At 68.1% G+C, this 230,686-nt stretch carries 187 protein-coding genes, 1 tRNA gene, 3 pseudogenes and 1 riboswitch (2 of these 192 only partly in view); of the genes and pseudogenes, 101 read left to right on the top strand and 90 right to left on the bottom strand.

Translation table 11 applies throughout. From position 1 onward, the window contains the following. Both QQZ11_RS05065 and QQZ11_RS05060 read left to right on the top strand, forming a co-directional pair. A protein-coding gene (locus tag QQZ11_RS05065) for an MFS transporter (protein ID WP_284549060.1) crosses the window boundary here: on the top strand, positions 1-225 show its 3' portion. The gene continues 1,017 nt to the left of window position 1, outside the view; only the last 225 of its 1,242 coding nucleotides appear in the window; its start codon lies off the left edge, out of view; the stop codon is at positions 223-225. A 52-nt stretch (positions 226-277) separates the two neighbouring features. Further along, a complete protein-coding gene (locus tag QQZ11_RS05060) occupies positions 278-1,099 on the top strand; it encodes an aldo/keto reductase (RefSeq protein WP_284549059.1) in 822 nt (273 codons plus the stop codon). Positions 1,100-1,206: 107 nt separating this feature from the next. On the opposite strand, the gene QQZ11_RS05055 is transcribed toward QQZ11_RS05060, so the two are convergent. Further along, positions 1,207-2,082, bottom strand: a complete 876-nt coding sequence (locus QQZ11_RS05055; protein WP_284549058.1) for an aldo/keto reductase — start codon at positions 2,080-2,082, stop codon at positions 1,207-1,209. Positions 2,083-2,329: 247 nt separating this feature from the next. Here QQZ11_RS05055 and QQZ11_RS05050 point away from each other — a divergent pair, with 247 nt between their 5' ends. Beyond that, positions 2,330-2,788, top strand: a complete 459-nt coding sequence (locus QQZ11_RS05050; protein WP_284549057.1) for an SRPBCC family protein — start codon at positions 2,330-2,332, stop codon at positions 2,786-2,788. 48 nt (positions 2,789-2,836) lie between these two features. On the opposite strand, the gene QQZ11_RS05045 is transcribed toward QQZ11_RS05050, so the two are convergent. Beyond that, a complete protein-coding gene (locus QQZ11_RS05045; RefSeq protein WP_284549055.1) occupies positions 2,837-3,802 on the bottom strand; it encodes a diacylglycerol/lipid kinase family protein in 966 nt (321 codons plus the stop codon). A gap of 104 nt (positions 3,803-3,906) precedes the next feature. Between QQZ11_RS05045 and QQZ11_RS05040 the strand changes: the two genes are divergently transcribed. Further along, on the top strand, positions 3,907-5,232 hold the full coding sequence (locus QQZ11_RS05040; protein ID WP_284549054.1) for an MATE family efflux transporter: 1,326 nt from the start codon (positions 3,907-3,909) through the stop codon (positions 5,230-5,232). A gap of 8 nt (positions 5,233-5,240) precedes the next feature. On the opposite strand, the gene QQZ11_RS05035 is transcribed toward QQZ11_RS05040, so the two are convergent. Both QQZ11_RS05035 and QQZ11_RS05030 read right to left on the bottom strand, forming a co-directional pair. Then, positions 5,241-5,747 (bottom strand): glycine cleavage system protein R, encoded by a 507-nt coding sequence (locus QQZ11_RS05035; RefSeq protein ID WP_284549053.1) that lies wholly within the window; start codon positions 5,745-5,747, stop codon positions 5,241-5,243. A 47-nt stretch (positions 5,748-5,794) separates the two neighbouring features. Further along, entirely contained in the window at positions 5,795-6,457 is a 663-nt protein-coding gene (locus tag QQZ11_RS05030) for a DedA family protein (protein WP_284549052.1), read from the bottom strand. Positions 6,458-6,619: 162 nt separating this feature from the next. Between QQZ11_RS05030 and QQZ11_RS05025 the strand changes: the two genes are divergently transcribed. Together QQZ11_RS05025 and maeA are read left to right on the top strand one after the other, a co-directional pair. Next, the gene (locus QQZ11_RS05025; protein WP_022908961.1) at positions 6,620-7,480 is read left to right on the top strand and encodes an inositol oxygenase family protein; all 861 of its coding nucleotides are present in this window, start codon (positions 6,620-6,622) and stop codon (positions 7,478-7,480) included. 147 nt (positions 7,481-7,627) lie between these two features. Next, entirely contained in the window at positions 7,628-9,442 is a 1,815-nt protein-coding gene (maeA, locus tag QQZ11_RS05020; RefSeq protein WP_284549050.1) for an NAD-dependent malic enzyme, read from the top strand. Positions 9,443-9,497: 55 nt separating this feature from the next. Here maeA and QQZ11_RS05015 read toward each other — a convergent pair whose 3' ends face one another. Together QQZ11_RS05015 and QQZ11_RS05010 are read right to left on the bottom strand one after the other, a co-directional pair. Continuing rightward, the gene (locus tag QQZ11_RS05015) at positions 9,498-11,870 is read right to left on the bottom strand and encodes a sodium-translocating pyrophosphatase (protein ID WP_284549049.1); all 2,373 of its coding nucleotides are present in this window, start codon (positions 11,868-11,870) and stop codon (positions 9,498-9,500) included. Between the two features lie 124 nt (positions 11,871-11,994). Further along, positions 11,995-13,050, bottom strand: coding sequence for a DUF2332 domain-containing protein (locus QQZ11_RS05010; RefSeq protein ID WP_284549048.1), 1,056 nt, complete (start codon positions 13,048-13,050; stop codon positions 11,995-11,997). A gap of 100 nt (positions 13,051-13,150) precedes the next feature. On the opposite strand from QQZ11_RS05010, the gene QQZ11_RS05005 reads away from it, so the two are divergent. Together QQZ11_RS05005 and QQZ11_RS05000 are read left to right on the top strand one after the other, a co-directional pair. Continuing rightward, the gene (locus QQZ11_RS05005; protein ID WP_284549047.1) at positions 13,151-14,449 is read left to right on the top strand and encodes an alpha-L-fucosidase; all 1,299 of its coding nucleotides are present in this window, start codon (positions 13,151-13,153) and stop codon (positions 14,447-14,449) included. A 41-nt stretch (positions 14,450-14,490) separates the two neighbouring features. Then, on the top strand, positions 14,491-15,264 hold the full coding sequence (locus QQZ11_RS05000) for a sugar phosphate isomerase/epimerase family protein (RefSeq protein WP_284549045.1): 774 nt from the start codon (positions 14,491-14,493) through the stop codon (positions 15,262-15,264). Between the two features lie 46 nt (positions 15,265-15,310). Here QQZ11_RS05000 and QQZ11_RS04995 read toward each other — a convergent pair whose 3' ends face one another. Further along, positions 15,311-16,354: a LacI family DNA-binding transcriptional regulator gene (locus QQZ11_RS04995; RefSeq protein ID WP_022908967.1), complete on the bottom strand. Its 1,044-nt coding sequence runs from the start codon at positions 16,352-16,354 to the stop codon at positions 15,311-15,313. 235 nt (positions 16,355-16,589) lie between these two features. Here QQZ11_RS04995 and QQZ11_RS04990 point away from each other — a divergent pair, with 235 nt between their 5' ends. After that, positions 16,590-17,657, top strand: coding sequence for a glycoside hydrolase family 43 protein (locus tag QQZ11_RS04990; RefSeq protein WP_284549043.1), 1,068 nt, complete (start codon positions 16,590-16,592; stop codon positions 17,655-17,657). Between the two features lie 80 nt (positions 17,658-17,737). Here the strand turns inward: QQZ11_RS04990 and QQZ11_RS04985 are convergent, their stop codons facing one another. Next, positions 17,738-18,634, bottom strand: coding sequence for an aminoglycoside phosphotransferase family protein (locus QQZ11_RS04985; RefSeq protein ID WP_284549042.1), 897 nt, complete (start codon positions 18,632-18,634; stop codon positions 17,738-17,740). 153 nt (positions 18,635-18,787) lie between these two features. Here QQZ11_RS04985 and QQZ11_RS04980 point away from each other — a divergent pair, with 153 nt between their 5' ends. Beyond that, positions 18,788-22,315, top strand: a complete 3,528-nt coding sequence (locus QQZ11_RS04980) for a hypothetical protein (RefSeq protein WP_284549040.1) — start codon at positions 18,788-18,790, stop codon at positions 22,313-22,315. A gap of 63 nt (positions 22,316-22,378) precedes the next feature. On the opposite strand, the gene QQZ11_RS04975 is transcribed toward QQZ11_RS04980, so the two are convergent. The 5 genes from QQZ11_RS04975 to QQZ11_RS04955 all read right to left on the bottom strand — a co-directional run bounded on the left by QQZ11_RS04975 (position 22,379) and on the right by QQZ11_RS04955 (position 26,859). Next, complete coding sequence (locus QQZ11_RS04975; protein WP_284549039.1) at positions 22,379-23,581, bottom strand: TIGR04053 family radical SAM/SPASM domain-containing protein; 1,203 nt, start codon at positions 23,579-23,581, stop codon at positions 22,379-22,381. A 190-nt stretch (positions 23,582-23,771) separates the two neighbouring features. Next, positions 23,772-24,539: an anti-sigma factor gene (locus QQZ11_RS04970; protein ID WP_284549037.1), complete on the bottom strand. Its 768-nt coding sequence runs from the start codon at positions 24,537-24,539 to the stop codon at positions 23,772-23,774. Further along, a complete protein-coding gene (gene sigK, locus QQZ11_RS04965; protein ID WP_284549036.1) occupies positions 24,536-25,126 on the bottom strand; it encodes an ECF RNA polymerase sigma factor SigK in 591 nt (196 codons plus the stop codon). Before sigK ends, QQZ11_RS04970 begins: the two co-directional genes overlap by 4 nt. 75 nt (positions 25,127-25,201) lie before the next feature. After that, positions 25,202-25,951 carry a class F sortase gene (locus tag QQZ11_RS04960; RefSeq protein ID WP_284549034.1) on the bottom strand — a complete coding sequence of 250 codons (750 nt, stop codon included), beginning with the start codon at positions 25,949-25,951 and terminating at the stop codon, positions 25,202-25,204. An 83-nt stretch (positions 25,952-26,034) separates the two neighbouring features. After that, on the bottom strand, positions 26,035-26,859 hold the full coding sequence (locus QQZ11_RS04955; RefSeq protein ID WP_284549032.1) for a hypothetical protein: 825 nt from the start codon (positions 26,857-26,859) through the stop codon (positions 26,035-26,037). A gap of 305 nt (positions 26,860-27,164) precedes the next feature. Between QQZ11_RS04955 and QQZ11_RS04950 the strand changes: the two genes are divergently transcribed. The 9 genes and pseudogenes from QQZ11_RS04950 to QQZ11_RS04910 all read left to right on the top strand — a co-directional run bounded on the left by QQZ11_RS04950 (position 27,165) and on the right by QQZ11_RS04910 (position 35,800). After that, the gene (locus tag QQZ11_RS04950; protein ID WP_284549030.1) at positions 27,165-27,764 is read left to right on the top strand and encodes an SAF domain-containing protein; all 600 of its coding nucleotides are present in this window, start codon (positions 27,165-27,167) and stop codon (positions 27,762-27,764) included. After that, positions 27,764-28,618: a hypothetical protein gene (locus tag QQZ11_RS04945; protein ID WP_284549029.1), complete on the top strand. Its 855-nt coding sequence runs from the start codon at positions 27,764-27,766 to the stop codon at positions 28,616-28,618. Before QQZ11_RS04950 ends, QQZ11_RS04945 begins: the two co-directional genes overlap by 1 nt. Before the next feature lie 278 nt (positions 28,619-28,896). Then, positions 28,897-30,126 (top strand): annotated as a pseudogene (locus QQZ11_RS04940) (CpaF family protein). Continuing rightward, the gene (locus QQZ11_RS04935) at positions 30,123-30,989 is read left to right on the top strand and encodes a type II secretion system F family protein (RefSeq protein WP_284549028.1); all 867 of its coding nucleotides are present in this window, start codon (positions 30,123-30,125) and stop codon (positions 30,987-30,989) included. Before QQZ11_RS04940 ends, QQZ11_RS04935 begins: the two are co-directional and overlap by 4 nt. Continuing rightward, complete coding sequence (locus QQZ11_RS04930; protein WP_022908980.1) at positions 30,986-31,894, top strand: type II secretion system F family protein; 909 nt, start codon at positions 30,986-30,988, stop codon at positions 31,892-31,894. Before QQZ11_RS04935 ends, QQZ11_RS04930 begins: the two co-directional genes overlap by 4 nt. 103 nt (positions 31,895-31,997) lie before the next feature. Continuing rightward, a complete protein-coding gene (locus tag QQZ11_RS04925) occupies positions 31,998-32,246 on the top strand; it encodes a hypothetical protein (protein WP_157438845.1) in 249 nt (82 codons plus the stop codon). Between the two features lie 28 nt (positions 32,247-32,274). Then, a complete protein-coding gene (locus QQZ11_RS04920; protein ID WP_284549026.1) occupies positions 32,275-32,649 on the top strand; it encodes a TadE/TadG family type IV pilus assembly protein in 375 nt (124 codons plus the stop codon). Next, positions 32,646-33,080, top strand: coding sequence for a TadE/TadG family type IV pilus assembly protein (locus tag QQZ11_RS04915; RefSeq protein ID WP_284549024.1), 435 nt, complete (start codon positions 32,646-32,648; stop codon positions 33,078-33,080). The genes QQZ11_RS04920 and QQZ11_RS04915 overlap by 4 nt, the downstream gene beginning before the upstream one ends. After that, positions 33,077-35,800, top strand: a complete 2,724-nt coding sequence (locus tag QQZ11_RS04910) for a LysM peptidoglycan-binding domain-containing protein (RefSeq protein WP_284549022.1) — start codon at positions 33,077-33,079, stop codon at positions 35,798-35,800. Before QQZ11_RS04915 ends, QQZ11_RS04910 begins: the two co-directional genes overlap by 4 nt. A 114-nt stretch (positions 35,801-35,914) precedes the next feature. On the opposite strand, the gene QQZ11_RS04905 is transcribed toward QQZ11_RS04910, so the two are convergent. Continuing rightward, complete coding sequence (locus QQZ11_RS04905) at positions 35,915-37,300, bottom strand: MFS transporter (RefSeq protein ID WP_284549019.1); 1,386 nt, start codon at positions 37,298-37,300, stop codon at positions 35,915-35,917. Between the two features lie 175 nt (positions 37,301-37,475). On the opposite strand from QQZ11_RS04905, the gene QQZ11_RS04900 reads away from it, so the two are divergent. Continuing rightward, positions 37,476-37,865: a hypothetical protein gene (locus QQZ11_RS04900; protein ID WP_284549018.1), complete on the top strand. Its 390-nt coding sequence runs from the start codon at positions 37,476-37,478 to the stop codon at positions 37,863-37,865. Positions 37,866-38,179: 314 nt separating this feature from the next. On the opposite strand, the gene QQZ11_RS04895 is transcribed toward QQZ11_RS04900, so the two are convergent. Further along, positions 38,180-38,992 (bottom strand): DUF4397 domain-containing protein, encoded by an 813-nt coding sequence (locus tag QQZ11_RS04895; protein ID WP_284549017.1) that lies wholly within the window; start codon positions 38,990-38,992, stop codon positions 38,180-38,182. A gap of 208 nt (positions 38,993-39,200) precedes the next feature. Here QQZ11_RS04895 and QQZ11_RS04890 point away from each other — a divergent pair, with 208 nt between their 5' ends. Continuing rightward, positions 39,201-40,043, top strand: coding sequence for a MerR family transcriptional regulator (locus QQZ11_RS04890; protein WP_284549016.1), 843 nt, complete (start codon positions 39,201-39,203; stop codon positions 40,041-40,043). 47 nt (positions 40,044-40,090) lie between these two features. Here QQZ11_RS04890 and QQZ11_RS04885 read toward each other — a convergent pair whose 3' ends face one another. The 5 genes and pseudogenes from QQZ11_RS04885 to QQZ11_RS04865 form a co-directional block, all read right to left on the bottom strand. After that, positions 40,091-42,589 (bottom strand): FtsX-like permease family protein, encoded by a 2,499-nt coding sequence (locus QQZ11_RS04885; protein ID WP_284549015.1) that lies wholly within the window; start codon positions 42,587-42,589, stop codon positions 40,091-40,093. Then, a pseudogene (locus QQZ11_RS04880) lies at positions 42,589-43,474 on the bottom strand (ABC transporter ATP-binding protein). The gene QQZ11_RS04885 and the pseudogene QQZ11_RS04880 overlap by 1 nt, the downstream one beginning before the upstream one ends. Before the next feature lie 164 nt (positions 43,475-43,638). Further along, complete coding sequence (locus tag QQZ11_RS04875; RefSeq protein WP_284549012.1) at positions 43,639-44,790, bottom strand: Gfo/Idh/MocA family protein; 1,152 nt, start codon at positions 44,788-44,790, stop codon at positions 43,639-43,641. A 143-nt stretch (positions 44,791-44,933) separates the two neighbouring features. Further along, positions 44,934-45,596: a response regulator transcription factor gene (locus QQZ11_RS04870; protein ID WP_022908992.1), complete on the bottom strand. Its 663-nt coding sequence runs from the start codon at positions 45,594-45,596 to the stop codon at positions 44,934-44,936. Then, positions 45,593-46,936, bottom strand: a complete 1,344-nt coding sequence (locus QQZ11_RS04865; RefSeq protein ID WP_284549009.1) for a sensor histidine kinase — start codon at positions 46,934-46,936, stop codon at positions 45,593-45,595. Before QQZ11_RS04865 ends, QQZ11_RS04870 begins: the two co-directional genes overlap by 4 nt. Positions 46,937-47,157: 221 nt before the next feature. On the opposite strand from QQZ11_RS04865, the gene QQZ11_RS04860 reads away from it, so the two are divergent. Continuing rightward, on the top strand, positions 47,158-49,032 hold the full coding sequence (locus QQZ11_RS04860) for a hypothetical protein (protein WP_284549007.1): 1,875 nt from the start codon (positions 47,158-47,160) through the stop codon (positions 49,030-49,032). Positions 49,033-49,161: 129 nt separating this feature from the next. Here the strand turns inward: QQZ11_RS04860 and QQZ11_RS04855 are convergent, their stop codons facing one another. Together QQZ11_RS04855 and galE are read right to left on the bottom strand one after the other, a co-directional pair. Beyond that, on the bottom strand, positions 49,162-49,290 hold the full coding sequence (locus QQZ11_RS04855; RefSeq protein WP_022908994.1) for a DLW-39 family protein: 129 nt from the start codon (positions 49,288-49,290) through the stop codon (positions 49,162-49,164). A 58-nt stretch (positions 49,291-49,348) separates the two neighbouring features. Next, positions 49,349-50,338, bottom strand: coding sequence for a UDP-glucose 4-epimerase GalE (galE, locus tag QQZ11_RS04850; protein WP_342395059.1), 990 nt, complete (start codon positions 50,336-50,338; stop codon positions 49,349-49,351). A 164-nt stretch (positions 50,339-50,502) separates the two neighbouring features. Between galE and QQZ11_RS04845 the strand changes: the two genes are divergently transcribed. The 3 genes from QQZ11_RS04845 to QQZ11_RS04835 all read left to right on the top strand — a co-directional run bounded on the left by QQZ11_RS04845 (position 50,503) and on the right by QQZ11_RS04835 (position 53,710). Continuing rightward, positions 50,503-51,513, top strand: a complete 1,011-nt coding sequence (locus QQZ11_RS04845) for a Gfo/Idh/MocA family protein (RefSeq protein WP_040437351.1) — start codon at positions 50,503-50,505, stop codon at positions 51,511-51,513. 111 nt (positions 51,514-51,624) lie between these two features. Next, entirely contained in the window at positions 51,625-52,809 is a 1,185-nt protein-coding gene (locus QQZ11_RS04840) for a Gfo/Idh/MocA family protein (protein WP_284549005.1), read from the top strand. Positions 52,810-52,855: 46 nt separating this feature from the next. Then, positions 52,856-53,710 (top strand): sugar phosphate isomerase/epimerase family protein, encoded by an 855-nt coding sequence (locus QQZ11_RS04835; protein WP_284549003.1) that lies wholly within the window; start codon positions 52,856-52,858, stop codon positions 53,708-53,710. A gap of 82 nt (positions 53,711-53,792) precedes the next feature. Here QQZ11_RS04835 and QQZ11_RS04830 read toward each other — a convergent pair whose 3' ends face one another. Further along, positions 53,793-54,407, bottom strand: a complete 615-nt coding sequence (locus QQZ11_RS04830; RefSeq protein ID WP_022908999.1) for a TetR/AcrR family transcriptional regulator — start codon at positions 54,405-54,407, stop codon at positions 53,793-53,795. Positions 54,408-54,525: 118 nt separating this feature from the next. Between QQZ11_RS04830 and QQZ11_RS04825 the strand changes: the two genes are divergently transcribed. Next, the gene (locus tag QQZ11_RS04825) at positions 54,526-57,435 is read left to right on the top strand and encodes an MMPL family transporter (protein WP_284550163.1); all 2,910 of its coding nucleotides are present in this window, start codon (positions 54,526-54,528) and stop codon (positions 57,433-57,435) included. Next, positions 57,432-59,810, top strand: a complete 2,379-nt coding sequence (locus QQZ11_RS04820; RefSeq protein ID WP_284549001.1) for a YhgE/Pip domain-containing protein — start codon at positions 57,432-57,434, stop codon at positions 59,808-59,810. Before QQZ11_RS04825 ends, QQZ11_RS04820 begins: the two co-directional genes overlap by 4 nt. A 39-nt stretch (positions 59,811-59,849) precedes the next feature. Here the strand turns inward: QQZ11_RS04820 and QQZ11_RS04815 are convergent, their stop codons facing one another. Further along, the gene (locus tag QQZ11_RS04815) at positions 59,850-62,573 is read right to left on the bottom strand and encodes a multicopper oxidase domain-containing protein (protein ID WP_446698815.1); all 2,724 of its coding nucleotides are present in this window, start codon (positions 62,571-62,573) and stop codon (positions 59,850-59,852) included. 135 nt (positions 62,574-62,708) lie between these two features. Next, positions 62,709-63,083, bottom strand: a complete 375-nt coding sequence (locus QQZ11_RS04810; RefSeq protein WP_284548999.1) for a hypothetical protein — start codon at positions 63,081-63,083, stop codon at positions 62,709-62,711. A gap of 148 nt (positions 63,084-63,231) precedes the next feature. Between QQZ11_RS04810 and QQZ11_RS04805 the strand changes: the two genes are divergently transcribed. The 5 genes from QQZ11_RS04805 to QQZ11_RS04785 all read left to right on the top strand — a co-directional run bounded on the left by QQZ11_RS04805 (position 63,232) and on the right by QQZ11_RS04785 (position 68,202). Beyond that, the gene (locus tag QQZ11_RS04805) at positions 63,232-63,738 is read left to right on the top strand and encodes a GNAT family N-acetyltransferase (RefSeq protein ID WP_284548998.1); all 507 of its coding nucleotides are present in this window, start codon (positions 63,232-63,234) and stop codon (positions 63,736-63,738) included. 104 nt (positions 63,739-63,842) lie between these two features. Then, positions 63,843-65,222 (top strand): alpha-L-fucosidase, encoded by a 1,380-nt coding sequence (locus QQZ11_RS04800; RefSeq protein ID WP_284548997.1) that lies wholly within the window; start codon positions 63,843-63,845, stop codon positions 65,220-65,222. Positions 65,223-65,488: 266 nt separating this feature from the next. Then, entirely contained in the window at positions 65,489-65,713 is a 225-nt protein-coding gene (locus QQZ11_RS04795) for a hypothetical protein (RefSeq protein ID WP_022909006.1), read from the top strand. Between the two features lie 70 nt (positions 65,714-65,783). Beyond that, entirely contained in the window at positions 65,784-66,002 is a 219-nt protein-coding gene (locus QQZ11_RS04790; RefSeq protein WP_284548995.1) for a hypothetical protein, read from the top strand. Between the two features lie 289 nt (positions 66,003-66,291). Next, the gene (locus QQZ11_RS04785; RefSeq protein WP_284548993.1) at positions 66,292-68,202 is read left to right on the top strand and encodes a glycoside hydrolase family 127 protein; all 1,911 of its coding nucleotides are present in this window, start codon (positions 66,292-66,294) and stop codon (positions 68,200-68,202) included. A 31-nt stretch (positions 68,203-68,233) separates the two neighbouring features. Here the strand turns inward: QQZ11_RS04785 and QQZ11_RS04780 are convergent, their stop codons facing one another. Then, positions 68,234-69,193 carry an aldo/keto reductase gene (locus QQZ11_RS04780; protein WP_284548992.1) on the bottom strand — a complete coding sequence of 320 codons (960 nt, stop codon included), beginning with the start codon at positions 69,191-69,193 and terminating at the stop codon, positions 68,234-68,236. A gap of 169 nt (positions 69,194-69,362) precedes the next feature. On the opposite strand from QQZ11_RS04780, the gene QQZ11_RS04775 reads away from it, so the two are divergent. Further along, positions 69,363-70,352 carry a hypothetical protein gene (locus tag QQZ11_RS04775; protein ID WP_284548991.1) on the top strand — a complete coding sequence of 330 codons (990 nt, stop codon included), beginning with the start codon at positions 69,363-69,365 and terminating at the stop codon, positions 70,350-70,352. 212 nt (positions 70,353-70,564) lie between these two features. Here the strand turns inward: QQZ11_RS04775 and QQZ11_RS04770 are convergent, their stop codons facing one another. The 4 genes and pseudogenes from QQZ11_RS04770 to QQZ11_RS04750 all read right to left on the bottom strand — a co-directional run bounded on the left by QQZ11_RS04770 (position 70,565) and on the right by QQZ11_RS04750 (position 75,208). Further along, positions 70,565-71,785, bottom strand: a complete 1,221-nt coding sequence (locus tag QQZ11_RS04770; protein ID WP_284548989.1) for a PQQ-dependent sugar dehydrogenase — start codon at positions 71,783-71,785, stop codon at positions 70,565-70,567. Positions 71,786-71,848: 63 nt separating this feature from the next. After that, positions 71,849-72,871, bottom strand: a complete 1,023-nt coding sequence (locus QQZ11_RS04765; protein WP_284548987.1) for an L-idonate 5-dehydrogenase — start codon at positions 72,869-72,871, stop codon at positions 71,849-71,851. After that, a pseudogene (locus QQZ11_RS04760) lies at positions 72,868-74,337 on the bottom strand (mannitol dehydrogenase family protein). The gene QQZ11_RS04765 and the pseudogene QQZ11_RS04760 overlap by 4 nt, the downstream one beginning before the upstream one ends. A gap of 43 nt (positions 74,338-74,380) precedes the next feature. After that, positions 74,381-75,208 carry an SDR family oxidoreductase gene (locus QQZ11_RS04750; RefSeq protein WP_284548981.1) on the bottom strand — a complete coding sequence of 276 codons (828 nt, stop codon included), beginning with the start codon at positions 75,206-75,208 and terminating at the stop codon, positions 74,381-74,383. Between the two features lie 82 nt (positions 75,209-75,290). On the opposite strand from QQZ11_RS04750, the gene QQZ11_RS04745 reads away from it, so the two are divergent. After that, positions 75,291-75,839 carry a TetR/AcrR family transcriptional regulator gene (locus QQZ11_RS04745; RefSeq protein ID WP_284548979.1) on the top strand — a complete coding sequence of 183 codons (549 nt, stop codon included), beginning with the start codon at positions 75,291-75,293 and terminating at the stop codon, positions 75,837-75,839. 240 nt (positions 75,840-76,079) lie between these two features. Continuing rightward, positions 76,080-76,514: an OsmC family peroxiredoxin gene (locus tag QQZ11_RS04740; protein ID WP_022909016.1), complete on the top strand. Its 435-nt coding sequence runs from the start codon at positions 76,080-76,082 to the stop codon at positions 76,512-76,514. 56 nt (positions 76,515-76,570) lie between these two features. On the opposite strand, the gene QQZ11_RS04735 is transcribed toward QQZ11_RS04740, so the two are convergent. Then, positions 76,571-78,058, bottom strand: coding sequence for a mannitol dehydrogenase family protein (locus tag QQZ11_RS04735; RefSeq protein WP_284548977.1), 1,488 nt, complete (start codon positions 78,056-78,058; stop codon positions 76,571-76,573). A gap of 126 nt (positions 78,059-78,184) precedes the next feature. Next, positions 78,185-78,664 (bottom strand): MarR family winged helix-turn-helix transcriptional regulator, encoded by a 480-nt coding sequence (locus QQZ11_RS04730; RefSeq protein WP_022909018.1) that lies wholly within the window; start codon positions 78,662-78,664, stop codon positions 78,185-78,187. Between the two features lie 88 nt (positions 78,665-78,752). On the opposite strand from QQZ11_RS04730, the gene QQZ11_RS04725 reads away from it, so the two are divergent. Next, positions 78,753-79,376 (top strand): NADPH-dependent F420 reductase, encoded by a 624-nt coding sequence (locus QQZ11_RS04725; RefSeq protein WP_022909019.1) that lies wholly within the window; start codon positions 78,753-78,755, stop codon positions 79,374-79,376. A gap of 87 nt (positions 79,377-79,463) precedes the next feature. Beyond that, positions 79,464-79,760 carry a hypothetical protein gene (locus QQZ11_RS04720; RefSeq protein ID WP_284548975.1) on the top strand — a complete coding sequence of 99 codons (297 nt, stop codon included), beginning with the start codon at positions 79,464-79,466 and terminating at the stop codon, positions 79,758-79,760. A 10-nt stretch (positions 79,761-79,770) separates the two neighbouring features. On the opposite strand, the gene QQZ11_RS04715 is transcribed toward QQZ11_RS04720, so the two are convergent. Both QQZ11_RS04715 and QQZ11_RS04710 read right to left on the bottom strand, forming a co-directional pair. Next, a complete protein-coding gene (locus QQZ11_RS04715) occupies positions 79,771-80,952 on the bottom strand; it encodes a cation diffusion facilitator family transporter (RefSeq protein WP_284548973.1) in 1,182 nt (393 codons plus the stop codon). Then, on the bottom strand, positions 80,949-81,326 hold the full coding sequence (locus QQZ11_RS04710; RefSeq protein ID WP_284548971.1) for an ArsR/SmtB family transcription factor: 378 nt from the start codon (positions 81,324-81,326) through the stop codon (positions 80,949-80,951). The genes QQZ11_RS04715 and QQZ11_RS04710 overlap by 4 nt, the downstream gene beginning before the upstream one ends. Before the next feature lie 122 nt (positions 81,327-81,448). Here QQZ11_RS04710 and bioB point away from each other — a divergent pair, with 122 nt between their 5' ends. Continuing rightward, on the top strand, positions 81,449-82,540 hold the full coding sequence (gene bioB / locus QQZ11_RS04705; RefSeq protein WP_284548969.1) for a biotin synthase BioB: 1,092 nt from the start codon (positions 81,449-81,451) through the stop codon (positions 82,538-82,540). 112 nt (positions 82,541-82,652) lie between these two features. Here bioB and ribH read toward each other — a convergent pair whose 3' ends face one another. Genes ribH through ribD form a run of 4 tightly spaced genes read right to left on the bottom strand, consistent with a single transcriptional unit; the run spans position 82,653 to position 86,056 of the window. Continuing rightward, the gene (gene ribH / locus QQZ11_RS04700) at positions 82,653-83,120 is read right to left on the bottom strand and encodes a 6,7-dimethyl-8-ribityllumazine synthase (protein WP_284548967.1); all 468 of its coding nucleotides are present in this window, start codon (positions 83,118-83,120) and stop codon (positions 82,653-82,655) included. Beyond that, positions 83,117-84,394, bottom strand: a complete 1,278-nt coding sequence (gene ribA, locus QQZ11_RS04695) for a GTP cyclohydrolase II (protein WP_284548966.1) — start codon at positions 84,392-84,394, stop codon at positions 83,117-83,119. The genes ribH and ribA overlap by 4 nt, the downstream gene beginning before the upstream one ends. After that, the gene (locus tag QQZ11_RS04690; RefSeq protein WP_284548965.1) at positions 84,391-84,999 is read right to left on the bottom strand and encodes a riboflavin synthase; all 609 of its coding nucleotides are present in this window, start codon (positions 84,997-84,999) and stop codon (positions 84,391-84,393) included. The genes ribA and QQZ11_RS04690 overlap by 4 nt, the downstream gene beginning before the upstream one ends. 52 nt (positions 85,000-85,051) lie before the next feature. Continuing rightward, entirely contained in the window at positions 85,052-86,056 is a 1,005-nt protein-coding gene (gene ribD / locus QQZ11_RS04685) for a bifunctional diaminohydroxyphosphoribosylaminopyrimidine deaminase/5-amino-6-(5-phosphoribosylamino)uracil reductase RibD (protein WP_446698832.1), read from the bottom strand. 173 nt (positions 86,057-86,229) lie between these two features. Further along, positions 86,230-86,357, bottom strand: a riboswitch (FMN riboswitch). 116 nt (positions 86,358-86,473) lie between these two features. Here ribD and QQZ11_RS04680 point away from each other — a divergent pair. Beyond that, positions 86,474-87,655 carry an MFS transporter gene (locus QQZ11_RS04680; protein ID WP_284548963.1) on the top strand — a complete coding sequence of 394 codons (1,182 nt, stop codon included), beginning with the start codon at positions 86,474-86,476 and terminating at the stop codon, positions 87,653-87,655. Positions 87,656-87,780: 125 nt separating this feature from the next. Here QQZ11_RS04680 and QQZ11_RS04675 read toward each other — a convergent pair whose 3' ends face one another. Continuing rightward, the gene (locus QQZ11_RS04675) at positions 87,781-88,290 is read right to left on the bottom strand and encodes a YciE/YciF ferroxidase family protein (protein ID WP_022909031.1); all 510 of its coding nucleotides are present in this window, start codon (positions 88,288-88,290) and stop codon (positions 87,781-87,783) included. A gap of 244 nt (positions 88,291-88,534) precedes the next feature. Beyond that, positions 88,535-88,610 (bottom strand) — tRNA-Ala (locus QQZ11_RS04670). Positions 88,611-88,869: 259 nt separating this feature from the next. Here QQZ11_RS04670 and QQZ11_RS04665 point away from each other — a divergent pair. After that, entirely contained in the window at positions 88,870-89,484 is a 615-nt protein-coding gene (locus QQZ11_RS04665; RefSeq protein WP_284548961.1) for an NAD(P)-dependent oxidoreductase, read from the top strand. Between the two features lie 76 nt (positions 89,485-89,560). On the opposite strand, the gene QQZ11_RS04660 is transcribed toward QQZ11_RS04665, so the two are convergent. Further along, positions 89,561-90,175, bottom strand: coding sequence for a LysE/ArgO family amino acid transporter (locus QQZ11_RS04660; RefSeq protein WP_284548959.1), 615 nt, complete (start codon positions 90,173-90,175; stop codon positions 89,561-89,563). A 365-nt stretch (positions 90,176-90,540) separates the two neighbouring features. Between QQZ11_RS04660 and QQZ11_RS04655 the strand changes: the two genes are divergently transcribed. The 6 genes from QQZ11_RS04655 to QQZ11_RS04630 all read left to right on the top strand — a co-directional run bounded on the left by QQZ11_RS04655 (position 90,541) and on the right by QQZ11_RS04630 (position 98,245). Further along, complete coding sequence (locus tag QQZ11_RS04655) at positions 90,541-90,960, top strand: DUF5318 family protein (protein ID WP_026377633.1); 420 nt, start codon at positions 90,541-90,543, stop codon at positions 90,958-90,960. Continuing rightward, positions 90,953-93,196, top strand: a complete 2,244-nt coding sequence (locus QQZ11_RS04650; protein WP_284548957.1) for a transglycosylase domain-containing protein — start codon at positions 90,953-90,955, stop codon at positions 93,194-93,196. The genes QQZ11_RS04655 and QQZ11_RS04650 overlap by 8 nt, the downstream gene beginning before the upstream one ends. 87 nt (positions 93,197-93,283) lie before the next feature. After that, complete coding sequence (locus QQZ11_RS04645; protein WP_284548955.1) at positions 93,284-94,552, top strand: hypothetical protein; 1,269 nt, start codon at positions 93,284-93,286, stop codon at positions 94,550-94,552. Then, positions 94,549-95,679 carry a mannosyltransferase family protein gene (locus tag QQZ11_RS04640; protein WP_284548953.1) on the top strand — a complete coding sequence of 377 codons (1,131 nt, stop codon included), beginning with the start codon at positions 94,549-94,551 and terminating at the stop codon, positions 95,677-95,679. The genes QQZ11_RS04645 and QQZ11_RS04640 overlap by 4 nt, the downstream gene beginning before the upstream one ends. Before the next feature lie 49 nt (positions 95,680-95,728). After that, entirely contained in the window at positions 95,729-96,826 is a 1,098-nt protein-coding gene (locus QQZ11_RS04635; RefSeq protein WP_284548951.1) for an SLC13 family permease, read from the top strand. 78 nt (positions 96,827-96,904) lie between these two features. Further along, positions 96,905-98,245, top strand: a complete 1,341-nt coding sequence (locus QQZ11_RS04630; protein ID WP_284548949.1) for an O-antigen ligase family protein — start codon at positions 96,905-96,907, stop codon at positions 98,243-98,245. Here the strand turns inward: QQZ11_RS04630 and QQZ11_RS04625 are convergent. Further along, positions 98,226-99,320, bottom strand: coding sequence for a glycosyltransferase (locus QQZ11_RS04625; protein ID WP_284548947.1), 1,095 nt, complete (start codon positions 99,318-99,320; stop codon positions 98,226-98,228). The genes QQZ11_RS04630 and QQZ11_RS04625 overlap by 20 nt on opposite strands. A gap of 54 nt (positions 99,321-99,374) precedes the next feature. On the opposite strand from QQZ11_RS04625, the gene QQZ11_RS04620 reads away from it, so the two are divergent. Then, positions 99,375-100,667 (top strand): glycosyltransferase, encoded by a 1,293-nt coding sequence (locus QQZ11_RS04620; RefSeq protein WP_284548946.1) that lies wholly within the window; start codon positions 99,375-99,377, stop codon positions 100,665-100,667. Next, complete coding sequence (locus QQZ11_RS04615) at positions 100,664-102,001, top strand: glycosyltransferase (RefSeq protein ID WP_284548944.1); 1,338 nt, start codon at positions 100,664-100,666, stop codon at positions 101,999-102,001. Before QQZ11_RS04620 ends, QQZ11_RS04615 begins: the two co-directional genes overlap by 4 nt. Before the next feature lies 1 nt (position 102,002). Here QQZ11_RS04615 and QQZ11_RS04610 read toward each other — a convergent pair whose 3' ends face one another. Continuing rightward, on the bottom strand, positions 102,003-103,463 hold the full coding sequence (locus tag QQZ11_RS04610) for a lipopolysaccharide biosynthesis protein (RefSeq protein ID WP_157438849.1): 1,461 nt from the start codon (positions 103,461-103,463) through the stop codon (positions 102,003-102,005). Between the two features lie 154 nt (positions 103,464-103,617). Here QQZ11_RS04610 and QQZ11_RS04605 point away from each other — a divergent pair, with 154 nt between their 5' ends. Then, positions 103,618-104,934, top strand: coding sequence for an O-antigen ligase family protein (locus tag QQZ11_RS04605; protein WP_022909044.1), 1,317 nt, complete (start codon positions 103,618-103,620; stop codon positions 104,932-104,934). A gap of 28 nt (positions 104,935-104,962) precedes the next feature. On the opposite strand, the gene QQZ11_RS04600 is transcribed toward QQZ11_RS04605, so the two are convergent. Next, positions 104,963-105,784, bottom strand: a complete 822-nt coding sequence (locus QQZ11_RS04600) for a YveK family protein (protein WP_284548943.1) — start codon at positions 105,782-105,784, stop codon at positions 104,963-104,965. An 8-nt stretch (positions 105,785-105,792) separates the two neighbouring features. Here QQZ11_RS04600 and QQZ11_RS04595 point away from each other — a divergent pair, with 8 nt between their 5' ends. From QQZ11_RS04595 to QQZ11_RS04580, 4 genes are all read left to right on the top strand, one after another. Then, complete coding sequence (locus QQZ11_RS04595; RefSeq protein WP_284548942.1) at positions 105,793-107,256, top strand: O-antigen ligase family protein; 1,464 nt, start codon at positions 105,793-105,795, stop codon at positions 107,254-107,256. A 61-nt stretch (positions 107,257-107,317) separates the two neighbouring features. Further along, on the top strand, positions 107,318-107,923 hold the full coding sequence (locus QQZ11_RS04590) for an acyltransferase (protein WP_022909047.1): 606 nt from the start codon (positions 107,318-107,320) through the stop codon (positions 107,921-107,923). After that, entirely contained in the window at positions 107,923-109,014 is a 1,092-nt protein-coding gene (locus QQZ11_RS04585) for a DegT/DnrJ/EryC1/StrS family aminotransferase (protein WP_284548940.1), read from the top strand. Before QQZ11_RS04590 ends, QQZ11_RS04585 begins: the two co-directional genes overlap by 1 nt. A 1-nt stretch (position 109,015) precedes the next feature. Continuing rightward, positions 109,016-110,017, top strand: coding sequence for a Gfo/Idh/MocA family protein (locus QQZ11_RS04580; protein ID WP_026377637.1), 1,002 nt, complete (start codon positions 109,016-109,018; stop codon positions 110,015-110,017). A 48-nt stretch (positions 110,018-110,065) separates the two neighbouring features. Here QQZ11_RS04580 and QQZ11_RS04575 read toward each other — a convergent pair whose 3' ends face one another. Further along, positions 110,066-111,490, bottom strand: coding sequence for a ricin-type beta-trefoil lectin domain protein (locus tag QQZ11_RS04575; RefSeq protein WP_284548939.1), 1,425 nt, complete (start codon positions 111,488-111,490; stop codon positions 110,066-110,068). 249 nt (positions 111,491-111,739) lie between these two features. On the opposite strand from QQZ11_RS04575, the gene QQZ11_RS04570 reads away from it, so the two are divergent. Continuing rightward, positions 111,740-113,530 carry a glycoside hydrolase family 2 protein gene (locus tag QQZ11_RS04570; RefSeq protein WP_284548938.1) on the top strand — a complete coding sequence of 597 codons (1,791 nt, stop codon included), beginning with the start codon at positions 111,740-111,742 and terminating at the stop codon, positions 113,528-113,530. Between the two features lie 48 nt (positions 113,531-113,578). On the opposite strand, the gene QQZ11_RS04565 is transcribed toward QQZ11_RS04570, so the two are convergent. Then, the gene (locus QQZ11_RS04565; RefSeq protein WP_284548937.1) at positions 113,579-114,748 is read right to left on the bottom strand and encodes a cation:proton antiporter; all 1,170 of its coding nucleotides are present in this window, start codon (positions 114,746-114,748) and stop codon (positions 113,579-113,581) included. An 86-nt stretch (positions 114,749-114,834) separates the two neighbouring features. On the opposite strand from QQZ11_RS04565, the gene QQZ11_RS04560 reads away from it, so the two are divergent. Then, complete coding sequence (locus QQZ11_RS04560; protein ID WP_284548936.1) at positions 114,835-116,142, top strand: nucleotide sugar dehydrogenase; 1,308 nt, start codon at positions 114,835-114,837, stop codon at positions 116,140-116,142. 207 nt (positions 116,143-116,349) lie between these two features. On the opposite strand, the gene QQZ11_RS04555 is transcribed toward QQZ11_RS04560, so the two are convergent. Together QQZ11_RS04555 and QQZ11_RS04550 are read right to left on the bottom strand one after the other, a co-directional pair. Continuing rightward, a complete protein-coding gene (locus tag QQZ11_RS04555) occupies positions 116,350-117,204 on the bottom strand; it encodes a fumarylacetoacetate hydrolase family protein (RefSeq protein ID WP_284548935.1) in 855 nt (284 codons plus the stop codon). Positions 117,205-117,330: 126 nt separating this feature from the next. Next, complete coding sequence (locus QQZ11_RS04550; protein ID WP_284548934.1) at positions 117,331-118,533, bottom strand: GNAT family N-acetyltransferase; 1,203 nt, start codon at positions 118,531-118,533, stop codon at positions 117,331-117,333. Between the two features lie 172 nt (positions 118,534-118,705). Here QQZ11_RS04550 and wecB point away from each other — a divergent pair, with 172 nt between their 5' ends. Continuing rightward, a complete protein-coding gene (gene wecB / locus QQZ11_RS04545) occupies positions 118,706-119,773 on the top strand; it encodes a non-hydrolyzing UDP-N-acetylglucosamine 2-epimerase (RefSeq protein ID WP_022909056.1) in 1,068 nt (355 codons plus the stop codon). 4 nt (positions 119,774-119,777) lie between these two features. Continuing rightward, a complete protein-coding gene (locus tag QQZ11_RS04540) occupies positions 119,778-120,863 on the top strand; it encodes a glycosyltransferase family 4 protein (protein WP_284548932.1) in 1,086 nt (361 codons plus the stop codon). Positions 120,864-120,898: 35 nt separating this feature from the next. Here the strand turns inward: QQZ11_RS04540 and QQZ11_RS04535 are convergent, their stop codons facing one another. From QQZ11_RS04535 to QQZ11_RS04520, 4 genes are all read right to left on the bottom strand, one after another. Next, positions 120,899-122,248 carry a sugar transferase gene (locus tag QQZ11_RS04535; RefSeq protein WP_342395076.1) on the bottom strand — a complete coding sequence of 450 codons (1,350 nt, stop codon included), beginning with the start codon at positions 122,246-122,248 and terminating at the stop codon, positions 120,899-120,901. Between the two features lie 85 nt (positions 122,249-122,333). Continuing rightward, the gene (locus tag QQZ11_RS04530) at positions 122,334-123,545 is read right to left on the bottom strand and encodes a glycosyltransferase family 4 protein (RefSeq protein WP_284548929.1); all 1,212 of its coding nucleotides are present in this window, start codon (positions 123,543-123,545) and stop codon (positions 122,334-122,336) included. Then, positions 123,542-124,645 (bottom strand): alanine racemase, encoded by a 1,104-nt coding sequence (locus QQZ11_RS04525; RefSeq protein ID WP_284548928.1) that lies wholly within the window; start codon positions 124,643-124,645, stop codon positions 123,542-123,544. The genes QQZ11_RS04530 and QQZ11_RS04525 overlap by 4 nt, the downstream gene beginning before the upstream one ends. Continuing rightward, positions 124,642-125,844 carry a lipid II:glycine glycyltransferase FemX gene (locus tag QQZ11_RS04520; protein ID WP_446698814.1) on the bottom strand — a complete coding sequence of 401 codons (1,203 nt, stop codon included), beginning with the start codon at positions 125,842-125,844 and terminating at the stop codon, positions 124,642-124,644. The genes QQZ11_RS04525 and QQZ11_RS04520 overlap by 4 nt, the downstream gene beginning before the upstream one ends. Positions 125,845-126,050: 206 nt before the next feature. Between QQZ11_RS04520 and QQZ11_RS04515 the strand changes: the two genes are divergently transcribed. Continuing rightward, positions 126,051-126,854, top strand: a complete 804-nt coding sequence (locus QQZ11_RS04515; protein ID WP_284548926.1) for an endonuclease/exonuclease/phosphatase family protein — start codon at positions 126,051-126,053, stop codon at positions 126,852-126,854. 36 nt (positions 126,855-126,890) lie between these two features. Here the strand turns inward: QQZ11_RS04515 and QQZ11_RS04510 are convergent, their stop codons facing one another. The 8 genes from QQZ11_RS04510 to QQZ11_RS04475 form a co-directional block, all read right to left on the bottom strand. Further along, on the bottom strand, positions 126,891-127,385 hold the full coding sequence (locus QQZ11_RS04510; RefSeq protein ID WP_284548925.1) for a GyrI-like domain-containing protein: 495 nt from the start codon (positions 127,383-127,385) through the stop codon (positions 126,891-126,893). 32 nt (positions 127,386-127,417) lie between these two features. Beyond that, a complete protein-coding gene (locus QQZ11_RS04505; RefSeq protein ID WP_284548924.1) occupies positions 127,418-129,175 on the bottom strand; it encodes an FAD-binding oxidoreductase in 1,758 nt (585 codons plus the stop codon). Positions 129,176-129,186: 11 nt separating this feature from the next. After that, complete coding sequence (locus QQZ11_RS04500; protein WP_284550157.1) at positions 129,187-129,960, bottom strand: lysophospholipid acyltransferase family protein; 774 nt, start codon at positions 129,958-129,960, stop codon at positions 129,187-129,189. A gap of 62 nt (positions 129,961-130,022) precedes the next feature. Then, positions 130,023-130,802 (bottom strand): SDR family NAD(P)-dependent oxidoreductase, encoded by a 780-nt coding sequence (locus QQZ11_RS04495; RefSeq protein ID WP_284548923.1) that lies wholly within the window; start codon positions 130,800-130,802, stop codon positions 130,023-130,025. Between the two features lie 123 nt (positions 130,803-130,925). After that, positions 130,926-132,209, bottom strand: a complete 1,284-nt coding sequence (locus QQZ11_RS04490; protein WP_284550155.1) for an RNA polymerase sigma factor — start codon at positions 132,207-132,209, stop codon at positions 130,926-130,928. Between the two features lie 230 nt (positions 132,210-132,439). Continuing rightward, entirely contained in the window at positions 132,440-133,627 is a 1,188-nt protein-coding gene (locus QQZ11_RS04485; protein WP_284548921.1) for an acetate/propionate family kinase, read from the bottom strand. A gap of 54 nt (positions 133,628-133,681) precedes the next feature. After that, positions 133,682-135,769 (bottom strand): phosphate acetyltransferase, encoded by a 2,088-nt coding sequence (gene pta, locus QQZ11_RS04480; RefSeq protein WP_284548919.1) that lies wholly within the window; start codon positions 135,767-135,769, stop codon positions 133,682-133,684. A 10-nt stretch (positions 135,770-135,779) separates the two neighbouring features. Continuing rightward, entirely contained in the window at positions 135,780-136,745 is a 966-nt protein-coding gene (locus QQZ11_RS04475) for a HoxN/HupN/NixA family nickel/cobalt transporter (protein WP_284548918.1), read from the bottom strand. A gap of 198 nt (positions 136,746-136,943) precedes the next feature. Here QQZ11_RS04475 and QQZ11_RS04470 point away from each other — a divergent pair, with 198 nt between their 5' ends. Then, positions 136,944-137,744 (top strand): deoxyribonuclease IV, encoded by an 801-nt coding sequence (locus tag QQZ11_RS04470; RefSeq protein ID WP_284548917.1) that lies wholly within the window; start codon positions 136,944-136,946, stop codon positions 137,742-137,744. A gap of 125 nt (positions 137,745-137,869) precedes the next feature. Beyond that, positions 137,870-139,708, top strand: coding sequence for an AMP-dependent synthetase/ligase (locus tag QQZ11_RS04465; RefSeq protein ID WP_284548916.1), 1,839 nt, complete (start codon positions 137,870-137,872; stop codon positions 139,706-139,708). Between the two features lie 54 nt (positions 139,709-139,762). Here QQZ11_RS04465 and QQZ11_RS04460 read toward each other — a convergent pair whose 3' ends face one another. The 3 genes from QQZ11_RS04460 to QQZ11_RS04450 form a co-directional block, all read right to left on the bottom strand. After that, the gene (locus tag QQZ11_RS04460; RefSeq protein ID WP_284548915.1) at positions 139,763-141,487 is read right to left on the bottom strand and encodes a glycoside hydrolase family 3 protein; all 1,725 of its coding nucleotides are present in this window, start codon (positions 141,485-141,487) and stop codon (positions 139,763-139,765) included. 2 nt (positions 141,488-141,489) lie between these two features. Next, entirely contained in the window at positions 141,490-142,428 is a 939-nt protein-coding gene (locus QQZ11_RS04455; protein WP_284548914.1) for an HAD family hydrolase, read from the bottom strand. Between the two features lie 213 nt (positions 142,429-142,641). Beyond that, the gene (locus tag QQZ11_RS04450) at positions 142,642-143,658 is read right to left on the bottom strand and encodes a TM2 domain-containing protein (RefSeq protein WP_284548913.1); all 1,017 of its coding nucleotides are present in this window, start codon (positions 143,656-143,658) and stop codon (positions 142,642-142,644) included. Positions 143,659-143,773: 115 nt separating this feature from the next. Here QQZ11_RS04450 and QQZ11_RS04445 point away from each other — a divergent pair, with 115 nt between their 5' ends. The 10 genes from QQZ11_RS04445 (at position 143,774) to QQZ11_RS04400 (ending at position 151,995) form a co-directional block, all read left to right on the top strand. Then, entirely contained in the window at positions 143,774-144,154 is a 381-nt protein-coding gene (locus tag QQZ11_RS04445; protein ID WP_284548911.1) for a rhodanese-like domain-containing protein, read from the top strand. 60 nt (positions 144,155-144,214) lie between these two features. Then, entirely contained in the window at positions 144,215-145,642 is a 1,428-nt protein-coding gene (gene thrC, locus QQZ11_RS04440) for a threonine synthase (RefSeq protein WP_284548909.1), read from the top strand. A 126-nt stretch (positions 145,643-145,768) separates the two neighbouring features. Further along, positions 145,769-146,056: a 30S ribosomal protein S6 gene (gene rpsF, locus QQZ11_RS04435; RefSeq protein ID WP_022909078.1), complete on the top strand. Its 288-nt coding sequence runs from the start codon at positions 145,769-145,771 to the stop codon at positions 146,054-146,056. Between the two features lie 99 nt (positions 146,057-146,155). Next, positions 146,156-146,698 (top strand): single-stranded DNA-binding protein, encoded by a 543-nt coding sequence (locus tag QQZ11_RS04430; protein WP_022909079.1) that lies wholly within the window; start codon positions 146,156-146,158, stop codon positions 146,696-146,698. Between the two features lie 132 nt (positions 146,699-146,830). Further along, on the top strand, positions 146,831-147,070 hold the full coding sequence (gene rpsR / locus QQZ11_RS04425; protein WP_022909080.1) for a 30S ribosomal protein S18: 240 nt from the start codon (positions 146,831-146,833) through the stop codon (positions 147,068-147,070). Positions 147,071-147,087: 17 nt separating this feature from the next. Then, entirely contained in the window at positions 147,088-147,537 is a 450-nt protein-coding gene (gene rplI, locus QQZ11_RS04420; RefSeq protein WP_284548907.1) for a 50S ribosomal protein L9, read from the top strand. Between the two features lie 479 nt (positions 147,538-148,016). Continuing rightward, a complete protein-coding gene (locus tag QQZ11_RS04415) occupies positions 148,017-149,324 on the top strand; it encodes an extracellular solute-binding protein (protein WP_284548905.1) in 1,308 nt (435 codons plus the stop codon). Continuing rightward, positions 149,321-150,247, top strand: a complete 927-nt coding sequence (locus QQZ11_RS04410) for a carbohydrate ABC transporter permease (protein ID WP_022909083.1) — start codon at positions 149,321-149,323, stop codon at positions 150,245-150,247. The genes QQZ11_RS04415 and QQZ11_RS04410 overlap by 4 nt, the downstream gene beginning before the upstream one ends. After that, the gene (locus QQZ11_RS04405) at positions 150,237-151,199 is read left to right on the top strand and encodes a carbohydrate ABC transporter permease (RefSeq protein WP_284548903.1); all 963 of its coding nucleotides are present in this window, start codon (positions 150,237-150,239) and stop codon (positions 151,197-151,199) included. Before QQZ11_RS04410 ends, QQZ11_RS04405 begins: the two co-directional genes overlap by 11 nt. Before the next feature lie 85 nt (positions 151,200-151,284). Then, the gene (locus tag QQZ11_RS04400) at positions 151,285-151,995 is read left to right on the top strand and encodes a hypothetical protein (protein WP_284548901.1); all 711 of its coding nucleotides are present in this window, start codon (positions 151,285-151,287) and stop codon (positions 151,993-151,995) included. A gap of 9 nt (positions 151,996-152,004) precedes the next feature. On the opposite strand, the gene QQZ11_RS04395 is transcribed toward QQZ11_RS04400, so the two are convergent. Together QQZ11_RS04395 and QQZ11_RS04390 are read right to left on the bottom strand one after the other, a co-directional pair. Continuing rightward, complete coding sequence (locus tag QQZ11_RS04395; RefSeq protein WP_022909086.1) at positions 152,005-152,553, bottom strand: NUDIX hydrolase; 549 nt, start codon at positions 152,551-152,553, stop codon at positions 152,005-152,007. 147 nt (positions 152,554-152,700) lie between these two features. Continuing rightward, positions 152,701-152,985, bottom strand: a complete 285-nt coding sequence (locus QQZ11_RS04390; protein ID WP_022909087.1) for a GNAT family N-acetyltransferase — start codon at positions 152,983-152,985, stop codon at positions 152,701-152,703. A gap of 62 nt (positions 152,986-153,047) precedes the next feature. Here QQZ11_RS04390 and QQZ11_RS04385 point away from each other — a divergent pair, with 62 nt between their 5' ends. Next, the gene (locus QQZ11_RS04385) at positions 153,048-153,923 is read left to right on the top strand and encodes a phosphotransferase enzyme family protein (protein ID WP_022909088.1); all 876 of its coding nucleotides are present in this window, start codon (positions 153,048-153,050) and stop codon (positions 153,921-153,923) included. 50 nt (positions 153,924-153,973) lie between these two features. Here the strand turns inward: QQZ11_RS04385 and QQZ11_RS04380 are convergent, their stop codons facing one another. Both QQZ11_RS04380 and QQZ11_RS04375 read right to left on the bottom strand, forming a co-directional pair. Next, complete coding sequence (locus tag QQZ11_RS04380; RefSeq protein ID WP_284548899.1) at positions 153,974-154,768, bottom strand: siderophore-interacting protein; 795 nt, start codon at positions 154,766-154,768, stop codon at positions 153,974-153,976. Between the two features lie 45 nt (positions 154,769-154,813). After that, positions 154,814-156,280 carry a YibE/F family protein gene (locus QQZ11_RS04375; protein WP_284548898.1) on the bottom strand — a complete coding sequence of 489 codons (1,467 nt, stop codon included), beginning with the start codon at positions 156,278-156,280 and terminating at the stop codon, positions 154,814-154,816. Between the two features lie 91 nt (positions 156,281-156,371). On the opposite strand from QQZ11_RS04375, the gene QQZ11_RS04370 reads away from it, so the two are divergent. Continuing rightward, the gene (locus tag QQZ11_RS04370; RefSeq protein WP_022909091.1) at positions 156,372-157,352 is read left to right on the top strand and encodes a DNA-3-methyladenine glycosylase family protein; all 981 of its coding nucleotides are present in this window, start codon (positions 156,372-156,374) and stop codon (positions 157,350-157,352) included. An 82-nt stretch (positions 157,353-157,434) separates the two neighbouring features. On the opposite strand, the gene QQZ11_RS04365 is transcribed toward QQZ11_RS04370, so the two are convergent. The 4 genes from QQZ11_RS04365 to QQZ11_RS04350 form a co-directional block, all read right to left on the bottom strand. After that, entirely contained in the window at positions 157,435-159,945 is a 2,511-nt protein-coding gene (locus QQZ11_RS04365) for a sodium-translocating pyrophosphatase (RefSeq protein ID WP_446698813.1), read from the bottom strand. A 117-nt stretch (positions 159,946-160,062) separates the two neighbouring features. Next, positions 160,063-161,406 (bottom strand): sensor histidine kinase, encoded by a 1,344-nt coding sequence (locus QQZ11_RS04360; RefSeq protein ID WP_284550152.1) that lies wholly within the window; start codon positions 161,404-161,406, stop codon positions 160,063-160,065. Between the two features lie 68 nt (positions 161,407-161,474). Beyond that, entirely contained in the window at positions 161,475-162,161 is a 687-nt protein-coding gene (locus QQZ11_RS04355) for a response regulator transcription factor (RefSeq protein ID WP_022909094.1), read from the bottom strand. 50 nt (positions 162,162-162,211) lie between these two features. Next, complete coding sequence (locus QQZ11_RS04350; protein ID WP_284548896.1) at positions 162,212-163,096, bottom strand: Type 1 glutamine amidotransferase-like domain-containing protein; 885 nt, start codon at positions 163,094-163,096, stop codon at positions 162,212-162,214. A gap of 758 nt (positions 163,097-163,854) precedes the next feature. Here QQZ11_RS04350 and QQZ11_RS04345 point away from each other — a divergent pair. The 7 genes from QQZ11_RS04345 to QQZ11_RS04315 all read left to right on the top strand — a co-directional run bounded on the left by QQZ11_RS04345 (position 163,855) and on the right by QQZ11_RS04315 (position 170,954). Beyond that, entirely contained in the window at positions 163,855-165,585 is a 1,731-nt protein-coding gene (locus QQZ11_RS04345; RefSeq protein ID WP_284548894.1) for a nitrite/sulfite reductase, read from the top strand. Continuing rightward, positions 165,582-166,457, top strand: coding sequence for a phosphoadenylyl-sulfate reductase (locus QQZ11_RS04340; RefSeq protein ID WP_022909098.1), 876 nt, complete (start codon positions 165,582-165,584; stop codon positions 166,455-166,457). The genes QQZ11_RS04345 and QQZ11_RS04340 overlap by 4 nt, the downstream gene beginning before the upstream one ends. 123 nt (positions 166,458-166,580) lie before the next feature. Further along, positions 166,581-167,435 (top strand): sulfate adenylyltransferase subunit CysD, encoded by an 855-nt coding sequence (gene cysD, locus QQZ11_RS04335; protein ID WP_446698831.1) that lies wholly within the window; start codon positions 166,581-166,583, stop codon positions 167,433-167,435. After that, a complete protein-coding gene (locus QQZ11_RS04330; RefSeq protein ID WP_022909100.1) occupies positions 167,435-168,781 on the top strand; it encodes a sulfate adenylyltransferase subunit 1 in 1,347 nt (448 codons plus the stop codon). Before cysD ends, QQZ11_RS04330 begins: the two co-directional genes overlap by 1 nt. Then, entirely contained in the window at positions 168,781-169,314 is a 534-nt protein-coding gene (locus QQZ11_RS04325) for a precorrin-2 dehydrogenase/sirohydrochlorin ferrochelatase family protein (protein WP_284548891.1), read from the top strand. The genes QQZ11_RS04330 and QQZ11_RS04325 overlap by 1 nt, the downstream gene beginning before the upstream one ends. A 39-nt stretch (positions 169,315-169,353) precedes the next feature. Continuing rightward, positions 169,354-170,298, top strand: coding sequence for a sulfite exporter TauE/SafE family protein (locus QQZ11_RS04320; protein ID WP_022909102.1), 945 nt, complete (start codon positions 169,354-169,356; stop codon positions 170,296-170,298). Continuing rightward, complete coding sequence (locus tag QQZ11_RS04315; RefSeq protein WP_284548890.1) at positions 170,298-170,954, top strand: sirohydrochlorin chelatase; 657 nt, start codon at positions 170,298-170,300, stop codon at positions 170,952-170,954. Before QQZ11_RS04320 ends, QQZ11_RS04315 begins: the two co-directional genes overlap by 1 nt. A 4-nt stretch (positions 170,955-170,958) precedes the next feature. Here the strand turns inward: QQZ11_RS04315 and QQZ11_RS04310 are convergent, their stop codons facing one another. The 3 genes from QQZ11_RS04310 to QQZ11_RS04300 all read right to left on the bottom strand — a co-directional run bounded on the left by QQZ11_RS04310 (position 170,959) and on the right by QQZ11_RS04300 (position 176,162). Further along, positions 170,959-171,888, bottom strand: a complete 930-nt coding sequence (locus tag QQZ11_RS04310) for a LysR family transcriptional regulator (RefSeq protein ID WP_022909104.1) — start codon at positions 171,886-171,888, stop codon at positions 170,959-170,961. Between the two features lie 85 nt (positions 171,889-171,973). Further along, on the bottom strand, positions 171,974-173,419 hold the full coding sequence (locus QQZ11_RS04305) for a sugar porter family MFS transporter (RefSeq protein ID WP_284548888.1): 1,446 nt from the start codon (positions 173,417-173,419) through the stop codon (positions 171,974-171,976). 76 nt (positions 173,420-173,495) lie between these two features. Then, complete coding sequence (locus QQZ11_RS04300) at positions 173,496-176,162, bottom strand: UvrD-helicase domain-containing protein (protein WP_284548887.1); 2,667 nt, start codon at positions 176,160-176,162, stop codon at positions 173,496-173,498. A gap of 390 nt (positions 176,163-176,552) precedes the next feature. On the opposite strand from QQZ11_RS04300, the gene QQZ11_RS04295 reads away from it, so the two are divergent. The 3 genes from QQZ11_RS04295 to QQZ11_RS04285 all read left to right on the top strand — a co-directional run bounded on the left by QQZ11_RS04295 (position 176,553) and on the right by QQZ11_RS04285 (position 184,660). Beyond that, positions 176,553-177,242: a nuclease-related domain-containing protein gene (locus QQZ11_RS04295; RefSeq protein ID WP_284548885.1), complete on the top strand. Its 690-nt coding sequence runs from the start codon at positions 176,553-176,555 to the stop codon at positions 177,240-177,242. Between the two features lie 207 nt (positions 177,243-177,449). Next, a complete protein-coding gene (gene drmD / locus QQZ11_RS04290) occupies positions 177,450-180,599 on the top strand; it encodes a DISARM system SNF2-like helicase DrmD (protein WP_284548883.1) in 3,150 nt (1,049 codons plus the stop codon). Further along, positions 180,599-184,660 (top strand): DNA methyltransferase, encoded by a 4,062-nt coding sequence (locus tag QQZ11_RS04285; protein ID WP_284548881.1) that lies wholly within the window; start codon positions 180,599-180,601, stop codon positions 184,658-184,660. The genes drmD and QQZ11_RS04285 overlap by 1 nt, the downstream gene beginning before the upstream one ends. Before the next feature lie 21 nt (positions 184,661-184,681). On the opposite strand, the gene QQZ11_RS04280 is transcribed toward QQZ11_RS04285, so the two are convergent. Continuing rightward, the gene (locus QQZ11_RS04280; protein WP_284548880.1) at positions 184,682-185,944 is read right to left on the bottom strand and encodes a type IIL restriction-modification enzyme MmeI; all 1,263 of its coding nucleotides are present in this window, start codon (positions 185,942-185,944) and stop codon (positions 184,682-184,684) included. Between the two features lie 57 nt (positions 185,945-186,001). Here QQZ11_RS04280 and QQZ11_RS04275 point away from each other — a divergent pair, with 57 nt between their 5' ends. From QQZ11_RS04275 to drmC, 4 genes are all read left to right on the top strand, one after another. After that, a complete protein-coding gene (locus QQZ11_RS04275) occupies positions 186,002-187,288 on the top strand; it encodes a recombinase family protein (RefSeq protein WP_284548878.1) in 1,287 nt (428 codons plus the stop codon). Positions 187,289-187,487: 199 nt separating this feature from the next. After that, positions 187,488-191,213 (top strand): DISARM system helicase DrmA, encoded by a 3,726-nt coding sequence (drmA, locus tag QQZ11_RS04270; RefSeq protein ID WP_284548877.1) that lies wholly within the window; start codon positions 187,488-187,490, stop codon positions 191,211-191,213. Further along, entirely contained in the window at positions 191,213-193,252 is a 2,040-nt protein-coding gene (gene drmB, locus QQZ11_RS04265) for a DUF1998 domain-containing protein (RefSeq protein ID WP_284548876.1), read from the top strand. The genes drmA and drmB overlap by 1 nt, the downstream gene beginning before the upstream one ends. After that, complete coding sequence (gene drmC, locus QQZ11_RS04260; protein ID WP_284548874.1) at positions 193,242-193,958, top strand: DISARM system phospholipase D-like protein DrmC; 717 nt, start codon at positions 193,242-193,244, stop codon at positions 193,956-193,958. Before drmB ends, drmC begins: the two co-directional genes overlap by 11 nt. Before the next feature lie 22 nt (positions 193,959-193,980). On the opposite strand, the gene QQZ11_RS04255 is transcribed toward drmC, so the two are convergent. Then, positions 193,981-194,448: a DUF4357 domain-containing protein gene (locus QQZ11_RS04255; protein ID WP_284548873.1), complete on the bottom strand. Its 468-nt coding sequence runs from the start codon at positions 194,446-194,448 to the stop codon at positions 193,981-193,983. 412 nt (positions 194,449-194,860) lie between these two features. On the opposite strand from QQZ11_RS04255, the gene QQZ11_RS04250 reads away from it, so the two are divergent. From QQZ11_RS04250 to QQZ11_RS04240, 3 genes are all read left to right on the top strand, one after another. Beyond that, positions 194,861-197,350, top strand: coding sequence for a sigma-70 family RNA polymerase sigma factor (locus QQZ11_RS04250; RefSeq protein ID WP_284548872.1), 2,490 nt, complete (start codon positions 194,861-194,863; stop codon positions 197,348-197,350). A 266-nt stretch (positions 197,351-197,616) separates the two neighbouring features. After that, positions 197,617-198,072, top strand: a complete 456-nt coding sequence (locus QQZ11_RS04245; protein ID WP_284548871.1) for a DUF262 domain-containing protein — start codon at positions 197,617-197,619, stop codon at positions 198,070-198,072. A gap of 180 nt (positions 198,073-198,252) precedes the next feature. Further along, entirely contained in the window at positions 198,253-199,500 is a 1,248-nt protein-coding gene (locus QQZ11_RS04240) for a hypothetical protein (protein ID WP_284548869.1), read from the top strand. Between the two features lie 10 nt (positions 199,501-199,510). Here the strand turns inward: QQZ11_RS04240 and QQZ11_RS04235 are convergent, their stop codons facing one another. Together QQZ11_RS04235 and QQZ11_RS04230 are read right to left on the bottom strand one after the other, a co-directional pair. Then, complete coding sequence (locus tag QQZ11_RS04235; RefSeq protein ID WP_284548867.1) at positions 199,511-201,301, bottom strand: GmrSD restriction endonuclease domain-containing protein; 1,791 nt, start codon at positions 201,299-201,301, stop codon at positions 199,511-199,513. 171 nt (positions 201,302-201,472) lie between these two features. Then, a complete protein-coding gene (locus QQZ11_RS04230) occupies positions 201,473-201,853 on the bottom strand; it encodes a phage holin family protein (RefSeq protein ID WP_284548866.1) in 381 nt (126 codons plus the stop codon). A gap of 164 nt (positions 201,854-202,017) precedes the next feature. On the opposite strand from QQZ11_RS04230, the gene QQZ11_RS04225 reads away from it, so the two are divergent. Together QQZ11_RS04225 and fumC are read left to right on the top strand one after the other, a co-directional pair. Beyond that, positions 202,018-202,332: a putative quinol monooxygenase gene (locus QQZ11_RS04225; RefSeq protein ID WP_284548864.1), complete on the top strand. Its 315-nt coding sequence runs from the start codon at positions 202,018-202,020 to the stop codon at positions 202,330-202,332. Between the two features lie 16 nt (positions 202,333-202,348). Continuing rightward, complete coding sequence (gene fumC, locus QQZ11_RS04220) at positions 202,349-203,755, top strand: class II fumarate hydratase (RefSeq protein WP_284548862.1); 1,407 nt, start codon at positions 202,349-202,351, stop codon at positions 203,753-203,755. Positions 203,756-203,818: 63 nt separating this feature from the next. Here the strand turns inward: fumC and QQZ11_RS04215 are convergent, their stop codons facing one another. Then, positions 203,819-205,675 (bottom strand): bifunctional metallophosphatase/5'-nucleotidase, encoded by a 1,857-nt coding sequence (locus QQZ11_RS04215; RefSeq protein WP_284548861.1) that lies wholly within the window; start codon positions 205,673-205,675, stop codon positions 203,819-203,821. Positions 205,676-205,914: 239 nt separating this feature from the next. Here QQZ11_RS04215 and argF point away from each other — a divergent pair, with 239 nt between their 5' ends. The 3 genes from argF (at position 205,915) to QQZ11_RS04200 (ending at position 211,058) form a co-directional block, all read left to right on the top strand. Next, on the top strand, positions 205,915-206,910 hold the full coding sequence (argF, locus tag QQZ11_RS04210; RefSeq protein WP_022909119.1) for an ornithine carbamoyltransferase: 996 nt from the start codon (positions 205,915-205,917) through the stop codon (positions 206,908-206,910). Positions 206,911-207,153: 243 nt separating this feature from the next. Continuing rightward, positions 207,154-209,118, top strand: a complete 1,965-nt coding sequence (locus QQZ11_RS04205) for an ABC transporter ATP-binding protein (RefSeq protein ID WP_284548859.1) — start codon at positions 207,154-207,156, stop codon at positions 209,116-209,118. Next, positions 209,115-211,058: an ABC transporter ATP-binding protein gene (locus QQZ11_RS04200; protein WP_284548857.1), complete on the top strand. Its 1,944-nt coding sequence runs from the start codon at positions 209,115-209,117 to the stop codon at positions 211,056-211,058. Before QQZ11_RS04205 ends, QQZ11_RS04200 begins: the two co-directional genes overlap by 4 nt. A gap of 69 nt (positions 211,059-211,127) precedes the next feature. Here QQZ11_RS04200 and QQZ11_RS13630 read toward each other — a convergent pair. From QQZ11_RS13630 to QQZ11_RS04180, 5 genes are all read right to left on the bottom strand, one after another. Then, the coding region (locus QQZ11_RS13630) for a MauE/DoxX family redox-associated membrane protein (RefSeq protein WP_446698812.1) at positions 211,128-212,166 on the bottom strand (1,039 nt) is incomplete at its 3' end. 99 nt (positions 212,167-212,265) lie between these two features. After that, positions 212,266-215,040 carry a 5'-nucleotidase C-terminal domain-containing protein gene (locus tag QQZ11_RS04195; RefSeq protein ID WP_284548854.1) on the bottom strand — a complete coding sequence of 925 codons (2,775 nt, stop codon included), beginning with the start codon at positions 215,038-215,040 and terminating at the stop codon, positions 212,266-212,268. Between the two features lie 302 nt (positions 215,041-215,342). After that, positions 215,343-215,939, bottom strand: coding sequence for an HAD family hydrolase (locus QQZ11_RS04190; protein ID WP_284548852.1), 597 nt, complete (start codon positions 215,937-215,939; stop codon positions 215,343-215,345). Next, positions 215,936-217,423, bottom strand: coding sequence for a protoporphyrinogen oxidase (hemG, locus tag QQZ11_RS04185; protein WP_284548850.1), 1,488 nt, complete (start codon positions 217,421-217,423; stop codon positions 215,936-215,938). Before hemG ends, QQZ11_RS04190 begins: the two co-directional genes overlap by 4 nt. A 66-nt stretch (positions 217,424-217,489) precedes the next feature. Continuing rightward, positions 217,490-218,185 (bottom strand): response regulator transcription factor, encoded by a 696-nt coding sequence (locus QQZ11_RS04180; protein WP_026377657.1) that lies wholly within the window; start codon positions 218,183-218,185, stop codon positions 217,490-217,492. A gap of 182 nt (positions 218,186-218,367) precedes the next feature. Here QQZ11_RS04180 and pdhA point away from each other — a divergent pair, with 182 nt between their 5' ends. From pdhA to QQZ11_RS04165, 3 genes are read left to right on the top strand one after another with little or no spacing between them, the layout of a single operon-like run. After that, positions 218,368-219,504, top strand: a complete 1,137-nt coding sequence (gene pdhA / locus QQZ11_RS04175) for a pyruvate dehydrogenase (acetyl-transferring) E1 component subunit alpha (RefSeq protein ID WP_022909127.1) — start codon at positions 218,368-218,370, stop codon at positions 219,502-219,504. Continuing rightward, a complete protein-coding gene (locus tag QQZ11_RS04170) occupies positions 219,474-220,481 on the top strand; it encodes an alpha-ketoacid dehydrogenase subunit beta (protein ID WP_446698811.1) in 1,008 nt (335 codons plus the stop codon). Before pdhA ends, QQZ11_RS04170 begins: the two co-directional genes overlap by 31 nt. Before the next feature lie 41 nt (positions 220,482-220,522). After that, positions 220,523-222,088 (top strand): dihydrolipoamide acetyltransferase family protein, encoded by a 1,566-nt coding sequence (locus QQZ11_RS04165; RefSeq protein ID WP_022909129.1) that lies wholly within the window; start codon positions 220,523-220,525, stop codon positions 222,086-222,088. Between the two features lie 12 nt (positions 222,089-222,100). Here the strand turns inward: QQZ11_RS04165 and QQZ11_RS04160 are convergent, their stop codons facing one another. The 3 genes from QQZ11_RS04160 to QQZ11_RS04150 are packed head-to-tail and all read right to left on the bottom strand — an operon-like array spanning position 222,101 to position 224,738. Next, positions 222,101-222,865, bottom strand: a complete 765-nt coding sequence (locus tag QQZ11_RS04160) for a DUF4282 domain-containing protein (protein ID WP_284548845.1) — start codon at positions 222,863-222,865, stop codon at positions 222,101-222,103. 4 nt (positions 222,866-222,869) lie between these two features. Continuing rightward, positions 222,870-224,006 (bottom strand): alanine racemase, encoded by a 1,137-nt coding sequence (gene alr / locus QQZ11_RS04155; RefSeq protein WP_284548843.1) that lies wholly within the window; start codon positions 224,004-224,006, stop codon positions 222,870-222,872. Between the two features lie 57 nt (positions 224,007-224,063). After that, positions 224,064-224,738: an EcsC family protein gene (locus QQZ11_RS04150; protein WP_284548841.1), complete on the bottom strand. Its 675-nt coding sequence runs from the start codon at positions 224,736-224,738 to the stop codon at positions 224,064-224,066. Positions 224,739-224,910: 172 nt separating this feature from the next. Between QQZ11_RS04150 and aat the strand changes: the two genes are divergently transcribed. Beyond that, positions 224,911-225,648, top strand: coding sequence for a leucyl/phenylalanyl-tRNA--protein transferase (gene aat, locus QQZ11_RS04145; protein ID WP_022909133.1), 738 nt, complete (start codon positions 224,911-224,913; stop codon positions 225,646-225,648). Continuing rightward, positions 225,641-226,504 carry an Fpg/Nei family DNA glycosylase gene (locus tag QQZ11_RS04140; RefSeq protein ID WP_284548839.1) on the top strand — a complete coding sequence of 288 codons (864 nt, stop codon included), beginning with the start codon at positions 225,641-225,643 and terminating at the stop codon, positions 226,502-226,504. The genes aat and QQZ11_RS04140 overlap by 8 nt, the downstream gene beginning before the upstream one ends. Positions 226,505-226,630: 126 nt before the next feature. On the opposite strand, the gene QQZ11_RS04135 is transcribed toward QQZ11_RS04140, so the two are convergent. From QQZ11_RS04135 to eccB, 3 genes are all read right to left on the bottom strand, one after another. Then, positions 226,631-226,921 carry a WXG100 family type VII secretion target gene (locus QQZ11_RS04135; RefSeq protein ID WP_284548837.1) on the bottom strand — a complete coding sequence of 97 codons (291 nt, stop codon included), beginning with the start codon at positions 226,919-226,921 and terminating at the stop codon, positions 226,631-226,633. Between the two features lie 39 nt (positions 226,922-226,960). Beyond that, positions 226,961-227,269, bottom strand: coding sequence for a WXG100 family type VII secretion target (locus QQZ11_RS04130; protein WP_022909136.1), 309 nt, complete (start codon positions 227,267-227,269; stop codon positions 226,961-226,963). Between the two features lie 219 nt (positions 227,270-227,488). Beyond that, positions 227,489-228,883 carry a type VII secretion protein EccB gene (gene eccB, locus QQZ11_RS04125; RefSeq protein ID WP_284548835.1) on the bottom strand — a complete coding sequence of 465 codons (1,395 nt, stop codon included), beginning with the start codon at positions 228,881-228,883 and terminating at the stop codon, positions 227,489-227,491. Between the two features lie 236 nt (positions 228,884-229,119). Here eccB and QQZ11_RS04120 point away from each other — a divergent pair, with 236 nt between their 5' ends. Both QQZ11_RS04120 and QQZ11_RS04115 read left to right on the top strand, forming a co-directional pair. Further along, positions 229,120-230,283 carry a type VII secretion protein EccE gene (locus QQZ11_RS04120; protein WP_284548834.1) on the top strand — a complete coding sequence of 388 codons (1,164 nt, stop codon included), beginning with the start codon at positions 229,120-229,122 and terminating at the stop codon, positions 230,281-230,283. Beyond that, positions 230,280-230,686, top strand: the 5' portion of a protein-coding gene (locus QQZ11_RS04115) for a hypothetical protein (protein WP_022909139.1). It continues 259 nt past the right edge of the window; the window shows 407 of its 666 coding nt (coding positions 1-407); the start codon lies at positions 230,280-230,282; the stop codon falls past the right edge of the window. The genes QQZ11_RS04120 and QQZ11_RS04115 overlap by 4 nt, the downstream gene beginning before the upstream one ends.

The raw sequence follows: 230,686 nt of genomic DNA, 5'->3' as shown, positions 1-230,686 counted from the left end.
CCGAACCCGGCCGCCCGGGTGAGCTTCGTCGCGGTCATCGGGTACGCCGCCAACCTGACCGGCCCTCCCGCCATCGGCAACCTGGCCGATCACGTGGGACTGCTGAAGGCGCTGTGGGTGATCGCGGCGCTGTTCGCGGTGGCCGTGCTGTGTGCGTCGGCGGTGCGCAAGGAGCCCGAGCCGGTGCATCCGGCGGACGACCAGTTCCGGCTCGCTGCCAGCTGAGCGTCCCAGCCGATACCTCCCACGGGAGGCCCGTCCGTGGTGCGATGGAGGCATGGAACTGACTTCATCGCTACCCCTGAACGACGGCACCAGCATTCCCACCATCGGCTTCGGCACCTGGCTGCTCGAGGAGGGGGACGAGTGCTACACCTCGGTCTCGGAGGCCCTGCGCCTCGGCTACCGCCACATCGACACCGCTCGGGCCTACGGCAACGAGGCGTCCGTGGGCCGCGCCATTCGTGACTCCGGGATCCCCCGGGACCAGATCTATGTGACCTCGAAGATTCCCGCGGAGGCCAAGAGCCACGAGGCGGCAGTGGCGGCGTTCGAGACCACCATGCGTGAACTCGACATCGACCAGCTCGACCTGCTGCTGATCCACGCTCCGTGGCCGTGGGACGAGATCGGCAAGGACTGCCGCGAGGAGAACAAGCAGGTCTGGAAGGCGATGGAGGACTTCGTCGCCGACGGACGGGTGCGCTCGATCGGGGTCTCGAACTTCGGGCCCGACGACCTCGAGAGCCTGCTGCCGGCGTGCACCATCACGCCCGCGGTCAACCAGATCCGCTGGTTCATCGGGCTCGACCCCTCCGACACCGTCGCCGCCTGCAAGCAGCACGACATCGTGGTCGAGGCCTACTCACCGTTCGCGCACGGGCTGATCGTCAACCATCCCGAGATCAGTGACATCGCCGCCCGCTACGGGGTGAGTGCGCCCCAGTTGTGCATCCGCTACCTGCTGCAGATGGGTGCTGTGGTGCTGCCGAAGGCCACCTCGTCCGACCACATCGCGCAGAATGCCGAACTCGACTTCGAGATCTCGGCCGACGACATGGCAACACTGACCGCCATGCGCGACACCGACAAGGGCTGAGCCGCACCAGGGCCCGAACAGGACTCAGGGTCGGCGGTGGTCACCTGACCGCCGCCGACCCCTTGGTCACCCAGCTCCTCGACCGAGCGCCGGCGGGGTGATCGGACTCAGCCGAGCGAGTCCCAGCCTTCGTCCGCGGCCTGCCAACGCTCGGCGACGTGGGCCAGCACGTCGTCGGGCAGCCGGCCCTTCTCGACGATGGCCAGGTTGTGGCTGAACCGCTCGGGCTTGATGGTGCCCACGATCGAGACCGAGACCGCCGGTGCGTATGCGGTGAACCGCAGGGCGAACTCGTCCATCGGCAGGTCGACCTCGTAGGCGAGCTTGGCCAGCCGGTCCCAGTAGTCCTCGTGGTACGAGCCCACCGGGCGCTCCGTGTCACGCCAGGCGGCGTTCGCGATCGGACGCTTGGCGATCACCCCGGGGGAGTTGGTGGCCGCAGGCAGGATCTCGCGCAGGTTGCGTTGGTCCGCGATGTTGACCGAGCACTCGACCACGTCGCAGCGTCCGCTGGCGAGCCCCCACGCCAGGCTGTCGCCGTCGTTCGAGATGCCGGTGAACCGCACCTTGCCCTCGGCCTTGAGGGCGTCGAGTTCGTCCAGCAGTGAGGCCTGCTGGTCGCCGAACGGGCGCGGCCCGTGCAGCAGCACCACGTCGAGGTGGTCGGTGCGGAGCCGCTGCAGCGACTCCTCGACACCTGCCCGGGTGGCGGCGGGGGTCCAGTCGTCCACGCCGGCGATCTTGTGGCCGGTCTTGGTGACGAGCACGTACTCGTCGCGGCGGTGGGAGAGGTGCGTGCCGATCTTGTTCTCGGAGTCGCCGTAGCAGTGGGCCGTGTCGATCAGGGTGATGCCGGAGTCGAGCAGGCCGTTGAGCAGGATCGACACCTCCTGGTCGGTGAGGGACTTGGCGCGCAGTTCGCTGCCGCCGAAGCCGAGGACGGAGGTGGTGAGGCCGGTGCCGCCGAGGGGTCGTTGTTCCATTTCCTCAACCTAGCCGCGTTGTCCTCGAGGGGAATGGATGCCCACAGCTCGCTCCGACCCGCTGGTCGAACCGGGCAATCGTGCCGATCGTGCGTTCTGGCGGCGAAAGTCACGGCCGGGGAGCAACAATCGCTGTCAGTCGACACGATCGGCACGATTGCCTCAGGAGCTTGCCTGGGAAGTTTGGGTGGCGGGAGCTTGGCCGGGGCTCTCCTCGGCGACCGGGCGCCGTGGAACAATCGGACCCATGGGAAAGCCTTGGGCGGTGGCGCGATCGATCATCATTGCGGCCGATGTGGCGCGGGTGCACGCACTGGTCAACGACTTCCAGCACTGGGCCACCTGGTCACCGTGGGAAGATCTCGACCCCTCCTTGGAACGCACCTACCGCGGGCCGGCGAGCGGAACCGGGGCCGAGTATGAGTGGTCAGGAAACACCCAGGCCGGCACGGGACGCATGAAGATCACCAATGTCACCGACGAGGCCATCGCCATCGATCTGGCCTTCCTCAAGCCGTTCCCGGCGACCTCGACGGTGCGCTTCAGCTTCGTCCCGGTGCAGGGTGGTACGAAGGTGACGTGGGCGATGCAGGGTGAACTGAGCACCGTGATGCGGGTGCTGTCGAAGATCCGCTCGATGGACGCCATCATCGGCCCCGACGTGGAGAAGGGTCTGGCCCAGCTCAAGGCTGAGGCGGAGGCCTGAGCGGGGTGCAGCCCGGGGTCTCGAAACCCTGGACCGCGGGCAACCCGATCAGTCCGCTTGGTTCTCGATGATCTCGTCGGTGGGGTAGTGCTCCTCCTCCGGTGCGGCCACCCGTACCACCAGCGAACCGGCGTTCATGCGTGCCTCGAACCGCGTCACCTCGTCGATGGAGTCACCGTCGACCTCGGCAGGGGTGGGTTCGGAGACCTCGACCACGACCTCGGTCCCGGCCCATTCCTGCACTCGTCCATGACCCTTGCGGTGACCGGTGATCATGTCGGCGACCACGGACGCCCACCCGAACACTCCCTTGGGCGAGACCATCACGGTGGCGAACTCGCCGTCGTCAATGGCCCCGTCGGCGGCGAGATCGATGCCGCCGCCGATGGAGGGTGAGTTGCACACCATCACCATCCGCGAGTGGGTCGCAGGACGCTTCGTGCCATCCACCGTCACGGTCGCCTCGAAACCACGCTTGGCCAGCGCCTTCACCCCGCTGGCGACATAGGCGGCGCGGCCGACCTTGGCCTTCAGACCTTCGTCCGTCTCGGCCATGATGTCGGCGTCGAGCCCGATGCCGGCGGCGATGACGAAGGGTTCCTTCTTGGACGAGTCGCCGAAGGTCGCCCAGCCGATGTCCATGGTGTGGTCGTCGCCGCTGAGGGCGATGGTGAGGCACTGGTCCAGGTCGTCCACCGGCAGGCCCAGGTTGCGGGCGAGCAGGTTGCCGGTGCCGGCGGGCAACAGCCCGAGCACGACGGCGGTGCCGCTGAGCACTCCGGCGACGTGGCGGACGGTGCCGTCCCCGCCCATCGCGCAGACGAGTTCCGCGCCCTTGTCGACCGCCTCCTGGGCCATGGACGCCCCCGGATCCTCCTCGGTGGTGGTGATCCAGAGCGGTTCGGGCCAGTTGAGGTCGGCGGCAACCTCAGTGAGGTGCTGCTGCACGGTCTCGAGGTCGTCGAACTTGGTCGGGTTGTACACGATGGCCCAAGTCCTGGTGGCGTCAGTCATGCGCCAACAGTAGGGGTGGCGAACCTGCCCCCGCGACGGTGACGCGCGCATCCACAGGTGGCGGTCGTCCCCAGGCGACGCCGGGGGACTGCTTGAATGACGCCGTGAGTGAGACCACCGGCAGCCCACGCCAGATCCTGTCGCTGGCCGTTCCGGCGCTCGCCACCCTGGTCGCCGAACCGCTGTTCCTGCTCGCGGACACCGCCATGGTCGGGCACCTCGGCACACCCGCCCTCGCGGGGCTGGGAGTCGCGGGTGCCGCCCTGTCGACGGCGGTCAGCATCTTCGTCTTCCTGGCCTACGCCACCACCGCGGTCGTGGCCCGGCAGCGTGGCGCGGGACGACCCGACCGGGCGTTGGCCGCCGGCCTCGACGGTCTCTGGCTCGCCCTGGGTCTCGGACTGCTGGTCGCGGTACCCACCGCCGTGTTCGCCCCCACCGTCAGCGGATGGTTCGGGGCAGGACCCGACGCCGTGGCCGCCGCCACCACCTACCTGCGCATCTCGACCTTGGGCATCCCGGCGATGTTGGCGGTGCTCGCGTGTTCTGGCACCCTGCGCGGGTTCCTCGACATCCGCACCCCGCTGGTCACCGCCGTGTTCGGCTTCGGCGCCAACATCGTGCTCAACTACCTGCTCATCTTCGTCGCCGGTCTCGGCATCGCGGGCTCGGCGTGGGGCACCGTCATCGCCCAGAACGCCATGGCTGCGGCCCTGGTGACGGTGGTCGTCCGTCGGGCCATCGAGGCCAGGGCCACGCTTCGTCCCCATCTCGGACGAGTCTGGCGCGCGGCTCTCGGCGGGGTGCCATTGCTCGTCCGCACCATGGCGCTGCGGGTCGCGATGCTGGCCACGACCTGGGCGGCGGCAGGCTTCGGTGACCAGACGCTCGCGGCCCACCAGGTCGTCTTCACCATGTTCGGCATGTTGGCGCTGATGCTGGACGCGCTCGCGATCGCTGCCCAGGCCCTGACGGGGACGGCCCTGGGGGCGGGTGATTCCGAGGGTGCCGTGCGGTTGACCAGGCGACTGACCTGGTGGGGAGTGTGGGGCGGCCTCGGGCTCTCTGCCCTGCTGGCGGCGACCCACCGGCTGCTGCCGGGGCTGTTCACCAACGATGCGCAGGTGCGCGAGCGGATCGCGGCGGGGTTGCTGACACTGGCCATCTACCAAGCGGTCGCGGGGGTGGTTTTCGTGCTTGACGGGGTGCTGATCGGCGCCGGTGACGGACGAGCGCTCGCGTGGCTGCAGGTGATCGTGCTCGCCGTCTACCTGCCTGTGCTGGTGTGGTTGCACGCCGGGGCCGAGTCGATGACCGGGAGCCGAGGCATCGTCGCGCTGTGGCTGGCCTTCGGCTGGTTCCTGGTGGCGAGGATGGTCGGGTTGCTGCTGCGGGCCAGGTCGAGGGCGTGGGTGCGGCTGGGCGCGTGAGCGAGCGCTCAGCGCAGGTCGAGGTCGACCATCAGTTCGCCGGCGAGCTTCTGCAGGGCCGCCACCGCAGCCTCGGCGTGGGCGGCGTCGTCGACGTGGGCGGTGACGGTGGCGCGGAAGAGGCGTCCCCCCGCCATCGGGGCATCGACGATGGCGGACTCGAACCGGTCGATGGAGACCTGGTGGTCGCGCAGCACACCCGTCACTTCCTGCACCAGACCCGGACGATCGTTGCCGACCAGTTCGAAGCCGATGGCCTCGCGCGGCGCGGAGGGTGCGGGGCTTCCCGTGTGGACGGCCACGTCGAGCAGACCCTGCAGCGGGGCCAGTGCTTCGGCGAGTTCGGACGAGCGGGCGTCGTCCACCTCGATCTCGACGATGCCGGCGAACTTGCCCGACAGTTCGGCCAGTTGGCTGCGTGACCAGTTGCCGCCGTGGCTCGACACCACGTCGGCGAGGGCGTTGACCAGACCGGCCCGGTCGTCGCCGATGACGGTGAGCACGAGAGTTGCCATGTGAGCGATCCTAGGCTGCCGGCCGGCGCTTCCGCGGCCATGGCTGCTCAGTCGACAGCGGCGGACTCCTCGGCCCTCACGACCTCGTGGTCGGCGCGCCGGTCCCTGCGCCGACGGTGGCGCAGCCGGGTCACGACGAACCACCCGATCAGCAGCGCGATCACCACGTAGACCACGGTCGAGAAGACTCCCATGTAGTTCTCGACGATGTGCCAGCGTTGTCCCAGCAGGAATCCCGCGATGACGAGCAGGGCGTTCCAGACCGCGCTGCCGACCAGCGTGTAGAAGCAGAACTGCAGCAGCGGCATCCGCTGGATGCCGGCGGGGATCGAGATGAGGCTGCGCACCCCGGGTACCAGGCGTCCGACCAGTACCGCGCGGCGCCCGTTCCTGGCGAACCAGTCGACGGATCGGGTCACGTCCCTGCCCTCGACCAGCGGTAGTCGGTCGAAGGCACGGGTGAGGCGTTCCTCGCCCCAGGCCCGACCCAGGTAGTAGAGGGTGAGTGCCCCGACCATCGACCCTGCGGTGGCCCACAGGATGGCTTCGACCAGTCCGTACTTGCCCTGACTGGCTGCGAAACCGGCGAGCGGCAGCACCACCTCCGAGGGGATCGGGGGGAAGACCGTCTCGGCCGCCGTCGCGACCCCGACTCCCGGTGCACCGATGGCCGCCATCACGGCCAGAACTGCATCAACGATCCTCTGCATCGGGCGATTCTACCTGCAGGACGCGTTTGGGCTTGTCGAGCGCACATCGGTTCCTCTCGGCGTCCGGACTGGCGCCCTCATATGCGGCCCGCGCTCACCGGAAGTGGTCGCCATTGTGTGGGATTTCTTCCATCTGGTGGGCGGCCGACCTAGCGTTGGTGCATGACCACCACCAGCACGGGCCCACTCTCGGCCGACATGGAGGAATGGGACGACGACCTGCACGACCGGTACCCCACACAGGAGTCGGCCGGCGAGCACAAGTTCCGTGACTACGCAGCCGAGGTGCGCCCCTCGGTGAGGGAGTTCTACCGCCTCAACCACATCAACCAGACCTACGACTTCGCGCGTGGCAAGGTCGAGCAGTACGGCGGCCTCAACCACAAGCGGATGGGCGTCTGGGAGGCGATGGAGTACCTCAACGAGTTGGTGGACGACTCCGACCCCGACACGGATGCCACCCAGATCGAGCACCTGCTGCAGACCTCCGAGGCGATCCGCGCCGATGGTCACCCGCGCTGGTTCGTGGCCACCGGAGCGATCCATGACCTCGGCAAGATCCTGTGCCTGTGGGGCGAACCGCAGTGGGCTGTCGTGGGCGACACCTACGTGCTGGGCCACCCGTTCTCCGACAAGATCGTGTTCAGCGAGTTCTTCGCCGACAACCCCGACTCGAACAAGCCGGAGTTCCAGACTCCGACCGGTATCTACGAGCCGGGCTGCGGTCTCGAGAACGTGCAGATGACCTGGGGTCACGACGAGTACATCTACCGGGTCGCCCGCAAGTACCTGCCGGTCGAGGCGCAGTACATGCTGCGGTTCCACTCGTTCTACCCGTGGCACCGCGAGGGCGCCTATCAGCACCTCACCAACGAGCAGGACCGCGAGATGATGCGCTGGGTGCTGGAGTTCAACAAGTACGACCTCTACACGAAGACGGACGTCCGTCCTGATCCGAAGGCACTCAAGCCCTACTACGAGGACTTGTTCGCGGAGTTCTTCCCCGCCGTCATCGACTGGTGATCGAGCCCCATCGCCGCAGACTCTCATTCCGGGACACACTGCACGCGTCTGACGCGAGAGTCTGTGCCGACGGTGAGAGTTTGCGTGTCGGACGAGGCCTGCTCCCCCGGTGGTGCCGGAGCGTTCCGCTGGGACTAGGGTCGTGCCATGAACGAGGCACCGACGCCCAGCGGTTCACCCGACGCGCCTGATTCACCCGACGCGCCTGATTCACCCGACGCGCCCGATTCACCCGACACCCAGGAACCGGGCGACCTGCCCACTCCCCGCAACTTCCTGCTGGTGCGCACCCCCACCGGTGAGAAGGTGCGCATCGCGGCTCGAGGACGAGGCCTGCTGGGCATTCCCATGATCAACCGGGGCACCGCGTTCACCTACGAGGAGCGCTCCCAGTTGGGGCTGACCGGGCTGCTGCCCTCGCGGGTCAGTTCGATCGAGACCCAGGTGCGGCGGGTGTACAAGCAGTACCAGATGGCACCCGGCGACCTCGGCAAGTACCTGATGCTCGAGGCCTTGCAGGAACGCAACCTGGTGCTGTACTACCGGCTGCTGGCCGAGCACATCGAGGAGATGCTGCCGATCATCTACACCCCCACGGTGGGACGTGCCATCCAGGAGTTCAGCCGCTGGTACTCCAAGCCCAAGGGCATCTTCCTCAGCATCGACAAGCCCGACGACATCGAGGAGTCCCTGGGCGCCTGGAGCCACCGGGCCGACGACGTCGACCTGATCGTGGTCACCGACTCCGAGGGCATCCTGGGCATCGGCGACCAGGGTGTCGGCGGGGTGGCCATCACCGTCGGCAAACTGGCCGTCTACACCGCTGCCGCTGGCATCCACCCGCACCGTGTGCTGCCGGTGGTGCTCGACACGGGCACCGACAACCTCGACCTGCTGGCCGACGAGAACTACCTGGGCGAGCGGCACGGCCGCGTCCGGGGTGAACGTTACGACGAGTTCATCGAGAAGTTCGTGACGACGGCCACCCGCATGTACCCCAAGGCGCTGCTGCACTGGGAGGACTTCTCGGCCGACAACGCCCACCGCATCCTGACCCGCTACCGCGACCAGGTGTGCACGTTCAACGACGACATCCAGGGCACGGCCGCCGTGGTCGTCGCCGCGGCCCTCGCGGCCTGCCGTCGCTCCCGGACGAAGCTGTCGGACCACCGGATCGTCATCCACGGGGCCGGCACCGCCGGCATCGGGGTGGCTGACCTGATGGTCGACATCATGGTCTCGGAGGGGACCAGTCCCGACGAGGCCCGCGCCAAGTTCTGGGGGCTCGGGTCACGGGGACTGCTGCGCGAGGGCACCAAGTTGCGGGACTTCCAGGAACGGTTCGCTCGTCCGGCCTCGGAGGTCGCGGCGTGGACGGGAACCGGCGAGTTCGACCTCGCCGACGTCGTCACGACGGTGCGGCCCACCATGTTGATCGGCACGTCGGCGCAGGCGGGTGCGTTCACCCAGGAGGTCGTCACCACGATGGCCGCCCATTGCGACCAGCCCGTGATCATGCCCTTGTCGAACCCCACCTCGAAGGCCGAGGCGCAACCGGTCGACCTGTTGAGGTGGACGAACGGCCGCGCCCTGATCGCCACCGGATCACCGTTCGGCGACGTCGAGCACAACGGCGTGGTGCATGAGATCGCGCAGGCCAACAACGCCCTGGTGTTCCCGGGGCTCGGGCTGGGGGTGGTGGTGTCGCGGGCGACCAAGGTCACCGATCACATGATCGCCGCCGCGGCCCGGGCGGCGGCGTCCGCCGTGACCAGACGCACCCCGGGCTCACCGATCCTGCCCAGCGTGGCGAACCTCCGGGCCGTCTCGGCGAAGGTCGCCCTCGAGGTGGCCGCCGCGGCCGCCGAGGAGGGGATCGCCACCGTCGAGCTGACCGACCCGGTGCAGGACGTGCTGCAGCACATGTGGATGCCCGACTACCCGACCATCGAGGTCATCTGACCCGGGGGTCTGCCCGCACGCCCTCGCGCTCCGGACACGCAGACGCGGACGAGCCTCAGTCGGTCTTGGGAGCGACCGGGGAGACGTGGTGCGGCAACTGGTGCTCCGCCTCCCAGCCGTGGTTGCCGGGGAGCCCGTCCAGTCCCGGATGCGGTTCCTCGGTGCCCTTGAGCGCCGTGCCCCGCTTCGAGGCGATCACCACGGCACCGATGCCGATGACGGCCGCCAGCACGGCGATCACGTAACGCCAGGTGCTGGGGGTGCCGTTCAGGTCTGACATGGCGACCGTGGCCGGGGCGATCAGCACCGCGACCAGGTTCATCACCTTGATCAGCGGGTTGATGGCGGGTCCGGCGGTGTCCTTGAACGGGTCACCGACCGTGTCACCGATCACGGTGGCGGCGTGGGCATCGGACCCCTTGCCACCGTGGTGACCGTCCTCGACCAACTTCTTGGCGTTGTCCCAGGCGCCACCGGAGTTGGCCAGGAAGACGGCCATCAGCGTGCCGCAGGCGATGGCGCCGGCCAGGTACCCGGCCAGAGCCGGCGCTCCCAGCCCGAACCCGACGGCGACAGGGGCGGCGATGGCCAGAATCCCGGGGGTGGCCAGTTCACGCAGCGAGTCGCGGGTGCAGATGTCGACGACCTTGCCGTACTCGGGACGGCCCGAGCCGTCCATGATGCCGACGATCTCCTTGAACTGGCGCCGCACCTCGAACACCACTGCACCGGCGGCTCGTCCGACGGCCTGGATCAGCAGGCCGCTGAACAGGAAGACGACCGACGCGCCGATGATCAACCCGACCAGCACGGCGGGGGAGAACACCACGGACTGCAGCTCGAACTCCCGGTACCTGGCAGCGCCGTCCAGTGCCTTCGCGATGGCATCGGTGAACGATCCGAACAGGGCGGTCGCGGCCAGCACCGCGGTGGCGATGGCGATGCCCTTGGTGATGGCCTTGGTGGTGTTACCGACGGCGTCGAGCTCGGTGAGGATCTGCGCGCCCTCACCGTCGACGTCACCCGACATCTCGGCGATGCCCTGGGCGTTGTCGGAGACCGGGCCGAAGGTGTCCATGGCGACGATCACGCCGACGGTGGTGAGCAGGCCGCAACCGGCCAGCGCGATCGCGAAGAGTCCGACCACTCCGCCGCCGCCCAGCAGGTAGGCGGCGAAGACGGCGAACGCGATGATCACCGCGGTGAACACACTCGACTCGAGCCCGAGCGCGATGCCCGACAGGATGACGGTGGCCGCGCCGGTGACGGAGGTGTTCCCGACGTCCTGCACTGGCTTGTCCTCGGTGCCGGTGTAGAAGCCGGTGAGCGCCAGGATGATGGCGGCCAGCACGATCCCGACGGCGACCGAGCCGAGGGCGACCAGTCGGGGGTCGTCCAACCCACCGCTGTGGTCGACCCCCATGGCCTGGAAGGTCGAGGGCAGGTAGGCGTACGAGGCGATGGCAGAGAGCACCAGCGAGATCCCGGCCGACAGGTAGAACGCGCGGTTGATCGTCCGCAGACCGTTCTCACCGACCTTCGGACGGGTCAGGTAGACACCGACCACCGCGGTGATCACTCCGACGGCCGGGATGATCAGCGGGAAGACGAGGCCGTACTCGCCGAAGGCGGCCCGCCCCAGGATGAGGGAGGCGACCAGGGTGACCGCGTACGACTCGAACAGGTCTGCCGCCATGCCGGCGCAGTCGCCCACGTTGTCGCCGACGTTGTCGGCGATGGTGGCGGCGTTGCGGGGGTCGTCCTCGGGGATGTGCTGCTCGACCTTGCCGACCAGGTCGGCGCCGACGTCAGCGGCCTTGGTGAAGATGCCACCGCCGACGCGCATGAACATGGCGAGCATGGCGGCGCCGAAGCCGAATCCCTCGAGGATGGTCGGGGCGTCATTGCGGAAGATGAGCACCACCAGCGCCGCACCCAGCAGTCCGAACCCGATGGTGGCCATTCCGACGGCCGCGCCGGTGCGGAAGGCGATCTTCATGGCCGGGTTGCGGCCCTGGCTGCGCGCCGCGGCGGCCACTCGGACATTGGCGCGGACGGCCAGCCACATGCCGAGCCAGCCGATCAGGGCAGAGAACGAGGCACCGACGACGAAGGCGATCGAGCGGGCAATGCGCAGCAGCCACGGGTTCCCGTCACCGTGGGCCGGCAGCGCCAGCAGGGCCAGGAAGGCAAGGGCCGCGAACCACCCGAGCGTGCGGAACTGGCGACCGAGATAGGCGGCGGCACCCTCCTGCACGGCCTTGGCGATGGTCTGCATGCCCACGGTGCCCTCGTCGGCGCGCAGCACCTCGGCGCGGAACTTCAGCGACATGCCGATGGCCACGGCCGCCAGTGCAGCGATCACGACGACGATGGTCAGGTTTCCGGTGCTGAGTCCGAGTTCGAGCGGGACGAGACCAAGGCGCATGGGGTGAGACCTCCAAGGACGGGACAGCTGGTGCTGCGGCGCCCGACCACGTCGTGCGGGCGCTGTGAGCCTAACAGCCAACCCTCGTGGCGGACACAAGCGGCGATGACGTCATGTGACGCGGTCACAGTATCCAGCCAGCGTGTCCATCCCCTTGGTATTGGGGCACGCCGTCGAGGGCGATCACGAAAGCTCCCTTGCGCAGACCCTCGCGGAACTCGGTGGTGAAGGCGTCGGCGATCTGGGGTACCACCTGCTGTCCCTCGTTCGAGATCCAGTGGCAACGGTGCTCGGCGACGGCCGCCAGCATGCGGTCGGCGAACGCGGCACGCTCGTCCTCCTCGAGGTAGGCGAGCACGGCCGAGTGCACGATCACCGGTTCGACGTCGCGGGGGACGAGCCTGAGCACCTCGTCCAGCACGCCCGGGCGGGTGATGTCACGGGGCAGGACGCGCACCGGATTGCGTCGGAAGGCCTCGAGGGCGGCGTCCAGCCGGGCCAGCCGATCCACCTGGCCGGGCCAGATCAGGGTGCGCAGCCAGTGCACGTCGTCGGGATTGAACGGCTGCAACGGGTTGATGTCGACCCCCAGCCGCCATCCGATCTGTGGAAAACCCTGGGGACAAGCTGTGGACCCCAGGCAGCGGACGGTGACCTCACCGACCGGAGTGGGCACGCGGTCGTGGCTGAGCGTGGCCAACGGTTGCCCTGCGCGATTCACGTAGTGGATTCGGAACTGTTCAGGGTTGAGGACCAGCCCCGCCGAGGCGCCGAACTCGATCAGCGCGACGGGTTTTCCACAGTTCTGGACGACCTTGTCCACAGCCGGCAGCAGGACCGCAGCCCTGGCTGCCTCGTTGGTCTGGGTGTGGTGATTCGCCATCACCGCGACGACCTCCGCCCAGTGCGCGTGCAGGCTGTCACGGAATCGTCCGTACTCGTCGGGGCGTGGCTCGGTCTGGTCGGTGGGCACCAGTGCGGGGTCGACGAAACGCGCGGCTGCGAACACCAGGTTGGGCTGGCGCTCGCGCGGCGGCCGGGTCGAGATCAGGGCGCAGGTCTCGGGGTCGGAGCTCAGTCCCAGGGCCCAGGCGGTGTAGACGGCGGAGTGGCGTGTGGTCTCCTGCTCGGCGAAGCGGGCCGAACGGGCGGCGACGTCGAGGGTTGCGGCTGGCTCCATGGCAGCAGTCTGCCGCGAGCAGCGGTGGACCTGCGCAGGGGCCTCGTCCGTTTCCCTGACCGGTGGACCGGTCACGCGGGTGCTTCGTAGGATGGAACCCGTGCCTCCTGCGAACCTCCAGCCCCTGCCCCAGCGGCCCATCGAGCAACGGCCGACCCCCCAACAGCGGCCGACCCCCCAGCAACTCGCCTGGCAGCGCGACGGCATGGGCGTGTTCATCCACGTCGGACTCAACACCTTCCACGACCTCGAGTGGAGCGACGGCACCCTGCCGGCTGCCTCGTTCAACCCGACCGCGCTGGACGCCGACCAATGGGTGCGCACGGCCAAGCTCGCCGGTGCCCGGTACGTCGTGCTGACCGCCAAGCACCACGACGGCTTCTGCCTGTGGCCCACCCGCACCACCGAGTACTCGGTGAAGAACTCGCCGTGGCGCGGGGGCGAGGGCAACCTGGTGGCCGAGGTGCGCGCGGCCTGCGACCGGCACGGGCTGGCGTACGGGCTCTACCTGTCGCCGTGGGACCGCAACGCCGACTGCTACGGCGACGAGGCGGCCTACGACGAGTTCTACCTGGCCCAACTCACCGAACTGCTCTCGGGCTACGGAGACCTGCACGAGATCTGGTTCGACGGGGCCGGGTCCGACGGGCACACCTACGACTGGGCCCGGATCATGGCCGTGGTCGACGACCTGCAGCCGAACGCGATGGTGTTCAACATGGGCCGGCCCACCATCCGCTGGGTGGGCAACGAGGACGGGGTCGCCGCCGACCCGGTCGTCTACGTCGCCCGCGGAACGGCCCTGTCGAACTACACCGACGCCGCCCTCGACCTCAACGCCGACGTCTACCTGCCACCGGAGTGCGACGTGTCGATCCGTCCGGGCTGGTTCTGGCACGCCGACGAACGACCCAGGTCGCTGGCCGACCTGATGTACATCCACGATCGTTCGTTGGGGCTCGGGGCGGGTCTGCTGCTCAACCTTCCGCCGGACGACCGCGGGCTGATCCCCGACGAGGACGTCACCCGGGTGCAGGAGTGGACCGATGCACTCCAGCGGCGGTTCGCCGATCGCTTCGATGCGACCGTCACCCCGGTCGACGGAGGAACGATGCTGACCTTCGCGTCACCGGTCACCATCGACGCCCTCTGGTTGCACGAACAACTTGAGGATGGCCAGCAGATCTTCGAGCACCGCGTCTGGGCGGGGGACGGGGTCGCGGCCACTCAGGGGGTCACCCAGCGGGCCGTCCTCGCCGCGGAGGGGCGTGAACTCGCGCACGGCGGCACGGTCGGCGTCCGACGGTTGCACCAGTTCGACCCGGTGACGGTCAGCCAGGTGGTGGTGCGCCACGAGGCGGGAACGATCGAGTCGGCTTCGGGCCATCTTTCGCGCTGAACACCTCCCGGGTGAGCCGGGCCACCTGATTGAATCGTTTCATGGCTTCACTCGGTTGCGTGATCAACCCGTCCATGGTTCTGCCCGACACCCTCGACGCCGATTTCGTCGAGCCCTGCCTGATGGGTCGTTTCGTCGGATCCGAGAATGGACGGACCGTGGTGCTCCCGCGCGCCACCCACGGGCTGGGCGGGTTGCCGGTGAAGGGTGCGGCGGTGCTCTTTCCCGGCGACCTGGCCCTGGCCGATCCTGCGACCCCCCTGGAGCACATCACCCAGCACCTCGACCGCGTCGCTGAATCCTTGGCGGCGGTCAGCGACGGAGGCTGGGTCGTGCTGGGCAGTGGTGCCAGCCGGACGATCCCGGCCCACGTCGAGCGTGAGGTGGGGCTGGCCCGGCTGGCAGAGGTGGTGGGCGAGGCCACCCAGCGGTTCGCCGCCGTCGGGTTCGAGGTGCTCCTCGAGCCGCTGCGGAAGTCCGAGTCGAACGTCTTCAACAACCTCGGCGAGACCGCCGAGTACCTCGACGAGCACGGACTCGGCAACCGGATGGTGTGCGACACGTACCACCTGTTCAGCGAGGGTCTGACCTCCCCGCATGCCGTCGCCCAGGTCGGACGCATCGGACACGTGCACCTGTCGGGGCACGACCGGCTGCCGGTGCACCGCGACGCCGACGCGGTGTTCGAAGTGTCCGACGCCCTGGTCGCGGCCGGCTACCAGGGACGCTTCTCACTCGAGTGCGCGTGGCCCAATGGTGTGGACGACCTGATCGCCGACCTCGCCGTCTGCCGGGAGCGCCTCCCCGTCGGCTGAGCCGGCCTGGCAGCCGTCGGTTCACACGGCACGGAGATTGATCGGATCAGTCGCCGGACCCGGTCCGGGCCGCCGCACCGACGGTCGACTCGCGCTCCTCGAGGCTCCAGGGGACGTGCACCCGAGCGCCGTGGTCGCGCGCGACGGTGCCGTTGATGCGAGGGATGAGTTCGTCCAGCACCGCCGCCACCAGGGCGTCCATGTCGGGGGCGATCGTGGTCAGGGTGGGCACGGAGAATCGTCCCTCGGGGATGTTGTCGAACCCGGCGATGGCGATGTCCTCGGGGATGCGGCGGCCATGCTCATGGCAGGCTCGGATGGCGCCCATCGCCATCAGGTCGTTGAAGCAGAAGACGGCGTCGGGGGGTTCGTCCATGGCGAGCAGTTGCTGCATGGCCCGGTAGCCGTCGCGCCGGGAGTACTCGCTGACACCGACCACGAGGCTGTCGACGAGCGGCAGCCCCGCCTCGGTCAGCGCCTGCGAGTAGCCACGCAGGCGAACCGACGAGGTGGCCTGTCCCTGCGGGTCGAGCACCTCGCGCCCGATGGCGGCGATCCGGCGGCGTCCCAACCCGATCAAGTGGTCGGTCATGGCTCGGGACGCCCGCACCGAGTCGACGCTGACCAGCGGCACCCCCGCAGGCACGGCCCGCTCACCGAGCAGGGCCATCGGTGTCTGGGTGGCGCGCTCCTCGATGGTGGCCGCGTCGACCACCAGGGGTGAGAAGACGATGCCGTCGACGGCGAGCCGGGGGAGCCCGCGCAAAATGGTCTCCTCTGAGTTCAGCGACCCGTGGGTGGTCTCGAAGAGGGTGAAGAACCCGCGTTCACTGGCGGCAGCGCTGAACTTGGCGCCGAGGTCGGCGAAGTAGGGCGACTGGATCTCGGGCACCACGAGCGCGAGGAAACCGGATCGTCCGTTCTTCAACTGCCGGGCCGACAGGTTGGGACGATAGCCCAGTTCGGCGATGGCGGCCTCGACCCGCTCGCGGGTGGCCGCACGGATGTGGGGCTGGTTGTTGACGACGTTCGACACCGTCTTCACCGAGACGCCGGCCAGCTCGGCCACGTCCCTCAATCGAGCCGCCATGGTGCTGACTTTAGCCTTCTGACCGTGAACCTTCTGATCGAGTGCTTCACACCCGATGGGGGTGAAGAGGGAGCCGGTTCCGGGTCGCGGCGGTGGGCGCACGCGACCTTTCACCCGGTTCGGCAGTTCCGGTGGCCGGCGCCCGATCTCGGCCGATCCGCTGACAGGTGACCCCGGCGCATTGCACAGTGGCCCCAGCATTGCAGCGCTGCGCCTCAGCTCCCGAGGAGCACCCATGTTCCAGAACCTCATGCCGGTGTCGCGCGGGCTGGCCGCGCGAGCGATCGCACTGGCGGCCTGCCTCGTGCTGGCAGCATGCGGGTCGCCATCGGGGGGCGCCACCATCACCGAACCGCCACCACCGGCGACCACCGCACCGAGCCGGGAGGCCACCATGGGATTCACCAACCCCGTCCACGCGTTCAACTTCCCCGACCCGCAGGTGCTCCGCGACGGCGACCACTGGCTGGCCATCGCCACCAACGGGGCGGGCATGAACGTGCAGACCATCACCAGCCCCGACCTCGTCAGCTGGGAGCAGGGGGACGATGCCCTGCCGCGGGTGGCCGAGTGGTCGTCCTCGGGCAAGGTGTGGGCCCCCGAGATCATCGCCTGGCCCGGTGGTGGCTACCGGCTCTACTACACGACCAAGTCACCCGATCCCGCGCTGCAGTGCCTGTCGGTCGCCTCGTCGGCCACCCTTGCCGGCCCGTACACCGACGTGTCGACGGCGCCGATCATCTGCGAGACCACTGAGGGCGGATCGATAGACGCCTCGCCGTTCATCGACGACGACGGCAGCGCCTGGCTCTACTGGAAGAACGACGGCAACGCGATCAGCGCCGACACCTGGATGAAGGTGCAGGCGCTGTCGAAGGACGGGCTGCACGTGGTCGGCACACCCACGAGGCTGTTCAAGCAGGACCAGGTCTGGGAGGGTCCGCTGGTGGAGGGACCAGCGGTCGTGAAGGTCGACGGTGTCTACCACCTCTTCTATTCCGGCAACGGCTTCTGGAGCGACAAGTACGGGGTCGGGCACGCCGTCTCCGACAAGCCGACCGGGCCGTTCACCAAGGACCCCGAACCCCTGCTGACGTCCAACGACGTCGCCGCGGGCCCTGGTCACAACCAGTTGTTCAAGGTGGGCGACCAGTGGTGGACGGCCTATCACGCCTGGCCGCCGGGATCGGTGGGCGACGAGACCGTGGGGCGCCAGTTGTGGCTGGGGCGGGTGACCTTCGACGGACGAAAGGCGTCGATCGAACCTCCCACGGTCGACATGCCCGTCAGGCCCGGCTCCTGAGACGGTCTGGGTACTGTCCACAGACTGGGGGCATTCGTCCACAGGCGCTGTGGACAACTCCCGAAGACCGCTGCGAGTCCTCAGTTCCCACCCCGGGGGTTCGGCTCACCCCTGACCGCAGCTCGGAAGTCCGCGAGGAAACCGTGATCGGGGTCGCCTGCCGGTTCGCCCACCTCCTGTTGAACGGTCTCCTTCTCCGCGATCCCCTGTTCCGCCAACCACAGGGCAACGGAAAGCGAGATCCGCGCCGCGTACCAGTAGAGCTTCGTCCGGCACTGCTCATCGAACTCGATCCCCATCGCCGCCAGGACCTCCCCCCACTGCTGTTCGGGCAGGTACCACCACAGCAGCGGTCCGGCGTCGAGGCAGGCGTCCGCCAGCACGATGTCGTCCCAGTCGAGCAGCCACAGACGGTCGTCGCGCACGAGCATGTTCGAGGTGTTGGGTTCGTCATGGGTCGGCACCAGTGGACCGTCCACCAGCTGCGCCGCCCGGTCGAGGAAGAGGGCCGTGGACGACACCACCTCCTCGGTGTTGAGCCACGGTTCGCTGCGTCTCGCGAGGCGAGCCCGCAGTTGAGCGGCCTCCGAGGCTGCGGTCGCGCGTCGTCCGCCAAAGCCGTTGTCAGCAACGATTTCCCGCAACACGGCGTCACCATGGACGAGTCCGTACAGGGTTCCCAGCTGATCGACGTGGTGACCCAACCAGGCGCGGTCCGGGGAATGTCCGTCGATCCACTCCTGGGCCAGCCACGAGCGGCCTACGATCTGCCCATGCGCAGTGATGCGTGGTGTCACCCCCAGCTCCGCCAACCGTCTCAGGGGAGCGACGGGGACGTCGAACGCCACGAACAGGCTGCGCTCGGCGGAGCGCGCGACCCAGCACTCCTTGCGCCAACCCTGACCGGGTCGCTCGATCGAAAACCTCTCGCCTGACCAGCTCTGGGCCAGGGCAGCCCTCGCATCGTCCTCGGACATGGCTCACCTCACGTCGTGTGCCCACCTTGGGTCACCACCCAAGACTCGCCCACGTCCCCGCCACGAGCACGGCACACGCCCCTTCGGCGTGTATCACGGGCGACCCCCCGTGCTCCTCCCCTCCAAGCGCCACCAACGTGTCAGGAGAAGCTCATGCTCACCATCGTCGCGACCCTTCCCGGCATCAGTGCCACAGCGGTCGACAACCATCGCGGCCTGATCTGGGTCGCCCAAGCAGACAACACCCTCAGCACCGTCGACTTCGGCGGCAACCACGCCCCCGCGGTCGCCCTCTCCGGACCGGCCACCGGGCTCGCGCTCGGCGACCACCTGTACGGATCGAGGGCCGACGGTGTCGTGTTCAGGCTCGACCCCGATGACCCGGCGTCGGGTGACCAGACCGTGGTCGACACCCGTGACGGCTACGACCAGCTGGTGCTCAGCCCCCTGGGACGAGCCGCCCTGGTCGTCACCCCGACCACGGCGGTGCCGCTGCGACCACCCCTTCGTCCGCCGGTGCCCGGCCCGTGGGGCAGGCCGGGATGGGGACGACCGGGCTGGGGACACTTCGGCCCGCTCGACCCGGGCTGGCTCAACTTCCGGCTGCGCGGACGCGGCACCCTCACCCAGGTCGACCTCGACAACGCCACCACCAGCAATCTCGGGTTCGCCGGAGTGGTGGGAGTGGCCCAGTCGTCGGGTGTCACCTACGTCGCCACGAACCCGCTGGTGATCGGTGGCGGTCAGGTCAGCACCCTGGCGGGAGCCACACTGACCCCGATCGCCACCGGGCTGCCGCGCGTCGGACGGCTGGGCGTCTCGGAGGACGGCTCCGTGGTCGCGGTGACGCACCCGGCCTCGTCCGAGATCAGTACCGTCACCCCCGCGACCGGCACGGTGGAACGCTTCACCTCCGCCACGCTCCCGGGCACGCTGCTCGAGGTGCAGGGACGCAGTGGTGGCGGCTGGTGGGTGGTCACCACCGAGGTGATCGCCGCCGTCGACGCGCTCGCCGACCTGAAGGCCGACCCCACCATCGTGGCTCCGTCCGAACCCATCTTCGTGGGCTCGTGGGTGAAGCTCGACTTCGACCTGGGCACCAGTGGGTTGACCCCGCACGAGGTGCGCTTCGAGGTGCCGGACGGACCCGACGCGGGAATCGTCTCGCACACCCGACAGGACGGCGCCGCCGAGCCGACCCCGCTGCTGGTGGTCGGTGGCGCGCTGGGCGTGCACAAGGTGGTGATGATCGAGATCGCCACCGGCACCGAACTCGCCCACGCCGAGTTCGAGATCACCGATCTCTGGGAGCACGCCGACCACGGACCGGCCGGGTTCGTCAACATCGCCAGCAGTTTCGGCGGTGACTCCGGTTGGGGTGGTGGCCCGGGTACTCCCCAGAACATCAACACCCGTCCCCACACCGGCACGTGGCGCTCACTGGTGCTGATGGTCGACACCTCCAGCGGACGATGGCCGACCACCGACCCGGCGCTGGCCGACAACCGGACGAGCATCCTGCAGCACGTCAGCACCGGGTTCGCCACCGGCACCGCCACCCGCTCGGCGCGTGACTACTACGAGGAGAACTCCAACTTCGGCGGTGCCGTGGGCATGACGCTGGGAGTGCACAACTCGCAGACCTACGGCCCCATCAACCTGCCGAACGCCTGGGGCAGTTACTTCGTGCAGACCACGAACTCGGCCGGTGTGGTCACCGACAATCGGTTCACCTCGATCGGCACCACCCTGCAGTCGATCGTCACCCGCGGCATCACCGACGGCGTCATCACGCGGGCCCACCTGTTCGCCGTCGACGTGCTGATCGTGGTGGTCGCCTCGCCGGACGCCGCCGGAGGCCCGCCCGCGCGATTCGTGTGGCCGCACGCCAACGACCACGCCACCCTGCTGTGCGGCACCAATGTCACCACTGACATGCGCGACCTGGCGTTCGCCTACGTGCCGCTCGACTTCGCGGCCCATGACGGACGACACATGCACAGCACCCTATCGCACGAACTCGGGCACACCCTGGGGCTGCCCGACCTGTACTCCTTCCCGGAGTACTCCGCCGACATCGACGGTCGCCTCACCAGCGACTGGGACATGATGGCCGGCTCCCGCAACCACCTGCCGCACTACACCATCTCGAACAAGATGCGGATGGGCTGGGTCGACCCGGGGCACCTCAAGCTGTACAACTTCCAGGGCTCGAGCGCGGTCGCCGAGAACGTCACCCTGCACGCAGCCGAGTTGGGGGCACCTCCCGCGGGACGGGTGCGTGCCATCGAGATCAGGTTGGGCGACGGGTGGAACTACTACGTCGAGTACCGGGCCATCCAGGCCGGCGCCGATTCGGACGCCCTGCTCACCGACCGTCGGGTGGTGATCACCGACGTCACCTCCGACAGCTTCACGGCGCCGATGGCCCGTCCGCCGATCGTGTTCGTGCGCAAGGACCTCGACGGTGACGGACCGCTGCTGGGCAACGGTGCCGACCTCGAGGAGAAGGACCCCGGCACCCAGATGGACCTCAAGGTCGAGGTGGTCTCGACCGATGTGGACAATGCGGTGGTCAAGGTCTCCTACGGCTCCAACGGCAAACCTGAACCCGGGATTCGTCCGTGGACCGGTGACCCCGACTGGCAGAGCCCCGACATCGAGGTGCGCAACGCCAAGACCGCCGCCGACCCGGCCCAGTTCAACGTGCCGTGGCTGGGTCACGACAACACGGTGGTGGCGAAGGTGCGCAATTCCGGTGACCTGCTGGCACGCGGCGTCGTGGTCGACTTCTTCGTCACCGAGTACACGACCGGGGACGGCCCGTGGGTGCCGCTGGGATCCGACACCCGCGACATCGGACCCAACGCCGTCGTGGAGTTCACCGCACCGTGGGCACCGGCCGCGGCGGACGGACGCCACTACTGCGTGATCGTGCGCATCCGGCTCTACCAGGACCCGGGCAACCTGGCCATCGTCGACAACAACATCTTCAACAACGAGGCCAGGTCGAACTACACGCGGTTCGTCTCGTCGTCGGCCTCGCCGTCGTCGAGGGTGGGCGCGGAGGTGCTGCTGGCCAATCCGTTCTCGGACAGCACGAGGGTCTTCGCCCGGGTGCAGCAGACCCACCCGCAGCACCGCATCTTCATCGACCACACGTGGGTGCAGGTGCCGGCCAACGGCCAGGCTCCCATCAAGGTCTGGGACGAGGCGCTGTGGGGCCACCCGGACTGGTGGACCCAGGGCGGGAACGACCACCAGCAGGAGCGGACGCCGGGGCGGCTCTACAAGGAGCCCAACCGGGTCAGCATCTCGGGCTGGGCGGCGCGCCCGTTCGAGTCGGACTGCGGTGGGCTCACCCTGACCGGTGGGGTAGGCATGCGCGTCGACGCCGGCCGCGAGACGAGGGTGGTGCCGGGTCGGGTGGGGGTGCACTACACCACCGGGCAGGTGGTCCACGTCGACGACAAGTCCGGGGTGACCAGCGGTGGAGTGGTGCTGATCGAGGTGGTGTCGAACGGCGGCAAGTCGTTCACCGTGAAGACCGAGGTCGGTGACTCCGGGCAGTTCGGGGTCGACTACGCCAACGACTTCGACAACGACACCAGCCACGTCGTGGTGCACTACCTCGGCTCGTACGGGGCGGCGGCCTGCGAGTCGGAGAGACTTCCCGTCTGAGTTCCAGCGCGGGGGGCCAGGGCGGTGCGACGTCGGGGGATCGTCGCACCGCCCGCTCGCGCGTCAGCGGGTCGCTGGACCTGCGGCGGGGTGCCGGTTTGCCTGATGGACGCCCTCACGCAGCTGGGGTGGCACGTGGGCGCAGAAGGGTTCCTCGGCGAGGTGGTCCCCGGTCATCGCGTAGGCCCGGGCACGGGAGCCACCGCAGGCGTCGCGGAACCCGCAGACCCCGCACTTGCCCTTGAGCAGGGTGCGGTCACGCAGCTCACGGAAGATCGGTGACGTGCGGTAGATGTCGATGATGTCGTCCTCCCGGATGTTGCCTGCCTTCACGGGCAGGAAACCGGACGGGTACACGTCCCCGGTGTGGCTGATGAAGATGAACCCGTCGCCGTCGTTGACGTTGCGGGCGCGTCCGATGCCGTCGGACTGGGAGTAGTGCATGCCGCGGGTCATCACCTCACGCACGTCCTCGTCGGCACCGGCTCGCACCTCGGCGCGCTTGCGCTGCATCACCACCCGCGAGTACTGCGGGGCGGCGGTGGCCTTGATGTCGAAGGGGGCTGTCTTGCTGAGGTCGTAGAGCTGGTTGAAGACCTGCTCGAACTCCTCGGCCGAGGCGACGTCATCGGCCTTGGCTCGTCCCATCGGCACCAGGAAGAAGACCTCCCAGAAGACCACTCCCAAGGTGGTCATCAGCTCGGTCATGGCGTCCATGTCGGCGATGTTGGCCTTGCGGATGACCGTGTTCACCTGGGTGGTCAGACCGACCTCCTGTGCTTGTCGCAGCAACCTCAGGCCGTGATCGAACGACCCGTCGACGCGGCGGAACTCGTCGTGCAGACCGGCGTTCGACCCGTCGAGGGAGACCGCCAGTCGGGTGAGACCGACGTCCTTGAGTTCGCGGAGCAGCTCCGGGGTGGCGATGGCGGTGGTGGCCGGCGTGATGCCCATCCGCATGCCCAGCTCGGCCCCGTAGCCGACCAACTCGACGATGTCGGGACGCTTGAAGCAGTCGCCTCCCGAGAACACGAAGACGATCTGCCCGAACTCCCGCAGACGGCGCATCATGGCCTTGGCCTCGTCCGTCGTCAGTTCGAGGGGGTGGCGCAGCGGTTGGGCCATGGCGCGGCAGTGCTTGCAGGCCAGGTCGCAGGCCTGCGTCGTCTCCCAGATCGCGATGAACGGCGCCTGGTCGAAGTCGAGGTGGCGCCGCGGAGGGGCCGCCGGGTGCAGACGCTCGGGGGGTGCGGTGAGCTGGGCCATGGGGGTGAATCTACGACGTTGCGTCGTAGTGGACGAGGTCGGGCGCGGCTATGGGGTGGCAGCCCGTAAAGCCTTCAGGGACCGGTCCCGCAGGACCGGTCCCTCCCACAGCACAGCCCCCCAACCGCTCCCCCCCAGGAACGATCACCCCACAGCACAGGTCCCCCCGGACCGGTCCCCCCCAGGACCGTCAGAGTTTCGCCAGCGCCTGAGGCGTGGTGGTCGGTTGTTCCGAACCGCTGGCTGGCTCGTCCGTGACGGCGATCGCCTGTGCGCCGGGAATCCCCTCAATCCACACCTGCGTCCGGCCGCCGGAGCCAACCAGCCCGGCCGACTTCGGGGTGCCGTCGTGCATCGTCCAGATCTGCCAGGCGCGCCCCTGCTTGGGGGCCGGCAGACCGGACGCGACGAGCACGCCCTTGCCCAGTTCTCCCGAGACCACGTAGGTCAGCGGGGAACCGTCGCTGAGTTGGGTGCGGTGCACCCGTACATCGTCCGCGGCAAGCAGCAGCGTCAGATCGCGCTCGCTGGCCTGCGTCCGTTCCAGTTGTGACTGGTGTTGTTGCTGCTGGACGACCACTCCGGTGCCCAGCAGGATGCTTGCGACCATGGCCGCCGCGGCCACCAGCCAGGCCAGCCTCGCGGACGACCGGCGGCGTCCGATGGGCGTCACCGTCGCACCCGACTCACCGTGGCGCACCGCCGGCGATGACTGCTGGTCGATGCCGGGAGTCGCCGTGTTCGGCACGCCCGAGATGCCCGCCAGCACGGACGCCCGCAGGTCGGGCGGGGGAGCGGTCGCCACCGCGTCCGCCATCGTCGCCAGGCTCTCGCGGAACTCGCCCACCTCACGGCGGCACGACTCGCAGCCGAGCAAGTGGTCCTCGAACTGGGCGTGCTCCTCGGGTTCGAGGGCGTCGACGACATAGGCGCCGACCCAGGAATGGATGTCGGTCATGTCTGCACCCCCAAGGTGTCCCGTAGTCGGATCAGGCCGTCGCGGATTCTGCTCTTCGTCGTCCCCAAGGGTAGGTCGAGGGCGGTGGCGATCTGGGTCTGGCTGTACCCCCGGTAGTAGGCCAGGGTGAGGGCTTCGCGTTGGCCCTCGGGCAGTTGCTCCAAGCCCTTGCGCACCCGCTCGACGTCGAGATTGCGCTCGACGTCCGACCACACCTCGTCCACCTCGTCGGAATCGCTGAGGCGGTGCCAGCGCTGGTCGCGATCGGTCTGCTTCTGCACCGACCGCACCCGGTCGACGGCTCGCCGGTGGGCGATCGTGCACATCCAGGCCATCACAGATCCCGATTCGTCTCGATATTCGGCCGCCCGGCGCCAGATCTCCAGGTAGACCTCCTGCACCACCTCAGCCGCCAGGTCGGGGCCGCGCAGCACCCGCAGCACCAAGCCGTAGAGCCGCGAACTGGTGAGGTCGTACAACTCCGCGAAGGCCGCCTCGTTGCCACTGCTCGACCGCTGCACCAGGTCGCGAAGCACCGCCGAATCACCGCTCGGCGTGGACTCGTGGTGCGAATCGGCTCCCGGCACTGTCACCGCCTTGGTGTGTTCGCGTGGTCCGGATCCGATCGGATCCTTGGGTCGTGGCTTGGCCTTCTCCTCCCGTCATGTCGACGAGGTGAGGTCGGCCCACACGATCACATTGGAGTCGTACGTGTGCTGCGACCGATCGTACTGTCCACCACACGTGATCAGGATGAGCCGTGGCGTGGGGTCGGCCGAATACACCTCCTGGGCGGGGAAGCTGTTCTTGGGAAAGGTGCCGATCCTGCGCACGGTGAAGGTGGCGGTGGTGCCGTCGGCGCGGCTGACCGACACCTGCGTGCCGACCTTGACCTCGCCCAGCCGGTAGAAGACGGTCGGACGACGGTTCCAGGTCACGTGCCCCGCCACCACCGCCGTGCCCGGTCCCCCGGGGGTGTGTGCCCCGGTGAACCAGCCCGCCAGGTCGGGGTTGTCGGGGGTCTGCATGGCGCCCCCGTCGAGCCCCAGTGACACCAGCGACGACGAGACGCCGATGCTGCCGATGGTGAGGCGTTGGGGGATCGACTCCGTGAGCCGGGCAGTCTGGGGAGACGAGGACGGCCCCACCGTGGGCGCACTGCTCCCGGTGGTGGAGCCGGAACGCAAGGTGGTCGCCCCAGAACTTGGGCCTGAGCTGGTCGGACCCATCGACGTCGGGGGAGCCGACGCAGTGACGACCGGCCCCTCGGCGGCCACCGGAGCCGGGGGCCCCGGCTCCTGACCGGTCAGGGCGACCGCGACTGCGGTGACCCCGGCCAGAGCCATGACCGCCACCGCCGCCGCCCAGCGTGCGGGGGTTCCGACGAGGAGACGACGACGGGGTGGGGTCATGGCTCTGGACCTTTCAGGACGGACGTTCTGGGGTGCTGCTCGGGTGGTGTTCCAGCGCGGAGCGGGGGCCCGGAGGCACCGGCTCAGGACTGGCGGTTGGCGGAACGCGAGGCGCGGCGTCCGAGGGCGACGGTGGTGCCGGCGCCGGCCAGCAGCAGTCCACCGAAGGCCAGCAGGCCCTGGTGCTCGACGCCGACCCCAGCCTCACCGCCGGTGTTCACACCCGTGGGGACGGGCATCCCGCAGGTGGCACCGTCCGTGGCCTCCTCGGGGATCCCGGATACACCCAGCGACTTCGCGAAGGACGACTCGCCGAGCCCGTCCATGTCGTACTTGTCGTTGCCGTTGGCGTCGACTCCGTGCTGCACGATGTGCAGCATCGACAGGTGCTCGAGCGTGCCGGCGGGCAGTTCGGCTGCGGTCAGCGTGCGGGTGTAGCGCAGGTTGCCCTGGGCGTCGGCCACCGGCATGCGGTCGACCGCGAGGCCGCTCTTGGGCGAGGTGTCGCCCTTGGTGGTCAGCGAGATGTGGATGCCGCCGTACATGGGCAGACCCTCCTCGACGCTGATGTAGCCGTTGTTGTTGGTGTCGGCGTCCGGGCCGGGGCAGGTGAAGTGCTTGCCCGACAGGTCACCGTGGATGTGCTGGGCGTGAGGCATGCCCGGGGTCATGCCGTGGTCGTTGATCTGCACCTTGAGCCCGCCGTCGGCGGTGGGGGTGAGGACCGCGGTGCCGCTGGCGTTGCTGCCCTTCAGCGGGTCGAGGCGAATCGTGACGGCCTCGTGGGAGTGGCCGGGGTGGGCGTAGGCCGGGGTGGAGAGGCCGGCGGCCAGCGGGACGGCGAACGCCGCACCCACGGCGAGGCCGGCGGCGAGGGTGGTGGTCTTCTTTGACTTGAGAACTGACATGGTGTGTCCCTCCATCGGTGCCGCGGCTCTCCCGCGACGGTCTGATGGGGATTCGGAGCCCTCGGCGGATCGGATGGGACGGTTCGTGACTTTTCTCACCGAACTTCTCCGGACGACGGAATCTGTGGACAACTCGTGGAGGTCGCGGCAGTTGTCCACAGGTTCGCCTTCTCGCCGGATTCTTGACCCCATCGATTCGTAGCTTTCCGGTCATGGGGCAGAGCCGAGCCAGACCCACATCACCGTCACAGCGGACGGAAGACCCGTTCACGCCCTCCCCGGCGGCCGTCGGGCAGCCGGGTGCGGTGTTACGGCCGCGCCGGAGCCCCCGACTGATCGTGATCGGGGTGTTGGTGGCCTGTCTGGGCGCCCTGGGAGCAGCGGTGGCGTTCACCCAGACGACACATGCGCAGCCCGTGGTGGTGATGGTCGCCGACGTCGCCCGTGGTGAGGTCGTGGAGCGGGGAGACCTCGGGGTGGCCGAGGTCGGTGTCCCGCCGGGGGTCGAGTCGTTCTCCGCCGATCGCATCAGCGAACTCGTGGGTCGGCACGCGCTGGTCGACCTGCCAGCCGGGGTGCTGGTGGGGTCCACCTCGATCGGCACACCTGTCGCCGAGGAGGGGATGAGCCAGCTGGGCCTCAAGCTGGGCGCCGGACGACTGCCCGCCTCTCCGCTGCCAGCCGGAACCACGGTGCTGCTGGTACCGGTGCCCACCAAGGATGACGGTGGGTCGGCGGGGCCGATGCCGAATGAGGGCATCCCAGCGACGGTCGTCTCACAGCCGACAGTCCTTCCCGACGGTGCCACGTGGGTGGTCGACGTGGCGGTGGCGGACGAACAGGCGGTCAGGGTGGCCCAGCTCGCAGCCGGTGACGCCCTGGTCGTGGTGAGGCAGGAGCGCTGATGGCCCTCGTCTTGCTCGCCTCGGCAACGGGATCGCCGGGCGTGACCACGTCCAGCTTGTTGCTGGCGCTCACCTGGCCGCGCGACGTCGTGCTGGTCGACGCCGACCGAATCCCGAGTCAGGCCATCGAGTCCGGCTACCTCCGAGACCGCAGTTCGTCCTCGCCCGGGCTGATCGCGCTGGCCCAGGAGCGCCGCTCCCGCGTCAGCCTCACCCGTGCCGTCTGGGAGCAATCGGTGCGCCTCACCGACGGGGACCAACCGAGCCGCCGCTTCCTTCCCGGGTTCACCCACCCCGGGGCTTCCGACCTGTTCGCCCCAGCGTGGGAGGACTTCGCGGCGACCCTGGCCGACCTGGAGTCCGCCGGTGTCGACGTGGTCGTCGATGCGGGTCGGATTGGCTCCGGGCTGCCGACGGGCCTCGTGCGCCACGCGGATTTGGTGATGATTGCCACTCGGACGAGCCTGCGGGCGCTGGCCGCCACTCGGCTGAGCCTTCCTTCGGTCATGGAGCCGGTGGGCGAGACTGCTGCGCAGGCTGAATTCGGACTGCTGATCATCGGACCGGGCCAGCCCTACGGCGAATCCGAGGTGGCCCACCAGTTCGGGGTGCCCGTGCTCGGATCGCTGCCGCATGACGCGGCGGCTGCTGGCTTCCTCAGCGATGGCGACGGCACGGCCCGAAAGTTCGACAGATCGGCACTGCTGCGGGCTGGGATCGCGGTCTCCCAGCGGCTCGCGCAGCGGGTGGGACGTCGATCTCGGGTGCTGGGCGATGGTGAACCGCGCCCGGCGGGCACGGGTTGGGGTCTGCCCGCGGACCCCGCTGACCTCGGCGGTGGGGTGGCCCGGTGAGCCCCGACCTCAGCGAACCGACGCGTCTGGCCCTTGACCAGGCGTTGCGACGATTGCAGTCGCCATCGGCATCCCGTCCACCGACGACTGTGGTGACCGGACCAGGGGTCGGGGCGCCACCGGCAACCCACCTCGGTGTGTCAGGCGTCACGGCTGGTCGGGCGGCTCCGACGCCCGTCCGGGGAAAGGTGGCGTGGGCCGAGACCGTGGAACTGCGCCGCCGAGCCTCGGACGAGATCACGCGCCTGCTCGAGTCCGACCGCGAGTCGTCCCAGAGATTGTCCGAGGAGGATCGCAGGGCACGAGGACGATCGGTGATCCGGCAGGTCGTGCACCGCAGGGCCGAGGAGTTGGCGGCGCAGGGACGCGAACTGTGGGACGCCGACCGGGAGCAGGCCCACGTCCAGGCGGTGCACGATGCGATCTACGGGTACGGACGACTCCAGCCCGTCTTCGAGATCGCGGAGGCCGAGAACATCGAGATCCACGGGTACGACTCGGTGATGGCTCAGTTCGGTGACGGGCACCGGGAACAACTGGAGCCGGTGGCCGACTCCGACGAAGAACTGGTCGACGCCATCAGGTTCCTGGGCGAGCTGGCCTCACCCCCTCGTCCGTTCGACGACGCGCACCCCATGATGACGATCGCGGTGGGCGAGAGGTTTCGACTGCACGCCATCGGCTTCGGGCTGAGTCATCGTCCGTCGGTGATCATCCGGCAACACATCCTCACAGACGTGACCTTGGCCGAACTCGCAGACGGCGGCATGATGCCCGAGCACGTCGCTCGCCTGCTTCGTGCAGCCGTGCGCGGCCGGTTGTCGATGGTGGTCTCGGGCGATCAGGGGGCAGGCAAGACCACCTTGTTGCGCGCCCTCATCGACGCCATCCCGCAGACGGAACGTTTCGGGACGATCGAGACCGACTACGAACTGCTCACCCACCTGCAACCTCGTCGCCGCAACATGCTGGCGCTGCAGGCTCGGGTCGGCCTCGGCGAGACCCAGGACGGACGGGCAGTGGGTTCCTGGTCGGTCGCCGACCTGATCCCGGAGGCGCTCCGGCAGAAGTCCCGCCTCGTGGTCGGCGAGGTGCGTGGCAGCGAGGCCGGCGCCATGTTCGAGGCGATGATGTCCGGTGCCGGCACCTTGTCGACGACCCACGCGCACTCCGCGGCGTCCACCCTGGACAGGTTGGCGAGCAGGGTGGCCTAGGGCGGCACGGTGACGATCCCCGAGGCCTATCGCCAGATCGCGCACAACATCGGGCTGGTCATCCACGTCAGTCTGGTCGATGACACGTGGCGAGGGGGCGTGCGACGACGCCACATCAGCGAGATCCGGTCGCTGACCGGCGCCATCGAGGGCGATCGTCCGGTGACCCATCTCGTCTACCGGGCCGCAGAACCCGGTCAGCCCGAGATCTTCCACCCCGAACCGGAACTGGTCGAACGCCTGAGCCCGTTCGACACTGATTGGTCCCCACGCCGCGATGGGTCGGGCAGGTGAACGCCCTGGCAGTCGTGCTGTCGGGTGGCCTGTTCGCTGGGGGCCTGACCATGGTGGTGATGGGCCTGCTCAAGGTCCATCCGCCCTCGGTGCGGGCTGCTGCCGACGCTCCTCTGAGCCGAGCCCGACACTGGCTGAAGGGAGTGTCGCGACGAACCTGGATCGCCTCCGGTCTGGGGTTGTTGGCTGGACTCGTGGCGGCCATGGTCACCACGTGGCCGCTGATGATCGTGGTCGGACCCTTCGCTGCGGTTGGCATCCCGTGGCTCCTGACTGCACCACCCAACCGTGAACTCGAGCTGCTGGTCGCTCTTGACCGCTGGATCCGGGGGCTGGCCTCGTCCATGCCGACGGGGAAGTCGATCGCCGATGCTGTGCGTGCCACTCGTCGTCAGGTTCCCGCGACCATCGCTGAGCAGGTTGCTGTCGCAGTGCTGCGGATGGACGCTCGCTGGAGCGCGTCTGATGCCCTGAGGGCCATGGCCGACGACCTCGACTCGCCCCATGCCGATGCCTGCCTGGCTGCTCTCGCGCTGGCCTCGGAACGTGGTGGCACGGGCGCCACCGCGACCCTGAACTCGCTCGCCGACTCGATGCAGGCACGCCTTCGAGCGCTTCGTGAGATCGAGGCCGAGCGTGCCAAACCCAGGGTGGTGGTCAGGCAGGTGACCCTCATCACCATGGCCGTGATGGGAGCAGCCCTCGTCTTCGGTGGGAGCTTCTTCGAACCCTATTCGACCCCCCTCGGCCAAGCCGTCCTCGCCTTGTTGTTGCTCGCCTACGTCGGTTCGCTGGTCATGCTTCGACAGAGGACGATGCCTCCGCGCCGCGAGCGCATCCTCATGCGGGAGGGGCAGCGATGAGCGGCTGGGGGCAGTTGCCGTGGCTGGTCGTGGTGGCCTCGGGTGCTTTGGTCGCCCTCGGACTCTGCTTGGCGCTGATCGGGTTGCTGAGGAGGCCCGTTCGGCTGGGGGACGCCCTGGCCGTCTTGGACGGGGCCCCGACCTCGCGCCCCTGGGTTCCCCCGGTCAGCAGTGGTGTGGATCGCGGCGACCGGCTGGGCCACTGGGTCCTCACCCGACTGCGGGTACCGGTGTCCGAACCCACCCGGCGACTGCTCACCCTCAAGAACAGAAGTCTGAGTGACTATGCGGCCGAGAAGGCGGCACTCTCGGCGATCGGCTTCCTCGGCCCCGTGGTGTTCGGGACGGTGGCCCTGGGCCTGAGGCTCGGAGTGGGGTGGACGCCGTTCTGGGTCGCCCTCGCAGGCGCAGCGATCGGCTGGTTCGTCCCCGATGTTCGCCTCCGTTCCCAAGCAGCCCAGACCTCGTCGGACGCCTCGGAGGCCATCTGCACCTTCGTCGACCTCGTCACCTTGGAGCGGCTGGCCAACCAGTCGTCCAGCCAGGCGCTGCAGCGAGCGGCATCGGTTTCGCAGACACCCCTGTTCAGGGCCCTGCAGGCCGCCCTCGAGCGTGCCCGCCTCGAGCAGCGGCCAGCGTGGCAGGCACTCGCCCAGGTGGGGCGCGACCTGGACCTGCAACAACTCGCCGACCTCGCAGACGTGATCCGGCTCGACGAGCAGGGTGCAGCCCTCAGTGGAGTACTGCGCGCCAGGGCAGAGGAGCTTCGCGACGCCCAGTTGCTCAACGACAAGGTCCACGCCCAGGAAGTCTCGGAGTCGTTGACCATCTGGATGGTGATCCCGGCGATGGTGTTCGGGCTGATCTTCCTGGTCCCACCCCTGATGAGGTTGGTGGCGTCGTGACGTCGGACAACACCCGGACAACACCTTCGCCTGTGGATAACTGCCTGTCCGCCCCCGCCGCGTGTTCGACTGGATGCGCAGCACCACCCGAGAGGAATGCGCCATGACACTCACCACCGCCCTGTTCTGGACCATCGGACTGATGGGACAGGTCCTGACGACTGGCACCCAGGCGATGTCCACCCGCCACCCGGCGGTGCATGAGCGCCCGTCTGGCCCGGGCCGCCGGCCCGACGAACGTGGTCTCTCGCAGTCGACCGAGAACGCCATTCTGCTGGCCGGCGCCGTAGCAGTCGCGGGCATCGTGGTGGCGGTGATCACGGTCTACGTGCGCAACAAGTTGCCCCAGTGATCCCGTCCTGACCACCTCACCGCCGCTGATGCCTCACCTGTTTCCCGAGCGTGACCACCGCGGGCTGTCCGAGTCCGTGCAGTGGGCCCTGCTCGCGCCCCTGGTGCTTCTCGTCGTACTGGGACTGATCCAGACAGGGGTCCTCCTCAACGCGCGCAACACCGCGCATCACGCCGCGATGGCTGCCGCGGAGACGGAGTCGCTGCTGGGAGCACAAGCAGGGGACGGACGAGCCGTCGCCGACCGCATTCTGGCGCCAGTGGGTCTGCGCGACTCCTCGACGACCATCACCCGCTCGAATGAGAGCGTCACGGTGGTGATCAGCGGCAACGCGCCCCTGTTCTTCGACATCGGCCTGGGCAGGGTTGAGGCCCGCGCGGTGATGCCCTTGGAGCGTCCATGAACGGGCGCTCGCGACTGGCTCGCGATCGTGGGATGTCGCTGACCGTCGAGACGGTGTTGCTGGTGCCGGTGTTCGTGCTGGTCCTGATGGCGATGGTGGCCGGGTGGCGGATCTGGTCGGTTCGTGCCGAGGTGCGCCACGCCGCTGCCGCTTCTGCTCGGGCCGCAAGCCTGCAGCCTGCAGGTGCATCAGCGCGCTCGGCTTCCGAGCGGGTGGCGGAGTCGCAGCTGGCTTCGTCCTGCGACGACCCCGTCGTCCTCGTCGACACCAGCCAGTTCGGGCGTCGAGGGGGCACTCCCGCGGAGGTCACCGTCAGGATCAGCTGTCGAGTTCGGTTGGACGACCTCCTGGTTCCCGGGTTGCCGGGCTCCTTCGAAGCCACCGCCAGCGCCCACTCCAGCCTCGACCGGTTCCGGGAGCGACGACCATGAGGCTGCTGCGCGCCCTGGGCGCCTTGGTTGCCCTCACCGCCCTCCTCGTCGGAGTGCCCGCGGCCCTGTTCGCGTGGGGTGACCTCGGGGCACTGGCGCCCTCCCGCTGGGGCACGCTCTGGTCGGGTGCGGCCACCGCGGGAACGGTGATTGCCGTGGTCACGCTCGTGGGATGGGCGTGTTGGGTGTTGCTGATGGTCAGCACCGTGGCAGAGGTGGTCGCCACACTGTCCGGGGATCGAGTGCGCTGGCGAGTGCCCCTGACGGGCTGGGTGCAGCCGATCGTCGCTGGGCTGCTGGCGGCCGTCGTGGCAGGACTCCCAGGGGTGGCGTCGATGGAGCGCTTCGGCGAGCACGAGCCGATGACACCACCGTCGATCGCCGTCCCCAGCTCCGTGGCTGAATCGGACGTTGCGGCGGCCCCCGGTTCGATCCGGAGCAGTGACGCCGAACCTTCCTTGAGCAGTTCGCGAAGCGTTCACGTGGTCGCCGACGGCGAGGAGTTGTGGACGATCGCCGAGCATCGCTACGGGGACGGCCAACGCTGGCAGCAGATCGCCGAAGCGAACGGACTCACCCTCGATTCCCCGATCCTTCCCGGGATGCGACTGGTGCTCCCGGGCGATCCTCAGGCTCAGGCGGTGACTGGTCCGGGAGCCCCTCCCCAGTCGGCACCGGACCGGGTCGTCGTCCGGGCTGGTGACAGCCTCTGGACCATCGCCGAGGAGCACCTCGGTGATCCCGAACGCTGGCCCGAGATCGCAGACCTTAACCGCACCCTGATCATCGACCCGGATGAGATCGAGGTCGGCTGGACGATCGTCCTCCCACACACCGAAGAAAAGGACCCACCGAGCCCCGCCCCGATTCCGGAGGACTCCGAGCAGGACCCGCGGCAAGCTGAGCCGACAGGTACGCCTGCGCACCCATCCGCGACGTCGACCCCCACCACCATGGCTTCCCCTGACGCGACCGGCGCCGGTCAGCCACCATCGGGGAACACGGCGGCCCCAGCAACGTCGCCCGCGCCGCCGCCAACCCAGGTCGGGCCGCCCTCGGCTCGTCCGCAGTCCGAAACCGACGATGCCCCCTTGTTCACCCGCGAGCCTCTCCGCCTGCTCGCCGGTGGCCTCACTGCTGCCTTGGCGGCGGCGGTGAGCGCTGGACTCGCGGTGCGGCACCGCATCCAGAGTGACCAACGTGATCTGGGACGACGCCCGGTGCCCGCGGGGGAGTCAAGCCGTCGTCTCGAGGCAGTGTGGGCCGCCCAGGCCGACGAGGCCACAGAGCCCAGCGGCATCACGGGGACCACCGTCATCGTCGGCGAAACCCTCGACGAACAACAGCCCGTCACCCTCGACCTGACCGGCGTCGCGGTCGTCCGCGGACCGGAAGCACTCACTCGTGACCTGCTGGGCGCCGTGTGCACGTGTCTGGCGTCAGCCGAGTGGAGTGCCACCACCGAGGTGGTCGTGGTCGGACGAGGTCTGGCGTGGACCACCGCGCTCGACAGCCCCATGCTCCGGTACGCCCCCGAAGCTGCCGTGGAACTCCGTGCGGCGGCCGAACGCGCCCACCACCGACGCGTCGCGGCCGACGAACTGGATGCGGACCTGGCCGAGGTCGTCGTCTTCGCCGACCTGCTGGAGGCCGACGAACGCGACCTGCTCATCGAGGTGTTCGAGGACGCTCCCGGGATGGCCGCCGTCGTGATCGACAACCCCGGACGGACCCCGTGGACGCGACACGGATGCGTCATTCGGGTCGACGACGAAGCGACTGCGCGCGTGGGTGAGGGTGCACCGTTCGTCCCCTGTCTGGTCGGCGCCCCGGCGCGCCGGGCCCTGATCGACCTGCACGCCAGCGCCACGAGCACGGAGACGACGCGGGCGCCGTGGTGGGCCGATGATCCGCCGCCGGGCGTGAGCACCATTCACAACCCGCCCGACATCCTGGAGGAGGCCAGCATGACCGCCGTCGACGCACATCGCGACAGACCGACGTTGCTGCTGCTCGGCCCCATCCAGCTGGTCGGGACGCGTGGCACCCGACCGTCTCGCGCGGTGAAAGCCTGCGAGGAGTACTGCGGGTGGCTTCTCGAGAACCCGGGCCAGTCCAGCCAGAAGATGGCCCAGTCGCTGATGGTGGCCGAAGCAACCAGAAGGTCAAACATGAGCCGTCTCCGCGTCTGGCTGGGCGCCGATGAACGTGGTCAACAGTTTCTGCCCGAGGCCTACACGGGGCGCATCCAGCTCCATCCCGCCGTCTCGTCCGATTGGGACGAACTGCAACTCCTGATCCAGGCCGGGGTGAACCGCACCCCCAGCCAGGCGTTGGTTCAGGCACTGCAACTGGTGAGGGGTGAGCCCTTGGCCGACGCCGCTCCCGGGTTGTGGCACTGGGCCGAGCAGTGGCGACGCGACATGATCGCCACCCTGCGCGACATCGCGTTGGTGCTGGCGCAACGCAGCTTCGACAGTGACGACCTCGATGCGGCCCGGTGGGCGCTCAAGCGAGGGCTGGCGTGCGCACCGACCGATGAGTTGCTGTTGAGCATGATGATCCGCGTGGAACACCGGTTGGGGAACCGCGGTGAGGCGGAGCGGCTCGTGATGTTGGTGACCCGTCTGGCCCGGACCCGCGGTTACGACCTGCGAGTCGACACCGTGATGCTGATCCAGGAGGTCATGGAGGGGCGGATCCGGGCCCGGAAGGCCTGAGCCGTTCCCTCGCAGACTCTCCACTAACCCCCTGACTCCGCCACCGCTACAACCGGGCAGTCTGTCCCAAAGGTGAGAGTTTGTGGGTGGTGGGGGAGGGCGGCGGATCCGGCGTCAGGCCGGCTCGGCCCTGGGCTCCTCCGCCACGGTCACGACGGGCGCAACCTCGTCCTCGACCGGCTGCTGTTCCCCAACCAGGCTGCCCGATCCGTGCTGGCCGACGTCAAAGGCCTCGCGGCCACCGGTTCGTCCGGTCTGCCACCAGAACCACACCGCGAGCAGCAGGTACGCGACGCCGGTGCCGATGAACACCAGGTGGCTGAACCCGTCGGCGGGCAACACGAAGATCGCCAATGCTGCGGCCGCCACGATCGCGGCGTTGAAGAGCATGTCGTAGATGACGAAGACGCGGCCCTTGTAGTTGTCGTCCACATGGATCTGGCAGACGGTGTCGACCACGATCTTGATCGACTGCGCGAACAACCCGATGCCGAAGGCGGCGATCAGCAGTGTCGTCCGGTGGAAGATGGATCCCGGAATGGCCTGCATCACGGCGCTGCCGAGCAGCAGCATCATCAAGGTGGTGCGCAGCCCGAACCGGTGGGCCAGCGGGGGTACCAGGACGGCCGAGAGCACGAAGCCGACGCCGGTGAACGCACCCCACAGCCCGATGTCTGCCATGGCGGCGTTGACCTGCTTCACCGTGTGGAAGTAGTTGCGATACCCGAGGATCACGCCGACCGAGATCAGTCCGAAGCACATGCGGGCGACGAAGATCGTGGTCAGCCCGATGCCGATGGGGGCCTGGTGGCGGATCACCGAGAGGGCTTCGCGCAGGTCGGGCAGCACCCGTTTGACGCTCGGGCGGGACTGCCCCGGTTCGGGTCCGAGTTCGTGCTTGCCGAAGCCGAAGGCCAAGGCCACCGAGGTGCAGAACATCAGCGCGGCCACGACGAAGACGATGGCGTCAGCCTGGTGGGTCTGCATGTAGCGGGGGGCCAGGGCGACCCGAAGCCCGCCGGCGATGGCGCCACCGATCAGCACCCCAGTGGGGCCGATGGTGGGCATGATCGAACTGGCGGTCAGGTACTCCGACTTGTTCACCGTGTAGGGCAGGCCGGCGGTCAACCCGGCCAGCAGGAAGCGGTTGGCGCTCATCGCCACCAACAGCAGCCCGAACATCACCGCCTGAATGCGGAACGATCGATCTCCGGTGAACACCAGCGCGGCCAGGCTCAGGGCGATGGTGGCGCGCAGGGCGTCGGTCCAGACCACCACCCGCTGGCGCGACCAGCGGTCGAGCACCACCGAGGCGAAGGGACCCAGGAACGAGAAGGGCAGCAGGGTGATGGCCAACACCGCGGCGATCGCGACCGCGTTGGGTTGCGACTGGGGGCTGAAGAGCACGTAGCTGGCCATGCCCACCTGCAGGGTTCCGTCGGAGGCCTGGGTGGCGATGCGCACCGCCAGCAACCGCTTGAACTTGGGGTGCCGCGCCATGCGCTGGATGCTGCGCCAGAAGTGCACGGGCTTCCTCGGGTGTGAAGGGTGGGCAGGGGTCGATCTGGCGCCAGCCTAGCCGCGCTCCAGACCCCACCCGCCCCCGCGCGTGAGCTCAGCGGAAGGTGCAGGGGTTTCCCGGGGGAGGCTCGGCCCACGCCGGTAGGCTCGGGGCATGAACCAGCGCCGGGAGGATGCGAAGCTCCGCTTCGAACTCAGCCAGGGCCAGGCCCGCAGCGAGGCGGTGGCCGCCCAGAAGTTGATCGACGACTTCGTGGCCACCTGCGTCGAACGAGGCATCGCTCCCGAACCGTTGAAGGCCCGGCTGATGACCGGGCAGGTGGTGAAGACCGACCGCAAGGGTTGGTACATCCGCGCCAACAAGTCGCTGGCCATCGGCGACGGCGGGGAGTTCTACCAGCTCACCGTGCCCGGGTCGATGCTCGAGCGACTGCGTGGGGTGAACCTGGAGCCCACCCAGCCTGTGCTGGTGGTCAATCGAGGCGGACGAGACGGTGACGCCGGCGACCTCGCCGACTTCCTGGCCTGGCGGCTCGCCAACTGAGGCTCCCCACCTGGGCCTCTTCACTGGTGGACCAACTCGTCCCAGGACGTGCACCGGGGGACTGCTGGTCACCCCCAACAGCCCCCCGGGCGTCTGTGCAGCCTGTCAAGGAGCCACTGCACCGTGTCTCACTTCAAGCTTGTGACAATGATGCATGTGGTCTCAGCTTGCGTCAAGGATTGCGGCAGTGTTGCCCGCCACGACTTCACCGGTTCTGCGTCTGCGACAAGCCATTTCCCTCACGGTCAGGGCTTTCACGCGGCGAAGCCGTGACTGAGTTATTCTCAGCCACGGCCTCGCCGGGGGGCGACCTGTCAGTTGCGGACGGCCGAACGGGTGCGACGCAGGGCGAGTGCTCCGACGAACGCGACCATCACGGCCGAGGCGACGATCGGCAGCACGTTGCTGGTGGGCTCGTCCGCCACACCGGTGTGGGGAAGTCCGCCGCCCATCAACGTCACCTGCTGCACGGCCAGCGCCAGGTTCTTGCCTTCGGCCGAACCCCACGCGTACACGATGGTGTTGTGGCCCTGGCTCAGCTTCACGTCGGCCGGGCCGATGGCCACGGTGTCGGTTCCGGCGAGCACGACATCGGCCGAGACGGTGCCGGGAGCGAGGTCGAGGGCGGCCTGCTTCGGGTTGACCAGTCCGGGGACGACGACCTTGCCGCCTGCACGAACGTCGACGGCCGGGGCGGCTGCGACGTGACGCACCGTCAGCCGGGCACCCTTCGACGAGGCGCTGGTGTCGTTCGCGAAGGCGGTGAGCACCGGCTTGCCCATGGCGTCGAGGTGGGCGACGAGGGTGAGGTTGGCTCCGGCGGGAACCTGCAGGCCCTTGGCCTCGATCACCGCTGCGGCGGTGGCGGGATCGCCGGCCTTGACGATCTTGATGTCGTAGCTGCCGGCGGGCAGCGCCTGCGGCTCGGTCAGGGTGCCGGGCTTGAAGTTGGTGAGCAACGGCTTGCCGTTGGCCCACACGTCGACGGTGGCACCCGGCACGGCGTGCAGCACGCTGACCTGCGAGGTCTGGGGTGAGGAGTGGGCCGCCGGTGAGGTGAGTGCCATCCCCAGGATGGCGAGCAGGGTGGCGCTGAGGGCCGCCGCGACTCGTCGAATGGTGTGCATGGGAGTCTCCTTGGAAATCTTCTGGGTGGGTCGGTGTGGGTGGATCGATCTGGCGAGGGGTCTGGTCCTCCTCGACCGCTTCCCCGTGTCGTCCATGTTGCGCAGACCTCGACAACAAATCTAGACAAGCGGACGTTTTGTCTAGCTTTTGGTGCTGGTGACCCTAGGCTTCGGGGTGGGCCGGGGCTCAGCCGGCGGAAGGACCACCATGGACGCACCACACTCCATCGGCGACGTGGCTCGGGTGACCGGCCTGCCGATCGCCACCCTGCGGGCCTGGGAGACCCGCTACCGCGTGGTGGAACCGCACCGCCACGACAGCGGCATTCGTCGCTATGACGACGAACAGGTCGCGCGCCTGCGTCGCATGCGCGACCTGGTCGAGGCCGGTATCCCTCCCCGCAAGGCGGCCCAGTTGCTCGACACGACCAGCGGCACCATCCCGCCTTCTGGGCTGCTCGACCACGAGGCGCTGCTGCGCTCACCCCGCGACCCCCAGACCCTCGAGGCACTCATCGACCAGCAGTTCGCCCAGGGCAAGGTCGAGACGGTCATCGACCAGTGGCTGATGCCCTCACTGCGCCGGGTGGGGGAGGCCTGGTCTGCCGGTGACCTCGACGTGGCCACCGAGCACCTGATCAGCGCGGCCGTGATGCATCGGCTGGCCGCCTTCTACGCTGCCGCCCGCGCCTCGGGCCCCAGGGTGGCGGTGGGGCTCCCCGCGAAGGCGCGCCACGAACTGCCCGCCCTGGCGCTCGCCCTGTGCCTGCGCCGCCTCGACGTCAACGTCATCTACCTCGGGGCCGACGTGCCCGCGCAGAGTTGGCAGGTGGTGGCCCACCGCTATCGTCCTGCCGCCGCGGTGGTGGGCGTCGCGACCGTCGCCGACGTCGACTCGGGCCAGCAGGCGGTGCGCGCGTGTCACGCAGCCGGACTGCGGCACGTCTTCGTCGGTGGACGAGCCGCCGCCGGCGTGGACGAGGCCATCACCCTGCCCGGCACGCTCTCGGACGCGGCCGCCGCCATCGCGGCGACGGTGGCCAAGGCCTGAGCCCTGACCACCGCCTGCCTGCTGTTCCTGATGGGAGTCGACTCCGATCAGTCGGCCGCCAGCGCCTGCGTGGGAGCAGCGTTCGCGGCACGTCGTCCCGGAAGGATCGATGCCAACGAGGCAGCCACCACGGCGATGGCGATCAGGGCGAGCGTCTGCCACGGGTCGATCGCGAAGTCGAGCCGGCCGGCGTCGACACCCGCGGCGCGGAAGATCGAGCCCACCCCGAGCCACGCGAAGAAGCTGCCCGCCACGATGCCCACCACGACACCGACCAGCGCCAGCGCCACCGCCTCGAGCCACAGCATCAGTCGCAGCTTGGCCTTGTGCATGCCCAGCGCCCGCAGGAGGGCCGACTCGCGGGTGCGTTCGATCACCGAGAGTCCCAACGTGTTGGCCACGCCCACCAGGGCGATCAGCACCGCCACCCCCAACAGCGCGGTGGCGATCGTCAGCAGCACGTTCAGCACGCGGTTGATCACGTAGGCCTCCATGGCCCCACCGCTCAATGACAGGTACTGGCCCTCGGACTGCGGCAGCGTCTGCAGTTGCAGCATGGTGCGGGCGAAGTTGTCGCGGTCGACCAGCTTGATCCACGTGGTCATCGGCTTGGCGTTGGGCATCAGCTGGGTCAGCGTCGATTCGCTGACGACCAGCATCATCGGGCCCGCCGCGTTGTTCTTCTGCACCGTGAGCGTGACCGTCCGACCGCCGACGGTGAAGGTACCGGTGTCACCACCGAACTCGTCCTTCACCTGGGCGAGGGTGCTGTTGTCGACCAGCGCGGTGCCCGCCGGGATGCTCGCGGGCAGCGTGCTGGCCACCTGGCCGGCGTCGGAGTTGGCCCCCACCACCATGAACATGTTGCCGTTCTGGGTGGCGATGGGCCCCCCCTTCAGGACGGCGGCGTGGCTCACCCCCGGGAGGGCACCCAGCTTGTCCTGCACCTCGGTGCTCAGACCCTCGGGTGAGGTGGCGCTGACCTGCAGGTCGACCGGGTAGCGCTGGTCGATCTGGTTGATGGCGGTCGTCCGGACGCTGGCCGTGGCGACCTGCAGGGTGACGATCAGTCCCATCGCCAGCATCAGCGCGACGGCCGTGGCCGCGGCCCGGTTCGGGTTGCGGGAGGCGTTCATGGTGGCCATCCGCGCAGTCGGGCCGGTGAGGCCCGTCAGCTTGCCCAGCCCCCGGATCAGCCACGAGACGTACAGCGGGGCGGCCGCGAGCACCGCGACCGCGATGAAGGCGGCGGCAGCCACGGCATAGGCGACGGTCGTGATCGCCTGGGTCGTGTTGGTGTCGGTGTTGACGCCCTGGCTGAGGGAGAGCGCCATGAAGCCGATCCCGATCAGCAACAGCACGCCACAGATGACGGCCCGCACGATCGACACCTTCTTCACCGCGTCGGCGGTGAGCACCGGCTGCAGGGCCTCGAGGGGCTTGACCCGCGAGGTCTTCCAGACCGGCACCAGCGCGGCCAGCACGGTGATCAGCACCCCGACGCCCACCTCGATCAGCAGTTCGACGGGCGGGAATCGCAGCCCCCAGTAGAGGGAGCCCGTGAACGCCGCCCCGGCTGCCGCCAGCCCGGCGCCGGCGGCGACACCGACGACCGATCCCACCAGTCCGGTGACGAGTGCCTCCGCCAGCAACTGGCGTCGCACCTGGCCGGTGCTGGCGCCGACGGCCCGCAGTAGGCCGATCTGACGTCGTCGTTGGGTGATCAGGATGGTGAACGTGTTCGAGATGATGATCATGCCGACGACCAGCGCGATACCCGCGAACACCATCAGGAAGGTGCGAATCGCGTCGACGCCCTGGGTGAGCTGGGTCAACTGGTCATCCATGTAGGCCTGCTTGGTCACGACGTGGTCGCGTACCTCGCTCGGCACGGCGGCCTTGACACGTTCGGCGACCTGATCGGCCGAGGAGCCCGGGTCGGTCTTCACCAGGACCATCGACGGGTAGGCGTTCAGGGCGGTGGCCGCGGCCGGCGCGAGGTAGCCCAGCGGCATCAGCAGGCTCTTGGGGTCGTCGGTGATGCCCACCAGGGTCAGCTTCTGCTGGCCGTTGAAGGTCACCGTGCCACCGACGGAGAGCCCGAGCTTCCTGGCGATGTCGTGGGGCAGGGCCAGTTCGGTGGCCGACTGCGGCCATCGTCCCTCGTCGATCTTCGCCCAGCGGAAGTCGGGGCCGGTGAGCACCAGCAGTTGCAGGTAGGCCACCGTCTCGCCGTTGTCGAGGGTGCCTCCGGTGGAACTGACCGGCTCGGCCGCCTTCACGCCCTTGACACCCGCGACCGTGGTCGCCAGTGCCTTCGCAGGGGCAGCGGGGTCGGTTCCCTCCGCCTCGGGGGGCGGCACATAGCTGATGACCACGTCGGAGGCCGTCACCTGGCGGTTCAGTTGGCCGCCCAGACCGTTCTTCTCGGTGGCCAGGTAGATCGAGGTGCCAGCCATGAACGCCACCGAGATCGCGATCGCGATCAGGGTGGCCACCATGCGGCCGGGGTGCTGCCGGATCTCGGCCAGCGCGTTGCGGAACATCAGCGCTCCAGGGTGGCCAGCGCGTGGGTGACCTGGTCGACGTCGGGGTCGGTCAGGTCGTCGACGATGTGCCCGTCGAGCAGCACCAGCACCCGGTCGGCGTAGGCCGCCGCCTTCGGGTCGTGGGTGACCATGATGATTGACTGCCCCAGGTCGTCGACGGAGCGGCGCAGGTAGTTGAGCAGGGCCGTGCCCGTCTTCGAGTCGAGGGCACCGGTCGGTTCGTCGGCGAAGATCACGTCGGGACGAGTGACCATGGCCCGGGCGATCGCCACCCGCTGCTGCTGCCCGCCGGAGAGTTCGGACGGACGGTGGGTGAGGCGGTCGGTCAGGCCGAGCGACTCCGCGAGTTGGGTCACCCATGCCTCGTCCGGTTTGCGGCCGGCCAGGTCGAGGGGGAGCACGATGTTCTGCCGTGCCGTCAGCGTCGGCAGCAGGTTGAAGCTCTGGAAGACGAAGCCCAGCCGGTCGCGGCGAACATTGGTCAGCTTGGAGTCGGGCAGCCGGTTGAGTTCCTCACCGGCCAGGAAGACCTGCCCGGCGGTGATGCGGTCGAGCCCCGCCAAGCAGTGCATCAGGGTCGACTTGCCCGAACCGGAGGGACCCATGATCGCGGTGAACGACCCCCGCTGGAAGCTCACCGACACCCGGTCGAGGGCCACCACCTGGGTCTTGTCGGTGCCGTAGACCTTCACCAGGTCGCGGGCCTCGGCCACCACCGAAGGGGTGAGGGACGACCGGGCTCCCGGCTGGCCCGCCACGGGGCCGAGGCCCGGGGCGGGGCTGGGACCAGTCGTGGGGACGGGGCTGAGGGTGGGGGACATCGCCCGGCGGGCGGGGGACTGCTCCTGGGTCACGGGTGTGCCTCTCTCTGGCTGGTGGCACCCGTCAGCCTAGGTGGCGGCCGTGGCAGCTCGACAGCCACCGGGGGTGGTCTCGTGCCAAGTCAGGTCTACGACCGGGGTCCTACGACCCCCCGGGACCAACCCGGTCAGCCCCGATCCCGAGCCCCGACCCGAGCCACTCGGCGCACACCGATCTCGGGCGCGTCAGCCCTTCGCCGGCTGCACGTCGACCGGCACACCGTCGTGGCGCATCGACCAGGCAGCCGACACGCCGGTGGCGACGGCATTGCGGGCCGCGGCCGAAGGCACCCGGGTGTGGTCGATGCGTCCGTAGGCGTAGTCGAGGAACTCGGAGATGATCTTCTCGTCGGCGTCCAGGTGCCCCCCGAAGTCGCCCGTGATCGGGAACTCCTCATCGGCCTCGTAGGCCATGTTCACCCGACGGTTCCACAGCTTCACGACCCCGCCCTCGCCGTCACCGAAGTTCTCGATGCGTCCGAGGTCACCGATCACGGTGTAGTTGCGCCAGTAGTCGGGGGTGAAGTGGCACTGCTGGTAGCTGGCGAGGATCCCGTTGTCGAGCATCATGTTGACCTGCGCCAGGTCTTCCATGTCGAGGTCGGCGTTGAGTCCGGTCAGTTCACGCGGGGGCCAGTTCGTCATGGGACGACGGTCGACCCAGTCGAGCCCGTGCGAGGGTTCGCGGTCGACGGTGTCGCCGAAGACGGCCAGACGCCCGAAGGCCTGCACGCGGCGGGTGTAGCCGCCGGCCAGGTAGTGGATCACGTCGATGTCGTGGGCGCCCTTCTGCAGCAGCAGGGTGTTGCCGTACCGCTGCTCGGCGTGCCAGTCACGGAAGTAGGCGTCGCCGCCGAAACCGACGAAGTGACGGCACCAGATCGCCTGCACCGCACCGATCCGGCCCTCGTCGATCAGCTTCTTGAGGATGCCGATCACCCCCATGAAGCGCATGTTGTGACCCACGAACAGCCGGGTGCCGGTCTCGTCGGCCAGTCGCAGCAGGGCGTCGGCGTCCTCGGTCTGGATCGACATCGGCTTCTCGAGGTAGGTGGTGACCCCGGCCTTGAGCAGGGCGGACGCGTGCTCGAAGTGAACCGCGTCGGGGGAGGTGACCAGTGCTCCGTCGAGAGGGGTGCCCAGGTGCTGGCGGGTGGCCAGCAGGTCGGCGATGGTGTCGTGCACCCGCACCTGGTCGCCGAACATCTCGCGGGCGCGCCGCTTGCCCGACTCGAACGGGTCGACCACGTCGCTGACCACCGAACGTGGGTCGACCTTGGAGATCACCTGCCCCAGGTATGACCTGTCGCCGGCCCCGATGATCGCGAACTCACCCACGGTGTGACTCCTTCTCGCTGCGTTTCCCTCAGCCGATCACACCGCAGCGGCGCTGACAACCACTCGCTCAGGGCAATCGGTGTCGCGGGCCGGTCGCGGTTGCGGGTGGCGCATCGACATCGCCCTGGCTCCGACACTCCGGCTCAGTGGGCCAGCCCCACCTCGAAGGCGAACAGCACCAGGCCCACCCGGTCACGGCACTGCAGTTTGCTCAGCAGTCGTCCGATGTGGGTCTTGACGGTGCCCTCGGCCATGTAGAGGTGCTGCCCGATCTCGGTGTTGGTCGCGCCCTTGGCGATCTCGACGAGCACCTCCCGCTCCCGATCGGTGAGCAGTCCGAGGCGTTCGTCGGTCTGGCCTGGGGCGCTCGGCAGGCCGGGCACCACCTGTTCCAGCAGCCGCTTGGTGGCGCTGGGTGCGACCACGGCGTCGCCGGCAGCGACGTTGCGGATCGCGTTCAGCAGGTCGTGCGGGTGGGCGTCCTTGAGCAGGAAGCCCGACGCCCCGGCCTTGAGGGCCGAGAACACGTACTCGTCCAGGTCGAAGGTGGTCAGCACCAGCACCTTGGTCGGCAGGGGTGAGGCTGCAATCCGCTTGGTGGCCTCGACACCGTCGAGTTGGGGCATGCGGATGTCCATCAGCACCACGTCGACCGGGGTGGTGCGCAGCAGTTGCAGCGCCTCGAGGCCGTTGCTGGCCTCGCCGACCACCTCCATGTCGTCCTCTGACTCGATCAGCATGCGAAAGCCGCTGCGCACCAGCGCCTGGTCGTCGGCCAGCAGCACACGGATGGGGGCGGCGGTCATGGGTTGCTCCTGGGGTGGGGAGGGGTCGGGTTGTCGTGGATCGAATGAGCAGGGTGGTTGAAACGTGGCGGCGCGCTCTGGGGCGGGAAGGGGTGCTCGTCGGGCAGACGGTGCCCGGGCATCGGGAACAGGGCACGCACCATGAACCCGCCCTGCGAGCGTGGACGAGCCACCAGCCTTCCACCCATCGATGCCACCCGCTCGTGCATGCCGCGCAGGCCGTGACCCTTGCCGTCGGACGAGGTGTGCCCCGGCCCGTCGTCGACCACCTGAACCACGATCAGTTCGGGCAGGTAGGTCAACGAGACCTCGGCACTGGCCTCGGGCCCGGCGTGCTTGAGCACATTGGTGACCGCTTCCTGGGCCACCCGGTAGACGGTCAGCCCCAACGTCTCGGGAACCACCGGCTCGGGGCCGGACACGGCCAGACTGATCCGATCACCCGCCCGCTCGACCATCTCGGGGATGTCGCCCAGACCGGGGCTGGGGGCGTAGTCGGCGTTGTCGTCGTCGGTTCCGCGCAGCACCCCCACGATGCGGCGCATCTCGCCGAGGGCGTCCCGTCCGGTCGACGCGATGGTGTCGAGCACCTCCGCCGCCTTCTCGGGACGCTTGGCGGCCACGGCTCGTCCGCCCTCGGCCTGGACGATCATCACCGACAGCGAGTGGGCCACGATGTCGTGCAGTTCACGAGCGATCTGGGCCCTGGCGCGGGCCTCGGCCATGCGCCCGGCTGCCTCCCGCTGGTTGATGGCGGCCTGGTAGCGCTGCACCTCGGCCTGCCGCGCCTGCTCCTGGCTGACCACCGACTCACGGATGCGGCGTCCGATCGCGTAGGGGGTGATCACCAGACCGGCGCAGACCATGACCGTGATCGCGTAGAAGATGGCCAGGCTCACCAGACTGGTCGAGCCGGCATCCATCGGGTTCTCGTAGCCGACCAGACCCGGCATCCAGCTGATCGGGCCGAGCACCGAGGCGGCCGCCCCCAGCGGGAGGATGAGTCGGGAGCGCCGGCCGTCGGTCCAGCGGGCGAACGAGTAGGCGGCCAACGGGATCACCACCACCGAGGTGGTGGGGTAGCGCAGCAGCAACAACTGGACGACGCCCGCGAAGGTGACCACACCGAGCATGAGGGTGGGGTTGCTGCGCCGCCAGATCATCGCGACGGTCATCATGGCCGTGGTCAGCAGCGGCAGCATGACGTGCATCGAGCCCACCACGATCGTGCGCAACCCGAACATCAGGTAGGGGCCGCAAAGGGCGGCGGTGAGCACCGCCGCGAGCACGACGTCACCCGCGCGGGGTTGCTCCCGCTGCGCGTGGGGCGGGGATGACACGAAAGACATGGTCGCTCCAGCCTAGGCCGGTGCTCGAGGTCAGGCATCGGACGGGGGTGCCGAGTTGTCGGGCGCTGCCCGCGACCGTGGTCGTCCCGGGTGGCCGAGGGGGCCTGCTGAACACGGGCACCCGATGGCCGCCGGATGGGCCGTACGGGGCTAGCGTGGTGCAATCGGTTCCGCAGACCAGGCGGTGCCGGGCAACGACCTGAGGGGGTGACATGGTCGACGACCCTTATCGTGTCGCGGCGCAGGCGCTGGCCTCGGGTTCGTCCGATGCCTGGGTCCGACGCCTGCTGGGCCCGGTGAAGCGGCGCCTCGATCTCGCGGACCACCGCCTGCTGGTGGTGTTGCGGCTCCGGCTCGGGGCGGGCGACCTGCTCCCCGACGCGTTGCGTGGCGAGATCGATTCGACGCTGGCGGGATTCAAGTACTCGTTCACCGAGCCGGGCGACGACTCCATGTGCACGTGGAGCGAGAACCACCAGGCCCTGTCGTTCACCTGTGAGTACCTCGCCGGCCGACTGCTCGGCAACCGCGTCTTCACAAACGACGGACGCACCGGCAACGCCCATGCCGACAGTGCGCGGCTGCACCTGCTCGACTGGCTCGAGGACCGGTTCCGGTGGGGATTCTCGGAGTGGCTGTCGGGCACCTACTACGAACTCGACGCGGTGGCACTGACGATGCTGGTCGACCACGCGGACGAGGAACTGGCCCTGCGCGCTTCGATGGTGCTCGACCTGCTGCTGCTCGACCTCGCGCTGCACCACTTCGACGGACGACTGCACGGCTCCCAGGGACGCGCGTACCGACGGCAGAAGGTCGACCCGTCCCACCAGGAGGTGGCGGCGATCGTGGCCGACGCCTTCGGCAAGCCCCCCTCATTCCACGTCGACCAGCTCTCGGGCATCTTCGGGGCACGGCAGCGTTACCGGGTGCCCCAGGCGATCCTCGACATCGCCCACCAGGGGGGAGCACACCGCATCCACGTCAGCCACGGTCGCACCATCGAGGAGACCATCGCCCACGCGGAGGCACGGGAACTGAGTCGTAACCCCGACGCCACGCCGGGCCAGTTGTCGCTCGCCCGGGTGCGCGCCTGCTGGGCCATGCAGGCCATCACCGATCCCGAGGTGATCGGCGACACCATCAGCGTGCTCAACCGCCAACAGATGTGGACCAACTCGTTCTTTGCGGGGCTTCGTCCGTTCCGCAAGTTCAACCCCGGCCTCGGGCCGCTGCTGGTGCGCGGGATCAACCCCATCACCATCGGCATGCAACTGGGTCGCGCCGACGTGACCACGTTCCGCACTCCCAACCTGTTCCTGTCGAGTGCGCAGCACTACCGGTCGGGGCAGTTCGGCGACCAGCAGCATCTCTGGGAGGCGGTGTTGCCCGGTGGTCTGGTGGTGTTCTCGACCCATCCCGGGTCGGTGGGTGCCAAGGCGCAGTCGCGGCCGGCCACCCCGTCCGACTGGATCGGCAACGGGATCAATCCCGACATCGCCCAGGCCGACAATGTCGCCCTGGTGCTGCACGACACCCGCGGACGCCGCGGCTACCTGGAGGGTCGCCGACCCGAACTGTCACACCTGCACTTCCCGATCGCCAAGTTCGACGAGACCCGGCTCACCGAGCGACGACTCCTGGGCCGCAAGGGTGACTCCTACCTGGCGGTGCTGTCGTCCCACCCCTACGAGGTCGTCTCCGACCACGAGGTGTTGCAGCGTGGGCCCGTGACGGGTTGGGCGGTCGTCCTCAGCGACCGCAGCGAGTTCCCCAGTTTCCAGCAGTTCGTCGACGCGGCCTCGGCCTGGCGACTGGAGTTGGGACGAGAGGGGCTGCAGCTGACCGCCCGCCACGTCATCGGCTTCGGTCGGGCGGCCTCGGAGCATGTCTACGAGTTGGGCTGGGACTCCGAGTTCACCGTGAACCGGGTCGTCCAGCGCAGTGACCACCCGCGCTACGAGACCGAGTGGGTCGAGATGCCGCGTGGGGGCACCCACTGCCTGATCCGGGGCACGTCGTCGACGCTGCGACTGGACTGGTCGGCCGGTCTGCGTGAGGAGACCGGGCCGGGCCTCGGGTCCTGACCCCGGCTCGGCTCGTGTCGCGTGCTTGGGCGTGAGTCCGGGCTGCACGAGTGCCCGTGCTGGGCGAGCGCCCGCGCCGGACGAGGACCCGCGCCGGACGAGAACCCCGATGGACCGGGGCGCGCGCGGTCAGTCGAGGGGGTCGGTCGCCTCGGCCCACAGGGCCGCCTCGTTCTCGGCGTCGCGCACCCGGCGCTTGGCCGCGAGGAAGGCGATCACGGCGGCGAGCACACCGACCAGCAACAGGGGCTTGTTCATGCCGCCAGCGTACGCACCCGGCGCGGGCCCGATGCGTCCACGGCGCGCCGTCCGCCCGTCAGTACCCCAGCAGCTTCTTGCGCTGCGGCAGCCACGCGATGGCGTCGCGCACCCCGTCGGCCTCGGTGAACTGCGGCTTCCAGTCCAGCAGTTCGGTCGCACGGTTCGAGATCGTGTAGGCGCCGGCCACGTCACCGGGACGAGCGGGGCCGAACTCCACCTTGAGGGGCTCACCGGTGCCGGCCTCGAAGGCGCGCACCAGTTCCTTGACCGTGACACCGTTGCCGGTGCCGACGTTGATCACCTGGTAGTTGTCGTCCGAGGTGATGTCGTCGAGCCGTTCGACGGCGGCGACGTGGGCCTGGGCCAGGTCCCAGACGTGGATGTAGTCACGGATGCCCGAGCCGTCGCGGGTCGGCCAGTCGACCCCGGTGACGGTGAAGGTGTCGTGGTTGACCCAGGCCTCGATCATCTTGCCGAGCACGTGGCTGGGCTTCTCGATCTGCTGACCGGTGCGCAACTGCGGGTCGGTGCCGATCGGGTTGAAGTAGCGCAGGCTCAACACGTGCAGGTCACTGGCATGGGCCACGTCACGCAGGATCATCTCGACCATGAACTTCGTGGTCGCGTAGGGCGACTGCGGGTCGAGCGCCGACGACTCGGTGACCTGGAAGTTCTCGTCGGTGGCGTAGATCGAGGCCGACGAACTGAACAGGATGCGGTTGACCCCGTGGTCACGCATGGCGCTGAGCAGGTCGAGGGTCTTGCCGACGTTGTTCTCGTAGTAGGCCAACGGCTGGGCGACCGACTCCGGCACCAGGATCTTGGCCGCGCAGTGGATGACCGCATCGATCTGCTGCTCGGTGAAGACCCGGTCGAGCAGCTCGCGGTCGGCGAAGTCACCCTGGTACAGGGTGCGGTCGAGCAGGAACTCGGGTCGTCCGGTCGAGAAGTCATCGAGCACGACCACCTGGTGGCCGGCGTCCTCGCAGGCCGAACCAACCGTTGACCCGATGTAGCCGGCACCGCCGGTGATCAAGATGCGCATGGGGCCAGCCTAGTGAAACGGGCTCGCCCGGACGGCCCGAACCCCCCAGTGGGCAAGTGTTGGCAACCCATGCGGCGGCGCTCGGGCCGCTGCCTAGGGTGAGGAAATCCCCAGCTCGGGATCCCCACCCCCTCATGCAGCGCAGCGGACAGGCACCAGTTCACATGATCAAGGCAGCACTCGTCGGCGTCGGAGACGTCTCGGTCGTCCACCTCGATGCCATCGGCGCGATCGAGGACGCCGAACTGGTTGCCCTCGTCGAGACCGACCCCGAACGCGCCGTCCAGGCCCGCGACCTCGGTGTGCCCGTGTTCGACGACCACCTCGAGATGTACCGCAGCATCCGTCCCGACGTGGTGCACGTCACCACCCCGCACCACCAGCACGCGCCGGTCGCCGTCGACCTGCTCGAGGCGGGCGCGAACGTGCTGCTCGAGAAGCCGCTGGCCAACTCCCGCTCCGCCGCCGACGCCATCATCGCCGCCGCAGACAAGGCCACCGGCAAGCTCGGCGTCTGCTTCCAGAACCGCTACAACGCCTCGTCGGTGCAGTTGAAGAAGCTCATCGACAGCGGCGAACTCGGCGACATCAAGGGGGCCTGGGCCAACGTCGTCTGGACCCGCACCGCCGAGTACTACGCCCGTCGTCCCTGGCGGGGCAAGCTCGCCGAGGCTGGGTCGGGCGTCCTGATCAACCAGTCGATCCACACCCTCGACCTGCTGCAGTGGCTGCTCGGCGACGTCGTCTCGGTGGCCGGCGACGGCACCACCACCAAGTTCGCCGACGTGATCGAGGTGGAGGACACGGCCACCGCCTACATCCGCCACGCCGGTGGAGCGGAGTCGACCTTCTTCGCCACGCTCAACACCCCGGTGCATCGTCCGGTCGAGATCGAGATCTGGGGCTCCGATGCCCAGGCGCGCATCTCGGAGGGACTGACGGTCACCTTCTTCGACACCGGACGAACCGAGTTCACCCCCGACCAGACCTCACCCACCGCTGGGCGCTCGTACTGGGGCTACAGCCACGAGCTGCTGATCCGCGACTTCTACTCCCAGCTCGAGACCGACGAACCCTTCTGGATCTCGGCCAGGGAGGCCGACGCGACCATGCACATCATCGGCGAGGTGTTCCGCTCCGGCGGTCACCTCGACCACCCGCTGGTCGTCGGCTGACCCTCGTCCAGCCTGACCATCACCTGCACTGCCCATCACAAGCACTGCCCCGCTCGCCTTCTGAACAGCTTTGGGGGTCCGCGCCTGCCGGCCCTCCACGAAAGGACAACCATGACCGACAACTCCACCGAAACCCGCCAGGTGCGCCTGGGCATCATCGGCCTGGGTGCCGAGGGTGGCATGTACACCCGTCTGCTCGAGGAGGGGAAGATCGAGCGGATGGTGCTCGGCGCCATCTGCGACATCGACGAGTCGAAGCGGTCCCGGGCCGAGGAGCTGGGCGTGCCCTTCCACACCAGCTTCGAGGAGCTGATCAACTCCGGTGAGGTCGACGCCGTCGTCACCACCGTGCCGCACTACCTGCACCCCGAGATGGGCATCAAGGCCCTCGACGCCGGTCTGCACGCGCTGCTCGAGAAGCCCGTCGGGGTCTACACCAAGCAGGCCCGTGAGGTGATCGACCACGCTGCCACCAAGCCAGACCAGGTGTTCGGGGTGTTCTTCAACCAGCGCACCAACCCCCTCTACAAGGACCTGAAGGCGCTGCTCGACTCCGGCGAGCTCGGCGCGCTGCGCCACACCAGCTGGATCATCACCACCTGGTGGCGTCCCCAGGGTTACTACGACCAGTCCGCCTGGCGCGCCACCTGGGGTGGCGAGGGTGGCGGTGTGCTCGTCAACCAGGCGCCCCACCAGCTCGACCTGTGGCAGTGGCTGTGCGGTGTGCCCAAGAGCGTCTTCGCCAAGTGCGCGTTCGGGTACAAGCGCGACATCGCCGTCGAGGACGAGGTCAACGCCCTCGTCGACTTCGGGGGCGGGGCGACCGGGCACTTCATGACCGCCACCCACGACATCGCCGGCACCGACCGCCTCGAGATCCTCTGTGACAAGGGCAAGATCGTGGTCGAAAACTCCCGCACCGTGACCATCACCCGGCTCACCGAGCCGGAGCAGGAACTCAGCAAGTCGATGTCGATGGAGGACGTCTCGAAGCTCTTCCGCGGGCAGCTGGACAGCTCGAAGTGGCTGTCGACCGAGACCAAGGACTACTCCTCGGTGTGGGGCCAGCAGCACGCCACGGTGCTGCAGAACTTCACCGACGCGGTGCTCGACGGTGCCGAGCTGGTCGCCCCGGGTGCCGACGGCATCCATGGCGTCCGGCTGGCCAATGCCATCCATCTGTCCAGCTGGCAGGGTCGCGAGGTCTCGATCGAGAACTTCGACGAGTCGGCCTACTTGGACGAGCTGAACCAGCGCATCGTGGCCGAGGGCGGCGACTGGCCGACCCGCTCCTGAGCGCGCGCACCCACCCGAATCCCGCACGACAACGAAAGGAACGCGCATGGCAATCATCGGCGTACAGATGATGATGGTGAAGGAGCAGGTCGCCGAACAGGGCATGTTCGAGGTGCTCACTCGCATCAAGGACCTGGGCTACGAGGCCGTCGAGGTCTCCCAGATCCCGATGGACGAGAAGAACACCGCCGACCTCGAGCGTGGGGTCAAGGAGCTGGGACTGCTGGTGGGTGCCCTCTCGGTGGCCCTGAAGGGCGGGCCCACCGCCACCGGTGACAACCTCGAGGACGACTACGACAAGATCGTGGACGACTGCCACCGCCTGGGTGCCACCCACGTGCGCATCGGCATGATGCCGTTCACGGCGATGGCCTCGAAGCAGGCCTGCGAGGACTGGGCGGCCGAGTGTGAGCTCGCGGCCCAGCGGCTCAAGGCCGACGGTGTGCAGCTGTGCTACCACAACCACCACGTCGACCTCGCGAAGTTCGACGGCGAGACGCTGTTCGACATCGTCCGTCGGGTGGCCCCCACGCTGCACTTCGAGGTCGACCTGCACTGGGTGCAGCGCGGTGGCATGAACCCGGTCGACATGCTCGAGCGGTACACCGGCGTGTGCGACCTGATCCACCTCAAGGACTACCGGGTGCGCACCCTGCCGCCGGAGTCGCTCGAGCTGCTGGCCGATCCGGAGCGTCGCGGCGAGTTCTTCAACATCTTCCGCAACGACGTCGTGCAGTTCGCCGAGGTCGGTCAGGGGACGATGAACTGGCCTGCCATCATCCCGGCCGCGGAGAAGTCGGGTGCCGCCTACTTCTTCGTGGAGCAGGACGACACCTACGGCCGCGATCCCTTCGACTGCCTCAAGGACTCCAAGGAGTACCTGGCCGGCATCGGGTACTGACGGACGGGCGGGCGGGCGGGCCGTCCGTCCGTCCTGAGGGTTTGCTGCTTCGTGGGGACGAGGCCTGCTCGGCTCCCGAGCCCTACTGGGCGACCACCAGAGCCGTCAGCACGGTGTGGATCACGTCGACCAGACCCTCGAGGTCGGGCTCCCGTCCCTCGCTGAGCTGGTCGAGCAGGTACTTGTTCGAGGCGCCCTCGAGCACCTGCATCGCCGTCGCACCGTCGAGTGACAGACGCAGGTTGTGGCCAGCCAGTGCCGACGAGATCATGTCGGCCTTGGCCTGTTGGCTCGCCACCCTGGCGCGGGTGAAGGCCTCACGGATGCTGGGCTCCCTCACGGCGTGGGTCTGCAGTTCGCTCATCAGCACCACCACCCACGGCGCGATTACTCCCGAGTCCACGAACTCGTGGATGGCCCGCGAGATGACGGCGTTCAGGTCACAGTCCTCGTTGATCTGCGAACGCTCGATGACCTGGCGGGCCATGTCGTTGATGCGGCTGCCGTGGTGGTCGAGCAGGGCGACCAGCAGGTCGTCCTTCGACTCGAAGTTGGAGTAGAAGGCGCCGCGGGTGAACCCGGCCTCCTCGCAGATGTCCTCGACCGTGGCGGCCCCGACTCCCTTGCGGACGACGACCCGCGAGGCCCCGTCGAGCAACTTGCTCCGGGTGGCGGCGCGGCGTGCGGTCACGGTCATGGCTCGGAATCCTAACCCAGCGACTCGCGCTTTGGATACGCGGGTGTATTGAATACACTTCTGCATCGGGTGCGTTGGGTGCCCATTCCTCCGGCCAAGGAGTGCTCGCGTGTCGACCATGCTCTACGACCTGGGTCGCTGGTGCTTCCGGCACCGCCGCCGCGTGCTCCTGCTCTGGCTCGCTGCCCTGATCGTGGTCGGTGGGGTGGCCGCGCTGGTCGCCAAGCCCTACAACGACGACTTCAACATTCCCGGTGCCGCCTCGCAGGATGCCCTGGTGCAGCTGAAGGCCACCTTCCCCCAGGCCGCCTCGCTGACGGCCACCGCCATCGTCGTGGTGCCGCAGGCATCGTCGGTCAATGATCCCGCCGTGAAGGCCGCCGTCGAGAAGATCGCCAAGGGCTACGAGGCCAACCCGAAGGTCGAGTCGGTCACCACCCCCTACGGCAGCATCGTCACCGGCCTGGTCAGCAAGGACGGGCGGGCCGGGCTGCTGCAACTCAACCTCAAGGGCACCACCGCCGACATCACCGACGCCCAGCGCACCAGCCTGCAGGACCTCACCCACCGACTGCAGAACGAGTTGCCGCAGGGCTCGACCCTCAACCTCGGCGGTGAGGCCTTCTCGATCGAGGTGCCCGCCTTGAGCGTGGTCGAGGGCCTCGGCGTCGTGATCGCCCTGGTCGTGCTGCTGATCACCCTCGGCTCCCTGGTGGCGGCGGGACTGCCCCTGGCCACGGCCCTGCTCGGGGTCGGCTTCGGCATGCTGGCCATCACCCTCGCGACCGCGCTCGGCTCGATCAACTCCACCACCCCGATGCTCGCGGTGATGCTCGGGCTGGCCGTCGGCATCGACTACGCGCTGTTCGTGGTGAGCCGGCACCGTGACCAACTGGCCGCGGGCATGGCGGTCGAGGAGTCGGCCTCCCGCTCGATCGCCACCGCCGGCTCGGCCGTCGTCTTCGCTGGCCTGACCGTGGTGATCGCACTGGTCGGACTCGCGATCGCCAACATCCCCTTCCTGACGGTGATGGGCGCGTTCGCCGCCGTCACGGTGGCGTTCGCCGTGCTGATCGCGCTCACCCTGCTGCCCGCCCTTCTCGGTTTCGCCGGCGAGCGGCTTCGTCCCCGGGTTCGCCCCCCCAAGATCGGACGAACCCGTGCCCAGGCCCCGAACCGGGGCGGAATCTTCGGCTGGTGGGTGCGGGTGGCCACCAAGGTCCCGCTGCTGACCGTGATCTTGGTGGTGGTCGGCCTGGGAGCGTTGAGCTTCCCGGCCAAGGACCTCTGGTACGCCCTGCCCAACCCGGGCCAGCACGCAGCCGGCCAACCCGACCGGGTGACCTATGACCTGGTCAGTGACCACTTCGGGCCCGGCTTCAACGGTCCCCTCATCATCACGGTCGACCTGCTGCCGACCACCGACCCGCTGAAGGTGATGGCCGACCTCAAGGCCGGCGTCGAGGCGCTGCCGGGGGTGGCGTCGGTGCCGATCTCGACCCCGAACCAGAACGCCGACACCGGTTTCGTCCAAGTGGTGCCGACCACTGCTCCCGACGACCCCAGCACCGCAGACCTGGTGCGAAGCATCCGGGCCCACCACGACCAGTGGCTGGCGCAGGAGGGGGTGGAGACCAATGTCACCGGGTCCACCGCGATCCAGCTCGACATCTCCCAGCGTCTGGGACGAGCGCTGCTGCCGTTCGGCATCTTCGTCGTCGGCCTCTCGCTGGTGCTGCTGACGATGGTGTTCCGGTCGATCGCGGTGCCGTTGAAGGCCACCATCGGTTACGCGCTCTCGGTGGGTGCGGCGTTCGGCGCCACCACCCTCGTCTTCAACGAAGGCATCGGCCGACAGATCATCAACCTCGACAAGCCCGGACCCGTGATCAGCTTCCTGCCCATCATCGTGATGGGCATCCTGTTCGGGTTGGCCATGGACTACGAGGTCTTCCTGGTCAGCCGCATGCGCGAGGACCACGTGCACGGCACCCCGGCCAGGAGGGCGGTGCACACCGGCTTCATCGCCTCAGGCAAGGTGGTCTCGGCCGCCGCCGTGATCATGTTCTCGGTGTTCGCCTTCTTCGTGCCCGAGGGCATGGGACCCATCAAGCAGATCGGCTTCGCCCTGGCCGTCGGTGTCGCCGTCGACGCCTTCCTGATCCGCATGACCCTGGTTCCGGCGGTGCTGGCGCTGCTCGGTGAGAAGGCATGGTGGCTGCCCGGCTGGCTCGACCGCCTGCTGCCCAGCTTCGACGTCGAGGGTGAGTCGCTCACCCGTCAGTTGGCGTTGACCGACTGGCCCAGCACCCCCGACGCATCCGGCCGCCGTCCCGAGGTCGCGCACCTCGAGGGCTTCGCGGTCGACCACCTCTTCGAACCGGTCGACCTCACCCTGCTGCCCGCCGAGGTGGCCATCGTCGTCGGCCCGCCGCGCTCCCGGTCGGCCCTGCTCCTCGCCCTCTCCGGGCGACTGCCCGCCGACTCCGGCCGGGCCAGGGTCGTCGACGAGCTGCTGCCCGACCAGCCCGCCAAGGTGCGCCGCCGGGTGCGCTGGATCGACGCAGTCAACGCCGAGGTCAGGCCGGCGCTGGCCGCACTCGACCGGCCCACGGGCAAGCCCGGCCGACCCACGGAGCGGCTGGTGGTGCTCGACGGTGTCGACTCACTCACCAAGGACGAGGACGTCGCCGCCGTCGCCGCACTCGTCGACCGTGCCCGCACCACCGATGGGTTCGCCGTGGTGCTGGGGGTCTCGGACGCGGAGCAGGCCCGCCACTGGCCGGCCGACCGGCTCGTCGAGGTACGGGTCCCTCGTCCGTCACCCTCGGCGGTCGACCCTGCTGACGACGAAGGCCCTGACGACGAAGGCCCTGACAACGAAGGCCCTGACGACGAAGGCCCTGACAACGAAGGCCCTGGCAACGACACCAACGGCGACACCGACGGCGAGATCTGGGAACCCATGATCGACCCGGACGACTCCACCCTGATCCGCGATCGCGTGAGCGAAGGAGAACTGCGATGAAGAACCTCTCCGGATGGTGGAAACTCGCCGCCGCCGTGCTCGTGCCGCTGCTCGTGGCGGCAGCCTTCCTGGCCGGGTCGTGGAACGCCGAGCACCGCACCGCCAACGTGCAGGCCGCGATCGTCAACCACGACCAGGCCGTCACCCTCAAAGGTCAGACCGTGCCGCTGGGTCGCCAACTCGCCGTCGCCATGGCCGAACGAAAGGGCGAGAACGTCACCTGGACGCTCACCGACACCTCCGGGGCGCAGCAGGGACTGGCGTCCGGCGACTTCGCCGCAGTGGTGACCATCCCGAAGAACTTCTCGACCGCGGCCACGGGCTTCTCGAGGAACGGTGATTCCGGCCAACAGGCCACCATCGACGTGCGGACGAGCCCGGCCGCCGGGGTCAGTGACGCAGCCCTCGCCCAACAGATCGCCGCCATCGCAGCCGACACCCTCAACCGCCAGCTGACCAGCACCTACCTCACCAACATCTACGTCGGCTTCAACGAGATGGGCAGCCAGTTCGTCACCCTCGCCGACGGCGCCAAGCAGCTCGACACCGGCGCCACCGCCCTCTCCTCCGGAACCACGCAGGCCTCCGACGGGGTCAACCAGCTCAACACCGGTGTGCAGCAGCTCAACTCCGGTGCCAACCAGCTCGGTGCCGGCGTGCAACCACTCAAGGACGGTGGCGCCCAGCTCACCGCGGGTGGCGCGCAGCTGGTGCAGGGCGGCAGCCAGCTGACCAGCGGTTCGTCCCAGCTCAGCGGCGGCGCCCAACAGCTCGCCACCGGGGTCAGGCAGTACGCCGACGGCACCAGCCGCTACGTCGACGGGGTCAGCCAGCTCTCCGGTGGACTCACGCAGCTGCAGCAGGGTCTCGCGAAGAGCTCCTCGTCGGAACTGTCGACCCAGCTCGACCAATTGGCCGCGGGCGGCGACAGTCTGGCCACCGGAGCCCAGCAGCTCTCCGGCGGCATCCAGACCTACCAGGCCGCACTCGGGCAGCTCAAGCAACAGCCCGCGCCCGTGCCCACGACCATCCCGGGGTCCGACCAGGTGCTGGCGGGCTGTCTGGCCCAGGGTGGCACGGAGACCACCTGTGCCCCGGTCGTCGCCGCCTACGAACAGGGATTCACCGCTGGCATGACCGGAGGCTGGCAGGCCGGGCTGACCGCCGCCGAGCAGGGAGTGACGGGAGCGGGTGACCCCTCGGCCTCGTTGGTCGGCGGTGCTGCAGGTCTGGCCACCGGGGCCGGGAAACTCTCGACGGGGCTCGACCAGTTGGCCACCCAACTTCCCCGGCAACTGGCCGCCCAGCAGGGCCAGCTGACCACGGCGGTCGACCAGTTGGCCTCCGGTGCCCAGCAACTGTCGAGCTCGGGCCAAGGCCTCAAGAGCGGCGGGACGAAGCTCGCTGCCGGGGCCGACCAGCTCTCGTCCGGTGTGGGCAGCTACACCACGGGAGTGGCCCAGTACACGACCGGCGTCGGCACCTACGTCACCGGCGTGGGCACCTATGCCGACGGTGTCGACCAGTTCGCGGACGGCACCTCGAAGGTCGTCGCGGGCGTCAACCAGGTGGCCGCCAACACCCCTGCGCTGGCCTCGGGCATGAGCCAGCTCTCGTCTGGGGCTGACAAGCTCGCCGAAGGTGTGGGGGCGTTCTCCGACGGCATCAACGCCGGCAAGGCCAAGGTGCCCAGCTACTCGTCACAGCAGCGGGAGAACCTGTCGACCGTCGCCACGCGTCCCGTGCAGAACCCCACCGAGGGGCCGGTGGGAGCCTCGGTCGTGCCGCTGACCATCGCGGTGGTGGCGATCGGTCTGTGGTTGGGTGCACTGGTGCTGAGCTGGGTGCGGGCCACACCCCCGACCCTCGGTTCGGGCGGTGCGCTCGGCTCGACCCGTTCTAGCGCGACCCTGCTGGGCCGCGCCCTGCTCCCGGGCCTGCTCTTCGCCGCCGTCGAGGCGGTGGTGCTGGGCGCCCTCGGGGCGAGCGTGATGCACCTGTCGTGGTCGACCTCGCTGAGGTGGACCGCCCTGGTGGGTCTGGTGGCCGTGGCGTTCGTCCTCGTCAACCACGCACTGGGTGCCTGGCTCGGTGTGCTCGGCCGGGTGCTGGCCATCGTGGCGGTCACCGCCGCGGCGGCTGTGTCGGTGACGGCCGCCGTGCCCGGCGTGTTCAGCTGGGTGCACGGTGTCACCCCGCTCGCACCCGCGCTGACGGGACTGCGTGACGTGGTGGCCGGTGAGTCGCCGGTCGCCGCGGTGGGGGCTCTGCTGGCTTGGGGACTGGTGGCGTTCGTCGCCAGCTTCCTGTCGGTGGCCCGGCAGCGTTCGTTGACGGTCAAGCAGTACCTGGCCCTGCACCCGGCGGCCGCCTGACCGACGTCTGGCCCGTCTGACCGACCCCGACCGACGTCGTCAGGTCACGTCGATGAAGCCGCGGGCACCGCGCTCGGCGTCGACGAAGGCGTGGCTGACGAAGGTGTAGCGCCCCGGTTCGGGGAACACCAGTTCCACGAACCCACCCTGGGCGGCAGGCAGGTCGAGTGCCTGAGCTCCACCCCCGGCCGACGTCGAGGGACGCAGCAGGTAGGCGCCCTCCTTGTAGACGGTGTCGAACTGGCCGCCGACCACATGGAAGCTGATGCCCCGGCTGGGGCCCGCCGCCAGCAACCACAACCGGACGCGCTGCCCGGTCCTGGCGGTGAGGGGTGCATGCACGTACTGGTTCGCGTGCCCGTTCCACAGCACCAGGCTCGGCTGCTCGGAGGCGATGGCGTCGGTCGAGACGTCACGGATGCCCTCGGCATCGGGGCCGGTCAGATAGGTCTCGCTGGCCACCAACAGGTACTCCAGGTCGGCGGGGGCCAGATCGTCCGGGGGGACGATGACCGCGCCGAACATGCCCGAGGCCAGGTGCAGGCTCATCGGCATGGTCGAGCAGTGGTACAGCCAGATGCCGTGGCGTTGCAGCGTGAAGGGGTAGTCGAGGGACCCGCCCGGGGCGATGGTGCGCATCACCTGGTTGGGCGCGATCGTGCCCGCGTGGAAGTCGATGGAATGGCCCATCGAGCCGCGGTTCACCAGGTGCACGCGCATCTGGTCGCCACGGGACGCGTGGATCGTCGGCCCCATCATCCGACCCTTCTGCCCGGGCTCGGAGTAGGTCATGGCCCGCACCCTCACCTTCGGCGCCACCTCGATCACCGGTTCGGTCACCTCGAGGGTCAGCGGGTGCACGTGCCCGGCGGGGCGGGCGGCCAACCGCGGGTCCCGGGTGACGAACCCGGCTCCCGGGGCCAGGGTCAGGTCGAACCTCTCCGACGACGACGCGGTGCCTCCGGCAGGGGCGGCGGACGATGAACCGTTCACCACCAGGTGGAAGACCATCCCCATGGCCCGGTGGCCGGCGACGGTGCACCAGCCCTCCACCGTCTCGGCGCCCACGACCGTCTCGAGGGTGCCGCTCTGGTGGGGGCCCAGTCGTCCGGTCGACTCACCGGTGGCCAGCGCGAGGTCGTGCACCGTCGAGTCGTCGTGGTTGGTGAGCCGGACGACCACCCGGTCGCCCGCGTGTGCCGTCACGGTGTCGGGCACGAACCGCATCCCGACGGCCCGCACGGCGACGGTGACGGTGCGTCCCGTAGGCACGACGTTCGAGGTGTCGCGGGTGGTCAGGGCTGGGATCACCACGGTGGCGGCGATGGCGCCCAGACCGACGGTGGCCTCGAGCAGGTCGCGGCGTGCCAGATCGGACGAGGGGGTTCCGGTGGCGGGGTCCCGGTCGCTCTTGTCGGGGCCGGCTGCCTTCGGGCCGCCGGTGGGTTTCTGGGTGCCGGCCGCCGACTGCTTGCGGGCGGCGACGTGCGCGCGCACCATGCCGGTCAGGACCGGAAGGAACAGGGCCAGCCCGAGCACGGTCAGCGCCGCTGCCGCTCGGCGGGTGACGCTGGTGGCCGGCGCGACCAACCAGACGACCAATCCGGCGTTCACCAGCGCCCAGCGCAGACCCGACCACCGGTTCGCCGCCGACGTGCTGGCGCGCACCACCGCCGGCCCGCCTCCCATCACGGTGGGCATCAGGTAGGTCATGGCCCCGAGCAGCAGTTGGGCGCCGAAGCCGACCACGATCACCAGGGTGACCCGCTGCAGGTCATGGGTGCTGCCGGGGTTGACCGCGGCATTCACCGCCAGCGCCACGTCTGCGGCGATCAGCCACAGGAAGGCTGATCCCATCGCGTATCCCGGGTAGTCGCGGGGCGGCTTGCGGAGCGCGGCCGTGGCCAGGGGGAGCCCCACCAACAGCAGCGCCGCCAGGTGCACGGCGAGACCGAGCACCGCGACCGCGGGGTGAACGAACGACCCGCCTGCGGTCAGCAGCACGCCGGTGCACAGCATCGGCAGGGCGATCCGGGCGGCCCGTTCGGTGCCCTCGGCCATGGGGGTGCGCAGGACGGTGGGCCACAGGGTGATCAGGGTCGCGACCGCGGTGGTCGCGACGAAACCGAGCACGTTGAGGGCCAGGTGGGCGAGCAGGATCCGCCCTGCCCAGGGCTCCGCGAACCCGAACGCCAGCGTTGCCCCGGCCGCCGTGCCGAGCACCATCAGCACGCACGCGGTGGCGTACCAGCGCACGACCGTGGTGAAGCGAGCCGGCAGCGAGACCTTGATCTGGCGGACGAGGGAGATCCCGTGGTCGAGCACGGCACCGGCCACCGCCAGCGCCCCGACCAGGGTGACCAGCGGAGCCCAGGAGAGCAGGCCACCGAGCAGCATGCCCACCATGGCGATGGCGATGCCTGCGTTCAGCACCCCCAGCCGCGCCAGTTGTCGTCCCCGTTGGCTGTCGGGCACGCGCCGCCGCAGCAGGGCCTCGGCGAAGTGCTGGCCCCACACCACGATCGAGTTGGTGACCAGGCCCAGGGTGACCATGTGCACCAGCAGCCAGCGCAGGTCGAAGAACTGGTCGACCACCAGGGCAACCAGCAGCAGTGACATCCAGATGCTGACGGGACGACCCGCTCGGCGGTGCCAACTGCGTCGATCCCCCGCGTCGCTCGGACGACCCCCCGGTCCTCCGCCGGGGCCGGGCAGGAGGGACGCGCGCGCGTCGGGTGGGGGTGGGGCGGTGGGGGTTGTCACCGGTCGAGTGTAGGAACTCACGACTGCGGCTGACCGGCCGGGGTCGGGATTCGGTCACGGCCCGGTGCCTCCGGTGGCGGGTGCGGCGCTCGGGTGAACTGGGGTACCGGGGAGGGCGTCCTCGCTCCGACGGCCTCAGCCGAGGAGTTGTTGGGCGATGAAGCCTGCGGCGACCGCCACAGCGGTGGCACCGGCGGCGACCAGGGGTGCGGCCGAGCGGCGGGCGACGGCTCGTCCGACCATGAACGGCACCAGGCAGAGCACCAGCGCCAGCACCACCAGTACGGCACCGCCGGTGGGGTCGGGGTTGGGTTCCTCGGCCAGGAACTGTGACGAGGCTCGGGTCAACTCGTGCGATCGGACGATCATGGCGGCCACCGGCGCGGCGGTGATCGCGGCGGCGACCGCCGTGGCCAGCACCGTCGTGCCCCGCAGCACCGGGCCGGTGGCGGGAGCGGGGTCCTCGGACGACACCGGCGCGATGGTGAGGGGGTCGAGGGTGGCGGTCATGGTTCGATCCCACCAAACCGGTCGTGCCCGTCGCCACCGTCGCGGCCCCCAACCGGCCCCCAGGGGAACCGTGTTCATCCCTGGGTGTGAGCCGTGCACCGGTGAGCCAGACTGGGGTCTGGATGCGTGTGGAGAAGGGAAGAGGGTCATGAGCGGGAACGAGAAGCCGATTCGGTTCGGCCGGTTGACCGAAGTTCCCCTTGAGGAGGTGTCCGCGCTGCTGAACGAACCGCGCAATGCCAGGCACATGCCGCTCGCTCATCGGCTCAGTGAAGGTGAGGTCGCCGCCTGGGTGCGCGGCAAGGACGCGCAGTGGTCGAGCGAGCCGTACGGACCGTGGGCGATCTGGGTGGGCGACCGGTTCGCCGGCTGGGGTGGGTTCCAGCGAGAGGACGAGGACGCAGACTTCGCCCTGGTGCTGCTCCCCGCGTTCTGGGGGTGGGGGAGCGTGATCACCACCGCGGCACTCGACCGAGGCTTCGACGAACTGGGCCTCGACTCGGTCACCATCGCGTTGCCGGACTCCAGGAATCCCGATCAGGCGGTCGCCAGGTTCGGGTTCGTCCCCGACGGCGAGGTGTCCTACGACGGCACGTCCTTCCGCAGGTTCCGGCTGTCGAGGTCGGTCTGGAGGGCGGCCACCGGCTCGTCCTGACGGCGCCCGGTGCCACGGTCACTCGGTGGTGGGGCGGCCACGGTGATTGCGCGGGTGTCGACCGCCCCGCCCCCCGGGCGGTCCGCTGTGGTTAGCGTTGAGCCATGAGTTCGAGCGCCCCCGCCTCCCCGACGCACGCCCCCACCTCGTCCGTGGCCGCCTTCGATGCCCGCTACCACGAGCGCTTCGCCCGGTCGCAGTGGTGGCGTGATGCCCGCTTCGGCATGTTCATCCACTGGGGGGCGTACGCGGTTCCCGCACGAGGTGAGTGGGTGCGATCGATCGAGCGCATCTCGAAGGAGGACTACGAGGCCTCCATCGACGCCTTCACCCCCGACGGCGTCGACTTCGGAGCCTGGGCCGACCTCGCCAAGGCCGCCGGCATGCAGTACGCGGTGATGACGGCCAAGCACCACGACGGCTATGCCCTGTTCGACTCCGCGGTCAGCGACTACACCACGGCCAAGCGCGGGCCCCGACGCGACTTCGTCCGCGAGTACCTGGACGCCTTCCGCAGCCGAGGCCTGAAGGTGGGGCTCTACTTCTCCGTGATCGACTGGTACCGCTCGGACTTCCCGCACTTCGGCGATCGGCAGCACCCCGAGCGCGACAACGAGGACTTCCGCGACCACCAGCCCGACCTGGAGAGCTACCGCCAGTTCATGCACGCGCAGATCCGGGAGCTGTGCGCGAACTACGGCCGCCTCGACGTGATGTGGTTCGACTTCTCGTACCCGGGCATGACCGGCGAGCAGTGGGGGGCCGAGGAACTGGTCGCGATGGTGCGTGAGTTGCAGCCCGACATCATCCTCGACAACCGGCTCGAGGTCTCCGGCGAGGGCAAGGGGACGATTGTCACCGATCACCCCTCGAGCTACGCGGGCGACTTCGTCTCGCCCGAGCAGATCGTGCCGCCGACCGGGATGACCTGCGACGACGGCACGCTCGTGCCCTGGGAGAGCTGCCTGACCCTCAACAACAACTGGGGCTTCCACGCCGACGACCACGACTGGAAGTCGTCGACCACGGTGGTTCGGCAGTTGGTCGAGTGCGTCGCGAAGAACGGCAACCTGTTGCTGAACGTCGGCCCCGATGCCGAAGGGACGATCCCCGCAGAGTCGCAGCGGATCCTGCGTGAGGTGGGGGAGTGGATGGACGTCAACGCCGAGTCGGTGCGCGGCTGCGGGTCGGCTGACCTGCCGAAGCCCGACTGGGGTTGGTACACCCGCAACCACGCCGACGGACGAGTCTTCGCGCACGTACTCGAGCAGCCGATCGGCCCGGTCGCCCTGACCGGGATCGCGCCGGCGGCGGTGGCTGGCGTCAGGGTGCTGGCGACTGGGGAGGAGCGGGGACTGTCGAAGTCCTGGACGACCTCGAACTACCCCGACGTGTCCTTCGTCTCGCTGCGGGACCCCGAGGAGCACACGTTCCCCCTCCCCGACCCGAAGGACACGGTGCTGGAGGTCCGGCTCAAGGACTGACGCAGGCCCGTCGGTCGACCGGTGAGCGGAGCGCCCGTGGCGAAGGCACACTCGCCGCTCCCATTTCGACACCTCGTTGACTACCCGGTTCGTCTCCGGGCTGAACACGGCAAACGTTTGCTCATCGGCCCGACAACCGATGTTGCCGAATCTTGCCAACTTGGTGCATAATGGATGCAGGTTCACAGCAAGGCTGCTCGTCCGAGCAGCGCACGCTGAGAACGGACGAGAGAGCGGCTGATCGTCCGATCGAAAGGGAACCTGCCATGTATGACCTCCACGCCGCCCACACCATCGCCCGCTGGGAGAACCAGCAGTCCTCGTCCCACGAGGCCGAGGCGCGTGACGACCTCAACCTCACCGCGCTGACCAGCCAGGTCGGCCGCCGTCGGGGAAGCCGTGGTCGCTCGACCGCCACCTCGATCACCCTCGACGCCGCCCGCAAGGGATTCGCGCAGCTGCTCGGCCAGCGCGCCCGCGTCGCCCACTGACCCCATCCGGCCCACGCCCCCTCGGGCGAACCTGCCAACCGGCAGCGGGCCACCCGAAAGGAAATCCAGCATGACCCCTCAGTACAGCGCCATCGCCCTCGCCAACGCCGAGGCCCGCATCCCTTCGATGAACGATCGTCTCGTCACCGAAGACCTCAACCTCAACGGCTACGACGAGACCCGTCTCGGCCTGACCAGCGGTGCGTTCCTGCCCGCCCAGCCCGACTTCTCGTTCGACTTCAGCTGGCTGGCGGGGCTGTTCACCCGTCGCCAGGTGCGTCACGCCTGATCGAGGCCTGAACCCGAGCCCGTGGGGGCCGTCACCCGTTCCGGGTGGCGGCCCCTTCGCCGTCCCGGGGACCATGCTCGCTCTCCCCGAGCGGTGACGGGGGCCAGGATCACCACCGTGGCTCGACCAACCCTCGAAAACGGGAGGTTGGTCCCGCCACGGTGGTGATCTTGGCGGGGATCGGGAATTTGAACGATCCAAACAGGGCGGCGGCAGCGGGGTAGCGTGGGTTGCGCCCGCCTACCCGACGGGCCCTCGACGTCCTCCCCTGGAGAGTCCCGTGACATCGGTGTCCATCCTTGCCCCGGCGGCCACGCGCAGCGCCCGCACCCGCCTTCGTCCCCTCGACATCCGCAACGTGCGGCTCGACCCGTCGGGTCTGCTCGGACGACGCCAGCGGGTGAACGGTGAGGCCACCATCCCCCACCTGGTCGAGCAGCTCGAGCGCACCGGGGCGGTCGACAACTTCCGCCGCCTCGCCGGCACCAGCGAGGCCGACTTCCGCGGTCTGCTGTTCTCCGATTCCGACGTCTACAAGACCATCGAGGCGATCGCCTGGGAGATGGGTCGCACCGGCACCACCGCCTTCGACGCCTGGCTGGACGAGGTGATCGGCCTGATGGCCGCCGTGCAGCAGCCCGACGGCTACCTCAACACGTGGATCCAGGGCGTGCACCCCGAACTGAAGCTCCAGGTACTGGCCTGGAACCACGAGATGTACATGCTGGGTCACTGGCTGCAGGCCGCGATCACCCTCGACCGGGCCACCGGACGCCGTGACCTGCTGGATCTCGCCGAGAAGTTCGTCACCCTGATCGACCGCACCTTCGGCCCCGGCGGCGAGCGCGACGGTATCCCCGGTCACGAGGAGATCGAGACCGCGCTGGTCGAGCTCCACCGTCACACCGGCGAGGAGCGGCATCTGCGGTTGGCGCAACACCTGGTCGACCAGCGCGGCAAGGGCATCCTCGACGGCGGCAACATGGGGCAGCGCTACTTCCAGGACCATGCCCCCGTTCGCGAGTCCTTCGACCCCACCGGGCACGCCGTCCGCCAGCTCTACCTCAACGCCGGGGTCACCGACCTGGTGATCGAGGGTGCCGACGAGGCTCTCGCCGAGGCCATGCGTCAGCAGTGGGAACGCACCCACGAGCGGAAGATGTACATCACCGGCGCCTTCGGCTCGCGTCACCGGGACGAGGCCTTCGGCAATGACTACGAGCTGCCCAGCGACCGCGCCTACGCCGAGACCTGCGCCACCATCGCCGACCTGCAGTGGACCTGGCGGATGTCGCTGATCGAGGACGACCGGCGGCACGCCGACGTGATCGAGCGGGAACTGCACAACGCGCTCCCAGCCTCGCTCGACGACACCGGTACCCGCTTCTTCTACTCCAACCCGGTGCAGCGGCGCCCCGACCGGTTCAGTGAGGGCAGTGCCCCCGCCGAGCGGGTGGAGTGGTACGAGTGCCCCTGCTGCCCGCCCAACATCGCCCGGGTGATCGCACAACTGTCGGGCTACGTCGCCGCGACGAGGCCAGACGGTGGTTTCGAACTGCTGCAGTACGCGTCCTGCGAGATCGACCTGCCCGCTGGCACGCTGCGCGTCGAGACCGACTATCCGCGCTCGGGCCTCGTCCGTCTCTCGATCGAGGGGGATGCACCCGAGGCTGCTGTCGGGTTGCGGGTGCCGGGGTGGGTGACCTCGGGCCGGGTGCGGATCGCCGGTCGCGACCGTGCGATCACGGCCGACGAGCTCGCCGCGGGACGGGTCGAGTTGTCGGGCAGCGACGCGGACGGGGCCGAGATCGAGTTCGACCTGCGGCCCCGTTGGACGGCCTCGCACCCCAGGGTCGACGCCACCCGCGGCTGCGTCGCCCTGGAGCGCGGTCCCGTCGTCTACTGCGTGGAGCAGGTCGACCTGGGTGAATCGGCCCAGGTGGACGACCTGAGGATCGACCCCACCGTCGCAGTCAACGAACAGGCCGACCAGCCTGCCGGCGAGGACGCGATCGCGCCCCCGCTCGCCGTCTCCGCCACGGCGTGGACCGATGCTCGTCCGTTGTTGCGCGATGCGCTCGCTGAGGAGGAACGATCGGACGAGCACCAGGTCGATGTCAGGTTGGTGCCGTTCGCGACCTGGGGCAACCGTGGCCCCGGGGCGATGCGCATCTGGCTGCCTCGCCTGTCGGAGCACTGATCGGTCGTCCCCAACGGGGCCAGCAGTCGGGTCAGCGGTTGATCATCTGCTGCATCTGCGGGGCGTAGCGCACCGAGTCGACCTGGAACTGCCTCGAGGTCTCGTCGAGCCGGGCCAGGTCATCGGCGTCGAGCTCCACCGAGGCCGCGTTGGAGTTCTCGGCGGCGCGCTCGGGCTTGCTGGTGCCGGGGATCGGAGCCGCGTAAGAGCGGGTCGTGATGATCCAGGCCAGCGCCACCTGGCCGGGGGTGCAGTGGTGCTTGTCGGCGACCTCGGTGACCACGTCGACCAATCCTTGGTGCTGCTTCATGGTCGCGTCCTGGAACCGGGGGAACATTCCCTTGCGTCGGTCGTCCACCTGGTCGGGGCTGGTGAGCTTGCCGGTCAGGAAGCCCTTGCCGAGCGGACTGAAGGGCACGAAGCCGATGCCGAGTTCCTCCAGCGCCGGCAGGATCTCGTTCTCGGGCTCGCGCCACCACAGCGAGTACTCCGACTGCAGGGCAGTGACGGGCTGCACGGCGTGGGCGCGGCGGATGATCTCAACCCCCACCTCTGACAAGCCGAAATGCCCCACCTTGCCGGCGTCGATCAACTCCTTGACGGCACCCGCCGATTCCTCGATGGGCACGGCCGGGTCGAGGCGGTGCTGGTAGAGCAGGTCGATGTGGTCGACCCGCAGCCGCTGCAGCGAACCGTCCACGACCTCCTTGATGTGATCGGGTCGGGAGTTCAGCCCGTCGAGTCCGTTGTTGACGTTGAAGCCGTACTTGGTGGCGATCTTCACCCGGTCGCGCACGGGTGTGAGCACCTCGCCGACCATCTTCTCGTTCTCCCACGCGCCGTAGACCTCGGCCGTGTCGAAGAAGGTGACGCCTGCGTCGAGGGCGGCGGGGATGACTGCCTTGGCCTGGTCGAGGGAGGTCAGGCTCATGCAACCGAAGCCGATGTCTGACACCTGCAGGTCGGATCGTCCGAGGAAACGCTGGTGCATCTGGGTTCCTTTCGTGGGTCGTCCCCCACGCTAATCCTGCCTGCGAGGCTGTGAGAGGCCTTGTCGCTACCCCCTTGACCGAGGCGACGGCGATGCCCCGGCAACGCTGGCGGAATCGATGGGACGCCGTCGGTTCCGCGACTTCGTCGGGGCGCGCACACTTGTGCCCATGAGTCGCGACACCGGGCAACCCCCCGACGAGCCGATCGCCCGTCCTCGGGCACTGCGCTGGGCGGGGTGGCTGACCTTGGCGGCAACAGTCGTGTTGGTGTCGGTGCTGGTGGTTCCTGCCTGGGTCGGGCACGGGCGACGGGCCCTGGGCGACCCTTCTCCGTCGCGGACGTCCTCCTCGCCGACACCCTCCCGTCGAGCAGGGAACGGGGACCCCTTCGACGCCGGCCCGCTGGTGGCGGGCCCCGGGGACCGGCTGATCTCGGGCGGGCAGGTGTTCGAGGACCCCTCCAACGGGCGCGGGCTGCAGTTCTGCGTGGGCAACATCGCCGCGAAGTACCCCCCGACCTGTACGGGCTGGACGACCCGTGGCCTGACCTGGGCGCACGTGGAGTCACGCGGGGTCGATGTCACGACCGACCGCGGGGTCCGCTGGGCGCAGGCGGTGCTCGTGGGCACCCTCCAGGACGAGACGTTCACGGTCGAACAGGTCTATCCCGACGATGACAGTGCACCGTGGCCACCCGGGCGTGACATGGGCGGCGGATTCAACTTCAACGCCTTCTGCGCACCGGCCCGCACCACCGTCGAACGCGGTTCCGCCACCGCCGCCCAGCGCGCGGCCGAGAGTCGTCCCGACTACCAGATGCTCTACGTCGACGGATCGATCATCAACGTGGTGGTGACCGAGGACGTCGAAGGGGCCAGGGAGGCGATCGAGAAGGTCTACCTCGGCCCACTCTGCGTCGGGTTGGGTCGTGGGCTGACCCATCGCCGGCTCGCCCAGGCCCAGGCCGCGGTGACTGCACTGATGACACCGTCGAGCGGGATCAACGCCGTCGGCATCCGTCCCGAGGGGCAGGGGGCTGCCCTCGAGGTGTCGGTCGACCTGCTCACCCAGGACCTCTACGACCAGATCGTCGGGGCGGTCGGGCCCGACGTGGCCCAGTGGCTCGTCATTCGCCCCAGGATGCTGCCGATCCCCTAGTGGCGCCGGCGTTGGGTCGTCCATTCGGTTGAAATCCCCGGGAGGAAGCGGCGTGGTGGCCCCGCCGAGGCTCGGGGGGTCCGAGCACGAAAGGGATGGCCATGCGCCGCCTCGACCTCGGGTTGGGGCTCCGCTTCCCCTGCCGGTTCACCTGCCGGTTCCGTCACGGCCCCGAAAGCCTCCAGCCCTGCTTCGGTCTGAGGTGGGCGGCCTCAGCCGCTCGGCGGATGGGCGGGATCGATCCTGAGGATGCGGTCGTCGCCCGGGCGCGGGCCGCCGCGACCGTCGGTGTTGTTGGTGAGCACCCACAGGTGCCCGTCGGGAGCAACCACCACATCGCGCAGACGCCCGAACTCGCCCACCAGCATCTCGGACGACCGACCCGGATCCCGGACCGGGACCCGTCGCAGCCGATTCCCCTTGAGGTTGGCGATCCAGATGGCAGCGCCCCTGTCGGTGTCGTCGCTGCCTGAGTCGCCGGTGATCGCGATGCCACTGGGACTGGCCTGGTCGGGGGTCCATTGCTGCACGGGATCGACCAGTCCGGACCGGTGCGCGATTCCCTCCACGGTCGGCCATCCATAGTTGGCACCCGGCCGGATGATGTTCAGTTCGTCCCAGGTGTTCTGTCCGAACTCGCTGGCGAACAGGGTGCCGTCGGGCGCCCAGGCCAGGCCTTGGGGGTTGCGATGGCCGAAGGAGTAGACCAGCGACCCGGGGAACGGGTTGTCGTCCGGGACCTCGCCGTCGGGTGTCATCCGCAGGATCTTGCCGTTCAGTGCGCCCCGGTCCTGGGCGCTGGCACGAGCACCGGCGTCACCCACCGTGGCGTAGAGCATGCCGTCCGGGCCGAACGCGATCCGGCCGCCGTTGTGGGTGAACGCCTTCCGGATGCCGGCCAGGATCACGGTGGGATTCGAGAGCCTGAGCGACGGGCCCGTGCCGGTCAGGGAGTACCGGACGATGCGGTTGTCGTCGGCGGCGGTGAAGTAGGCGTAGAGGGCGTCCTGGCGCACGGCGAGGCCGAGCAGTCCTCCCTCACCGGCGTGGACGACTCCGGCGACGGTCCCGATCTGCCGTGGGGCGACGGGCGTGCCTGGGGTGGCGTCAACCGCGGGGGGTACTGCGGAGAGCGCGAGCACGCGACCGGTGTCGCGCTCGCTGACCAGGGCAGTGGTGCCGTGGAAGGCGATCGACCACGGGGCACTCAGGCCCGTGGCGACCTGAGTGATGGTGGGCTGCTCGGAGGAAGTGGCCGGTGGACGCGCGGTCCCGCCCGGCGTGGCGGTGGTGGCACTGCCAGCGGTGGAGGTGCTTCCCGAGGGTGTGGGGGCTGGGGTGCTGGGCGAGGTTCGGGCGGCGTCCTTGGTGCAGGCACCCAGACCGGACACCAACAGACCGGCGAGGATCACGCTGCGTCGGTTCGGGTCCATGAGCAAGCTCCTGTCTGGTGCCCCGATGCTACGTGCCGGGCGGGAGCGGGGTGGGGCACGACCTCAGCCCAGCCGCACCAACACCTTGCCGGAGGCCTCGGAATCCCGTGCCACCTCGAAGGCCTGAGCCACCTGGCCCAGCCCGAAGCAGTGGGTGACGACGGCTGCGATCTCGGGACGACCGTCGAGCAGGACGATGGCGTCATCGATCTCGTCGATGAAGCGGAAGCTCGTGCGCACCGTGACCTCCTTGCTGATCAGCCGGGAGAGTTCGAGTGACTGCGGCCCGGCTGGGAGCATGCCCACCTGCACCACCGTTCCCCCTCGGCGCACCGCACGCCAGGCGCTGTTGACCCCGGACGCCGTTCCGGAGCACTCGAACACCACCTCGAACCCCTCGGGGAGTTCCTCCCCTCCTGCGGCCCCCACCCAGTAGGCGCTGTCGGCGCCGAGTTCCTGGGCGCGTGCCAGGGGCCCACGGGCCACATCGGACGCCGCCACCGTGGCGGCACCGCCGGCGCGCAGGGCCGCGACCTGCAGCAACCCGATGGGGCCGGCACCCACCACCAGGGTGCGCGCACGCGCGACCGGTCCCGCCTGCGACAGGGCATGCAGCGCGACGGCCAAGGGTTCGGCGAGGGCTGCTCTGTCCAGCGGAAGGGAGTCGGGCAGCACCCGCACCATGGTGCGGTCGACCACCACGAACTCGGCCATCACCCCCTGGGTGTGGGGCCAGGTGGCGGCGCTGCCCAGGTAACTGCCCCCGGGCCACAGGTGCGGACTCGATCCGAGGCCAGGCTGGGACACACCGAAACGGGCCGGGTGCACGGTCACCGGGGTTCCCGGCCGGAGCGTGCCCGACGGGTCGAGGTCGACGCGGCCGGACAGTTCGTGCCCCGGCACCAGCGGCTCCCGCACCACGAAGTCGCCGTTGGCGCCGTCGTACCAGTAGTGCAGGTCCGACCCGCAGATGCCCACGTGGCTGATGCGCAGGCGTACCTGGTGCTCGTCCGGTTCAGGGATGGGGAGCCTCTCGACACGCAGGTCACCGGCTCCCCAGATGCGGACTGCCGCCATGGTGGTCATGCCTGGCTCCAGCCGCCGGTGGCCTCCGTGGCCGCCTGTTCGATCCCGTCGGCGGTGATGACGCCGACGAGTTCGGTGACCCGGTCGATGAATGGCTCCTGGTCGACCAGACCGGGCATCACCGCCGCCACCACGGATCGGGTGCGGTCTGAGCCGAGTCGCCCATGGGTGAGCGAGAGCAGTTCGGCGCGGCGCGGTTCGTCCATCTGGTCGGCAATCGCGCCCGGACGGAATCGGTCGGGTGGGCAGACGCAGCAGATCCAGGCGGCCGTGGTGAGGGCCATCACGTGGGGAACCTCCCCTCGATCCAGGGCTCCTAGCGCTGGTCGGGGAAGGCGTTGGGGGAGTTTGGACGACCCGTCAGACCCCACCCTCGCGATGCTGTCACCCAGGGCCGTGTTCGACCAGCGCTCGTACAGCCGGCCCACGTGGGTCTCCACATCGAAGCCCGAGGGTGCCGTGATCACGGGCAGGCACTCACGATTGATCGCGGTGGTGACCGCTTCGCGCACGAACTCGTGCCCCCAGGCCTCCGGGATGGTCGCGCAGCCGGCGAGCGCGCCCGCGTAGCTGATGAGCGAATGCATGGCATTGAGCACCAGGAGCTTCAATTCCTCGAAGCGGTCGACCTGGTCGGAGAAGACGACGCCGGCCGACTCCCAGGCCGGACGACCAGCCGGGAAGGAGTCCTCGAGCACCCACATCGAGAAGCGTTCTGCGGGCACGGGCACGCGGTCGTCGACCCCCAACAGGTGCTCCACCCGCGCACGGGTGAGGTCGCTCGTGGCCGGCACGATGCGATCGACCATCGTGTTCGGGAAGCTCACGTGCTGAGCAATGTGCTCGATCACGGACGACTTCGCGCCCGCCAGGTCGAGGTAGTCGAGCACCGCGGCTCGGGTGGTGGTGCCGTTGGACGAGACGTTGTCGCAGGAGACCACCGCGATCGGGGACTGGTCGTGGGCGCGGCGTTCGAGCCCTCGGGCGAGCAGTCCGATCATGGTGCGGGGTTGAGCGCAGGCGAGGTCGGCGCTGATGGCGCCCCGGTCGGGACCTGCAGCACCCTACGCCCCCGGCATGCGCAGGTAACCCTTCTCGGTCAGCGTGAGCGTGACCACGCGGTGTCGGGGATCGGCGATCCGGTTGATCACGGCTTCCGGTTGGGTGGCGGCGACGAGGGTCTCGCGGTGCACGTCGACCACATCGGCCCGATCTTCGGCCGGGTCGAGTTGGAGCACCGCGTAGAGGTGGTCCTGCTCGGCCATGGCCCGAGCGATGGCCGGGGAGCGGTGGGCGACACCGACGATGCCCCAGTCACCCGGCTCGGCGGCGATAGCCAGGGCGGTGTCCACGGCTTGGTGGGCGCGGTGGAACTGTCCCAGTCCGAGGTGGACGATGCCCGTCGCCTCGGGCGCGGCGGCACCGATCCGAGCAGAAATGGGGAGGCTGGCTCGGCTGAGGCGCATGGTGTCATCCTCTCGCCAGCGACGTGGGCCCCGCTGGCGTCCTCTACTTCCAGCCCCCTAGACGGGCGGCCAACGCGTCCCACGCACGGGTCGGCAGCACCTGGCCCATCGCCACCATCGCCGCCGCCTGGACTCCTGCGGCGTACCTGGCGCGCGGACGGGGTGCGGTCAGGGCGCGTTCGACGGTGCGGGCGACCACGTCGGGGGAGACGGTGCGGGGTCGCAGCACCCCGACCAGCTTTCGCATGCCGGCCAGGTGCGCGGCGTAGAGCTCCCGGTGGTGCGGGGACAGCTTCGCCTCCATGTCGTCGAGTGCCCCGTCGATCGTCCGCCAGGCGGTCGTGTCTGTGGGGCCCGGTTCCACGACGACCACGTCGATCTCCCACGGCCGCAACTCGACCCGGAGCACGTCGGCGAGGCCTTCGATGGCGAACTTCGACGAGCAGTAGGCGCCCTCCATGGTCACCGCAGTTCGTCCTCCGGTGGACGAGATGAAGACGATCCGACCGGCTGCCTCGCGGATCTTGGGGAGCACCGCCTGGGTGACCGCGACCTGGCCGAACACGTTGACCTCGAACTGGCGGCGGAAGTCTTCGATGGAGATGGCCTCAACCGGTCCGAGCACCCCGATGCCCGCGTTGTTGACGACTGCGTCGAGTCGGTGCGGCAGCCGGTCGAGGAGTGCTTCGACCTGGCGGCTCTCCGTGACGTCGAGTTCGACGGGGGTGATGAGCGTGTTCCTCGCGGCGAGCCGTTCGCCTTCCGCGGCGGCGCGCACCCCTGCGAAGACCGTCCAGCCGGAGGCCGCCAGACGTAGTGCGACCGCCTCACCGATACCGCGACCCGCGCCGGTGACCAGTGCTGTGGGCATGTGTGTCCTCCCTTTGCTGCATCCGCTCGAGCCAAACACTACATCTGTAGTACACAGGTGTCACGACCTCTATGGTGTCCAAGTGACTTCACAGCGAGAACGAGTGCTGGACGCCGCCATCGAGGTGCTCGGCACCCAGGGGCTCAGGGCCCTCACTCATCGCCGGGTCGACCTGCAGGCGGGGCTGGCGGCGGGTTCGACCTCCAACCATTTCCGCACCCGCGAGGCGTTGGTCATGGGCGTCTCCGAGGCGATTCCCGAGCGGGAACTGCGCGGGTTCGAGGACGCTGTCGCTCCAGGCTCGGTGGAGGAGTTGGTCGACCTGCTGGTGGCCCTCATCGACCACGCGACAGATGGGAATCGGACGATGACCGCTGCCCGACTGGCGCTGTTCATGGAGGCCAACCATCATCAGGCCCTGCGCGAGTCCATCTGGCGCGGCCATCGGACGATGACGGCCTTCCTGGAGCCAGTCATGACAGGGCTCGGGGCGATAGAGCCGGTCGTCTCTGCGGGGGCGCTGATGGCCTGCGCTGAGGGCGTGATCCTGCATCGGATCGCGCGTGGCGACGACTCGGACGCCAAACCGCTGCTGGAGGTGGTGGTGAGGGGGGCCTTCTGCGCGAGCTGAGCGCGGGGCGCAGGACCCAATCGTGCCGATCGTGTGCTCTGACGGCGATTGTTGCCTTCCCAGCAGCACTTTCGGCGCCAGCGAGTACGATCCGCACGATTGCCCCACGTGACGCCAGCGGCGGGCGGTTCAAGGAGCGGGCAGTTGCCTCGTTTGCCTTGGGCAGCGTGCCGGCGATGTCTATCGTGGGGATTCCAGCGGGGCCAGCATCCGGCCTACCGCGCGAACGAAGGGACCTCCATGCCCACACCCATCACCAGCAGCGCGTCCGCCACCTGGAACGGTGACCTGTTCTCCGGATCCGGCTCCGTCTCCCTCGACACCTCGGGCTCGGGCTCGTTCCCGACCGGCTGGAAGTCGCGCGCCGAGGAGGCCGGCTCCACCACCACCCCCGAGGAGCTGATCGCGGCGGCTCACTCCACCTGTTTCTCGATGGCCTTCTCGAACGGCCTCGCCAAGAACGGAACCCCGCCCACCCAGCTCGACACCAAGGCCGACGTCGTCTTCGTCGCCGGTCAGGGCATCACCAGCATCGCCCTCGACGTCACGGGTCAGGTCGAGGGTCTCTCGGAGGAGGACTTCGTGAAGCTCGCCGAGGAGGCGAAGAAGAACTGCCCCGTTTCGGTGGCCCTGGCAGGTGTCCCCGAGATCACGGTGACGGCGCGACTGGCCTGACCGGTCCAGCTGCCGATCCCAGGCGGATCACGCTACGGCCGCCGGGGAGGTGACGGTCACTCCCCGGCGACCAGCTCGCGCATGACCGCCCGCGCACCACGACCGCGAATGGCGTGCAGGGCGCCGACGAATGCTTCGGCGAAGACCGGGTCGTCCGCGAGGGACCCGAAGACCACCTCGTCGCGGATGAAGGCCAGCTCGTCCCCGGCTCGCTGGCGTTGCGCTGCGGCTGTGAGTTCCGCGCCACGCTTGTCGTCCACCGCGATCGTCGATCCGTCCTCGGCGACGCCCTCGTCACCCAGCGCCCACGCGGCGACCATGGCAGCACCCAGTGTGACCGGCCGTCCTGCGGCGAGGTTGTCGCGCACCGTCGCCAGGACGAACTTGGGCATGCGGTCCGAGGCATCCTGGGCGAGCCGCGCGGTGGTGTCGGCGATGGCGGGATTGCTGAAGCGCTGGAACAGGGTGTTGATGTACTGGGGCAGGTCGATGCCGGGCACCGGACGCAGCGTTGGCAACGCCTCGCGCTGCACGTAGGCCCGAGTGACGGCCGCGATGTCGGGGTCCGAGGCGGCTGCGTCAGCGCGATCGACGTGGAGCAGTCGTCCCCAGTGGGCCAGCGACTGGTGTGAGGCGTTGAGCAGGCGCAGCTTCATCAACTCGTAGGGCACGACGTCGTCGACCAACTGCACCCCCACCCGTTCCAAGGGCGGACGACCCAGGGTGAAATCGTCCTCCAGCACCCACTGGGTGAAGGGCTCGCAGGTCACCGGCCACCGGTCCTCGATGCCCCAGGTGTCGGCGACCAGGGTGACGTCGGCCGGGGTGGTGACGGGCGTGATGCGGTCGACCATGCAGTTGGGGAAGGCCACCTCGGCCTCGATCCACGCTGCGAGCTCGGGGTCGGACATGCCGGCCTGGCCGACGACGGCCGTGCGGGCGATGTGACCGTTGCCGGGCAGGTTGTCGCAGGACATGACGGTGAAGGGTGGGATCCCGCTCTCGCGCCTGCGCCGGAGTGCCTCGACGATGAACCCGAAGGTCGTGGTGGGGGACTGCGGTTGCCTCGAGTCGTGGACGGCCCCCTCGGCTTCGGTGCGGAAGGTGCCGGTCTCGTCGTCGATGTTGTAGCCGCCCTCGGTCACGGTCAGCGAGACGATGCGGGTGGTCGGTGCGGTGAGCACGTCGAGGACGGCAGCGGGGTCGTCCGGTGCGAAGAGGTAGTCGTGGATCGACCCGATGACCCGGGGTTCCAGCGTTCCGTCGGGATGTTTGAGGACAAGCGTGTAGAGGCCCTCCTGAGCGCTCAGCACATCGCGCATGCGCGCATCTGACGGCATCACCCCCACCCCGCAGATTCCCCAGTCGAGGGCCAATCCCTCGCTCATCAGCCGGTCGAGGTACATCGCCTCGTGGGCCCGGTGGAAGTTGCCCACTCCGAAGTGGACGATCCCCGGGCTGACCAAGGAGCGGTCGTACCCAGGGGCGCACGGAGCGGAGGCAGGGTGCGAGGTCGGACGGTGGGGGTGGGCCGGGCTGCTCATGGGTGCGTGGTCTCCGTGCTGGGGCCGAGGAAGTGGTCCCCCCATTCTGGTGGCGTCTCGGCCCTGACGGGCGGAGGGGGCCCAGTGGCGCGCGGAACTGCAGGGGCTTGCTGGCACGACCCGGTGTCAGGCGACCACCTCGTCCTTGCACGGCTGCAGGTTGGCGTTCACGCGTTCGAGCAGGGCCGCCAGCTGAGCGAGTTCGTCCGCGCTCAGACCCCCCATGATCGTTTCGCGGGCGAGCGCCACGTGGGGCTTGGTGGCCTTGAGCCAGGTTCCTCGTCCCTCACGGGTGAGGACCACGTTGATCGAGCGTCGGTCGGTCGGGCAGGCGACACGCTGGACGAGTCCGCGGCTCTCGAGCCGGTTGACGGCCTTCGACAGCCGCGGCGCCGGCGAACTTGTCACCGCGGCCAGGTCACCCATCCGGAGCAGGTTCTCGGGAGCAGCCATCAACGCGCCGAGGATGGCGTACTCGAAGTTGATGACTCCGGCGTCGGTCGACAACTGCTGGTCGAGCGCGGCAGGCAGCACCTGGGCCGTGGTGACGAGGGCGAGCCAGGCGCGGGCCTGGGTGGGGTTCATTCGGGCGACGGTGGGCTGCATGAGTCCAGTGTGCCAAACAACTTGCCTGAGCAACGAATCCGGTCTACTGTTGTTGAACAGGCAACTACTTCATCATCCAGGAGACACCATGAGCACCATCACCATCATCGGTTCGGGCAACGTCGGTTCCGCCGTCGCCGCAGTCGTCGCCAAGGGCGGCGCCAGCGTGCAGGTGCTGGGTCGCGATCTCGACAAGGCCGCCGCCCTCGCCAGTCAGGTCGGAGGCACCTCCGGCTCCGTGGGTGACGCCATCACGGGCGACATCGTGGTGCTGACGGTTCCCTACGCCGCACTCTCGGAGCTCGCTGACCTCTACGGGTCGCAGCTCGATGGCAAGGCCGTCGTGGACGTGACCAACCCCCTCGACTTCTCGACCTTCGACTCCCTCACCGTGGCAGCCGGCTCGTCCGCCGCCGACGAGTTGCAGGCCAAGCTGCCGAACGCCAAGGTGCTCAAGGCCTTCAACACCGTGTTCGCCGGCGCACTCGCCGCCGGCAAGGCTGGCGACGCCCCCGTCACCGTGCTGGTCGCCGGTGATGACGCCACTGCCAAGCAGGCCCTGATCGATGCCGTCACTGCCGGAGGCGTGGCCGCCGTCGACGCCGGTTCGCTCAAGCGGGCCCACGAACTCGAGGCCCTGGGCTTCCTGCAGCTGACCCTGGCCGCGGGCGAGACCATCGGCTGGACCGGTGGCTTCACGCTCAACAAGTGACGCCGGGGCCCGCGCCCGGCCGGGCAGCCTCGGGTGATCGTGGCGTCATGGGGTACGGCCGAGGTCTCCGAGGATGATGATGGCGGCATGAACATCCTGACAATGGTGACGGCTGAGGTGGACCAGGACCGAGCCGTCGACCTGATCGCGGCCTTCGAGGCCATGCTTGCCGAGGGGCTGCCCGACGGGTTGCTCGAGAGTCGGCTCCTCGGCGATGGCGAGGGCCACTGGGCGATCCATTCACTGTGGAGGGACCGCGGGGCCCTGGACGCCATGCGCGCCGCTCCCGAGCCGCCGGCTGCGCCCACCCTGTTCCGCCGGTTCGGTGGTGATCCGAGCCTGGTGGTGTTGCCCGTCCTCGCCGCCGGCCAGCAGCCCCAGTGAGCCAGCAGAGTCAGTGCGTCGAAGCGATTGTGCGGATCGTCATGGCATCGACGTTCGGCAGATGGGCTTTGACGGCTGCACAGGCCTCGTCCTCGATCTGGTTGGCCTCGGCGAGGGTCACGGCGTCCACCCCGACCACGGCCTCGCCGCGGAGGCGGTGACCCACCCAGCGCAGTTGAACGGCCCTGATCGAGGTGATCGCCGGCACGTGCTCGAGAGCATGGTGCACGCGGTCGACTAGATCGGGGTCGATGCCGTCCATCAGGCGGGTGCCGACCGAACGGATGGTCCCGACCAGCAGCACGACGATCATGGCCGAGATGAGCAGTCCGACAATGGGGTCGGCCAGGGGGAATCCCAGGAGCACCCCCACCCCGCCGATCACAACGGCCAGTGAGGTGAAGCCGTCGGTGCGGGCGTGCACCCCGTCCGCTACGAGGGCGGCCGAGCCGATCCTTCGTCCGACCCGGATGCGGTAGAGCGCCACGGCCTCGTTGCCCAGGAAGCCCACGATCCCTGCTGCGATCACCCAGCCCACGTTTGCCATGGGAGCCGGGTTGATGATGCGGCCCACCGCTTCCCACGCCGCAACCACGGCAGAGAAGGCGATCATCGCGACGATGAAGAGCCCCGCCAAGTCCTCGGCCCGGTTGTAGCCGTAGGTGAAGCGCTTCGTTGCCGCGCGGCGCGAGAGCACGAAGGCGATCCACAGCGGGACGGCCGTGAGGGCATCGGAGAAGTTGTGGATGGTGTCGGCCAGCAGCGCGACCGAGCCCGACATGGCGACGATCACCGCCTGGGCGAACGCTGTTGCGAGCATGATCACGAGACTGATCTTGAGCGCGCGCACCCCGGCGCCTGTGGCCGTCAGGGCGTCGTCGATGGAGTCCGCTGGGTCGTGCGAGTGCGGGACGAAGATCTCGTGCAGCACTCCCTTGAGGCCGGTGGGATGCGAATGGCCGTGGTCCCCATGCCCGTGATGGTCGCGTCCCTCGTGGTCCTGGGGGTGGCCGTGGCTCTGGTGGTCGTCATGGGGGCGGCCGTGGTCGTGGTGCCCCTGAGCTTGGTGGCCGTGGGGGTGCCCGTGCTCGTGGTGCCCGTGCTCGTGGTGCTCGTGACCCTGGTGGTCGTGGCTCTGCTGTGCCACCTGCTCGTCCATGGGGTCGGTTGTGTCGTCCGCGCGAGTGCTCATGCCTGCTCCTTGACCGGGTCGTGATGGCGGGGATCATCGAGGGAGTGCTCGGCTTGGTGGATGGCATCGCGGACGAGTTGCGACGCATGCTCATTGCTGAGCCGGTAGAAGACGCGCTGCCCCACCTGCCGTGTCGCGACGATGCGCGCCATCCGCAGCTTCGCCAGATGCTGGGAGACGGCAGCCGATGACTTGTCGACGAGATCCGCCAGATGATTGACCGACAGTTCGTCGTGGCTCGTCAGCGCGAGAATGATGCGGACGCGGGTGGCGTCGGCCAACATCCCGAAGATCTCGACGGCCAGTTCCACGAACTGCGTGTCCGACTCGATGGGCGAAGCACCGTCCGACCGCACCTGCGTATCTGCATCCATGCGCAGATACTTTCACAGTTGTGAGGCGTGCGCTCATTGGACGATCACGAGGGGCTCACCAATCTCCTCCGCGCCATACTGAACACCGTTCAAATGAACACCGTTCAATTCTTAGGAGCGTCATGGCCCCCTACGACCGACTCGCCGACCACGTCTTGGCAGGCACGCCTGCCGAACCCGACGAGGCGCTGGGCGTGCTGCGCTCCGGCGACGAGGACCTTCTGCCCGTCGTCAGCGCCGCAGCCCGCCTCCGTCGTGCCCACTTCGGCAACTCGGTGAAGGTGAACTATCTCGTCAACCTGAAGTCGGGGCTGTGCGCCGAGGACTGCAGCTATTGCTCACAGCGGCTGGGATCCACGGCAGACATCCTGCGCTACACCTGGCTCAAGCCCGACGAGGTGATCGGACAGGCGACGGCTGGCCTCCGCGGCGGGGCGTCGCGGGTCTGCCTGGTCGCGAGTGGACGCGGACCGACCGATCGCGACGTCGATCGGGTGGCCGGCATGGTCGGCGAACTCAAGCAGCAGCACCCCGACGTCGAGGTGTGCGCCTGTCTGGGACTGCTCAAGGAGGGACAGGCCGAACGCTTGCGTGAGGCCGGGGTCGATGCCTACAACCACAACCTCAACACCGCCGAGTCGCACCACGACACCATCGTCACCACCCACGGCTGGGGCGACCGTGTCGAGACCGTCGAGAAGGTGAAGTCGGCGGGCTTGTCGCCCTGCTCCGGTCTGATCGCCGGACTGGGGGAGAGCGATGAACAGCTGGTGGAGGCGATGTTCGCTCTGAGGGAGCTGGACTCCGACTCGATCCCGATCAACTTCCTGATGCCGTTCGACGGCACCCCGCTGCAGGGCACCTGGGAGCTCACCCCTTCACGCTGCCTGAGGATCTTGGCGATGGCACGTTTCGTCTGCCCTGACAAGGAGATCCGCATCGCCGCCGGGCGCGAGCTCCATCTGCGATCCCTGCAGGGGCTGGCCCTGCACGTGGCCAACTCCATCTTCCTGGGTGACTACCTCACCTCCGAGGGGCAGGCGGCTCAGGCAGACCTGGAACTCATCCGTGACAACGGCTTCGTGGTGCTGGGCGCACAGGAGGTCGCTCCCACGTCGACGGGACGCACCCCACAAGGGGGCCGCTCGGCGGAATCCCACGGGCCTGCGGTTCGGCGGCGGGGAGCAGGGACTCGCGTCGCTCCGAATGCCTGAACCCAATCGTGCGGATCGTGCGCTCTGGCGACGATTGTTGCTCTGCAGGGGGGCGATGGCGCACCAGGACACACGATCCGCACGATTCCGCGCTCGCCCCCCGGGGCACGGATCACCCGCGCAGGGCGACCAGGGTGGCGACCGCCGCTTCGGCGGCCTCGGCTCCCTTGTCCTCCATCGACGAGGGAAGCCCGGCCCGGTCGAGGGCCTGCTGCTCGTCGTCGCAGGTCAACAGTCCGAACCCGACCGGCTTGCCGGTGGTCAGGGCCACGTCCATGAGTCCCTGGGTCGCCGCCTGGCAGACGTATTCGAAGTGCGGGGTTCCGCCGCGGATCACGACCCCGAGGGCGACGACGGCGTCCGTGTCCTCGTCCCTGGCCGCGTGGAGGGCCCCGATCGGGAGTTCGAACGAGCCCGGCACGCGCACGAGGGTGACCGACTCGACACCGCTCGCGGCGAGGGCCCGCTGGGCTCCTTCGATCAGTCCGTTCATCACGGTGTCGTGCCAGCTGGCGGCGACGATGGTGACGTGCAGTCCTGCGCCGTCGCTGTGGATGGTGGGTGCTCCGGATCGGCTCATGAGGGGTTCCTGTCGTTGAGGTAGTCGGACGGTATGAGGTGGCCCATGGCGTGTGCCTTGGTGCGCAGGTACGGGGTGTTGGCGGCGGTTCGTCCCACCAGCAGCGGGGTCGAGTGCTCCACGGTGATGCCGTGCTCGGCCAGGGCGGCCGCCTTGTCGGGGTTGTTGGTGAGCAGGTCGATGCGGGTCAGCCCGAGGTCGTGCAGGATCGCGGCTGCAGCACCGTACTCGCGCAGGTCGGGCGCCCACCCCAGTTCGAGGTTGGCGGTGACGGTGTCCCGCCCACGGTCCTGCAGGTCGTAGGCCGCCAGCTTCTCGAGCAGCCCGATCCCTCGTCCCTCGTGCCCGCGCAGGTACACGACGGCGCCGCCGTGTTCCGCGATCAGCTCGAGGGCGGCGTCCAGTTGGGGTCCGCACTCGCAGCGTTCCGAACCGAGCGCCTCGCCGGTCAGGCACTCCGAGTGGACCCTGACGGTCACCGGCGCGTCGGGGTCGGGCGGGGTGGTGCTCACGACGGCAAGGTGCTCGGCGCCGGTGGCATGGTCGCGGTAGCCGTGCACGGTGAAGGCGCCGTGCCGGGTCGGGAGTTGGGCGCTCCCGGTGTGGGTCACGCGCTGGGCGACAGTGGTGGGCACCTCCACGCTGGGCAGCGCCTCGAGCAGTTGCTCGATGGTGATCACCACGAGCCCGTGTTCACGCGCGAGCGGTTGGGCATCGGCCAGCCGCATCACCTCACCGGCGTCGTGCACGAGTTCGGCGATCATCGCCACGGGTGAGAGCCCCGCAGCCCGGCACAGCTCGACGGCCGCCTCGGTGTGCCCGGGGCGTTGGCTGACACCACCCGGCAGGGCGCGCAGCGGCAACAGGTGCCCCGGCCGGATCAGGTCGGACGGCCCACTGGCCGGGTCGGCGAGCGCATGTAGCGTGCGGGCGCGGTCGGCGGAGGAGATGCCCGTGGTCACTCCCTGGGCAGCATCGACGCTGATCGTGTACGCGGTCCGCAGGCTGTCCTGGGTGCGCGGCACCATCAGGGGCAGGTCGAGCCGGTCGGCGACCTCGGGAGGCATGGGCGCGCACAGGTATCCCGACGTGTGTCGGACCGTCCAGCCGACCCACTCCGGGGTCGCCAGTTCAGCGGCCAGCACGACGTCGACCTCGTTCTCGCGGTCGGTCGAATCGGCCACCAGCACGGGCCGTCCCGCCCGCAGTTCCTCCAGTGCCCTGGCGAGCAGGTCGTGTGAGGGACGAGCCACCGACAGGCCATCGGTGCTCATCGCACGCCCTCCCCGGTCTGCAGGAGCCGCGCGACGTGCCGGGCCAGCACGTCGACCTCGAGGTTCACGGCAGTGCCCTCCCGCGCCTCGCCGAGAGTGGTCGCGGCCAGCGTGGTCGGGATCAGCGACACCCCGAAGGTGTCGTCGGTCACCGTGGTGACGGTCAGGGAGGTGCCGGACACGCAGATCGCGCCCTTCTCGGCCACCAGCGGCGCCAACTCTCGGGGAAGGGCGAAGACGAGGTCGACCCATCGTCCGCCGTGATGGCGCGACACGACGGTGCCGACGCCGTCGACGTGACCCTGCACGATGTGACCGCCGAGGCGGGAGTCCGCTCGCAGCGAGCGCTCGAGGTTGACCTGGTCGCCCACCGCCAACCCGCCCAGGGTGGTCCGGCTGAGGGTTTCGGGAACCGCCTCGACGGCGAAGGTGCCGTCCCCGGGAAGGTCGACGACGGTGAGGCACACGCCGGCGACGGCGATGGAGTCGCCCAGATGTGCGTCCGAGACGACGAGCGGGCCCTGCAGGCGAAGCCGCGTCTCGCCCCCGGGCAGTGGCTCGACCGAGGCGAGGGTGCCGATCTCTTCGATGATTCCTGTGAACATGGCTTCTTCCTGGTGGTGGGTCCGCACGAGGGTGCGGTTCGGTGGGTGGGAGTCAGTCGGCGGTGGCGACCACGAGAACGTCGTCGCCGAGTCGCTCGATGGATCGGGTGTGCCAGCGGTGGGCGTCGCCCAGGGTGGTCGTGCCCAGGTCGTCGACCACGGACCGTCCCGACCCGAGCAACAGGGGCGCGAGGTAGGCGTGGATCTCGTTGACGATGCCGGCACGCAGGAAGGCCGTCGCGAGCGTGGGTCCGCCCTCGACGACGACGTGCCTGACGCCTCGGGATAGCAACTCGTCGAGCACCTGCTGGGGGTCGTGGCTGCGGACCCGGACCAGTCGCCCGTCGCCGCGGTCGACGGCGGCTCCCACCGGAATCGGACGATGCCCCACCACGACCCGTAGCGGCTGGTGAGGGCTCTCGACCCCCCAAGGCCGGGCGGTGAGTGAGGGATTGTCGGCCAGCACCGTGCCGGTTCCGACCACGAGGGCGTCGGTGTGGGCACGGACGGCGTGGGCGTGGGCACGGGCCTGGCGGCCGGTGATCCATTGGCTGCTGCCGTCAGCGGCGGCGATGCGGCCGTCCAGGGTGGCCGCGGTCTTGAGGATGACCCGTGGAACACCCGAAGGTTCTGGTTCGCTCGGAATCGTCTGCAGCCAGTCGGCGATCAGCGCGGAGGCTCGATCGGCCTGGAGCCCCGGGACGACGTCGATTCCGGCACCTCTCAGGGCCTCGCCGCCACCACCGGAGGCAGCCCCCGGATCGTCCACTGCGTACACGACGCGGACGATCCCGGCGGCGAGCAGGGCGACGGAGCAGGCGCCGGTGCGCCCGGTGTGACGGCACGGTTCGAGCGTGACGACGGCGGTGGCTCCCCGGGCGCTGTGACCCCTGGCGCGTAGATCGGCCAGGGCGGCGGCCTCGGCGTGCGGGGTGCCGGCACCCCGGTGGAAACCCTCAGCCAGGACGGTGCCGTCGGGTGCCAGGATGACGCAGCCGACCCGAGGGTTCGGGTCGTGCTCGGGACCCAGGGCGGCCAGTTCGATGGCTCGGAGCATGGCCCGGTGCTCGTCCGGCGTCGTGACGGACTCACGGCTGCCGACGGGCTCGGACGCCTGCGGGTCTGGTGCGGTGGGCACGCTCTGTCCTCCCCGGATGACGGACCGGGGTGATGGCGCGCAGCGACAGGCGGCCCCCACGAGACGCCCTCAGGGGGCGCGCGAAGGAGTCGCCACATCTCCTCCCATCCGGACTTTCACCGTCGGTCCCGGAGTTCCACCAGGTCAACCGGCTCCCGAAGGAGCCGGGTCGCGGACTGTCACCGCCGGCTCAGAGTTTCACTGACCCCGGAGAATGTGGTTCATTCACGTCGAAAGTACCACTCGCGACGCGGGTGGACGATGCCGGTCCGGTCCAGGCTGCCCCCGTCGGTCGAGCAGGGCGGGACTGTCGGCGCCGCTGACTAGGCTGCAGAGGTGAAACCAGACCGCCAGCCCATGGCACCCGAACTGTGGGTGCTGGTGGGATCGGCGTTCCTGATCGCCATCGGGTTCGGCATCGTCGCCCCGGTACTGCCTCAGTTCGCGAAGTCCTTCGACGTCGGCATCGCGGCCGCCTCTGCCATCGTGAGCGTGTTCGCGCTGGTCAGGCTCGTGTTCGCCCCGGCAGGTGGGTGGCTCATCAACCGTTTCGGTGAACGGCGCACCTACCTCGTGGGGCTGGGCGTGGTGATCGTGTCGACGGCCCTGTGCGGGTTCGCCTCCGACTACTGGTCGTTGCTGCTGTTCCGCGGGTTGGGCGGCATCGGATCGGTGATGTTCACCGTCTCGTCGATGGGGCTGTTGGTGCGGTTGGCGCCCCCGGAGCAGCGGGGGAGAACCTCGTCCCTGTACGGGTCGTCCTTCCTGCTGGGCAACATCGCCGGCCCGATCGTGGGTTCGGCCCTGTCAGGTCTGGGTCTGCGGGTGCCGTTCTTCATCTACGCGACGCTGGTGGCGCTTGCGCTCGTCTTCGTCCTGGTCTTCATGCGCCGCGACCCGGGAGCGGTGGGAGCGGCGGACGAGCGCCGTCGGATGACTTTTGCCGAGGCGCTGGCCAGCCCCGGCTACCGGCCGTTGTTGCTGACCGGTGCGGCCAATGGTTGGGCCAACTTCGGTGTGCGGGTGGCGTTGCTGCCGCTGATGGCGGCCGCCGTGCCCGCCATCGGTGTGCCCGGGGCGGGTATCGCGTTGACCTTGTTCGCCGCCGGCAACGCGGTGGCGCAGCAGGTCACCGGTCGTCTGGCCGATCGGGTCGGACGAGTGCCCCTGCTGGTGGTGGGGCTACTGTTCTCGTCCCTCGTGACAGTGTTCTTCGGCTGGTCGGCCACCCTGTGGGTGTTCCTCGCACTGTCGGCGGTGGCGGGCGTGGGCGCGGCCTTCATCGTGCCCTCGAGCCAAGCCCTGCTCGCCGACATCATCGGCACCCAGCGCAGTGGCGGGCAGGCCCTGTCGACCTACTCGATGGCCCAGGACCTCGGGGCCATCACCGGAACGCTGCTGGCCGGGGTGGTGGCGCAGTCGTTCGGGTTCGGGTGGGCGTTTGCCATCACCGCGGGAGTGTTGGCCGGGGCCGCCGTGCCGTGGTTGGTGGGGCGTCGGCCGAGCATGGCCAGCTAGGCGATTCCGGCCCTCTTCGCAGCTCAGCAGATGGGCGTCGTCCACGAGTTCGGAATGGCTGGGGGCTCCATGTCCAGACACGACCAGGCGCCGATCCCCGAGGGGGACCGGCGCCCGATCATGGCTCAGGAAGTCTTCTTGACCTGGGCGGCCTTGGCGTTCGCCTCGGTGTCAGCCAGCTTGGTCAGTGCCTCGTCGGTGGCGGACTCCTCCTCCAGCGACTGCGTCAGCAAGTCGTAGGCGTTGCCGATCGTGAGCATCTTCGCCCAGCGTCGCAGCGTCCCGTAGCGGGTGATCTCGTAGTGCTCGACCGCCTGTGCGGAGGAGATGAGGCCGGCGTCGAGGGCTGTGGTCCCCGCGTAGTCCTCCAGCAGGCCGTCACCCTCCTTGATGATCCCGTCGATGGCCTCGCACTTCTTGCTCATCGGCTTGCGGTCGATCAGCGCGAACACCTCCTCGAGTCGCGCGACCTGTCCCTCGGTCTCACCCAGGTGCTTGCGGAAGGCCGCCTTCAACTCATCGGACGAAGCGGCCTGCTCCAGCTTGGGCAGGGTCTTGAGGATGTTGCGCTCCGCGTAGTAGATGTCTCGCAGCGTGTCGTGGAAGAGGTGCTCGAGTCCCTTGTCGTCAGCCATGTCGTGACCTCCTGTGGTCGGGTGCATGAACGGTGATGTGCTCCGACGCTAGAGCGCGAGTCGCCGACGGGAGGGAACGGTGCCTCGCTTCCACCCCGAGGGGTGGAGCGCGTTTCCACGAACATGGGCAGACGGACGCGGTCCTCGGCCGGGCATGACGGCGTGGTCTGATGATGCCGCTTCATCTGCTGGGACTTGCACCTGGGGCTGGTCCGCGGATCGCCCCGGATGACCTCGGTGATGGTGGTGGAGCTAAGGGGACTCGAACCCCTAACCCCCTGCTTGCAAAGCAGGTGCGCTACCAATTGCGCCATAGCCCCGTGGTCTGATGACCGGCGCCCCAGTCTACTCGGCCACCCCGGCTCTCGCCAACACGACGCCGTGCCCCGGGAGGGGCCCACGGCGGCGCCGCGGACCCCGGATCGCCGGTGGTAGAGCGCCAGGATCACCACCGTGGCTCGACCAACCGCCGAAAACCGAGGGTCGGTCGAGCCAGTGTGGTGATCTTGGCAGCCACCGTGGGGAACATCCTGCCGACCCGAATCGTTCCACCGGTGCAACCCCTTGAGAGGACCCCACATGTCTATGCGCATCGCCGTCATCGGCGCCACCGGCTACCTCGGTCAGCACCTCGTGGACGAGGCCACTGCCCGCGGCCACCAGGTCACCAGCGTCAGCCGCTCCAGCGGCGCTGACTTCACCTCGTCCGACGTCGCCCAGCAGGTCGTGGCCGACCACGACGTGGTGCTCGTCGCCGTCGCCCCCCGCGGCGACATGGAGGGCAAGGTCCGGCCAGCGATTGCCCAACTGGCTGGCTTCGCCTCCGACGGTGGCACCCGCCTGGGAGTTGTCGGCGGGGCCGGTTCGTTGAACGTCGCCGGCGGCGGTCCTCGTCTGGTCGACACCCCCGAGTTCCCGGAGGCCTACAAGGCCGAGTCGCTCGAGATGGCCGACGTGCTCGATGACCTGCGCGCCAACGAGACCAAGCTCGACTGGTTCTACATCAGCCCCGCTGCCGGATTCGGTGGCTTCGCGCCCGGCGAGAAGACGGGTTCGTACCGTCTGGGTGGCGACGTGCTGCTGGCGGACGAGAAGGGTGAGTCCTTCATCTCCGGTGCCGACTTCGCGCTCGCGATCCTGGACGAGGTGGAGAACCGCAAGCACGTCAACCAGCGCTTCACGGCCGCCTACTGAGCCGAATGGCCGGACGACCGGGGGGCTCACCCGCCCACCGACGTCGGGTGGTCGACCCGGTGGGCCGCGAACCAGATCAGAAGGCCGACACCAGCAGTGATCCGGCCAGAGCGAACATGACCAGGCCGATCACCACGTCGAGCACCTGCCACGTGCGCTCCCGAGAGAACCAGCGGGCTGCCAGCCCCGCTCCGTAACCCAGCCCCGCGAACCACAGGATGCTGCCCAGTCCCGCGCCGAGGCCGAACCACCATCGACCGGTGGCTCCGTGGGAGGCGGCGAGGTTGCCCAGCAGCAGCACCGTGTCGAGGTAGACGTGCGGATTCAGCCAGGTGAGGGCCAAGGCGGAGGCCACGACGGAACCACGGGGGCTCGGCCCTCCCGGCAGTAGGGCCTCGGGACGCCTCGCGGACAGCAGCGAGCGCACCCCGAACCAGGTGAGGTAGGCGGCCCCCACCACGGCAATCGCCTTCAGGGCGACCGGATGCCCCTGCACCACGGCCCCGACACCGGCCACGCCAGCGGCGATCAGCACCAGGTCGCTCACCGCGCAGATGGCGACCACGACGCCGACGTGACGCTTCGCCACTCCCTGCCTGAGGACGAAGGCGTTCTGCGCCCCGATCGCGACGATCAGCGAAAGGCCGGAGAGCAGACCGCTGACCACGGCGGCGAGGATCGAGGTGTTCATCGCGGTCGACGCTAGGCCACAGCTGCGACCACAGCCAGCCATCGACGCCGCGGTGGACCCTCCCACATCGGCGAGCAATCGACTCGCGTTGGACCTTGAAAGCTCTGCAGGGAGTGCATCTGAACGGACCATCGCGTCCCATACGGGCTGCGATTGCCCGTTCAGGTGCACATCCTGCAGATCGAGGACTGCGCGACCCCTCGCCGTGTGCGAGACCCAACCCGCATCAGCCCCCGTGACCCGGCCCGGGGAATCCGGGCAACACGAGCGTCCGACCCGAACGACGACGCGTGACAGGCCTGCCGATCACATCACCAACCGCGCGAATCCCCTACCCCCACCGAGAGCCGCCTACTCTTGTTCCCATGTGGTCGCGCCGTAACTACATCTCCCACGCCCTGCAGCGCCGAGCAACGCTCGAAGCGCTCCGCAGGCCTGCGCTGAGCCTCGATGCCCCCGAGGCCTGCGATGCCGACCCGTTGTTGGTCAGCTCCGCGCTGCACCACGGCGAGCTCGCCGACACCCCCTGCCCCATCTGTGAGCGCCAGCACCTGATCACCCTCAACTACACCTTCGGTGACCAGTTGGGCATGTACTCGGGCCGCATCAAGTCGACCGAGGAGCTCGAGGAGATGGAGAACAACGTGGGCGAGTTCACCGTCCGCGTGGTCGAGGTCTGCCCTGACTGCCGCTGGAACCACCTGATCGAGACCTACACCCTGGGTGACGGACGCAAACGGCGTCGTCCCCGTCGAGAAGAAACCGTTGAGGACATCTATGGCTGAGCCCCGAACCCGCACCGCGTCCCCCGCCGGTCGCGGTGCACCCAGGCGCAAGCGCAAGCTCACCTGGAAGCGGGTGGTCGGACGCATTGCCGTGGTCACCACGGTCGGCGCCCTCGTGCTGGCGCTGGTGGCGGCCATCGCGGGGTTGATGTTCTACCAGCGCACCACGCTGCCCGACCCCAACAAGGACTTCAACACCAACACCACGTTCGTGAACTACCGCGACGGCAAGACCCGCATCGGCAGCTTCGCGGTGCAGAACCGTACGAGCATTCCGTACGCGCAGATGAGCGACAACATCAAGGACGCAGTGGTCGCGGCCGAGAACCGGACGTTCTGGACCGACCGCGGCATCAGCCCCTCGGGCATCGCGCGCAGCATCGTGCAGATCGTCCGCGGTGGTGAGATCCAGGGCGGCGGTTCGACCATCACCCAGCAGTACATCAAGATCTACTACCTCACCAGCGACCGCACCATGAGCCGCAAGTTCCGCGAACTGGCGTTGGCGGTGAAGCTGGGCAAGGAGCGCAGCAAGCAGGAGATCCTGCGCGACTACCTCAACACCATCTACTTCGGACGAGGTGCGTACGGCATCCAGGCCGCCAGCCGCGCGTACTTCAACATCGACGCCAAGGACCTCAGCCTCGACCAGGCGGCGGTGTTGGCGAGTGTGCTCAACAACCCGAGCCTGTTCGATCCGAGTGAGGGTCCGAACAACTCCAAGCGCCTGCTCGACCGCTATCGCTACGTACTCGACGGCATGCTCGAGATGGGCAAGATCACCAAGGCCGAACATGACAAGGCCTACCAGCAGCTGCCCTCCTTCCCCGAGGTGCCGCTGAACACGCGCTACGGGGGCACCAAGGGCTACCTGCTCACCGCCGTCCGCAAGGAACTGCTCAACAACGGCTTCACCGATGCCCAGATCTCGGGTGGCGGTCTGAACGTCACCACCACCTTCGACGCCACCATGCAGGCCCAGGCCGTGAAGGTCGGTCAGGCCTACCGCACCTCGGTCGCGAAGGCGGCGAGCCCGAAGCAGGACCCCGACAAGCTGCACATCGCCATCGCCTCGGTGCAGGTGGGAACCGGTGAGGTGTTGGCCATGTACGGCGGCGACGACTACGTGAAGAACTCCCGCAACTGGGCGACGACCGACCGGGCGGCCGCCTCGACCTTCAAGCCGTACGCCACGGTGGCCGGGCTGCGGAACGGGTTCTCGCTGCGCTCCCGACTCAACGGCGACACGTTCACCCCCACCGGTGACAGTTCGCCGATCCGCAACGAGTTCAACCACCAGTACGGGCAGGTGAGCCTGCTGAAGGCCACCGAGGAATCGATCAACACCGCCTTCGTCGACCTCACCGAGCAGATCCCGAACGGGCCGACTGCCGTGATCAAGGCCGCGACCGATGCCGGTGTGCCGAAGGGTCCCGGGTGGGACAACAACAACCGCATCGCCCTGGGCACGGCCGAGGTCAGCCCGCTCGAGCAGGCAGGTGGCTACGCCACCTTCGCCAATGACGGCAAGCAGGTCGGCAACCACGTGGTCGCGAAGGTGACCGACATCGACGGGAAGACCCTCTACGAGAACAAGCCCAAGGCCCAGCAGAAGATCGAGGCCGACATCTCGAAGGACGTCACCTACTCACTGCAGTCGGTCGTGAAGCAGGGCACCGGTGGACGAGTGGCCGACCTCGGCTACGACGTCGCCGGCAAGACGGGCACCTCCGGTGTCGGCACGGCCATCACCTCGGCCTGGTTCGTGGCCTACACCAAGCAGATCTCGACCTCGGTGATGTTCGTGGCGGGTGACGGTGGCAACGGGGACCTCGACCCGTACAAGCGTCCCGGTGACGGCACCTTCTTCGGCGGCACCTATCCCGCGATGGTGTGGGCCGACTACATGAAGGTGGCGATGAAGGGGCAGAAGAACATCCCCTTCGCCCCGCCGGTCTGGGTGAACAGCGGGTCGAAGAAGGACTCCACGGTGAACCCGTCCAGCCCCTCACCGACCCCCAGCTCGGCCACTCCCTCGGTCAGTACGCCGCCGCCCAGCTCGGCGACCCCGAGTGTGGCCCCCTCCACCCAGGCGCCCTCGTCCCAGGTGCCGTCACAGCCCGTGCCGTCCGCCCCTGCGCCGAGCCAGCTCCCGACGAGCGTCGCGCCGAGTGTTCAGCCCTCGGTGTCGGTGGCGCCGACTGCGGGGGCCAGTTCCGCGTCCGCCACACCCTGAACGCCTTGTCCGGTCGCAGTCGTGGGCGGCACTCCTGCGGCCCGGGCGGTTTGTCGTCCTCGCACGGTGACATGACACGATTCGTCCATGGCAGACAGGTGGGGTGACGCGGGCCGCCACGGCACCGGCGGTCAGCACCTGTTCAGTCCCACACCCGGATGGTTGGTCACCGGGGTCGTCGTGTGGTTGGCCGCCATGGCCCACCAGCGCACCTGCGAGACCCGGGTCGCCGGACAGAACGTCAACGCCCTGCTGCGGCTGTGCTACTCCGACCTGCCGATCACGTTCCAGAACCAACTCGCCGCCGGGCACTCGCCCTACGCGGGCACCAGTCCCGTCGACCAGCCACCCCTGGTGGCGCTGGTGATGGTTGTCCTGCGGGAAGTGGTCGGCCTCGTCCACCCCGTGGGGGCGGGGGTCACGGGCCAGCAGGCACTCGACGGCGCCAACCTGTTCACGATGGTGGCCGCCGTCCTGTTCGGGGGCTGCTTCCTGGTGGTGCTGTTCGCACAACTGGCCATCCGTGGACGGCTGGCCCCGGGACGACGGGCGAGCGGCTGGGTGCTCGCCGCCCTGTGCCTGACCGCCTTCACCGTCGGCATCGTGAATTGGCAACTGCTCGCAGCCGCCCTGCTGATGGGATCACTCTGGTCGTGGCACACCCGCCGCTGGATCTCCTCGGGGCTGTTGGCCGGCCTCGCCGTCAGCGCCAGCGGACACCTGCTTGCGTTGATCCCGGTGCTGGCGGTGCTCTGCCTGCGCGATCTCGACTGGTCCCGCCTGCTGCGCACCGCGGGGGTGGCCAGCCTGGTGACCGTGGTCGTCAACCTGCCTGCCGTGCTGCTGTGGCCCTCGGGCTGGACGACTTGGGTGACCTCGCAACTGTTGCCGCCGGTTGGCCTCGGTGGCCTGTGGCAGGAACTGCTGCCCGACGGTCCGGTGCAGGTGGTCGTGGCCCGGGTGCTGGTGGCCCTCACCGTGCTGGGCATCGTCGCGGTGCTGCTGCTCACCCTGCTCGGCCACCTGACCCCCCGTCCCGAGCAACTGCTGTTGGTGACCCTGGGTCTGACCTTCATCCTCGCCCCCGGCTACTCACCACAACTTGCGCTGCTGCTCGTGCCGCTGGTGGCGTTGAGCCGACCTGCCGGCTGGACGGCCGTGCTCGCGGCCAGCGAGGCCCTCTACTGGGCGGCAGTGTTCGCCTTCCTCAACGGATCGCTCCGGTTCGGGGAGCGCGGCGGCGAGACGCCTTACGCACTCGCCGTGGTCGTCCGTCTCACGGTGCTGCTGGTCGTGACCCTGTCGGTGCTCGCTGAGACGTGGACCGCACGCCCCGAGCGAGGACTGGCGCCATGAGCCGCACCATCAGGCGCGAGGGCGCTCCGGAGCCCTTGTTCTGGCAGGTGTGGGCAGCCTCGCGAGTGTTGTTGGCCGTGGTGCTGATGGTGGTGATCGTCCGTGACCGGCGACGGTTCAGCGATGCCCTCGGCAACTGGGACGTGCAGCACTACCTGACCGTGGCCCGCGACGGCTACGCGAACCCGCAGGAGATGGCCTTCTTCCCCGGACTTCCCGCCGTGCTGCGACTGGTGGCACAGGTCGGCGTCCCGATGTGGCTCGCGGGTGCCCTGTTCGCGCTGGCCTGTTCTGCCCTGGCGGCATGGGCGCTCTATCGGATGGGTGGGCTGGTGCCCGCGGCGCTGTGGCTGGTCGCGCCCACGGCCGTGTTCACCGTCGTCGGCTACACCGAGGCGCCGTTCTGCGCGGCCGCGTTCTGGGCGTGGGAGCGGGCCCGGCGCGGTCACTGGTTCGCGGCCGCGCTGCTCGCGACCGTCGCCTGCAGCTTCCGGGTCTCGGGACTCTTCCTGGTGGGTGCCTTGGTGGTGTTGGCGCTCGTGGGTGACGGGCCCGAGGGAGGGCGGCGGCGCCGGCCCAGTCGTCAGCCGCTGCAGGCGTGGTGGATGGTGCTGCCGGCGGCAGCGCTGGTCGCCTTCTCCTGGTACCTGCATTCGCTCACCGGGTCGTGGACGGCATGGTTCGACGCCCAGAAGGCCGGGTGGGGACGCGGTGTCCACACTCCCCGGGAATCGTTCGAGGCGACGTGGCGAGCCGCCCAGACCGTGGCCTGGCCGGATCGTCCCCGGGTGGCATGGGTGTTCCGGGCCGAACTGGTCGCGATGGCCACCGGACTGGCCACCACGCTGGCCTGCCTGGTCAGGAAGCGCTGGGCATCCGTCGCCTATGTGGCCGTGATGCTGGTCGCCTTCGGTACCTCGGTGTGGTGGATGTCGATCAGCAGGGCGGTTTTGCTGTGGTTCCCTCTCTTCCTGCTCGTCGGCGAGCTGGCGGCCAGGGCGGATCGGCAACGAGACTTCTGGCGGGGAACCGTGGTCAGGGCCGCTGTCGTCTGCGTCTTCGTGGCCTGCATCATTGCCGACGTGGTCTGGGCCTGGCTGTACTTCCACGGTGACTGGGCCAGCTGATGACCGGGCCAGCTGATGCCGGGCCAACCGATGACTGGGGAGGGCCTCCATGCCTGATCTCGTGATGCTCGTCGAGCGCACCGGCCCGGTGCTGGGCTTCCTGCTCGCCCTCACCATCGTCGCCGAGATCGCCGACCGGGCGGGCGTGTTCGACATCGCCGGCCACTGGTGCGCCCGCGTCGCCCACGGCGGCGTCCTCCGCCTGTGGCTGCTGGTGGTCGCTCTGGCGACGCTGGCCACCATCGTCCTCTCGCTCGACACGACCGCGGTGCTGCTGACCCCGGTGGTGTTGGCCATCGCCAAGGTCGCCGGTCTCGAGAGGCGCGTGTTCGCCCTGACCACGGTGTGGTTGGCCAACACCGCCTCACTGCTGCTGCCGGTCTCGAACCTCACGAACCTGTTGGCCCTGCACCACGTGAGCCGGCTGCACCAGCAGGGTGGGCCGCTGGGCGGGCCGTCCTACCTGGGGCTGATGTGGCGACCGGCGATCGCGGCCGTGCTGGCCACGGTCGTGGTCACGTGGCTGCTGCACCGTCGCACCCTGCGCGGACGGTTCGAGACCACCGAACCGGCCCACCAGCACGATCCCGTGCTGGTGCGGGTCTCGGCGCTGGTGTGCATCGCGCTGGGACCGCTGTTCGTGAGCGGGATCACCCCCGTCATCCCCGCCGCGGTGGCCGCTGTCGTGTTGCTGGCCGTGCTCGCCTGGCGGGACCGTGAGGGATTCTCGACCCTGCACCTGCCCTGGCTCACCATCCTCGCCGTGGTGGTGCTGTTCGTGCTGGTCGACATCGCCGGACGAGCCGGGCTCACCGCCCTGCTGCTGCAGGTCGCCGGTCGTGGGTCCGGTGTGGGTGACCTGCTGCGGCTCGCCGCGGCGTCTGCGGGGCTGGCGAACCTGGGGAACAACCTGCCGAGCTACCTGGCCCTCGAGCCCGTGGCCGGGTCGGCACACCGCATCGCGGCCGTACTGGTCGGGGTCAATGCCGGTTCGATCGTCACCCCGTGGGGCTCGGTGGCGACGCTGCTCTGGGCCGGACGGTGCCGCCGCGCCGATGCCCCCGTGAACTGGGGCGTGCACCTGTGGCAGAGCGCGGTCGTGGCGGTGGCGTGCGTTCTCACCGCCACGGTGGCCATCGTCCTGTGAGCCGCGTGCTGTGACCTGCGCGCTGTGAGCTGCGTGCTGTGAGCTGCGCCCGCGGACGCGGGGCATAGGCTCGGGCCCGTGGCCGACACCCCTGTTCCCCTCGCCGACCGACTGCGGACGATCGCCAGCTGGGCCGTCGTGCCGGCGCTGCTCGCGATGCAACTGTTCGACCTGCGTCGCGCCCTGGTCGGACCCGGGTGGATCTGGAGCACCTTCCTGCTCGGATTCACCCTGGCGTCGGTGCTGCTGGCCGTGCTGGCATGGCCGCGACTGCGGCAGTTCGGCGGAGGAGGCTGGCGGACCCAGCAGCCGGCGCTCACCGTCGTCGTGGCTGGCTTCACCCTGTTGCTGGGCTACGCGCTGGTGAGCGCCCTGGTGTCGGGAACGCCCTACCCGACCTCACGAACAGCTCCCGATGCGATACCGCCCGACACGTTCGCGTTCGCCCCGATGATCTACCGACTGGTGCCGTTGGCGACCGCTTTCGTCACCATGACCACTGCGGTGCTGGCCGTACTGGTGATCGATCCGGTCCGCCGCCTGCAGCGGCTCTGGTGGGCCGCCGTCGTCGTGGTGGTGAGCTGTTATGCCTTGTGGCCCAGGGGTGTGCTGGTGCATCGATCGTTCCGGATGGCGACCGGTATGGCGGGGTCGGCCACCCTTCACCTGGTGCTGCTGCTCGCCTGTGGGGTGCTGCTGGGTGCCGCCGTGTCCGGCCACCGGCGGGTGCTGAGCGCCATCGGTGCGGCTCTGGCCGCGGTCGGGGTGGTGCTGACCGGCTCACGCTCGGGTCTGCTCAGCCTGGCGGTCTTCGTCGTGCTCGTGGGGCTGTGGTTCCTGGGCCGGGTCTCGGCGCGGCTCGTCGTCGCGCTGGCCGTCGGGGGAGTGGTGGCGGCAGGATTGCTCGTCGCCTTCGTGCCCTACCTGCAGCGACTGCTCTCCTTCTCCGACGAGGGCCGCTCCGCCAACCTGCACACCTCCCTGCGCATCCTGGGACACGGCTGGCGCCAGTGGGTCTTCGGTGCGGGCTCGGGACGGGTGTGGCCCTGGTACGCCTTCGATGCCCGCTACTGGATCCAGCCGTGGCGGTCGATGGTCAACAGCTCCCAGGGACGACTGCTGACCAACCCGCACTCGGTACTGCTGGGAGTGGGCGTCGAACTCGGCCTGGTCGGCCTGGTCCTGCTCGCCCTGGTCCTCGTCCCTCTGGTGATCGTGCTCGTGAGGTGCTGGACGAGGGCCCGTCGCTCCGGGGGGACGGAGGCCTCCGACCTGGCCCTGCTGGCGGTCGTGGCCGGGCTGGTGGCGTTCCTGTTCGACTACTACCTGCTCAAGAACTTCGCGGTGTCGTTCTGGTGGTGGTTCGTCGTGGCGGCAGCCCTGACCTCACCGCCCGAGGTCAGCCGCGACGGCTCCTGAGCACCTCGACCACCTGCTCGGCGCGCTGCAGCCACCCGTGCCTCGTCCTCACCTCGAGCACTCGCTGTCTGGCTCGCGCCACCGCCTCGGGATCCTCCGACAACTCGCGCAGCAGCCTGGCGAAGTCGTCCGAGCGGTAGGGCTCGGTCCAGCCGATCTGGTTCCGACGGACGAAGTCACCGGCGAGGGAGCCCGCTGAGGCGATCTGTGGCAGCCCGTTGCCCAGGTACTCATACATCTTCAGTGGTGCCGCGAACCTCCAGTAGGGCTGCGGCTCGGTGGCGGTGACGCCGACGTGCGCCGCAGCGAAGAGGGGGGCGAGGTTCTCGGCAGAGGCGTGCACCAGGGTCAGGTTGTCGCCCGTGACCGGCCGGTAGCGGTCGCGGACCGCCTCCCATTCATTGGCCCGCGTGCACAGCGTCAGCCGCACCCCAGCGGTCTGGTGCACGGCGCGCAGGAACTCGTCCACCCGGTAGTTGGGCCCCAGCCCACCCACGTAGAACAACTCGAGGCGGTCGGAGACCGGCACCGGGGGCACCTCGCCGACCTCGTGGCCCGGGGGAAGGGCGGCCACCTCCACGTCGGGCAGCGGGAACTCGTCCGCCATCTCGAGTGAGGGCAGGAAGAGCACGTCGAGCACGCGGGCGTAGGCGGCCAGGTCGTAGCGGTACATGGCCAGCGCGGCTGCCTTGCGCACCGGATCCATGCCCTGGCCATACATCGGGAACCGCCACTGGATGTCGCGGTAGAACAGGCCCACGGGAATCCCGTGACCCCGCAGGAACCTGAAGAAGCTGAAGTCGAGCAGCGGATGGGTGGGCAGGTGGTGGGGTTCGGTGAGTGCGGTCGGCATGGTCGATGACTCGGAGTAGCACAGGTCGAACCGCTCCCCGGCGTTGACCCGCGCTCGAACCCCGGCCATCAGCCGCTTGCGGTGGGCGGCGTTGCCCTCGATGACGACCACCTCGCCCAACTGCTGGAAGGCGCGCAGCATGCGGGTCGGACGAACGGCCCCACCCTTGGGATTCTCGTGTTCCAGGGGGTAGGGCACGTGGAAGATGACCCGCAGACTCATGCCTGAGATCGTAGCGAGCGGCCACCCGGCGGCCCCGGCCCTACGCTGGGGGGCGTGACCCGAGTGCTGATCATGCTCACCAACGTGTTCCCCTTCGCCACCGGCGAGGAGTTCGTCGAGGCCGAGTTCCCCCACCTGGCTGCCGCGTTCGATCGCGTCGTCGTGGTGGCCACCAAGACCCGCCCGGGGGTCGAGATCACCCGCGCGGTTCCGGCCAACGTCGAGGTCATCCGAGCCGGACGAGACCTGCCCACCGACCGACGCGGACGCCTGCTGCAGGCCGCCAAGGGTCTGCCTCGTCTGCGCCCCGGCAACATCCGCGAGGCCGAGCGCAACCTGCGCCGGCTCGCGCTCGACGCCAGCTACGCCTCGCTGGCCGCAGGGACCGTCCGTGACCTGCGCCGCCAGCTCGAGCAGCACTGGCACGACTGGCAGCTCGAGACGGCCCGCATCACGGTCTACTCCTACTGGCTGCACACCCCGGCGCTGGCGGCCGGCGCCATCGCCCGCTGGCTGCGCGGCAGGGGGGCCCAGGTCGACGGAGTCCTCTCCCGGGCCCACAGCTACGACATCTACCGCCACGCCCACCGCGACCACTACGTGCCCCAGCGGGCGGCGACCCTGGCCGGCGTCGACCGGATCCACGTGATCAGCGAGAACGGCCGAGCCGCCATCCTCGCCGACAATCCCGAGGTGGCCGACAAGCTTGTGGTCAGCCACCTCGCCACCCCCGACCCCGGTCCGGTCGTACCGCCGTCGCGGCACCCCTTCCACGTGGTCACCTGCGCCTTCGTCAGCCCCATCAAGAGGCTCGACCGGCTTCCCGGCATCCTGGCGATCCTTCGGCGTCGCGGCATCGACGCCCGCTGGACCCACATCGGCCCCGGACCCCAGCTACCCGAGCTGGAGCGGTCGGCCTCCGACCTGCTCGGCACCACCGACGGGGGCACCCACCCCGTGGCCACCTTCGTGGGGTACGTACCGAACTCGCAGTTGGTCGAGACCTACCGGCAGCTTCGTCCGACGGTCCTGCTCAGCCTGTCGGTGCGCGAAGGGCTCCCCGTCACCCTGATGGAGGGGGCCTCACTGGGCATCGCGGTGGTCGCGACCGATGTGGGCGGGGTCGGTGAGATCGTGCACCCCGACACCGGTGTGCTGCTCCCCGCCGAGTTCACCGACGAGGGGGTCGCCGAAGAACTGGCACGGCTGGCCGAGCTGCCCGACGAGCAGTTCGCAGCGCTGGGACGCCGCTCCCGCCAGATCTGGGACGAGGGCTTCAACGAGGCCACCGTGTATCCCGCCTTCGTCCATGACCTGCTGACGCTCGGCGAGAGGAAACCTCGATGACCACACCCCCGGCCAGCGACCGCACCGCGCGACCCAGCGTGCTGATCTTCTTCACCCACCTGTACCCCTACGCAAAGGGTGAGGAGTTCATCGAGATCGAACTACCGCACCTGGCCCGGGCCTGGGACCGCGTCATCGTGGTCGCGACCAAGACCCGAGACGGAGACGAGGTCACCCGGCAGGTGCCCGAGGGGGTCACCGTGCTGCGGGCCGGGCGACAGCTGGACGACGGTCGGCTGTCCGAACTGAGGGCCGCAGCCAGAGGAGTGAGGGCCGAGGTGGCCAACTCCTCGAGCCCGGGGTCCCTGCTGCGGCGCAAGCTCGACCTGCTGCGACAGACCGGCGGGCACCCCATGAAGGTGGCGATGGAACTGGCCTTCGTCGGTGTCGCCGACGAGGTGACCACCGACCTGGTGGCACAGTTGCGCGACCACTGGGACGACTGGGACCTCGGCCGTGCCGAGATCGACCTGTACGCCTACTGGCTGCACTCCTCGGCGACCGCCCTGCTGGGAACGGCTGCGTGGCTGAGGTCGCGTGGCGCCACGGTCGGAGCCCAGGTGGCACGCGGCCACCGCTACGAGATCTTCCGCGAGATCGCCACCCTCGGCCACCTGCCCCAACGCCCCGAGCTGCTGGCCGGACTCGACGGGGTCTACGTGGTCAGCGAGATGGGAGCGAGGCGGGTCCGCGACGAGAACCCGGGATTCGCCGGCAAGGTGCACTGCCAGCACCTCGGCACCCGCGACCCCGGGCCCGTCCTGACCTTGGGCAGGGAGCCGTTCACCGTGGTGAGTTGCGCACTGATGACGCCGGTCAAGCGCCTCGATCGGATCCCGGGGATCGTGCGTCGGTTGCGCGATCGTGGCATCGACGCGCGCTGGACGCACATCGGCTCGGGACCCGAGGAGGACGCCGTCCGAGCGCTGGGCAGGGATCTGCTCGGCGAGCACGCGAGCTTCCCCGGCTACGTGCCGAACGCCGACCTGGTCGACTTCTACCGACGACTCAACCCCTCGGTCCTGGTCAACCTGTCGTCCTCGGAGGGGCTGCCGGTCAACCTGATGGACGGTGCCTCGCTGGGTCTGCCACTGGTGGCCACCAACGTCGGCGGCTGTGCCGAGATCGTCCACAACCGCGACAACGGATTCCTGCTCGATGCCGACTTCACCGACGACGACGCCGTGGCAGCGCTGACCGTGCTGGCGACCGAGCCGGACGAGGCCTACCGCGCCCGCGGTGCCAGAAGTCGTCAGCTCTGGGCCAAGGGTTTCGACGAGGCAGTCGTCTATACCCAGTTCATCGAGCAGGTGCGGGCGCTGGCCGGCCGCTGACTCAGGACCGGTCGCCGCGCTCGTCAGCGGCCACGTCCTCGGCCTCCTCGGCTGCGAGATCGCCCTCCGCCTCGGCGTCGTCGTCCGGATCGACGGGGGAGCGGTCGTAGCCGCGGGCCACGTACAGGGCCAGACCCGTGAAGACGATGAGCAGTGCCGTCATCGACCATGCGACCCAGGTGATGGTCTGCTCGAGGTTGCCGTCGGTTCGCCACAGCAGGGTGAGCGGCACGGCTGCGAAGAAGATGGCGTAGACCAGCATCAGGCCCTGCCGCCTCGCCACCACGAACACCGTCGAGATGGGCGAGGTGATGAAGTTGAGGAACAGCCACGGCACCAGACTGCGCGCGATCCGTCCGGCCGGCGTCCACTTGTCACCCAGGACGAAGGGCAGCAGCCACGGCGCCAGCAGCCAGATCAGCCCGAACGGCACCAACCCGATCAGGAAGGAACGCACCACCGACACCTTCATGAGGGCGTACATCCGGCCTCTCTGGGTGACGGAGATCTTCTGGAAGTAGATCTGGCTGATGGCGCCGTTGATCAGCGCGATGGGTGCCTGCAGCAGCCGCCAGGCGAGGCTGAACTGGCCCAGCGCGGCGCTCGAGAACTGGTTGGCGATCAGCAACGGGATGCCCTGCAGGCGGGCCGAGTCGACCAGCGCGTTGGGGCCGTTGAGCAGCGGCATCTTGCGGTACTCGCGGGCCAGGTCCCGGAAGCTCGCGGTGGGCTCGTCGGGATCGAGCCGGAACTGTCCACGGGTACGGCGCAGCACATTCACCAGGGCCAGACCCTGCCCCAGCACGGTGGCCAGCAGCAGCCCGGGTACCCCGGCCTTGAGCAGTCCCGCAGCGATCTGGGTACCCGACAGCGCCACCGCGTAGGTGATCTTGTTCTCGCTGACGGTGCGGTAGTTCTTCGTTCGGGTCAGCCAGTAGGTGAGCAGCGCCACCTGGGCCAGCAGCCACGTCATCGGGCCGACCAGCCACAACAGCCACTGGTCGCCCGCGGGGACTCCCAACCAGGTGCCCAACGGATGCGCCGCGACCAGCATCACCAGCGTCGAGGCGACCGCCACGCCGGTGTTGATCCAAGTGGCCAGCCGCACCAGTTGCCGCGCGTCGTTGGCCCGCTTGGGCAGCACGATCGCCATGTCATAGCGCAGGGCAGCCAGCGGCAGGATGGCCTGCGAGACCGACAGCACCGCGGTGTACACCCCGAACTGGCTGGGCGAGAACAGCCGGCCGACCAGCAACATGCCCACGATCTGCAGCACCTGGGCTGCCCCGGTGCCGGTGATCAGGGTGAGGAAGTGACGGGCGAACTCCCGCTGGGCCAACTGCGCCCGCACTCGTCCCCTGATCCCGCCCGCCGCGGGTGCCGTGGCTGGGTTCGGGGTGCCCGGGTCGGCGCCGTCGACATCTGCTGAGGCGGGCTGGCGCTCGTCCGCTGGTGGGTTCACGAGGACGAAGCTTACGCGCGGGCGCCCTCCGAGCCCGACCACGGGGCCGTCCGGGCAGGTGGCGCGCGAGGGTTGCACGACCCCCACCCGGAGCGCCTCGTATGATCGAGCACGGTCTCGCGATCACCGCGAGCCAGCGTTGATGGGAGACCCGATGAGCGACGCCCCACAGGTCGTGCACCCGGTCGCACCGTCAGGCACGCTGGACCGTGGTCTGCTGGTGGCCGCCAGGCGCGGACGATCGAGGGTGGTGCGCTACTCCCGCAGTCGCGGAGTGACCCGGCTGCTGTGGATCGTCGCTGCGGGACTGGTGCTGCGGACCCCCCTGTCGGTGGTGCTGGCGGCGCTCATCCCCCTGTTCATCCTGCTGGTGAAGGGGCTGCGCTGGCCCACCAAGCTCTCGGCCCCGATGTGGATCTTCCTGCTGGTCGCGCTCGGCACGTCAGGGCTGGCCTGGATCAACAACCCCGATCTGGCACTGATCAACAACTTCACCCTGATGGCCACCATGACCTTGGTCTGCGCCGCCGTCACGCTCACCCGCCACACCGTGGCGGCCGTCCGCTGGCTGATGGCCGGTACCGTCGCGGGGCTGTGGATCTGCCTGTTGACGGGAGTCTTCGAGGCCGTCAGCGGCATCAAGGTGCTGCCGCTGCTCTACCCCGACGCCAACACCGCGGCAGCGGTCGCCTCGAACCGATTCGTGGTGGCCGGTTTCTTCCCCAACTTCAACGACTTCGCCGTGGCGATGGCCATGTTCGGCACCATCCTCACCGCGCAACTGCTGCTCGGGGCCGGGGTCGGACCGCTGAAGAAGATGACGAGGGCCGCCGGCCTGATGGGTTGCATGTTCTTCATCGTGGTGATCGGGGCACGAGGAGCCCTGGTCGGTCTCGCCCTCGGCATGGTGTTGGTGGTGATCACGGGGGCACGCCTCCTCAACCGGCGGCTGGTGAGCGTGCCCACCCTGGTTGCCGTGCTGTCAGTCGCCGTGTTCGTGGCCGCAGCCCTGCTGACCACTCCGTACGTGCAGGACAACTCGGCGCTGCAGCGGGTGCGCATCATCCACGACAGCATCGCCATGACCCCCGCCTCCGAGGGCCACTTCTGGTACGGCTACGGTTCCATGACGTGGTTCCGGCAGGTTGCCGAGGAGGTCTACGGCCCGGTGCTGATGGACCCGCACAACCTGCTGCTCGAGTTCTTCACCATGTTCGGGCTGCCCACCCTGATCGCCTACATCGGGCTGTGGTTCCACATCGCCCATCGCGGACTGTGGCGACTCAAGATGGGTCCGGGCTGGCGCGAGACCTCGGTGGTGGTGCTCTCGGCGCTGATGCCCGTGCTCGGAATCGTGCCCTCGTCGACCCTGCGCTACTACCTCATCTACCTGTTCATCGCGGCGTCGATCGGGGTCTTCCAGACCGAGGCGATGCGTCGCCGGCAGATGGCGCTGGCCGACCACGGCTGAGCCGGCCCCGTGGGCCAAGACGCGACGGTCAGGCGCGAGGGCTCTTCGTCCGCAGACGTGAGATGACGTCGAGGGCCACAGCGGTGCCGAAGCCGAGGGCGAGAGCGGCCACCACGGCGAGGGCGGCGAACTGCAGCCTGACCGACGGGTCTGCCTCCAGGGGCAGTACAGCGCGGTCGACCACCTTGGCCGTCATCGACACGTTCTGCTCGCCGCCCGGCGAGAAACTGGGCACGGCCGCGACGAACTCGTCGGCGACCAGGTTCGTCAGCTTCTGGGCCTCCTCGGCGCTGGAGGCCTTGCCGCTGATGCTCAGCACGAACGAGTTGGCGGGGTTGCCGGTGGTGATCGAACCCTTCAAGGACTGGGCCGTCTTGGTGGGGTCGCCGAGCTTGTCGGCCACACGCTGGAGCACCAGCGGTTGGTTGACCATGTAGACGTAGGACTTCGTGACGAACGGCAGCATCGCCGCCTGCTGCGTCGCCTCGGCATCGGACTGCACCTTCTGGGGGGCGAACAGCACCACCGCGTCACCGGTGTAGGAGGGGGCGCGTGTGAAGGCGAACACCAGCCCGGCGACGAGCACCACGGCGGCCACGATGAGCGCCGGCAGGCGGTAGCGGCCCAGGGTGCGCACGTAGGCGATGACGTCGAGCGCCCGGTCGTCCTCGTAGAGGGAACTCGAGGCGAGCACCACAGGGGTGCCGGGAACGGTCAGTGCCCCGGACGAAGGGGCTTGGTCGGCACCGGCCGGTGATGAGGGAATCGTCGAGTCTGCCACCTGCACATCGTAGCCACGGGCGCCACCCATCAACCGCGACACCTGCGCCAGTCCGAGCGCGACTAGCATGGCTGCTCATGACGACGGTGGCCCCTCCCCGGGAGGAGACCTTGCATCCCGGGTCACCTCCACACCTGTGGGCCGTGCGCCTCTACGACTGGGCGCTGCTCGGGCTGGTCGTGATGATGAGCCTGTTCAACACCCTCGGCCCCTGGCCGGGGACGGCCCGACTGCCGCTCTACCTGGTGCTGATGGGCGGTTACGTGGCGATCGGGCTCGGCCTCGCCGTGTGGTGCGCCCTACGCGGGCAGCGTTGGTGGAAGCTGCCGACCGGGGCCTGGGTGACCCTGGCCGCGGGGACGGCCCTGTTCGTCTACGCGTTGGTCTCGACCACCTTCAACCGCCAGGTCATCTGGGTCGGCAAGGCCAGGCGGGTCACCGAGGTGCCCCACGACATCACCACCACCCCCCTGCTCTGCGCCCTGGTGACCCTGTGGGCCGCCTTCCTCGTGGTGGTGCTGACCCAGCCCCAGGACAGGTTCCCGCTGCTGTGGCGGCTCTCGGTGCTGGTGGCCCCCCTCTCCGTGGTCGGCTGGGCGCGCGTCTGGTTGGACGACCACTCCCAGCGCCTGTGGACGCAGATGGGGGGCAGCGCCGTCTATCCGGTCGTGCTCCTGCTCGGCGGCGCCATCGCAGCTGCTGGCGTGGTCCGGCCCTACCGTCCGCGGGCCTCGCTGTGGCTGGTGGTGACGCACCTGATCCTGCTGATGCTGACCGGATCGCGGGCGGCGTTGGTGATGCTGGCCGCCGTGGCCGTCCTGCTCGTGGTCCGGCTCGGCCGCACCCACAAGGGTCTGGGGGAGCGCCTCGCCCGACTTCCCAAGCGGGTCTTCGTGCTCGCGGGGGGTGCGCTCGTGGCCGGTACCCTGCTCTCGCCCGTGCTGGGACGACTCGACCAACGCTCTCTGGGACGTGTGCAGACCTGGCTGGTCGGCTGGGTCGCCATCAAGTCCCACTGGGAAAGGGTCGTCTTCGGCCTCGGCAGCGGCACCATCTGGCCGTGGTTCGCATACGAGTCGGGGTGGCAGCCACTGCCGTGGCGCAGCCGCCTCACCGGTCCGTTTGGCTACACCCTCTATCACTCGCACTCGGTCTACCTCGAGGTGATGGCCGAACTCGGGCTGGTCGGGCTCGCCCTGCTGGCCCTGGTCATCTCACCCGTGGTCATCCAGTGGATCCGCGGCGGTCCCGCTGCCTCGGTCGCGATGTCGTCGGGTCTGGTCGCCACCGGCATCGGGTTCGCCGTCGACACCTATCTGTTCAAGAACTACCCGATCTCGCTGGTCTGGTGGCTGGTGGTCTTCGTGGTGCTCACCACCTATCCCAACGGCTACCCCGCCGGTGCGGAGGATCCCCCACCGCTCGCGACCCCGGTGGTGGGCGTGCCCGTGGTCGAACCCGAGCCAGTCCATTCCCCGCTGACCAGCCAAATCGCCACAACGCCCGCCCCGGTCCCGGTCGCACCCGAACCGGAGCGGTAGGCTCGTCCTGCACTGCCAGCGGGGGCGCACCCTGCTGGCCGTCCTGATTCAGGAGGCTTCCTTGTCCAATGCGCGCATCCAGCCCTCCGCCGATCTCGATGACGGCGTGACGATCGGGGACGGATCCTCTGTCTGGCACCTCGCGCAGGTGCGCGGTGGGGCCGAACTCGGTGAGAACGTGATCGTCGGACGAGGGGCCTACATCGGCTCGGGCGTGCACGTCGGCGACAACTGCAAGATCCAGAACTACGCCTTGGTCTACGAGCCGGCCCTGCTCGAGGACGGCGTCTTCGTCGGCCCGGCCGCGGTACTGACCAATGACACCTTCCCGCGGGCCATCAACCCCGACGGCACCGCGAAGAGCGCCCACGACTGGGAGCCGGTCGGGGTCACCCTGAAGCAGGGCTGCTCGATCGGTGCCCGCGCGGTGTGCGTGGCGCCGGTCACCGTCGGCCGGTGGGCCACGGTCGCGGCGGGCTCCGTGGTGGTCAAGGACGTGCCAGATTTCGCGCTCGTGGCCGGGGTGCCGGCCAAGCGCATCAAGTGGGTGGGACGCTCCGGCTTCCCACTCGAACCGGCCGGTGACCGACGTTTCGTCGACCCCAGGACCGGCGACCAGTTCGTCGAAAACGACGAGGTCCTGACTCTCGTGGAGGAGAACAACTGATGACTGCTGAGTTCATCCCGCCGGCGAAGCCGCTGATCGGCGACGAGGAGCGTGCTGCGGTCGACCGCGTGTTGCGTTCGGGCATGATCGCCCAGGGCCCCGAGGTGGCAGCCTTCGAGGCCGAGTTCTCTGAGCACTTCAAGCTGGGACGCGCCTGCGTGGCCGTCAACTCCGGCACCTCAGGTCTGCACCTGGGTCTGCTGAGCTGCGGTATCGGTGCGGGCGACGAGGTCATCGTCCCGTCGTTCACGTTCGCGGCGACCGCCAACTCGGTCGCCTTGACCGGCGCCACCCCGGTGTTCGCCGACATCGAGCGGGGCTCGTTCTGCCTCGATCCCGCCTCCGTCGAGGCCTCGATCACCGAGCGGACCAAGGCCATCATGCCGGTGCACCTGTACGGTCACCCGGCCAACATGGTCGCCCTGCGCGAGATCGCCGACAAGCACGGGCTCAAGCTCTTCGAGGACGCTGCGCAGGCCCACGGTGCCTCGCTGAACGGCATCCCGGTGGGTGCCTTCGGCGAGTTCGGGATGTTCTCCCTCTACCCGACCAAGAACATGACCTCGGGTGAGGGCGGCATGGTAACGGCCGCCAACGACACCATCGAGCGCAACCTGCGCCTCTACCGCAACCAGGGCATGTTGCAGCAGTACCACAACGAGGTCGTCGGGCTGAACAACCGCATGACCGACATCCACGCCGCCATCGGTCGCGTGCAGTTGACCAAGGTCGACGCGTGGACGAAGACCCGTCAGCAGAACGCCGACTACCTCTCGTCCCACCTGGAGGGGGTCACCGCCCCGCCGGTGGCCGAGGGTGCGGTGCACGTCTACCACCAGTACACGATCCGCGTGGCCGACGACCGCGACGGCCTGGCCAAGGCGCTGAAGGACGAGTACAACGTCGGCTCGGGGATGTTCTACCCCGTGCCGAACCACCGACTGAAGCCCTTCCAGTCACCGGTCGAGCTGCCCGAGACCGAGCGCGCCGCCCTCGAGTGCCTGTCGCTCCCGGTGCACCCCTCGGTCACCCAGGAGCACCTCGAGCGCATCGTCACCGCGGTGAACACCCTGGCCAAGGCGGGTGCCTGAGATGGCGAACCTGCGTGCCGGGCTGATCGGCATCGGGTCGATGGGCAAGAACCACGCCCGCAACCTGAAGGCCATCGACGGGGTCGACCTCGTCGCCGTCGCCGACGCGTCGGGCAAGGACCCCTTCGGGGTTGCCGACGACCTGCCCGTGCTGCCCGACATCGACGCCCTGCTCGAGACCCCCGACCTCGACTACGTGGTGGTGGCCGCCCCGACGTTCACCCATGAGGAGATCGGGATCAAGCTGGCAGAGGCCGGCGTGCACGCCCTGATCGAGAAGCCGCTGGCTGCCTCCGCCGAGGCCGCCCGCAGGCTGGCCGACGCCTTCGAGGCCAAGGGCCTGATCGGTGCCGTCGGTCACATCGAGCGGTTCAACCCGGCGCTGCAGAGCCTGCGCAAGCGGCTCGAGAACGGTGACCTGGGTGACCTCTACCAGATCGTCACCCGGCGCCAAGGCCCCTTCCCCAACCGGATCGCCGATGTCGGTGTGATCAAGGACCTGGCCAGCCACGACATCGACCTGACCGCCTGGGTGACCCAGCGCAAGTACGAGTGGGTGGCTGCCCGCTCGATGTTCAAGTCGGGTCGTCAGTACGAGGACATGGTCTCGGCCACCTGCACGCTGTCGGGTGGGCTGATGTCGAACCACCTCGTCAACTGGCTCTCGCCGACCAAGGAGCGGCTGACCATGGTGACCGGCGAGAAGGGCATGTTCATCGCGGACACCCTCACCGCCGACCTCACCTTCTACGCCAACGGCACGGTCGCGACAACCTGGGACGACATCGCCAACTTCCGCGGTGTCGCCGAGGGTGACATGACCCGCTTCGCCATCCCGAAGCCCGAGCCCCTGCGCACCGAGCACGAGAACTTCCGTGACGCGGTGCTCGGCAAGGAGGGCGCCAGCATCGTGACGCTCGACGAGGGCGCCAGGGTGGTCGAGGTGTGCGAGGCCATGATCGAGTCGTCCAAGACCAACCAGTTCCTCAAGATCGAGGGCTGAGCCCGGTCCAGAGTCTCACCTCGCTTCGCTGTTGCACCACCCACGTGGTCAGGCGCGGCTCCACTGCTGGTTGGAGGCGCCCGTGCAGGCAGCGGCCACGACGGCCGCCCCGTTGCCCGGACCGGTGGCGGTCAGGCACAGGCCCGTGCCGGAGACGACCGTGGAGTCCGGCTGGATCGTCCAGTGCTGGTTCGCGGCGCCGGTGCACCTGTCGGCAGTGGCGGCGCCCTCTCCAGCGGTCAGGCACAGGCTGGCGTAGACGGTCAGTTCACCGGCGTCGGTGAGGTTCCAGGACTGGTTCCCGCCACCGTTGCAGTCCCACAGGTCGAGTGCCTCCCCGGGTGTCGTCGACCACCCCGGCACGTCGAGGCAGCGTCCTCCGTCGGCCACCCGCAACGGGTCACCGGGCGGGGAGGCGGGGTCGGTGTTGACCGGCTCCTGCTTGAGCAGTCCCCAGCCCCACTGCAGTTGGGCCAGCCCGCTGGCCGAGTTGACCTCCAGGTCGGACTCGCCCACGAGGGTGGTCATCGAGTACGAGTCACCGTTGCGCAGACCGGGCCAGTAGACCAGCCCCATCTGGTGTTCGCGCACGTACTGGGTGAGGGCGCCCAGGTAGGCTGTCGAGACGTTGCCCTCGTGGTTGCCGTAGTTGAGGCCGATCGTCATGGGGGAACCGGCCTCGTCCACGATGGTGCGGGACTCGCAGCCCTGCAGGCGGGGGGTCAGGTTCTCGAGCCACTTCTGCTCGGTGGTGTCGTTGCCCCAGAAGCCGTAGAAGTGCAGGGACAGCAGTGTGCCCGACAGTTCCGGTGCGGCGCAGACGCCCTGGACGCTGTCGTTGTACCCGGTTCCGGAGACGACGATGCGCGAGCGGGGCACCGAGGGGTGGTCGGCGATGAACTGCGCGTTGATGTCCACCCACTCGCCGAGGCTGTAGCCGTGCGGTTCGTTCATGGCCTCGAAGAGGACCTTGGGGTTCTTGGCATAGGCAGCGTCGACGGTGCGCCACATCTGGGCCCAGGCGACCGGGTCGTCGATCCGGCCGTCCTTGGAGGTGTCGGCCTCCCAGTAGCTCAGGATCACGGTGAACCCCGAGTCAGTGGCCGCGTCGATGGCTGCCCGGTACTTCGTCCACCAGTCGGTGCCGACGCTGGACGGGTTGATCGGCAGGCGGACGGTGTTGGCGCGCAGTTCCTTGCGGAACTCTCCGATGATGCCGCTGGCGATCCGGTAGTTGGTGGCGTAGTCGGCCTGGGGGTCGAGGCCGGAGGGGACGACGGCGTCGTGGGCGTAGTTGTCGCGAGGATCGGCCCAGTTCACGCCCCGGAAGGCCGAGGTGTTCTTGGGCAGCGGTGGTGCGGCGTCGCTGGGGGCCGAGGGCAGCGCGCAGGCCGCGACGGCCAGCGCGGCCACGAGCAGAACCCTGGCTGCGTTGCGCCACCTCGTGGGGGAATGGGGGGAGAATCTGGTCACGGGAGGTCCTTCGGTTCGTCGCTGAACTGGCCGCTCCCCGGCAGCTCGAGGGGAGCTGGAGCGGCTGGCCGCCACTCTGCCACAGGATGTTTGCGCAATCATGGATCGTTACAAGATTCCGTGTGCGCGTCGTGCGGGCGTGTTCTCGACGTCATGTGGACGAGGCTCCTGTGCGATCCCCCGGCTCCCGGTAAACTGCCGTTTCCAACGTTGTAAGTGACCGAGTCGTCAGCATTCGAAAGGTGTTCCATGTCCCTCCGGATCGATCATCCCCGTCCACGACTGCGGCGCGACCGCTTCACCAGCCTCGACGGGCCCTGGGACTTCGTCCGCGACCCCGACAACCAGGGCCTCGCCGAGGGCTGGCACCACGTCTGGCCGGTGGCTCCGGACCGGGCAACCATCACCGTTCCCTTCGCCCCGGAGTGGGAGGCGTCCGGTGTCACCGGCCACCAGCACACTCCCGTGGTCTGGTACCACCGAGCAGTCGCCCTCCCCGACGACACCCGCGAGGGTGAGCACGTCATGCTCCACTTCGGGGCCGTCGACCATGCGGCCGACGTCTGGATCGACGGCGAGCACGTCGCCCACCACTCGGGCGGCTACACCCCCTTCCGCACCGAGGTCTCGCGACTCCTCGCCCGGGAGGGCGAGCACCACCTCGTCGTCCGCGTCGTCGACGACAACACGCGCATGGACCAGCCCCGCGGCAAGCAGCACTGGTACGGCGTCAACGAGTCCATCTGGTACACGCCGACCACAGGCATCTGGCAGTCGGTCTGGCTCGAGCCGGTCGCCCCGTCCCACGTGGTCGACCTGGTCAGCACCCCCGACATCGGACGAGGCCTGCTGCACGTCGAGGCGGTCCTGCCCGAGCCCCTCACCGAGGCGGGTTCAGGTGATGTCACGGTCGAGGTCAGCGCCTCCTTCGAGGGTGCCCCGGTCGCCTGGGGCGCGGCACGGATCGACCGACGTGGCCGGGCAGCCATCACCCTGAGCCTGCGCGAGCAGCACGCCGGACTGCGTGGTGACGACCTGATCGATGCAGGCGGGGTGAAGTTGTGGAGCCCCGATCGTCCGAACCTCTACCAGCTCGAGGTCGTCGTCAAGCAGGGCGGTGAGGTGGTCGACACCGTCAGCAGCCACGCCGGCATGCGCGAGATCCAGGTGATCGACGGTCGCCTCTGCCTCAACCGTCGCCCCTACCCCCAGCGGCTGGTGCTCGACCAGGGCTACTGGCCCGAGACCGGGCTCACCCCGCCGAGCGCAGAGGCGCTCGTCCGCGACATCGAACTCTCCAAGGAACTCGGCTTCAACGGTGCCCGCAAGCACCAGAAGATCGAGGATCCGAGGTTCTTGTACGCCGCCGACGTGCTCGGCTTCCTCGTCTGGGACGAACTGCCCTCGGCCTACTCGTTCACGCCGAACTCGGTGGCCGAACTCTCGACGATGCTGACCGAGTTGATCGCCCGCGATCGTTCCCACCCCAGCGTGGTGACCTGGGTGCCCATGAACGAGTCGTGGGGCATGAACGACCTGACCAGCCCTCTGCAGCAGCACCTGCAGGCGACCCTGTACCACCTGGCCCACGCCATCGACGGCAGTCGTCCCGTGGTCGGCAACGACGGGTGGGAGCAGGTCGCCACCGACATCATGGCGGTGCATGACTACCGCACCCCCGACCAGGTCGCCACCGGGTTCGAGGAGGACGATGCGTGGGCCGTCCGCCCGCCGGCAGGGCGTCGGCTCGTCGTCGGCGACGAGGTGACCGAGGACGCACCGTGGCTGATGACGGAGTTCGGTGGACTGTCACTCTCCGACGACGACGGGTGGGGCTACCACTCCGTCAAGAACGGGGACGAGCTGCTCGCCGAGACCGCTGCCCTGATCGAGGCGCTCAAGCAGGGTCCGTGGCAGGGCTACTGCTGGACCCAGCTCACCGACGTCGGCACCGAACTGAACGGAATGCTCACCTTCGACCGGAAGCACAAGCTCGACGCGGCCCGGCTGAAGGCGGTGCAGGAGGACTTCCGCCCCTGAGTCGGTGACTCGACCGCTTCCTGTTGACGGGGCTTCACGATGACGGCTTCACGATGACGGGGCCGGGGGTTCCTGGCCGACCAACCGCACCACGCGGGGCATCACCAGCGACACCCCGGCCATCGTCACGAGCGCCCCCAGCAGCAACGCCGCGGGTTCCCCGGCCGCCAGCAGGCTGGCCGAGGACGAGGCCTCCCGCTGCGCGATCAGCGCGGCCGCGGCCACCGGTACGCCCAGTTGTGAGGCGGTGGTCACGGCGAGCGGCCACGGCTGTCGGGTGAGGGTCCCCACACAGTGGACGACCACCGCCCCCACTCCCAGACAGGCTCCGAGCGCGATCGCCGTGGGGTGCTGGGCCAGGGCCCGCAGGTCGAGGGATGCTCCCAGCCAGACGAAGAACATGGGGGCGAAGAAGCCCTCGGTGAGGGCGAACATCTGGTGCGCGACCCGGCGGGGTTCACCGATCGCGGCCACCACGAGTCCCGAGGCGAAGCCGGCCAGCATGACCGACACATGGGTGGCGGTCGCCAGGGCAGCCAGGGTGAACAGCACCACCAGGGTCACCCGCAGCTCGATCGCGAGCCCGCGTTGTTCGCTGAGGTCGTGCACGCGGCGGCGGCGTCCGTGGTCGGTGAGCTTCTTCAGCACCAGGAAGGCCACCGCGGCCGCCACGACCACCGTCACTGTGCCGACGGCCGCTCGTCCCGCCCTGGATGGTTCGATCACGAGGGGGAGCGCGATGATGCAGGCGGTGTCCGCCACGACCAGTTGGGCGAGCATCTCGAGGCCGGGCCGGCTGGTCACCTCGGTCGATCCCAGCGCGGGGAGAACGAGGGCAGCCGAGGACGAGGCCAGCAGCACCGCGTAGAGGGCAGCATGTCCGGTGCCGAACGCCGTCGCCAGACCCCATCCCGCCGGGACGGCCAGCAGGCCAACGAGCACGGCGCGCATGGCCCCGCGTCCCAGACCCGACAACAGTCCGGGACTGCGCAGCGGTACATGGGTTCCCGTGATGAACATCACCATCGCGAAGCCGACGTTGGCCAGGAACGAGAACGTGGAGTCGTGGGGGTGCAGCAGCCCGAATCCGGTCACGCCCAGCACCACGCCGACCGCCAGTTCCGAGATGACGACCGGCAGCCGCAGCCGGCGGGTGAGCGCCAGGGCGGGGCCCAGCAGCGCGACCACGCAGATCAGGGCGAGGGTTGCGAACGACATCGTGAGCCTGATTCTCGCAGGCACCCGTCCGCGTGACCACGACGTGTCCCGGTAGGATCGCAGACGACTTCCACGAAGGGATACCCATGTTGATTTCGGTCGTCGCGCTGGGCAAGATCGGCCTGCCGCTCGCGGTGCAATTCGCCAGTTCGGGTCACGAGGTGGTCGGCATCGATGTGCAGCAGCGCGTCGTCGACCTGGTCAACCAGGGACGCGAGCCGTTCCCCGGCGAGGCGCACCTGCAGGACAAGCTGGCTGAGTTGGTTCCCGCCGGCAAGCTACGCGCCACCACCGACTACTCCGAGGCGATCCCCGGGTCCGACGCCATCGTGATCGTGGTCCCGCTGTTCGTCAACGATGACACCTGGCAGCCCGATTTCGGCTGGATGGAGGCCGCCACCCGCTCCTTCGCCGAACACCTGCAGCCCGGCGCAGGCACGCTGATCAGCTACGAGACCACCCTGCCCGTGGGCACCACCCGCAACCGCTGGAAGCCGCTGATCGAGGAGGTCTCCGGACTCAAGGAGGGCGTCGACTTCCATCTGGTGTTCTCGCCGGAGCGTGTGCTCACCGGCCGCGTCTTCGAAGACCTGCGCAAGTACCCCAAGCTGGTCGGAGGACTGTCGGCCGAGGGCACCGAGAAGGCCATCGACTTCTACCAGCAGGTGCTCCAGTTCGACGACCGCCCCGACCTCGCCCCCAAGACCAATGGTGTCTGGGACATGGGGTCGGCCGAGGCCGCCGAGATGGCGAAGCTGGCCGAGACCACCTACCGTGACGTCAACATCGGCCTGGCCAACCAGTTCGCGAAGTTCGCCGAGAAGAACGGCATCGACGTCTTCAAGGTGATCGCCGCCTCGAACTCGCAACCCTTCTCGCACATCCACCTCCCCGGCATCGCCGTGGGTGGCCACTGCATCCCGGTCTACCCGCGGCTGTACCTGTACACCGATCCCGACGCGACCATCGTCCGGACGGCACGCGAGGCGAACATGACCATGCCCGAGCACGCCGTCTCGGCCGCCGAGGGCGCCCTGGGTGGGCTGGCGGGCAAGACGGTGCTGATCCTGGGCGCCAGCTACCGCGGCAAGGTGAAGGAGACGGCCTTCTCGGGTGTCTTCCCGACCTTCGCGGCCCTGCAGGCCCGCGGCGCGGTGGCCCTGGTCGATGACCCGATGTACACCGCCGAGGAGTTGTCGGCCCACCACCTCGACCCGTACACCCCGGGCACCCCGGTCGACGCGGTCATCATCCAGGCCGACCACCCCGAGTACGCCGACGTCACGGCAGCCGACTACCCCGGGGTCAAGGTCCTGGTCGACGGTCGCCACTCGTCCAAGGCCGAGAACTGGGCCGGGGTCACCCGCATCGTGATCGGTGACGGCGAGGCCTGAGCGCCACACCCCGCAGCACCCGGAAGCCCCCGCGATCCTCGAGATCGCGGGGGCTTTCCACGACGGCTGTGTGCGGCTCGAGCCGCGGCAGTCCTGCGGGTGCCGGGCCCGAGGCGACCGATCGGGCTTCTGGATGACCTGGCGGGCCCGAACAGGGTCGTCAGGCGGGTCGGGAAGCCGGAACGGGTCAGCCCGACCGGTTCACGGTCAGCGTGGCGGCAGCACCCGCTGGCGTTGCTCGCCCAAACCGTCGATGCCGAGCCGCATCACCTCTCCGCCGTGCAGGTACTGCGGCGGCTTCATGCCCAGGCCCACTCCCGGGGGCGTGCCGGTGTTGATCAGGTCGCCGGGCTCCAGCACCAGGAACTGGCTGAGGTAGTGGACGATGAACAGCGGGTCGAAGATCATGGTCGCCGTCGAGCCGTTCTGCATCCGACGGTCGTCGACGTCGAGCCACATGCCCAGGCCCTTCACGTCGGCGATCTCGTCGGGGGTGACCAGCCACGGACCTGCGGGATTGAACGTCTCGCACGACTTGCCCTTCGACCACTGGCCGCCACGCTCGGTCTGGAACTCCCGCTCCGAGACGTCGTTGACCACGCAGTAGCCGGCGATGTGGTCCGCGGCCTCCTCGACGGTGTCGAGGTAACTGGTGCGGCGACCGATCACGATGCCCAACTCCACCTCCCAGTCGGTCTTGACCGAGTTGCGGGGAATCCGCACGTCATCGTTGGGTCCGATCAACGTGTTGGGGGACTTCGTGAACAGGATCGGCTCGGCCGGCACCTTCTGCCCAGTCTCGGCCGCATGGTCGGAGTAGTTGAGACCGATGCACAAGATCTGGTGTGGACGGGCGATCGGCGCGCCGATGCGCTGGTCGCCGATCGGACGAGCGTCCCCCGCCCGTTCAGCGATCACCGACGGCAGGGTCTCGAGGCCCCCTCGTCCGAAGAACTCCTCGTTGAAGTCGGGCACCACGTCGGACAGGTCGACGTAGGCGTCGTCACCGACCAACGCAGCCGGCTTCTCGGCCCCGGCGGGTCCGATGCGCAGCAGTTTCATGGGGCTCCTTCGTCCAGGAATCGGGTGGTGCTTGCGAGCATCTCCACTCTAGGGACGGGCCACCCGCCCGGAGCGCCGCGACCGCGATCCGTGCGTCACTGCTGGTCGCTGGTCACTGGTCACTGGTCACTGGCCACCGGCCGCCCGGATCAACTCCGCGATCCGCGGATGCCCCGTTGCCACCGCCCATCCCAGTGGGGTGCCGTGGAACTGCGAGTCACGGGCTGTGAGGTCGGCACCGGCGCCGAGCAGCACGACCGTGAGCCCCTCGTTCCCCGAGGCCGCCGCGTGGTGCAGGGGACGGGCATCCCACGGTTGGGTGACCAGTTCCCGAGCCCTCGGGTCGTCTGCGGCGGCGGTGGCCTCCCGCGTGAGGCCGAGGCTCCACATCGCGACCAGGTCGGGCACCTGACCGCGCCGCACCAGGGCGTGCAGTACCTCTGGTTGTCCGAAGCGGGCCGCCAACTGCTGGCCCGACAGGCCGCACCAGAAGAGCTCCGGCACGTCAGCCTGCCACCTGTCGATCGCCCCCGACCCGATGGCGCGCACCCCAGCCTGTTCGTGCTCGGGTGGGTCGGCGAGCAACCGGTTCGTCGAGCGCAGCCAGGTCTGGCCGACCCCGACCTGGCGGAATCCCGCGGTCTCGTAGACGTGCTTGGCCATCGGGGTGCTGTTGAGGCCCATCATGGTGGCGCCACCATCACGAGCCGTGCGCACCGCTGCGGCGGTCAGCGCCCCACCGATTCCCCGGCGGCGGTACTGGTCGGCGACGCCGACGTTGAACAACCCCGCCCAGCCATGGTCGTCGAGGTGGACGACCGCCTGCCCGACGGCGCGACCGTCCTCGTCCGCCACGAGCCAGTGGATGTCGTCAGTCTGCCGCGCGAACTGCTCCAACTGGGGCGCGGAGGCGTAGGGAACCGCCGCCGCGAGCAGCGGCGCGATGTCATCGGGCCGGCCCAGGCGGACGACGCCCGGCCATGCGGGCGAGCAGGAATCAGGATCAGCAGGGACGGCGTCCGTTCGCAGGTCGGCCACCATCCACCACGGCTCGAACCCGACCCGCCAGCCACCCGCCAGCAGGGTGAGGTCGAGTCCTGGGTCGGGGGTGTGCGACCACACGATCGCGTCGAGAGCACCCATCCTGCGCACCCAGTCGATGGCCGCCCCGAGGTGGGCGACCGTCTCGTCCGCACTGTCGGGCAGCATCAGGTGGGCGAACGTGCCGGTGACGCCGGCCCGTAGCGTGCCGAACCCACGCACCCGATCGGGCGGGGTGAGTCGCTCCTGCCATCGGATCTGGTTGTTGAAGAAGGGTGCGGACGACATGGCATCTCCTGTGGTTCACGCACGGTGGCGAGGGGTTCCCCCACCATCCCAGAGCATCTGGGGGCCACGCGCCCCTGCGACCACACGGTGCGGCGGTGAACGGGCCCCCTCTCGCTAGAGTGGGCCCGTCTGGTCAGCGGTTCCGCTGGCACCCCGCCGCAAAGGAGTCCTGGTGCGCGTCGTCAGCATCGTGGGAGCCCGTCCTCAGTTCGTGAAGCTCGCCCCCGTGGCCAAGGCGTTCGCCGAAGCCGGGATAGACCACAAGATCGTCCACACCGGGCAGCACTATGACGTCAACATGTCGGACTCGTTCTTCGTGGAGTTGGGCATCCCCGCCCCCGACGTGCACCTGGGTGTCGGCGGCGGCACCCACGGCGCCATGACCGGACGCATGCTCGAGGGGCTCGACCCCATCCTCACCGACCTCGCCCCCGACTGGGTGCTGGTCTACGGCGACACCAATTCGACCATCGCCGGAACCTTGTCGGCGGTGAAGATGCACATGAAGGTGGCCCACCTGGAGGCCGGACTGCGGTCCTTCAACCGGCGCATGCCCGAGGAGCACAACCGCGTGATGACCGACCACGCGGCCGACCTGTGCCTCGCCCCGACCAAACTCGCCATGCAGCACCTGGCCGACGAAGGCCTCGCCGGGCGTTCGGTGCTGGTCGGCGACGTGATGACCGATGTCTGCCTGCAGGTGCGTGACGCGGTGCTGGCCCAACCCCGTCCTGTCCCGGGCATCCCGGACGACCGGCCGTTCATCCTCGCGACCATCCACCGCGCCGACAACACCGACGACCCCGAGCGCCTGACCGCCGTCCTCAATGCACTCGGTGCCCTCGACCGCGACGTCTACCTGCCCGTGCACCCGCGGGTGAAGGCGCGAGCCGAGTCGCAGGGCATCGCACTCGAACGGGGCAACCTGCACGTGATCGAGCCGCTGGCCTATCCCGACATGGTCAACGCTGTCGTCCACGCCGACGGGGTGGTCACCGACTCCGGCGGTCTGCAGAAGGAGGCCTTCCTGCTCGGCACCGTCTGCACCACCGTGCGTACCGAGACCGAGTGGAGCGAGACCGTGGACAACGGTTGGAACATCCTCGACCCCGAACTCACGCAACTGGCCACCTCGGCCGCTCGCCCCGCCCCCGCAGCGGACCCCTCGGCCCCTTACGGCGACGGCCGCGCCGCAGCCGAGGTGGCCCGCGTCCTGCTGGCGCAGCCCGGTCAGGACTGACACCTTGCGCATCGTCCACCTGTCGACGGTCCACCACGACTGGGACAACCGGATCGTCAACAAGGAATGTCGCGCACTCGCCGAGGCCGGGCATGAGGTGCATCTGGTCATCTCCGCGGACGAGGACAGGGTCACCCACGGCGTCCACGTGCACGCCATCCAGCGCCGTTCGCGCGCGAGGCGACTGCTCGGCTCGCAATGGGAGGGCTGGCGCAAGGTCGCGGAGCTGAAGCCCGACCTCGTGCACATTCACGACCCCGAACTGATCCCCATGGGGGTCACGTTCGCCCGAACCCGGGGCGTGCCGCTCATCTACGACGCCCACGAGGACCTCGTCAAGCAACTGACCACCAAGCCGTGGCTCGGTCCGCGCACGGCCAGGCTGATCAACCCCGTGGCGCGGCAACTGCTGCACCTCGCGGACGCCAACTGTGCCGCGATCGTCACGGCCACCGATGACATTGCCGCCTCGTTCTCACCCACCCGCGGGGGCCGGGACCGTCCGGTCGTGACCGTGCGCAACCTGCCGTGGGGTCGGGACTTCACCGTCGTCGATGTCGCCCGCAACCCCCGCACCGCCGTCTACACCGGCGACCTGACCCAGGAGCGCGGGGCGTCATTGATGGTCCACGCGATCGAACAGACACCGGAGGCGACCCTGGTGCTCGCCGGACGACTGCTCGTCCCCGAGTCCGAGATCGAGCGTCCCCAGGTGGACTACCGCGGACTGGTGCCCCCGTCCGAACTCCCCGGGATCATCGCCGGAGCCCGGGTGGGGCTGATCTTCCTGAAGAGGTTGCCCAACTACGAGAACTCGATCCCCACCAAGGTCTTCGAGTACATGGCATCGGGGGTCCCCTTCCTGGCCACCGACTTCGCCTCGTGGAAGCAACTGTTCGGGGGCTGTGAGGGTGGTGTCTTCGTCGACTCCGACGATCCCGAGGCGGTCGTCCGCGAACTGAGGTCGCTGCTGGATGATCCCGAGCGCTGCGCCGAACTCGGTCGTCGGGGTCGACGGGCCGTGGAGCAGGAGTTCAGCTTCGAGGCCGAGGCCACCAAGCTGGTGGGACTGGTCGAGACACTGGGCTGATCCGGTTCGGCCTGGTTTCGACCGTCATGGCGAGCTCAGTGCAGCACCACGGTGCCCGAGGGCAGGGTGATGCCCTCGACCGCCTGCTCCTCGTCGGCACCAGCCGAGGACACCTTGTCGAACAGGATCTTGACCGTCTGCAGCATGATCTTGAGGTCGAGCACCGGTGAGTAGCGCTTGATGTAGAGCAGGTCGAAGTTGAGCTTCGACTCGAAGTCGCTGGCGTACTTGCCGTACACCTGCGCGTAGCCCGTGACGCCGGCACGCACGTTGTGCCGCAACGGGTAGTGGCGGTTCAGTTCGGTGAACTGCTCGACGAAGAACGGACGCTCCGGCCGCGGCCCCACCAGCGACATGTCACCCTTGAGCACGTTGATCAGCTGCGGGAGTTCGTCGATCCGCATCGAGCGCAGGTACTTGCCGATGCCGGTGACCCGAGCATCGTTGCCGGTGGCCAGCACTGGTCCCGACTGCTTCTCGGCGTCCGCGGTCATCGACCGGAACTTGAGGATGTCGAAGCGACGGTTGTTCTTGGTGATCCGCACCTGCCGGTAGAACACGGGACCGGGTGAGGTTGCCTTCACGAGCAGCGCCGTCACCACCAAGATGGGGGAAGTCAGCACGACCCCGACCAGGGCCACCAGGAAGTCCCCGGCGCGCTTGAGCAGTTCGTACTCAGCGGGGATCTTGAAGGGGGTCACCAACACGATCGACTCGTCCTCGATCGACATGATGTTGGGGTTGATCATCAGCAGCCGGTTGAAGTCGGCGGTGAAGAAGACCTCCTTGCGCTGTCCCAGCAGGTAGTCGACGATGGCCCCTCGGGTGCCGGCGTCGATCAGGTCCGAGACGTGCACGGAGTCGTACTCGTCGAGGTGGCGCTGGAGGTGCTCGACGTAGTTGCCGTCGACGACGTGGGTGAGGCGGTGTCGGCTGGCCCGGTTCGAGGTGAGGTTGCGGACGGCCCTCGACGCGTGGTCGGGGATGGTGAGCACCATCACCCGTTTGTTGCCGCGCACCTTGCGGTAGATCGCGTAGACCAGCACCCGCCAGATCGAGAGCACCACGAAGCCCAGCACGAGGTTGATGACGATCACACCGCGCGGGAACGCGAAGAAGTTGCCGAAGAAGGTGGTGACGCCGATCAGGCCCGAGACGATGATCTGGTTGATCAGCGTGATGATCACCAGGTCGAGCGGGGTCTTGTTGTAGAGCACGTAGATGCCCGAGAACGCGCTCACCACGACGAACGCCACCAGCGCGAAGCTGAAGGTCGAGGTGATGGCATCGAGGTTGCGGGCGGGCACGGGGTTGCGCAGCCCGAACCGCAGCACGGCCGAGAAGAACAGCACCGCCGTGAAGATCGCCGCCTCTGCGACCACCATCAGCAGCTTCTGTGCCTTGGCGAAGTTGTCCTCGCGCGTCAAGGTTCCTCCGCGGTGTTGGGGAAGTGTCGTCGGCTGAGTCTACTCAGTGAGCGGCGAAGGCCTTGTCGAGCACCGCCTCGAGCTTGTCGGCGGCGGCCTGCAGACTGAACCGCTCCACCATCAACTGCCGCGACCGCTCCCGCCAGCGCCGGTGGGTGGACTCGTCGGCGTCCCGCACCCGTTCGATCGCCGAGACGAGGTCATTCGGCTCGACGACGGCTCCGACCTCGTCGTCCTGGATCACGTCACGCAGGGGGACCCGCGCATTCGACACCACGGTGAGACCGGCGGCCATGTAGTCGAACAACTTGTTGGGGCTCATGCCCTTGTCGAAGACCGACTGGGGGCTGACCGTGTGCAGACCGGCGTCGCCCGCGCGCAGCACCCGCACCATGCGGTCCTTGGGCATCTGGTCGAGGAAGCGGACGTTGGTCAGCCCCTTCGCCTCGACGGAATCGATGGCTGCCTGCTTGCCCGACCCGGAACCGATCAGCACGAAGTCGACGTCGGGCAGGTGCTCGGCGGCGTCCACGATCAGGTCGAGCCCCACGTAGGGGGAGTGTGAACCCGAGAAGATGCACGTGAAGTGGGTGAACCCGAACTCCTCGCGCAGTTGGTCCTTGGTCTCGGTGCCCTCGAACTCGGCGAGGTCGGCCCCGTTCGAGATGACGTTGACCTTGTCGACGTCGATGCCGAGGGCCTCGAAGTGGTCCTCCCAGCCCTTGGTGACGACCACGATCTGGTCGGCGTGCCGGTAGAGGCGCCGCTCCACCTCGACCAGCACGCGGTGCATCGTCGAGCCGCGCTCGAGGGCACCGCCGGCGACCAGCGACTCGGGCCACAGGTCGCGCACCTCGAGCACGAAGGGCACCCGCGACAACCACGAGACCAGTGCGGCCGACACTGCGGCCAACAACTGCGGGGACGAGCCGAACACCAACCTCGGACGCTTCGCGAGTCCCACCGCGAAGGCCTCCGCAGCGAACACCCCCCAGCCGACCAGCCGGGCGGCACCGTTGCCGGAGTAGGCGGGCACGGGCATGAGGGTGAACCGGTCGTCCACGGCCGTCATGGTCTCGCCGGTGAGGTGGTGGCGGCTGGTCGCGACGATCGCAGGCGTCCACTTCTTCAGCCGGGTGAACATGTCGAAGTTGCGGGTGATGCCGCCGTACTCGCGGGGGAAGGCGTACTGGTTGATCACCAGCACGAGACGCTTCTCGTCAGTCGTCTGTGAGGCCTCACGTGGGTCGGTCACTGGTTCTCCTCCGGGGTCTGCTGGTCGGGCCTGTTGGACGAGTCCGGTCTGTCGGACGAGTCCGGTCTGTCGGACGAGTCGATGATCCGGTCGACCATCACGGTCGTGAGCCGCGCCTCGACCGGCACCTCGTCACCGATGGCCACGGCTCCCGCCCCGGGCAGGAAGACGAGCGAGGACTGCATGTGCGGGGGTTCGACGAAGAACCGCTTGCGGCCCGCCAGGGTGTAGGGCGACAGGGCTCGTCCGGTCGCGTCGACCCCTCCGAGGATCACCGCCTGGGCGCGCTGTCTCAGGGTCGCGCCGGCGGACGGTGCCGTCATCGCCACCCCGTTGGCGGTTCCGCCGGAGACGACCACCACCCAGCCGTCGGTCAACACCCGGTGTTGCCAGTACCCGACCTTGTCGCCGCGACTCACGGGGTGCAGGTCGAGCACGGTGGCCGTGACCCTCCGGGTCTGGGGTGCGCCGAGCCAGAGCTTCGTCCCCAACCGCAGTCGGGTCTCGACCCCCAGCTCACCGTTGAGGGTGTCGTGGTCGCGGGGGCTGAGGTGCGAGAGCCAGACCGGCCCGGTCGCCACGGCCAGGGCCGACGTGGCGAGCCGACGTGCCTCGTCGAGGGTGGGTCCGACCATCGGCAGGTGGATCGTCCAGCCCTCGAAGGTCAGCTCACGCAACAGGTCGGCGACCCGCGGGAGTTCTGCCGGCTCGACGCCGAAGCGCTGCATCGAGGTGCGCACCTCCACCACGACCCGGGCACCGGGGTGCTCGCGGACGATCGTGCGCAGGTCATCGAGGCGACCCACGGTGCTGATCACGCCCGGGTCGTCGAGCAGTTCGGTTGCGACCGGGTCGTGGGACGCCCACGGGGTGAGCACGACGATGTCACCCGACCAGTCGTCCCGAACGGTGGCGACCTCGTCGGCGACCCCGACGGCCAACGTGGCGACCCCCAACCGGGTCGCCTCCCGAGCCAGTCGGGGAAGGCCGAACCCGTAGCCATTGCCCTTCGCCACCGGCACCAGGCCGGGGGTGCGGCTGGCGACGGACGACAGGTGGTCCCGCCACGCCACCGTGTCGAGGTGCAGGGTGAGGCTCATGCGGTCGGCTTCTTCCCGGCGCGTCGCTCCATGTAGAGGGTGAAGGCCCGGTGCACGGGCCAGATCAGCGGGAGGTCCCACTCGCCGACGTAGCTGACGGCCTGACCGCCGGTGCCCACCTTGAACTGGATCAGCCCGATCTCGGGGTCGTCCTCGGCCACACCCTCGGTGATCCCGCGCAGGTCGTAGACCTCCCCGCCGGCGGCGAGGGAGTCCTGGATCATCTGCCACTGGATGGCGTTGGAGCCGCGCACCTCACGCTTGGCGTTGGTCGAGGCGCCGTAGGAGTACCAGCAGTGCCGTCCGACGCCGACCCAGGTCGTGGCCGCCACCAGCTCGCCCTCGTGGCGGGCCAGGTAGACACGCATCCGGTCGGGGTCCTCGTCAGTGAGGGCATCCCACATGGTCTGGAAGTACGACAACGGACGACCCGTGAACCCGTCCCGCGCAGCGGTCTCGAGATAGGCGGTGTGGAACGCGGCCAGGTCGTCGCGGGTGCCGCGGGTGACCTCGACACCTGACTTGTCGGCCTTCTTGATGTTGCGGCGCCAGAGCTGGTTCATGCCCTTGAGCAGTTCGTCGGGGGTCTTCTGGCGCCGCTCGCCGCTCTCCTCGTCGACGACGGTGAGGGGCAGCTGGAAGTTGAACTTGGGCTGGCCGGCCTGGAATCCCTCGCCGTCCTTGGGTGCCTTCCACCCCAGTGAGCGCAACTGGTTGGCGAGCCGGGTCGCCGCGTGGTCGGTGTGGTCGGCGGTTGCCTGCGAGAGCCGGGTGATCGCAGGGTCGGCGATCGCTGTCTTGATGGTCTCCGGCCCCCAGCTCTGGTGAGGCAGGGTGGGGCCGATCCGGAGCCCGAAGGCTCCCCGCTCGCGGGCGTGCTTCGCCAGTGCCGTCAGCAGTTCGGGCACATCGGGACGAGTCCAGTCGAGAACGGGGCCCTCGGGCAGGTAGGCGAGCGAACTCCTCAGTCCCAACCGGCTGACGTGGGGCAGTAGCCGGTACAGCACCAGCCCGACACCAATCAGCTCGGTCCCCTCGAACCAACCCAGCGACTCCGACGTCCACTCGGGCTTGACCTTCGCCCAGGCCGGTGTCTGCAGGAAGCTCACTGTGGTCGGGAACGTCGACCCCGGTGCGGACACCTCACGGATGAAGCCGAGGTGCTCGTCGGGGGTGATCCGGCGCAGATGAATGCTCACGCGCCCAATCTATCGGGCGGGCACCGTGGCCCGGGGCCCGGCGGCGCGAGGGCCACCTGCAGCAGGTGCACCCGAGCGGCCCATCGCAGCCCGATCGGGACGCGATGGGCTGTTCAGGTGCACAGGCTGCAGGTGTCGCCGCGCTGCCGGTGCTCGGCTTCGCGGACGACGCCACCCCCGGTCCCGGCCTGCGCAAGGCTGGACCCATGGCGACCACCCTCGACGTGATGACCTTCAACCTGCGCACTCCCGTCCGAACCGCCCAGCCGGGCGACCCGGACCACTGGCCCACCCGACTCGTGGCCACCGTCGAGTTGCTGCGGCAGCGTCGTCCGGCGGTGGTCGGCACCCAGGAGGGCTGCGACCCGCAGTGGGAGCGGCTGTTGCCCGCGTTGCCGCACTACCAGCGGCTCGGCTCCGGACGGGAACTCGGTCACCGGGGCGAGTACTCGGCGATCCTGGTCGACACCGCCCTGCTCGAGGTCGACGGCTGGCAACAGTTCACGCTGTCCGAGACCCCGGACGAGCTGGGCTCCCGCAGCTGGGACAGCGCGTGCACCCGCGTGGCCGTGGTCGCCGACCTCGTGGTGCGGGCGACCGGCGACAGGTTCACCGTGGCCAACACCCACCTCGACCACGCCAGCGAGCGTGCGCGGGTGGAGGGGGCGCGGCTGCTGAGGTCACGGATCGGGCGAAGGGCCACCGTGGTCACCGGGGACTTCAACAGCCGGGCCGGGGTGGCGCGGGCGTGGCACGAGTCGATCGAGGACGGCTTCGTCGACACCTGGCTGGCGAGCCACCCCGACGGGGCGTCCATCGACACCTTCAACGGCTATCGCGAACCGGGGGTCGGTGGTGACGAGCCTGGTCGCATCGACTGGATCCTGGCCACCCCGGACATTGCGGTCGCCTCGTCCGAGATCATCACCGATCGTCCACGTTTGGGGGAACACCGGCGGGTGTGGCCGAGCGACCACTGGCCGGTGGTGGCAACGCTGCGGGTGGGATGACGGCAGGGCCCCGTTCCGGCGTGCGCAGGGGCCTGCTCAACCGGCGTGTGGACGGGCCGGCTGGCCCGTCGGCGTGTCGAGGGAACCCTGGTAGCCCTCGATCGGGAAGGCCACGTCGCAGACCAGCTCGTCCATGCGGGCGGTGGAGAAGTCGGCGAAGTAGACCTCCCGCGGTGAGTCCGAGACGACCACCCGGCGACGGTTCACCCATTCGTCCACCGCACCGTAGGCGCCCATGATCTCGGGGTAGTCGGTCTCGGCCTTGGTGATGGTGACGTAGGCCTCGACATGTTCGGGCTCGACCCGGGCCACCACCTCGTCCCTCGCCGGCATGCCGACCAGGGACCGCACCGGTTGGCAGACCTCGACGGGGTTGGCCGTCACCTCGGAGACCTCACCGTGGTACAGCACGAACACCGGCGCCACAGGCTCGGCGAGTTCGCCCAGGATCTGCGAGGCGCGTTCGATGTGCTCGTCGATCTGCCCCACCCGCACGGTACGGGTGAGGCTCACCACCTGCTGCTCAGGCACCCTTCGCACCCTGACCTGCACGACGTCCTCCGTCACTCGCCCTTCGCGCCCCGGCGGGCGGCCAGCTTGGCCTTGGACTCCTGCTCCGGCAGCGAGTTGGACGACCATCCGGGCACCCCGTCGTGCACGATCTTGCCGGGGTTGAGGTTGCCCTGGGGGTCGATGCCGTCGAAGAGGGTGCGCTGGATGTGCACGCCGGCCTCCGAGATGTCCTCGGCCATCCACGGGCTGTGCTCCTCGCCGACACCGTGGTGGTGCGAGACGGTGCCGCCGTGCTCCATGAAGGACGACTGCACCGCGCGCTTGACCAGGTCGTAGCTCTCGAGGTTGGTCTCGGAACCGTCGGCCACCGCGAACGTGAAGTACTGGCAGGCACCGCCGTGGTAGCTGTGCGAGACGTGGCACATGATGTAGCCGCGGTGACCCGAGGCGGCGAAGGCCTCCTCGGCCCGCTTCACGGTCTCGTCGTGCACCGTCTGTGCCTTCGACCACGGGGTGGCGGTCTCACTGACGTCGGCGGGGATGCCCGTCGACAGCAGGAAGTCGCGGATCTGGGGCACGTCGTACTTCTTCTGGTCGTACATGGCGCCGGGACCCTTCCCGACCCCCATGCCGTTGTGCTTCGCCACGATCTTGTTGACGATGGACTTGGTGTAGCGCACGTGCGTGGCCGAGCCCTCGAAACCGATGAAGCTCAGGCAGATCTTGCCCAGGTCCCAGCCCTTGCGCACCATCAGCTTCTCGATCACCTGACTGCCCAGGTGCGAGATCTTGCCGGAGGGCTTCGCGGTCGACATCGAGAACTGGGTCTCGTTGTTGTCGCTGACGCGCACCAGGAAGGGAGCGGCATCGGAGTGGCAGATCTCCTCTGCGGCGCGCAGGCCGTCGGCGTAGGTGGCGAAGAAGTACGCCTGGATCTCCCGCACCTCGGGCTTGCGGTGCACGTTCATCCAGGCCTCGGTGATGATGCCGAGACGTCCCTCCGACCCGATCACCATCTCGCGCACCGACGGGCCCGACGAGCTCGAGGGGAGCGGACGAAGCTGCAGCACCCGGCCCTCGGGCATCACCATGCGCAGTCCCCGGGTGATGTCGGCGATGTCGCCGTACTTGTCGGACTGCATGCCCGAGCTGCGGGTCGCGATCCACCCACCGACCGTCGACCAGATGAAGGAGTCGGGGAAGTGGCCCATCGTCCAGCCGCGGGCGTTCAGCTGGGCCTCCATGTCGGGGCCGAGGGCGCCGGCCTGGATGCGCGCGAGGCCCGACTGCTCGTCGATCTCGAGCACCTTGTTCATCCGGCCCATGTCGACGCTCAGCACCTGGCGGGTCTCGTCGGGCAGGGCCTCGAGGGCAGCCACGATGTTGGAGCCGCCGCCGTAGGGGATCACCACGGCATTCGCCTCGAGGGCGGCGGCCACCAAGGCGATCACCTGGGCCTCGTCGGAGGGGTAGAGCACGGCGTCGGGGACTCGTCCCAGTTCACCGCGACGAACCCTGACCAGGTCGCGAATTCCCTTGCCGTAGGCGTGGGCGACGCGGCACTCGTCGTCGAGCACCACGAACTTCTCGCCGCCGAGCGCCTCGACGAGGCGGACCCGCAGGTCGTCCGACAACTGGCTCGCCGGCACGTCCAGGTCGCGGAAGTCGGGGGCCACGGGGTTCATCGTGGTGATGTCGACGCCGAGCTTGTCCATGACGAAGCCGGGGAACTTGGGCTTGTTGTCGTAGGTGAAACCCTTGCCCTCGTCGCCCCAGCCCCACCACTTCTGGTTCTTGACGCCCAGCATGTGAACTCCGTTCAGTTCTTGGTTGTGTTGTCGTCGTGAGGCGCACGCGTGCGGTCGACCTCGATCCTCGCCTGCGACTTCTCGATGGCCACCGTACGCGCATACTCGGCCAGCGTCTTCATGCCGTAGGCGCGGGCGGTGGTGTCGTGCAGTTCGATCACCTTGCGGCGCACCCGCTCGTTGAAGGCGTGCGCGATCTCACCGGGCACGGGGAACATCGGTTCGCCGAAGACGACGTGCACCGGCGGACGGCCCTTGGGCAGGTGGTTCTGGTGGTGGGGCCACGCGGCGTAGGCGCCCACCAGGGCAACCGGGACGATGGGGACGTTGCGGCTGATCGCCAGCGCTGCGGCACCGGGCTTGAACGCTCCCATGGCGCCGGTGCGCGACCGGGTACCCTCGGCGAACAGCAGGATCGGGACGCCGTCGGAGAGCAGAGCGGCCGCGAGGCCTCGCCTGGAACTCTTCTTCTGGTCGTCGGAGGTCGACTTCGACCCCCGCTCGATGGGGAAGGCGTTGAACAGCAGCGAGGTGTAGGCGGCGGTGTACCACTTGGTGAAGAAGTAGTCGGCGGCGGCGCCGGTGGACAGGTACTTCGACATCCGCCCGGGCAGTGCGCCGAAGATCAGGGGGGCGTCCAGGTGGGAGGAGTGGTTGCCGACGACCACGAACGTGTCGGGGGAGTTGGCGAGCCGATCGACACCGTGCACGCGGACGTCGAGCAGGCGCCAGACGAAGGGCTTGAGCAGCAGCAGTCGTGTGGCCGACCTCGCGGCGCGCTGCATCGGCGAGGTGTAGCGGCTGCGTCCGTCCGACTTGTCGGGCTTCGGCCTGGGAGACCTGGGGGTCACTTCTTCTTCTGTCTGCTCGAACTCAGGGCGCGCGAGACGAGGCGCATCGACCAGCGGGGGGCGTGCTGGGCGATCTGGATGGCGGCCTTCCACTTCAGCGTCGGGACCGAGATGACCTTGCCGGCCTCGGCATCGTCGAGAGCGGACTGCACGAGGGTGTCGACGTCGACCCAGACGATGTCGGGCAGGGTGCCGGCGTTGATGCCGGCCCGGTCGTGGAACTCGGTGTGCACCCAACCGGGGCACAGTGCCGACACCTTCACCCCCGTGCCGTGCAACTCGTTGGCGAGTCCCTGGGTGAAGCTGAGGCACCAGGCCTTGACCGCTGAGTAGTTGCCGCTCATGATCCAAGCGCTGGTCGAGGCAACGTTGATGATGGTGCCCCGGCCGCGGGCCTTCATGGCGCGTCCGGCGGCGGTGGAGAGTTCGAGCACCGCCCAGCACATGACGTCCATGGCCCGGCGCTGGAGCCCGAGTTCGTCCTTGTCGAGCAGCTTGGCGTGCAGCCCGAAGCCGGCGTTGTTCACGACCAGGTCGACCGGACGATCCGCGTCCTCGACCCGCTCGGCCACCCGGGTGACGTCAGCGGCCACCGAGAGGTCGGCCGGCAACACCTCGACCTCGGCCCCGTAGGCCTGGTGGAGTTCTGTGGCGAGGGTGTTCATGCGATCGACGTCACGGGCAACGATGACCAGGTCGTACCCACGGGCCACGAGATGTCGGCAGAACGCGTTGCCGATCCCTGCGGTGCCGCCGGTCACCAGTGCTGTCGCCATGCCGCCCAACTTACCGTGTATCAGCGGTGGTCATGGTGGCTCTTGGTCGGTGGGGGATTCGCGAGCTCCCGGGCCGCAGGGGTGACGACCTGTGCGGCCCGGTGAATCCACCGGGGGGACCGATCAGTCGCGACCGAGCTCGCCCAGACGCCGTGACAGGTGCGCCCTCTCCGCGCTGTTGGTGGCGAGTTCGAGAGCCCTGGAGTAGGACGTGCGGGCTCCCCTGCCGTCGCCGATCCGCCTCAGCAGTTCGGCCCTGACGACGTGGAACGGGTGGTAGCCGGAGAGCGCCTCCTCGAGTGGGAGGATCTCAGCCAGGGCCACCCTGGGCCCGTCGAGTTCGGCCACCGCGACGGCCCGGTTGAGCGCCACGATCGGGGAGGGGTCCACCCGCCTCAACTGGTCGTACAGCGTCACGATCTGCTCCCAGTCGGTGTCGCGCGCCTCTGCTGCCGACGTGTGCACCGCGTTGATGGCGGCCAGCAGTTGGTAGCGACCTGGTGGCACACCGGTGGCGATCCGCTGCCTGACCAAGGCCTGGCCCTCGGTGATCGCGGCCCGGTCCCAGCAGCCGCGATCCTGTTCGTCCAGGGTGACCAACTCACCGGACGAACTGACCCGCGCCCGATGGCGGGACCCGATCAACAGCATCAGCGCGAGCAGTCCGGTCACCTCACCCTCGTCGGGCAGCAGCACGTGCAGCAGCCGTGCGAGCCGAGTGGCCTCTTGGCAGAGGTCGACGCGGACCGGTGAGGAGTCGGGTGAGGAGGCCAGGTATCCCTCGTTGAAGATCAGGAACAGGGCGGCCAGCACCCCCTCAAGGCGCACCGGCAGGTCTTCGGCCGTCGGCACGCGGTAGGGGATCCCCGCCTCGGCGATCTTGCGCTTCGCCCGGCTGATCCGCTGCCCCATCGTGGTGTCCCGGACGAGGAAGGCGCTGGCGATCTCGGGGACGGTCAGGCCACCCACCATCCGCAGGGTCAGGGCCACCCGAGCCTCCATCGACAAGGCGGGATGGGCGCAGGTGAAGATCAGGCGGAGCCGGTCGTCGGGCAGGGCCGTTCCGGGATCGTCGTCCGCTGAGGCAAGCGGGTCGGCGAAGGGGTCGCCCGAGAGCGAAGGGTTGATGAGGGACTCGCCCATGGTGACCTCCTCGAGCTTGCGTCGACCGAGCTGGTCACGGCGGATCCGATCGATCGCCTTACGGGTGGCGGTGGTGGTCAACCAACCGCCGGGCTGGGGTGGCAGACCCTCTCGTCGCCAGTGCTCCACGGCGGTGGCGAAGGCCTCGGCCGTGGCCTCCTCGGCGATGTCGAGGCTGCCGACGCGACGGGTGAGTGAGGCCACCACCCGCGCCCACTCGGCGCGGTGGATGCGGGTGATGGCCTCGTCGATGCGCGTGGTGATGGCTGTCTCCCTTCGGGTGGCGCGCCCGGGAGGGGCGCACTCACCAGAACCACGACCAGCCTCGTCCGGTTTCGACACCGGCGGTGGCTGCTGGTGGGAATTCCCGGGGCACGGGTGATCCGTGTTGCCGGGAATGGGCGCACGTAGCTGCTGTTCTTCCTCATGGCTGCTGCTGTGGACGCCAGCCACGTGCAAGAACGCCAGCCACGAGGGTGGTGCGGTGCCCGGCCTCAGTCCAGCAGGGCCAACGTCTCCCGGGCCATGGCCAACTCCTCGTTGGTCGGCACCACGAGCACCGTCACCCTGGATTCCGGGCTGGAGATCACCCGCGGATCCTTCGAGCGGACCGCGTTGGCCACCTCGTCCAGGACCACCCCGAAGGGTGCGAGTCGCCCGACGACGGCGGCCCGCACCCAGGCGGCGTTCTCGCCGACGCCGGCGGTGAAGACGAGCACGTCCAACCCGCCGAGCAGGGCGGTGTAGGAGCCGATGTAGCTGACCAGCCGGTGCACGTACACGTCACGTCCGAGGATGGCATCGAAGTCACCCTGCTCGATCAGGGCCAGCACGTCGCGCATGTCCGTCTTGCCGGTGAGACCGAACATGCCCGACTGCTTGTTGAGGAAGTTGTCGGTCTCGGCCACGTCCCAGCCGTACTTGCGCTGCAGGTAGGCGAACAGCCCGGGGTCGACGTCACCACAGCGGGTGCCCATCACCAGTCCCTGCAGCGGGGTGAGTCCCATGGAGGTCTCGATCGGTTCGCCCCCGTCGATCGCCGAGGCGGAGGCGCCGTTGCCCAGGTGCAGGACGATCTGCTTGAGCGATCCCAGGTCTCGTCCGAGGAATTCGGCGGTCTTCTTCGACACGTAGCTGTGGGAGGTGCCGTGGAAGCCGTACTTGCGGATGTTCAGCGCGTCGGCCACCTCGTGCTTGATGGCGTAGGTGGTGGCCTCGTCGGGCAGGTTCGCGAAGAAGGCAGTGTCGAAGACCGCGACATGGGGCACGTCCGGCAGGGCCGCGCGGGCCGCCTCGATGCCGGCCACGGCCGGCGGATTGTGCAGCGGCGCGAGTCCGTAAAGCTCCTTGAGCTTGGTCACCATCGCGTCATTGATCATGGTCGTCTGCTGGAACATCCGGCCGCCGTGCACGGTTCGGTGGGCCACCGCGATCACCGGCTCGAGTGAGGGCCCGTGCTCGGCGAACGCGGCGACCACGGCCTCGAGGCCGGCGGTGTGGTCGGGGTAGACGTCATCGCTGTGGAACTCCTGCCCGTCCACCTCGTGGTCGAGGGTGCCACCGGCGGTGTCCCCGACCTTCTGCAGCAGCCCCACCGCCAGCACCTGTTCGGTGTCACCGTCGATCATCTGGTACTTGATCGAGGAGGAGCCGCAATTCAGCACCAGGATCGGACGAGCCATGTCATTCCTTGTCGGGGGTTGTTTCGAGAGGGTGGAGGGGGTCGGGCGGGGCGCTCAGTCGGACGAGGCCCGCTCGGCCTGCGCCTGGATGGCGGTGATCGCCACGGTGTTGACGATGTCGTCGACCAAGGCCCCGCGGGACAGGTCGTTGACGGGCTTGTTCAGCCCCTGCAGCACCGGCCCGACCGCGACGGCGCCGGAGGTGCGCTGCACCGCCTTGTAGGTGTTGTTGCCCGTGTTGAGGTCGGGGAAGATGAACACGGTCGCCTGCCCGGCCACCTCGCTGCCCGGCATCTTCTTGCGGCCCACGGCGGGATCGACCGCCGCGTCGAACTGGATCGGTCCCTCGACCTTCAGATCGGGACGACGCTGCCGCACCAGGTCGGTGGCCTCGCGCACCTTGTCGACGTCGGCACCCGACCCGGAGGTACCCGTCGAGTACGACAACATCGCCACCCGCGGTTCGATGCCGAATGCCTCGGCCGTCTGTGCGGACGAGATCGCGATGTCGGCCAACTGTTCGGCGGTGGGGTCGGGGTTGACCGCGCAGTCGGCGTAGACCAGAACCCGATCGGGCATGCACATCAGGAAACTCGACGACACGATCGTGACCCCGGGCTTGGTCTTGATGAACTCCAGGCTCGGACGAATGGTGTTGGCCGTGGTGTTGACCGCCCCCGAGACCATGCCGTCGGCCATGCCGAGGTGCACCATCATCGTCGCGAAGTACGAGAGGTCCTTGAACGTCTCGCGGGCCCGTTCCAGCGTCATCCCCTTGTGTGCCCGCAGACGGGTGTACTCCTCGGCGAACTGTTCGAGGAGTTCCGGGTCCTGCGGGTTGACGATGCGGGCGCGGTGCACGTCGAAGCCAAGTTCGAAGGAGCGCTGCTTGATCTCGGTCTCGTCCCCGAGCAGCACGAGATTGGCCACTCCGCGCGACAGCAGGATGCTGGCCGACTCGATGATCCGGTCATCGGCTGCCTCGGGCAGCACGATCGTCCGCTGGTCGGATCGCGCCTGCTGCATCAACTGGTACTCGAACATCAGCGGGGTCCGGATGTCGGGGCGCTGCAGGTCGAGGGCGGCGATCAGGGACTCGTGGTCGACGTGTTCGTTGAACAGGCGTCGGGCGACCTCGATCTTGCGTGGTGAGTTCGTCATCGTCCCGCCCAGGCCGAACAACCTCTCGGCGGTGCGGAAGGTGCCGGACTCGACCAGGGCGATCGGGATCTCGACCTTGGTGCCCTCCAGCAGTCGTCGGATGGTGGGCGGCACCTCGTACCCGCCGACCAGGAAGATCGCGGCAAGGTTGGGGAAGGTGCCCGAGTTGTGGGCCATCAACAGACCCGGCAGCAGGTCGAGTCGGTCGGACGGTGCAACCAGCGTGAACTCGTTCTCGAGCCGGTCGAGCAGGTTGGGCAGGGTCATCGACCCGACCAGCACGCCGAGGGACTCACGGTCCAACATCCGCTCGTTGCCCATCCACAGGGTGGCCTGGGTGGCCTCGAACTGTTGCTTGACGGTGGGCGCCCCCAGGACTGGGTGATCGGGGATGACGGCGGTGACCAGGGGCTCGTCCGAGGTCGAGAACTCGGCCAGTTCGGCGCGCAACTGGTCTGCGATGGCGGGGTTGACGCGGTTGGCGATCAGTCCGATGACGTCGTTGTGCACGGCGGTGAACTCGGTCATCGCGAGCCGCATCGAGGCCTTGATCTCGTCGACGTCGTGGCGGGGTCCACCCGCGACGATCACCACGGGGGAGTTGAGGTGGGCCGCAACGAGCGCGTTGAACTTCATCTCGGTGGGGGCCTGCACGTCGGAGTAGTCGGAGCCGACGATGACGATCGCGTCGTAGTGGTCGCGGATCGCCCCGAACTTGTTGACGATGGTGGCCATCGCCTCCTCGGGGTCGCGGCCCACCTCGTCGTAGCTGACGCCGAACGCCTCGTCGTAGCTCTGCTCGATCGTGGGCAGGTTCACCAGGGTGTCGGTGACCTCGTCCTGGTGAGCCCCGCTGCGCACCACCGGACGGAAGACCCCAACCCGTTTCACCTCGCGCGTGAACGACTCGATCAGGCCCAGGGCGATCGCGGACTTGCCGACCCGGCCCTCAGGAGACGCGATGAAGATGCTCTTGGTCACGTTCGGCAGCCTATCGGGGAGGCTGCGGGCCCGAGCCCGTGGGGTGTGACCGACCTCTCAGGCCGACCACCCACAGCCCACCAGCGAGGGCCACGGCCGCCAGCGCCCAGCCCCACCTGCTGGTGTCGGGGACCGGCAGAGGACGTCCCGCCAGGGATCCGATCAGTTCAACCGCTGTCACCGACGCCACCGCGACGGCAGACCCGATCGAGAGCACCAGCAGGGCGATGTTGACCCGCCGGCGGCCTCGGGTGTCCGCGGCTGTGTAGACGCGCAGCATCAGGTGGGCGTTGACCGAGTCGCCCAGGGTCATGGCGGCGGCGAAGGCAATCGGGAACGCGAGCAGGGTCACGGCCGGGGCTCCCGCCAGCGACAGACCTGCGGTCAGCATCAGCACCGCAATCGTGGAGGCCGTGTCGAATCCGAGCCCGAACAACAGCCCGAACAGGTAGACATGCCCCGCGTGGCGCACCCGCGACAGCGGCGCCGACAGCGCGCGCGACCACCATCCCGACAGAGCCGCCTGAGGGTGGCTGTGACCGGGGTGGTCGTCGCTGCCGGTGGCCGGGTGAGGCTCCCGGGCACGCAGGGCGCGGACGAGGAGCGGGACGTTGGCGGCCGCGACTGCGACCAGGTACAGGGACGAGACGCCCGCACCGATCGACCCGAGCACCATCGCCAGGGTCGTCCGTTCGTCGACGGCCGAGCGCACCCAGTGTGAACCGAGCACCACGGCGACCCCGGCCACCATCACCACCGTGGAGTGACCGAGGCTGAACGCCAGGCCCACCCCGCGAGGGTTGCGGCCCTCACCGAGCAGTTTGCGGGTCGAACCGTCGATCATCGAGAGGTGGTCGGCGTCGATGGCGTGCAGCAGTCCCCGTGTCCAGGCGAAGACCACGCCCCCCAGGGCCAGTCCACCGGCCAGATGGCCCGCCACCACCAGCGCGAGGGCAAGCAGGTGCAGTCCACCCACGATGCACACCGTCAGGCAGCGGACCCTTCCCGGGCGTGGCCGCACGAGGCGCGTCCTCCCGCGGGAGCGACCGGGACGGGCCCCGGAAGGGTCCGACCGCTGGGTCACCTGTTGACGTCTCACCCGTCCACGGTATGCCGGTCGACCCTCGCGCACACCGCCGTCCGTCGTGTCAGTGCGCTGTTCTAGGCTGGCGGCATGCCCACACCCATCCGCATCGGAGCCCATGTCGACAACCTCGATCCCGTGGCCGAGGCGCAGGCCCGCGGAGCGCAACTGTCCCAGTTCTTCCTGGGTGACCCGCAGAGTTGGCGTGCCCCGAAGCTCGCCTTCCCGGCCGGGGCGGTGGCGCTGAAGCAGTCGGCCCAGGAGGCCGGGGTCGAGTTGTTCGTGCACGCCCCCTACGTGATGAACGTGGCGTCGACGAACAACCGCATCCGCATCCCCTCGCGCAAGCTGCTGCAGCAGACGGTGACCGGGGCCGCCGAGGTGGGGGCCTCCGGCGTCATCGTGCACGGCGGGCACGTCACCGCAGCCGAGGAGCCCGAGGTCGGCTTCGAGAACTGGCGCAAGTGCATCGACGGTCTCGACCTGCCGATCCCGATCTTCATCGAGAACACGGCCGGGGGCGGCAATGCGATGGCCCGCAAACTGGAACGCATCGACCAGCTCTGGTCGGCCATCGAAGGCTCGGCCAACGCCGATCGGGTCGGATTCTGCCTCGACACCTGCCACGCCCACGCCGGCGGAGAGCAGCTGGTGGGCTTGGTCGAGCGGGTGCTGGCCATCACGGGACGCATCGATCTCGTGCACTGCAACGACTCCCGCGACGCCTTCGACTCGGGAGCCGACCGCCACACCAACCTGGGCGCCGGCCACGCCGACGCCGAGGGGATCGCTGAGGTGGTACGGCTGGCGCAGGCGCCGGTGGTGCTCGAGACGCCCGGTGGGGCCGACCAGCACCTGCTCGACATCGCCTGGCTGCTCGAACGGCTCTGAGGGGCGCTGCACCCCTGGCGGACTGGTCTCGTCCCATCGGGTGAGAACGTCGACAACAATGCCCTGACTAGGCGACCCGCGCCGCCGTGGCCCCAGTAGGCTGGCTGCAGACCCAAGGAGGAGCCTTGACCAGCGCGCTCGACCTGATCACCACCGATCACCTGTGGCAGTTGTTCGACACAGCGGCCGACCAGCATGCGGATCGTCTCGCGACCCGCGTGAAGCGGGGAGGGGTCTGGGACGACCTCACCTACGGCCAGTTGCGCGACCTCGCCCGCTCGGTGGCACGGGCGCTCGTCAGGCAGGGCATCGGGGTGGGTGACCGGGTCGCCCTGTTCGCCCCCAACCTGCCGGAGTGGACGGCCATCGATCTCGCCGTGAACCTGGCCGGGGCAGTGCTGGTGCCGCTCTACGCGACCTCGACCCCCGAGCAGATCAGCCACATCGTGGGGGACTCAGGTGCCCGTCTGATGGTCATCGGCGGTGAGAAGGAGGCCGGCCGGGTGCTCGCCTCGCGCGACCAGATCAACGCCGAGTGGCCGGTGATCAGCATCGACGGCCAGGTGCGAGACGGCATCATCGGCCTGCGCGGGTGGCTCGACGCCGAGACCCCGGACGAACGAACCGAGGGCGACGCCGAACTCGACCGGCGGGTGGCCGAGGCCAGGGCCGATGACCTGACCGCCATCGTCTACACCTCGGGCACCACGGGCGACCCCAAGGGGGTCATGCTCACCCACGGGGGAATGGTGGCCCAGTGCCGGGCAGTGGGCGACCTGTTCGAGTTCAGCCCCGAGGACCACTCCTTGTCCTTCCTGCCCCTGAGCCATGCGTTGGAACGCGCGTGGCAGTTCATCGTGATCGCGTACGGCTGCCGCAACACCTACTGCCCGAACCCACGCGAGGTCGCCGGCATGCTGACCGAGGTTCGTCCGACCCTGCTGGTCAGCGTGCCCAAGTTGTACGAGACCGTCTACCGCGTGGCGCACGAGAAGGCCGACGTCTCGCCCGTGAAGCAGACCGTCTTCTCGTGGGCCGTGCGGGTGGGCGGACAGATGCAGCACTCCTACCGCAAGGGCCGCCGGCCCTCGATCGTGTGGCGGGCCCAGCTGGGGCTGGCCGACAAGCTGGTGCTCAAGAACATCCGAGACGCGATGGGCGGCACCAAGACGGTGCTGGCCTGTGGGGGCGCTCCGTTGCGCCGTGAGGTCGAGGAGTTCTTCTCGGCCGCCGGCATGCCGATCTTCACCGGGTACGGGCTGACCGAGGCGTCGCCGCTGGTCAGCTTCAACTCCCCGAGCGCCTTCAAGGTGTCGTCGGCCGGCCGCGTGATGGGCGGCGGGGAGTTGCGCATCGGCGCCGAGTCGGAGGTGCTCTACCGGGGACCCAACCTGATGGCCGGGTACTGGAACCAGCCCGAGGCCTCCGCGCAGGTGATCGACGAAGCGGGCTGGCTGCACACCGGTGACGCCGGCTATGTCGACGGTGACGGATTCCTGTTCATCACCGACCGCATCAAGGACATCATCGTCACGCTGGGCGGCAAGAACGTCGCCCCCCAGCCGATCGAGGGTCTGGTGCTGGCCGACCCGCTGTTCGAGCACGCCGTGCTGATCGGTGAGGGACGACCCACCCTGACCATGCTGGTGCGGCCGTCACTGCCCCACCTGGAGGAACTGGCCGAGAAGTTGCAGCTGCCGAAAGGCAGCCCCGCCGACCTGGTCAACCACCCTGCGGTGGTCGAGGAGTTCAAGGCGAGGGTGGCGGCCCTGACCGCCAAGCTGCCCAGCCATGAGCAGATCCGCGACCTGCGCGCCTCCATCGAGGAGTTCACCATGGACAACGGGCTGCTGACCCCCACCCTGAAGGTGCGCCGCCGCGAGGTCGAGAAGAAGTTCTCGAATCTGATCGACGAGATGTACGCCAGGATCGCCGAGTTCCGCAAGCACCGCTCCGACGAGTGACCCCACGGCTCGTCCCGACGGGGGACGAGCCACGGACGCCCCGGCACGCTCAGCTCAGAGCTTGGCCTGCCACTTCTCGGTCCACACGAGATCGTTCGGCGTGCCCTTGAACTGCGATCTGCCCTCGAGCTTGTCGAGCGTGGCCCGGACGTTCGCCTCGTTGGGGTGGTAGGCGTTGATGTAGGCCTTCACCATGGTCGCGTCGTGCAGGTGGGTGGTGAAGTTGTGACTCACCATGAACGTCGGCACCTCCCACACGTACCAGGGGCACTCGTTGCTCATCGCCGTCTTCCACTGGATGCGGTAGTTGTTCTGCGCCCCGTAGCCGATCACCTCGGCCAGGATCAGGGCGGCGTCCACCTCGTCGCGATACTTCAGGGTCGGACCCTTCACCCGGGTGGTGCCGTCGTTGATGGTCACCTCGTACCCGCGCTCGGTCAGCAGGCGCACGTAGAGGTCGAGCATGTCGGCCTCGCCACCCCCGGTGATGCCCCCCACCTCACCGGTCAGGTGATAGATGCGCACCCGCCTGTGGTCGGTGGGGTTGAGCGGTAGCTGGTCGAGGGTGTTCTTGACCAACGTGATGCCGAGGTCCGCCGCCTCTGCCTGCATCCGCAGGTGCTCCTCGCAGCCCACCACCTCGAGGTCAGCCGGGGTGCGCAGTAGGGTGCCGGAGGCCTTCTTCTCGTGCAGGCGCAGCTTGGCCTTCAGCCCCAGAATGCGCCGGTTGGCGTCATCCAGTCGCTCCTGGGTGATCACTCCCTTCTCGACCCCCGCCTTCATGAAGGCGAAGTCCTCCTCGAGGTTGTTGAAGAACAGGAAGGCGTCACAGCCGGCCGCGATCGACAGCGGGACGTAGTCCTCGCGACGCATCGCCGAGGTCATGCCGAGCATGTGCGAGGCATCGGTGATGACGGCCCCGTTGAAACCCAGCTGGGTCTTGAGCAGCCCGGTGAGCAGTTCCGGCGCGAGCGTGGCCGGCATGATCTCGGCATCGCTCAACGCGGGGTTCAGCTTCTGCGAGTAGTACGGCAGCGCGATGTGGCCCGCCATGATCATCTCGACACCGTTGGCGATGTGGGCCTGGTAGACGCGACCGAAGGTCTCGTCCCAACGCTCGGGTGACAGTTCGTTGACACCGAGGACGAGGTGCTGGTCGCGCTCCTCGGTGCCGTCGCCGGGGAAGTGCTTGATCGCGGTGAGGATGCCCGACTCGCGCTGCCCCTCGACGAAGGGGATCGTGTACCGGAGGACGTCGTCGGCGGTGGTGCCGTAGGCGCGGGTGTTCACGATCGTGTTGCGCCAGTTCTCGAGGATGTCGACGCAGGGATCGAAGTTCAGGTTGGCGCCGATCGCGTGCATCTCGCGTCCGGACACGTAGCCGGCATTGCGGGCCACCTCGACCGAACCGGTGGCCTCGGTCTGGGCTCCGGAGGCGATGTAGGTGCCATCCTTCATCGCCCCGTTGCCGCCCGAGTCGCAGTTGGCGGCGATCAGCAGCGGCACCTTGGAGGCCTGCTGCAGGCGGTTCAGCAGCGCCTGCACCTGGTCGGAGGTACCGCCGTGATACCGGGCGATGCCCACGTGGAACTTCTCGATGATCTGTTCGGCGGTGTAGGGATTGCCCGAGAAGGCGTCGTCGCCGAAGAAGAACAGGTTGGTGAACAGTTGACCGACCTGTTCGTCCAGGCTGAGGCCGGCCAGGGTCTCCTCCACCCAGGCGACCTGGTCCTCGTCCAGGCTGTAGGGGGCGGCTTTGAGGTCGACGAGTTCGGCCATGATCACTTCACTTTCGGCATTGGTACGGTCCGGTTGCCGGAGATGGTCTCCCACGGCACGTGGTCGGGCAGCTTGCTGGTGAACTCCGCGATCAGCTGCCGCTGGTAGTCGCCGGCGTAGGTGCCGGCGAGGAATCGGGGTAGGGCCTCGGCGGTGAACCGGGCCCAGGACTGCTTCTCGTCGCCGGGAAGGATGGGGTAGTAGAGACAGCCGACCTTGTCGGCGGCGTCGCGGTCACCGGGGGCGTCGCCGATGAGCAGGATCTTGTCGTCGTCGTACTTGCCCTTGGCGGCGTACTGCACGTGGTCGGCCTTCGAACCCATCTCCTGGCCCGCGATGACCTTCACGTACTGGGCGATGCCGTGGGCGTTCCACTCGTACTCCAGGGCATGCAGGGGTGTCGCAGAGACGGTCATGCAGTCGACCTCGTCCTGCATGGCACGCATGGCCTCACGCACCCCGGGAAAGGGGCCACACCCGTGCACCATGTCGGCGATGGCGGCGTTGACCGCGTTGCCCCAGGTGACGGCCCGGTCGATGGTCTCGGAGGGCTGGTCGGCCTGGTACCTGAGGATGCCGGTGTCGGAGAGGGGGTACCCCTCGGCCTCGATGAAGTCGGTGAGTTCGGGGTAGTCGGGGATCGTGACCCCACGCTCGGCCACCTCGACGCGGTCGCGCAGCAGGTCGAGCACCTGCTTGAGCGCCAGCCAGCGGTTCAGCCCGCGGGTGACCGAACCGAGGTTGACGAACAGGGCCGTCTCGCGCGCCAGCGTCGAGACGGGCTGCAGGTCCCAGTGCTTGATGTAGCAGGGGGTGAAACACTCCTGGTGCTTGATGTCCATGGCGTCCATGGCGCACCCGTCGGAGTCGATCCCCACGAAGAACTGGCGCGTGGGGACGAAGTCGACGAGCGGCTGGGCGGCCTCCGGATGCTGGCTCACGAGTCCTCCGTGTCGTCGGATGGTGGATGAGTCCATCGTCGTCCCGACACCCCGTGCGCGGGCATGTTTGCCAAGGTTTGCCGAGGGCACCAGCCGTCCGCTCCCGGACCAACCGGCCGGGGACGACACCGCGCCCCCCGCTCGGGGCGTGGGGCGCGGTGGATGGGCCAGGGTGAGGGCCAGTCGACGTGTCAGGGAGCCTGACGGTCCGGGTCAGCGAAGGGGACGTCCCTGTGCGTCCTTGGGGTTGCCCGTCAACATCAGGATGCCGTCGACCAGACCCCAGATCGCCCCGATGCCGAAGGTGACGATGGTGACGGCCAACTGCGCGATGCCCAGGCCGGTGTGGCCGGTGTAGAAGCGGCCGACACCGAGGGAACCGAGCAGGATCTGCAGGATGCCGGCGGTGGTCTTCTGCTTGTCGGAGAAGGGCAGCCCCGAGACCGGATCGATGCCGTAGGGGGCGTTGGGGTTGGCGCCGTAGGGCACCATCCCGCCCTGCTGGTAGCCGTAGGCCGCGTACGGGTCGGCGGAGTAGCCGCCCTGGGCCGGGTTGGTGTCGCCGTACACGTAGTTCTGGGCGCTCTGCTGGGAGGTCGGGTCGGCGTACTGGTTCTGCGAGTACTGATCCTGCCCGTACGCGCCTTGCGAGTACTGGCCCTGCTGCCCGTACTGGCCCTGCCCGTACTGGCCCTGCCCGTACTGAGCCTGACTGGGGTACTGGGCTTGGCCGTACTGGCTCTGGCCGTACTGGTTCTGGGGATCGGCGCTGGACTGGGGGTAGGGGTTCGCGCTGGCCTGCGGGTAAGGATCACCAGCGGGCTGCGCATACGTCTGCTGATAGCCCGACTGACCCCATCCGGACTCGCCCGTGGCGGAGGGCTGGCTGCTGGCAGACGGCTGCGTCCAGGGCTGGGAGGCGGATGGCTGGCTGCTGGCCGACGGCTGCGTCCAGGGCTGGTCCGCCGGTGCCGCGGGGGCAGGAGTGGGCTGAGGGGCGGACGGCTGCCACGGCTGGTCGGTCTGCGGAGCGGAGGGAGCACTGCGTGCTGCGTCACTGGGGGCGGACTGCTGATCCGCGTCGGAGGTGGTGCTCTCGGCCGCGCTGTCGTCGGTCGCGGGCTCGTCCACCTGGTTCAGTGAGGACCCGTTCCAGAGGCTCTCGTCCGAGGTCTGGGGCGCCCAAGGATTGGGTTCCCCCTGCTGCTGGTTGTGCCAGTCGTTGCTCATCGTCTGCCCTTTCACTGAGCTGTCGCCCAAGCCTAGGGCCGAGCGCGGTCCAAGGGCAGGGGCAATCCCTGCTGTCAAGGGTGCGCTCGGGGCCTTCCCCTGCTGTGATGGGCACATGGGACTTCGGGACTTCCTGGCCAACAAGGTGATGCCACAGGGTGGCGTCACCGTTGACGAGGCATTGGCCCTGCTCAGCAAGGGCGGGGTGCTCGTCGACGTGCGCACCCTCGACGAGTACGTCGCCGGTCACGCTCCCGGAGCCAAGCTGGTCGACCCCAAGGAGTTGGCCGCCGACGCGTTCGGTGCCGTGCATGCAGGCAATCCACTGGCAGAGCCCGAGGGCACGTTCGTGCTCATCTGCGACTCGGGGCTGCGCTCGGGACACCTGGTGCCGAAGGTACGCGAACAGGGGCTGAACGCGGAGTTCGTCGAGGGTGGCCTGAGGGCCTGGCGGGCCGCTGGGCAGTTCCTGCTCCCGGGACCTCCTCGCCGCTGAGCACTGACTGCCCCGTGGGAGCGGGCCGCTCCCGGCTCGGCGCGCAACTAGGCTTGTCGCGTGCGCTACCTCTCCACCCGTGACACCGACATCCGGGCCAGCTTCTGCGACATCCTGCTCGAGGGTCTCGCGGCCGGAGGTGGGCTGTACCTTCCGGAGAGCTACCCCCAGTTGACCCGTGAGGATCTCTCCGGTCTGCGTCGGCTGCTCGCCGAGGGCGGGTACGCCGCCGTCGGCCACCGGGTGCTCTCGCTGTTCATCGACGACATCCCCTCGGACGACCTGCTGGCCATCTGCCGGCGCGCCTGGAACGGACAGGTGTTCTCGTCCGACGAGGTGGTGCCGGTCACCGAACTGGGGGACGGGCTGTGGCTGGCGCACCTCTCGGAGGGCCCCACCGCCGCCTTCAAGGACCTGGCCATGCAGTTGCTGGGCCAGCTGTTCGAGTACGAACTCGACCGCCGGAACCAGACCCTCACCATTCTCGGCGCCACCAGCGGCGACACCGGGTCGGCCGCGGAGTACGCGATGAGCGGCCGTCACGGCATCGAGACGTTCATGCTCACCCCGGCCGGTCGCATGACCCCGTTCCAGCAGGCGCAGATGTTCTCGCTGGACGACCCGTCGGTGCACAACCTCGCCGTCGAGGGGGTGTTCGACGACTGCCAGGACCTGGTCAAGGCCGTCATGGGTGATGCCACGTTCAAGCGCGAGCACCGCATCGGCGCCGTGAACTCGATCAACTGGGCCCGCCTCGTCGCTCAGGTCGTCTACTACGTGGTGGCTTGGCTGCGCACGACAACCTCCGACGACCAACAGGTCTCGTTCACGGTCCCCACCGGCAACTTCGGCAACATCTGCGCCGGGCACGTGGCCAGGCAGATGGGGCTGCCGATCGCCCGTCTGGTGGTGGCGACCAACGAGAATGACGTGCTCGACGAGTTCTTCCGCACGGGGGTCTACCGCCCCCGCACCCCGGCGGAGACGCCGGCCACCAGCTCCCCCTCCATGGACATCTCGAAGGCGTCCAACGTCGAGCGGTTCGTCTTCGACCTGGTCGCACGCGACGCCGCACGGGTGCGACAGTTGTTCGCCGCTGACCTGCCCGAGCAGGGCTTCTTCGACCTGTCGGAGGAGATCGGACGGGTGCACGAGCAGTTCGGGTTCTCGTCGGGTTCCTCCACCCACGCCGACCGGGTCGCGACCATTCGGCGGGTGCACGAGCAGTGGGGTGTCACCGTCGACCCGCACACGGCCGACGGCGTGAAGGTCGCCCTTGACCAGCGGGGGAGTGAGCCCATGGTGGTGCTCGAGACCGCAGTGCCGGTGAAGTTCGCCGAGACCATCCGGGAGGCACTGGGCGAGGAGCCAGAGCTTCCCGAACGGTTCGCCGGACTCCTCGACGCCCCCCGTCACGTCGATGAGCTGACCAATTCGCCGGAGGCGCTCAAGGACTACATCCGCGGGCATCGGAACCCGATTTCGTGACCGGACGAACCCGCGCGTAGACTTCTCGCCGGTGCACTCCGCCCCCTGTGGGGTGTGCCAGGCATTCGCCCTCCTGCCACGGGAACGACTCGTGGCCGCTGAGACCAGAGGAGGTGGAGTTCGCGCATGCGTAAGTACGAAGTCATGGTCATCATCGACCCAGACGTCGACGACCGTCAGGTTTCTCCCCTTGTTGAGAAGCACACCGCCGTCATCACCAACGCCCAGGGCACGATCGACAACGTCGACGTGTGGGGCCGCCGTCGGTTCTCCTACGACATCAACAAGAAGTCGGAAGGTTCCTACGTCGTCATCACCCTGACCGCCGAGCCCGCAGCTGTGAAGGAGATGGACCGTCTCATGTCCATCGACGAGCAGGTCATGCGAACCAAGGTTCAGCGGCTCGACGCCTGAGTAGTTGTCCACAGCCTTGGGTCGGGGCCTTCACTCTGTCAGTGCTCACTGGCAGGCTGAGGTCGACAGCCCAAGCTCACGTCCGATTCGGAGACCCACATGGCAGGCGACACGCCCATCACCATCATCGGCAACCTCACCGCCGACCCAGAACTGCGCTTCACCCCGTCGGGTGCGGCCGTGGCCAGCTTCACCGTGGCCTCGACCCCGCGCACGTTCGACCGTCAGTCCGGTGAGTGGAAAGACGGTGACGCCATGTTCCTCAACTGTTCGGTGTGGCGTCAGGCGGCCGAGAACGTGACCGAGTCCCTCACCAAGGGCATGCGCGTCATCGTGAACGGTCGACTGAAGTCACGCAGCTACGAGACCCGCGAGGGTGAGCGGCGCACCGTGTTCGAGGTCGAGGTCGAAGAGGTCGGTCCCTCCCTGCGCTACGCCAACGCCAAGGTCAACCGGAACCCCAGCGGTGCCGGTGGTGGCCAGGGCGGTGGCGGCGGCTGGCAACAGCAGCAGTCGCAGGGCGGCGGTCAGGGTGGTTCAGGCCAGGGCGGCTGGAACAACTCGGGCAGCCAGGGTGGCGACAACCGCGGCGGCGGCACCGATCCCTGGGCCTCGGCCCAGGCCGAGGAGCCCCCGTTCTGATGAAGCGCCCCTGATCGGGAGACCGATCGGATTCGGGTCGTCAACTGACCACCCACCCGTTCCCGGCGGCTCGTCCGCCATCCACGACAGGCCCTTCCGGCGAGAGCCGGGCCCACACGAAGGAGCACCACAATGGCCGGTCCACAGCGCAAGCCTGTGAACAAGAAGAAGATTGTCCCGGTGAAGGCGGTTCGCATCGCCAACGTCGACTACAAGGACACCGCAACCCTGCGCAAGTTCATCTCCGAGCGCGGGAAGATCCGCGCCCGCCGCGTCACGGGCCTCTCGGTCCAGGACCAGCGCAAGGTCGCCATCGCGATCAAGAACGCGCGTGAGATGGCTCTGCTGCCCTACGCCTCGACCGCTCGCTGAGAAAGGGATTTGAACAGATGAAGCTCATTCTCACCGCCCCGATCGCCAAGCTCGGCATCGCCGGCGACATCGTCGAGGTCAAGGACGGCTACGGCCGCAACTACCTGCTCCCGCAGGGCAAGGCGATCGCCTGGACCCGCGGCGCAGACAAGCAGATCGAGGGCCTCAAGCGCGCTCGGGACGCCCGCGAGGTGCGCGACCTCGGCCACGCCAACGAACTGCGCCAGCAGATCGAGGGTCTGACCATCGAACTGCCGGCTCGTTCCGGTGGCGAGGGCAGGCTGTTCGGTGCGGTCACCGCCGCCGACCTGGCCCTGGCCGTCAAGAAGGCCGGTGGCCCGGCCGTCGACAAGCGGTCCATCCAGATCGCCAAGCCGATCAAGACCGTGGGCAGCCACACCATCGGCATCAAGCTGCACGAGGGCGTCACCGCCCACGTCGCAGTGTCGGTCCTCGCCGCCAACTGATTCATCCACGGCGGTTGCGCGTCCGTGACGACAGGGGCTCGGATCCTTCGGGATCCGGGCCCCTGTCGCGTCTGGTCCCACCTGTCGCGTCTGGTCCCCCGGTCCGACACGGGCCGAAGTGCCGGACCCGCCAGGATCACCACCCTGGCTCGACCAACCCGCGAAAACGGATGGTTGGTCGAACCACGGTGGTGATCCTGGTCACCGTTCCTTCCCGCCCACCGTCTCGACCACCGGCCGCCCCTCCCGCCCGCTCCTCGCGCCCCGCCGAGGGAAGGGATGCGCCGCCACCGGGCTGGTCCGAGCAAGGCAAGTCTTGGCAACCACGAGGAGGTGGTCGAGTGGACACGATTGGATCACGGCACTGGGCAAGCGCTTTCCCTGCGCGTAGAGTGCCGGAAACGGACCTACCCCACCGGTGGACAGTCCACCTTCGTCAATGTCGATGAAACCGGCCGTTCGCGGCCGAAGGAGGAAACATGCTCAACCGTCGTCAGCTGCTCGGCGCCGCCGGCGCCGCCGGTCTCGGACTCGCCGCATCCGCCTGTGGCACCACCTCGACCACAAGCGGCTCGAATACCCCCGCGAAGGCCAACTCCAGCGCCGAGCTCAAGGGCACGATCAACCTGTTGACCCCCGAGTTCGCCGGTGCTGAGGGCAAGGCCGCGCTCGAGGGCAAGGTGCTCAAGGGCTTCACCGACAAGCACCCCGGCGTGAAGTTCCAGGTCGACTACACCCCTTGGGACAAGCTCAACGAGAAGCTCTCGACGCAGATCGCCGGCGGCAGCCCGTCCGACGTGATCATGTTTGGCATGGGGTGGACGCAGCCGTTCGCCCACAAGAAGATCGTGGCCGAGATCGACAAGTCGGCCATCGGCGCCGACGACGTCGTGCCCAACCTGCTCGAGAACGCCTCGTACAACGGCAAGCTCTACTCGGTGCCGATGCACCTGGAGTCTCGTCCGTTCATCTACCGCAAGGACCTGCTGGGCAAGGCGGGCATCGGCGAGGACGCCATGAACGTCGAGACCGTCGACCAGTTCACCAGCCTGCTGAAGGAGATCAAGGCCAAGACCGGCAAGACCCCGCTCGACATGTTGGCCTCGAGCCTTCGTCAGGCCTGGGGACAGATGATCTTCGCCTTCGGTGGCACCCAGTTCGCTCCCGACGGCATGAGCATCACCTTCGACCAGGAGCCCGGGGTCAAGGCGCTGCAGTGGCTCGTCGACCTGCAGAAGGAAGGCCTGTCGGACTTCAACCAGCGTGTGGCCACCGGTCAGCCCGGGGCGTACCAGACCGGCAAGGCGATGATCGGCTGGCAGTCGTCGGGTGTCTGGCCCACCTTCGCGAAGCAGGCGCCGGACCTGCTCAAGGACGAGAACCTGGGCATCATGCTGTGCCCCGGCACCTCGGCCGACAAGAAGGTCATCTACCAGGGCGGCACCCTCGCGGCCCTCTCGACCCGCTCCAAGAACCCCGAAGCCGCCATCGCGGTCATCGAGTACATGATGAGCGACTACGGCCTCACCGAGCAGGTGCGTTTCACCGGCAAGGTGCCCGCCCGCAAGCTGCCCCCGGACCCCGAGCTGGACGCCAACAAGTTGGCCGCCTTCTCGTCGGAGAACCTCAAGTACTCGGTGACCGATGGTGGCACCCCGGCGTGGATGGAGATCCGAGGGAAGATGGACCCGGTCATGGAGGCCGCGATCCTCGGCAAGAAGTCGGTGAGTGACACGATCGCCGAACTCAAGAAGTTGGCCGAGGACGCGATCGGCCGCGTGAAGTGACCGCTACGGTCACCGCGGCGCCTGCGGGGGCCACCAGCCCCCGCAGACGGTCGTCGCAGCGCTCCGAGAAGCTGTGGGGCTGGCTGCTCACGCTCCCGGCGTTCGTGCACACCCTGTTGTGGGTCGGCGGCCCGGTGATCGCCGCCATCGTGCTGAGCTTCACCGACTTCGACGTGGTCAACCCGCCGGTGTTCAACGGTGGCGTCAACTACTCCGAGATCATGGGCGACGACGTCTTCTGGCGGGCGCTGTGGCACAACCTGATCATGGTGGCCATCGGCGTGCCCATCTCGATGTTCATCGCGCTGGTGCTGGCCGTCGCCCTCAACCAGGGTCTGAAGGGGCAGTCATGGTTCCGCACCATGATCTTCATGCCCCACGTCACCGCGACGGTTGCCATCGCCATGATCTGGTTGTGGATCTACGCCCCCAACGCCGGCGGTCTGGGGAACGTGATGCTGGGCTTCGTGGGCATCACCCCGCAGTCGTGGCTCACCAACTCCAACCTGGCGTTGCCAGCCGTGATCATCGTCACCATCTGGCAGGGAATCGGCCTGAAGATGCTGATCTACCTGGCTGCCCTCCAAGGGGTGTCCCAGGAGCTCTACGAGGCCGCCGACGTCGACGGGGCCTCGACCATCAAGAAGTTCGTCCACATCACGGTGCCGATGCTTCGTCCGGCGACCTTCTTCGTGCTGGTCACCTCGATCATCGGCAACTTCCAGACCTTCGACCTGATCTTCAACCTGACCAACGGTGGCCCTGCCAATGCCACCACGGTGATCACCTACCAGATCTATGTGGCTGCCTTCCAGCAGTTCCGCATGGGCTACGCGACCGCCCAGTCGGTGGTGCTGTTGCTGGTGCTGATCGTGATCACCCTGATCTCACGCAAGGTGGTGGGTGGTACCGATGGCGACTGACCTGCACATCCCCGGTGACGTCACTGACGACACCATCGAGGAGATCAGACCGGCTGAGGTCTCCCACACCGTCAAGGGGGTCTCACAACGCAAGCGCCGACGGCTCGGGCGCACCATCCTGTGGATCGTCCTGCTGATCGTGTCGCTCGGCATGGTGCTGCCGTTCGTGTGGATGTTCTTCACCGCCGTCCGCTCACCCGCCGAGATCGGTATGGAGCGGCCACCCTTCATCCCACAGGAGTGGCACTTCGAGAACTTCGGACGAGCGCTTCGGGCCGCCCCGTTCGGGATCTATGCCCGCAACAGCTTCATCATCGGCGCCTTCAACGTGGTGTCGACGCTGGTGCTGGGCAGTGCCGCCGGGTACGCGCTGGCCAAACTGAGGTTCAAGGCGGCCCCGTTCATCTTCGCCTGGTTCCTGGCGACGATGATGATCCCGTTCTATGCGACCGTGATCCCCGCCTTCCTGATGGTGCGCTTCATGCCCCTGTTCGGCGGCAACAACATCCTGGGTCAGGGGGGTCAGGGCTGGATCGACTCCTGGTGGGGTCTGCTGGTGCCCGGCATGGTGTCGACCTTCTCGATCTTCCTGCTGCGCCAGTTCTACGTGACCACGCCCTCGGAACTGATCGAGGCGGCCCGTCTCGACGGACTGTCGGAACCTCGCATCTGGCTGCAGATCATGACTCCGCTGATCAAGCCGGGGCTGCTCACCGTGGGCCTGCTGGCCTTCGAGGCCGGCTGGAACAACTTCCTGTGGCCCCTGCTGGTGACCTCGAGTGAGAACCTGCGGGTGATCCAGTTGGGTCTGTCGGTCTTCAGGCAGGAGTCGGTGACCGAGTGGGAACTGCTGATGGCGGCGACCACCATGGCTGCTGTGCCGATGATCGTGCTGTTCCTGATCTTCCAGCGCTACTTCGTGAACGGGTTCGTGAACTCGGGCATCAAGTGACGCTGCCCCCCAGGAAGCCGACGGCCCGGGTGTCCGATCACCCGGGCGGTTCGGTCATCGGGCACTGATCGGCCACACTCGACCCATGGCGAAACGTTCACCCACCCCCCGCACCGGCCCCGACCGCACCCAGCGGTTCATGGGCTTCCTACGGAGGCCCACCGCGTTCCTGGCGTCCAACTGGGCGGGAATCATCGCCGTCGTGAGCGTGCTCCTGTTGGTGCCTGGTCTGGCCGGTGTCACCCGGGTCGTCACCTCGCTCAACCGGCACGCGGACGACGCCTGGACCACCGTGTGGAGGCAGGTGGCGAGCACGTGGCGGCGCGACCTCCCCGTCTCGCTGTTGCTGTGGATCGTGACCTGGGGCTCACTGGCCAATCTCTGGGCCGCGGCGCAGGTCGACTCGAGCACCCGCGTCCTGGTGATCGGTGTACTGGCACCGGTGGTCTGGGCACTGACCGTGCTCCTGGCCGCCTACACGCTGGCCGCCTCGGCGAGACCGGTGACGGCCACGCGCACCGAGGTGCTGCAACTGGCCGCGATGGTGATGAAGCAACGCCCCGTGCGTGCCTGGCTGACCCCGCTCGTGCTGGTGGTCTGCCTGCCGGTCGTGCTCTTCCCGCCCCTCACCGTGGCGGTGGGGTTGAGCGTCCCCGCCTGGTTGGTGGGCGACTGGTGGGGCATCAGGGCCTGGCGCGAGCAGCTCGACACGCACGTGGAGGACGGTCCTGCCGTCGATCCCCCCGACCTCGAACGGCGATGGCGGGCGATGCTGCAGCAATCGGACGAGGGATGAGTCCCGACCTCAGCTGATCGACTCCTGGTGCAGCGGGAACTCGCCGCGCTCCAGATCGTCCACCCAGTGGCGCAGGGTCAGCCGCACCGTGCGGAAGGCCAACTTCTCCCACGGTATGTCGGCGACGTCGAACAGCCTGTTCTCGATCGTCTCGATGCCGGGTGACAGGTCCAGGTCGGCAAGGCTCGCCCGGAAGAAGAGGTGCACCTGCCCGGCGCGGAGCACGTCGATGGCCGTGTACAGCCCGTGCATCGTGACCCGGGCACCAGCCTCCTCGCGGGTCTCGCGCTCGGCCCCCGCCGCGATCGTCTCGCCCAGTTCCAGGAAGCCACCGGGCAGCGTCCAGAAGTACTTGCGAGGCTCGATGTTGCGGCGACACAGCAGCACGCTTCGTCCGTCGTCCCAGGTCGGCACCGTGCCGACGACATTGATCGGGTTGACGTAGTCGATGTATCCACACGCCGGGCAGACCGGGCGGGGGCGGTCCTCCATCGGCGGTACCTGCTGCTGCATGGGTGTTCCGCACAGACGGCAGAAGCGGATGTCGGGGGCGGTCACGGGTTCACCCTAGCCGCGCGGGCGGTGCGGCTGGTGGGGCGTCGTCCCCAACCCCGGGACGACCACGGCGTAATTACACGCTTGTGGTTTTCCACACTGTGGACAACCCCTGTGGACAACTCTCACCGAGGGGTGCGCCCCAGCTGGTCAGGCGGCCAGCAGGTCGGCGTAGTCGTCGTGCTTGTCGATGTAGGAGGCGATGAACGGGCAGGTCGGAATGACCGTCTGCTCGGCTTGCCGGATCTGGTCGAGGGCACCGCGGACGAGCTTGGCCCCGACGCCCTGGCCACCGAACTGGGGGAACACCTCGGTGTGGGTGAGGTCGAGTACGTCTCCCGCGGCCTCGTAGTCGATGAACCCTGCGAGTTCACCGTCGAGATGCGCCTCGAAGCGGGAGGAGTCGGGCTGCTGGGTCACGGTCAGGTCTGCCATGCGTCCAGTGTGCCTCGGCCGGCGTGCTCAGGGGGAACTGTCGTGACCACTACGCTGGCGCGATGGACGACGTGATCCTCGAGGGCTGGCCCGATCATGGCTGGTTGACCCAGCACTGGCCTCAGTTGGCGCACATCACCCTGACCGAGGTCAACGGCGGCGGGCTGCGGATGCTCACCGAGCACGGCGCTGTGCACGTCAAGAAGCGGCCGCGCCAGAGCGTGGGCGCGGAGGTGTGGATCCTCGATGAGCTCACGGCCCGCGGGGTGCCCGTCACCCAGCTGTTGCCCAGTGTCACGGGTGCCAAGCACCAGATGCACGGCAATGACGCGATCCTGGTCTACAGCGAGATCGACGGGCATGCGTGGCACGACTACACCCTGCCGGGCACCGATGATCGGGTCCGGTTGGTCGGTGGGGCCGCCGCCAGTCTCCACGCCGCGATGGCCGACATCGACATCACCGAGGCGATCGCCCGTGGTCTGCACGTGCGCCGCCGACGTCGTGGCACCGAGGGCCTGCCGCTGCAGATCATCCATCGTGACTTCCACGCGGGCAACGTCCTGTTCGTTGGCGAGCAGGTCAGCGGCTACATCGACTTCGACCACCTCGAACTCGGACCCCGCTGGGTCGACCCGCTGTACGGGTCACTGTCGGTGATGGCCCGATTGTTCGAGGCGGGACGCGAGGACGAGTGGTTGCCGCTGCTCGAGTCGATGGTGCGCGGCTATCACGCCGTCAGCCCCATCACCGACCTGGAAGTCGCACGCACGGTCGAGCTGATGATCGGCATCGAGGAGGACTTCCTCGCGTGGTTCCTGCCTGAACAGGACGAGGCCAACGCGCTGCTGACGGTGTTGATGATCGAACGTGTCCACCGGCTGCGCCGACCCATCCTCGACCTCGTCGGTGACATCGCGAGATCTGCACCTCGCTGAGATCTGGGTCTGGGGTCAGATCTGGGCCTGGGTGAGATCTGGGCCTGGGATCAGATCTCGGCCTGGGACTGCCTGACGAAGTCCTTCTTCACCGAGCGCCACTGCTCGTCGTCCAGGCCACGTCGCCAGTACGGGGAGCACGACAGCAGTTCGCGGTCGACCCGTCCTTGTCGAAGGACCACCCGCCGGGCCAGCCTGGTCTCCATGGCCTCACCGTGCACGAACGCGCTGACCCTGCCCTGCTGGTGAGGTAGGGACGCGATCGCGTTCGCCAGCAGTCTGTCGGGGTCGTCCACCCCTGCACGGTGCACCCAGACGATGGTCAGGTCGCCGGGTGAGCTGAGGTCGAGTTCGCCGTCGGCCGAGTCGACCTCGGCCACCACCGTGACCGGACGACCGGCCGGCACCCGCTCGCAGGCGACGGAGATCGCGGGCAGGGCGGACTCGTCACCGACGAAGAGGTAGGCATCCGCCTCGGGGTGGGGCGTGTACTCGCCCCCGGGGCCCTTCAACTGCAGCAGGTCACCCGCAGCGGCGGTCCTGGCCCAGACCCCGGCGTGACCGACGTCTCCGTGGGCGACGAAGTCGAGGGTGAGCTGACGGGAGTCCTCGTCCCAGTGCCTGACCGTGATCCGCCTCGGGAAGGGGCGCTGCTCCCGCGGCAGGTCCTTCACCTGATCGGTCTCGAAGGGCACCCCGTACGGTGCTCCCTCCGGGATGAAGGAACAGTTGACGTAGGAGTCCGCGAACTCGCTGGGCACGAAGTCGGACAATCCCTCACCGCCGAGCACGACCCGCCACAGGTCACCGCCGAGTCGCTGGGTCGAGATCACGCTGCCGTACATGGCGCTCCTGTCGTGGGTGCGGAGTGGCTGGGTCTGGTGGGCATGTCACGGAGTGGGACGGCGGTAGGCCCGGTCGTCATTGAACTCCTGGGCCGCCGAGGGGGGCGACTCGTCCACCGATCGGGCCCCCGCCGGGTCGCCCTGCAGCGGGCCGGGCCGGGCCGGCATCGGCTCGTCCAGGGGTACCGGCTGGTCGAGTGCTGGGGCATCGTCCACGGGCCGGCGCTGCGGTACCTCCAACGGCGGCTGGTGCGGGGCATGGTCGTCGGTTGCCGGATCGGTGGCCGTGAATGGGGCCCGGTGTCGACCCAGCCCGATGGCGGCGACACCGACCGCAGTGGTGACGGGCACGGCCAGCACCAGCCCGATCGAGGCGATCGTGGTGCGCAACACCTCGGCCGCGAACACCTCCGAGGTGAGGGCCTCACCGACGGGCCTCTGCAGCACCGACAACAGCAGCAGCACCGGGAGCGCCGCCCCCGCCGCCGCGAAGGCGATGGTGTAGACCGTCGATGCGATGTGGTCCCGACCGATGCGCATGGCGCTGGAGAACAGCCTGCGCCGGTCGGTGACGGTGTCGGCCAACTCCCAGACGGCAGACGCCTGGGTGATGGTCACGTCGTTGAGCGCCCCCATGGCCGCCACGATCACCGCGCAGATCACCACCGAGGTCAGCTTCAGGTCGGGGGAGGCCGCCGAGAGACTGAAGTCGTCCTCGCCGCCGATGCCCGTCAGGTGGGCCCAGCGCACGCCCACCGCGCCCAGGACGGCCGTCAACAGCAGCCCGAACAGCGTGCCGACCAGAGCCGTCGTGGTGCGAAGGGTGAAGCCGTGGGCGAAGTAGAGCACCACGAACATGATCGCCGCGCTGCCCACCACGCCCACCAGCACCGGGTCCTTGCCCTCGATCAGGGCGGGCAGCATGAACCGGGCAATCATGAAGAAGGCGAACCCGAGTCCGACGATCGCGAGCAGTCCTCGAAGCCTCGCCACGGCCACCACGGCAACGGCGAACGCCACCGCGAACACCGTCAGGGGGATCGTGCGCTCGAAGTCACGGAAGGAGTAGATGACCTCGGTGGGGCTCGTCCCCGCCAGCGGGATGCGATAGACCGAGACCTTGTCGCCGACGCTGACCCCCGAGCGCAGATGCGCATTCGTGAGGGTGAACGACTGGCTGGTGCCACGGTCGGGGCCGTCGTCGATGCGGACGTCGATGGCGACACACTCCGAGTCGGCGCCGGGCACGGCACCCGCCTGACCGTTGCAGCCGACGCTCTGGGTGGCGGTGATCGTGCCCACCTGGGTTGTCGCCCCGGGGACGACCTGCTCGATGCCGGTTGTGTCGATGTGCTTGGTGACGTCGTCGGGCCACAGCGCGACCAGGCCGATCAGGGTCGCCACCGCCAGTGGGATCAGGGCACCGACCAGCCAGGCCAAGGCCGAGCGGCGGTGCTCCCGCTGCGTCGGCGTGAGGTCGACCTCGGTCGAGCCGTGGTGGTGGTGTGACACCCGCACCCCCTTCGTCGCGGTCGATGCGGCCCCCGGTCGTCCGCGTCGTCGAGGGCGGTGCCCGTCGATGGCGCCACACTACAGTGACCCCATGCAGCGCAAGGGCCCCGTCGGGCGGGTGGTTCCGGGGCTCGCGCCCTGCCTCGACTCGAACCTCGCGCGACACCAGCGAGGCCACGGGGACCCCACCCATCGGCACCGTCACGGAACTTGGTGGCGTGCCTCGACCACTCCCGAGGGGCCGGCTCTCACGGAGTTCACCGCGCGGGGTGAGGACGTCGACGTGCGGGCCTGGGGCCCCGGCGCCGGCTGGGCGCTGGCCTCGGCGCCACGGCTGCTGGGCTCCGACGACCGCCTGGACGTGATCGCGGAGGACCATCCCCTGCGCACCCACCCGGTCGTCGGCCCCCTCGCGCGGGCACACCTGCAGCCCATCGGCCGCAGCGAGTTGGTCGCCGAGTCACTCGCGCCCACGGTGATCGAGCAGAAGGTCACCGGCGCCGAGGCCTTTGCTGCCCTGCGCACCCTGATCCGCCAGTACGGGACGGCGGTCACGTGGGTGGACCAGGGCCATCCCGCGGCGGGCATGGTGTGCCCACCGTCGGCCGAACAGTGGGTCGCCATCCCGAGTTGGGCGTTCGTACTGGCCGGGGTCGACCCCCGACGCGCGCGCACCCTGGTCGCAGCGCTGGCTCGGGTGCCCGCGCTGCAACGGATCCTCGACCGTCAGGGGTACGACGACGCCGTGGCTGCCGGCGAGGCGCTGGCGGTCGCGCTGCAGTCACTGCCAGGGATAGGTCCGTGGACGGCCGCCAGGGTTCGGCAGGCCGCCGTCGGTGATCCCGATGCCTGGAGTGTGGACGACTACCACGTGCCCGGGGCCATCAGTCACGCGCTGACCGGTACCCGGTCGTCCCTCGAACCGGGCGACTCGAGGCACGCGACAGTCCTTCTGGTGCCGTTTCGTGGCCACCGCTACCGAGTTGAACTGTTGCTGGCGAGGGCACCTCGTGCCGAGCGCCGGGGTCCACGGCGCAGCCTGCCGACCCACCTTCCGACGCGCTCCTGGTGATCCAGCGGCCTGGACGCGGCTGAGCCGGGACCCCGGTGAGGGGTCCCGGCTCAGCTGGGGGAGGGGGCGCTGTCTGCGCGGGTCAGGAGGCTTCGGCCACGTCGACGGCCGGTTCTACTTTGAGGTCCTCCAGTTCTTCCCCGATGCGCATCGAGTAGAAGGAGCGGCGGACGAAGACCAGCGAGGCGAGCAGGAAGACGGCGGCGAGGACACCGGTCAACACGCCACCGAAGTCGTGGCGCAGCAGCACGGCCAGTTCGACGGCCAGCAGTCCGAACAGGGTCGTGAACTTGATCACCGGGTTGAGCGCCACCGACGAGGTGTCCTTGTAGGGGTCACCCACCGTGTCGCCGACGATGGTGGCCTCGTGCAGGGCAGTTCCCTTGCGACCGAGGTCGACCTCGACGAGCTTCTTGGCGTTGTCCCAGGCGCCGCCGGCGTTGGCCATGAAGATCGCCTGGTAGAGACCGAACATCGCCAACGAGATCAGGTAACCGATGAAGAAGTACGGGTCGACGAACGCGAAGGCCAAGGTGGCGAAGAAGACACCGAGGAAGATGTTGAACATCCCTCGCTGGGCGTACCTGGTGCAGATCTCGACGACCTTCGACGAGTCCTCGGCACTGGCGCGGGTGTTGTCACCCTTGAGGTCGATCGTGGCGCTGATGAACTCCACCGCTCGGTAGGCACCGGTGGTGACGGCCTGGATCGAGGCGCCCGTGAACCAGTAGATGACGGCGCCACCCATCAGCAGGCCGAGCAGGAAGGGGGCGTGCAGCAGCGACAGGTTGGCCACGTCATGGGTCAGACCGTCGGTGAGACCCATCATGATCGAGAAGATCATGGTGGTCGCGCCCACCACGGCGGTGCCGATCAACACCGGCTTGGCGGTGGCCTTGAACGTGTTGCCGGCACCGTCATTGGCCTCCAGCAGCAACTTGGCCTGCTCGAAGTCGGGACGGCGACCGAACTCCGCCTCCAGTTCGTCCTCGACCCCCAACTGCTCGATGGTCGACAGTTCGAAGACCGACTGGGCGTTGTCGGTGACCGGTCCGTAGCTGTCGACGGCGATCGTCACCGGTCCCATGCCGAGGAAGCCGAAGGCGACCAGGCCGAACGCGAACACGGCAGGTGCGGTCATGAATTGCCCCAGCCCGGTGGTCGACATCCAGTACGCGACCGCCATCAGCGCAGTGATGGCGCCGCCGATCCAGAAGGCCGAGAAGTTGCCGGCCACCAGGCCCGACAGCACGTTCAGTGATGCCCCGCCCTTGCTGGACGAGACCACCACTTCGCGGGTGTGGCGGGACTTGACCGAGGTGAACACCTTGACGAGTTCGGGGATGAGCGCACCGGCCAGGGTGCCGCAGGAGACGATCAGCGACAACTTCCACCACAGTCCGTCCCCGAGGCCACTGATCAGCAGCCAGGAGGTGCCGAACGTGGCGGCGAGGCAGACCACCGAGGTGAGCCACACCAGACTGGTGAGCGGCTTCTCGAAGTCCATGGTCACGGCATCGGACCAGCGGGCGTTCGTGATGGCGGCATTGAGGTAGTACGACGCGGCCGAGGCCACCATCATCACGGCGCGGATGACGAACAACCAGACGAGCAGCTGCACCTGCAACTGCTGCTGGTGCACGCCCAGCAGGATGAAGGTGATCAGGGCCACGCCGGTGACACCGTAGGTCTCGAACCCGTCGGCCGAGGGACCGACCGAGTCGCCGGCGTTGTCACCGGTGCAGTCGGCGATGACGCCGGGGTTGCGGGCGTCGTCCTCCTTGATGCCGAAGGCGATCTTCATGAGGTCGGCACCGATGTCGGCGATCTTGGTGAAGATGCCGCCGGCGATGCGCAGGGCCGACGCGCCAAGGGACTCACCGATCGCGAACCCGATGAAGCAGGCGCCGGCGATCTCACCGGGCAGGAAGACGAGGATGATCAGCATCATGGCCAGCTCGACCGAGATCAGCACCATGCCGATGCTCATGCCCGAGCGCAGCGGGATGTCGTGGACCGGAAGGGCCTTGCCGCTGAGAGAGGCATGGGCGGTGCGCGAGTTGGCCAGGGTGTTGACCCGGATGCCGTACCAGGCGACACCGTAGGAGCCAGCCATGCCGATCAGCGAGAAGGCGATCACCACGGCGGTGCGGCCGACACCGAAACCGAGCCACAGGTAGTAGCCGATGATGATGGCCGCGATGAAGGCCCACAGCATCAACAGGAACTGGCCCTGCTTGCGCAGGTAGGCCTTGCAGGTGGTGTAGATCAGTTCCGAGATCTCCCGCATGGAGGAGTGGGCGGGCATCGCCTTGAGCTGACGGTAGGTGAGCAGCCCGAAGCCGAGGCCGAGGGCGCACACGATCAGGCCGAGCCCCAGCAGCAGGTTGCCGGGCAGACCCAGGAAGTCGACGCTGCCCAGGTCGGGCAACTGCAGACTGGCCTCACCCCCCACCCGCGTCCCTGACGGGCCGGAGCACCCGGCCAGCAGTGCGGTCAACCCGATCGCGACCATGGCGCCGCGAGCGCGGCGACCCAGGAATCTGGACGGGCTGGATGGTTGGGGAGTGACTCTGGGCCGCGTGACCTTCATCGGTGACAGCTTTCCTGCGCTGGGCTGGTGGGGCGGCGTCGAAAGCGCCGTCAACTAGATACTACGACGCGTAGTATCGGGCGATTCGGGGGGTGCCCTAAGCGGTGGGGGAGGGCCTCAGGGCTCGTCGAGAGGGCGCTGGCTACCGGGCAGGATCACGGTGAACTCGGCACCACCCTCGGCCGAGTGCCCCGCGCGGACGGTGCCGCCGTGGGCCTCGACGGTGTGCGCGACGATCGACAGGCCCAGCCCGGTGCCCGGGGTGTTGCGAGCGCGGTCGGAGCGGAAGAAGCGGTCGAAGACATGGGGGAGGTCTTCCTCGGCGATGCCCGGGCCCTGGTCGGAGATGCGCAACCGGTCGCCCTCGAGGTGGACCCGGATGGTGCCTCCCGGCGGGGAGAACTTCACCGCGTTGTCGAGCAGGTTGGTGACGGCTCGCTCCAGGTTGTCCGACTCCCCGAGCAGGTAGAGGGGGTTGAGTTCCACGTCGAAGACGAGCCCCGGCCCCCGACGTCGAGCCCGGACGATGGCCGAACGCACCACCTCGGCGAAGTCGATGGGCTCCCGCGAGATCGCCACCCGGTCGTCCCGGCTCAACTGCACCAGGTCGCCGACCAGCGAGGTGAACTCGCCCAGTGACCCGGCGACGTCGTGCAGGATCTCGGCCCTGGCCCCGGGTGGCAGCATGCCGGTCTTGTCGTCGGCGATGAGGAGTTCGACGTTGGTGCGCATCGAGGTGAGCGGGGTGCGCAGCTCGTGCCCGGCGTCGGCGATCAACCTCTTCTGGCGCTCGCGGGAACTGGCGAGCGAGTTGAGCATGGTGTTGAACGATTCCGTCAGATTGCCCAGATCGTCCGACTGCGCGATCTGCACCGGACGAAGGTCGTCGGTCTCGGTGATCCTGGCCACGGCGTTGGCCAACTGGCGCAGCGGCTTCACCGCCGATCGTCCCAGCGCCCAGCCCAGGAGGCCGAGCCCCACCACGCCAGCGGCACCCACGAGCACCAGCACCACGGTCAACCGGCTCAGGGTCTCGTCGGTGGGGGCCAGGGGTTGCGCGACCACCAAGGCATAGGACTGACCGTCGATCACCAGCGGTGTGGCGAGCACCCGCAACCGTTGCCCCTGCAGGAGTTGGGTGTGCGCGGGGCTGGCGTGTTGGGTGCGGGCCACGGTCAGCTCGTCCGGACCCGGGGTGAGCACCGTCTCGGCTCCCGGCAGTCCGGTCACCTGGCCGTCGGCGCGCACCAGCACGAGGCTGGTCTGGGTGGGGGCAAGGGCCTCGGCGGAGAGTCCACCCATGTTCTCGAGGTCACCCTGGATGGGCGCGGAGAACTGACCACTCATGGCCACCAGTTCGTTGTCGAGCTGGTGGTACAGCGACCAGCGGGTACTGGCCCAAGCTGCGCCTCCCACGAGCAGCACGGCCACCACCAGCCCGACCACCAGCATCGACACCATCCGCCGGCCCAGCGGGGCCGGCTCCGGGGACGACCACGAAGGGGTCAGTCGTCGGGTCAACCAGTCGATCACGGGGGGGTTTCGCGCAGCACGTAGCCGATCCCGCGCACGGTGTGGATGAGGCGCGACTCACCCTCACCCTCGGTCTTGCGGCGCAGGTAGCCGATGTAGACCTCCAGCGAGTTGGCCGTGGTGGGGAAGTCGAACCCCCACACCTCGTTCAACAGCCAGCCGCGCTCGAGCACGCGCCGCGGGTGCTCCATGAACACGTGGAGCAGGGCGAACTCGGTGCGGGTGAGGCTGATCCGGCGACCGTTGCGGGTCACCTCGCGGGTCTGGGGGTCGAGGTGCAGGTCCTCGAAGCTGAGCGTCTCGGAGTTCTGCTCCGGTTCGGGACGACTGCGGCGGGTGAGCGCGCGCAGCCGTGCGAGCAGCTCGTCGAGGGCGAAGGGCTTGACCATGTAGTCGTCGGCACCCGCGTCGAGCCCGTCCACCCGATCGCCGACGGCGTCACGGGCGGTGAGGATCAGGATCGGCACGTCGTTGCCGCCGCCGCGAAGCATGCGGGTGGTCTCGAGTCCGTCGAGTCGAGGCATCATGACGTCCATCACGACCGCGTCGGGACGCACGGCCGACAGCTTGGCCATCGCCTCCAGACCGTCCTGGGCGGTGGCGACCTCGTAGCCGGAGTACTGCAGCGATCGCGCCAGCGAGTCGCGCACGGCTTGGTCGTCGTCCACCACCAGAATCTGCATGAGGCTACCTTGCCATGTCGAGGATCGATCGTGGCACCGGACCCGGAGCGTCAGCCCTCGTCGCTCGTCCGCACTGGTTCCTCGGTGTGGACGAGAACCCCGTGGCTCTCCTTCGAGAACCAGCGCAGCCGACCTCGTCCGAGTCGGGTGGTGCGTCCCGACGCCGGCTCGACCACCAAGGCGGTGCCCTCGTCGATGGCAACCGCGTGGCCCGCGAGGTTTCGCTCGATCGCCGAGATGACGATGCCCTCGTTGGACCACTCATCGGTGTGCACCTGCACGAGCGCGCTCACCAGGGCGAGGCCGTCGACCACGGTCAATTCGCGAAGGTCCTCGGCGGCGAACTCCTGCTGAACCCGGATGCCGTCGGCGAACTGTCCGCCCACCAGAGCGTGCCGAGCGGCGATCGAGGCCCCCGCGGAGAAGCCGAGATAGGGCAGGTCGCGGCGCACAGCTCGGGCGATCTGGTCGCGGTGCGGGAGCAGGCAGTGCAGATATCCCGGGGTCCAGCCGCCCCCCACCACCAGACCGGCGGCCTGCGAGAGATCGGGCAGGGTCGGGGTGGGGGGTTCGGTGACCGGTTCAGGGGTGGACGACGGTTCGGTGGCGTCCTGGGCGGGTGTGGCTTGGGCGGGGGTGGCGTCGTCGGGGGTGGGTGTGGACGACCCGAACGTCGGGTGTGCCAGGAAGGCCTCGGTCGGGCGAAGGGTCACCAGTTCGATCGGCGCCTCTGGCCAGCGGGCCAGGATCGGGTCGGTGTAGCCAGCGGTCCACTCGGGCGACAGCCCACCGTCCTCGGGCAGTTCCAGCAGGCAGACCACGATCGGACGAGCCCCATCGCCGCCCGAGCGTCGCTTGGCCTCGGCCACGAAGGAGTCCCACACCCCGTCGAGGCCCTCGACCTGTGCACCACTGCCCACCAGATGGATCGTCATGGTCCCGATGCTAGTGGGCCCGGTCGGGGCAGGGCTGGTCACTCGTCCGGGTTGGGGGACGGTGGAGGTCGGCGGGACCAGGACCGACACCTCCGGCCCGGTCGAGGTGAGGGGGTGCGGGCGGCGTTCTGGTCCATTCTGTGACCCGATCCTCGGGCCACGGCGGCGCCGGAGGAGCGCAGTTGGTGCGGCACCTCAGGTTGTGATGCAGCAGGTTGCATCAGGATGGCCCGCACAGCCGCATTCGGGGCCGCGGTCGTGGTCGTGGCGCAACCTGCTGTCCCAGTCCACGCTGTTCGTCCCCTTCCCCGGGTCCCTCTCGCCGGAGCCTGCGCGTCTGACACGCCCGTCACTCTGCGCACTTGCCTGCTCTGCGCACTTGCCTGCTCTGGGCGCCCGCCACCACTCCGGTTCCGCCCCCTCGGTGGGGCCCTCCGTCCCGGTTCGCCGCGACTTGCCCTCATCCCGCCCAGTTTGCCCTCGTTGGGACCGCTTGCCCTGCCCTGGAACGAGGGCAACTGCGCCGGACGAGGGCAGCTGGCTCGGAACGCGGGCACCCGCGCCGGACGAGGGCAGCTAGCTCGCAACGGGGGCACCGCGCCGAACCCGGGCCTGCGACCACCTCCGCCACGGCGCCAGATGCGCACGTGGTCCGCCGACGCGGCAAGTCGTCCTCGTTCCACCTAGTCGGTGGCAGCTCGTCCCACGATGCGGGCGCTCACTATTCGCCTTGCGTATGACATCAATAACATGTGCTTATGACCCAAGCCCCCTCCGCGCCCCAGACGGCTGCAGCCGAGCACACCGGCGCCCGCACCCGTGGCCCGCGCGCCGGCACCAACAACGGCCAGTGGCTCGTCAGCGGTCGTGAGCCCCTCAATGCGAACGAGGTCTTCAAGGCGGAGTCCGATGTGCTCGAGGTGCGCGACCGCATCATCTCGACCTACGCACGGGACGGCTTCGACTCCATCGACGGGGACGACCTCCACGGCCGCTTCCGCTGGTGGGGCCTCTACACCCAGCGCAAGCCGGGTATCGACGGGGGCCGGACCGCCCAACTCGAGGCGCACGAGTTGGAGGACAAGTTCTTCATGATGCGGGTGCGCCTCGACGGCGGCGCCCTCACCCAGCAGCAGGTGCAGACCCTCGCCGACATCTCGCGCGACCACGCACGCGGCACCGGGGACATCAGCGACCGCCAGAACCTGCAGTACCACTGGATCTCCATCGAGGACGTCCCCACCATCTGGGACAAGCTCGAGGCCGCGGGCATGCGCACCGTCGAGGCCTGCGGTGACTGCCCCCGCGTCATCCTCGGTTCCCCCGTGGCCGGCGTCGCGGTCGACGAACTGATCGACCCCACTCCGGTGATCGACGAGATCCTCCACCGCTACATCGGCGACCCGGAACTGGCGAACCTGCCTCGCAAGTTCAAGTCGGCCATCACGGGGCATCCGAGCCACGACGTCGTCCACGAGATCAACGACATCTCCCTGGTGGCGGTCGAGCACCCCGAACTGGGCATCGGCTACGACCTGTGGGTCGGCGGTGCACTGTCGACGGCGCCGAGGTTGGCCGAGCGGCTCGGTGCGTTCGTCCGACCCGAGGAGGCGGCCGAGGTCTGGTACGGGGTCACCCGCATCTTCCGTGACTACGGCTACCGCCGGCTGCGCAACAAGGCCCGACTGAAGTTCCTGCTCAACGACTGGGGTACCGAGAAGTTCCGTCAGGTGCTGGAGCAGGAGTACCTGGGCCGGGCGCTGCCCGACGGCCCCGAGGCCCGCCCCGACGGGTCCGCCTCCGACCACATCGGTGTGCACGCCCAGAAGGACGGCAACCACTACATCGGGGCCGCCCCGGTGGTGGGTCGCATGGGTGCCGACACCCTGCAGGGTCTGGCCGACCTGATGACCAGCGTCGGCTCCGACCGGGCGAGATTCACCCCCCACCAGAAGGTGCTGCTGCTGGACGTCGCTCCCGACCACCTCGACGCGGCTGTCGCCGGGCTCGATGCCCTCGGGCTGCAGACCCGAGCCAGCGCTTTCCGCCGCGGCACCATGGCCTGCACGGGCATCGAGTTCTGCAAGCTCGCCATCGTCGACACCAAGGACACGGCGACCGCCGCGATCCGCGAGTTGGACGATCGCCTGGCCGATCTCGAGCTGACCGATCCGCTGACCCTGCACCTGAACGGCTGCCCCAACTCCTGCGCCCGCATCCAGACCGCCGACATCGGCCTCAAGGGGCAACTCGTCCTGGGCGACGACGGCGAACAGGTCCCCGGCTTCCAGGTGCACCTGGGCGGCGGCCTGGCCACCCACGGTCGTCCGGAGGCGGGACTGGGTCGCACCGTGCGCGGCCTCAAGGTGACCGCCGACAACCTCACCGACTACGTCGAGCGGGTCGTGCGGCGGTGGCACGGCGAGCGCACCGACGGCGAGACCTTCGCCGCTTGGGTCCATCGAGCCGAGGACGAGGCACTGGTATGACCCTGAGCCCATTCCGCACCGCCACCCATCCGGCGACCCCGCGGGACCGCACCCTGCACCACGTTCCCGCCGACACCACCGCACCGTTGTGGGCGCAACCCCACGCGTTCGAGCACGAGGGCATGTTCGCGGCCCTGCGCACCGTTCCGCGTGAGCGCCAGCGCACCTCGGACGAACTGCGCACCCTCGCCGACGCCGGGAACCGACGCTTCGCCGCACCACCCGCCGATGCCCTGCAGGGTGCGACCGAGGTCATCGCCTGGGCCGCCGAGGCGTTCGGTCACCGCGTCGCGGTGGCCTGCTCGATGGCCGCCGACACGGTGCTCGCCCACCTGGTGAGCTCACGGATCCCCCAGGTCGACACGCTCTTCCTCGACACGGGCTACCACTTCCCCGAGACCCGGGGTCTGCGCGCTGAACTGCCGCTCGCGATGCCCGTGAACGTCGTCGATGTGCTGCCCTTGCAGACCGTCGCCGAACAGGACGCCGAGTACGGGGCCAAGCTGCACGATCGCGACCCGGGCCTGTGCTGCCAGCTGCGCAAGGTCGAACCGCTGGCCCGGGAGTTGAAGGGCTACGAGGCGTGGTTCACCGGGGTCCGCAGGGACGAGGCCCCCACTCGCGCCACCACCGAGTTGGTGACCTTCGACGAGCGGCACGGACTGGTGAAGATCAACCCGCTGGCCCACTGGAGCTTCGACGACGTCATCGACTACGCCGAGGCACACCAGGTGCCCGTCAACCCGCTGCTGGCCGAGGGCTACCCCTCCATCGGTTGCGCTCCCTGCACTCGTCGGGTCGCCCCCGGCGAGGACCCCCGCTCGGGCCGCTGGGCCGGACTGTCCAAGACCGAATGTGGCATCCACCTCTGAGAGGGCACGATGACTGTGACTGAGAAGACCCTGGCCGACGGCCCCGTCGACCCACTCGACGTGCTGCCCATCGCCGACGAACACCGCGTCGTCGACAACCTCGACCTGCTCGAGGCCGAGGCGATGCTGGTCATCCGCGAGGTCGTGGCCGAGCTCGAGCGTCCCGTGATCCTGTTCTCGGGCGGCAAGGACTCCGCCGTGCTGCTGCACGTGGCACTCAAGGCCTACTACCCGGCCAAGCCACCGCTCACCCTGCTGCACGTCGACACCGGGCACAACTTCCCCGAGGTGCTCGAGTACCGCGACAGGCAGGTCGGCAGGTACGGTCTGCGGCTCGAGGTCGCCCGGGTGCAGGACTACCTCGACGACGGACGGCTCAGCGAGCGCGCCGACGGCACCCGCAACCCGCTGCAGACCCTGCCGCTGCTCGACGCCATCGCCGAGCACCGCTTCGACGGTGTCTTCGGTGGCGCCCGCCGCGACGAGGAGAAGGCCCGCGCCAAGGAGCGCATCGTCAGCCTGCGCAACGAGTTCGGTCAGTGGGATCCCCGCGGTCAGCGCCCCGAACTGTGGAGCCTGTTCAACCCCCGGCATCGTCCGGGTGAGCACGTGCGCGTGTTCCCCCTGTCGAACTGGACCGAACTCGACATCTGGCGCTACATCGAGCGCGAGCAGATCGACCTGCCCAGCCTCTACTTCGCCCACCAGCGCGAGGTCTTCCAGCGCGACGGCATGTGGCTGGCCGTCGGCGAGCACAACACGGTGCGCGCCAACGAGACCGTCGAGACCCGCACCGTCCGCTACCGCACCGTCGGCGACATGTCGTGCACGGGGGCCGTCGAGTCCGACGCCGCCGACGTCGACGACATCGTCCGAGAAACCGCCCTCAGCACCGTCTCCGAGCGGGGCGCCACGCGCGCCGACGACAGGATCACCGAGGCTGCCATGGAAGACCGCAAGAAGGAGGGGTACTTCTGATGAGCACCTCAACCCTGCTCCGCCTGGCCACTGCAGGCAGTGTCGACGACGGCAAGTCCACGCTCGTTGGCCGGCTGCTGCACGACTCGAAGTCGGTGATGGCCGACCAGTTGGAGGCCGTGGAGCGGGCCAGCCGTGACCGTGGCCTGACCGCCGCCGACCTCGCCCTGCTCACCGACGGTCTGCGGGCCGAGCGTGAACAAGGCATCACCATCGACGTGGCCTACCGCTACTTCGCGACCGCCCAGCGCTCCTTCGTGCTGGCCGACTGCCCCGGGCACGTGCAGTACACCCGCAACACCGTCACCGGTTCGTCGACGGCTGACGTGGTCGTACTGCTGGCCGACGTGCGCCACGGGGTGGTCGAGCAGACCCGCCGGCACCTCGCCGTCGCAGCCCTGCTGCGGGTGCCGCACGTGATCGTCGCCGTCAACAAGATCGACCTGGTCGACTACGACGCCGACAAGTACGCGGCGGTCGATGCCTCGGTGCGCCAGCTGGCCGACCAGTTGGGTGTCGTCGACGTGCACACCATCCCGGTGTCGGCACTGGCTGGTGACAATGTCGTGGACGAGTCGAACCGCACTCCCTGGTACGAGGGTCCCTCGCTGTTGCACCTGCTCGAGCAGTTGCCGATCGAGGCCGAGGAACTGGCCGCCGACCGGCAGGTGCGGTTGCCCGTGCAGACGGTTCTTCGTCCCCAGCAGGCAGCCCGTGATCCCCGATTCGTGGAGTACCGCGGCTACGCCGGACCGGTCGTGCAGGGCACCATCACTGTCGGGGACCCCATCACCGTGCTGCCCTCGGGGTTGCGCTCCACCGTCACCGGCATCACCATCGGCGACCGTGAGGTGAGCCGGGCCAGCGCGCCCCTGTCGGTGGCGGTCGAACTCGCCGACGACATCGACATCGCGCGCGGCGACGTCATCGTCGGCGGCGATCAGCAGCCCGTGAACGCCCGCGACCTCGACGCCACCGTGTGCTGGCTGTCGGAGCGTCCCCTGCGTCCCCGGGCCAGGCTGCTGCTCAAGCACCTGACCCGCACCACCCAGGTGATCGTCGACGACATCTCGGGGGTGCTCGACCTGCACAGCCTGGTCGCGCAGCCGGCCGAGACCCTCGGACTCAACGACCTCGGACGAGTCCGCCTGCGGTTGGCGAACCCGATCGTGGCCGAGCCCTACAGCACCTCACGGCGCACCGGGGCCTTCCTGCTGATCGACCCCAGCGACGGTTCGACCCTGGCGGCCGGCATGATCCGTGAGGCCCGCGACCCCGACTCCGCCGAATCGGCCGAGAGGGACCTCGAAGCCCGCAGCCAGGCCTCCCAGGACTGGATCATCTGATGGGCACGCCGGGGGACGAGGCGCTCGCACCGCTCTGGCTCGACCTGTCGGGCCGTCGCGTGACCCTGGTCGGCGGCGGACCCGTGGCTGCCCGCCGCGCCCGCACCTTCCTGGCCGATGGGGCACGCGTGCTTGTGATCTCTCCCGAACTGGACGAGGACCTGTCGGCCCTCGTCGGGCAGGGGCTCGTCCGGTGGGTCGAGCGCGAGTACCGCGGCCCCGGTGACCTCGACGGTGCCTGGCTGGTGCACGCGGCCACCGGCAACCTCGACGTCGACCTCGCGGTGGCCGACGACGCCGACGACCTGCAGAAGTTCTGCATCGTCGCCTCCCGAGCCGTGCTGGGGTCGGCCGCCGTGGCGGCCCGCACCTCGGCGGACACCCCGACGGGGAGGGTGCAGGTCGCCGTCCACGGTGGAGGGGACCCTCGACGGTCGGTGGCGGTACGCGACGCCGTCGCCCGCCTGCTCTGTACGGGCGGGGCTGACCTCAGCCCCCGGCGCGACGCGTCGCCCAGCCGGCACGTCGCCTGACCCCGTCCACCTCGATTCGCTCCCGGAAGGAGCCCACCCATGCGCAAACTCATCGGTCTGGCCATTGTCGGACTCATCGCCCAACTCGTTGACGGTGCCCTCGGTATGGGCTACGGCGTCACCTCGACCTCACTGTTGCTGATCGCGGGCCTGACGCCCGCAGCAGCCTCCGCCTCGGTGCACCTGGCCGAACTCGGCACCACCCTCGTGTCGGGCATCTCCCACCACAAGTTCGGCAATGTGGACTGGGGGCTGACCATCCGGCTCGGCATCCCCGGGGCCGTCGGCGCCTTCCTCGGGGCGACCCTGCTGTCGCGGTTGTCGACCGAGAGCGCCACACCGGTGATGGCCGGACTGCTGTTCGTGCTGGGCGCCTTCCTGCTGACCCGGTTCGTCCGGGTGGCAGGCCATGCCCAGGTGCTGAAGCCGGGCAAGCTGCCCACCGGCTTCCTCACCCCTTTGGGGCTCGTGGGTGGATTCGTCGACGCCACCGGGGGAGGTGGCTGGGGTCCGGTCTCCACGACCACCCTGCTGGTCGTGGGACGTACGAAGCCGCGCACCGTCGTGGGTTCGGTCGACACCTCTGAATTCCTGGTCACGATCTTCGCGTCGTTGGGCTTCCTGCTGGGTCTCGGCACCGCCGGCATCAACCTCGGCTTCGTCGCAGCCCTGTTGCTCGGAGGACTGGTCGCCGCTCCCATCGCTGCCTGGCTGGTGAGCCGACTGCCATCCGCGGTGCTCGGAACCGGCGCTGGGGCGCTGATCGTCGTCACCAACCTGCGCACCCTGCTGAAGAACTTCGGCGTCTCCGCCGACGTGCGCGCCACGGTGCTGGCGACGGTGGGTGCCACCGGTGCCCTGCTGGTGGCCATCGCGGTGCAACGCCACCGGGCCCGGGTGCTGCGCGAACGCCGCGACGAAGCGTTGCTGGCCGGTAGCCTCGACTCCCTCACTGCTCCCGAACAGGCAGGAACCCCCGCCTGATGTCGCGCCCGATCGTCGTCGCCGCCCACGGCACCCGTTCCCAGTCGGGTCAACGGACGATCACCCGCGCCGCCGAACTGTTGGCGTCGGCGACCGGGGCGGCGGTGACGGTCGGGTGGATCGACGTGCTCGAACCGACGGTGGACGAGGTGGTGGCCGGTCTCGACTCACCGGTGGTCGTCCCGTGGCTGGTGGGCGGTGGTTTCCACCTGCTGGTCGACGTGAAGAGGGCCGCGGCGGCCAACCCCGGAGCGACGGTGCTGGCGCCCGTCGGCGACTCGCCGGGCCTGGTCGATGCGCTGGTGGAGCGGCTGGGCGACCAGGCTTCCGACGCCACCACCCCCGTGGCCCTGCTGTGGGCCGGTTCCCGGATGCCCGTGGCCCAGGAGCGGGTCGCCGAGATCGCTCGCCGTCTGGGCGAGCGGGTCGGTCGTCCGGTCACCCCGGTGGCCCTGGCTGCGTCTGCGGTGCCTGCGGACGAGGCAGTGGAGGCCCTGCGCGAGGGCTCGGACGAGCCTGCTGCCGTCAGTCTCCTGCTGGCTCCCGGCTACTTCCATGACCTGGCCCGGGAGGTCGCCGCAGTCACCGACCCCATCGGCACCCATCCGGCCCTGATCGCGGCGGTGGCGCGGGACTACGCCCACCTGGACGCCTGACGGGTCAACCCACGGGTTGGTCGTCCGGCACGGCCTTGCAGGCGTTCGTGCGCAGGGCCTCCAGAGTGGCGGCCACGGCGGGCACCCGCTCGAGGTCCTCGGTGGTGACCACGTGGATCTCGCGGACAGTCCGCTGCGCCAGCCGCTTCACCACCACGTCGTCGTTGTGGGTCGAGTGCCTGATCAGGTCGGGGATCATGGCAACACCCAGACCGGCTGCCACGAAGCCCTGGACGGCGACATAGTCCTCGGTCTCGAACGACAACTTCGGCTGGAAGCCCGCGTCCGCGGCCACCTGCAGCAGGTGTCCCCGACACCGGGGGCAGCCCGCGATCCAGTCCTCGTCGGCCAGGTCGGCCATGTCGACGACCTCGTCGCCGGCCAGGCGATGCGTGGTGGGCAGCGCCACCCTCACCTCCTCGGTGAGCAGGTGGTGGACGACGAAGTCCTCGAGGTCCTCGCCACGTCCCACGGGCGAGCCGGGGTAGGAGAAGGCAACGGCCAGGTCGCACTCGCCCGCCCGTAGCGCCGCAATCGACTCGGGGGGCTCGGCCTCGGTGAAGGTCACCTGCACGCCGGGGTGCTGGCTGCGGACATGGGCGAGGGCCCTCGGCACCAGGGTCACCGAGCTCGACGGGAAGGCCATCAGGCGCACCCGCCCGCTACGCAGCCCGGTGATCGACGCGATCTCCTCCTCGGCGGTCGCCAGAGCAGACATCACCGGGACCGCTGCTCGGCTCAGCACCTCACCGGCCTCGGTCAGGCGCACGTTGCGGCCCACCCGCTCGACCAGCACGGTGCCGAGTCGCTGTTCCAGTCGCTTCACCATCTGCGAGACGGCGGGTTGTGAGTAACCGAGGTGCAGCGCGGCGGCCGTGAAGCTCCCGTGTTCATCGATGGCGCGGATCACGCGCAGTCCGGCGGCGTCAATCATGGGCCAAGTGTACAAGCTCACATAAGCGCGCGTTATCGAAGTCGCCGGTTTGTATCGCTCAGCGTATGGATCTGAACTGCCTGGCTCAGACGGTCTGGGTCTCGGGCTGGGGCCTGCGGCGGCGGACGGTTGCCTCATCGGTCATGTCCTCCAGTTCGATGCCCTTCGTCTCGGGCACCCTCAACCACACGAAGACGAACGACAGCGCGGCAAAGGCGGCGTAGAGGCCGTAGGCCAGGGTGAGTCCCACCGCCGACAGGGCCGGGAAGGTGGTCGAGATCACGAAGTTGGCGACCCACTGGGCTGCAGCGGCCACGGCGAGGGCTCCGGCGCGGATGCGGTTGGGGAACATCTCGCCGAGCAGCACCCACACCAGCGGACCCCACGTCGCACCGAAGGCGACCACGAAGGCATTGGCGGCGACCAGCGCGATGGTGGCCCACGGCTGGGGGAGGGTGACCTGGTCACCGCTGCCCTGGCTGAACGAGAAGGCGAGGGCCATGGTGCCCAAGGCCAGGGCCATGCCGACCGAGCCCACCATCAGCATGATGCGGCGTCCGACCCGGTCGACCAGCAGGATCGCCACGATCGTCACCACGATGTTGGTGACCGAGGTGATCACGCTGGTGGTGAGGGCCTGCGACTCGTCGAAACCGACCGAACGCCACAGGGTGGTGGAGTAGTAGAAGATCACATTGATGCCGACGAACTGCTGGAACACCGACAGCAGGATGCCCACCCACACGATCGGCTTCAGACCCAGCGCCGAACCGCGCAGGTCGGAGAACGACTCCCGCTTCTCGCTGGCGATGGACGAGCGGATCTGCTGGATGCGCAGGTTGACGTCGAGTTCGCCGGTGAAGTCGAGCAGCACGGCCGAGGCCTTGTCGACCTCCCCGCGCGCCACCAGGAAGCGGGGCGACTCGGGCAGGCGCAGTGACATCACGCCGTAGACCAGAGCCGGGATCGCGGCGACCATGAACATCCAGCGCCAAGCGGGAAGACCCAGCCAGAGGGTGTTGGCGGCGCCGCCGGCGACATTGGCCAGCAGCGCGTTGGAGAGCAGGGCGACGAAGATGCCGCTGACGATCGCGAGCTGCTGCAGCGAGCCGAGGCGTCCGCGCACGTGGGCGGGGCTGACCTCGGCGATGTAGGCCGGGGCGATCACCGATGCGGCGCCGATGCCCAGGCCGCCGATGACGCGCCAGACGATCAGGTCGACCACGCTGAAGGCGAGGCCCGAGCCGATCGCCGAGATCAGGAAGAGCAGAGCCGCGACCACCATCACGGGGATGCGTCCACGGCGGTTGGCGATGGGTCCGGCGAACCAGGCGCCCGCGGCACACCCCAACAGAGCCGACGAGACCGCGAACCCGGTGAGGGTCGCCGAGAGGGTGAACCGCTCGCTCAGGGCGTTGACGGCACCGTTGATGACGGCGGTGTCGAAGCCGAACAGGAACCCTCCGAGTGCTGCGGCGAGGGCGATGGCGATGACGCGCGGGTTGACGCGGTCCTGTCCGGTGTCGGCCATGGGAGTGCCTCCTGGGTTGGGTCCGGCCGTTCACCCTACCCCTGCGCAGATTCTGGCCAGCTGCGAGCGACCCGCGTCAGCTCGGGCCGGCGGGACGGCGGTGGCTCACCGCCCGCGGCTGCCCGCGATCGACATGGCGGCAGGCCGGGAAGGTCGAACATCCCAGGAAGGGGCCGTGCTGGCTCGTCCGCGCCACCAACACTCCCTGTCCGCACGCAGGGCACGGACGTGCTGCGGTTCCGTCGGGGCTCTCGACCCGCACACGAGGATCCGTGAGCAACTCCGCCACGAACGGCGACTCCGACCCGATGACCGTGATCAAGGTGACACTGTGCCTGGCTCGGGTGAGCGCCACGTAGAAGAGACGCCGTTCCTCCGAATGCGGGAATCCGTCGGACGAAGCCATCGCCAACCCCAGCACCGAGTCGTCGTGGTGCAGGCTGGGGAAGCCTCGTCGTCCGGTGGTGACCCTGGGCAGGATCACATGGTCGGCCTCCAACCCCTTCGAGCGATGGATCGTCCGGTAGGTGACGTCGACCCCCTTGATCGTGGCGCGCGAGAGGTACTTCTGGTCGTCGCGGTAGCGTCCCAGCACCTGCACGGTGACCGGCTCGTCCTCGGGGGACCGTCCCTCACCCAGCTCTTTCAGCCGCTTCCCCACCACCTCGGGAATCGCCCCCTCGTGCGCGACGCGGATGATGGCCACCGGCTGGGCCACGCCGGGGTGCACCGACCGCACCAGTTTGTGGATCTGTGCGGGGTTCCGGCGGACGAAACCCGAGGCCACGTCGCTGATCGACTGGGAACTGCGGAAGGTCGTCTGCAGGTGCAACGTGGTGGTGGGTCCGAACATGCGGGCGAAGTCGGTCATCACGGACAGGTCGGCGCCGGCGAACCGGTTGATCGACTGCCAGTCGTCGCCGACGGCGAGCAGGGTTCGTCCCGGACCGTGCAGCAGCGCCCGGGTGAGGCGGGCGCGCGCCTGGCTGGCGTCCTGGAACTCGTCCACCATCACCAGTCGGTGGTCGGTCAGGTGGGGACGCTGCTCCAGCAGGTCGGCGGCCTTCACCAGCATGTCGTCGAAGTCGATGCTGTGGTGTTCGCGCAGGTCAGCCTCCCAGCGGTCGTGCACCTGCCAGTAGAGCTCCAGGAAACGCAGCGTGCGCGGGGTCGGCTTGTCGGGGAGTCGGGCAGCCACCTGTTCGCGGGTCAGGGAGTTCGACTTCACGTGCGTCATGAAGGTGCGCATCAATTGCACGATGCGCTTCTGTTCGACCGGGGGCGCTCCCGGGATCGGACGGTCGGCGTCCCATTGCAGCTCAAGCCCGTGGGAGCGCAACTGGGTCGCGAGCGAGGTGAGCCCGTCCGGCTGCATCACCCCGTGCCAGGTGGTCTCGATCAGCGGGGTTCCGTGCCGCTGGTGCAGTGCCTTCTTCCATCGCATCGATTCGCGGTAGCCGGAGAACTCCCGGGGAGCGCGGCCCTCGGCGTCGAGGGCCCAGTGTTCGTGCCAGACGCCGACGTCGGGGTAGTGGAAGTCGGGCCGGTACTGTCCGTGGCGTGAATCGCTGACGTCGTGGTCATAGGGGTGTTCGTAGGCGTAGTTGACCCCGTGCATGAACAGGAAGTTGGCGATCATGCACTCGCCCTCACTGCGGACGATCTCACCGCGGAACGTGCGGAGTCCGGCTCGGCCACTGGCCTTGTCGTAGCTGTCGGCGGCCTTCGACCCCTCGGGAGCGGGGGGAGACCCGAACAGCATCCGGAAGACGTCCCACTGTTGGCGGAACCGCGGAGATTCCTGCCGAAGCCGCTCGATGATCTCTGCCAGGTGGGCGAGTTCCTCGCCGTTCTCCACCCATGGCGCGATGCGGGGCTTGTGGCCGGTGGCGAGGCCGATCAGTTCGAGTCCGAATCTGTGGAAGGTGGCGACCTTGACCCCTTCACTGGGGATGCCCAGTGCCGTGCACCGGCTGGTGACGCGTTCGGCGAGTTCGACGGCGGCGTCGTTGTTGAAGGCCAGCAGCAGGATCTGCTCGGGCGGCACCAGTCCCCGAGCAAGGGTGTAGGCGGTGCGGGCGACCAGCACGGACGTCTTCCCCGACCCGGCAGCGGCGATCACCCGGATGCGACTGTCCTCACACAACACGACATCGATCTGTTCCTCGGTGAGGGGGCTGCGTTCGACCTTGGCCAGGAAATCGGTCCACGACTGTCGCGTGTGGGCGGTGACCTGCGCATTGGCCCGGGCGACGGCCTGCCAGGGGTTCTGGTCGATGCGGGTGAGCACGGCAATGTCGTCCGACGTCAGCAGCGGCATCACCAACCGCACCTCATCGGGCTTCAGCCTGCCCAACACCGCACCCGACCCCACGTGTCCGGAAACGGCGCTTGCCGCCTCGTCGTGATTGATCCATCGGTGGGTCGCGGCGCGGTCGGACAGAAAGGCATCGAAGGTGCGCCACCACTGGGCCGCCGACGCCAGCATCGGACGAATCATCGCCAGCGCTAGGTGACACTGAATGGCGCTTCGCACCTCGGCAGCAGCACGGTGGGGGAGCCCGGGCAACTGCAGGTCGGGTCGCCCCTCGACCACCAGGGAGTGCCCCAGCAGTCCGCGACGGACCGAGAGTTTGCGGACGTCGTAGCCGTGGAAGACCTCGGAGCCACGGGCGGTGGCGAGCACGAGACCGCGTTGGTCGTGGTGCAGCGTCCAGCCACGCCCAGCCCAGGATTCCCCCATGGGGCAATTGTGGTGTGGTTTCAGAATGTGCGACAAGCTGTGTCCCAAATCCTTCTCCCACAGCGTCGATTGGGCTCGCCGCCCGATACGGTGGGCGCGACAATGCTGAGGGAGTGGGGGATCATGTCGGCAGAACAGACGGACGAAAATGTGGCGACGGTGCCACGCAGTGACCACGCACCCTTGGGTGAGAAGCGGATGAAGCTGCGATATGCAGGCAATTGCCGCTTGTGTGGCGTGGAATTGCCGGCGAAGGCCGATGCCATCTACGAACGCGACAGCAAGACCGTGCGGTGTGTGGTGTGTTCGTCGGTAGCGGTCGAGGAACCCAGTCCAGAGCCTGTGGCTGAGGTGATCCCGGCGCCGGAGTCGGTGCCCGTGTCTGTGGACGTGGCTGTAGAGACGCCCGCGCCCGAGCAGGTGCCCGCGATGGAGGTGGTCGACGACTCCGGGGTGGCCGGGTCGTCGGCACGCCGGGAGTACGAGCGGCGCAAGGCCAAGGACGAAGCCCGCATCCGCGAGAAGTGGGGACGATTCGGCGGGTTGGCCGTCGCGCTGTCGGACGAGAAGCAGAGCACCAAGGCCTGGGCGATCGGCGCCGTGGGCGAGGAACGGCTCGGGGCTGGGCTGGATCGCCTGGTGGGCGAGCACATTGCCGTGCTGCACGACCGGCGCATCCCCAAGTCGAGGGCGAACATCGATCACATCGTCATCACCCGCGCAGGCGTGTGGGTGATCGACGCCAAGCGGTACAAAGGACGACCGCGACTCGTGATCGAGGGTGGGATTCTGCGGCCGCGGGTCGAGAAGGTCTACGTCGGCTCACGCGACGGCACCCCGCTGGTCGACGGAGTGCTCAAGCAGATGGGGTTGGTGCGTGACGTTCTCCCGGAGGTGAGGGTGAACGGAGTGCTCTGCTTCGTGGAGGCTGACTGGCCCCTGATCGGTGGCTCGTTCACGAGCAGGGGAGTCACGGCGCTGTGGCCGAAGAAGCTGATGGCGATGCTCAGGGAGGACGAGGGGACGATCGACGTCGCGGCGACGAGGCAGCTGCTGGCCGGGGTGTTCAAGGCGACATAGGAGAGCTGGATTCATGAACTTGGTGAACATTGGTGCTCGGGCGAGCCGGCTGGATCCCGGGCAGGCGTTGCGTCTCGTCTGTCAGCCGACGTCAATGATTCATGCGCAACGGGCCCACGTGGGGTCGGGTCCTCAGGCGGCGTCGCCGCCGGTATGGTCGTCACTGTGACTTGGCCCAATGACGCCACGCTCGTCGAAGAGCGAGGCATGACCAGCTCGACATCCCGGCCAGCACTGCCGGAGGCAGGCCAAGTGGTTGAGGTGCGCGGATCCACCTGGGCAGTGGCTGACGTTCAGCTGCAAGGCCTCCCGCGAAGCCCGGCAGACGATGCTACGGCGCAGCTCTCGCATGTCGTCCACCTCCAATCGCTGGACGAAGACAGGCTTGGCGAGCAGCTCTCTGTCGTGTGGGAACTCGAGGTTGGTCACACTGTGACTCCGGCGCAGGGGCTGCCGGAGACCATTCGCGTGGATGCATTTGACGATCCGATCACGCTGGCTGGCTTCGTCGATGCGATGCGGTGGGGTGCAGTCACCAGCGCTGACCCCAATCGCTACCAAGCCCCCTTTTGGTCAGGCGTCAACGTCGAGGCCTACCAGCTCGAGCCTCTCCGGCGCGCCCTCGGGGCCCCCCGGGCGAATCTCCTGTTGGCCGACGATGTGGGTCTCGGCAAGACCATCGAAGCGGGCTTGGTGATACAGGAATTGTTCCTGCGCCACCGCGCACGGACTGCTGTCATCATCTGCCCACCCAGCCTCTCGCTGAAGTGGCAGGACGAGATGCGCGAGAAGTTCGGCCTGGAGTTCACCATTGTCAACTCCGAGTTGATGGCTGAGGTGCGTCGCACGCACGGCCTACATGCGAATCCCTTCCAAGTCTTCCCGCGTGTCATCGTGAGCATGGCTTGGCTGCCCCAGATTCGCGCGCAGCGGCTAATGCGGGATGTCTATGCGCAGGCCACGAACCCGAAGACCGGGAAGCGGTACGCGTTCGACATTCTCGTCGTTGACGAGGCCCATCACGTCGCCCCGTCCAGCCCCTCGGCCCTGGCGGGTGGCCGTGGCTATGCGGTGGATACGCAACGTACGGTGGCCGTCCGCCAGCTCGCTGAGAAGTGCGAGCACCGCCTCTTCCTGAGTGCCACGCCCCACAACGGCCACCCCGAGTCCTTCACCGCGCTGCTGGAGATGATCGACCCCCGCCGCTTCGCACGAGGGGCAGACCTCGACTCGGAGGCGCTCAAAGACGTCACTGTTCGCCGTCTGAAGACGGACTTGAGCGGGAAGGGCTTCAAGAAGCGCAAGGTCAACACGCTCGACGTCACGCCCTCAGACTCCGAGCAGGAGATGTTCTCCTTGCTCGACGACATTGTCACCCGGAGCGCCAAGCGAAATGGCACCAAGCCCGGCGGCGACATCGTGACGATGCTGCTGAAGAAGCGCTTCCTCTCCAGCCCGTTCGCCTTCGGCAAGACCCTGAGTCAGTACATCGCTTCGAAGGCTGGGCGAGGGCTCATCGAAGACGAGTATGACGACATCTTCGGCGAAGGTCAGGCTGACGAAGAAGAGGGCCTGTGGGAGCAGGACGAGGCGGCGAAGCTGCGCGAGTCCAAGGGCTCGGACCCACTCGTGGCGGCTCGACCCGGTCAGCTCGAGAAGCTGATGGAGTGGGGCCTGAGCTACGAGAGCCGTGGCGACTCGCGACTGGACCGTCTCATTCACTTCCTCGACGGGGTGTGCCGGCCCGACGGCAAGACGTGGTCAAACGAGCGGGTCGTCGTCTTCACCGAGTACGCCCACACAGTCGATTGGCTGGCGCGAGTGCTGAACCAGAGGGGTTACGGCGACAGCCGCCTCGCCGTCATCCAAGGCTCCACTGCGACCGAGGATCGGGAGTACATCCGCTCCCAGTTCACTGCTGATCCAAGTGCTGAGCCGGTCCGGGTGCTGCTGGCGACCGACGCTGCCGGCGAAGGTATCGACCTTCAGACCTACTGCCATCGGCTCGTGAACTTCGACATCCCGTTCAACCCGTCACGACTGGAACAGCGCATCGGCCGCATCGACCGGTACGGGCAAACGGAAGCGCCCCAGATCTTCCACTTCGTGCCAGTCGCTACTGCGTCGATCTACGCGGACGACCTGAGCTTCATGGAGCGCATCGCCCGAAAGATCGCCCAGGTCGAATACGACCTTGGCTCCGCAAATCAAGTGGTTGGCGAAGAGATTCAGGGTCACTTCGGGAAGCGCACACCGGCCAAGATCAAGTCCAAGGCCGTCGACTCGAACGAGGTGATCAACTCGGCTCTCGCTGGCGGCATGGAACTCAATGCTCGCCTCACCCAGTTGGAGCAGGGGTACGACGAGTCCCGCAGCGAGATGCACCTTGACCCGGGGAACCTGCGTCGCGTGGTGGATACCGCGCTGCGGATCAACCATCAGTCGCCGTTGGTGGCGAACTACGACTTTGCTCAAGACACCGATGCGGAGGTCTTCACTGTTCCATCCCTCACGGCTGGCTGGCACGACACGCTGCGCGGCTTGGATACGCGCCTCAAGCCGGGCGATCTCCGCCCCATCACTTTCGACGCTGACGCTGCCGAGGGACGTGCTGACCTGGTCTACGTTCACCTGGGTCACCCCATCGTCCAGAAGGCCCAGCGCTTGCTTCGCCGCTCTCTTTGGAGCGTCGATTCACCTCTGAATCGTGTGACCGCTGTGGTGGTCGATGACCTGGAGGAGTCGTTCGTTGCAGCCGTCACCCGCATGGTCCTCGTTGGTCGTGGCGGCGTGCGTCTGCACGAAGAGGTCTTCCTGGCCGGGGTCCGTCTGCGGGGTCGCCGTGCAATGGCCGAAGGGAAGGCCGAAGCCGCCCTCGACAAGGCGCTTGACCGTGATCGGCTCTCTGTCGCCGACGATCGCGTGCGCGAGCAGCTCTGCCGCCTGTGGAATGTCCCTGACGCGCCGCTACGCCTCCGACTTGAAGAGTCGATGCAAACCCGTGCCGGGCGGCGGCATGAACTGGTGATCGAGCAACTCGCCAAGCGCCAAGCGGCCGACATTCAGCGTGCGAAAGACATCTTCGCGGCTTTCCGCGCCAACCTGCGGGACTCACTTGCACGGCTGAGGGCCGCAGAAGACCAGGCGCAAGGGCAGTTGTTCGCTGATCCGGACCAACAACGCCAATGGAGACGGGACATCGACGCCATGAGCCGTCGCCTCGACGAACTGGACGACGAAGAAGCACGCGAAATCGCCGCCATCGCAGACCGCTATGCAGATGTGAAGCCTCACACCACCGCAGCGGCCGTCGTATTTGCGTTGACCCGCGATGACGCGAAGGGCTGGGCGGAGTGATGGCAAGCCTCAAGAAGTCCGTCACGGCCCGAGGTCGCAGAACCGTCAACGCCACGGACCAACACCGTGCATGGCTCGAGCTCGTCGACACCGAAGGGCCCTTCCTCGCCATCCCGCCGCTCAAGCGGGTCTGGCCCCAAGGAATGCCCAGCCTCACGGACGAGCGCAAGGCCACACTGGTTGATGCTCGTAAGGACTTCGAGAGCGCCTGGGAGGCTCTTGATCGAGCTCCAGACGCAGAGAGTGCTCAAGACTCCTACCGCGTTGCACGCGACAAGTGGGTCGAGACAACTCTGCGTGACGTGGCCGGGTGGGCCGATTCCCTGACGTGGGGAGAAGTCCCGGGCGTCGAAGCCCAATCGCCCAACCGTGCTGTCACCATCCGTGCCCAGGCTTCGCTCAATGGCGCGAGCGGAGTCGGTGCGATTGTCCACGTCATCGACCCGGTGGATTCGTTGCGCCAGACTCCCGGCGACCTGTGGGCGGCGAGCCCCATCGACCGCGTCGAGGCCCTGCTTCGCGAGAACAAGATTCCTATTGGCATCGTTACTGATGGCCGCTGGTGGGGCTTGGTCTGCGCCCGTGAAGGTGCCATGGCCGCCTCGGGCATCGTCGATGCACACACGTGGATCGAAGAGTCACGTACCCGCGATGCCTTCTTCGCTCTCATCGGAAGGCAGCACCTCATCGGTGGCGATCCGAAGGAGCGCCTGCATGCGTTGTTCGAGGAGTCCGTCGCAGCCGCAGAAGAGGTTACCGAGGCCCTCGGTGCCCAGGTTCGAAGAGCGGTCGAACTCCTCATCCAGTCTTTCTCCGAGTGCGCTGTCGACGCGCAGCGTCGTGGGCTCGGCGATCCCCTTCCCAGACGCGCCCATGACATCTACGAGGCCGCAGTCACGGTGATGATGAGGTCCGTCTTCCTGCTCTTCGCCGAAGAGCGCGGACTATTGCCCTCGGGTGAACTCTTCGAGCAGGGCTACGGCATCGCCCGCGAGCTGGAACGGCTTGTTGTCCGCGAGACCGCGGAGAGCGAGGAAGCCCTGGATGCCACATCTCTCACTTGGCACCGTCTGCTCGCTACCAGCCAAGCGCTGTACCAGGGGGCGAGCTTCGAGAGCCTTCGCATGCCTGCTTACGGTGGCTCACTGTTTGATCCCGCTCGGTTCCCGTTCCTCACTGCTACCAACGAGCAAGGCACGCTGGCCATCACCGTCTCCGATCGCGTGATGCTCCACGTTCTGCGCTCGGTGCAAGTCGCTGACATCAAGGGCGAAGCCCGACGCATCTCCTTCCGGGACATCGACGTCGAGCAGATCGGCTACATCTATGAGGGGCTCCTCGGCTACACCGCCGCCATCGCCGATCAAGTCACCGTAGGGTTGAAAGGAACACTTGGTGAAGAGCCTGAGATTCCTCTCGCCAAGCTCGAAGCACTGGCTGACGAGCACTTCGACCCGAAGGAGCTCGCGGCGGCGATTCGAGGCTTCGTCGAGGGTGACCAGCCCTCGGCCAAGCCCTGCTCGGTGGCCGCAATCGCGAAGGCCATCAACGCCGAAGTCGAGCCGAGCATTGTCAGTGCGCTCACCCAGGCAGTCGGAGGTGACCTCGAACTACGTGACCGCGTGATGCCCTGGCTCGGGCTCATCCGCCTTGATCTTCGCCAACGACCATTCGTCGTGCTTGAGGGTGGCTTGATCGTCAAGGAGACACCGTCCCGCAAGAACGCTGGAGCGCACTACACGCCGAAGTCCCTCGCAGAGGATGTGGTTCTCCACGCCCTCCAGCCCCTGTGTTACTCACCCGGGCCACACCAGACAGGCAACGCGGCTGAGTGGATCCTGAAATCCTCGGACGAGCTGCTGAGCCTCAAGGTCGCCGACATCGCTTGTGGCTCGGGAGCATTCCTCGTGGCGGCAGCTCGCTACCTCGCGGAGCGCATCGTCGAAGCTTGGAGTTTCGAGGACCCACGCAACGCCGCCCGTAAGGACCTCTACACCCGCGCCATCCGCCAGGTCGTCGCGCACTGTCTCTACGGAGCCGACATCAACGAGATGGCGGTGGAGATGTGCAAGCTGTCTCTCTGGCTCGTGTCCCTCGATCGGGACCTACCGTTCTCCTTCGTCGACGACAAGGTCTTCCTTGGAAACTCGCTGTTAGGTGTTACTGAGCTCGAACAACTGCGTCGCCTTCACATCGACCCCAAGGCGAAGACGGAGATGGCGGGCTATTACGCCTATGACGTCGACATCGATTCCATCATCGATCGAGCGAAGACCCTGCGCCGAATCCTTCTGACCGAGATTGATGAGAACGATCCGGCCCGGACCAGCGCATCGAAGCGGCGACAGCTCGCTGAGTTTCGGAAGGTCACCTCGGACCTCCGTCAGATCGCTGACGGTGTCGTGGCGGCCGGACTGACGTTGGGGGGCAAGCCGGGTAAGCAGTTGAACGAAGCGTACGACAACCTTCGTCTCGCCGTGCGTGCTGCACACCCGGACAAGGGCGAAGCAGATCCCGCCTGCCTCGCAAGGCTGATCCATGGGGGACTGGCGCCGACAGTGGTGACCGACTATGAGCGGTGGCAACCCCTGCACTGGGTGATTGAGGCCCCTGACGTCATCATCGACAACGGCGGGTTCGACGCCATCATCGGGAACCCCCCGTTCCTTGGCGGAAGCAAACTCACAGGGGCCATGGGGACGAACATTCGTGACTGGCTCGTCAACATCATCGCAGGGCGCCGGGGCAATGCGGATCTCGTTGCTTACTTCTTCTTGCGTGCCAAGTCTCTCTTGCAAGCAAACGGGGCTCTCGGTCTGATCGCGACCAACAGCGTTGCTCAAGGCGAGAGCCGGCAGGTCGGTCTCGACACGATGGTCGCTGCCGGGTTTACCATCACCCGAGCGATCCAGTCCCAGACTTGGCCGTCCGCGAGCGCCAACCTTGAGTTCGCTGCCGTCTGGGGCACCCGCGGATCCGTTGCCGAGCACGTCTCCCGGATCGCCAACGGCACTGCAGTCAGAAGGATCTCCACCCTTCTCGAACCGGCCGGGCGCGTGGAAGGGCTACCCCACCGACTCAGCGAAAACAAGGGCATCGCCTTTGAAGGATGCAAACTCGCCGCGAGGGGTTTTGTAGTCTCGCGCGAAGATGTGGATGCGTGGCAGTCCATCGACGCAGCAAATGGCGATGTCCTATTTCCGTACTTAAACGGGGAGGACCTTAACTCCCGCCCCGACACGTCTGCCTCCCGCTGGGTCATCGATTTCGATAACAAATCAATCGATGAGGCATCCGAGTTCGTGCTGCCTTTCGCCCGTGTGGAGGCGACTGTCAGAGCGGAGCGAGCGCACAATAACCGCAAGGTCTATCGCGACACCTGGTGGCAATACGCCGAACGTCGTCCGGCGATGCGCAAGGCGATCGCAGACTTGTCTGAAGTGCTGGTCATCGCTCGTGTCAGCAAGACGGTCATGCCTCTCAGAATCGCAACAGGACACGTCTTCAGCGACGCCACCGAGGTCTTCGCCTTGTCCAGTTACTGCGACCAGGCCGTGTTGTCATCAAGCCTCCATCAACTCTGGGCGATCACCTACGGGTCTGGTATGCGCAACGACCCCAGGTATACGCCCTCCGATGTCTTCGAGACGTTCCCGCGTCCGGCCGCCACCGCCACGGTTGACAAGCTCGGACGCTCACTCGATCGCCTTAGGCGTGATGTCATGCTGAGGCGCGACCTTGGGCTCACAAAGCTCTACAACCTAGTCAACAGTCCTGATGTTACTGACAAGAGCGACCCCGAAATCGCGGGGATCAGGCAAGCGCATGTCGAGCTTGACAATGCAGTCCTCGATGCATATGGGTGGGATGACCTAGACCCTCAGCATGGTTTCCATGAGTATCGGAAGACGATGCGATGGACACTCAGCCCACTCGCTCGGGTGGAGGTCCTTGACCGCTTGCTCGAGGAGAATCATAGGCGAAAGAAGAACGAAGGTGCTGGCGCGGCGACAACGCGCAATCAATGTCTGAGCATCGAGACCGACACTCTGTTTGACTAACTCCAGCCGGTGACGACACGCTCAGAACACGTCAAGCAGTGTGCCTTCGTCGTGCTCGACGATCGATTTCGAGCCACTGGTAGTGGAGGGCGAGGCTGCTGCCCGTGCATGGTTCTCCAGCAGCAGGCGATCCAACAACTCGGTGCGAGCCTGAGGACTTGGCCCCCAGCGATCCTCTTGGCGGTAAGTGTGGAAACCGGGGCGAATCGACAGATCTGACCAACCGAACGCAGTCACCACTGCCTCGTCAATCTCAACGTGGATCATGCGCAGACGTTCGACGTCGGGGTCATCCGTGACTACCGGGTCATTGACAAGGTTATAGAGTTTGGTGAGCCCGAGGCCACGACGGAGCATCATCTCGCGCCTGTCATCTTCAAGGACGCGGCCAATGACTGATAGCCGATCTGTAGCAATCGGTCGCGGGAACGTCTCGAATACGTCTGACGGCGTGTACCGAATCCGAGTCTCGAGCGTGGAGCCATAGGTGATCGCCCAGAGTTGATGGAGGCTTGATGACAACACTGCCTGCTCGCTGTAGTCCGCAGTGGCGAAGACGTCGAGTGCGTTGCTAAACACCTGTCCCGTGGGGACACGGACCGGCATCACAGATTTGCTGGTACAGGCGATGACCAGCACTTCAGACAAGTCCGCGATCGCCTTACGCATCGCAGCCCTAGGTCGCTCATACAGCCAGAAGTTGTCACGAAGCTGAGGCTCCAGACGTCTCCGTTCACCACGTACTGCTTGGGACACCCGCGCAAACGGGAGCGAAAAATCCTCTGCATCACTCAGACTCAATCCGGTGAAGTCTATGACCCATCTGGAAGCCGAAGCGTCTGAACGGGAGTTAAGATCGTCACCGTTCAAGTATGGGAACAGGACATTGCGATTGGCGGCATGCGTAGCGATCCATTCGTGTGCCTCCGTAGATTCGACGATGAAGCCAGTGCCCCGTAATTTGCATCCTTCAAAGGCGATGCCCTTGTTTTCGCTGAGTCGGTGGGGTAGCCCTTCCACGCGCCCGGCCGGTTCGAGAAGGGTGGAGATCCTTCTGACTGGAGTGCCGTTGGCGATCCGGGAGACGTGCTCGGCAACGGATCCGCGGGTGCCCCAGACGGCAGCGAACTCAAGGTTGGCGCTCGCGGACGGCCAAGTCTGGGACTGGATCGCTCGGGTGATGGTAAACCCGGCAGCGACCATCGTGTCGAGACCGACCTGGCGGCTCTCGCCTTGAGCAACGCTGTTGGTCGCGATCAGACCGAGAGCCCCGTTTGCTTGCAAGAGAGACTTGGCACCCCTGGGGAAGGAGCCGCGTTCCGCCCGTGGGATGGATGGGGTATGACTACAGAACGAGAACGACGCTGCGTGCTCTACGCGCGCCTTAGCGTCACCAAGGAAGAGTCCGTATCCATCGCTCGCCAGCTTCAGTCCTGCCGGCGGTATGCCGAGGCGCGCGGGTGGGAGGTGATGGGGGAGTTCATCGACGATGGGGTGTCCGCCACTGTCATTCGCCCCGAGGACCGCAAGGGCTGGGCCGCGCTTCTCGCAACTGCCGACTTCGATGCCGTCATCATCTGGAAGGTCGACCGGTTGGCTCGGCGGGTCCTAGATTTCCTTCATGCCGACGAGGCGCTCCAGAAGCGGGGAGCCGGCTTGGTCGCCGTCGAGGACCCGATCGACATGACCAGCCCGCAGGGCCGCGCCTTCGCGGTCATGCTCTCCGTGTTCGGTGAAATGGAGGCCGAGGCCATTCGAGCTCGGGTGAAGGCGGCCCGGGTTCAACTTCTGAAGGACGGCCGCTGGGCTGGAGGAGGGGTTCCGTACGGCTACCTGTCGGCTGCGAATCCAGACGGACCAGGTTGGGTGCTCGTGCTAGACCCCGCACGCCAACCCTGGCTGGCGGAGATCGTCGCCAAGGTTCTCGACGGCGCGACTGTCAACGCCATCACGACGTGGCTGACGGCGGCTGGTGCGCCGCTACCCCTAGGTTCACTCGCCCGCAGGAAGTCCGGGGGGACCGCATGGAACCGGCAGACCGTGGACGGCATCCTCCGAAACCCGGTGCTTGCTGGGATGACGCCGCACAACCCGGGGCGGGCCAAGAGCGCGAAGCGAGCTGATCCGTTCGCCGTGTTCTGCGATGAGGATGGCGTGCCTGTGGTCAACAACGGCTTGGCGGTGATCAGTACGCAGGACTTCGCAGCACTTCAAGACCTACTCGCCAGCCGGAGCACCCCGCAGGCCCGGCGGCGTAGCGAGCGGGTGCCCACCAGCCCATTCCTGTCGCGCGTCGTCAGGTGTGACGACTGTGACGTGTTCTTGTGCCGGGGCACCAACCAGAGGCGCCCAGTTCTCTACTGCCCGATCTGCCGTCAGACCTTGAGCCGAACGGCTTTCGACCCATACCTCGTCGACCGCCTCCTATCTGAACGAGGGGCCGAACCGCTTGGAGGCTCGACCGTGGCGGCGCACTGGGCAGTCGCCGGAGCGAGCGATGGGGCGAGGCGCGAGATTCTGTTGACACAGGTAGAGAGTCTGCGTGTCCGCCGCGGGGTAGTGGGCCGCCGCTTCGACGAGGCTCGCGTAATGCTGCGGTGGCGTCCTGGGTGCAGGGAATCTCCATAACCGCTGAGGCCCTTGGGTCGACTCGCCAGGATTCGGGAATCACTGCACTGTGTTGTGCATGGAGACTGTGGAAAGGCCCCTCTCAGAGCTAGGCCATTGCCCCTCGGCTCGGGCGCTTCCCTCTCGTGATATCTGGCGAGTCGCAGGCGCGGCAGCGGGACCCGGGATTCTGTCAGCGCTGTACGGCAGACTGTGACCCATGACAGAGGTGACCGCAGAGGCGGCTGGACAAGGGGTGTCCTACGCGTTGAACTACGAGTTGGATGGATCCTCGTATGCAGTGCGTGAGAACCTCGTAGACATTCTCCGACGTGAGCTCCTCGGGCCGATCCACGGCCCGGATGAGACGCTCCCATTCAGCCCTCGGTCGCAGTACCTCGTCGGACACATCGCGCCGGTCAAGCTGGTGGGTGGCTCGTCAGCCCCAACATCCGAGCCGGGCGCGGACCCCGCGGGCAGGAACGAGCTGGTTGAGATTCGTAGTGATGACGACGGCATGACCGAAGGCCGTGGAGTTCCGGTATTCGCTGCCGAAGACAACGATGCCGACGCCGAAGATGAGGAGGTGGAGGACAGCGCCCCGAAACAGGGTCTGATGCTTCCGGCATCCATGGGTCTGCGGTTCCAAGTGCCCGCCGACCTCGACGCGTTTCGAGTAGTGGCTTCGTGGGGTACCTACGAGACCGTGGAGACGGACAAGGTCACCAAGGCTGGCCGCCCCGTTCGTGAGTACCAGCGCACTCCGGTTGAGGAGAGCCGAGTGCTCCGCTTGGCTGACCTCACACCGGGTCAGACCGCGACCGTCGAATTGAGGGAGTCGATTGTCCTGCGGGTGGATCGCTACGACGATCCCAAGTTCAGCCGCGTGCTGGTGGAGATCGCCCTGTGCAACGACCGCGAGACGCCCATGCCGATCCCTTTGAGCATGTGGATGTTCCAGACCAAGCTGCTCGTGGATGCAGGTGGGGCTGAGGTGTTCCTGCCTGTGCAGGACGTGATGGAGCAGGAGTGGCCGGAGCACGACGATGAAGTCAAGCGACTCAATCTGCAGTACCGAAATCGCCTGGAGTTCGCCATCGGTCGTACCTGCTCGGCTGACTGGACGTTGAAGAACGGTTCCCGCCGAGCGAGCGCAGTCGAGACGACGTGGCTGCCGGTGGGGGAGACGCCGCAGACCATGGCTCGCGCGGTCGAGGATGCGACTCTGTCAATGGACGCACTATCAAGCATCACGGCTACCGACCTCCAGGCCGGGCTCGCCCCATTGGTCGATGGCTACGCCGCATGGCTGGATACTCAGGAAGCGGAGGCCGCCAAGCTGCCAGGCCACCTGCGGGAGACGGCAGAGGTGGCATTGTGGGAAGCGCGAGAAGCGCACGAGCGGCTCGTCGCTGGGCTGGACCACGTCACGACTGACGCCGAAGCACTGCGCTGCTTCCACTTCATGAACCGGGTGATGCGCGACCAGCGCATCGCGTCGCAGGTGGCTGCCGCCCGTGCTGCCGATGCGGCCCTCTCGATCGATGAGGCGCGGAGGATCGTCCATGCACGCGGTCCATTGGCTGCATCGTGGCGTCCGTTCCAGCTCGCCTTCATCCTGATGCAGCTCGGTGCGCTGACTGACCCCGCAGCCACGATTCGAAGTTCAGATCACTTGTCGAAGGTCGAGCTCTTGTTCTTCCCGACCGGTGGTGGCAAGACCGAGGCATATCTCGGGCTCGCCGCGTGTGCCTTCGCGATTCGCAGGCGCCAAGGCATCGTCGAGTCAGCCGATGGACCGCTCGATGGCCGAAATGGCGTCGCAGTCCTCATGCGATACACGCTCCGGCTGCTCACAGCGCAGCAGTTCCAGCGTGCCACGGCCATGGTTTGTGCAGCTGAGCTTGCTCGGCTCGAGGATGAGGCGACCTGGGGAGTTGAGCCGTTCCGTATCGGTCTGTGGGTCGGAACGGACGTGAGCCCCAAACGGTTCGAGGAGGCCGACGAACAACTCAAGAAGGCCAACGAGGGATTTGGACATCGTCTGACCGTCCTCCAGGTCCAGCGGTGCCCGTGGTGCGGGACCCCCATCACGGGTGCTCAGGTCAAGGCGGACGCGAACCGCCGCCGGGTCTTCGTGCACTGTGGCGATGAGCTGGCTCGGTGCCCGTTCTCCAAGGGAGGTGCGGTCCGCGAGGGTTTGCCGATCCTCACCGTGGACGAAGAGATCTACCGCCTCACACCGGCGTTCGTGATCGCAACGGTTGACAAATTCGCTCGGCTCGCGCGTGAGGGGGAGGCGGCTGCTCTCTTTGGGTTTGTCAGCAGGCGATGTGGCCGACACGGTTACGTTCACGCGGACTATGGGCCCTGCCAAGTCGGATCTCACCCCGTGAAGGATGGCTTGCCCGGCGCGACGGTCGCACCCGTCGGACGACTCCGACCGCCGGACCTCATCATCCAGGACGAGCTGCACCTCATCACGGGGGCGCTCGGAACCGCTGTCGGGCTGTTCGAGGTGGCCATCGAGACGCTTTCTTCCTGGGAGACGCCCGACGGCGCCCCCGTCAAGCCTCTGATCGTGGCGTCGACTGCAACCGTGCGCAACGCGCAGGAGCAGGTGCGAGGGCTCTATGGCCGACAGGTGGCAATCTTCCCTCCGCAAGTGCTGGACGTCGCCGACACCTTCTTCTCACAGGAAGTTCCCATTGACGACGCCAGCCCCGGTCGTCGGTACATCGGCGTCAGTGCACAAGGTGTACGAATGTCGAACGCCGAGATCCGTGTGTCCGAGGTTCTGTTGTCTGCTGGACAGCTGATGCTTGATCGGGCTGGTGCAGCCGCAGACCCCTACATGACACTGGTCGCCTATTTCAACGCCACCCGCGAGCTGGCCGGCATGGCTCGGTATGTCGCCGACGACGTCCAGACCCGCGTGAAGCGACCGCGGAGAGACTCGGGATTTCCGAGCCGCCGCGGTGCGACGTTTGGCCTCCTCAAGACAGGCGAGTTGACCTCGCGTATTGCCTCGTCAGAGATCGGCACGACGCTCGACCGTCTTGGACTGGAGTTCGACCCGGCCTACGACACCACCGACGCCGCTCGGCAGCGTGTCTCTGATGAGAAGGAAGGCAAGAAGTCCCCTCGGCGTGCCGAAGCCGACTCGCCTTTTGACGTCGTGCTCGCAACATCGATGTTGCAGGTGGGCGTCGACGTGCAACGGCTTGGTCTGATGCTCGTTGTGGGTCAGCCGAAAAACACCGCCGAGTACATCCAGGCATCCTCGCGAGTTGGTCGCGACCCTTCAGCCCGCCCCGGGCTGGTCGTGTCCCTTGGCAACTGGGCCCGTCCTCGGGACCTCGCGCACTTCGAGCAGTTCAGGCATTACCACGAGACGTTCTACGCGCAGGTCGAGGCGCTCTCGGTCACGCCGTACTCGCCGACCTCGCTTGCGCGGGGTATCGATGGGCTGCTGATCAGTGCCACCCGTGTTCTGCAGGCCTCTGTCAATGACGGGCTTTCGCCGGAGCGGGACGCATGGCGGATCAGGGAACAGCGTCCTGCCGTTGGGGCCATCGCAGAGAAGCTCAAGAAACGGATCGCCGCCGCCGCGCTCGACGACACAGCCACCAAGCGAGCCAACGACCTCCTGGTGAACCGAATCGACCGATGGACGGAAAGAGCGAAGCGGGCCGCAGGCAAGCACCAGACCTTGGTCTACGAACGGACTGGTGACAGTGGGAAGTATCTGCCGCTGATCATCAGTCCGGAAAACGCCAAGATGTCAGTCGGCGGATCGACGGAAGCCCCCTTCGTCATTGCGAACTCCATGCGAGAGGTCCAACCCGAGATCAACCTGCTCGTCAGTCCGCTGCCCGATCGACTCTTCGTCAGGACCCCTGACGGTGTCGCCGACTGGGCCCTTCCTGTTGGTGAGGAGAACTGATGACCGACCTGCTGCCTGAGCAAGGCGACAACATGGTGCATGTTGAGGACGAGGTGCTTGACCCCTTGGGCGATGCCGAAGATGGCGTGGCCAAGAACCGGGCGAAGGTCGGATCCGCGCGCCCCTCGTCGCTTCTGTACACGTACGGTCCCGGCGCGATCATGGATCTGCCGAACTTCTCGATCATGCCCGCTGGTCTCGACGACTGGGAAAAGATCTGGAAGCGACGAGAACACGTGCCGTCCATCCTCGAGCCCAGACTGCTCAAGGTCGTTCGGCTGCATCTGGGCAACCAGGTCGACTCGTTGCGGCCGTTCCCCTGGCAGCCCAAGCGTATGGGTATGTCGGGAGAAGGTTCAGACCTCGGCATCCCTGGGCGGGTGTTCCCTCAATGGTTCCGATGCACGGGTTGTGACTACCTCGGCCCGCTGCCCCGCTTCCAGTACATGAACACGCATCCCTTCCGGCCCGATCTTGCCCAGTTCACACACAAGAACTGCCCAGGGCGAAACGGTAACGCCAAGAAGTCCGGCAGCCCGGCCGTACCGGCTCCGCACCTCCTGACCTGCACCAATGGTCACCTGGATGAGTTCCCGTACACGTTGTGGGTCCACCGCGGCAAGAAGTGCCCCAAGGCAGAACTTCCCGACCTGAAGATGAAGGAGGCCAACGTCGGAAAGAGCATCGGTTCCATCGTCGCTTGCGCATCATGCGGCCAGACGCGAGGCATGGCAGAGGCACAAGGTTCGCTCGGTCGGGAGAAGATCCCGCAGACGTGCCGCGGTCGTCACCCGCACCTCAACGCCTTTGACAACGGCTGTGACGCACGGCCGGCGCTCATCATGATGGGAGCGTCCAACCTGTGGTTTTCCTCCACGCAGTCGATCATCGTCATGCCACGCACCGATGCCGAGGAGAAGCAAGCACTCGGTGACCAATTGCGAGTGGCTCTCGGTGTAGATCGGATCGCCAAGTATGCCGACGATCTGGACACGCTTCGGGACGTCGCAGATGGCAAGGTCGACCTGTCGGATGTGGACGACGCGACCCTTGAAGGTGCGGTCGCTGATGCTCTTGCACCCGTGGACTCGGAAGAAGAGCGCCAGGAGAAGCTCGCGGACTGGGACCCGGTCGATCTGTTGGTGCCGGAGTGGAGGTATCTCCAGAAGCCGTCACTGTTTCCCCAGCAGCAGAACTCAAGCGGTCTCATGGTGACGGAGATGCAGCGAGACGCCGACCTCCATCCACGGATCAGCCGGGTAGTTGCAGTCAACCAGATGAAGAAGGTCAATGCTGTCCTCGGTTTCACACGTCTGGACGAGATGGACCGCGTCAACGATCTCGTCAGTCGACTGGTCAAGCTCACCCGCAACGGCAAGCCGAGGTGGGTGCCCGCAACGGAAGACCGCGGCGAAGGGATCTTCCTCCAGCTCGACCTCAGCGCCGTCGCAGCCTGGGAGCGGTCGATCTTGTCGACGCACCTGTGGCAGGCACACCGTTCGGCTCACCGCCGTAATTTCGAGCGCCGTTTTTCGGAGACTGCCAAGAAGGTCGACCCCGACGTTCGGTTGCCAGCTCCGCGCTACTGGCTGCTTCACACGCTCTCGCACGCTCTCATCCGTGAAATGGCGATGTCCAGTGGGTATGGAGCGGCAAGCCTGACAGAGCGCATCTACGGCTGGACCAGCACCCCTCAGCGAGAGGCGGCCGCCGGTCTGCTGATCTGCACGACGGCGTCCGACAGTGAGGGAACCTTGGGAGGGCTGGTCGCTCTGTCTGAGCCGGATCGGCTTCGCGCGCTCGTCGTATCGGCCTTGCGGCGAGCCGGTCGGTGCTCGTCTGACCCGGTGTGTGCAACAAGGACTCCGAGTGATCCGGAGGACTTCCTCCATGGAGCTGCCTGCCACTGCTGCTCGTTCGCCTCGGAGACCTCATGTGAGAGGTCCAATCGCTATCTCGACAGGCGGTTCCTGCTCGATCTTCCGACGGCTTCCGGAGAAAGCGTTTCTGGGTTCTTTGGGGGAACGGATGGTGGCTGATCCGTTCGCGGCGCTCGGGGAGTTTCTGACAGCAAGTGAAGCCCACGCTCTGGCGGTGCACCTTGCTGCTGGTCAACACACGGTCAAGGCACTCGCCGTCGTCAATGCCGCCCGGCGCGGGGAGGTCAAGCGGCTGCTCGCACTCGCTGGTCTCAGCCACGAGGACAGAGAGCGAGCTGGAGCGGTACTCCATGCGATCGCGGGGGCGAAATCCCTGAAACACGACCTCACTCCGGTATGGACGATGCCCGGCAACGAGGCGAAGACCGGGCACTTGACTGGCGAGTTCCACAGGATCGTCCAAGCCGCCCGGCAGTCGGTGGTGTGTGCGACGTACAACTTCGAGGAGTCATCGCACATGTGGGGCGTGCTCAGGCAGGCATCCGAACAGCCTGGAGTCGTGGTCACTGTCTACGTGGACCGGCGGACGGCGGACTCGACGAAGGTCAAGGCTCAGCTGCCGAGGGCGACGGTCTACCGATCTGCAAAGTTGCAGGATGGAACGAGCGTCGTCAGTCACGCCAAGTTCACGGTCGTTGACCACGAACTGCTGTTGGTCACCAGTGCCAACTTTTCGGCCAGCGCCGAGACGCGCAACGTGGAGTTTGGCGTCCTGGTGCGTGATTCGGCACTCGCCCGGTCGGTGGAATCCACGATGGCGAGCAAGCAGGGGAGCCTGTACGAACTCGTTCATGGCGTGGGTTGAGACCGCTGAGCAGGGGGCGCTTCTACAGAACACCGCGACTCTCCCAGGCTCCGAACATCGTTCCGTCGACCCCGATCCATTCCCTTCGTCCATCGCACCACCGCCCGAGGCAGATCGCTCCTGCCGTCGAGGGCGACCCGAACACGACGTCACGGGTAAATACACCGACGCTGTCAACTGGGGAGATCGAGCTTTCGGCAAGCAGCCGCTCATGTTCTGCACGATACGACGCGTAGGCCTTAATCGTGCTGTCGGTTTTTCCGGTCCCATGCCACCTGGCAACGCACTTGGATCCGGCTAGGACGGTGAACTCACCACCGACTTGCTGGGTCTGGGCTTCCACACCCAGCCTGGGCTGTCGCAGGTGGAACACTGGCGAGACGAGCTCATCGCGGCGGGTGGGCAGGATGGCGTCAAGCTCTCTCGCGCGGATCGCATCGACACAAAGCACCGGGAGCACGATCTGCAGTTGCCCGACGAAGTAGTCCATGTCTTGAAGTCATCCGTTTCGCCGATGTAGCAGCGGGTACCGCCGCCCTCCTCGGGGCCGAGCAGAAGGTAGACGCATGTACCGGCGAGCTCGGTGCGTGCGACCAGGGTGCTCATCTGGGAGCGGGGCGCGCTCAGAACCTGCCCCGTCCAGTTCAGGATTTCCGCAGTCGTCAGCCCTCCGGGGGTCCCCTCCACCAGGAACAGTACGATGTGATCGCCCGCCATGAGTGCATTGTGACGCGGGGTCTGACACAAAGGTTGATTGGTCGTGATGCTGCGCCACCCCGGGTCGTGCATCCGTTGGATTGAAGCCCTTAATGGACAATGCTTCCCGCAACGTCGTAGAAATGTCAGAGCCATGATCCATGATCGAGTCATGGGCGCCGGAGCCCATCGACTGAGAGGCATGCATGAGAATCGTCGAAGAGCGGGATCGGTTGTTTGAGCCCGTCGCTCGGCCGCTGTCAGCAGTGTCGCTCTATCCCTGGCAGGAAGAAGCGCTGAATGAGTGGCGGCGGGCCGGCCACCGTGGAGTGGCGCAGGCTGTCACTGGGGCTGGCAAGACCCGAGTGGGTCTGGCCGCCATCGACCTGGCCTGTCGCCGTGGACGGCAGGCAGTGGTGCTCGTTCCATCGGTGGCTCTGGCGAAGCAGTGGATCGCCAACCTCCGATCTCACCTGCCACACCTCAAGGTGCGCAAAGACCTGACGTCCTTGGCTTCTTGGGATGTCACGGTCACGACAGTGCAATCGGCCATGAATCGGCCGGCTCTGACTGCTGTGGGTGGCTTGCTCGTCGCGGACGAGTGCCACCGCTACGGAGCCGGGACCTTCGCATTGGCTCTCAGCCCGGCATACACCTGGCGCCTGGGGCTCAGCGCCACCTTCCACCGCAATGATCTGGGCGATGAAGTACTTCGGGACTACTTTGCCGGCCTGTTCTTTGACTTGGGGTACCAACGAGCAACGGCCGATTCCCTCATATCTCCGTTCAAGGTCGCGTTTGCTTCTGTTCCGCTCAATACGAAGGAACGGACGAGGTACGTGGAGGTGGATGCCGAACTGAAGCATCTGCGTCAGGCCTTGGTGCAACGTTACGAGGTGGTGAGCGACCCGGTGGCCGAGTTCCTCAAGGGAGTCTCTGCTCTCGCAGAAGATCGAGATCCTCTGTCGGGTGGCGGGGTGGCCCGGCGATACATGGCGCGGTTCTCCGAGCGAAAGTCACTGCTCGCCGAGACCAGGATGAAGTACATGGCACTGGCGGGCGTCTCGCCGGCGGTGCGCGGGGCTGCAGGAACGATCGTCTTCACACACACCCAAAGGTCGGCCGAGGAAGCCGCAGAGATCCTCGTGTCCACCGGGTGTTCAGCGGCCGCCCTCCACGCCGAACACCCCAGCGATGAGCGTGAATCTCGTCTTGAGATGCTCAGGACTGGTGAAATCACCGCCCTCACAGCCCCGCGGGTGCTCGATGAAGGCATCGATGTTCCCGATGCCGATCTGGGCATCATCCTTGCCTCCAACCGCAGTCGTCGCCAGATGATCCAGCGGCTCGGTCGGGTGCTACGACGCCGCGACCAAAAGGTCGCCCGGTTCCTCATCCTGTATGCCGAAGGAACGGTTGAGGATCCGTTCGCGTCGGGCGGCATCCCTGACTTCTATGACGAGTGTCTGCCCTTCGCCGTCGCCGAGGGCCGCTTCGATCTTGGGGCGAATCAGCTCCCCGAACTGCTGCAGTTCCTGGGCGTCAGTGTGGACAGTGCCAGTGCGCGTGTGGGCAACGAGATCGTCGAGGCGAGTGGAGAACGTGATTCCACGCCCCCGGCGGACGAGGATGATCGGCTGGCGGAACCCGAGCCTCTCGTGGAGATGCAAGCAACCCGTGAGGTGGCCGACTTCTGCCGGTTCCTCCAAGCTCCACCGGCGATGCTTGCCCGCTGCACCGCTGATGTGGTGGAGGACTACCTGCGCACCCTGAGGCGATATCCGCTGTTGTCTGCTGTCGAAGAGGTGCACCTTGCGAAGGTCATCGAGGTGGGTCTCTTTGCCCGCCATCTCCTCGACACCACGGACTCTGCGCGTCCGGCGGGCGAGCTCCGTCAACTCGCAGGCGAGGGTGACCTGGCCTTCCAGTGGATGGTGGTGTCCAACCTTCGGCTGGTGGTGAGCATGACCAAGGGGTACTTGGGGCAGGGGCTCGACTTCGAAGACCTCATTCAGGCTGGCACCGAGGGACTCATCCGAGCTGTCCACAAGTTCGACTTCACTCGAGGTCTCAAGTTCTCCACGTACGCCATTTGGTGGATCAAGCAGTCCGTGACCCGGACTCTCGCGGACGAAGGAAGACTCGTCCGGCTCCCAGTCCACTTCGTCGAGAGGCTCCGTCCTGTGGATGCGCTCCGGCGGAGGAACAACCAGTCGTGGGATCAGTTCCTCGTAGCCCACCCCGAGGGGCTCCCTGACTTTGAGGTCAGCGGTCAGGACCTGAGGCGCATGGCGAGCCTGTCTCGGTCCTGGCTGAGTACGGAATGGTTGACTGACGAGGTGGCCGACTCGTGGGTGGCCTCCCCAGTGGGAGAGGTGGATGAGGTCTCGGAGATTGACGCCTGCGTCGACACCGTCGCGAATCGGGCTCAGGTGCACCAGTTCCTCGCCGAGCTGAACGAGATCTACCCCGCGGGTGTGTTCGTGCTGAAGGCCCGTTATGGTCTGGTGACAGGGCAGCCTGAGACCCTCGACACGATCGGCAGAATGCGTGGCCTCACCCGTGAACGCATTCGCCAGATCGAGAAGCAGGCGCTGGAGTTGCTGTCCATCACCGCGGCGTTTCCACGACGCCGGCCCGAGGGCACCGGACGGCGGCCAAGAGGCCGGATCGCATCCCTCTCGTCGGCACAGTGACCGCACGCGAGCAGTGGGCCACGGCCGAGCGCCGGCCGGGCTTGCTCACAGCCGCGTTCCAGACGCAGCTTGCCCTGAACAGGCAGGGCCCGGTGGCTCCACGACGTGCGATGCAGCCATCGGCGACGGACGCTGGGCCGGTGGTCGGCGCAGCGCCTCGGCGCGCCCTTCGCGAGCCCGACGGTGGCTAGCCCTCCGCGCTCCGTCGGCAATGTCGACGCTTCATGACACGATCGACCTAACACGCAGGGGAAGGAAGACAGAGCATGGCTGGAGGCTACGAGAAGGCCATCACGATCGAGTCGGCGATCAGGAGCATTGCCGAGCGGCGCTACCTGTTGCCCTCGATCCAGCGCAAGTTCACCTGGGACATGGATCAGGTGTGCCGTCTCTTCGACTCGATCATGCGGCACTACCCGATCAACAGTCTGATGCTCTGGAAGGTCGACTCGGCGGAGGTGCGCGCGGGATTTCGGTTTTACGAGTTCCTGACCAAGTACGCGGAACGCTACGCCGAGGACAACCCGGACTTCGACACCAAGGGACACGGTGAGTTCTACGCAGTCATTGACGGCCAGCAGCGCTTGACTTCCCTCTATATCGGGCTCAAGGGGCACCTACGCGGTGAAGAAGCACCGGTCGTGGTGGCCCAAGGCGTACGACCCCGCTGTCCCGCCGCCGAGGAAGCTCCATCTCAACCTTGCCGCCGGCCTCGACCCTGAGCGAAACGACGACCAGCTCATGTACGACTTTCAATTCCTCTCCGCCGACGGGCTGGCGAAGAAGTCTAATGACGACAAGAACCTCTGGTTTGAGGTTGGCGAGATCCTTCAGTTTCCGCCCGTGGAGACGGACGACGAGATCCCTCGGCCCTGGCCGGTGTGCTGTGTCTCGACCACGTCATGGAATACCTCGATAGGGCAGGCCACGGCAACAACCAGTTCGCCCGGAAGGCACTCCTCCGCCTCTACTTCGCCATCCGGCGCGAGGCAGCCCTGAACTACTTCGTCGAGGAGAGTCAAGACATCGGACGAGTCCTCGACATCTTCATCCGAACCAACGAGGGCGGAACGCCCCTTCGCTTCTCAGACCTGCTCATGTCGATCATGTCGGCCAACTGGGAAGATGCCCGTGCTCGGGTGGATGATCTGGTCAATCTCGTGCGCATCGAATTCGGCTTCAGCATTGATCGTGACCTCGTCATGAAGGCAACGGTCATGATTACCCAGGCAGACGTTCACTTCCAAGCGCGAAACTTCGACGCCGGCAATGTCGCGAAGATCAAGGACTCCTGGGACGACATCCGCGACGCAGTGGTCGCGACCTTCCGGCTGATCGCCTCGTTCGGGCTCAACGACGCGGCCCTCCGATCCAAGAACGCCATCCTGCCGGTCGCCTACTACCCGTTCCACAAGGGACGGGATACCTCCACCGGGGCCCGTGGTCGCTTCGGGGTGATCAACAAGCCAACCGCGCACCACGAGGATCGCACGAGGATCCGGATCTGGCTCATGATGTCGCTGCTCCGAGGCGTATTCGGAAGATCTGCGGACTCACTGCTCATCAGCCTGCGGAGAGTCATTCGCGACAACATCAACGATCCCGGCGGGTTCCCTCTCGACCAGATCGTCGCGGCATACCTCGGTAGCCCGCGCGACCTGACCTTCGACGATGCCTTCGTCGATCGGCTCCTCACCACGCAGAAGGATGACCCAAGCTGTTACTCGATCCTCGCCCTGCTTCAGCCAGAGGTCGACATCCAGCAGTCGCTCCATGCCGATCACCTTCACCCGGCAGCCGACTTCCGGGCCGATCGCCTGGAGAAGCGCGATTTCCTGCACGGTGCCCCCGAGCTGTGGGCCTTCTACGAGGATCGCTCGAACTGGAACGGTGTCGGCAACCTGTGGCTGCTCACGGAGAGCGAGAACACCTCGAAACAGGACCTGCCACTCGAGGCTTGGCTTGAGCCACGTATGGGCAAGACCACCCTCGACCCCCTCATCCCGCCAGGCGCGAGCCTCGACTTCGCCGACTTCAAGGACTTTGTCGAGGAGCGTCGAGCTCTTCTCAAGAGCAAGCTCCAAGCGCTGGTCGGCGCCACACTCGTCGCGGCAGGAGCGGCCGTGCCGGATGTGGGCGAGGACGACTGAGCGGAGCCGGTCACAGCCTCGAGTAGTACTCGCGGATCACAGATGCCATCAAGTGCCGTCGCTCGGCCAAGAACTCGGGGTAGTCAGCTGCGGTCACATGGTCGATGCCGTTCGGGACAGCGTTCTCGGCCAGGTTGGCTTCCAGGTCGGCCAAGCTGGTGATCTCGCCAAGCCGGAGCGTTCCCGTCTCGATCTGCCCCCGCACCAAGGCCATGTAGTCGGCTGGTGGAAGGTTGCTTATGGCGATGTTCACCCCCGTCTCGGTGAGGGCAAAGTTGGCGACCTGGTTGTAGTCCCCACGATCGGGGTAACCGTTCTTGATCAGGTAGTCCTTCGGAACGATGTGGTGGATGTCGCCGCTCTGTTGGTGCATCGCAGCGATCGTCACCGCCTTGGCAAGGAATCCGCGCGCCCCGGTGGCGACCTGGGCTGCCAAGAACGTCTGGAAGTAGGGGCTGACTGTGCTCGTCGTCTCGAGAGCTGCCGGCAGAGTCACCGCCCAAAATGCATCCGACAGATCGGAGTCCTCGATCTGGCTAAGGTACTCGGCTGCGCCCTGTTCGTTGATGCGCCGGATGTCCTGCTCCCATGTCGACTCGAAGCTCCCGGAATGCCGCCCGGTCAACATCGACATCACGAACCACCGCTTTACAATGCGCTTGCGCTCACCGTCGGTGAGATCGGGTTGGGCTCGGAGTCGCAAGTAGAGCGCGTAGGCGAAGTTCAGCGCGTTCTTCGAGTTCACCATGCCTGCAGAGATGAATCCCGCAGCCTTGATCGTCATGACGAAATTCTCGAAGTTGTATTTCTTCACGAGTTCCAGGAGTGATGTTTCCAGCCGGTCGTAGGCGAGGGGAATCAGCTCCTCGTCAACCTTGCGCGTCTCGGGGTCTCGTCCCGAGAGCTCGCTCACGATGCTCGAGGCCTTGCCGCGGTTGAAACCGACCAGCCCTGCGACGCGGATGATGTCGCTATAGGTGGGATCGTACAAGTCTTCCGAGTCGTCCTTCAACCACGTGATCGCCTGTAGATAGGGAGTGGCAGCGAACTCGCGATCGTTGTCGCGGATGTCGGCGAAGGCGTGAGGCGCGACCGCGAGGTGACAGAAGTAGTCGATGAGCTTGCGAATGTTTCGGCCGCGGTCGCCATAGGTGGCGATCTTGCTCATGGCGAAGTCCGCGCTGCTCAGGGGCACGCCCTTGGAGTTGATGCGAATGAAGATCTCAGAAACCGTCTCCACGTCCAGGTCGTCTGCCAGTGCGATGATCCCGATCTGAGCGTTCTTGATGCCTTCGAGGCGACCAAGGTTCGTCTCGAAGGTCACCTCGTCTGCGTCCGGATTCTTGGCCAGGTAGCCGCGTGCGAACGACAAGGGCGAGGTGGAGTTGAAGAACTGGCTGATGTCGGGAATCCACTGGGGGTTCTTCGCGATGAAAGGTGTCTGGGTTGCGAACTCCTCGGTCACGGGGTTGAACGCGATGTGGATGCGGATGGATTGATAGCGCTTGTTGATGACCGGGAGTCCGGCGACGGCGGCGCGAAGTGCGGTGATTCGCTGTTGCCCGTCGATGAGGATCTGCTGGTGGGCCGCAATTTGTCCGCCCTTGAGCTTTGCCCCGACCGACTGCCACGTGATCAGGTAGCCAACCGGATAGCCCTTGTAGAGGGAGTCCATCAGGTCTCTTACCTTCACGCTGTCCCAGACGAAGGGACGCTGCAGTTCAGGGATCGCTATCTTCTCACCCTTCACGTCGGCGAGGAGTTGCGTCACCGCTGATTGGGTCACGGAGTACTTGGCCATGAGGTCCCCTTTGCTCGTGAGCCAACGTAGTAGACCGTGGGTTCCATGGGGCTGCGACAGAACGGACGCACCCTGTGTCGGGCCTTGGCGCGGCGTCTCGCGATCGCTCCCGCGCAGCGCCCCTCGTCGCCAGTTCAGGACGTGAGGTCAAAGCTGCCCGTAGGCGCCTGGTCAGCGCCGCGAACGGTGCCCATTCCCCTTGAACACCAACCCAGCCAGCCAACTCGCCACTCCGACGATCACCGCACCCCACGCGGCCGACCCCCACGATCCGACGTGGAACCCGAGTCCCACCTGGCCGGCGACCCAGCCGGTGAGTTTGAGCATGGCCGCGTTGATGACGATGGCGAACAGCCCCAGGGTGAGGATCAGGAAGGGCAGCGAGATCACGGTCAGCACCGGCTTGATCAGCGCGTTCACGATGCCGAACACGACGGCCACCACGGCGACTGCTATCACCTGGTGCTGGGTGTCGCCGGTGAGCCAGATGCCTCCGACCAGCCAGACAGCGGCCAGCAGGGCGACGACGTTGATGAGGAAGCGCGCGAACATGGCTCCACGGTAGGCGCGTCACCGTACCGACCGGCAGTCGGACCGTCCCGGAACCTTCCCTGAGCCCTCGTCCCTGAGCGCACGTTCCTGAACGCCCGAGCCCAGTTCTGCCCAGATTCCCGAGCCACGGACCACGGCCCATCGGGCTACGGAAGAATCGAGCCATGACGATCAACGTTCTCTGCATCTTCCACGCCATCCCCGAGCACCGCGACGAACTCAAGCGCCGACTCGAGGTGATGGCCGCCGCCACCCAGCAGGAGGAGGGCTGCCTGCTGTACGCGCTGCAGGAGGGGGTCGATGACGAGAACGTGCTCGGCTTCGTCGAGAAGTGGGAGTCGGACGAGGCGCTGGCCCGTCACCTGCAGCAGCCCCACGTCGTTGACGGTGGCGACGAGCGCCGGGCGATGATGTCGCAGCCCGGCATCGTCGTCAAGACCCGTAACTCCGACCACGCTGCTTGGCCCGTCGGGCTCTGAGCCTAGGCTGGGGGACATGACTGAACAGGTGCGTGCCGAGTCCGATTCGATGGGGACGATCGAGGTCGCCGCCGACCGCTATTGGGGGGCCCAGACCCAACGAAGCATCGGCAACTTCCCGATCGGACGAGACACCTTCATCTGGGGGCGGACGATGATCCGCGCCCTGGGCGTGCTGAAGTTGGCGGCCGCTCAGGCCAACGCCGACCTCGGACAATTGCCCTTGAGCGGGGTCGAGATCGCCGCGCTGGAGCAGGCCGCCACCGAGGTGATGGACGGCGAGCTCGACGACCACTTCCCACTGGTGGTGTTCCAGACCGGCAGCGGCACCCAGTCGAACATGAACGCCAACGAGGTCATCTCGAACCGTGCGATCGAGATCCTCGGTGGAAACCTGGGCTCGAAGTCGCCCGTCCACCCCAACGACCACGTCAACCGTGGCCAGTCGAGCAATGACACCTTCCCCACCGCCATGCACATCGCGATCGTGCTCGAGTTGCACGACCGCCTCTACAACCAGGTGCAGGGCCTGCGCGAGGTGCTGGCGGCCAAGGCCGAGCAGTTCGCCGGAGTGGTCAAGGTGGGCCGCACCCACCTGCAGGACGCCACCCCCATCACCCTCGGTCAGGAGATCGGCGGCTGGGTGGCCCAACTCGACTTCGCGCTCGAACAGGTGCGCCACGCCGAGCAGGGTCTGGGCGACCTTGCCATCGGTGGCACCGCAGTCGGCACCGGCCTGAATGCCCACCCCGATTTCGGGACGACCACCGCGCGCCGCATCTCGGAGTTGACCGGCCATGAGTTCCGGCAGGCGTCCAACCTGTTCGCAGCGCTGTCCGCCCACGATGCCCTGGTCAACATCTCGGGTGCCCTGCGGGTGCTGGCCATGGCGGCCATGAAGATCGCCAACGACGTGCGCTGGTTGGCCTCCGGTCCCCGCAACGGCATCGGCGAGATCACGATCCCCGAGAACGAGCCGGGCAGTTCGATCATGCCGGGCAAGGTGAACCCGACCCAGTGCGAGGCGCTGACCATGGTGGCCACGCGGGTGTTCGGCAACGACGCGACCGTCGGGTTCGCCGGCAGCCAGGGGAACTTCCAGTTGAACGTCTACAAGCCGGTGATGGCCCACGCCGTGCTCGAGTCGATCAGGCTGCTGGGTGATTCCTGCCAGGCCTTCACCGACAACTGCGCGATCGGCATCGAGCCCAACCACGCGCGCATCGAGGCGAATCTCGCCAGCAACCTGATGCAGGTCACGGCCCTCAACCGGCACATCGGTTACGACAAGGCTGCGGCCATCGCCAAGAAGGCGCACAAGGAGGGCACCTCACTGCGCGAGGCGGCCCTCGCCTCGGGTCACGTCACCGGCGAGGAGTTCGACGCCTGGGTCGTCCCGATCGACATGACCCACCCCAGCTGAGACTCCCCACAGCGCGCACGAGACCCGGCGCCGGCGACCAGCCGGGCCGGGTCTCGCTCGTTGTCAGGCGGTGACCGTGATCGGGGTGGTGCCCCAGACCAGCTTCCAGTCGACCCGGTGGAACTGGGCCGGGTCGATCACCTGGTGGGCGGTGACCCAGTCGATGATCAGCTGCCGGATCTCGTTCTGGCGGTTGTAGACGACCTCGGCGGTGGTGACACCGGGGAAGTTGCCGCCACCGGACTGGCGGTAGTTGTTGATGGCGATGACGAAACGCTTCTCGTCGGCCACCGGGGTGCCGTCGTAGGCGAGGTTGCGGATCCGGTCGCCGGCTGGCACCGACAGGTCGATGTCATAGGTGAGGGCCGCGTCGAGCCCACCCATCACGTCGTAGTTGTAGTCGGGAGTCCCATTGGGGGCCGACGAGGTGACCGCATTGGTGACCTGGGCGGCGGGCAGCGGCCCGGCCGAGGACACCTGCTTGAAGTAGCTGGCCGACTTCTCGAGGTACGCCTTCACCTGCGCCCCCGTCATGGCGATCCCGAACAGGGTGTTGTCGTAGATGTAGAGCCCGGCGACGTCGCGGACGGTGACGTCCCCCGCGGGGATCACCGCGGTCCGCGAGAACGGGGCCGCGATCGACAGCACCGGGGTCGTCTCGTCGGCCGTGCCCACCAGTCCCGCCTTGACGGCCTGGGCCTGCACGTAGTTGATGAAGTCGACGGCCGCCGAGTCCTCCCAGCAGGCGGTGGCGCCCGTCATGTCGGCGAGGCTTCGTCCGATCACCGAGTTGACGTAGGCGAGCACCGTGCGGTGGGCGGGCTCGATGACGGCAGCCACCTCGGGGTCCTCGTCGACGGTGTTCGCGTTCAGCAGGGTCGCCGACGACGAGGTCACCTGCCACTTGCCCTTGACCATGGTCAGGTTGAGGTCCATCACGCTGACCCGCATGCCCCAGTAGAGGGGTTCCGAGAGCAGCACCTGGCGTCCGGTGGTCTGGTTGGTGACGAACCGCTGCGGCACCTCGAGGTGCGCGTGGCCCACCAGGATCGCGTCGATGCCTGGCACCTGCTCGGCGAGCAGGGTCGAGGCGTTCTCGGGCCAGGGGAGCGCGTCACCCCATGAGGACGAGGTGGTAGCGCCGGAATGGCACGAGACGATGACCACGTCGGCGCCGGCGCGCTTCACCTGCGGGATGAGCACCTTGGCCTGCTCGACGATGCCGTTGAACCACAGCTTGCCCTCGACATTGTTCTTGTCCCAGATCGAGACGCCGGGGGTGACCAGACCGACGAGGCCGACGGTGATCGGCTGCTGCCCCTTCAGTTTGATCGTCTTGAGCGTGTGGGTCGGGTAGGCCGGACGATCGGTGTTCTGCCCGTCGACCACCTGCAGGGCGTTGCCGCACAGGAGCGGGTGGTCGAGCTGGTCGGCGAAGGCCGCGAGCGTGTCGAGCCCGTAGTTGAACTCGTGGTTGCCCATGGCCGCGGCGTCGTAGCCGATGGCGTTCATGGCCAGCGCCATGGGGTGCTTCGACCCCTGGGTGATGGGGTCGATCTTGGCGTAGTAGTACGCCAGAGGGGTGCCTTGGATGGTGTCGCCAGCGTCGAGGGTGATGCAGGTGTCGGCTCCACGTTCGGCGCGCAGGTGCCTGATCAGGGTGGCGCACTTCGCGACCCCGATCTGGTTGCCCTTGCCGTCGGAGTAGGCGGCGTTCGAGAAGTAATTCCAGTTGTGCACGTTGCCGTGCAGATCGGTGGTGCCGAGCACCGTGAGCCGAACGTTCTTGCCGGCCGCTGCTCCGGCTGTGGGATCGGTCGGACGAGCCTGGGCCTCGGGTGACAGGGGGCCGGCGAACAGTCCGGCACCGCCGACGACGGCTCCGGCCAGCAACTGGCGACGCTTCAGGGTGGGGTTCATGGGTTCTCCAGGATTCCTCGGGTACGGGTCAACCGCGCTGACGCTAACGCCGCCGGGGTGGTGCGCGGGGCCATCGGGGGAACAGTTCATCCACATGTCATCGCGTCGTCCGGGGGAGCGGGGCGGCCAGATCGGTTCGGGGGCATGGGAGGTCTCGTGCGGCTCAGGCTGCGGACGATGGGCTGTTCGAGATGCGGAGCCGCCGGGGCGTTCAGGACCCGACCCCGTAGCGTGAGCCCATGACGAACCTGACCGGACGGCACTTCCTCAAGGAGCTGGACTTCACCCCCACCGAGTGGCGCTCGCTGGTGGAGCTCAGCCGGGAACTGAAGCTGGCCAAGCGCGAGCGCCGCGAGCAGCGGCGCCTCGAGGGTCTGAACTTCGCCATGATCTTCGAGAAGACCTCCACCCGTACCCGCTGCGCGTTCGAGGTGGCTGCCCATGACCAGGGCGCCCATGTCACCTACCTCGACCCCGCCGGATCCCAGATCGGGCACAAGGAGTCGGTCGCCGACACGGCTCGCGTGCTCGGGCGGATGTTCGACGGCATCGAGTACCGCGGCAACGGCCAGCACACGGTCGAGGAGCTGGCCCGTCACGCCGGCGTCCCCGTCTGGAACGGGCTCACGGACGAGTGGCACCCCACCCAGATGCTGGCCGACCAGTTGACCATGCTCGAACACTCCGACAAGCCACTCGAGCAGATCAGCTATGCCTACGTCGGCGACGCCCGCAACAACGTCGGCAACTCACTGCTCGTCTCCGGGGCCATGATGGGCATGGACGTGCGGATGGTCGCCCCGGCCGCACTCCAGAACTCGTCCGAGGTGATCGCTCGGGCGCAGCGACTGGCTGCCGACAACGGTGGACGAGTGACCGTCACCGATTCGGTCGAGGAGGGCGTGAAGGGCGTCGACTTCGTCTACACCGACGTGTGGGTGTCGATGGGCGAGCCGAAGGAGAAGTGGGCCGAGCGCATCGAGTTGCTGCTGCCCTACCAGGTGAACGCCTCGCTGATGGCTGCCACCGGCAATCCCTCGGCCAAGTTCATGCACTGCCTGCCCGCCTACCACGACCGCCTGACCACGATCGGCGAGCAGATCCACGCCCAGTACGGGCTGGACGGGGTCGAGGTCTCGAACGAGGTCTTCGAGTCCGAGGCCACGGTCGCGTTCGACCAGGCCGAGAACCGGATGCACACGGCCAAGGCCGTCATGGTGGCCACCCTGACCTGAGGGCGCACCCGCCTCACGCCAGCCGCCGCGAGCCCCAGTCACCACGCCGCGCAAGCCCCCGAATTACGCGGTGAGCGATCGTCCGACCACAAAGATGGTTAGTCGGGCTAATCAATGGACAAGCCCCCACGGGCGTGCCTAGGCTGGTTGGAGCGCCTGCGTCCTGCCTTGGGTTTACCACGTTGCAAGGATGTCGCCCGCGTCTCCTTCCTGCCCCACGCACACACGAACGTTGCCACCGCTGTGAGTTCATACGCACCGTCCACACCCCGCTCCGACACCCCCACCAGCGCGCCCGACGCATCAGTCGACCACCAGGCCGACGAGGCCCTGGCCAGCGTTGCCCCGCACATTCGCCGTCACTACGCGGACGCCCTCACGCGTCCCGCCTTCCTCGCACCGCCGACCGCCAAGCCGTGGCCCAAGCAGGTCTCGGGCCTCGCCGCCCTGTGGCGCATGCGCAGCTACATCGGCCCCTACTCCTTCCGCTTCTGGGCGATGATCGCCCTCGCCGTCGCGACCGTGCTGCTGTCGGTCGTCACCCCGCTGATCACTCGCCGCATGATCGACGGTCCGATCGCCACCGGTGACCGCACCGGTCTGTGGGTGCTCGGGTCGATCGCGCTGTTCGTCGGTGTGATCGAGGCGCTCATGCAGTTGGGACGACGCTGGGTCACCGGCGCCACCACCCTGTCGATGGAGACCGGGGTTCGCCTCGACTTCTACGCCAAGCTGCAGCGCCTTCCGATGAGCTTCCACTCCCGCTGGCAGTCCGGACAGTTGCTCAGCCGCATGATGAGCGACCTGTCGACGGTTCGCCGGTTCATGAGCTTCGGGTTCACGTTCCTGATCGTCAACATCGTGCAGATCGCCGTGGTCACCGCGCTGTTGCTGCGCATGTACTGGCCGATGGGCACCGTGGTGCTGATCTCGGTGATCCCGATCGTCTGGCTGTGCCTGGTCAACGAGCGGGTCTACACGAAGCTCTCCCGCCGCATCCAGGACCAGACCGGTGACGTCGCCAGTTCGGTCGAGGAATCGATCCAGGGACTGCGCGTCATCAAGGCCTTCGGCCGCACAGCTCACGTCTACCGCCGCTTCGACGAGCGCGCCCGCGCCCTGCTCGAGACCAACCTGCGGCGGGTCGAGAACACCTCGCGCTTCTGGACCTTCCTCGAGGTGGTTCCCACCATCACCCTGATCATCGTGCTCGGCATCGGGGCGATGGCCGCCGCCGGTGGCCACCTCACCCTGGGCACCCTGGTCGCGTTCATCACGCTGATGCTGTCGCTCATTTGGCCGATCGCAGCCCTCGGCTTCCTGCTGTCGATGACCCAGGACGCCATGACCGCTGCCGACCGCATCTGTGAGGTCTTCGACGCCCCCGAGACCATCTCGGACGGCCCGGACGAGGTGACCGAGCCCCGCGGTGCACTCGTCTTCGAACATGTCGACTACCGCTTCCCCGACTCCGACGAGGACGTGTTGCACGACCTGAACCTGACCATCCACCCCGGCGAGACCATCGCCGTGGTGGGTGGCACCGGATCGGGCAAGTCGACCCTGACGGCGCTCGTCCCACGACTGGCCGATGTCACCGGCGGTCGGATCACCCTCGATGGCCACGACCTTCGTGACCTCAAGGTGGCGAACCTGCGCCGTCTGGTCGCGACCGCCTTCGAGGACCCCACCCTGTTCTCGATGTCGGTGAGGGAGAACCTCACCCTCGGACGCCCCGAGGCCACCGACGACGAGATCGCCGAGGCCATCGAGGTGGCCCAGGCCGGCTTCGTCCACGACCTGCCCTGGGGGCTCGACACCCGCATCGGCGAGCAGGGCATGAGCCTGTCCGGCGGCCAACGGCAGCGACTGGCGCTGGCCCGGGCGGTGCTCGTGCGACCCACCGTGCTGGTGCTCGACGACACCCTCTCGGCGCTCGACATCCACACCGAGGCGCTGGTCGAGGAGGCGCTGAAGCGGGTGCTGGTCGGTGTCACCGGGATCGTGGTCGCCCATCGCGCCTCGACGGTGCTGCTGGCCGATCGGGTGGCGCTCCTGCAGGACGGGACCATCACCCACGTCGGCACCCACTCCGAACTGCTGGCCACCACCCCTGAGTACCGGGAACTGCTGTCGGCGGAGTTCGACACCGAGACCCGTCTCGACGAATACGAACGTGCCCACCCCCAGCCCGAGGTCGTCCGATGACTGACACCCAACAACAACGCAAGCAGCGCGACCGCCGTGACCGGAGCGACGGGCGTGACCGCACCGACGGGCGCGACCGGGCCCTCGACCTCAACCAGGAACTCGACCACGACACCGACTTCGACTGGCGCGGGGTGATGGACGAGGCGTCCGACGACCCCCGCGACACCCCTGGGCGTCGGTCCCTCAAGATCCAGGAGTCGGCCAGGGCCCTGCTGTGGGACCTGATGCGTCCCTATGTGAAGTTCCTGCCGCTGCTGGTGGTGGCGGTGCTGGTCGAGAACGTGGCCCGTCTGTCGTCCCCGTGGCTGGTCAGCCGCGGCATCGACCGCGGAGTGCCGCCGCTGATGCACGAGGGATCGGCCACCGTGCTGATCGAGGTGCTGGTCGCCATGGGCGTGGCCGTACTGTTGCAGGCCGCCAGCCGCATCATCTTCCTGCGGCTGTCGGGCCGCTTCGGCCAGAACATGCTGCTCGAGCTGCGCCGCCGCGTCTTCCGGCACTTCCAGAAGCTCGACGTCGGCTTCCACGACAAGTACACCTCGGGTCGAGCGGTGAGCCGTATGACCTCAGACATGGATGCCATCGCCGAACTGCTGGCCGGCGGCTTCGACGGTCTGGTCACGGCCGTGCTGACCATGATCGGCGTCTCGATCATGCTGCTGGTGCTCGACTGGAAGCTGGGCCTGATCTGCCTGACCAGCCTGGTGTTCGTCTCGGTGCTGGTGCGCTGGTTCTCGGTCGCCAGCCGGCGCACCTACCGGTTCGTCCGCGAGGCGTCTGCGATGACCATCGTGCAGTTCGTCGAGTCGATGACCGGCATCAAGGCCGTTCAGGCCTACCGCCGCGAGCCCCGCAACCAGCAACTGTTCACCCAGCTCAGCGACCGCTACCGCAAGGTCAACACCGACGCCTTCCGCAATGTCGCCATCTTCATGCCGGGCATCCGGCTGATCGGCAACGTGGCCGTCGGGGTGGTGCTGCTGGTGGGTGGCTACTTCGTCATGCACGGCGAGATGACCGTCGGTGTGCTGGCGGCCTTCCTGCTGTACCTGCGCCAGTTCTTCGAACCCATGCAGGAGATCAGCCAGTTCTACAACACCTTCCAGTCGGCGAACTCGGCGCTGGAGAAGTTGTCGGGGGTGCTCGACGAGCAGCCCCGGGTGCGCGAACCCCAGCATCCCACCGCCCTGGCGGCGGCCCGGGGTGAGCTCGACCTCGACCACGTGGCCTTCCACTACGTCGAGGGAGTGCCGGTCATCCCCGACCTCGACCTGCACGTTCCCGCAGGCCAGACGATCGCCCTGGTCGGCACCACCGGCGCCGGCAAGACGACCATCGCGAAGCTGGTCAGCCGGTTCTACGACCCGACCGGCGGTCGGGTGCGCCTCGACGGTGTCGACCTGCGTGAGCTGGGAGACCGTGACCTGCGCAGGGCGGTGACGATGGTCACCCAGGAGAACTTCATGTTCGACGGCACCATCGCCGACAACATCGGGTTCGGACGGCCCGAGGCCACCCGCGAGCAGGTGGTCGAGGCCGCCAAGGCGGTGGGTGCGCACGGATTCATCACGGCCATGCCGAAGGGCTATGACACCGATGTCGAGAAGCGAGGCGGACGACTGTCGGCCGGCCAGCGCCAGCTGGTGGCGTTCGCACGGGCCTTCCTGGCCGATCCCGCGGTGCTGATCCTCGACGAGGCGACCAGTTCGCTCGACATCCCCTCGGAGCGGCTGGTGCAGCAGGCACTGCAGACGATCCTCGCCGACCGCACCGCGATCATCATCGCCCACCGCCTGTCGACGGTCGAGATCGCCGACCGGGTGCTCGTCCTCGAACACGGACGGGTGCTCGAGGACGGCTCACCCGAGCAACTGACCGACACCTCGGGCGGTCGCTACGCGGCCCTGCATCAGGCCTGGGTGGAGTCGCTGGCCTGAGTTCGGTCGAGCTGGTCGACGATACCGTCGACCAGCACGACCACCACAACCCATCCGCTCACCCGACCNCTCTCGGCGCCACCCTCCCCTCCCCCCCCACGACCACCTCTCCGGATCCGCTCACCGGACCGGCAGCCAGCCTGCCGTCTGTCCCGAGCAACACCGCCCCGGGCAGTCCACGCACCAGGTTCAACTGCGACCACAACTGGCGCTGGTGGTCGAGCAACAGGTCATCGGGCGGCAGGTCGAAGGCACGCCTCAGCAGCACCGGTTCGGTCGGCGTGAACACCATGATCCGCAGCGGAGCGAGCCGCTGCCGCCACTCGGGCAACAGCACAGCCACCTCGGCCACCGACGCGCAGGTGCAGTCCATGCCCAGCAGGAGCACCGCAGATTCGCGGGTCAGGTCGGCCAGCGAACGCGGACGACCGTCGTGGGTCAGCAGGGTCGCCGGCGGGAACGTGGTGCCCAGGTGGGGGAGCGGTCCCTCGTCCACCCCACCGGTCGGGGGGAGGTCCCACGGGTCAGCCCCTGCCCGCCCTCGCACGCGCCCGCGCTCCCGAGCCCGGTCCTCGTCCCGCTCCTCACCTCCAGGAGCAGGCAGGGTGACCAGCACGAGCACTGCCGCGCCGAGGAGGGCAGCGAGCAGCCACCACCCCTCGTCCCGATTCAACGAACCCAGTGCACCCGGCACCCAGAAGCCGCGCGCCGTGGCGACCACCAGCCAGCCGGCCAGCACCACCAGCAACAGGTTCCGCACGAGGGTCTTGGCCGAGACCCGCTGGTCACCGATGCGTCCGAAGCACCCGCAGGTCGGCCGCACGGGGAAGGTCAGGGCGCGGCCGATCACGGCCAGATAGCAGACGAACAGCACCGCCACGGCAACGGCGGGCACCACGGCCAGCGGGCGGGGAGTGACCAGCACCAGCGCCGCCAGCACCAGTTCGCCGATCGGCAGAGCCGCCGTGAACCAGCCGGCCGCCAGGAATTGGGGCAGGCGAAGCATCCGGATCGACGACAGCGTCGCCCCTCGGTCACGCAGCTTGGCGACGCCGCTGAGCGCCAGCACCCCGCTGAGCACCACGGCCACGAGCACGGACGCGTTCATGGCCGCAATCTATCGTCGGCGGGCTCCGGGGGACACGGCACGACCCCCGGACGATGGTCTCGTCCGGGGGTCGTGGACCCGGTGGTGCTGGTGCTCGGATCAGGCCAGTTCGTCGGTGGCGTTGAAGCCAGTCGCGACCTTGACGGCCGGACCCCAGGAGGTGTGGCCGGTGTTGGTGTAGCTGTACAGCTCACCGGAGCCGTTGACGCCGAGCAGGTCGAGGCGACCGTCGCCGTTCACGTCGCCAGCCGACAGGGCATGGGTGAACCCGTTCCAGTGCTGCCCGACCTGACGGTTCAGGCTCAGCTGCCCGGTCTTGCCGGAGGTGTACAGGAACAGCGCGTAGTCGCCCTTGCGCACGGCCAGCACGTCAGGCAGTCCGTCGCCGCTGAAGTCGCCGACGGTGAAGACGTGCTCCATGCCGTTCCAGTTCTGACCCATCTTGGTGGTGCCGGTCAGCGCCTTCGCGGTGATCAGGAAGCGGTAGAGCGTGCCGTCGACATGACGACCCACCAGGTACTGGCTGGACGAACCGCCCAGGCCCTGGATCGCGAACATCTGCGAGATGGCACCGAAGCCGCGTCCGACCTGCACCTGCTGGTCGAGCCCACCCTTGGCGTTGCCGGTGTGCAGCCACATGGTGTTGTCGGCGTGACGCACGATGGCGTCGGGACGACGGTCACCGTTCACGTCTGCGATCTTCACCACGGCCGTGGCACCGGCGATCGACCCGACACTGTCACCGACACGGCTGAACGAGAAGCTCGACCCCTCCCAGAGGGCGAGGCTGCCGTCGGCCTGCAGCTGCCACAGATCGGCCTGACCGTCACCGGTCACGTCGCCGTAGACACCGGAGGCGGGGAACCCGGCCGGGCTCGGCACGGTCAGGGCGACGCTGAGACGAGCCTTCGTCCCCGTGGCGGACGAGACGAGCCGCAACTCGCCGGTTCCCGAGGTGTACCCGGCGTTCTTGGGCACCGTGATCGACACGGTGGCCTTGCCGTCGGTCACGGTGGCGGTGCCGACCTTCACCTGCCGGTCGTCCTTGGCGAACCAGACGTCCAGCGTGGTGTTGGCGACGGCGCCCGGGGTCATGAAGTCGAGCGTGTCGGGGTCGACACCATCGGTCTTCGGCACACCCACGGTCAGGGTCGCGGCGGTACCAGCGGTCAGGCTGGTGGGGGCGTCGGTCACCGAGACGGCCTGCTTGGCGAAGCTGGGCGAGATGGTGCCCTTCGACTTGAGCCAGTTCACCCAGGCCTCGAGGTCGATCCGGCCCGAGTCGGTGCGGGTGTCGGGGTGGGCGGCCATGGTGCGGAAGTTGTCGCCGCCCGCGACCAGGAACGATCCGGAGCCGACCGTGTAGGTGGCTGCCGGGTTGATCGGGGCTCCGTTCACGAAGATGCCGGTGATGCGGTCACCCTCGGGGCGGGTCTCGTCGTAGGTGTAGGTGACGTTCGTCGACAGGCCGAGTTGCAGGTAGGGACGACTGGGCACGTTGCCGTTGGCGTCTCGTTGCCACTGCTCCTCGAGCACCTTCTTGATCTCGGCGCCGGAGAGCTTGGTGGTCATCAGGGTGTTGGCGAAGGGGAGGACGAGGGCGGCCTCCTCGTAGGTGATCGGACCCGCATTGAGGTCGGCGCGGGTTCCCCCGGGGTTCTGGATGCCGATGAAGGTCGGATCGCCCTTGCCCAGGGTTTCCGCGAACATCTGGGCGACCAGGTTGTTCAGGGCGCCCTCGTTGTTGCGGGCGCCCGCGCTGCCGTCGGAGCCGTAGCCACGGGTGACCGCTGCCGAGGCGTTGCCGATCTGAACCGAGCCGATCTGGGAGGCCTTGGTGGCCGCGTCGTCGTTGATCTGCTTGATCGTGGCGATCGCCGGAAGGCTGGTGTCGGCGGTCACCTTGGTGGCGTCGATCATTGTCGGGACGCTGCTGCACAGGGTGTTGGTGGTGGTGTCGACCTTGAGGTCGAGCTGCAGCAACTTCTCGCCGTACGAACCGGCCTGGGCCAGCGGACGACCGTCGGCGGTCGTCCACAGGTAGGTCTGGTGGGTGTGGGCGTTGAGCACGATGTCGGCCTTGGGCGTCACCCCCTGGTAGATCGGCCCGAAGTTGTTGGGGGAGGCGGCGGCATTCGCGGCCGCGGTGGTGGTGCCGTCGGCGGCCCCCTCGTGGAAGGCCATGATGACGATGTCGGCCTCGCCGTTGTTCGGGTCGCCGTCCTTGAGCTGGTCGGCAACCTTGTTGGCGGCGGCCACCGGCTCCTCGATGGTCAGCCCGGTCAGTCCGTCGGGTGAGACCAGCGATGGCAGGTCGCCGGTGACCGCGCCCACGATGCCGATGGTGAGACCACCCTTGGTGACCGTCGTGTATGCCTTCAGCGGTGCGGGCACGGCGCCGGTGCCGTCGACCACATTCGCGGCCAGGTAGGGGAAGACGGACGCGACGTCGGGGACGACGCGGTCCCTGAGGTCGGACCAACCCTTGTCGAACTCGTGGTTGCCGGCGGCGGCGGCCTCGACCTTGGCCGCCTTCAGGATGTCGAGGGTGGGCTGGTCGTCCTGCGAGGCCGAGACGAAGGTGGAGCCACCGATGTTGTCGCCGGCACTGAGCAGCAGCACGTGGTCGCTGCCCTGGGCGACGCGCGCCTTCTCGACGGGCGTGAACAGCGCTGCGGCCGCGTTGACGCGTCCGTGGAAGTCGTTGAAGTCGAACACCGAGATGGTGTCGTTGGGCGTGCAGGTGGCGGCCGGGGCGAGGGGCCCCTGCGGCTGCTGCGGTGCTGCGGTGGCCGTCAGGCTGGCCGTCGAGAGCAGAATGGCCGAGGCCAGACCTCCCACGGCGAGCCGACGTGCGCGGGCACTGTCAACCATGTTGTCTCCAGGAAGTGAGCTGAACGGGCGACCGTGCGCCCCGAGCGGCCAGACATTGGCCGCTCCCACCCAATCAGCCCACGGTGTCGCACGGGCAGCCCTCGTGACGAGGTTTCACGAACTGTTCACGTGCTGTCACCCGGGTGAGCCATCGCCCGTCCCTCCCCGAGAGCGCCAGCCCAAGCGCCGGCCCCAGCGCAGACTCTCGCCCTCTGGTCAAACTGCTGCGTCAGGACGCGCGAGTTCGTCCCAACGGTGAGAGTTTGCGGCGGAGGGTGGCGCGGGCGAAGGGACGACCGCACTCAGCTCCGGGGCAGCGCGCCGATCGCCTCGAGCCAGGCTCGGGTGTCGTCGTCCGAGGTCCAATGGTGGGCGTGCCAACCCGAGGCGATGGCACCGTGCACGTTGAGCAGCTTGTCGTCGATGAACCACAGGTCACCCGGGTCGAGGTCGAGGGTGCGGGCCACGTGGGCGAAGATCTCGAGCTCGGGCTTGGCGACCCCGAGCACTCCCGAGACGAACAGCGGGCCCACCAGGTCGCGCCACTCGGCGCGGTCGATCGCCTCGTACATGTCGACGGGGGCGTTCGACAGGATCGCCGTGGGCACGCCGGCGGCGTGCAGGTCGGCCAGGATCTGGCGGGCACTGGGGCGGATCCGGGCCCAAGCGTCGGAGTCAGCGGTGCCGAGCCGGTCAGCCAGCTCGGGCGAGACCTCCACCCCGAGGGCGGCGCCCACCCGCGTCCAGTACTCCAGGTTGCCCGAGCCCTCGTCGTAGGCCTGCCGGTGCGCCCAGTACGGCCCGATCAGCGCCTCGACCTCGACACCGAGCAGCTGGGCGGTGTCGAGTTCCTTGTGGTCGGGTTCGGCCAACACCCCGCCGAGGTCGAAGACGATCATGCCGTCATCCTTGCAAACGCGAGGACCTCGTCGGCGACCGCTCGACCGGCCTTCACCGTCGAGCCGATCCCGAGACCGTCGACCGCCGATCCGGCCAGGTGCACGCCCGGGGCGGCGTCGGCCAGCGAGGCACGCGCCCGGGCGATGCGTCCCAGGTGTCCGGGGCCGAGCTGAGGCATGCCCTGCGGGTAGCGCACCACCGCCGAGAACGAGGGATGTGCCGTCAGACCTGTGAGGGCGGCCAGTTCGCTGGTGCACCGGGCGACCAGTTCCTCGTCCGAGAGTGAGGTGGCGAGCTGGTGGGTCGATCGTCCGACCGAGACCCTGACCAGGTGGTGCTCGGCCTCGTCGAGGGTCGGCCACTTGCGGCCGAGGTTGGTCATGGCCTTCGCCGTGATCGTCTGGGCGGGGCTCAGCATGAGGCCGTTGTACCGCGTCAACACGTCATTGGTCGCCGCGTCGGCGCGGTCATAGCCCAGCACGACGGTGGCAACGGAGGCCCGTCGCACCCAGGCCATCGCCAGCCCCACCTCGCGGCACAGGGTCCTGGTCAGGTCATGGGTCACGCCAGCAGGGGTGGCCAGCACGACCTGGTCGGCGGGGAACACCTCGTCCCCCGAGCGGACGAGCCAACCGTCCCCGTCCCGCTCGAGGGCGGTGGCGGGGGTGTTGGTCCGTACCGTGAACCCAGCCCCCGAGACGAGCGCGTCCACCAGCGTGGTCAGCCCGCCCGGCAGGGACGCGAACAGGGGCAGCGCCGAAGCCGTGGGCCGATCGCCGGCCGCACCCGCATGCGGTCCCCGCAGCCGGGAACGCTTCCGCCAGGACGTCCGCAGCGCCTGCAGCAGCAGCGATCGTCCCTGGGTCACCACCGGCACCAACTGGGGTGCCGTCTCTGCCACACCCAGCCCGTGCACGTTGCCCGAGTGCAGATTGCCAAGGAGTGGTTCGACGAAGCGCTCGACGACCTCGACCCCGAAGCGGTGGCCGATGAAGGCACCGACCGAGATGTTGCCGGTGATGCGACGCCGCGCCTTGATCGGTTCCAGACCGGCTCGAAGCAGACCGCGGGTCGACATCACGCCTGACTTCACCACGGGCCAGACCTGGGTGGGTCCTGCCGGTCCGACACCGGCGGGCAGCGGGACGAGTCGTCCGCGGCTCAACAGGGCCGAGGTGCCCGGACGAGCACCGACGACCTCGTCGGCCAGACCCAGTTCACGCACGAGTGCAGCCACGTGTGGTGCCCCCAGGTGCATCGATTCGGCGCCGACGTCGACCCTGACGGTGCCGCCACCACGGCGGGGTGCCTCGATCGCCTCGAGCTGCCCGCCCACCCGGTCGGACGCCTCGAGCACGGTCACCTGACAGGTGGCGGCGAGTTGGCGGGCGGCCACCAGCCCGGTCAGACCTCCGCCGACGATCACCACCCGAGGACGCGAGCTCGGCGTGGACAGGTCGACGGCTTCGGGGGAGGGGTGCACCCTCGGAACTCTAGTCGGCCGTGTCGGTGCGGTGGCAGGCCGGGGTGGCTCGACCCGGCGTCCGGGTCAGTCGCCCGCCGGGCCGGCGGGCCGGTAGTGGCGCTGGGTGCGGTTGGGCACCATGCCGTGCTCCATCCCCCACGCCACCGCCTGTGAGCGGCGGACGACGCCGATCTTGCGGTAGGCGGAGCGGATGTAGGACTTCACCGAGTTGGGGCTGAGGAACACCGATCGCGCGATGTCGGCGTTCGTGTGCCCCTGGGTGATCAGCGCGATCATCTCGGCCTCGCGCTGGGTCAGGCCCGCATCGGCGCCCGGCCACCGAGCCGGGTCGGCCGGCAACTCGTCATCGGGGCCCTGGGCGAAGACCTCCGGGTCACTGACGACGGTCTCGCCGGCGTGCACGGCCTCGATCGCCTCGACCAGCGCCTCGCCGCTGATGGTCTTCGAGATCACTCCGCGCACACCCGAGTCGAGTGCCTTGCTGACCAGGCCGGGGTCGGCCTTCCAGGTGTAGAGGACGGCACGGACCCCGCGGTTGTCGTGGGCCACCTCGGCCGCCGTCCGCAGTCCGGACAGGTCTCGTCCGAAGCTGTCGTAGAGGGCCACGTCGACATCGGGGGACACCTCCGTGTCCTGGATCACCATTTCGACGACGTTCACCCTCGACTGGAAGGGGGCGAGCATGGCGCGGAGCCCTTCGACGACCAGCGGGTAGTCGTTGACCAGGGCGACTCTGATGGGGGAGACAGCTTCGGACACGCGCATATCATCCCACGTCGGAGCCGAATCGCACGCTCAGGGACGCACTGTCAGGCATTGTTGGATCACCACAATCAGGATCGGCTGGATTGGTGACTTCCCGACACTCCCCGGGCAATTACCTACGCTAGCGTAGGTAACCAGCTGATCACGGCGTGACTGACTTGTCGGAAGGATGGGACATGTCCCAACTGGGTGCGGATCACCACTCCCGAGGACTCGAACGAGACCCCAGTGACATGGTGCAGCTGCTCACTCCCGAGGGTGAACGGGTGGAACACCCCGACTTCTCGTGGCACGGCACCGAGGACGACCTGCGGCGCATGTATCGGGACATGGTCATCGCTCGCCGCTACGACCTCGAGGGCACCGCGCTGCAACGCCACGGCGAGCTGGGCCTGTGGCCCCCGCTGCAAGGACAGGAGGCGGCCCAGGTGGGTGCCTCGCACGCGTTGAACGACCGCGACTACATCTTCCCCACCTACCGTGAGCACGCCGTCGCGTTGCACCGCGGGGTCGACCCGGCTGACATGTTGGCGTTGTGGCGCGGCACCACGATGGGTGTCTGGGACACCAAGGGCACCGGCTTCTTCCAGTACGGCATCGTGATCGGGTCGCAGACCCTGCACGCCACCGGCTACGCGATGGGCATGCAACTCGACGGCATGGTGGGAAACCCCGACCCCGACCACAACGGGGCCGTGCTCGCGTTCCACGGCGACGGTGCCTCGAGCCAGGGTGACGTCAACGAGGCCTACGTGTTCGCCGCGAGCTACAACTCACCCGTGGTCTTCTTCTGCCAGAACAACCAGTGGGCGATCTCGGAGCCGATCTCCCGCCAGACCCGCATCCCGCTCTACCAGCGTGCTCAGGGTTTCGGCTTCCCCGGCATCCGGGTCGACGGCAACGACGTGCTCGCCGTGAACGCGGTGACGGCCTGGGCCATGGAGCGGGCCAGGCAGGGGCAGGGGCCGGCCTTCATCGAGGCCTTCACGTATCGCATGGGCGCCCACACCACCTCGGACGACCCGTCGAAGTACCGCCTCGCCGAGGAGACCGAGCACTGGCGGCTGAAGGACCCGATCGAGCGCCTGAGGGTCCACCTGACCCGTAACGGGCTGATCGACGACGACTGGCTGCACGCGCTGGAGCAGGAGGCGGACGAGTTCGGTGCCAGCGTGCGGGCCGCCTGTCACGGGCTCACCAATCCCGACCTGGAGCAGATCTTCGCCCAGACCTACGCCGACATCACCCCACCGCTGGTGGCCCAACGGGCCGAGCACGTGGCGTGGGTGTCGAGCTTCGAAGGAGGCAAGTGATGGCCGCCACCATGACGCTCGCGAAGGCACTCAACGCAGGTCTGCGCCGCGCCCTGGACGCCGACCCGAAGGTGCTGCTCGCCGGGGAGGACATCGGCAAGCTCGGCGGGGTGTTCCGCATCACCGAGGGGCTGCAGAAGGACTTCGGCGAGGACCGGGTGATCGACTCGCCGCTGGCCGAGTCGGGCATCGTCGGTACTGCCGTGGGGTTGGCTCTGCGCGGTTACCGTCCGGTGGTCGAGATCCAGTTCGACGGGTTCGTCTTCCCGGCGTTCGACCAGATCGTCACCCAGGTCGCCAAGATGCACTTCCGCACCCACGGCCAGCACCCGATGCCGATGGTGATCCGGATTCCCTACGGCGGCGGCATCGGCGGTATCGAGCACCACTCCGAGTCGCCTGAGGCCTACTTCGTCCACACCCCGGGCCTGAAGGTGGTCACCCCCGCCAACGCCAACGACGGGTACTGGATGATCCAGCAGGCCGTGGCCAGCAATGACCCGGTCATCTTCCTCGAACCCAAGCGTCGCTACCACCAGAAGGGCGAGGTCGACGAGACCTCGACCCCGATGCCGTTGCACCAGGCGCGGGTCGTTCGTCCAGGACGTGCCGTGACGCTGTTCACCTACGGGCCGATGGTCAAGACCTGCCTCGACGCGGCTGCCATCGCGGCCGACGAGGGCCAGGAACTCGAGGTCGTCGACCTGCGGTCGGTGTCGCCCATCGACTGGGTGACCGTCTTCGACTCCGTGCGCCGCACCAAGCGGGCCATCGTCGTGCACGAGGCCCAGCGCAGCGGTGGGATCGGCGCCGAGGTGGTCGCCCGGCTGCACGAGGAACTCTTCTACGTGATGGAATCGCCGGTGTTGCGTGTGACCGGGTTCGACACCCCCTACCCGATGAGTCGGGTCGAGGAGGACTACCTGCCCAACCTCGACCGCTTGCTCGACGCGGTCGATGAGTCCCTCAGCCACTGAGACGCGCCACCCGACAAGTCAGCAGTACCAAGGAGTCAGCGATGAAGCAGTTCAAGCTCCCCGATCCCGGTGAGGGCCTGGTCGAGGCCGAGATCATCACCTGGCACGTCAAGGTGGGCGACCAGGTCAAGATCAACGACATCCTGCTCGAGATCGAGACCTCGAAGTCTCTGGTCGAACTCCCCAGCCCCTACGCCGGCACCGTCACGGCCCTGCTGGTCGAGGAGGGACAGACCGTCGAGGTCGGCACCCCCATCATCACCATCGACGACGGGGTGGACGACGCCCCGGCCCCGGCGCCCGCCGCACCGGGTCGTCCGACCACTCAGGACGCGGTGACCCAGGACTCGGGGGACCAGGATTCCGTCGCCGGTGACGTGCAGGACGATGCCGCTCCCGGTCCGATGCTGGTCGGGTACGGCCCCAAGGGTGACTCCGGGCAGCGTCGCCGTCGACGTGCGTCCTCGGCCGAGGAACCCTCCGCCGGGCAACAGTTGGCGGACTCCTACCGACAGGCGGTGCCCTCGCGTCGGGCCGACGATGTCACCCCGCCCCACACCATCACCGCCGAGGCCCACGGAGACCCCCTGCCCGAACCCGGTGAGGCACCCCACGGCACCGACATGGTGCTGGTGGGCGTCGACGGGCCGATCCTGGCCAAGCCCCCGGTGCGCAAGTACGCCAAGACCCTCGGGGTCGACCTGTCGACGGTGACCGGAACGGGACCCGGCGGGGTGATCACCCGCGGCGACGTCGAGGCGGCGGCTGCCCTGCAGCAGTTGTGGCAGCAGGAGGCGCAGCGTCCCCGCAATTCCTGGGTCGGCGAGCCCGGCGAACCCCACGTGCAGGACCCCCAGACCTCGTCCACCCATGGCGGCAGCGGCCCCCGGCTGCGTGGCGGCGAGAAGCGGGTGCCGTTCAAGGGCGTCCGCAAGGTGACGGCCGAGGCGGTGGCCGAGTCGATCGTCAACCACGTGCACGTGACCGAGTGGATCACCGTCGACGTGACGGCGACCATGCAGATGGTCGAGCGGCTGCGTTCGCGGCGTGACTTCGCCCACCTGCGCGTCTCGCCGCTGCTGGTCTATGCCAAGGCGGTGTGCCTGGCGATGGCCAACACACCGATCATCAACTCGTCGTACGACGCCGAGACGAACGAGATCGTCCTCCACGACGACGTCAACCTCGGCATCGCGGCCGCCACCCCCCGCGGACTGATGGTGCCCAACATCAAGGGCGCCTCGCGCATGAGCCTGCTCGAACTGTGTGAGTCGATCAACTCGCTCGTGCAGGTCGCCAAGGAGGGACGACTGCAACCGGCCGACTATTCAGGCGGCACCTTCACGATCACCAATGTGGGCGTCTTCGGCATCGACTCGGGCACTCCGATCATCAATCGGGACGAGTCGGCCATCCTGTGCATGGGATCGATCGAACGCCGCCCCTGGGTCGTCGGCAGCGGAGCCGACGAGCGGATCGAGCCGCGGTGGGTGACCACCGTCTCGATCACCTTCGACCACAAGCTGATCGACGGCGAGCAGGGGTCACGGTTCCTGGCCGAGGTGGCCGGCATCCTCAACGATCCGCAGTTGGCCCTGCTCTACTGAGGGCAGCCCGGGCTAGCGGGCCTGGCCACTCTCGTTGAGGGTCTCGTCCGCGGTTGCGTCGTCCTCGCCGGCGGAGGCCTTGCGCAGCACCCGCACGTCCTCGGACGACCGCACCAGTGCCAGCATGGCCTCGAGCCCGACCCGGACCATCCCGACGAAGAACAGCGCCGGGATCCAGCCGAGCACCAGCATCAGGAACCCCAGCGTCATGGCACCGGAGGCGGCGCCACCGTAGGAGTTGGCGCCGGTGACGAAGAAGAACAGGAACGAACCAACCCAGGCCAGCCCGGCCAGGGCCAGCGAGAGCGCCTGGAGCACCGGGACGATGGTCGGGGCGCTCGTCCGCTCGGTCCCCAGGTCGAACAGGCTGCGCAGGAAGCCACCCAGGTCGAGCTTCTTCTTCGCGATGGTGTGCTGCTGCACCGTCTGGCCGGGCTGGTTCTGGGACCACCCGCCGGTCTGCATCCAGGGGGCACCCGGGCCGGTCTGCGGGGACTGACCCGCGGACTGGGGGCCGGCCATCGGCTGACCCTGTCCGGGCTGGGGGTACGGCATCGGCTGCCCCTGGGGAGTGGGCTGGGAGTAGGGGCCCGGCTGCGCGTAGGGGGTCGCGTGACCCTGGGGCGAGGCCCATGGGTCGCTCGGGCCCTGCTGGGCGTTCGCGTCGGAGGGTCCCGCCTGCCAGCCCTGGCTCACGGGCGGCTGCCAGCCCGTGTCCTCCCACGGCTGGTGCGGGGGGTTGGCGGAGCTCCACTGCTTGCTCGGGTCATTCGACATGGCTTCATTCTTGCCCACTCGCGGTCACCACCCGGGGAACCCGCTCACCCACCAGACAGAGCACCTCGTAGCTGATGGTTCCCATCAGGTCTGCGACCTCGTCGGCGGTGCGTACGAGGTCACCGCTTCGTCCGATGATCACGACCGGCTCGCCCACCCCCACGTCGGGACGGTCGGGGCCGAAGTTGATCATGGTCTGGTCCATGCAGACCCGACCGACGACCGGCACCATGCGCCCTGCGACCAAGACGACGCCCCGGTTGCTGTTGAGCCTGGAGAACCCGTCCCCGTAGCCCACGGCGATCGTCCCGATCCAGCTGTCCTCCGGCGCCGTCCACGTGCGCCCGTAGCCGATGGTGGTGCCGGCCCTGACGTGCTTGAGGAAGGTCAGGCGGGTCGTCCACCCCAGCACCGGACGAAGGTCGGGCTCGGGCATCGCGATCGGGTCGGGGGAGTAGCCGTAGACCATGATTCCCGGCCGCACCATGGTCATCCAGTCGCGGTGCCGACGCAGGGTGGCCGCCGAGTTGGAGGCGTGCACGTGGCGCACCGGGCCGCGGGCCGAGGCGATCGCCTCGACCGCCGCACCGAAGGCGTCCAACTCGTCTTCGGTGAAGCCCCCGTCGTCGGGCTGGTCGGCGATGGGCAGGTGGGTGAAGACCCCCTCGAGCCGCAGGTGCGGGCTGGCGTCGATGGCCAGCGCCAGGCGGGTGGCGTCGGTCAGGGGGCTACCGATGCGGCCCATGCCGCTGTCGAGTTTCAGGTGGACGACCTGCTCCACCCCGGCGCGTTCGGCGGCAGCCTCCGCCTCCGTGATGGTCTGGTCGTCGACCACCGTGAGCCACATGCCGACCGCAACGGCCTCGTCCAGTTCCCCCGGAAGGCAGTGGCTGAACTTGAGGATCGGGAGGGTGATCCCGTGCGAGCGGAGTTCGTGGGCCTCGGCGACCAGCGCGACCCCGAGGGCGTCCACCAGACCACTGCTCTCAAGGGTGCGGGCGATCACCGGGGCACCGTGCCCGTAGGCATTGGCCTTCACCGCCACCAGTATGTCGGCCCCGGCCGCCCGTGCGCGGGCGATCGCGACATTGTGGCTCAGGGCGTCGAGGTCGAGGGTCGCGACGGTGATGGGCTCGGGCATGGCGTCATCATTCCACTCGGCCACCGGCGACGGCCGGGTACCAGGGGGGCGGACCGCTCAGCCGCGTCGGCGGTCGATGAACTGTTCCGAGGCGTAGCGGCCGATCTGGTAGGTCGACCAGCCGTCGGTTCCGGCACCCACGAATCCGCCGAGCAGCGGCACCCGCTTCGAGAACAGGACTCCCACCTTCTTGCCACCCAGACCGGTGAGCAACACGCCCAGCACCGCCTCCGAGATCTGCTGCTCCAAGGCCTTGTCGAACACGGGGGCAGTGGCAATGGTCAGGGGGTTGCCCGGCAGGGTGCCGTTGCCCATCAGCTTGGTGACGGCCTCATGGCCCAGCAGGCACATCATGATCGCCGCTCGCACGCGGGCGTCGTCCACGTCGTAGCCGCGCAGGTGGGCGATGCTCGCGACCATGCGACTCTGCACCACCATCACGCCGGCGAGGTTGGCCGGGATCGACACCGCCAGGAGGGCGATGCCCCCCAGGTTGGTCACGAACCCCTGGGCTCCTGCGAGGCCGACGTGCTGCATCGCGATCGCGTCGATGGCCGCGTCGCGGTCCTGTCTCCTGGCCAGATGTCCGGCCGCGACCTCGCGGGCGCCGGGCAGCCCGGTGTAGCCGTCGATGGCCAGATCGAGCACCCGCCTCAGCGCGGCCCCGGCGACTCCGGGAGCCTTCCTGGGGCCCTGCACGATCGACTTGCCGATGTCACTGGGGTTGACCATGGTTCCTCCTTCTGGCCTCTCCACCCTACGGGGCGTCGGCGGCCCAGCCCACGGACGAGACCCTGAATCCTCCCCCGGTCAGCTGGACGAGCGCCCGCCCGTCCCCTGCTCGACTGTCAGGGCCTCGACTGTCAGGGCCTCGACTGTCAGGGCTGGGTGCCAGACTGGCCACGTGCTGCTGCAGGCCTTCGGGCCGGAGTCGGAGTGGCCCGACCAGGACCTGGTGGGTTTCTCCGACGAATTCGACCCCATGCTCACCCTCGCTGCCTACCAGTCGGGGGTCTTCCCCATGCCCTTGGGCGAGGTCGGGGGCGGAGTCGCCGGGCCGGACGCGATGGGGTGGTGGTCGCCCGTCCACCGCGGCATCCTTCCGCTCGACCGGCTGCGGGTGAGCCGGAGCCTGCGCAAGTCGGCCCGTCGCTACACCACCAGCGTCGACCGCGCCTTCGACGAGGTGATGGAGCGGTGCGCCGCGCCGACCCGCACCGGGGGATGGATCGATGCCCGGGTGCAGCAGGTGTTCAGCGATCTGCACCGCGCGGGTTGGGTGCACTCGATCGAGGTCTGGGACGACCGGGACCGGCTCGTCGGTGGTCTCTACGGGGTGTCGATGGGTGGCCTGTTCGCCGGCGAGAGCATGTTCCATGACGAGGAGTTCGGCCGTGACGCATCGAAGGTGGCGCTGGTGCGGTTGGTCGAGGAACTGCACCGCGGCATCACCACCGAGGGCCGTCTGCTCGACGTGCAGTGGGTGACGCCCCATCTGGCCTCGCTGGGGGCGGTCGAGGTGCCTCGACGTCGCTACCTGGCGATGGTCGCGCACGCCGTCGAGCAACCGATGCCGGCCTGGCCTGCGCCCGAGGGGTCGACGCGGCCGGTGCTGCTGGTTCAGGATGGAAGCCATGCCTGAGATGCCCGAGGTCGAGGCCCTGCGAGGGTTCCTCGAGGAACGTGTGGTCGGACGAGCCATCGCCCGCGTCTGGCTGGTCGCCTTCTCGGCCCTGAAGACCCACACCCCGCCGCTGGACGCGCTGAGTGGACTCGAGGTGACCTCGGTGAGCAGGCACGGCAAGTGGATCGACCTCGACGCCCAAGGCGTGCACCTGATCTTCCACCTCGCCCGCGCCGGCTGGCTGCAGTGGCGTGACGAGATGCCGGCGGCACCCCCTCGTCCCAGCAAGAACCCCCTGGCCCTGCGAGTGGTGCTCGACGACAATTCCGGCTTCGACCTGACCGAGGCCGGCACGCAGAAGCACCTGGCGGTGCACGTGGCCACCGATCCCGCCGACGTGGCCATGATCTCGTCTCTCGGGCCCGACCCGATGGGGCCGGAGTTCGGTCAGGCGGAGTTCGACGCGATCCTCGCCAAGGCCGGACGGGCCCAGCTCAAGGGGGTTCTTCGCGACCAGCGCGTGTTGGCGGGCATCGGCAACGCCTACTCCGACGAGATCCTGCACACCGCCCGGCTCAGCCCGTTCACTCCTGCCTCCTCGCTGGACGAAGCAGCACGGGCCCACCTGCTCGCCACCCTGCGGCAGGTGCTGACCGACGCGCTCGCCCACACCGCGGGCCTGGGTGCCAACCAGTTGAAGGACTCCAAGCGATCCTCGATGGCCGTCCACGGACGAACCGGTCTGCCCTGCCCGGTCTGCGGTGACACGGTGCGTGAGGTGTCGTTCGCCGACTCCTCCTTGCAGTACTGCCCGACCTGCCAGACCGGTGGCAAGCTGCTGGCGGACCGTCGGCTGTCCAAGCTGCTGAAGTGAGCCCACACGCCAGCAGGGGCCCGACCTGATGGTCGGACCCCTGCTGTCATCTGCACATGAGTGCGCGGGTGTTGCCTCAGTGCGTGCGGCCCGCGAGGGCTTCGATCAGCCCCTCACGGCCGTGGCTCAGGACCAGTTGCCCTGGATCGTGCGCTCGTTGTCGTCGTAACCCTGCGAGATCTGGCCGAGAACCAGGGTCATCCTGTTGGTGATGTCGGCCATCTTCTGCGCCGAGGCATCCCACTGTCGCTGAACGTCGGCGTAGGCCTGCCGGGCGGCGCCGTCCCACTGGGCCAGCGACTGGTTGAGTTCGCCCTTGAGTCGTTCCAGGTTGTCGGTGAGGCCCTTGTGGGCCTGTCCGAGATCCTGGATGCCGGTCTGCATGGCGGCCGCGTTGACCTGGGTCAGATCGCTCATCGTGTGCTCCTTCGAAATCGTGTGCGGTGGGTGGGTGGGTCAGAGCATCTGGGCGATGGGGTTCGCCGCAGCCTTCTGCTCTTCCTCGTTGCGGGTGTAACGCATCTGCGAGTCGACGAGCTTGGAGTGGATCTCCTCCAGGCCGGCCTTGACCTTCTGGAACTCATCGTCGAACTGGGAGTAGGCGCGGTAGAACGCGTCGGAGGCCTGACCGGTCCAGCCCGCGCGGAGTTCGTTGATCTGGTTCGACAGCGTCGTCTGGAGCTGGTGAATGCCCTGGTGTGAAGCGTCGATCTGGTCCGCAGCCTTCTTCATTTCTGCGCGGTCGACCTGCTGGTTGCCAGCCATGACTTCCCTTTCATGAGAAGGCGACGGGTCGGTCCCGACGCCTGGAGGGTTCCCCGCACGAGGCACCCGGGGGGCTCATGGGGTCGTTGTCCTGCTGTCGAAAACACTAGGAGAGGGCGGGGTCATCTGTGCCTCCGTTCCACCGGCCTGGGAGGCATCAGCCCAAGTCAGAGGGATTCGACGGGGCAAAGTTGAGCACGATTACTCAGGACGACCAGGTCAGGAGGTGACGCGGATCTGGGTGGCGCTCAATGACACACCGGCCGGTAGCCCGTCCTCGAACAGGGCCATCACCCCACCGGGCACCCGCATCAGGGTGGTGTTGCCGGAGGTGTAGCCCAGAGCCCGACGCGAGGCAGGGTCGGGGATGCCGTAGATCTTCTGGTTGACCACCAGGAACGAAGCCGTCTCGGTGCCCTTCAAAGCCCGGTTCATCAGCAGTGCGCCGCCCTGGTTGGGCATCTCGACCACATCGGCCTTGTTGCCACGCGGTGTGGTCGCGTTGACCGGCAACGCCGGGGTGGGCAGGTCGACGTCGAGTCGGGGGTGGTCGGGGTCACTGCGGGTGTACGTCGCGCACACCGAGACCTGCTGCATCGACACCTGCAGTGAGGGCCCCACGGGGCGTTCGTAGGGCAACCCCGGGGTGCCGACGTCGGTGAGGGTCGCCACGGAGGCGTAGTCGGCCTCCGAGATCGACACGGGCTCTCCGACGTTGAGGGTCGAGACGGCCAGCTTCATGTCGAGGTAGGTGATCCGGGCGAGGCCCTCGTCCAGTTGCACGTAGTAGCGCACCCGGGGCGAGTTCTCGTCCCCGACGCGTGCGAGGTCGCCCACCCTCAGGTTCTTCAACCCCTTGGACGGCATGGAGCCGCGCCCCTCGATGGCCAGCGGCTCGATGGGCGAGCCGACGGGCAGTGCGGCCAACCATGCGTCGCTGACGCGGGCCACGGGCAGGCCCTCGATCAGGGGAGAACTGCCGCCCCCGGGGGTCGAGAGTTGGTGCGAGGTGCCTCGCATGATCACGTACTGGGTTCCGTCGGGCGTCTGCACCGCCAACGACGAGTCCTTGCCGGCGGGTTGCTGGCCGCCGATCTGCACGGTCAGGAATCTCTCGGAGCGCACATTCTCGGCGGTCATGCACGCGCGCAAGGGGTACGGGTCGATGTCGCTGGGGTCGGGGAGTTCGTAGGGCGCGGAGGGGATGCCCAGGCGGCTCAGTCGGCGCACGTCCTTGATCAGGCTGCTGCGCACCTGCACCGTCGCCGGCGTGGTCGAGGTGTCACCGGCGCCGGCTCGCAGCCGCGCCGAGGTGATGTCCGCCATCGGGTAGAGCGCCTGCTGCTTCTCGTCGTAGACGAACAGGGAGCCCGAGTCCATGTCCTGCAACACCACATTGGGGTTGCGCCAATCCGTGGCCAGTCCGGGCCTCAGTTTGCCGAGCAGCAGGAACCCTCCGAGGGCAACCACGCCGATCAGCACCGAGACGAAGGTGGCAGTGGTGATGCGTCCCAGGGGTGACTTCGGGGCGTCGGGATCGCGGTCGACCAGCGCCGACACGAGCCGTTGGGTGACGAACGAATGGGCCTTCAGCAGGTCCTTGCGCTCCGCCATCGCTGCCGTTCCCCATCCTTGTCCTGCACACCGGTCGCGGCCCATTCTTGCCCGAGCGGGGGCCAGCACGGCAATCGCGTGAACGATGCACAGGTCTCGGGGCCGGCCGCACACTGGGTGCTGGCCCTCGGGCTGCCTAGAGTGTTGTCGATCGCGGGCTCTCATGGCCGCCCGCCCACACCACGAACCCAGCATGACGCCCACGAGCGAGGCAAGCACAGAAGGGAAGCCGAGCGATGACCGGTGGACCCCCCTCGCGGCAGGCGCAACGTGCCTGGACCCTTCCACTGCCGACGGCGCTGCGCTGGGAGGTTGCCCTGCTGGTGCCAGTGACAGTGGCCCTGGTGGGTCGAACGACCGGCTGGCTGGTCGTCGCTGGTGTGCTGGCCCTCGCCGTGGTCGTGCTGGGCATCCCCTGGAGCGGGCGGAGCCTGCTGGGGACGGTGCTCAGCCGTCTGCGTTTCGGACGGCGCCGAGCCCGCCGGGTCGAGCATCCCGACCTGCCCGTCGACCTGGTACCGCTGGCGCAATGGCTTCCGGGGCTGCAGGTGACGCAGACCCGCTCGGCCTCGGGCACCGACGTCGGGGTGGTCACCGATGGCGAGTCATGGACGGCCATCCTCGCCCTGAACTCCGACGACCTGATGATGGCCGACGCGGGGGAGCGAATCGATCTCGATGCCCTCTCTGGCCTGACCCGGCAGGACGACATCATCTTCGCCGGCCTGCAACTGGTCACCTACACCGTCCCGGCGCCCGTCACGGCACTCCTGCATCCCGGCAGCCCGGCGGCCAGGGCGTACCTCGAGATCTCGGACGAACTCCCGCCGGCCATTCGGCGAACGTGGTTGTGCGTGCGGCTCGACCCGCGCCTGTGCCTGGAGGCCGTCGCCCGTCGCGGTGCATCCACCGAGGGCATCCACGGCACGCTTCGCTTCGGTCTGCACCGGGTGCAGGCGGCGCTCAAGAGACAGGGCCTGAGCACTCGGGTGCTGAGCCCCGTCGAGATCCACGAGGTGCTGGGACTCACCGCCGGCTCGACCCCGGACCATCCCGAGCAGCGTTCGGTGGAGTCGTGGACCTCATGGGACTGCGATGGCCTGGTGCACCTGGGGGCCCGGGTGAGGGCTGGCGGGGACGCGTCGCTCGCCCATCAGTCGCTGCTCAGTGCCCTCGACCGGGCGCCTGTGCTGTTCGCCGTCACCAGCTACACCATCGACGACCGCAACCGCCCCAGCGGTGCGGTGAGAGTCGCCGCGCCGAACCGACAACTGGCTGAGCAGGCGTTCGAGCAGTTGCGTCGGCAGTTGCCTCGGCACGTCACGTTGTCGGCCCGGGGAGGCGTGCAGGTTCCCGCTGTGCTGGGCACGGTTCCCCTCGGACGGGCGGTGCTCGGATGAGCCAGACGGCGCCGGCTGGTTGGCAGCTGCCCCCGGCCGAGGAGTCCGGCAAGGCGGCGGTGGTGCGCACCGGGCCGTCCGGTCTGGTTCTGGGACGAAGCGCGCGAGGGGCTCAGGTGGCGATTCGCCTGTTCCGCCCCCAGGGAACCCGGATCCTGCTCGACCTGCCTGCCTACGCCACCTGGCTGGTGGCCTTCCGGGCGATGTGCCTGGGCGCGCACCTGTCGGTGATCAGCGAGGACCATCGTGGCTGGCGAGGGCTCGCCAAGGTGGTCGGTGAGGCCGGGGGCACCATCGACCTGTTGCGCCGTGCCGAGAACCTGCCGGCTCAGGGGCGGCCGTATCGTCCCAGCCTGGTGATCGACGATGCCGAGAGCTTCGACGGCATCCAGGCCCCGATGGG

Source organism: Aestuariimicrobium sp. T2.26MG-19.2B (genome assembly GCF_950101875.1).
Taxonomy (GTDB): Bacteria; Actinomycetota; Actinomycetes; order Propionibacteriales; family Propionibacteriaceae; genus Aestuariimicrobium; species Aestuariimicrobium kwangyangense.
Note: the sequence above shows the minus strand (reverse complement) of the source record. Positions and strands in the feature narration are given on the sequence as shown.

Coding starts and splice junctions, on each gene's coding strand:
- QQZ11_RS05025 (WP_022908961.1), top strand. CDS start 6,620: ATGACCACCACCAGCACGGGCCCACTCTCGGCCGACATGGAGGAATGG.
- QQZ11_RS04990 (WP_284549043.1), top strand. CDS start 16,590: ATGTTCCAGAACCTCATGCCGGTGTCGCGCGGGCTGGCCGCGCGAGCG.
- QQZ11_RS04625 (WP_284548947.1), bottom strand. CDS start 99,320: ATGAGTCTGCGGGTCATCTTCCACGTGCCCTACCCCCTGGAACACGAG.
- QQZ11_RS04985 (WP_284549042.1), bottom strand. CDS start 18,634: ATGTCCGAGGACGATGCGAGGGCTGCCCTGGCCCAGAGCTGGTCAGGC.
- QQZ11_RS05035 (WP_284549053.1), bottom strand. CDS start 5,747: ATGGCAACTCTCGTGCTCACCGTCATCGGCGACGACCGGGCCGGTCTG.
- QQZ11_RS04190 (WP_284548852.1), bottom strand. CDS start 215,939: ATGATCGTCTTCGACCTCGGCGGGGTGTTGGCCGAACCCGACCACAAG.
- QQZ11_RS04120 (WP_284548834.1), top strand. CDS start 229,120: ATGACCGGTGGACCCCCCTCGCGGCAGGCGCAACGTGCCTGGACCCTT.
- argF (WP_022909119.1), top strand. CDS start 205,915: ATGACGAACCTGACCGGACGGCACTTCCTCAAGGAGCTGGACTTCACC.
- QQZ11_RS04550 (WP_284548934.1), bottom strand. CDS start 118,533: ATGTCGTCCGCACCCTTCTTCAACAACCAGATCCGATGGCAGGAGCGA.
- QQZ11_RS04430 (WP_022909079.1), top strand. CDS start 146,156: ATGGCAGGCGACACGCCCATCACCATCATCGGCAACCTCACCGCCGAC.
- QQZ11_RS04565 (WP_284548937.1), bottom strand. CDS start 114,748: ATGTCGTTCGCAACCCTCGCCCTGATCTGCGTGGTCGCGCTGCTGGGC.
- QQZ11_RS04925 (WP_157438845.1), top strand. CDS start 31,998: ATGACACTCACCACCGCCCTGTTCTGGACCATCGGACTGATGGGACAG.
- QQZ11_RS05045 (WP_284549055.1), bottom strand. CDS start 3,802: ATGACTGACGCCACCAGGACTTGGGCCATCGTGTACAACCCGACCAAG.
- fumC (WP_284548862.1), top strand. CDS start 202,349: ATGACTGAACAGGTGCGTGCCGAGTCCGATTCGATGGGGACGATCGAG.
- QQZ11_RS04660 (WP_284548959.1), bottom strand. CDS start 90,175: ATGAACACCTCGATCCTCGCCGCCGTGGTCAGCGGTCTGCTCTCCGGC.
- QQZ11_RS04345 (WP_284548894.1), top strand. CDS start 163,855: ATGACCCAAGCCCCCTCCGCGCCCCAGACGGCTGCAGCCGAGCACACC.
- QQZ11_RS04350 (WP_284548896.1), bottom strand. CDS start 163,096: ATGACGATCCATCTGGTGGGCAGTGGTGCACAGGTCGAGGGCCTCGAC.
- QQZ11_RS04845 (WP_040437351.1), top strand. CDS start 50,503: ATGATCAAGGCAGCACTCGTCGGCGTCGGAGACGTCTCGGTCGTCCAC.
- QQZ11_RS04445 (WP_284548911.1), top strand. CDS start 143,774: ATGGGACTTCGGGACTTCCTGGCCAACAAGGTGATGCCACAGGGTGGC.
- QQZ11_RS04225 (WP_284548864.1), top strand. CDS start 202,018: ATGACGATCAACGTTCTCTGCATCTTCCACGCCATCCCCGAGCACCGC.
- QQZ11_RS04200 (WP_284548857.1), top strand. CDS start 209,115: ATGACTGACACCCAACAACAACGCAAGCAGCGCGACCGCCGTGACCGG.
- QQZ11_RS04285 (WP_284548881.1), top strand. CDS start 180,599: ATGGCAAGCCTCAAGAAGTCCGTCACGGCCCGAGGTCGCAGAACCGTC.
- QQZ11_RS04675 (WP_022909031.1), bottom strand. CDS start 88,290: ATGGCTGACGACAAGGGACTCGAGCACCTCTTCCACGACACGCTGCGA.
- QQZ11_RS05055 (WP_284549058.1), bottom strand. CDS start 2,082: ATGGAACAACGACCCCTCGGCGGCACCGGCCTCACCACCTCCGTCCTC.
- QQZ11_RS04860 (WP_284549007.1), top strand. CDS start 47,158: ATGGTCGACGACCCTTATCGTGTCGCGGCGCAGGCGCTGGCCTCGGGT.
- QQZ11_RS04450 (WP_284548913.1), bottom strand. CDS start 143,658: ATGAGCAACGACTGGCACAACCAGCAGCAGGGGGAACCCAATCCTTGG.
- QQZ11_RS05050 (WP_284549057.1), top strand. CDS start 2,330: ATGGGAAAGCCTTGGGCGGTGGCGCGATCGATCATCATTGCGGCCGAT.
- QQZ11_RS04230 (WP_284548866.1), bottom strand. CDS start 201,853: ATGTTCGCGCGCTTCCTCATCAACGTCGTCGCCCTGCTGGCCGCTGTC.
- QQZ11_RS04655 (WP_026377633.1), top strand. CDS start 90,541: ATGTGGTCGCGCCGTAACTACATCTCCCACGCCCTGCAGCGCCGAGCA.
- QQZ11_RS04725 (WP_022909019.1), top strand. CDS start 78,753: ATGAGCACCATCACCATCATCGGTTCGGGCAACGTCGGTTCCGCCGTC.
- QQZ11_RS04320 (WP_022909102.1), top strand. CDS start 169,354: ATGCGCAAACTCATCGGTCTGGCCATTGTCGGACTCATCGCCCAACTC.
- QQZ11_RS04150 (WP_284548841.1), bottom strand. CDS start 224,738: ATGGTCAACCCCAGTGACATCGGCAAGTCGATCGTGCAGGGCCCCAGG.
- QQZ11_RS04370 (WP_022909091.1), top strand. CDS start 156,372: ATGCAGCGCAAGGGCCCCGTCGGGCGGGTGGTTCCGGGGCTCGCGCCC.
- QQZ11_RS04600 (WP_284548943.1), bottom strand. CDS start 105,784: ATGCTAGTCGCGCTCGGACTGGCGCAGGTGTCGCGGTTGATGGGTGGC.
- QQZ11_RS05000 (WP_284549045.1), top strand. CDS start 14,491: ATGGCTTCACTCGGTTGCGTGATCAACCCGTCCATGGTTCTGCCCGAC.
- drmB (WP_284548876.1), top strand. CDS start 191,213: ATGACCGACCTGCTGCCTGAGCAAGGCGACAACATGGTGCATGTTGAG.
- rplI (WP_284548907.1), top strand. CDS start 147,088: ATGAAGCTCATTCTCACCGCCCCGATCGCCAAGCTCGGCATCGCCGGC.
- QQZ11_RS04905 (WP_284549019.1), bottom strand. CDS start 37,300: ATGGCGCGGCACCCCAAGTTCAAGCGGTTGCTGGCGGTGCGCATCGCC.
- QQZ11_RS04570 (WP_284548938.1), top strand. CDS start 111,740: ATGTCCCTCCGGATCGATCATCCCCGTCCACGACTGCGGCGCGACCGC.
- QQZ11_RS04825 (WP_284550163.1), top strand. CDS start 54,526: ATGCTCTACGACCTGGGTCGCTGGTGCTTCCGGCACCGCCGCCGCGTG.
- QQZ11_RS04365 (WP_446698813.1), bottom strand. CDS start 159,945: ATGAAGGTCACGCGGCCCAGAGTCACTCCCCAACCATCCAGCCCGTCC.
- QQZ11_RS05015 (WP_284549049.1), bottom strand. CDS start 11,870: ATGCGCCTTGGTCTCGTCCCGCTCGAACTCGGACTCAGCACCGGAAAC.
- QQZ11_RS05060 (WP_284549059.1), top strand. CDS start 278: ATGGAACTGACTTCATCGCTACCCCTGAACGACGGCACCAGCATTCCC.
- QQZ11_RS04735 (WP_284548977.1), bottom strand. CDS start 78,058: ATGAGCAGCCCGGCCCACCCCCACCGTCCGACCTCGCACCCTGCCTCC.
- QQZ11_RS04665 (WP_284548961.1), top strand. CDS start 88,870: ATGTCTATGCGCATCGCCGTCATCGGCGCCACCGGCTACCTCGGTCAG.
- galE (WP_342395059.1), bottom strand. CDS start 50,338: ATGCGCATCTTGATCACCGGCGGTGCCGGCTACATCGGGTCAACGGTT.
- QQZ11_RS04970 (WP_284549037.1), bottom strand. CDS start 24,539: ATGACCGACATCCATTCCTGGGTCGGCGCCTATGTCGTCGACGCCCTC.
- drmA (WP_284548877.1), top strand. CDS start 187,488: ATGACAGAGGTGACCGCAGAGGCGGCTGGACAAGGGGTGTCCTACGCG.
- QQZ11_RS04235 (WP_284548867.1), bottom strand. CDS start 201,301: ATGGCCAAGTACTCCGTGACCCAATCAGCGGTGACGCAACTCCTCGCC.
- bioB (WP_284548969.1), top strand. CDS start 81,449: ATGGCCCCCTACGACCGACTCGCCGACCACGTCTTGGCAGGCACGCCT.
- QQZ11_RS04830 (WP_022908999.1), bottom strand. CDS start 54,407: ATGACCGTGACCGCACGCCGCGCCGCCACCCGGAGCAAGTTGCTCGAC.
- QQZ11_RS04585 (WP_284548940.1), top strand. CDS start 107,923: ATGACTGCTGAGTTCATCCCGCCGGCGAAGCCGCTGATCGGCGACGAG.
- QQZ11_RS04195 (WP_284548854.1), bottom strand. CDS start 215,040: ATGGTTGACAGTGCCCGCGCACGTCGGCTCGCCGTGGGAGGTCTGGCC.
- QQZ11_RS04900 (WP_284549018.1), top strand. CDS start 37,476: ATGAACCAGCGCCGGGAGGATGCGAAGCTCCGCTTCGAACTCAGCCAG.
- QQZ11_RS04795 (WP_022909006.1), top strand. CDS start 65,489: ATGTATGACCTCCACGCCGCCCACACCATCGCCCGCTGGGAGAACCAG.
- QQZ11_RS04310 (WP_022909104.1), bottom strand. CDS start 171,888: ATGATTGACGCCGCCGGACTGCGCGTGATCCGCGCCATCGATGAACAC.
- eccB (WP_284548835.1), bottom strand. CDS start 228,883: ATGGCGGAGCGCAAGGACCTGCTGAAGGCCCATTCGTTCGTCACCCAA.
- QQZ11_RS04770 (WP_284548989.1), bottom strand. CDS start 71,785: ATGGACCCGAACCGACGCAGCGTGATCCTCGCCGGTCTGTTGGTGTCC.
- QQZ11_RS04870 (WP_022908992.1), bottom strand. CDS start 45,596: ATGACCGCCGCCCCCATCCGTGTGCTGCTGGCCGACGACCAGGCGCTG.
- QQZ11_RS04405 (WP_284548903.1), top strand. CDS start 150,237: ATGGCGACTGACCTGCACATCCCCGGTGACGTCACTGACGACACCATC.
- QQZ11_RS04525 (WP_284548928.1), bottom strand. CDS start 124,645: ATGAGCCTCACCCTGCACCTCGACACGGTGGCGTGGCGGGACCACCTG.
- cysD (WP_446698831.1), top strand. CDS start 166,581: ATGCTGGTCATCCGCGAGGTCGTGGCCGAGCTCGAGCGTCCCGTGATC.
- QQZ11_RS04215 (WP_284548861.1), bottom strand. CDS start 205,675: ATGAACCCCACCCTGAAGCGTCGCCAGTTGCTGGCCGGAGCCGTCGTC.
- drmD (WP_284548883.1), top strand. CDS start 177,450: ATGACCAGCTCGACATCCCGGCCAGCACTGCCGGAGGCAGGCCAAGTG.
- QQZ11_RS04360 (WP_284550152.1), bottom strand. CDS start 161,406: ATGGTGTCGATGCTGGTGGTCGGGCTGGTGGTGGCCGTGCTGCTCGTG.
- QQZ11_RS04135 (WP_284548837.1), bottom strand. CDS start 226,921: ATGAGCGATCTGACCCAGGTCAACGCGGCCGCCATGCAGACCGGCATC.
- QQZ11_RS04650 (WP_284548957.1), top strand. CDS start 90,953: ATGGCTGAGCCCCGAACCCGCACCGCGTCCCCCGCCGGTCGCGGTGCA.
- QQZ11_RS04605 (WP_022909044.1), top strand. CDS start 103,618: ATGAGCGACGCCCCACAGGTCGTGCACCCGGTCGCACCGTCAGGCACG.
- QQZ11_RS04645 (WP_284548955.1), top strand. CDS start 93,284: ATGGCAGACAGGTGGGGTGACGCGGGCCGCCACGGCACCGGCGGTCAG.
- QQZ11_RS04955 (WP_284549032.1), bottom strand. CDS start 26,859: ATGTCAGTTCTCAAGTCAAAGAAGACCACCACCCTCGCCGCCGGCCTC.
- QQZ11_RS05010 (WP_284549048.1), bottom strand. CDS start 13,050: ATGGAGCCAGCCGCAACCCTCGACGTCGCCGCCCGTTCGGCCCGCTTC.
- QQZ11_RS04535 (WP_342395076.1), bottom strand. CDS start 122,248: ATGGTGGTCGCAGAGGCGGCGATCTTCACGGCGGTGCTGTTCTTCTCG.
- QQZ11_RS04800 (WP_284548997.1), top strand. CDS start 63,843: ATGAGTTCGAGCGCCCCCGCCTCCCCGACGCACGCCCCCACCTCGTCC.
- QQZ11_RS04820 (WP_284549001.1), top strand. CDS start 57,432: ATGAAGAACCTCTCCGGATGGTGGAAACTCGCCGCCGCCGTGCTCGTG.
- QQZ11_RS04710 (WP_284548971.1), bottom strand. CDS start 81,326: ATGGATGCAGATACGCAGGTGCGGTCGGACGGTGCTTCGCCCATCGAG.
- QQZ11_RS04960 (WP_284549034.1), bottom strand. CDS start 25,951: ATGACCCCACCCCGTCGTCGTCTCCTCGTCGGAACCCCCGCACGCTGG.
- QQZ11_RS04495 (WP_284548923.1), bottom strand. CDS start 130,802: ATGGCGACAGCACTGGTGACCGGCGGCACCGCAGGGATCGGCAACGCG.
- pdhA (WP_022909127.1), top strand. CDS start 218,368: ATGTCCCAACTGGGTGCGGATCACCACTCCCGAGGACTCGAACGAGAC.
- QQZ11_RS04415 (WP_284548905.1), top strand. CDS start 148,017: ATGCTCAACCGTCGTCAGCTGCTCGGCGCCGCCGGCGCCGCCGGTCTC.
- QQZ11_RS04995 (WP_022908967.1), bottom strand. CDS start 16,354: ATGGCGGCTCGATTGAGGGACGTGGCCGAGCTGGCCGGCGTCTCGGTG.
- QQZ11_RS04885 (WP_284549015.1), bottom strand. CDS start 42,589: ATGTTCCGCAACGCGCTGGCCGAGATCCGGCAGCACCCCGGCCGCATG.
- QQZ11_RS04305 (WP_284548888.1), bottom strand. CDS start 173,419: ATGGCCGACACCGGACAGGACCGCGTCAACCCGCGCGTCATCGCCATC.
- QQZ11_RS04915 (WP_284549024.1), top strand. CDS start 32,646: ATGAACGGGCGCTCGCGACTGGCTCGCGATCGTGGGATGTCGCTGACC.
- QQZ11_RS04640 (WP_284548953.1), top strand. CDS start 94,549: ATGAGCCGCACCATCAGGCGCGAGGGCGCTCCGGAGCCCTTGTTCTGG.
- QQZ11_RS04505 (WP_284548924.1), bottom strand. CDS start 129,175: ATGCTGGGCGTCAAGAACCAGAAGTGGTGGGGCTGGGGCGACGAGGGC.
- QQZ11_RS04690 (WP_284548965.1), bottom strand. CDS start 84,999: ATGTTCACAGGAATCATCGAAGAGATCGGCACCCTCGCCTCGGTCGAG.
- QQZ11_RS04355 (WP_022909094.1), bottom strand. CDS start 162,161: ATGCAGATTCTGGTGGTGGACGACGACCAAGCCGTGCGCGACTCGCTG.
- QQZ11_RS04740 (WP_022909016.1), top strand. CDS start 76,080: ATGCCCACACCCATCACCAGCAGCGCGTCCGCCACCTGGAACGGTGAC.
- QQZ11_RS04720 (WP_284548975.1), top strand. CDS start 79,464: ATGAACATCCTGACAATGGTGACGGCTGAGGTGGACCAGGACCGAGCC.
- QQZ11_RS04615 (WP_284548944.1), top strand. CDS start 100,664: ATGACCACACCCCCGGCCAGCGACCGCACCGCGCGACCCAGCGTGCTG.
- QQZ11_RS04160 (WP_284548845.1), bottom strand. CDS start 222,865: ATGTCGAATGACCCGAGCAAGCAGTGGAGCTCCGCCAACCCCCCGCAC.
- QQZ11_RS04380 (WP_284548899.1), bottom strand. CDS start 154,768: ATGTACGGCAGCGTGATCTCGACCCAGCGACTCGGCGGTGACCTGTGG.
- QQZ11_RS04980 (WP_284549040.1), top strand. CDS start 18,788: ATGCTCACCATCGTCGCGACCCTTCCCGGCATCAGTGCCACAGCGGTC.
- QQZ11_RS04165 (WP_022909129.1), top strand. CDS start 220,523: ATGAAGCAGTTCAAGCTCCCCGATCCCGGTGAGGGCCTGGTCGAGGCC.
- ribH (WP_284548967.1), bottom strand. CDS start 83,120: ATGAGCCGATCCGGAGCACCCACCATCCACAGCGACGGCGCAGGACTG.
- QQZ11_RS04325 (WP_284548891.1), top strand. CDS start 168,781: ATGGGCACGCCGGGGGACGAGGCGCTCGCACCGCTCTGGCTCGACCTG.
- QQZ11_RS04275 (WP_284548878.1), top strand. CDS start 186,002: ATGACTACAGAACGAGAACGACGCTGCGTGCTCTACGCGCGCCTTAGC.
- alr (WP_284548843.1), bottom strand. CDS start 224,006: ATGCCCGAGCCCATCACCGTCGCGACCCTCGACCTCGACGCCCTGAGC.
- QQZ11_RS04890 (WP_284549016.1), top strand. CDS start 39,201: ATGGACGCACCACACTCCATCGGCGACGTGGCTCGGGTGACCGGCCTG.
- maeA (WP_284549050.1), top strand. CDS start 7,628: ATGAACGAGGCACCGACGCCCAGCGGTTCACCCGACGCGCCTGATTCA.
- QQZ11_RS05030 (WP_284549052.1), bottom strand. CDS start 6,457: ATGCAGAGGATCGTTGATGCAGTTCTGGCCGTGATGGCGGCCATCGGT.
- QQZ11_RS04130 (WP_022909136.1), bottom strand. CDS start 227,269: ATGGCTGGCAACCAGCAGGTCGACCGCGCAGAAATGAAGAAGGCTGCG.
- QQZ11_RS04315 (WP_284548890.1), top strand. CDS start 170,298: ATGTCGCGCCCGATCGTCGTCGCCGCCCACGGCACCCGTTCCCAGTCG.
- QQZ11_RS04910 (WP_284549022.1), top strand. CDS start 33,077: ATGAGGCTGCTGCGCGCCCTGGGCGCCTTGGTTGCCCTCACCGCCCTC.
- QQZ11_RS04750 (WP_284548981.1), bottom strand. CDS start 75,208: ATGCCCACAGCACTGGTCACCGGCGCGGGTCGCGGTATCGGTGAGGCG.
- QQZ11_RS04240 (WP_284548869.1), top strand. CDS start 198,253: ATGGAATACCTCGATAGGGCAGGCCACGGCAACAACCAGTTCGCCCGG.
- QQZ11_RS04580 (WP_026377637.1), top strand. CDS start 109,016: ATGGCGAACCTGCGTGCCGGGCTGATCGGCATCGGGTCGATGGGCAAG.
- QQZ11_RS04470 (WP_284548917.1), top strand. CDS start 136,944: ATGCCCACACCCATCCGCATCGGAGCCCATGTCGACAACCTCGATCCC.
- QQZ11_RS04255 (WP_284548873.1), bottom strand. CDS start 194,448: ATGGACTACTTCGTCGGGCAACTGCAGATCGTGCTCCCGGTGCTTTGT.
- ribA (WP_284548966.1), bottom strand. CDS start 84,394: ATGAGCACCGATGGCCTGTCGGTGGCTCGTCCCTCACACGACCTGCTC.
- QQZ11_RS04245 (WP_284548871.1), top strand. CDS start 197,617: ATGGCTGGAGGCTACGAGAAGGCCATCACGATCGAGTCGGCGATCAGG.
- QQZ11_RS04500 (WP_284550157.1), bottom strand. CDS start 129,960: ATGCAGCGCGCCGCGAGGTCGGCCACACGACTGCTGCTGCTCAAGCCC.
- QQZ11_RS04300 (WP_284548887.1), bottom strand. CDS start 176,162: ATGGGGGAATCCTGGGCTGGGCGTGGCTGGACGCTGCACCACGACCAA.
- QQZ11_RS04385 (WP_022909088.1), top strand. CDS start 153,048: ATGGACGACGTGATCCTCGAGGGCTGGCCCGATCATGGCTGGTTGACC.
- QQZ11_RS04730 (WP_022909018.1), bottom strand. CDS start 78,664: ATGCAGCCCACCGTCGCCCGAATGAACCCCACCCAGGCCCGCGCCTGG.
- QQZ11_RS04340 (WP_022909098.1), top strand. CDS start 165,582: ATGACCCTGAGCCCATTCCGCACCGCCACCCATCCGGCGACCCCGCGG.
- QQZ11_RS04780 (WP_284548992.1), bottom strand. CDS start 69,193: ATGCACCAGCGTTTCCTCGGACGATCCGACCTGCAGGTGTCAGACATC.
- QQZ11_RS04895 (WP_284549017.1), bottom strand. CDS start 38,992: ATGCACACCATTCGACGAGTCGCGGCGGCCCTCAGCGCCACCCTGCTC.
- QQZ11_RS04555 (WP_284548935.1), bottom strand. CDS start 117,204: ATGAAACTGCTGCGCATCGGACCCGCCGGGGCCGAGAAGCCGGCTGCG.
- rpsF (WP_022909078.1), top strand. CDS start 145,769: ATGCGTAAGTACGAAGTCATGGTCATCATCGACCCAGACGTCGACGAC.
- QQZ11_RS04515 (WP_284548926.1), top strand. CDS start 126,051: ATGGCGACCACCCTCGACGTGATGACCTTCAACCTGCGCACTCCCGTC.
- QQZ11_RS04855 (WP_022908994.1), bottom strand. CDS start 49,290: ATGAACAAGCCCCTGTTGCTGGTCGGTGTGCTCGCCGCCGTGATCGCC.
- QQZ11_RS04560 (WP_284548936.1), top strand. CDS start 114,835: ATGTTGATTTCGGTCGTCGCGCTGGGCAAGATCGGCCTGCCGCTCGCG.
- QQZ11_RS04930 (WP_022908980.1), top strand. CDS start 30,986: ATGAGCGGCTGGGGGCAGTTGCCGTGGCTGGTCGTGGTGGCCTCGGGT.
- QQZ11_RS04140 (WP_284548839.1), top strand. CDS start 225,641: ATGCCTGAGATGCCCGAGGTCGAGGCCCTGCGAGGGTTCCTCGAGGAA.
- QQZ11_RS04595 (WP_284548942.1), top strand. CDS start 105,793: ATGACGACGGTGGCCCCTCCCCGGGAGGAGACCTTGCATCCCGGGTCA.
- QQZ11_RS04775 (WP_284548991.1), top strand. CDS start 69,363: ATGAGTCGCGACACCGGGCAACCCCCCGACGAGCCGATCGCCCGTCCT.
- QQZ11_RS04635 (WP_284548951.1), top strand. CDS start 95,729: ATGCCTGATCTCGTGATGCTCGTCGAGCGCACCGGCCCGGTGCTGGGC.
- QQZ11_RS04765 (WP_284548987.1), bottom strand. CDS start 72,871: ATGACCACCATGGCGGCAGTCCGCATCTGGGGAGCCGGTGACCTGCGT.
- drmC (WP_284548874.1), top strand. CDS start 193,242: ATGGTGGCTGATCCGTTCGCGGCGCTCGGGGAGTTTCTGACAGCAAGT.
- QQZ11_RS04840 (WP_284549005.1), top strand. CDS start 51,625: ATGACCGACAACTCCACCGAAACCCGCCAGGTGCGCCTGGGCATCATC.
- QQZ11_RS04920 (WP_284549026.1), top strand. CDS start 32,275: ATGCCTCACCTGTTTCCCGAGCGTGACCACCGCGGGCTGTCCGAGTCC.
- QQZ11_RS04390 (WP_022909087.1), bottom strand. CDS start 152,985: ATGGCAGACCTGACCGTGACCCAGCAGCCCGACTCCTCCCGCTTCGAG.
- QQZ11_RS04975 (WP_284549039.1), bottom strand. CDS start 23,581: ATGGCCCAGCTCACCGCACCCCCCGAGCGTCTGCACCCGGCGGCCCCT.
- QQZ11_RS04400 (WP_284548901.1), top strand. CDS start 151,285: ATGGCGAAACGTTCACCCACCCCCCGCACCGGCCCCGACCGCACCCAG.
- ribD (WP_446698832.1), bottom strand. CDS start 86,056: ATGCTCCGAGCCATCGAACTGGCCGCCCTGGGTCCCGAGCACGACCCG.
- QQZ11_RS04485 (WP_284548921.1), bottom strand. CDS start 133,627: ATGGCTCGTCCGATCCTGGTGCTGAATTGCGGCTCCTCCTCGATCAAG.
- QQZ11_RS04810 (WP_284548999.1), bottom strand. CDS start 63,083: ATGACCGCCACCCTCGACCCCCTCACCATCGCGCCGGTGTCGTCCGAG.
- QQZ11_RS04250 (WP_284548872.1), top strand. CDS start 194,861: ATGAGAATCGTCGAAGAGCGGGATCGGTTGTTTGAGCCCGTCGCTCGG.
- QQZ11_RS04790 (WP_284548995.1), top strand. CDS start 65,784: ATGACCCCTCAGTACAGCGCCATCGCCCTCGCCAACGCCGAGGCCCGC.
- QQZ11_RS04805 (WP_284548998.1), top strand. CDS start 63,232: ATGAGCGGGAACGAGAAGCCGATTCGGTTCGGCCGGTTGACCGAAGTT.
- QQZ11_RS04945 (WP_284549029.1), top strand. CDS start 27,764: ATGGCCCTCGTCTTGCTCGCCTCGGCAACGGGATCGCCGGGCGTGACC.
- QQZ11_RS04330 (WP_022909100.1), top strand. CDS start 167,435: ATGAGCACCTCAACCCTGCTCCGCCTGGCCACTGCAGGCAGTGTCGAC.
- rpsR (WP_022909080.1), top strand. CDS start 146,831: ATGGCCGGTCCACAGCGCAAGCCTGTGAACAAGAAGAAGATTGTCCCG.
- QQZ11_RS04460 (WP_284548915.1), bottom strand. CDS start 141,487: ATGGCCGAACTCGTCGACCTCAAAGCCGCCCCCTACAGCCTGGACGAG.
- QQZ11_RS04715 (WP_284548973.1), bottom strand. CDS start 80,952: ATGAGCACTCGCGCGGACGACACAACCGACCCCATGGACGAGCAGGTG.
- QQZ11_RS04835 (WP_284549003.1), top strand. CDS start 52,856: ATGGCAATCATCGGCGTACAGATGATGATGGTGAAGGAGCAGGTCGCC.